Source organism: Leeuwenhoekiella polynyae (genome assembly GCF_004104075.1).
GTDB classification, from domain to species: domain Bacteria; phylum Bacteroidota; class Bacteroidia; order Flavobacteriales; family Flavobacteriaceae; genus Leeuwenhoekiella; species Leeuwenhoekiella polynyae.
Window position 1 is genome coordinate 173014 of sequence record NZ_QOVK01000002.1, and the last position, 230686, is coordinate 403699.

Consider the following 230686-nt stretch of genomic DNA (forward strand, 5'->3'; position numbering starts at 1 on the left):
ACCGGGTCTGAAAAGAAACTCCGGCCTTGGGTTTCCGCAGCTCACACGTGCGCATTTCAGTAAAATAGATGAGCTAACTCATCGGGCAGGGTTTGAGATGCTTAAAAAATGGATCTCCTGAGGCACATCTTCAAAATCTTCATGCTCCACGAGGTCCTTGAGACCGACCAGAGTTTTAGATGCGACTTCAATCCCCTATGCTGCTTTTTTAAGGGGTTCGGGTACTACGAATACCCGGGTGTTCAATTCTTGGTGAAAGTTTCGTAGCGCTGTAGCAAACATGGTAACATCAGTTAGACAGGTGAGTACATAAGGAGGCAGATGTATGTTCAAAACACAGGATATATAGGGATTATCGAAACGGTTTAAATACCGGAAATTAGGGACAATTCAAGTGCAGTTTAAGCAAACCACAAGATCACGGGCTTGAAGTAGTAATACATCTTAATAGGTGGAATACCATCGCCAGATTTTACTTCTTGTATTAATGAATGAGCTACCAGGCATACACTGACAGCGCTGCTGCGTTCCTTTTCCTGTTGCAGAAAATCATCGTACTCTAGAATCTCCATAGTTTCGGTTTTAGCACTACTTGACCGAAACTAACTAATTTTCAAAACACTACACAGTGCCTACCTTACATCACAATAAAATAATCCTTCATACTATACTTTTTATCCCTCATTATATACTCTGAGTCAAAAAATCCCTTAGACCTTACTTTAAATCCCTTATACCTAACTTATTATTAAGGCTTTTTTATAATTTTAATTCATATAAAAATATTCATCATGCGTCAGTATTATAAAAACGCGTATGCCGAATATCGGATTGAAGCAGGAATCCTGTTTTTATACTACACCACACGCTGCCTCTCCCTACACATAGCAACAAAGGTTGTACAAGATCGTCTGCGATTTCAGATTGATACACCGTATCCGATATACTGCGACGTTAGAGAAATCATAGATTCTACCAAAGAAGCAAGAGACTACTTGCTACAGGAGGGTTCAGTATTAACTCGTGCAATAGCGTTTCGCATCGACAAAGGGCTTACTGAGGGGATGTTAAAATTCTATTTACTACATCGGGAACCACATATCGCTAGCCGGTACTTCTATGAGAAAGACCCGGCGATAGCGTTCCTTAAAAAATACCGGGAACCAAAACAATAACTAACGATCTAAATAACATGAACTATGGTTAATATTGATGCACAAGCCGAAGAAATCAAAAACATGATTCTCAGGATGGGAGCAGGTAATTTCAGCTACCGCATTCCCCGAACCGCAGATAATACAGAGACAGAAACTATTATTGCCTTACTCAATATGCTGGCGCAGGAGTTTGAGGTTGCTTACAATCCTCTTTTTGGTATTCCTCCGACTACTATGATAACACGGATACAACAATATATATTTATTCTCGATCGCCAATACGACATTTTACAAACCACCTTTAATGTAGATACAGACAGCCCTCTGGAAAAGCAAAACTTTTTAAACATCCTCACTCCTACTTCTCAGGAAGAATTTAAAACGCTAGTGAAGACCCTTAAAAAAAAGGATAAAACGCTCAATACGCAATTAGAGGTATTAACCGGTAGAAAATTAGTGCTGCCACTAAATTGTAGTGTTGTTCAACTAGAAGATTCTGACCCTGCTTCAAAGCTTTTGGTCATGTTAAGCCATATTCAAACCTTAAATCCTTTACTACTCGGTAAACCACCGGTTAAGCGAGAGTATCCGATGCTAAAATTAAAGGTCATAAAAAGTTCTCAGGATATCAAAAAGTTTCGGGAAATAGAGGTTTATATCAGAAAGCATATTAACAAGCCACTCGTTTCCTTAAAAGATATCGCGTCAGCGTTCAACATGAATGAGTTTAAGCTTAAAAAGGGATTTAAAGAATTATATCAGACCAGTGTATTTAAATACCACATGCAATCCCGCTTAACCCACGCCCTCCAACTTATTATCAGCACCACAGATCGACTTTCGGCTATAGCCCAGAAAACCGGTTTTAAGAATTATGTTCATTTTGCTCAGTCCTTTAAAAAAGAATTCGGCGTACCCCCAAGCCAACATCGCAAGCAAAAATAATCCCTTAGACTGTAGTTTTAATCCCTTAGACTTTAATAAGATAGGCGAACTTTATGCTATAAAGTTTTTACCATGGCTACAGCAAGATCTACAAAGCAAATTATAAACCAGGGAGTAATAAGCCTCTTAATTTTACTGTGGGTCTATGCCGCCACGGCTAAACTGCTGGAGTTTGACCAGTTTAAAGTACAGCTAAGTCAGGTAAGCTTTCTAAAACCGATTGCCGGGTTACTGGTCTATATCATCCCACTTGTAGAATACAGTCTTGCGGGCCTGTTGCTGGTATCCAAGACTCGTAGTACGGGATTATTGGGTTCTGCAATACTGATGAGCGTATTTACGGTGTATATAGCCGGGATGATCAGCTTGAGCCCGGAACTGCCATGTTCGTGTGGGGGAATCATCAACGACCTCACCTGGCAGCAACACCTGCTGTTCAATATAGGCTTTACTGCTTTGGCTATCACAGGTGTTTACGGTTACAGTGCCACCAATACACCCAACAACAATAGTAATAGCAATAAGAATATTTAATCATGCGCGTGATGATAAGGGGAAGCCGAAAACCTTCGAATTCGAGTAGGCATAATCTTTTAATACTTTTTATACTTTTTATTATGAAAAAGTCTAAAATAATGATCCCGGTGATGACACTGGGGCTGGCAGTAGGTCTGGCTTTTGCCAATACGACAACCCAGTCAAATGGATGGATTAACCTTAACGGTATTCCAACGCAACTGGATACGGATCCTTGTGAGGGTTTAAATAGAGAGTGTAGTGTGATTTATCAAGATGATCCTCAAGGACGAATTTTTGAGGTCTATACAGATATGTCATTAACTACCCGTAAGGCAAGTGGTGTTGATACACCCTATGTGATTCCGGGTACTCCTTAATCCAATTGGATTAAACCCGGTAAAATACCTCCCCATAGCCGCTTCTATGGGGAGGTTATTTTAATTACTAATGTCGCCTCCCTTCCCCATAAAAATATACTGATGCTCAGGGACCAGTTTTTCTTGTATCAAAGCCTGAATATCCCGAGGACTTATCCCTTCTAAATAAGCTTTAACCGTTTCTACATTAGGAAGTTGCAAATCCCATTTATAATAGCGATATCCTTTATCTAAAATTGATTTACCCGTTATACCCATTTTATAAAATCTACTTTTAATCGCATCTAATTCTTTGACAGATATAGGATGTTCTTTAAACCGGGACACCAACTCCTGCATGTCTTTGATCAGGTAATTTTCCATCCCGGCAACGGTAGGTAACATAATTGCGAAGTTTCCGCGCTGGAGATCAAGGTCGGTATAAGCTACGGCTTGAATAAGATACAAGCCTCTTTTTTTAACATGACGCAGTTCCCACAATCGGGTATTAATTACATCCCGCATCAGTTGTAAGTTTAGCTGTGCTTTCCAGTCATCCCGGACTATAGGATAGGTATACTGTATTTTAAGGTTCAAATCGGAAGGCAGTATTCCAGGAATCGTATATACCTTTTCTAAAAGCCCTATAGGTAACGTATTCACCTTCTTTTCTTCACGTTTTACCTGATTTTCAGATACTGGTAAATTTCCCAAATAGATTTCCAAAAGGGGTAGAACTTCCGCTTCCTTAAAATCCCCACTCAATAAAAACAAAAACTCTTGAGGATGTTGAAATAAGCTTTGATAAATGTGTTTCAATTCGCTCATAGTAGATTGCTGTACCGCCTCATAACGTGCTAAAGCCGTCAATCCTGCGTTTGGCCCTTCCAGCTCCTTTTTACTAAGCACCTGCAGATCATTTTCTTCCCTGCCGTAAGGTGGCCTTTTATAAAATAAGTACTCGTCCTCCTGCCAATAGGTAAAGGCTTCGGGATCTTCCCGGGGTGCAGACAAAAACAAATGAGCCAGTTGTAACAAAGCTTCGAGACGTTGGGGCGGGGCTTGCAATTTTATACCAGATTCTCCTTGGTTTACATATAAAGCTCTTCCGTAAATCATTCCCAAATCGGTAAGCATTTGTTGCAATTCAAAATGGGTATATGCACCCGCCCCCGAGATATGTACCCACTCGGGTACAAGCTGGGCTTTTATAAAGTCCTCTTTATTCAGGTTACTTGCACCTACATTGCGAAAGCCGTGTAACTTTAATGGAGCACCCTCCTGTGGGTAAAGTACAACCCGCGTTCCATTAGCCAATTGCAGCACACTTCCTCCTAAAGCATCACTACCCAAATCTTTAGAATCTTTTTGAGTTAACTGGGCGATCAGGGAATCAGCTATCAGCTTAGTTTCACGCACCTCGTCCACTTGCTTACTATCTCTTTCATACTCCTGTAGCCAGCTGCGAAACTGGGTCTCGCTTAAGTTTAGTACAGACGCACCTTTGGGAGCCATAATCCCAATATCCTGAGGTCCGGCTTTTAGAAAGTCATTTAACGCTGTATTTACTTGAGCAGGTGTAAGTTCGGTTAACCAGTGCTTCTTTAAGGCAAACTGATCAAATTCTAATGATTCTTCTGCCAGCATCTGTTGATCATAAGTAGATAATACTGATCTCAGAGCATTCGTATCCCTTCGATCAATAGCCCTTAATTCTCTTTGACGGTATTTCTGATAAGCAGCCTCATCAACCCCCTGTTTTTTAAGTTGATTAAGGGCCGCTATTACTTGCTTTACAGCTTCCTGTTCCTTCCCGGTAAATACCGTAAAGTTCAGTCTCAGGGCTGGCAAACGCATTTCTTTATCAATTCCGAGCTTATAATGCAGCCTATAAGTCGTAGGAATTTGACGAAGGTAATCTCCAATAAGCGCATACAACATTTCATACATCCATTTGTGCTGTAAAGCTCTAGGTTCCGCTTTTGGAGGGATTTGGTTTCGCCAGTTTAAATCGATTTTTGTTTCGGAGAGCTCCAGTTCATCGGTTTCAAGCTGTTCCAATTGTATAAATTGGTTCGGACTTTTTAAATACGCTATTTGTGGATATACCAGTTTTTTGGCTGGGGTTGCCTTTAACTTCCCGAAATAGGCTTCAATATCCTGCTCTGCCTGATCCAGGTCGGTAATAGGCCCCACCATCATCAGGGTAGCCCGCTTCGGGTGATACCAGTCTTTATAAAATGAAGATACTTCATTCCAGGTAAATCCTTTAACGTGCTCATAATAGTATTCCGGTCTTACAGGTGGAGCATAAACTTTCGCAAGGTTCCAGAACAGGCGCTCTTCATCGTATCCTAGCGGACCATTTCTATGTATATACTCCTGATAAAAACTGCCGTGTTCCGCTACTAGGTTTTCTGGAGTCGGTTTTAAACTTCCCCCAATTATTCGGCTTAGCAAATCCAACTCTGCAGTATAGATTTCAGAACCTATTGTATCGAAAAGGAAAAGGTAGCAGGTATGTCTGGCATGAGTATGTCCCTGCCAGGGATATTTTCCGCTATGAACGGCATCTAGCAAAGCTCCGCCTGCGGCTGTAGCTTCATCCAAAAAAATTGCAAAGGGCAAATGCTCCATAAAATGCGAAATATCGGTTTGCCCTTCGACTTCCAACTCATGCCCCGTATTCACATATAAATTCATAGATACGTTTTGTCCCTCCCAGGCTGTTTTGGAATGTATGATATACCGCATGCCGTTATCCAAAGTGCCCCTACGAACACCGGTTTCTATAGTATCTGCTTGGGTTTGACCATACGTAAATGGACTGCACATCAAGAAACAAATACATATCAGGCTAAAGAAATTCAATAATTTTAAACGTTTAATATCCTGCATTTTGAGTGAGATTAGGGTTCTTTAATAATTCGGCTTCGGGGATGGGGTACCGCAATTCGGTTTCAGAGACTCCTTCCAGTACCTCCAAAGCCTTTCCGGTACGCTTTAAATCGAGCCAGCGATGCCCCCATTCGCTAAAAAGTTCGTAATAGCGCTGCTGCATCACTTCGTCTAACAGCTGTACCTGAGTAATTGCCTGGGTATAAATCAGCGCGTCCAAACCCGCACGCTCCCGTATGGTATTGAGATCATTCACTGCCAGCTCGAGTTTCCCCTGCCAGGTACGGGCCTCTGCCCGTATGAGGTACTGCTCGGCCAGGCGCATCAGCATGGAATATTCACTTAAATCCCCACCACTAGCATCATAGCGTATCTTGTATTTATAGGGATGGTAATAGGTTTCAGCAGTACTGCTAAAGCTGCCTATCCAATCCTCCCGTCGCAGATCCCTTGCTCCCCAGTCCTGCATAAAGGTTTCATTCAGACTGACGGGGCTCCCGGTTGGGGTGATGCGGATCAGCAGATTGCCATCGCGGGTATGCGTAAAGGTGCCTCCCCAGCCCTCCGGTGATACCTGCCACAGGGCCTCGGGGCTGTTGGCTAAAAACACAGTATTTAAATCATCAGACAATTCATAAAGTTCAGTAGCAGCCAGGACTTCACTGCTATAGGTTTCGGCTTGCTCCCAGTCCTCCAGATACAGATGCACCCGTGCCAGCAAACCCAAAGCCGTATAGCGATTCGCCCGGGTACGTTCGTTATCAGGATAGCCGGTATCCAATAGTTCAGCTGCCCGGTTTAAATCTTCCAAAATCAAATCGTAGACCTCAGTCTGCAGACTTCGGGCTTTTAAGGCATTGACGGTATAATCCGTTTGGGTAACCAAGGGCACATCCCCGTATAAATTGGTCAGGTGGAAATACGCAAACGCCCGTATAAATCGGGATTCGCCTTCCAAAGCATCACGGGTTTCCGGACTTAAACTGCTGTTATCAGCAACCCCTTCCAGAATCGCATTACACATATAGATGGTGTTGTAAGCGCCGGACCATAGGGCCAGATTCAGACTGTTTGTAGCTTCCAGTTGATGCGCTGCAAAGGCTTCCATCTCAGGTACCGCATTGGTTACCGTATAGGTCTCAGCAGAGAGCGTGCCCAGAAAACTGACACTCTGGTTACCCCCTGCTGCAAAAGCTGTGTTAAACAATTGGATATAGACTCCGTCCATAGCTTCACGGGCGGTGGCATCATCGCTAAACACCGTCTCACTGTTGATACGGTCATTGGGTACTTCAACCTCCACAAAAGGCTCACAGGCGCATGTCAAGAAGAGCACCGCTATGCATAACAGGTGTAGATAGTTATCTATAGAATGTTTCATATCGTTAAAAATTAAGTTTAAGCCCGGCAGTAAGCATACGTAAAGCGGGTAAGGTGGTTCCGGGGTACTGGGGGTCTAAGCCGCGGTAAGCGGTCAGGGTTAACAGGTTTTGCCCCTGTAGAAATAAGATGCACGAGTGTATCCCCAGGGATTCAGTAGGGAGCTCATAACTAAGCCCCAGGGTACGCAGTCGTAAAAAAGAAGTGTCTGTATACAGTTTATCACTGGTCTGATATCTAAAGTTTGCCAACAGGGTACTTACTCCTACCGAGGCTTTTTGGATTTCTGCAATATCCCCAGGGTTTTGCCAACGCCGGTCGTAATCTTCCTGCAACATAGTCCCCATTCTGCCGGGTGCTAATGAAGGATAGTATTGCTGTCCGTCCTGTACAACGAATTCCCATAAAAAATCCAGGCTTACACGACCATAAGTAAACTGGTTCTGAAATCCACCAAAGAGGGTTCGGTTAAGATCTTTAACCACCACGCGGTCATCAAAGTTATACACCCCATCTTCATTGACATCCATAACCGTGTATAATCCCGTCTCCGGGTCTACCCCGGTATAGTCATACAGAAACTGAGTATTAAGGGACTCCCCTATTTTATACGTATTGGCATACGAACTTTCTTCTATTCCCGGAAAAGACACCAGTCGGTTTTGAGGGATACTCACATTGAGCGAAGCCTGCCAGCTAAAGCGCCCTGTATTAAAATGGGTGGAGGCTTCAAACTCCCAACCCGTGTTTTCTACCGTGGCATCCAGATTGGCCTGTACACTGGTAAAACCGGTGATCGCCGGTAGGTTATAGCCCACCAGTTGATTGGATGAGCGGTTGCGGTACCAGCTCGTATTCAGACGCAGCTTATCATTCCATAAGCCCAGTTCTAAGGCCAGTTCCAACTTGCGGTTGCGCTCCCACGAATAAATAGGATTGGTCAATTGTGTGGGGTACAAACCTCCTCCGCCGGGGGTGGCAGAGTAGGTATCCAGATAGCCGTAATCCCCGATCTGATCACTCCCGGCCGAACCATAACTCCCGCGTAATTTTGTAAAAGATAAAAAGGTCTTTAGACCTTGCATCCAGTTTTCTTCACTCAGGATCCACGCCCCGCCTACAGCCCCAAAACTGGCAAAACGCCGTGACGGACCAAACCGGCTACTTCCATCCCGTCTCCCGGTAAGATTGAGATAGTATTTACGGGCGTAATGGAGACCAATACGCCCAAAAGTCGCTGCATAAGCGTATTTCTGAGTCGTATTTTCTGTAACGCTTAGTTGCTCTGCTGCTGCAAGGTTACCCAATAACTGATCGTTTGGATAACCAGTCCCTATAATGTTAAGCGCCGTGTTTTGACGATGCTGAAAGGTACTCCCTGCCAAAGCATCCAAATTCAACTTTCCCCAGGTATTGCGGTAATTCAGTTGCGGCTCCACGATCCAGGATTGGCGACCCGCTGTTATGTGTAGCGAGCGCGTAAGAATATTACCCCAAAGTGCCGGATCATAAAAGCGGATGGGTTGCTCGGTGAGCTCTTCGCTGGTAAGCAGGGTATAGCCGGTATTCAGTCGAGCTTCCAATTCAGGGGTGATTGCATAGCTTAGACTCAGGTTACTGATGAGCTGCTGCACCCGGGCTTCACTCTCCCGGTATAAGGTTGCAAGTGGGTTACTCCAACTAGAATTTTCCCAGTTCAACTCTCCGTTATTGGTATACAATGCCGGGGCATTGGGTGCTAGCGATAAGGCGGTACTTACAAAGCTGCTCCCGTCAAATTGCCGGTTGCGGTCACTGCCAAAGGAAGTGCTCAATTGCAACTTAAAACGTTCGTCGATGCTGCGGTGATTGAGGCTCAAATTAGCGGTGAGTTTGGTATACTTAAAATCACCCGGAAAGACCGAAGTCTCGCGTTGATAACCTACGCCCAGGTTATAATAGGTACGCGCACTGCCCCCACTAACATCCAGATTGACCCCGGTGGTTGCTGCTGTGCCACCAAACAAAGTTTCCTGCCAGTCGGTATAGCGATCGGGGTCCCACAAAAGCAAATCAGGGGAATTCGTTTCTGTAGGGGTTGTACCGTCATTGGCAAAAGCTTCCTGCCGTAGGCGGATATAATCAGCTGTAGTAACCAAATCCAGTTTACGGGGTACCACACCGGCCCCGGTATAGACCTGCGCATTAATCCGGGTCTTCTGTTTTCCGCCTGTTCCTTTTTTGGTTGTGATCAGGATCACCCCATTAGCCCCTCGTGAACCGTATATCGCGGTAGCATCGGCATCTTTAAGCACCTCGATGCTTTCAATATTCGCAGGATTCAGGGTATTAAGCGGATCTATACCTGAGATAGTTGGGCTGGTTAGCCCGCTAAAACTGTTAAGCGGTGCACTGTCTATAGGCACTCCGTCAATTATGTATAAGGGTAGGTTACCGGAGTTGCCAAAACCGCTGCGCAGACTGTTTTGCCCGCGTATTTGAATCGCAGGTGCATTACCCGGTACGCCACTGCGTTGTACAATAGAAACCCCTGCCATCCGACCCTGTAAAGCCGCTAACGGATTGGTCACCGGCTGCCGCTCGATTTCCTCAGCAGTTACCCGGGCGATACTCCCGGTTTGCTCCCGGCGCGTGGTATTGTAATACCCCGCATTGATGGTCACTTCACCCAGATCGGTAATGTCCTGCTGTAAGGTGATACTAAAACTGGTTTGATTCCCCACCGGCAGCAAGATGGGCTTAAAACCGATATAGCTGATACGCAGGGTATCCTGAGGAGTAGCGTAAATCGAGAACTCTCCGTCCATATCGGTCTGGGTACCGGTATTGCTAATTATTAGGGAAATACTCACCCCGGGGATGGGGTGGTCATTCGTATCGGTAACCCTTCCGGTTATCTGATTTTGAAAGGGCGAGGCACTGGCCCACAGGGCACTCAGGCTCATTAAAAGGCATAAAAGCCCCGGCAACGCAGCCCCCGTAAGGCGCGTAGTCTTATTTTTCATATCTTCGTCGTGTATATTAAACAATAGTTTTTGTTTAAGCTCACGCCTTCCCGCAGACGCCAATCTCGAGGGAAGGTCTGGAGCTTAGACCACTAACAAAAAAGTCATTCAGCAATGGCTTGTCAGTCTGAGCTTGTCGAATGTCAGTCTGAGCCTGTCGAAGACCATCTGGTTATCAACTAGCTTAAACATCTATTAACCCTGCTTGACAGCTGAAATTCACTTTTTATCGCATCTCTTTTCTCTTTTTCACAGACCCTAAGGTCTGCAGCTCTTTTTTTAGGGCTAATTCAAACGTTTTATAATAATGTTCTAAAATTTGATGTTAAACATTCTTTTTCTTCAGTATAGCAATAAGTTCCCGTTAAAAATTTTCGAAGCCTTGGAGAAAATTTAGGGGACTTGTTGCGGTTTTGCCCCTTAGGGTAAAAATACCTAAGAAATGTGCTCAACCTTAATGATCCTAAGAATTCCAATTAGAATAGACACATTCAATCTGACCAAAACCAATAGGCGATACAGATTAAAAAGTGTCCTTTCTTTTGTTAAGCTTGTCCTGAGCGATAGTCGAAGGATTTCTTTGGACAATGCAAATCGACGATAGGAGATTCACGAGCTCCAAAACCAATAAGCGACTGCGAGCTAAAGAATAGTAAAGAAGACGCTATAGAACCTAAAATCATCATTAGAACAAACTAATTCTTTCGCTAGCTCAAGAAATTGAATATCACCATGTGTTAACTCATAGGCAAAATCACTTTAAAAAATTAAACACATCACCCCGTGCGGGATGGCGACCATTTTGGCCTAAACGATGTAGGGGAAAAAGGGTGCGAAGCTTTATTAAGTGAAGAAATCGTCTTTGAAAATGTAAGTTGAAGTTTACGAAAAGCCCGAGTACAAAAGGGGCGTGAACATTCAACTTATGCTATCGCGGCACTGGTATACCGTTGGAACAATAAGCGAATGTCACGCCCGCGGTCGTGAACATCCTAGCTTATCCTCTCGTTCCATAAAATTACCAGTTTTCGATAGCGAGATTCAAAGCGAACGCTTCTAATATGTTACTTAAAGAAGTTTCGCAAATATATAATTCTAAATCAAATATAGAATTTTTTATCGGTACTTCCAAGCGTACCGATAAATTACTTTAAATATGATTAATTGCAATAGTGGGAAAAGATCAAGAAGATATTATAAAAATTAAAACTGCAATCAGTTTACGAATACTTCTGAAAAAGAATAAAGATCTACCTATTTCAAAAAAAGAAAAATTAAGAAAAGACATTCCTAAAAGTTATGGAGATATTGCTGACAAGGCAGTTATAAGAAAAGCAACTGTAACTAAAACATTCAATATTGATGGTTCTTCATTTTCTACAACCTTATTTAAAATAATTTTTGCCTTAGGTTATACTCTTATTGATTTTGCTAGAGTTTATGAATCAATTACTGAGAAGGATATAATTGAATTTCTCGCTAAAAAGGATGATTAGTCCATTAACCTAGAGTACCTATTAAGTTTATCAACAGTAACAAAGCTAGTCTTACCCACTATTTTATTCTTGGCCACATTGTATTCAATTTCAACAAAGAATAAGTATACGGCATAAAGTGGATAGCGCGTGTTTTCTTCAATTAGAGCATCTATAAATGTACCTTCACTAAAAACCACATCATACTGCTCGTGGTCTGATAAGATTTTAAAGTCATAAAGACTTAGCTTACTCATAAAAAGCAAATTACTGCTCTAAGAGTTGTTTAAGATGTTTCGGGCTGAGATATACCGAGTAGGCTTCTAACCTATTGTTTACATCTTATTGTGCTAAGCGTACCCAAACGGAGTCTGTTTCAGATAAGCCATATTCAAACTTGATCGTTCCTTTCGGGGTAGTGAAGGATACAGGTTGTGGAGATTCTTCTTGAAACCTCCCGCTAACTAAATTATAAATCTTTTCAGCAGTATTCCCCTTTTCTTCAAAAGAGAAGCTGGCATAGCCTTTTAATTCCGGTTCTAGTTGATTTAAATACGCTATAGTATACACATTACCTTCTTTAAAGGATTTGGCTAAAACCTGATCATTCTTGATGATTTTTGCAATACCTCTATTTTTTAAATCTGTTTTGGTCTGATTTGGCTAAATATGGTAGTAATACTTAATAAAATAAATAAACAGGAGATCGATAGTTCTTTAAGCATACTGCAATAATTAAGACACTAATATCCAGAAATTTAATAAGTTTTTAAATACTATTTTAAAATAAATTTAAAAATACCGCTATTCTATCATGGGTTTTGACTGGAGTGCTATACGCTATCAGTATAATGAGGTTACGCTTTATATATGTTTTTTAATCCTGATATAACGATACACCTTAAGATATTAATCTCGTACCGAGCTATCGGGATACTACAAGTAGAAAAGTTGTTTTTAACGCATGTTTCTGGGCATGCTTTTGACGACAGACAGACTTACCCAAAGGAATTTACTCCGGATTGCACGCTTAAAATTACGTAAAAAGGAGGAACATTCGGCAGTATCGGCAAAATCAGCACCGATATACCGAGCTGTTGGGTTTCAAGTCTTAAGCCCGCTTTCTTTGTGGCTTAATCAAAAACTTTTATACTATGGCTAAACAAGCTGGAATTATCAAGTTGGAGGGAACTATCGGAGATATTGCCTTTTACAAAAGTGGAGACGGGCATATAGCTCGTTTCAAAGGTGGGATCAATCGAAAGCGTATCGCTACCAATCCTGTGTTTAAGCGCACCCGGGGAAACGGCGCCGAATTCGGGCGTGCTGCAAAAGGGGGTAAACTGCTGCGCAACGCGATACAGGTCATGCTGCAGCAGGCTAAAGATCCTAAAGTCGTGAGCCGCTTGACCACCGTGTTGCTGGCGTTCATCAAAACCGATACGGTCTCGCCTCGCGGAAGTCAGAACCTGACCCTGGGAAACCTGGGCTTTCTCAACGGTTTTGATTTTAACGGCAACTCGCCGTTAAAAACCACCTTTCCCGTCCCCTTTGTAGGGAGTTACGACCGCGCTACGGGAAGTGTGGGACTCACATTAGAAGCTTTTAACCCGGAAGTACAGATCGCTGCGCCTGCAGGTGCCATACACTTTAAACTCAGTGCCGGGGTTAGTGAGCTGGACTTTGATCAGGAAACCTTGCTGTTCAAGTCTATCGATTCGGGTATTTTGCCTTACGACAATGCCCCGGTAGCGGCTATAGATCTCGACCTTGAAATTACCGCTAACAGTACGCTCGCTATGGTGCAGGTCTTGAGTATCGAATTTTTTCAGGAGGTAAACGGCACCATATATCCGCTGCAAAACGGCACCTATAATGCGATGACTGTGGTGCAAACCGATCAACCTGCTTAGTATGGAGTGGGTGCTGCAACGCAGTTATTTTAAAACCGGAACGCTTGAAGCTCTCTTTGTAAACGGGAAATTCAGGTGCTTTACCATCGAGCTGCCTTGGCGGGAGAACCGCAGGAATGTATCCTGCATCCCTGAAGGCCGGTATGAAATACAGCCGCGTATTTCTAACAAGTTTGGAAATCACCTCCTCCTGGTTGACGTACCACAACGCAGTTTGATCTTATTGCATCCTGCTAATAATGCCTTAGGAGAATTGCAGGGGTGTATTGCCCCGGTATCAGAGCTTAGTGGTATTGCACGCGGTTTACATTCACGCAGGGCTTTAGAACGATTACTGGTCATACACCGCGATGCGGTGGAACGCCAGGAGGCTGTATATTTAACTGTAACCTATAATGCACATGAATATCTTAGAACGTTATCAAAAACCCACCCCGCGGTTTTTCCGCATCCTGCGGGCGGTGGGGATTAGTCTGGCCAGCGGTGGTGGAGCGGTACTCGCTGCGCCCGTGGCGCTTCCTGCGGTACTGCTCAGTCTTGCCGGGTATGCGGTCGTCGCCGGCGGTGTCATTACTGCGGTGAGTCAGGCGGTGGTTGCCGATGCAGCTTCGGAAACGGAGCAGCAGAAAGCTGATGAACAGTAACTCGGCTTCTTTAAAACTGGGTACCCTTGGCGGAACGGTTGCCGCGGCCCTTCCCAGTCTGCAACGCGATACGCTGCTGGAAGCGATTATACTTGCGGGAGTCGGTGCCTGTGTAAGCTTTGTGATTTCTATGGTTTTAAAAGTTCTTTTTAAGTATTTACAAAAACGGTTTTTGAAACGAAGTGACCCTAATCAGGAATCGCATTAGTGTGATTTGTGGAGTGATTAAACCCTTCTTTCAGATTTAGGTCTGGAGGAAGGTTTTTTTATGATTGCAAAGTTCAAGGTTTGAAATTCAAGGTTTGGTTTCAGAGTCCGATAATCAGAAATCATTAGGCAATCCCGGTATACAGTTTTCAGAATGCTGAGTTGGATTTTTTATAAAGGAGTACTAAACTCATAATAGCGGTGGCTGAGTGAATTTTACAGAGCGAAGCGCAGTAAAATTGGTATCGAAGCCAAAGCTTTGCCGGTTCACGATTCCAGATTTTAAATGCAATGGTTACGGTGTCTAAGCCTCTCAACGGGTCCTGATTAGTGTTAAATTTTTTCGGTACTCCGAAAGGCATACCGAAAGATTGTGAATTATTCTTAGGAGGTTTGTAGTTCGATTACAGCTTGAACCGATTATGAAAACCCAACGCTTGTGTATTTTTCCTAAAGACGTGCAGTGCATCACCGGACGCAGTGAGCGGTATGGAAGAAAACTATTGGCGGATATTAAATGTTATTTAGGTAAACAACCGCATCAGTTTATAACAGTAGGTGAATTTGCTTCCTATTGCGGGTTGGATGTTGAAGAGCTTGCTGCGTATCTCGAAGAATAGCACATGGGCTTCCTTTAAACTTGAAAGTGGCAAGCTACATTAGGTATACAAGGCTGAAGTTGCTATATTCTTAGGATGTCACAGCATGCTATCGCAATTAAAAATGAATTCTATGTGTCTCGTTTTTACGGAACTATTCCCTGCTGTAGACACTTCTTAATAAGGGCAAGTATATAAGTAAATATTTAAGATAGATACCAAAAAAAAGGACACCTCTTAAAGGCATCCTTTGACCAATTATATTATAAAAGTTCAGCCTGTTAATTAAACCAGGTCTGACCCAAATTTCTTTTCAACTGCTGCTCGCATGAGTTTCACATCTTGTTCTTTAGCCTTCGGCATAATAACTAGTACCTCTTTACTATCCACCACGATATAATCCTGAAGCCCATCAACCACAACTACTTTTCCTTTTTCAGAACGAATAAGGTTACCCTTAGACTCACGGATTACAGTTTTAGCATTTACAACAACATTATTTTCTGAATCTTTCTCCAAGTTGTCATATAAAGCACCCCAGGCACCAAGATCACTCCAATCAAATGTTGCAGGAATAACACCTACGTTCCCACTTTTCTCTAAGATACCATAATCAATACTGATGTTTTCAGCCTGCTCATAATGCTCCTGAATAAAAGCCTCCTCTTTTTCAGTATTTAAGTCTTCATACCCTGAATTAAAAAGCGCATACATCTCCGGAAGATAGTTTTCAAACGCTCCTATAATCGCTTTTGCACTCCAGATAAAAATACCGGCATTCCATGAGTAATTTCCTGCTGCCAAAAATTGTTTTGCAGTCGCATAATCTGGTTTTTCTTTAAATGCTTTTACCTTCTTAATTGCAGAATCACCAGCAGCATACTGAATATACCCGTAACCCGTGTGTGGGAATGTGGGCTCAATACCTAACGTAACCAATAATTTTTCTTCAGAAATATCCGTTTCACAAGCCTTAAAAGCCTTTTCTAAATCCGTTAAAAATGCCGACTCATTTTCTATCCAATGATCACTTGGTGCTACGATCATTACCCCATCTGGATTCGCCTTATAAATCTTTAAAGCTGCTAATAAAATACAAGGCGCAGTATTTCGCATTGCAGGCTCTAAAACAATATTTTCATCTTTAACCTTTGGCAATTGTTCGTTTACTAAAGCTTTGTATCTCTCATTAGTCAGAACCAAAACATTATCTGCAGGAACCGTTTGAGATAAACGACCAAAGGTGCGTTCGATTAAAGTCTCTCCTGCCCCTAAAATATCATGAAATTGCTTGGGATAATTAGCTTTACTTAATGGCCAAAACCGGGAACCAACTCCCCCAGCCATAATAATTGCGTAGTAATTTTTGTTTAATATCATCTGGTGTGTTAATATGTATTACTTAAGTAATTCAACTTCAGCGTTAGGCTGAAATAAATAAATTTTGCCGGTAGCTGTCTCCTTACACTCATAACGCTTGATTCTTCGATTTCCTTTTTGAAAAATTTTACCATTGTAAATTTTAAAAAGACTACCAGTCGGAATTTCAAATATATAGCTTTTATCACTTGGTGGGTCAAAACCCTTAAGAGCTAACGATAATTTAGCATCAGTATCACTACTCGCTTTTGGATTTTTAAAGTGATTAGCAATTATTGGCAACAATTGCTTTGGAAAAATTTCAGGCCGTATAAAGGGAAGCATCAAGTTTTGAAAAGTATGCTTCCACTCTTTACCGTGTGGTTTAATCCTATTACCATACTTTTTAAAAGCTACAAGATGTGCTATCTCGTGTATTAGTGTAATTAAAAAGCGGTACGAATTGAGATTCGTATTAATCGTAATTTGATGTCCTCCGTCAGCTAACCTCCTGTAATCACCATGACGCGTAACCCGCTCATCAACAATTTTGAGATGCACTCCAAAACTTTTAATGAGTTCAAATACCGGGTCTACAGCATGCTCAGGTATGTATTTACCTAAAATATCCTTCATAGTTTAAGGTGTAGAAGCCGAAACCTGCAACACTTTACCATTGTAAAATTTATTCCCTGTTAATGCAAAATCAGCGATATAAGCAGCCATTCCTTCTGCTGAAAGAGGTGCTTTGTAACCCGGGAAAGCTTCTTCTAACATTTCAGTTTGTACAGCTCCCAGCGCTAATACATTAAAAGCAATCTGTTGCTCTTTATATTCTTCTGCAAGCAATTCACTTAACGTGATTACTGCTCCTTTGCTGGAGCTATAAGCAGCTAAACCTGAAAACTTCATACTTCCTTGAATCCCGCCCATACTACTCACTGTAACAACGTGCGCTCCAGCCTTCATAAAAGGCAAAACTGTCTGGGTTAAGGAAGCTACTCCAAAAACATTTACATCATAAACCGTTTGAAAGTCAGCTATTGAAAGATCGGAGAAAGGCTTATTTACCAAAGCTCCAGCGTTGTGGATTAAGATATCTACCTCACTCCAATTCTCTTCCACAAAAGCTTCAACCTTTTTAAGATCTGCTGAATGTGTGATATCAAATGAAAAACTTGAGATCAAATCTGAATTCAAAGCTTTTACAGCATCTTCTTTTCTAGAAAGAGCCAGCACCTGATGACCTTCTCGAACAAGCTGTTGTACAAGCTGCAAACCTATTCCTCTACTCGTACCCGTTACTATAATCTTTTTACTCATTCCAGATAATTTCGTGTGAGTTACTGTTTGCCATCCCTTCAACACCCGGTATCAACTGATTCACAACATTTGCAATATGTTCAAAATCCATTATTGACACCTCATCTCCTACCTGATGATAATGATCAAAGTTTGTAAAATCAAATGTAGAAACAGTTTGCGCCGGAATTTTAAATTCTTCATAAAATGCGTAATTATCGCTTCGCTTGAATAAGTTATACTGTTTAGCCTGAGGTAAAAAGCCCATTACTTTTGCTCCTGCATAAGCATTAAATTCCTGTGCCATATTACTATTCTCATAGCCGGTTAAATAAAACGTATAGTCCTTGTCGGTCATAGACACTCCAATCATCTCAATATTAAACATCACATAAGGATTTATATCAGTTGTTTTCAACCTTTCTGCTAAATGCGCCGAACCTAATAATCCCAACTCTTCAGCTGAAAACAATGCGAAAATTATACCTCGTTTATTTGTTTTCGCTTTCGCGAAATATTTAGCCAACTCAATAACCGCTGCAGTTCCTGAAGCGTTATCATTAGCTCCATTTGCAATCTTATCTCCGTTTACAGCTTCAGCTGTACCTATATGGTCATAATGAGCTCCAATAACTATAAACTCGTTCTTCAATTCAGAATCTGTCCCCGGAAGCATCGCTACTATATTATAACCATCAACTCCCTTAGCATTGAATTTATCTCTATAAGAAGTAAAGTAAGGTTGTACTCCTGCATCTTGAAATTGCTTTATAATATAAGTTGCTGCTTCGTCAATACCGATAGTTCCGGTTTTTCTGCCTTTTAAAGCATCTGACGCTAAAAATTCTACATGCTTTTTTACAGCCGAAGCACTTACTTCTTTCTTAAAAGAAACCGTAGATGGATTAGGAGCCACAGTAGTCGTTATTACTTCTGAAGCATCTTTTGAAACTTCATAACCCTGTGATGCGTCTGCTGCAGATTTAGAATCTACTTGACGAACATCTGACTGAGTTCCACAACCAACAAGTGCAAAACTCAATAAACCATAAATTATTTTTCTCATACGTTCAATATAAAAAAACCCATCATAATTTGACGGGTTTTTAAGTTATCTATTTAATAAATTGATTTTTAGGCCAACATCAAAACAGGATTTTCAATATATGTTTTTAGAGTCTGTAAAAACTGAGCTCCTGTAGCACCATCAATTGTACGGTGGTCACAAGCCATTGATAAAGTCATTGTATTGCCCACAACAATTTTACCGTCTTTTACAACAGGTTTTTCAATTATAGAACCTACAGACAAAATTGCAGAGTTAGGCTGATTGATAATTGAAGTAAAGTTAGTGATCCCAAACATCCCTAAGTTTGAAATGGTGAAAGTACTTCCTTGCATTTCTTCAGGCTTCAACTTCTTGTTACGTGCTTTACCAGCAAGTTCTTTTACCTCTGCATTGATTTGCTGTAATGATTTTTCATTTGCAAATTCAACAACAGGAACCACTAATCCGTCTGGCACTGCAACCGCAACACCTATATGCACATGCTTATTTAAACGCATCTTATCATCAAACCACTGCGAGTTTACTTGCGGATGCTGTTTTAAAGCGATAGAAACCGCTTTTAGAATCATATCATTATAAGAAACCTTTGTATCAGGCAACTGGTTAAACTGACCGCGGAATGCAATCATATTTTCCATGTCAAACTCAACATTCAAATAATAATGCGGCGCAGTGAATTTAGATTTACCTAAAGATTTTGCTATAGCCTTACGCATTTGAGAATTATTAATATCCTCATAGCTCTCTTCACCAGTTGCAACAAACTGTTGCACTCCTGCTCCTGAAGTTACCGGGGTATAATTCTCAATATCTTTGCGAACTACGCGGCCATTTTCTCCACTTCCAGGAACTTTTGCAAGGTCAATTCCTTTTTCTTCTGCTAATTTTTTAGCTAATGGCGATGCAAAAACACGACCATCACTAGAAGATGTATTTTTTGAAGCTGATTTATTTTCTTCCTTTTTAGGAGCTTCTTTCTTCGGCTTTTCTTTTTTGGCTTCTTGTTTCTTAGGAGCCTCCTTTTTCGGTGCTTCCTTCTTAGGAGCCTCTTTCTTAGCTCCACCAGATTTAAGACTGCTGATTACGCCAGAAACATCTGTACCTTCCTCACCGATTATTGCAAGTAAAGAATCAACTTTTGCAGTTTCTCCTTCCTGAATACCGATATGAAGCAGCGTACCATTATAGAAAGACTCAAACTCCATTGTAGCTTTGTCTGTCTCTATTTCTGCAAGAATATCTCCTTCCTCTACTTTATCCCCTTCTTTTTTCAACCAAGAAGCTACAGTCCCCTCTTCCATTGTGTCACTAAGGCGCGGCATTGTAACCACCTCAACACCATCTGGGATTTCTGAACCACCTGCATCTTCAGATGAATCTTTTTCAGAAGTTTCCTCTTCTTCTTCAGCAGCAGTTTCTTCAGTTTCCTCAGAACTATCTTCTTCCTCTTCTTCCTTTGAGTCAGAAGCAGCACTACTTCCATCTAATAAACCGGAAATATCTTCTCCTTCTTCTCCTATAATTGCAAGAAGCGCATCTACATTAGCAGTCTCACCTTCTTGAATTCCTATATGCAGTAAAGTACCTTCATAGAAAGACTCAAACTCCATTGTAGCTTTGTCAGTTTCTATTTCTGCAAGGATATCTCCTTCTTCTACTTTATCTCCTTCTTTCTTTAGCCAGGATGCAACGGTTCCTTCTTCCATTGTATCACTAAGGCGGGGCATTTTAATTACTTCTGCCATAATTTATTCTGGTTTATGTGCTAAAAATGGATAGTCTTCCTGCTCGTAAACTACGTCATACATAATTTCTTTATCAGGGAAATCACTCTCATCTGCAAATTTTTCGCACTCAGCAACTCGCTTTTTAACGCGCTTGTCTATTTCTTTTAATTCTTCTTCTGTAGCAAATTTCTTTTCTAACAAAATATCTTTAACCTGAGTAATCGGATCAATTTTCTGATATTCTGCTACTTCATCTTTGGTACGATACTTTTGAGCATCACTCATAGAATGACCTCTGTATCGGTATGTTTTTAACTCTAAAAATGTAGGACCATCTCCACGACGTGCGCGTGCAATTGCTTCATCAAAAGCTTCTGCAACTGCAACTGGGTTCATCGCATCTACAGGGCCACAAGGCATCTCATAACCTAAGCCTAACTTCCAAATATCTTCATGGTTAGCAGTACGTTTTACTGAAGTTCCCATCGCGTAACCGTTATTTTCTACACAAAAAACAACAGGAAGTTTCCAGTTCATCGCCATATTAAAAGTCTCGTGTAAAGAACCTTGACGCGCAGCACCATCACCAAAAAACGTTAAGGTAACTGCATCTCGCTTAAAGTATTTGTCACCAAAGGCTAAACCAGCACCTAGAGGAATCTGACCTCCTACGATACCGTGACCTCCGTAAAAACGGTGCTCTTTAGAAAAGATGTGCATAGAACCACCCAATCCCATAGAAGTACCGGTTTTTTTACCATAAAGCTCTGCCATTACGCGTTTAGGATCTTCTCCCATACCTATTGGCTGCACGTGATTACGGTAAGCGGTGATCATTTTATCCTTTGTAAGATCCATCGCGTGAAGGGCTCCTGCAAGAATAGCCTCTTGACCATTATACAAATGCAAAAATCCTCTTACTTTTTGCTGAATATAAACCTGTGCCAGTTTATCTTCAAACTTGCGCCAGAAGGACATTTCTTCATACCAGTTCAGGTATACCTCTTTTGTGATTTCTTTCATTTAAATTATAGATTTATCTATACACCAAGCCGTCTTTTTAGACGAAGAACAAAAATAGTATATTCAAGACGAAGCGTGAAAGTCTTTGCTAAAAAAATTGAGCTGTAGCAAGCAGCATTTTACAAACGCAAAAAATTGCTGATTAAATTCTAAAAAAAATGTTTTCTATAAATACTCGTGAGTAAATATAAAGGGAAGTAAGTTACGCAAGGAGTCACTTTTAAAAACCGCCCCACGCTCTCCCATAAAATAAATCACAATCGGTTGATCTTGTTTAACCTCATACTCTGCGATAGCCTGTCTGCAAGCCCCACAAGGCGGTATAGGAGTTAACGTTTCTTTATTTTGAGCTTTAGCCGAAATAGCCATCGTATTTATTTTTTGATCTGCATGATTTGCGCCGGCATAATAAATCGCGGTACGTTCTGCACAAAGACCGGATGGATAAGCTGCATTTTCTTGATTACTCCCTTTTACCACGATACCATTTTCAAGCTGAATTGCAGCACCTACGTGAAATTTTGAATACGGAGCATACGCTGCATCACGAGCCTCAAAAGCTGCACGCATCAAATCCTGAACATCCTTAGGCAACTCTTTTAGATCATCATAAGCCTCTAGCTCAGATTCAATTCTTATTTTTTTCATAGAGAATTAGTATTCTGTATACTCGTCACCAAAACTAAATGTGATCCCAAAACGCAGTGTATTCTCTAATGGGTTACGCACTTGTGTTGTAGAAAACAAATAGGAAACATCAATATCTATAGCCGTATATTTAAACCCTAAACCAAGGGTTGCGAACTTACGGGCACCCTTTAAATCACTCTCATTAAAATATCCTGCTCTAAAAGCAAACACATCATCATATTTATATTCTGCACCTAAAGACCAAGTTACCTCTTTTAGCTCTTCACCAAAACCGTTGGGTGCATCGCCAAAGGACTGAAACATCCCTTCAAAGAAACCAATGTTATTATATTCCTCACTATCAGAACCATCAATCACACCGTCTCCATTAAAATCTTGAGGTGATGGCACCAGTAATTTATTAAATTCAAGTCCCACAGCAACGACATTATAGGCATCTAAAATAAAATCGAAACCACCACCTATACGCAGATTGGTAGGAATAAAATTTTCTTGTCCGGCTTCGTCATATTTAATTTTCGGACCAATGTTTGAAATATTAAAACCTCCCCGCCAGCGACCATTAAAATCGTTATAAGTAATCTCTTCAGACTGATAATACCCTGCAATATCAACACCTACAGATCCTGCTGCACTTGCATCTTCATCATTAATCTGAAGTTTTAAATTACTGCGTAAATACCTTCCGGCAACTGCCATAGAAAAACGATCACTCAATTTTAATGCGTACGATAAATCAAGTGTGAATTCATTCGGACTTAAAATCAACGGGTTTTCTAATTCTGCTTGTGAAGGATTGCTGCTCTGTATAGATTCTATATCACCAAGACTGAAATAACGCAGACTTCCTCCAAAGGCGCTACGCTCATTAATACGATTATAATAGGTTACCTGACCTAAGAATATATCATCTACTATCTGACTTAAATATGGCGTGTAATTGAACCCTACTCCTTGCTGCTGCTCAATAAATGCATATTTAGCCGGATTCCACTGTTGAGAATACGCATCAGGACTAGTTGCTACCCCTTGATCGCCTAAACCCGCCGCACGTGCATCAGCCGCAATACTTAGAAAAGGAACACCTGTAGTTATAGGGCGACCTTCAACTTCCTGAGCTTGTAATTGCTGAAGAGAAATAAAACAAAATAAAAAGAGTAACGTTTTTTTCATTAAAGAAGCGTCTTTTGACAAATATAAATTAAAAGCCTACAGAATGACTAATTTCTCAAACTTTTCAACTTTCTTATTCGTTAACGTAGATTTCACGGTAATCTTATATACATAAACGCCTTTTCCTATTTTTTGACCAAAATCATCAAGACCATCCCAAGTGATCTCACGAGATAAAAAACCGGTAGTTGTAACCAACTGATTTATGGTCTTTACTACTTTACCTGTCACAGTAAAAATCTGAACTTGAACTTCTAATGGCTCGTAAGGACGGTTGTGATTGAACCAAAACTCGGTATAATTCACAAATGGATTGGGATAATTAAGCACGTGCTCCAATTTTAATTCTTCATCACCTGCGACTACAAATTGAAGATCTGCAGTAGAAGAATTATTATACGTATCCCAGGCAATTACAGTCACGGTGTGCAAACCGGGCTCCAGATCGCGCAACGTTCGTAAAGCCCTTCCCAAGTTAAAATTATCGACATCGCTCTCATAAAATTCATTGAGAATAATGGGGTTTTCTTCATCTCCATCTATAATCGCGATCAAGTCATGTCCTATTCCACCTGCTGTATTGATTCCGTTTTCATCTTCTAGTTTTATGAGAAGTGTAGGCGACGTATTGGTCACCCCTCCATTCACAAAATTCTCATCATTCATATACAAATTGATCAGCGGCCCTTCATTATCATCAGGCGCATTTTCATTCAAACCACCCACTATTACCTGCTCGTTAGCTCCCGCTTGATCCTCAACAACTCCTGTTCGTTTACTGTAAAAATTTACTCTACCGGTCCCCAACGGAATCGCAGCATCTTTCGGAACAACAAATTCAAAATCAAAAACACCATTTTTAACACTAGCCTTACCTCGATACAAGATTGCACCTAACGCTTTAAAGTTTAGAATTAACAAATTTCCGTTAGCATCTGTCGTACCATCATTACCCAGCGTTTGCCGCTCAATATATTTGTCATAGACCGTCGCAGAAAGTTCTCCGTTATAACCCGATATGCGCTGGCCATTTAGACCAACAACTTCACCACTCATTTTAATTCGGCTTAAAGCCTTTAATGTATCTACTTGTTGCGTTATAGGTATATCATTAATAGCTGTCAATCGGATATCGGGATCTGCAAACGCCAGCTTCATCGCAGGATCCCCTATAAAAAAGATAACCCGGCGATTATCATCGTTGATTTGATTTTTTGTTTCTCTGAGGTTTTCTGCGACACTTTTTATTTCATTTGTTCCGAAGGAAAAAAGATTGGATGCCAATTGCCTATTAAAATTCACTCCCAATCTCACCGAAATTTCACGTGTTGTCGCCACCAGACCAACTGCACCTCCGTTAGCATTCCATAACAATTCTTCTCCCGCAGCTGTACGGTTAGGATTATCAAAACGAGTAAACTCACAGGTAACCGTCACAATCACCGGCAGTTTGTCTTTATTATTTAGATTTCGGGCATTTTCACGTGTGAAAATAAATTCTGAAGCTAATGTGTTTTCGCCTCCGTGTCCCAAATAAGTCATCACCAGAGAGCCTGCTTCAAGCGCAGTTATGATCGCTTCATTAACTTCAGGGTACCGATCACCACCTGCAGAGGACTGTTGCTGATAACTGTCACTATGTATTTTCTTGACATTTATAAAGGGCTTCTCTTCCTGAATTTGATCCCCAAGCGCATCAATAGTAGATTCTAATTCTGTAAACTCCCATAGAAGATCTACGTCATCTGATACTAAAACAAAATCATTATGCCACCGACCCAGCGATGCCTGACTATCATAATTTATAATTTTTGAAATCACCTGATCAGCAAGTTGAGGCGTATCAGCAAGGATTCTACCCACTGCAACATCAAGGCGATCAGAACCTCCGCTACCAGCCGGACTGTTATTCTCTATAATTCCTTCTGCTGCATCTAAAGAACCAAAATAATCATCACTCATATACGATTGAGACTGCGAAAAACTATAATAAGTATTGAAGGTGGGCACAATATTATTGTTGCCAGCCACACGGTCTTTATAATCAAAAGAAGCATCTCCCAGCAGGCACAAATATTTCAGACGGTTTTCTGATGAAGATGCATTCTCATAAACATAGCGTACTAGATTTCGAATAGCACCAATATCTTGCTTACCAGAACTAAACTCATTGTAAATCTCGTTAAGCGTTACAACCCGAACCCGAAGTCCGCGATAGGTTCTGTTATGATCAGCCAAACGTTGTGCCTGAGATCGCAATGCAGCTGAAGTAACGATCAGATAATCTACATCTTGAAAGCTTCCGTTTTTCTGAAAAATGCTTCCTTTAATATTTTGATTTGCAACTAAAGCATTTCCATTTTCTCGCTTCGGAATATAAAAATCATTAGGATTTACAGCGACATACTTTCTTTCTGCTCCTAACTGTGCTTTGAATGAAAAATCTGCGGAGTTGTTTTCATTAGCCACCGAAGCAATAGCGCTTCTAGCTGTAACATCCCATACTTCTGAAAATTCTGCGGCATTTGAGAATTGATACACTCCTACCCCGGAAACTGTAGCAGCTTCTGCATTAGAGAAACCAAATTGACTACCATAACCCGAAAGCCTGCAGGTTGCTCCAAGTGCTATAAAATCTAAATATCCCACACTTGAAGGATTTCCATTATTATTATAATTGAGCGAGACCGTGAGCTGATCTCCAGAAGTAGTTACAGCAGGGCTGGACGCACTTCTATAGAAGCTGTCATAAGAAGCATCTCGTGCCAAAATCGATTCATCAATAGGCAAAAGACTCAGATTTGCTACAGACACACCATTCAACCGGACCGCAAAAGAAGTCTGCGATTCTGAAATAGCCGCTACATAAATACGCAATGAAACTGGCTCATCTGCAACACGGTTGGGAAATTCAAAAACAAATTCCTGTTCATTTTCAATATCAAAATGCTCACCAAACCAACGCCGTCCCAGATTGAGTAAATTCTCCCGATCGAACTCGTGAAATTGATAGGTATCATAAGTCGTGATAACCTGTGTAGCGGGAGCATCGGGTTGCTGCATATTCTGAACACGCAAACCAGCACCACCATCTGCCGTAATAAAATAATAAGACTTATCATCGTACGCGTTAACATGTGTCAAACTCTCTGCGTTAAATTGCAGTGTACCTTCACCATACAATAGTATGAAGTCTTCAGAATCAAAACTACCGTCTTCCCCACCTACTACTTTTATTGCATTTTCCTGGGGATCAAAAACGGTATTATCCCCATTTAATAGCGGTAACATTGCCCCACCATCACCATATATTTTTAAATTTTGTGGATTTATAGCATTGACCTCCATCCCAAGATCACGCAAAAAATCACGATCAATTTTAAAAACCCCAGTGGTATCCACATAAAATTTATAAAACCTTCCTGATTCAAAAATTGAATTTGAAAGCACTGGAGATTTCGATTGATTTATCCTAAAGGTTTGGGCTGTACTGTAAGAAATTGTAAATGAAGTGACACGTTTTACAACACCATCAGATTTTATAATTGGTGAAAAACTAAATTCAAAGAAACCCATTCCGCGGGCATTTGAGTTCCTGGTTTTCAGCTTGTGTGCTTCAGGTATTAATTCTGACTTCAGACTTAAAAGCGTTTGAGAATTTACACGCTCATAAACTATATCTTGCAGCCTCACGGAATTTAGATCTATAGCTCCTTCAGCCTTCCACCTATTTAAATATCGAATTCCGGTAACCGGGGAATAGCTAAAGTTTGCTTCTTCAAAACCGGGCACGAGTAAAGGCTGCTCAATGGTAGAAACATTCACGTTTTCACTCCAGCTCACCGCAAACTGTTTCTGTTGCGCCACAAGGAGAAACAAATTAAAGATTGAAAAAATAAAGACCAATAAATGTTTCATTCTGCAGAAAATCTCCTTTAATCAAGATTAGAAATTAAAACTAACATAAAGCTTTTAAATCAGACAGGTATACTAAAGCGAATTGAGTTTCGTTTAAAAACCGTGTAACCTCCTGAATCAACAGGATTAACAAGTTGCAAAAGTTATTATTTTGTTGCAAATTGGGCTCTTTATAGTATATTGCAGTCCCAAATCTTCTTAAGAATTTATACCTATGAACAGGAATCTAGTGTTTAAAACGCTTGCTTTCAGCCTCTCAACAATGCTATTGGTAAGCTGTGGTCGCAACGGCAAAGACTACAAGAACAGCTCTCGAGCTACAGGCTGGAGCATTAATGACAGAGATGGAGGTTTTCAGGCTAATACAGATTACAAAGAGCAAGAAGCAGCTCCCGGTCTAATATTTATTGAAGGTGGAACCTTTACAATGGGTCGCGTTCAGGATGATGTAATGCACGATTGGAACAATACACCTACCCAGCAACACGTGCAGTCTTTTTATATGGACGAGACAGAGGTTACAAACCTTATGTATTTAGAATACTTAGACTACCTCAAACGAGTATTCCCTCCCGAAGAAGCAAACTACAGAAACATATATTACGGTGCACTGCCAGACACATTAGTATGGAGAAACCGTCTAGGTTTTAACGAAACAATGACTGAAAATTACCTGCGTCATCCAGCTTATGCTCGTTACCCTGTGGTAGGAGTAAGTTGGATTCAGGCTGTAGAGTTTAGCACATGGAGAACAAACCGCTATAATGAATTTGTTCTTGAAGAAGAAGGTTACACTCAAAAAGGCGCAAAATACAATGTAGATGCTCAGTCTACTTTTGACACAGATACTTATTTACAGGCTCCCAGCCTTACTTATGGAGGTCAGGATGATGTCATACGCGGTGGTAGAGCCTCACAACAAAGAGAAAAAAATAACACCCCAAGACCTAATCCTAACAATCCAGGAGGAAATCCAGAAGCTAAAGACATCTATGTACAGATGAAAGACGGTATTATTTCTACTACAAAATACCGTCTACCTACCGAAGCAGAATGGGAATATGCTGCTTTAGGATTAGTAGGACTTAGAGAATACAACGTATATCGCGGAAGAAAAAAATATCCTTGGGATGGTGCTTACACCCGTTCTGGAAACAGAAAGACACGTGGTGATCAATTGGCAAACTTTAAGCAAGGTGATGGTGATTATGGCGGTATTGCCGGTTGGTCCGATGACAACGCAGACATTACTGCAGAGATCAAATCTTACGAGCCTAACGATTATGGTTTATACGATATGGCTGGTAACGTTTCAGAATGGGTTGCTGATGTATACAGACCGATTGTAGACGATGAGTTTAACGACTTCAACTACTACAGAGGTAACGTATATACTAAAAACGCAATTAATGAAGATGGTACTGTAAAAGTATTGACTACAGAAGATATTGTTTATGATACTTTAGAAAACGGAAAAATAGTTGCTCGCAATCTACCAGGTGAGATTTTACAAGTAGCGGTTGATGAGGAAGAAACCTATTTAAGAACACAATTCTCAGAAAGCGACAACCGTAACTTTAGAGATGGTGACAAGCAATCTTCCAGATATTATCAGAGCTTTTCAGATACTGACAATCCTAATGATCGTATGTATGATTCACCGATCAATAAAATCTCTGCCGGAGAAAACGGCTTAAACAAAGAATATGATAAGCAAAACGACCGCACAACACTTATAGACGACGAAGTGCGCGTATATAAAGGTGGTTCTTGGAGAGATCGCGAATATTGGTTAGATCCTGCACAGCGCAGATACTTACCTCAAACTATGGCTACTGACGATATTGGTTTTAGAAATGCCATGTCTCGCGTAGGTTCTAAATCTACAAAAAACAAAACTCCTCGCAACTAACGAGAATATTTTATAATATTGAAACGCCCTTAGCATTCAGCTTCGGGCGTTTTTTTATTCCTTGTAACTATGACTATTCAAGACCTACACGCACTGTTTTTAAAAAGCAAAGGGGTAACCACAGATACCCGCAAGATCGAGCCTAATGCTATTTTTTTCGCGTTAAAAGGAGATAATTTCAATGGCAATGAATATGCTTCAGAGGCCTTAAATCTTGGTGCTTCTTACGCTGTAGTTGATGAGGAAATCTATCAAACAGAAAAACGCATAATTCTGGTTGAAGATGTTTTAAAAGCACTTCAAAATCTCGCCTATACACATCGAAAATTTTTAGATATCCCAATAATCGCATTAACCGGTAGTAACGGAAAAACAACTACAAAAGAATTAATTAATGCTGTTTTATCTAAAAAATTTAAGACTGTCGCAACCCTAAGGAATCTCAATAACCATATTGGTGTTCCGCTTACCTTGCTAGCGATGAACTCAACAACAGAGCTTGGTATCGTAGAGATGGGCGCCAATCATATAGGCGAAATTGCCGAGTTAGCTGCAATTGCTGCACCAGATTTTGGCTACATCACAAACTTCGGTAAAGCCCATTTAGAAGGCTTCGGTAGTGTTGAAGGAGTGATCAAAGGAAAAAGCGAATTGTACAATTATTTAATAGACCACAAAGGTTCCTTGTTTCTAAACACAGACGACGCTATTCAGGAAAAAAAGATTGGCTCGACTCACACATTTACTTTTAGCGCTACAGCAGACGCCGATGTTAAGATAGAATATCAACGCGCTCAACCTTTCGCAAAAATTCGGTTTAACTATCAAGATGTAAAAAGTCAACTTATTGGTCAATACAACGCAGTAAACCTTGCCGCGGCAGCCACTATAGGTGTTTTTTTTAAAGTAGGTGATGATCAGATTATTGATGCTTTAGAAAGCTACATACCCTCTAACAACCGGTCGCAAATCATAAAAAAAAATCATCTAACAATTATTCTTGATGCCTACAATGCAAATCCAACAAGCATGGAAGCTGCAGTATTGAATTTTGCTAATCTTGAAGGCAAATATAAAATCGCCTTTCTGGGAGATATGTTTGAGCTTGGGCAAACTGCTGCAGTGGAGCATCAGAAAATTGCAGATTTAACAGCTGAGCTAGGACTGGAAAATATAGTGTTTCTGGGCGAAAACTTTAAAAATACTTCAACCCCTAACTACCAGTTTAAAAATCTTAAAACACTTCAGGAAAATGGTTTTCCTCAAAACATTAAGGAATCACTAATGCAAGAAGCAACTATCTTAATTAAAGGATCTAGAGGCATGCGTCTGGAAGGAATTTTAGACATGCTAACGGTATAAACTAGAAATGAGCCTATAAAGCCCCTAATTCTTTATAAGCCCATTTTAACAAAAATCTAAATTCTCACGAATTTACTAAAATCAAACCCTCACCCTTGACAATGAATTTCGATTTCAATTGCAATATAGAGCTGAAAGACAAGCTATGAAATACCCGATATCAGGTATATTTTAAAAAACCTTCAGATCAAGCTGTATAAACAAAAACCGCTTTTCGATTGAAAAGCGGTTTTGTGGGATATACTGGATTCGAACCAGTGACTTCCACGTTGTCGACGTGACACTCTGAACCAACTGAGTTAATATCCCTTAAAGCCCGCAAATCTAATCAAGTAATTGCATTGCTCCAAGATAATTGTCAATTCATATCATTTTATAATTCTTTAATTTTTTGGCAGATTTTTTTAAATTCAATAAAATTTGAATATTAAAATTCATTAAATCAAAATCTAAGCTACTAGGAAAAACTTATTTTTAAACAATTAACTAAACACACACTCATGAAAACCCCTCTTTTAAAAATTAGAAGTTTAAAATTTGTAGGTGCATTTATAGCTTCTGCTTTACTTTTTTCTTGTGGAGATCAAAAGAAAAAAGATTCCAAAACTACAGGAGAAGCTACTCAGGACACTATTAGTGAATCAGCTAGCTTTGGTGGACTTGCACTATACACCTTGCGCGATGCGATGGCTGAAGACGCTAAAGGCACATTAAAAACTGTAGCGACTGATGGTTACTTAAATATTGAAGCTGCAGGATATGACAATGGCCTTTTTTACAAGATGACTCCGGCTGATTTTAAATCCTTTGCTGAAGGGATTAATTTACACCCGGTAAGCACACATCAAGGTTCAGTTACACTAGAAAATGCTGATAAAATGATAGCTGATGTAAAAGCCGCAGGATTTGAATATTTTGTAATACCTGTTCCTCCTATGGGCATGTTCACGTTTAATGCTGAATCTATGACAATGGGTATGGACGGCACTCCTGAAAAACTGGCGGACATATTAAGTACTTTAGGTAAAAAATGTGATGAAGCCGGTTTAAAACTAGTTTATCATAATCATGATTTTGAGTTTAAAAAAGGAGAAGATGGAGTCCCTTTAATTGACTACTTATTAGAAAATACAGATCCAGAGCTTGTAAACTTTCAGATGGATTTATACTGGGTAACTAAAGCTGGTGCAGATCCAGTTGCTTATTTTGAAAAGTACCCGGGAAGATTTAAGCTCTGGCATGTAAAAGATATGGATAACGAAGGACGGTTTGCTCCTGTAGGACAAGGCTCCATTGATTTTGCTCGAATACTTGCAGAAAAAGAAAAGTCTGGAATGCAATACTATTTCGTAGAGCAAGATCAAACCTTTAATCACACTCCATTAGAAGCTATTAAAATAAGTCACAAAGGTTTAGAGGAACTAGGCTTTAATTAATCTGCATTTTTGAACTTTAAAAGGGGCTTTTTTCTAGTTAGAAGAAAGCCCCTTTTTATTAATATTCAAGTATTAACTATAAAAAATAAACTAAGAAAAGATGCTCCTGTTACACTAGCGTTAAGAATAAACAAAAATTCACGCTAAATCATTTTTTTTAGTTGCTGCTGAACGAATTAAAAGCAAATACAATCACGCCCTCTGCACCTAAGCAGCCAAACCTTAGCCTTCTACCATATGACATTGAGGAGTTTTAAAAACTAAATCCTCGTAGACAAAAAACGCTGATTGCAGAAGTAAAGCAAAGAAGGAAGTAGGGTGTTAGCAAATCACTCAAAGAAAGGTATTGATTTTTGGACCTATATCATTTTAAGGAAAACAAAACCTAAAAATTGCGAGATATAGATAAAGCGTTTGGTGAAAAAACTTTCTATTCAGTTCACCTTAACCAGAACACACTCAAAATTACAAATCAATTGCTGTAATTATTTACCCCCGCTTTCAACCAACTTAAATACGATTCCATATCAGGATCATAAGCAGTGGGCTGATTTAGGTTTTTGCCTTCATTATCGACCAGCACATAAAACGGCTGAGCATTCGCTTTATAATGTTTGATCTGAAAATCACTCCACTTATTGCCTATCGTCTTAATTTTCTTTCCTGTAGTTCCTGAAACATATTGCTCCGCTTCAGGAAGCTCTTTTTTATCATCAACATAAAGCGAAATCAGTACCAGATCATCCCGCAGCACTTGCTGAACCTGAGGTTCTGGCCATACCCGCTCTTCCATCTTGCGGCAGTTTACACAGGCATATCCTGTAAAATCGAGCATCACCGGCTTGTTTACCTTTTTAGCATAGGCCATCCCAGCTTCATAATCTTTAAACGTAATAAGATCTAAAGGCCCCAATTCTGCATGATCAGGAAGCTCTATAGAAGTGCCTGCAACCCCTTTGCTATTCCCTACACCATAAGGAGACTCGCTATACTGCGTGGGTGGTGGGAAACCACTGATCCATTGCAGGGGCGCTCCCCAAAGACCCGGAATCATATACACCACAAAAGCCAAAACAAAAAGCCCCAAACCCAGCCTGCCTACCGAGATGTGCGGTAAAGGACTATCGTGCGGTAGCGTAATTTTACCAAATAAATACAACACCAAACCTCCAAAAATGGCAATCCAAACCGCTAAAAAGGTCTCCCGTTCTAACAAATGCAACTGAAGAACCAAATCGGAATTGCTTAAAAATTTAAAGGCCAAAGCAAGCTCTAAAAATCCTAAAACTACTTTAACCGTATTGAGCCAACCTCCAGATTTGGGCAACGAGTTTAACCAACCGGGAAAAGCGGCAAACAAGGCAAACGGCAAGGCAATTGCAGATGAGAAACCCAGCATCCCAACTATAGGTGCAATCCCTCCTTTTGAAGCCGCCTCAACCAATAAGGTTCCTACAATGGGGCCGGTACAGGAAAAGGAGACGATGGCTAGTGCCAATGCCATAAAAAAGATCCCTACCAGACCACCGCGATCTGCCTGTGAATCTATTTTGGTTGCCCAGGAACTGGGAAGCATAATTTCAAAAGCTCCCAAAAACGAAAAAGCAAAAACAAGAAGTAATCCAAAAAAGATCAAATTGAACCAAACATTGGTCGATAATGCATTGAGCGCATCTGCACCAAAAATACCGACCACAACAGATCCTAAAACCACATAGATCACAATAATAAACAACCCGTAGAGCAAGGTATTTTTAATACCGCTGGCGCGGGTTTTACTTTGTTTGGTAAAAAAACTCACCGTCATAGGTATCATCGGGAACACACAAGGTGTCAACAACGCAGCAAAACCTCCTAAGAAACTTAGGATAAAAATAGACACCAGATTACGAGAATCTGCAGCTTCTGCTTCCTGTTCTGCAACGCCATCTTTAGTTTTCGTAAGAATTGTATTAGGGTTTTCAACTGCCTGATCTCCTTTTTCTTTTAAAGCTACTGTATCAGTATCACGCTGTTCAGTTGGTTCATTTACTGCCACATCATCTTGCTCTTGAGCATCAACAATTTCAGCTTTGGTAGGTTCCTCCTTGAGAGCGTCCTCATTTTTAGAAGCGGTCTGCAGTTTACCTTCTGCTTCGGGAGTTTTTTGCACGGGTTTTACGTCTACCTTTTTAACGGATGCCGCTGCCGCTTCTAGTTTAAAAACAACCTCTTTTACGGTGGGAGGCAAACAACTTTCATCATTACACACCATAAACTCTATAGAGGCCATAATTGTAAAAGCGTCAGCTGTTTTGCGTTCTATAACCTGTTTGAATTCGGCAGAATCTGAGAAATAGGTAATGCGCATCTCAAAGATAGGATCATTTACCGTATGGCCTTTTGGTTCAGAAACAGATCCGTTGAGTTCATAAGAGTCACTAGGAGTGAATTCAAAATGAGTAGGAACAGGACCGCCTTCTGGTACGTTTTGAGAATATAAATGCCAGCCAGGTTCTATGCTTGCATTAATACGTAAAGCATAATGGGTGTCGTCTATTTTTTGAACAGCGGGGTTGAAAGAAACCGGATCGTAGATTTGACCCTGTGCAAGAGAAACAATTAAAAAAAAGATACCCGTGATAAATAGTCTCATCGATAACATAGTTTTTTGAGTAAACTACTTCGGGGCAAGTCCACGAAGCATTAAATGGAACAATTCATTTTTAGAACAAGACAAGTCTCGAAGCATTTAAATCTCGATTATCGAGTACAATGGATTCCTATAGTTTAGACGTAAACTATAACTAAAAACCCTATAAATTTTCCGCTTTTATTTTCAATTACTTATTACAATCCCTGTATATATCACAAATCCACTGCGTAATATCTTCTAAAACTTCCGGCGCAAAAACCTCATCAACCGTACTTATTTCCTGAGAAGTGCAGGTAGTGCAATGTTGATACATATGGTTCAGTCCCGGATAAATATGGGTAGTCACCACAGGAGCATTAATCAGATTTTCTTTGAAGGAAGCTACATTCTCAGAAGCCGGAACAAAAATATCAGCATCTCCATTTAGGATAAGAACTGGAACCTCTATTTTGGGCAAATAGTCTTTCGGGTCATACTGGATCATTTCTTTATAGGCTTTGGTTTTTGCGCTGTTAAAAAAGCGGTAAATCAAGGTCTGGTCTCTACCGTCGGTCAATTGCAACGCGTTAAGGCTTGTCGTACTTTTATCTTGTATCCAGTTTTTTACCTGGCTTTCCAATTCCGTTTTAAGGCTGTCAGGTTCCTGATTATCATGGACGGTTTTAAACAACTCGCGGTATAGATCCATTTGCAGGTTGACCAAACTGTCGGGCATTTTAGAAGCTTTTAAAATAGCTGTGTTTTGTAAATCCAGGATTTTTAGCCCTGAAACCCCTACGCCCGAAAGGCTTACCATAAACCGTACATCCTTATTTTGTGAAGTGAGCCGGGAAGCCACTACTCCACCTTCGCTATGACCAATTAATCCTATAAACCGGCTATCAATATCCTCACGGGATTTTAAATAGTCGAGTGCTTCACGTGCATCAGCTGTAAAATCACTAATTCCGGCAGTTTCAAAATTCCCGGTAGTGCTACCCGTTCCGCGGTCGTCCATTCGAAAGGAGGCGATTCCGTTACGGGCTAAAGCATCTGCCAAAACTGTAAAAAACTGGTGCCCACTGTAGGTATAATTGCGGTCTTGCCGGCCGGTACCATTAAGCAGTATCGCCAAAGGATAATGCTCCTTATCATTTGGTATTACCAAAGTCCCTCCATAGTCAATACCTGTTTTTTTTCCGCTAAATAGAAGTTCGGTGCTCGCATAAGGTAAGTCTCCCTTGGGATGTTGGGGATAGCTGTGCGGTTGCAACGCATTTACCCGATCAAATTGAATCGGGTATTTTCCTTCATAATTAGAAAATACGACCATAAACGTAGTGTCTAATTGAGAAGCAATCTTCAATTCTAAATTAAAGTCCTCATTTTTTAAGGTCAGACTATCACCAAAATAGTTTTGCTGAAGCGGAAGCCGGTTGTAATAATATTCCGGACTGCTTAAAAAGAATGAATCTTTAGCATTTTGATTTTGACTTTTCTCCAGGAGCAAACGTTTGGCGTGGTATTGACCCTGCCATAAACTTTGCCCCCAGGAAAGTCCGGTGCCTAAACTTAAAAGCACTAGTATAATGTGAATTCTCCTTAAAGTCATTAGGATTTAGATTCAGCCTTCAAATAATCAACCAGGGTTTTGATCTCATCTGCTAAGGCACTGGGACTACCTTCATATCCGGTAGAGCGCCACCTCAGATAACCATCCTGATCTATGATCATTTTCTGTGGAATTCCTGAAAACTGAAATGCTTTTGCATACTTTGTGTAAACCATTTCGGGCTTGCCGTTTTCCGGATTAACCGCATCGTATAGCACCTCAAAGGGATACTCTTTTTCCTCGATAAAAGAAACTGTTTTGGTCTTGTAATCCTTCACATATTCCTGCGTATCCAGAAAGTAAAACTTCACATTTGTATCATCAGCATAATGATCTACGGCCATTTTCATCCCCGGCATCGCCTTTTTGCAAGGCGCACACCAAGTTGCCCACATATCGATCACCACGATTTTGCCCAGCTGATCTTTGAGATTAACCATGCCTCCGTACGAACTTTCCAAAGAAAAATCTTCGATTGGCTTTTTGATCAATTGGGTCAATAGCGCCTCCTTCTCTTTCTGATTTTCGGCACCGGTTTTAAGACTGGCTACATACTCGTCAAAACCAGACACTTCTTTCCCTGATTTGAGATATTCCTCCTTTAAAACCTGGAGCATTTCGGGAGATGCATTGTTGTGTCTTAAACAACCTGCAATAAAGCTTACCGCTTCATCCATTTTGTTCTCACGTACCAGGAGCTGGGTGTATAGCGCATTGTATTCCGTATTCTCATACTTCAATAAGGCTGCTATTTTATCTAAATAATAGGCCTCACACTTATATTCTCTTTGCTGGTGTAAAATCTTTGCATAAGTGAGGTATTCTGAAGCTGCTGCTTTTAAAGCCATCGCTTTCCACTGGTTTGGAGAAAGTTTTCCACGATACGCTTTGGGAACTTCCTGTTCCCGACTTTCAATCTCCGGAAAGATACGTTCTGCAAATACCTGCAAGCTATCTGGCGACATGCTCTCATTGGTATAAGGGATACTCACTAAATGCCAGGCATAATCTACCAGATTCGTATATGATGCACTTTTTAAATTATCAAAGACAAAACTATAATCCTTATTTTCTACGATATAGGTGTAGGCTATACTGCGGTATAATTTATCGTAGTAAAGCTCTTCGGTTGTCGTATTAATATCCTCAAATTTTTCTTCCGGAAATTGCTTTAGAAAAACATTGTACGCCTTTACACGCTTGTCAAGATCCGCTTCGCGGAATAGTTTCTTGATTGCGCGATCCCTGGCAAGAACACCATCGGGGTATTTGGAAAGTAACGCGTTTTCTACAGAATCAACGTAAGTCTCATTTCGCGAGATTAATTCAAGACTGCGTTGCACATCATACTGTTGTTTTAAATCAAGCGCCGGAAGACTCAAAATATAGTTGAGTTCTTCTTTGATGCGTCCGGTTTGATCTTCGGCTTTGGTACGTTGCAGCAAACGCAAACCGGGATAAAAAATATGCGATCTGCTGGAAGGATTATCCCGTATCTCATTATTAAGCCACATTAAAGTGACAGGATCTTCAATAAAAGACAGGGAGTCTAATTGTTGCGGAAAATCTTCATTGATATTTGGATTACGCATAATTCCCCAGCCCGAATACGAACCGGGAGCATTATTGATCATCCAGGAATAGGTATTTGCACCACCGCGGTCAAATGTACCTTTTGCGTAGAACACGCAGTTTATAAGGGCAATACCCGGCTCTAATTTCAGTTGTCCCTGCCATTTATTATCGTTGGTTTGCTCAAGATTTAAGTCTTTAACATTCCATTGAAAATCTGCATAGGTATAAACAACAGCGGTAAGGCTATCGCGGTTTTTGAGAGGTGTTTGTGAAGCATCATAGCTTAATGTAACCAGATCTCCCCCTTTGGGAAATCTGGGTTCTACACTAAATACTTCCTCCTGATCTTGTCCCCAAAGGTTACCCGTAAAGGCAAGGCTAATTAAAAGGAGTGCAAAAACCGGTATTATTTTAAATACATTGAATAATCTCATAGTTCTAGCTTATGGGTTTTGTTCCAAGTTAGGTGCGTATTGAAATAAGCTGGAAGCAAAAGGAAACTGATAACGATCTCCACCGGGTTCAAGGGTGTATATCTCATCAACATAGCGATGCGTAATGGTTTTAGCAAAACGCGGATCTTTATTAAGTCGCTTAAGGTCAAACCAACGGAAACCACCCTTTGCCATTAACTCCTTACGTCGCTCTTCTAGTACTTTAACCAACGCTTCATCTGCATTTACTGCATTAAGTGGCACATAATCTTCAGCCTTAAATCTCGCTTGACGTAGCGTATTGATACTGGTCATAGCTGCGTCAGTATCGCCAGCACGGGCTTCTCCTTCTGCCTTAATGAGTAACAGTTCTGGTACGGTAGGTCCTGCATTACGGGTCTCTCCCGTAAGAAGTGCCACACAATAGGCCCTTCCGCCGCTAACCTGATCATAAGTCATTTCACTTATAGGCCGTGTATATAACTGATAGCGTAAATCTTCTTCCTCAAAGCTATTTAGCAATTCATCATTTAAAGTAAGTAAGGAAGGTGCATAAACATAGGAACTGACGCTCTTTTTAGATAAGATCAATTCGGGGTTTTCAATACGTCTTGGCCAGCCTGAATCCGGAGTATCTATATAGTCCTCCATATTTAGTAAGCTGCTTTGTAAACTCAAAGCACTTTCAGCCTCAGCCTGAGCTTCGGCATAAAGTCCCATATACAAATACGTACGGGCAAGTAACGCGTGTGCACTGGCTAATGATGGGAAACCTACCTCGATCCCGGTACGCTTAGCGGGAAGCCCACCAGCAATAGCTTGTTGTAGATCACTTACAATCTGATCGTAAACTTCTTTAACGCTGGCTCGGGTTATATTTTCGGTTACCGTAGGCTCTGTAAACATCGGAATTCCCAAATCTGTTTCGGAGGTTTCTGCGTCATAAGCTTTTCCAAAAATATTTACCAAATCCAGAAAGACATACGCTCTATGCACCAAAGCTTCAGCCTGTAGGGAGGCCTTTTCTGCTTCGGTTCCATTATTGCTGGTCAGTACTTCTGTAATCACTACATTGGCTGTATAAAGCCCTTCATACATTACGATAAGATCATTATCTGTATCACCTGTATAATAAATGGAATCGCCCCATTTATAGGTTTCTTTAAAAGGACGGTAAAAATCTGATGTCCCATAATTATTTTCAAAAAAGCTTGAATAGTTTTCTCTCATCCCGATATCATCAGAGGCTACATCTACCAAACTGTAAGAGGCATCAAAGATTGCAGTCTGATTTAAAAGATACCGGTAATTTTCGGTCTCCTCGGGATACAGGCGGCCTTCGGTTTTGATGTCTACATAATCATCGCAGCTTACAAAAGCCACACTTATTAAGAGAAACAGGATATATAAAGAATGTTTTTTCATAATCATCAAATTAAAAATTAAGGTTTACGCCTACTGAATACATCGCAGTGGGTGGTATACGTATAAGGTTACCACTGGTAAACGGCAAGAAATCCGGGTCTATATCATCGTCATTTGCTCTCCAGATTAAACCTAAATTACGAGCAGTAAGCGATAGAGAGGCATTACGTAAAAAGGTGTTAGCAACCAAGTCAGAGAAATCATAACTTAGCGAAATTTCACGCAGGCGTATATGGTCTCCATCTATAATTCTATCGCTGCTATACAGGTAACGGCTTAGACTAAATCCGCCAAGACCCTGTGCTCCGGGAACATTAGTATTCTCCTCATCACCAGGGGCTCTCCAGCGGTCTGCAATATCGCTGTTCAAATCGTATGCCTCAAAAGATCCGTATCGTGAGACATAATTACCAAAACTGGGTTTGAATAAAACATAGTCCAGTTTATAGGTAGCCAACGCATAAAGTGACAACTTCTTATAGGTGAATGTCGTGGCAAAACTTCCGTAATATTGGGGCGTTCTCGTGCCCATATACTGCATATCGTCAATTTCAGTTAAAGGGGTGAAGGCATCAACGATTTCTTCATTACGGTCATATACAATGGTAGAGCCATTCTCATCCAGACCTGCAGACCTAAAAGCAAAAATGCTGTTAAGTGGGTAGTTAACAATTGGTGGTGTACTTCCTGTACCATTAAGGAAGCTAGAATAATTTTCATAACGCGAATCTGTTACCTCATTTTTATTATACGATAAAACAAAGGTTGAATTGATGCTGAAATCAGGAGTTCTTAACCACTCGCCGTTTAGGTTAATATCTACCCCTTCTCCGCGTAAGGTTGCCGTGTTCCGGGTTAAGGTATTATTAGGTAATCCATAAAATTCAGAAACCGGAAAGTCCTGAATCAGGTCATCACTATTTTTAATATAATATTCAACGCTTCCGTTGAGTCTGTTGTCAAACAAACCAAAATCGAGACCAAAGTTGAGCACGCCTGTTTTTTCCCAACGTAAGGCAGGGTTCGCAGGTGCTGCAATAAACGCATAGGGTAGCCTTGATAAATTATAGTCTGTACCGGCAATAGAAATGTTTGTGAAAGGAAACGTGGTAAGGCTGATGTTTCCGTTAAAACCATAGGTAGCTCTAAAACTCAGGTTATTAATAGTCTCCACGTCTTTTAAGAATTCCTCACGGCTAATATTCCATTTTAAACCGGTAGACCATAAAGGCGTGCGTCTATAGCTTTTGTCTACTCCAAAATTGTTGTAATCATCTAAGCGTACACTCCCTGATACCACATATTTGGTATCAAAGGTATATGCAGCATTTGCATAATAGGATAAAAAGCGACGGCGTTGATTGGTCGCTGTTTGATTATAGCTAATGTTATTATTGAAGCCGTAAACACTGGTATACGTCGTAGATGGCAAATCTATAGCCCGCTGGGTACGCTCATTATAACCAAAAAGATCCCCGCCTGATACTTCAGTGCGTATTTGACGTAATTCTATACCTGCTATTGCATCTATCGCGTGCTTGCCAAAAGTCTTATTGTAATTAAGTTGGCCACGCATGGTTTGACTACCTTCAGTATAATCGTTTTTCTGATAGATTGCTCCCAGAGGAATACCTCGCGTTAGCTGCTGAGTAGTAGGATCAAGATAAGTAGCCATATTGATTCGGTCTCGGGTGTAATAGGTGTTTTCACCATAAATATTATCTTGCTTTGTATTGGAACGCTCAATAAAATAAGTCCCCATGGCTGATAAGCCATCAAAAAGAGGCAGGGTTACACTAATATTAGCAGAATAATTCTGCTCCTTGATGCCCTTATTAGAATTGGCTAATTCATCCAGGTAGTTATAGGTCCAGGGTAAATAACCCGCCTCCTCAAAATTTTGTATATCTGCACTGTAAAAAGCTCGGGAATAATCTACCGAATTTCCGGCTTCATCTACTATCTGATCATAAGGTAAAAACGTAGTTCTTGATGCTGATAATGGACTTACGCCTAAGCCATTTTGATTATAGTCAAAAAACGACCCCTTTAGACTGGTTGATACTTTAGCAAAATCGAATAACTCAAAATTCTGATTAGCCGTTAACGTAAGACGTTTACCGCCTACCCCTTTACTTTGCGTTTCTTCTTTAGCATAAGAAGCCGAAGTGAAATACGTATACTTCTCCTGTCCTCCGCTTATTGAAAGGTTATAATTCGTTGAAGAAGCAGCCTGAAGCAGGTTGTCTTCAATCTGACTGTAATTGTTACGCCCACGTAATACCGAGAGTTTATCTGCAAGCTCGGCATCGCTGAGTGTACCACGCTGGTTTTGTAGTAAAAGTTCAACTCCTGCACTTACCGGCACTGAACTGAATAAACTTCCTGCAGCCAGTGGATCAAAAATGATATTCTTGTCAACAAACTCCTGCTCAAGATCCAGCACCTGATCTGAATTCATCAAAGGCAGACTGGAGAGTGAAGGCTTACTGGAGAAGGTATAGTTTTGAGAAAAACTAATACGTGTAGCTCCCTCTTTACCCTTTTTAGTGTCAATTACAATTACCCCGTTAGCAGCCCGCGCACCATAAATAGAGGCCGAAGCCGCATCTTTTAAGAAGGTGATTTTTTCGATATCATTAGAATTCAGGTTTTTGATATCCAGTTCTGATGGAACCCCGTCAATAACTAAAAGTGGTTTATCATTGCCCTGATAGGTGGACTGCCCACGAATTCTATATTTGTAACTGGTATTTCCTTCCGTTTCACCTACAAGGTTGCTGTATACAAACGTATTATCAGACTCGAGAATGTCTATCTGTAAACCGGCAACTCTTCCCTCTAGTTGATGCATCACATTATTTACAGGAACTTTTTCTAATTCTTCAGCGTTAATTACTGAAAATGAACCTGTGGCGCGTTCTTTTTGAATATTCTGGTAACCGGTAGATAAAACCGTTACTTCGCTCAGACTGTTTACATCTTCCTGCAAGGTTATATTGATAGCGTTCTCATCACCTACACGTTTTTCCTCCTGTTTAAAACCCAGGAAATTGAACACTAAAGTATCACCTATTGCAGCCTGTATCCGGTATTTACCTGCGTCATCGGTAACTGTACCTCCGCGAGTACTTTTACGCCACACTGTTACTCCCATTAAAGGATACCCGTAAGGATCATTTACAATACCGTAAATCTCATTTTGTTCTAAAGAACCGTAATCTGTATTCGATTGTTGATCTGCTCCGGGTACGGGTTTAGCTTTTAGAATAATTTGTTTTTTCTTGATGATGTAATCCACCGGTAAATCAACGAAAAGCTGTTTGAGCACATCATCAATAGCTGCACTGGTTGTCTGTACAGACACTGTCCATTCATCCTGAAGCAAATCTTCACGATAAAAAAATTTGTAATCGCTCTGCTTTTTGATTTGATCAATCACCGTAGCGACGTTGACTCCTTCGAGATTGATACTTAATTTTTGGGCACTACCCTTAATTGCAAAAACCTGCAAGGCACAAAACAAGGTTAAAATGACCGAAGCCTTCATCTTTAAATGCTTTATTTTCATAATTTTGAAAACTGTTAATTGTTGTAGGAAATAATTAATTGTGAGTTAGAGAGGGTGTTGGCGCATCCTCTTTTTTTTGTGAGTTAGTTTTTTAATTCATAAGTACTTATTTAATGGTTATTATGTTGTTTTTGTAGGAATATTCAAAAAAGTCTATTGCTGTAAAAGCATCCAGCACATCGTTTACATTTTCAGTCTTGAGATCAAAATCCCCGTTAAAGCGGGTTGTTGCAAGCGAGGGATTGTTATTGATTATTTTCACACCATAACTGCGTTCTATTTTTTCCACAATGGTTTCAAAGGGTTCATCAATAAATAAAAGTCTATTTTCAATCCATGCGGTATTATTTGACACCAATACTTCAGTGACTTCAATCTGGTCTGCATTTGCCTTCCAGATACCTGCTTCACCCGGTACAAGTTTAGCCTCCTGATTACCTTGCACGAGTTTTACGGATCCTTCTGCCAGGGTTGTGGTGATCTCCTGGGCCCCGTCATAAGCGTTTACATTAAAACGGGTACCCAAAACTTCTACCTGCAATTCTTCAGCATTAACCCGGAAGGGATGCTGTGCGTCTTTAGCAACCTCAAAAAAGCCTTCTCCGGTGAGGTAAACTTCACGGGGTCCGGTTTCAGGGAAATTTGCAGGGAAACGCAGGGTACTTTCTGAATTGAGATAAACCCGACTACCATCTGCCAGCAAGAGGTTAAGGCGTTTTCCTCTGGGGACATTTAGCGTATTATAAGTAGTATCATGAGTGTTTGAAGCCGTAAAATCAAGTTCGCCCTGCTTTTGAACTCCCAGGGTATTACCCGATTCATCGGTTAGTGTAACTTGTAGACTTTCGTCGAGTGTGATGGTTTCTCCATTTTCGTAGGTAAAGGTAATTTTGCCCGGGTTGTAGACAGCTTCTTCCTGATTGGTAAAATAGAAATAACCCAAAGCCGTGGTAAAAATGCCCAAGACTAATATAGCCGCATATTTAAATAGTGTGGCTGGGATCATTCTTCGGGAAGAAGATTTTACAGGGCGAAGTAGTTTATCAAAATCTGGTGATCTTTCATCTTTACGGCTGTAGGCTGTTAACAAATAATCCTGCTCAACAGCATTTTTAAAATAATACGTATTTCGTTTGCTGCTTTTCACCCATTGCTCCAACAGCATTAACTCCTCATCACTAATGCAACGATTCTGGAATTTCTGTATTAAATCATCAATGTTTTCCATGGTTTTCAATCATAAATCACCCTAGTGACGAAAAAAAACCTAATATCCCTTAAAAAAAAGTTGATTTTTTTTTAACCTTTACTTCATAATGCATAATCCCTATGAATAACGAAGCATTAAACGATTTGCTTAAGAAAGGTGATGAGCATTCCTTTGCCCAAATTTTTGAGGCATTATACCAACCTCTGGTATCCTATTTAATGCAATATGTTGATAAAGCGGCAGACGCCGAAGACATTGCTCAAAATACCTTCATAAAACTCTGGGAGAAAAAAGATCGGTTGCATCTCAACACATCAGTTAAAAGTTACATTTATAGCGCTGCTTATAATCAGTTTATAGACAGCTATAGAAAACAAAAGAAGCAGCAAACCTATCTTGATCAGCTAAAAAATGAAACATTGGTGAACTTAATGGAAGACCCTGACGATCTTCTCGAGCGCAAGCTGCAACTCATAACAAAAGCTGTTGACTCGCTTCCTGAACGGTGTAGGATCATTTTTATTATGCATAAAAAACAAGGGTATTCACATAAGGAAATTTCTAAACAACTGGAAATCTCAACAAAAACCATAGAGGCTCAGTTGCGCATTGCCTATACCCGACTGCGGGAAGAACTTAAAAACAGACCGGATTTATATTTAACACTGATTTTCAGGAAAAATTGAGAACGCATTTACTAAGAGTGTCTTATCACCTATAAAAGAAAGAAAACCAAAACACCACATTTAAGTTCTCAATCAATCCAAATTCAGAGTTCTACTCAATTATAGCTTTTAATTCCTTCCTTCAACCAGTTTAGATACGACTCCGCATCAGGATCATAAGCTGTGGGATCGTTTAAATTCTCACCTTGATTATTGATCAATACATAATACGGCTGAGCATTGGCCTTATAATGTTTAATTTGAAAATCGCTCCACATATTCCCTATGGTCGTGATTTTCTTTCCGGTGGTTTCAGAAACATATTGCTCTGCTTCAGGAAGCTCTTTTTTATCGTCAACATAAAGTGATATCAACACCAGCTCATCCCGCAGCACTTGCTGAACCTGAGGTTCTGGCCATACCCGTTCTTCCATCTTGCGGCAGTTTACACAAGCATAACCTGTGAAATCGAGCATCACTGGCTTATTTACCTTTTTGGCATAGGCCATCCCGGCTTCATAATCTTTAAACGTAATCAGATCTAAAGGCCCCAATTCTGCTTGATCAGGAAGCTCTATAGAAGTGCCCGCAACCCCTTTGCTATTCCCTACACCGTAAGGAGACTCGCTATACTGCGTGGGTGGTGGGAAACCACTAATCCATTGCAGGGGCGCTCCCCACAGACCCGGAATCATATACACCACAAAGGCTAATACAAAAAGGCCCAAGCCGAGCCTTCCTACCGAGATATGCGGTAAAGGACTATCGTGCGGTAACGTAATCTTTCCGAAGAGATAAAACGCCAAAACTCCAAAAATGGCAATCCAGATCGCTAAGAATGTCTCGCGTTCTAATAGGTGTAATTGCAGCACCAAATCGGCATTGCTTAAAAATTTAAAGGCAAAGGCAAGCTCCAAAAAGCCTAAAACCACTTTGACCGTATTGAGCCAGCCACCAGACTTAGGTAACGAGTTTAACCAACCGGGAAAAGCGGCAAACAAGGCAAAGGGTAACGCAATCGCCAGCGAAAAGCCCAACATCCCCACAATTGGGGCTATCCCGCCCTTTGAAGCAGATTCTACCAGCAGAGTGCCCACAATGGGACCAGTGCACGAAAACGAAACAATGGCCAGAGCAAGCGCCATAAAAAAGATGCCGATAAGGCCACCGCGGTCTGCCTGTGAATCAATTTTGGTAGCCCACGAACTGGGAAGCACCAGTTCAAAAGCGCCCAGAAAGGAACAAGCAAAAAAGACTAACAGCGCAAAAAAGACCAAATTAAAGACCACATTAGTAGAGAGCGCATTGAGCGAATCGGCACCAAAGATCGCAGTCACCACAGAACCCAGCACCACATAAATCACGATGATAAAAAGTCCGTAGAGCAACGCATTTTTAATTCCGCTGGCACGGGTTTTACTCTGTTTTGTAAAAAAGCTTACCGTCATAGGTATCATCGGGAAGACGCAAGGCGTGAGCAAAGCTGCAAAACCACCTAAGAAACTTAAAAAGAAAATAGTGAGTAACCCGCGGGATTCTGAGGCTGAAGATTCAGCTTCAGGCGATATTGAATTCACCGCTGTAACAGAACCAGTGGAAGTTTCTGCAGTAGTCTTTTCGGTAAAATTGAAGGTTAATTCTTCTTCTTCAGGAGGTAAGCAGCGCGTATCATCGCAAACCATATACTCTACAAAAGCCTGAATGCGCTCCACTTCCTCAATAACTTCAATCTTTTGCTTAAAAATTGCACTGTTTTCGAAATACTTGATTTCCATTTCAAAAACGGGATCTTGTATCACCTTCCCTTCCTCCTCTTTCGTATTTCCTACAATCCTAAAGTCTCCGTTGCTGTCGTCATACATAAAGCTTGTAGCTACGGGTCCCCCATCTGGAACTTGCTGTGAGTATAAGTGCCAGCCTACATCAAGAGTCGCTTTGGATATGAGTAAATATTCGGTATCTGAAATCTTCTCTGTTTCGGTTGTCCATTTAATGGGATCTACAACCTGCGCTTCAATTTCAGACGAAAAAGAAAGTATAATTAATAGGAAAGGAAAAATAAACCTTACTGTATTATGCATGGTTTTAGTTTATGTTGAAAGTTAAATCTTTAGTGGTTGGAGGTAGGCAGCGACTGTCGTCACATACCATAAAGGTCACACTGCCTTTGATTTCAAAAGGTTTTGTATTGCGTAGCTTTATACGTTGCATAAATACTGCCCTATCTGCGAAATAGGTGATCTTCATTTCAAAAATAGGATCGTTAACCGTATGGCCTTTTTCTTCGGTTGTATTCCCTTTTTTTAAATAATTTGAGTTTCCTTCAAACGAAAAACTGGTTGCCACAGGTCCTCCTTCGGGTACAGTCTGGGAATACAGGTGCCAGCCTTTCTCAATTTTAGCGGTAGCAATTAAATCGTATTCTGAATCTGTTACTTTTTCAACCGAAGTTTCCCAGGTAACCGGTTCAAAAATTTGTGCCTGTACGTAACCGGTTATAACAAATAGCAACAAGAAGATTTTGGTTTTCATCGTATTATAGATTTATAATTAGTATTAAACATTAGGGCCACCCTGGAGCAGCCCTGATAAGTTGCTCTACCTTACTAAATGGCTAGTTCAAAAAACAGACTAAGTGCAATTTTGACTTTCATAGTTGTTCGCTTTGATTGCGTGAGCATTTTAACTGGGGATTGAGCTTCCCAAACATCCCCCTGTTATTTAGGTGTGCTTTTACTGTTGAGATTAACCGTAAACTTTTTAGTTGAGGGGAGCAAGCACATTTGGTTTGTACATGCCATAAACCTGATCGTTGCGTTTAAGCGCGTCTCTTTATCTGCATTTAATTTTACAACCTGGGCAAAAGTCACCCCTTTAGAATAGTAAGGAAGGGGCTTATTTCCCTTTTGCTCTTTACCTTTCTCTTCCAAGGCTCCTATTAACTCCAGATTGGGATTTTCTTCAAACGTGAAGTTTGTGGGCATTCCCATACCTCCTTTGGCTCCTTTTTGAGGATAAATGTGATAGGTTGCATCAATCTCAGCGGTAAAGAGAACCTTATAGGTTAATTCATCAATACGCTCACTGCTTACTTCCCACTTAACAGGATACTTACTCTGAGAAAAACCATTTATAGCCAAAACGTTAAGTAGGAATAAAAAAATAATCCGTTTCATATATGCTGTTTCAAAAATTTTTCCCTTATCCCTTACGGGGTATGCAAGAAAAAAATCGTGTTAATAACTGTTTGTAATTAGGGTTAAAAGCCTTTTCGGGCTATTTCAACCATTTGCGCAAGTTCTTCTGCTGCAGCCTCCATATCTCCTTCAAAACCTTCTAATTCAAAACGTATTATTCCTTCAGGATCAATGACAAATTTTGCAGGAATTCCGGTTACCTCAAATGCTGTTACCGCCGGGGGAAGTTGGGTTTCAGGATCTATGGCATCTATATACAAATCAAAATCATAGCCTCGTTTATCGAGAAATTTTTTAGAATGGGACAAAGGATCTTTAACATTCTCCCAGGTATCGATAAACAGGAATTCAACTTCCGGATCATTGGCATAACGGTTAGCGGCTAACTGCATTGCAGGGAATGAAGCCACGCAGGGACCGCACCAGGTTGCCCAAAAATCAAGAACTATCGTCTTACCTTTAAAATCTTCAAGAGTCACTTTTTTACCGTTAACATCGGTTACCGAGAAGGCCGGTGCCTGTTTACTGACGCTAAACGCTGTTACATTGGATCTGACCTTCTCGATAAACTTTTGGTTTAAGGAATCTATATAGGCTTCAACATCTTTATCAGGATATAATTTTGCATACCCCAATCTCACCTGATCCAAATATCTTTGCTCATTCTTACCCGCTTCAATCATTTCAGCCAGTACAGGAAGGCTTTTCTCGTAATTCCCTTTTAAACTTGCAGACAGATACGCATAGATTTCCACAAGTTCGCGGTTCTCACTAATATCCTCCAGATTTTCATAGGCTTCCTGAATGTATTTAAACGACTTTTGATCATACCCGGTTTTAAAAAGCAATTTGCCATACATCTTTAGGTACTCGTTATAAATAGCCTCGGCCTGATTACTCTTCTTTATCTGGGCCTTGAGCTTTTTAGCGTGATCCAGATTTTGCGTTGCCAGTTTTAAAGCCTTCTCCTGATCTATTGGAATAAACAATTCCAGATTAGAAATCAGTGCTCCTATCCTATATACAGGGTCTTCAATTGCATTGATGTAATCCATCATTTTTTGAGCATCGGGAACTTCGGCAAAGGTCATAGCGACCAGATTTTTTTCAAAATCAAGGTTTGCCTCGGGATATTCCTGCTGTATTTTGAAAAAATGCTCCTCGACTTCCTGCGCACTTTCAAGATTTCGGAAAGACATCATTCGTGCAAAACGCGCTTCCTGAGATTGCGGATACTTCTTATTTATCAGTTTGATGATTTGGTCACTTTTTTCATCATCAGTTCCATAAAACTGAAGCAGTTCAAACAATTGGATTGCACTACCGTTCTCCAGGATACTTTTGATCTTTTCCTCGCGTTTTTCTGCATGGGTCTCATTCTTTAAAAACGCAAGAATTGATTCCTGATCATCCTGAGCAAATGCACAGGCATTCATGCTGATTAAAAGGACCAGCAATATTCTTTTGAGTCGTATCATCTATTTATTAGATTTTCTAAAAGTTCACACCGGCCTTTTCCGATTGCTCTTCACAGCTATTTCGGCTAAAGGATGTTGCGAACACTAGTATTAATTAGAAGCGTGTTCCTTGATGATTTCGATCATGGCTTTTACTTTATAATATTCCCCATCCGTAGAGCCCGCGTAGGCTATATTATAAAAGCGAATAGTGCCTTGTGGATCAAATACAATTTTAGTAGGTGTCGCGACTACATTATAGGCTACGTTTTCTTCGTCATGGAGTACGTCAAGGTCAATACCTTTTTTACGTACAAAACTTTTCACATCTTCCTGAAGTTCAAAAAGATTGATGACATAAAGTTGAAAGGGTTCATCTTTATAATCTTCCACAACTTTTTCAAATGCGGTAAAGCAAGCCACACAAGGAGTACACATAGTCGTCCAGAAATCAATCAACAGGATTTCGCCTTTATGATCTGCCAGATTCACCGGATTCCCGTTCAAATCGGGTATTGAAATATCATAAACATTCTTATCAGCAGAAAAGATGGTTAATTGTTCACCAGAACCATTAGGTGCATTTATTTTGCCCTCGTAAGGAATTTTAACATCTGTGAGGTAGGTTTTTTTAATCTTATCATAATAGTGTTGATACGCCTCTTCCCTAAGCTCATTTAGCAAGTCTTCACAACCTACATCGGTACCTTTTAATTCTTTATAAACGTGAGCAAAGGTCTCTCTAAGCTTCGGTTTTGATTCTCCGGTTCTTACAGCCTTGACCAGCGTATCCATCGCTCTTTGAGTTTCCCCGGCTGCAGCTAATACAATTGCACAGCGATCGTAAAAGCTCGCTTTTGAATCCTTAAAATATTTAGAATCCCTAAACTCAGAAACGATTTCTGAGGACTTTTTTAAATTTTTCTTGGCCAGTGCAACATTACCCAGTTTAGCATTGGCCATTGCGTTAAGTTCCAGAAGCACCTGTAATCTTCCATCTGCAATCACGTCGATTTCATCACGACTCTCAATCTTATCAATAACTTCTTGAGATACCTCAGCAATAACCGGCATATTTTTATCTTCGTCTTCCAAATGCTCTAAGGCATAAACCAGGTTTATCAAAGCAATTGCAGAAAAATCAGGATTTGAACGGGTGTAAAATTTATACTTATCGGTATTGCCATGGTCCAGATTTGCTATGGCTAAAGCAGTCAGATACGTGTCGTAGTCAGCATCTGGATTTGCCTGTCGCATTTCTTCATAATACGCTTCCTGATCTTTAACATGTTCTAAGGCGTTAAATTCGGCATATGAATATTCTGGGTTCGTTTCGTTCTGCGCCAGTACACTACCGGATATGAAAAGACCTATTATTAAATTTTTCATAGTGTGCTTATTTAGTTTTTTTTGATATTAAATCATTCAGTTTATCGTGCAAGGCTTTGCCCCTAAGACCTCTTCCCACAATAAATCCCTCCGGATTTATAAGGAAATTATCGGGAATAGCTTCCACCCCGTAAGCTTTAGCCGCCTCATTATCGCTGCCTTTTAAATCGCTTATATGTTTCCAGGGTAGCTGATCTTCGTGTACGGCTTTAAGCCAGGCTTCCTTATCGGTATCTATAGAGACTGCGAGAATGTCAAAATTGCTATCCTCATAGTTTTGATAAGCAGCTAAAACATTAGGGTTTTCTGCTCTGCAGGGAGCACACCAACTTGCCCAAAAATCTAAAAGCACGTATTTACCCCTATAGGATTCAAGTGCAATGGGGTTGCCTTCAGGATCATTCATCGTAAAAACGGGTGCTTTCAGTTCTCCTGTCAGATAGGTTTTGGCTTTGTCCAAAGCAGGCTTCCACGCCAAAACCTTCGCAGAATTTTTCATCCGCTCACTTAGAGCATCATACATAGTAGCAACCAGATCGTATTGAATAGGACCCTGGGTAACAATATCCATCAAATCAATGCTTACATAACGGTCCGGGTACCGGTCTACAAATTCTCCAACCAGATTTTGAAAAGCTTCTAGGGTGACACCTCCTTTAGATTCTGCCAGTGATTTACTCATTTCCTCCCACTTTAGCCAGGCTTGCTGTTCTTCTCCTCCACCTTCATACGAAGCCATACCTTTTTCATTAAACGTAATGTTTAGGGTACCATCCAGATAAAACAAAGCTACGTTGGCCATACCGGCAAAATCATTATCTTCTCGTTCTTGTTCTTCTTTTTCAATCAGATTGAGTTCTGCAAGCTGGGGCCGGGCAATGTTTCCTTCAAAACTGAATTTACCATCCACCACTACTGTGGTATCTGCATCATAAGGCCCACCCTCTTCATCAGAGGGATAAGACATTATGGCCATTTCAAAATTTTTATCTGCTGGCACTTGTCCTGATATGGAATAATCCCATTTCTGAATATCCTTTTCCTTACAACTCGCTAACATGCTTAAAGCCAGAAGTATTGCAAAATATCTTTTCATAGTCATTGAATATATAATTAAGGATTCTCAGTTAAATTGGGGTTTTGCGATAAAACAAGATCCCCAAATCGCAGTACAAAGCGGTCAGGAGTCAACTCATAGGTTTCCAGTACTTCCCCTTCTTCATTATAAAGTTTGTGGGTATAGCTCACTAAATCACTATAATCGGGATCTACTGATAAGCGTCTCATATCAAACCATCTGTATCCCGTTAGCGCCAATTCGCGCATGCGTTCTTCAAAAATGAATGTTACGAGCTTATCCTTATCTGTGGCGATCGCTGAAGGGACCTCAGTATCTTCCACAGGCATCCTGTTTGCTCTAAAAATTTCTAATTTAGAAACCGAATCTTCTAAAAATCCTAATCGCGCGGTTGCTTCAATATTCAACAAATAGATATCCGGGAGGAAAATCCCAAATTCCTGGAAGAGTGGCCCCATCTTTCGCAACATACCTTTAGGATAAAAGGGTTCAAAACCAAAGAATTCTGCATCTGAGTAAAAGTTCAACCTTAAATCAGAAGGGTTGAAAAGGGCGGCTGTTTCTGGATTGATAACAAACTCATTTTGAACAAACGACCATGAATTTACAAAGCCCTTATCATAGAGCACTTCCTTATTCAAGTTTCTATTGACCGTAGCCGGACCAAAAAATGGACTGGCAGGTGTGAACACCCCGCCGTCAAGAAACTCCTCGTTATAATCATAAATCCCTAACTCAACCTGCGTATTAGCGGTATAATCTAATGCCAGATCTAAATGCACCAACGCCTCGTCAAACCGGTGTTGAAATATAAGTACTTTACCATATAAAGCTTCGGCCGTAGCCGCAGATACCCGATTTCTATCTTTTACAGTTCTGGGAAGAAAAGGAAGTGCCATTTCAATATCATCGATGATAAAATCATAGACTTCCTGTACTGTATTTCGGGTAAAGTCAGTAGAACTAATATCTGAATATTCAATAATGGGAAACCCCAAATCTGAAGAAGCAGTCGCTGCATCATAAGGCTTTCCATAATAATTGATGAGAATAAAATAACTTAATGCCCGGCCTACACGCGCTTCTGCTTCAAGTTGCGCTCTTAACTCATCGGTACCGTCAACGGTAGCGCCTACTTCATTAATAATTTTATTATACGAATATAATGAGGTCATTGAGGTTTGTAATTCCTGCGGTGTTTGATCTGAATTATATATTTCTGCCTCCCATTTGAAGAGTCTGCGTGCACGTAGCTCTATAGTTGAATAAAAAGGTTCTACGGCCGCAACTTCATCTCCCATTGGTACCGTTACATTTGAAGCTTCCCTTAATAAGGGGTCGTCAAGTAATAAATCATAATCATATACAGATTCTGCGATTAAGCTTCCTTTAGGAGTGACTTCGAGAAAATCGTCATCACAAGAAACCGTCAAAGAGCCAATTATTACAAAAGAGATTATTCCTGAATAAATAGTTTTAAAATTCATGAGTATATCTTATTAAAATCGATTAAAGAGAAAAGTGAAGACCAAGCGCAACGCTCCCTTGGTTGGTTCTTAGAGCCCGTACGCCACGACTTAAGGAGCTGAACTGAAACTCCGGATCAATATCATACTTGTTGGCAGTCCATAACAATACGTTTGAAACGGAAAACCTTAAAGTCAGGTCTTTGACATTAATCTTTTGAAGAAACTCCTTAGGAAGCCTATAGGATAAGGTGATGTCTCTGAGTTTTATGTAGGAAGCATCTAAGACATTTTGATTCCCTTTTATGTAATAGTCAATGTCTCTGGTATCTCCCGAAAGGGCTCCTGTAGGGTCGTAGTATGGAATATTGGTCACAAGCTCATCACCAGGTTCTTTCCATCTATTAGCAAAATCTGTAAAAGGTACACTCTCCAGCAATCCTGAGAAATTGGTAGTCACATCTCTGCGCATAACGTGGCCAAGGTTGTAGATTGCATTGATACTTAGGTTAAAGCCTTTATAGCTGAATGTATTTGATAGGCCTCCACTCCACACCGGTTGTGCAGTACCCATAAATAAAATGTCATCTGCGCTAGTGATGTTAGGTTCTTTGGTGATGGTACCATCCTGTAGTTGTACTAACGGATCTCCCTCAGCATCAAGCCCCTTATAGTCGTAGGCAAAAACCGCAAATGCAGGGAAACCTTTTAAATAAGCCAAATCTACCTTTTGATCGCCTGTAGTGACTTCTCCAGGTAACTCAAGAGCTGTAATTTTATTCTTATTATACGCCATCGTAAATAGCGTAGTCCAACTGAAGTTTTGGGTCTCTATATTCTTAGTATTCAGAGTAAGCTCAACCCCTTTATTTTCTAAAGAACCAAAATTTCCAATGGCCGAAGTAAAGCCTGAAAAAATATTGAGTGGCAACTGACCTAAAAGGTCGTCTGTCATCTTTCTATAGACATCTACAGAAGCATTAATACGATCGTAAATACCAAAATCAATTCCCAGGTTTAAAGTGCTAGTCCTTTCCCATGTTAATTTGGGATTACCGGGTGTACTAATGGTCAAGGGAATGCGATTACTTAATACCGTATATTCAGTCTGTGGCCTTAGGATATCATAAGTTGATGAGACTCCGGGGGTTGGCGCGTTTCCGGTAATACCATAGGTAGCTCTCAAATCCAGAAAATTTAGATTTTTAAAACCAGACAAAAAGTTTTCTCTACCAACAGCCCATTTGGTACCAACACTCCAACTGGGCTTATTTTGAGCAGACTTATCAAGACCAAATAAATTACTCTTATCCCGTCTCCAACTTCCATTAAAAGTATACTTTTTATCTAAAGTATATCCTGCATTAGTATAATAGGAAGTAAAACGGGTCAGGATTTCAGATTGAACAAAATAATCATCTGTCAACGTACTGATCGTTCCGAAATTAGGCATTACCGGATTCTCCAAACCTTCGTTTTCCAGAAATGCATAATCTATTGGTAGAGAAGTCTGTAACAAGGGATTATACCCTCTAACTACAGTGCTTGATGATTCGGTTAACTGTTCCTGCGCTTCTTGCCCTAATAGAATGCTAAGTTGATGTTTACCCTCGCTCCAACTGTTATCATAAGACAGCTGGTTACGTATGGTAAAATTTCTATTTGAGGTATGACCTTCTGTGTATCTTCCTCCTGTGTCTGGCAAAAAATACTGCGGTATATCATCTGGTGTGTCTGCAACTGTAAACTGCGCTAATTCACTCCGTACGATATAACTTTCAGGATTGATGTAATTGGTGCTTTTTCGCGCTCCCTGAATATAGCTATAGGTTCCTAAAAAATTTAAATTTTCAAAAATTCCTATATCCACCCCACCGATAAACCTTCCATTGAAAACATCAGAATTAAGATCTGCGTAATCCCGTTCATCCAGCGGATTATAATTGAGATTAACCTTTGATCTGGCTTCAAAATCTGCCCTTACATCATCTGTAAGCAAACCCATATAGGGTATTGAGATATGCTCCCCGTTTTCATTTTGAAATAATTGATAGGGAAAAAATCCATAATCGATATCCAGATTATTCTTGGTTAAAGCTTTAGATTTTATAAAATCGGTAATTAAAAAAGCACTAATTCGGTCATTAAACCTGTAGTCCTGTCTAATATTTAATTTAAACTGTTTATCTGAATCTCCCGGTCTGCTGTTTTTAGTATCTGTATAAGCCAATGAGGAATAGATAGAATGTTTTACGCCTCCTGCAGAAAGGGTTAAGGTATGGTTTGACTGTATGGCCTGCCTATACCAGATATCGCGTATTTGTCTCCTGTTGCTCAAACTGCTTAAACTATCTAAGCGGGCATTGGCCACCTCACTTGATATTTCGCCCATGTATTCTGCGTATAGTGTTCTTAAGTGCGGAGGGATGCCCGAACCTCCGAAGGTATATGCATTTAATTGTTCAAAGGGATAAGATACCGGATCAAAAACCTCTCTCGCCGCTTGAATAAAATCGGCACTATTCATATAAGGCTGATAATCTAATTCCGGGCGTCCCTGAATATTGGTGAAGGCGTCGTAATTGATCGTCAATTTTCTGTTATTACTAGCCTTTTTAGTAGTTACCACAATAACCCCATTTGCAGCTCTCGCTCCCCATATAGAAGCCGCAGTGGCATCTTTTAAAACCGTAATATCCTCTACGTCCTGCGGATTAATGAATGAAATATTATTGGTGGGGATACCGTCTACCACAAATAATGGGCTTCTATTTGTACCGGGGTTAAGGGCTGTATCACCGTCATAATCTGATGCAGAGACGTTATTTGCCCCAAATGTCCCTATGCTGGTTAGACCTCTTATAAGGTAAGGATTTGAAGCCGCACCGGGCGAATTATTTATAGTCAATCCTGCCACCAGACCATCTATTCGCTGTAGAATATTCATGGAATACGTTCTGTCTTTTGCGATACTCATATCCGGTTTTGAGAATGAACCTGCGCTGCGTTCCTTAGCTATTTTTTGATATCCTGTAGACACTACTTCGACTGCATCCAACTCTGTAACATCATTTTCTAGAACGACATCAACTATAAGCCTGTCCCCCACCAGTACCTCTTTATCTTTAAAACCAAGCGAATTGAATATCAAAACATTATTGGTAGATGTTATTGCGATCTTGTAGTACCCGTCAAAATCGGTCGCTACTCCTTTGGTAGTACCTTTTACTCGAATATAGACGTAAGGTATTGGAGTTCCACTAGCATCGGTAACCGTACCTGACACACTAATTTGATTTACCGATTTGCTTCTTTCAATAATTATGGTATCTCCCTCTGATAACACCACGTTGAATTGAGATTCAGGAATGCTCTGTGCTATGAGTTTATCTACTTTGATTAAACCTTTAAGCAGTTTTACTTTTGGTAAATCTGAAAATAATCCTTCCGGATACAGGAAATTATACTTGGTCTGTTCTGTAATCAACTGAAAGACCTCGTCAACTGTAATTTCACCCAATGATTCAACATTTACTTGAGCCTGAGCATAACTAATGTCTGTATTAAATCCTAAAGCCGTTGTAAAAAATAAAAGTAAGAATGCCCTCATGACCGTCAATAAGAATTGTTTTCTGACCCTGGAAACTAGTTCAGGGTTACAGACATTGAACAATTTAATTTTCATAAATTTGAAATGTATTGGTTAGTATTTGCTTTAACTGATCAAATTAGAAGGGACGAAGTTTGAACCTGCGAAAATTTGAACTTCGCTCCCTTTTTCTATTTATAAATTGATTGTTTTAATCAAAAATGAATTTGCTACCTTAAGCGTACCTGCTTCTCATTAATTTCATAGTTCTCTATTATACCAAAGTTTTTAATCCTATCAAGTATCTCGGTTATCTCCTGATCCTTCTGAATTCTACCTACAAATTTGACATCCTGCAGCTCACTTCGCTCAAAAACCACTTCCATATCGTACCATCTGCTAAGCACCCCCATGATTTGTTCAAGATTTTTTTGTCTGAAAATAAATTCACCAGTTACCCAACCTATTTCCTCCCGCAAATTCACTGAACGTATGGATAAAGCGTAGGTATTATCATTTAAAATTGCTTGCTGTTCCGGCTTAAGAATTTGCTGCTCTCGTGGTGTATTAATCTGAACCTTCCCTTCAACCAAAGTGGTAAAAACATTAGGTTCATCAGGGTAAGCTTTAACATTAAATTCTGTCCCCAGCACCTGTATCTCCTGCTCCTTATGAATAACCTTAAAATCTGCTCCCTGATGTTTGTTACTAGGCGAAACTTCAAAAAAGGCTTCTCCATAAAGCAGCTCTACCACACGACTCTGAGCCCTAGGAAAATGTACCGGATATTTCAGTTTAGAGTCGGAATTTAACCACACTTTGGTCCCATCAGCCAGCTTAACAAAGAACTGACCACCGCGGGGTACCGTTAAATAATTATAGGCAATTTCAGTTGTTACGGCTGTACCCTCACTATACTCAATCCCTTCATTACTGCGTACTGCATTTTGAGTATGTAATGCGTTGCCTTGCTGCAAGGCTATCTCCTCACCCGTTTCTAAAAGTAAAATAGCGTTATTTTTTACAGGCTCTATTTGATTATTAACAACTATGGGGGCGCTATTTTCAGCCTGCTCCTGATTGTTGTTTAGAAATACAGAAAGCGAAATAATTATTAAAACAGAGGCTGCTACTCCAGAAATGCGTGTCCATAATTTACGAACCTTCTTTTGTTGTTCCATTTTACGGATTTTGGACAAAAAGTCGCTCTTATGTTGCTCCGTATTAAAATCTTCCATAATATGATCTATAGCATAATCAATTTTAGCAAATGCTTTAAACTCGTTTGCATGAACAGGATTTTTAAGCCACCGGGACAACTCATCTAATTCTTGCTCTGAGGCTGTCTGGTTTAAATATTTTATAATAAGATTTCTTGCTTCGTACTTCATTAAGATTCTATTATATTACTCCTATTAAGATTGTCAAATCAAAAACCCCTAACGTATTACAGATTTTTTTTTAATTTTTGCATAATTAACAGAATATTCTCTGCAAAATGAAAGAAGAAGCTCAAATACTGTATAAAATTGAGGCGGTTTTGGTAACAGACCTACGCAAGGGCGAGGAATCTGCCTACGTTTATCTTATGGATAGTTACCACCATAAACTGTGTCTCTATGCCTATAGCTTTTGTAAGGATCGTAGTTTAGCGGCAGATATGGTACAGAACGTTCTGTTGCGTTTATGGAAAAAAAGGAGTTCCCTTAAAATCAATTCGAGTCTGCGCAGTTTTCTTTACCGCTCTGTTTATAATGAGTTTTTAGATCAATACAAACATCGAAAATTCATTCTAAACCTGGAAAAAGAATATATGACTGCTGTAAATACGCTCTTAGAAGAAGAAGAATCCAACCTGGACAGATTGATTCAGCAAGTGAAAAAGGAGATCGATAACTTACATCCAAGATGTAAAGAGATATTTTTATTGAGTAAATACGAAGGATTGACTAATTTGGAAATTGCTGATCACCTCAACCTTTCGGTTAAAACCGTTGAAAACCAAATGACTCGGGCTTATGCGCAACTACGGGATAAAGTAGGCGAAAAAATTCAAAGCATTCTCTTTTTGTTATTTGGAATACCCAAAATTCCTAAAATACCTCCAAAATACAGTTGATAAATTAGTCATACTTCTCAAAAGTTCATGAGCGTGATCTAAATGAAGAACTCCCTTTTAAAATACCTCCCCCTTCTTCAATTAGAATCAGATTAAATCATTATAGAAAAGAACCAAAATGGACAAGCACATAATGTGGGGACTGCAACCTGCAAATGCCACTTTGGGAGCGAAAGGGTTATTTCAGAAAAACAGTATGAAAAAAATAATTCCAGGTTTTCATATATAATTAGAAATAAAAGCCTAGTACTAGTAAATGAGTTCAGTGATAACAAAACATTTTATAATACCATACAGACAATCGCAAAATTAATACTATTCATTTTTAATTAAGTTGACACTGCTACATATATTTATTAACGACAAGTATTATTGTGTAATACTGATAAATATATTCCAATTGGTTATTATCAAAAGTTTAAAACACATAAAAAATTGATTAACAGGTGTTAAAAAATTAAATTTATCAAACTCCCTTAACCAAATTCCAAATTGTTTTATAAATACTTTATAATTTCTGTAAGTAGAATACCTATACGATTCACCTCACTTATTTCAGTTTAAATTATTAGATCTAAATCTTGATACATATTCGTATAAGTAAATCAATATTTCTTTTTAAATCATCGAGATGGTGCACCTGTTTCTTAATACCTATAACCGCAGATGAAATAATAACAGCAACATCCTTAGGTTCAATATTATCATTAAAGCTTTTAGACGGAAAGAGTTTTAGCACCTCCTCTAAATCAGATATAAACAACTCTGTGCTCTTTTGCATACATTTCTTGGTAAAACAAAATTGATTTTCATACAATTCTGCACTTTCAGGGGATTGATTTAACAAAGTGTACATATCTACCACCCAAATATTCAGCACCTCTCTAAGTTTTAAAAGAGGCTCTTTCACCTTAGCGTTTCTTTTCTTTACTTCCGCAGAAAGTTCTTTCGATAACTTAAGGATAAGGGCCTTAAAAATCTCTTCCTTTTTGGGATAAATAAGATATAGACCAGGTCTTGAAATGCCAACCGCTTCGGCAATATCATTCATAGTGGTTTTAGTGTAACCAAACTTTAAAAATATTTCTTTTGAGGCATTTAATATTCGCTCTTCTTTCTCGGTCATAAATCTTTTTTACAAATATACATTTTTTGTCAAAATATAATTATACCTTTGACAAATATTGTTAAATTGTAAAATAATGAATAAGACTTTATTAATTACAGGAACCAGTACTGGTATCGGGTATGCAATTGCAAAAGAATTTTCAGAAGCGAACTATCAAGTTATTGCTACAATCCGTAAAGCCGAGGACGCTGAAAGACTCAAACAGGAACTAAATGAAAATGTTTATCCTGTTATATGTGATGTAACGAATCCGGAACAGGTAAGTGATCTTGCGAGGTATGTAAAGGAGATTTCCCTGAATGGACTTCTTGATGGCTTAATAAATAATGCAGCGATTGAAAGTGTTTCACCTATCGAGTTTCAAGATCTAGAACATACACGAAATCTATTTGAGACCAATCTATTTGGTTTAATGAATGTCACTCAAACCCTTCTACCCCTACTCGGCACTAATCCAGAAACAAAAAAGCATATGGGCAGAATTATAAATGTTAGTTCAGTGGGTGGTGTATTGGCTCTTCCTTTTCTTTCCTCATATGCGGCAACTAAGCACGCATTAGAAGGATATTCACACAGCTTACGTCGAGAATTAAGTGTATTCGGCATTAAGGTAATTATTCTTGCTCCGGGTGCTATTGAAAGTAAAATCTGGGAAAAAGATGAGTTGGACAAAAAATCATTTAAAGCTAGTAGCTATGAGCAACCATTTGAAAACTTCAAACAAATGATGGTAAAAGCTGAAAAAGGTGCAGCCTCGTCAGCATCAATCGCCCGATTCACCCGTAAAATTTTTGAAACATCTTCTCCAAAAGTACGATATACTTTTACCCCAGGAAGATTCTTTAACTGGACTTTGCCTTCTATTCTTCCTCATAAGGGTATCGATTTTATATTTAATAAAATGATTGGCTTATCTCAAAAATAAGACACTAAGAATCATAAAAAATTGAATCTCCAGGTGAAAAGAAAACTAATAAAAAATTCGATGATAATATTCCTCACAATGGTGGTCGTGCTTCTCATATCCACATTCTTATATATGCAACAAGATATGTTTGGCAAAAAACCCACTGGATCTAGACTGGAGAAAATAAAACAATCGCCCAATTACCAGGATGGAAAGTTTCAAAATTTAAATCACACTCCAGTTTTGGCAGAGGGCCATAATTACTATGATGTGATATATGAAAACTATATTAAAAATAAACCAAATCATTATCCTAAAGAAAAAATACCTTCTATTAAAACAGATCTGTCAAATCTATCTATTGATGAAAATGTATTGGTTTGGTTTGGCCATTCCTCCTATTTTATTCAAATTAACCAAAAGAGAATTTTAGTCGACCCGGTTTTTAGTGGCAGCGCTTCCCCAATTCCAAACACCATAAAATCATTTGAGGGTACGGATATTTATTCTGCAAAAGATTTGCCTGAAATCGATTACTTGTTTATTTCCCACGATCATTATGATCATCTGGATCATAAAACTTTGGTGGCTTTAAAGGGTAAAATAAATAACGTTATTTGTGGCCTTGGAGTAGGTTCTCATTTTGAACATTGGGGATATGACCCAAAAAAAATAATTGAAAAAGACTGGTATCAAAAAATCGAATTAGATAAGGATTTTATAGTTTTTATAGAACCAGCGCGTCATTTTTCGGGTAGAGGGCTATCTAGAAACAACACACTATGGGCTTCATATGTTTTGCAAACATCCCTTTTTAAAATCTATCTAGGTGGTGATAGCGGATACGATACCCATTATAAAGAAATTGGAGAAAAACACGGTCCTTTAGACTTGGTAATATTGGACAACGGGCAATATGATAAGGCTTGGAGATATATCCATAATCTTCCCAAAGATGTATTAAAAGCGGCTGTAGATTTAAAAGCGAAACGGATATTTCCGGTACACTCTTCAAAATTTGCGCTTGCAGCACACCCTTGGAATGAACCCCTTTCAGAAATTACCGCATTAAATAAAGGGGGTAATATTCCATTGATAACTCCAAAAATCGGTGAACTGGTATATCTAGATATGAGTGATCAAAAATTTGAAAATTGGTGGGAAACTATAGAATGAATGCAATTAAAAAACAAAATCAAAACACTGAGATTAAAATGGAAATTTCAATTTTTAGAACTTCAGTAGTTACTGAGGCTAATATAAATAAGCTTAAAGCAATCCTTGACATTTTAGTTGGAGCTGGAAACTGGAATTTTGATTTAGAAGATGCAGATAACATATTGAGAGTGTATTACCCACCTTATCAAAACAACTTTTTAGCTAATGAAATAAAAAAATATGGCTTTTTATGTACTGAGTTATATTAGGTAAAAAAAAGATTTTTCTTCTATATCTTTTCCACATTGAACAGGAATATATTCATAATATATTCGGAATTCTTTAATAATATTTTTGATATGACCTGAAGTTGTGCAAACTCAGGAAGATGTAGTCGGCTCGTTACAAAACCAGAGTTTAGTGACAAATGAAATACAACATATACTTGATAAATGTAAGTTGGCTCTTGATGAAATCAACGAAAAAAAAACCTGATTGAGTTTTCAAATGTAGAAAAGGGCATTAAAATATCTCGAAAATATTTACAGCAAATTCAATTTTCCCAAAAAAAGTGTTTTTTGGGGACAAAATTAAGTTCACTATATTATTTATTGTAGTAACGTAAAATACTATTTACTTTTTTACCTATTTTTGTAAAATATACTTAACGTTATGTCTAGAAATAGTATTGTGTTATTACCTAAAAACAAGAAGCTTTTACAAGCATTGGGAGAAAATATCAAGTTGGCACGCTTACGCAGAAAACTAACAATGAATCAGGTTTCAGAGCGGGCAGGGATTTCCCGTCCTACACTTTCTTCCTTAGAGAAAGGAAACCCTGCGGTTTCTTTAGGTATTGTTTTACAAGTTTTATTAGTATTAGGTCTGGAGAAAGACATATTGCTTTTGGCCAAAGATGATACATTGGGTAGAAAAATACAGGATGCTGATCTAACCGTTAAGGAACGTGGTCCAAAAAATACCAAGAAATAATGACACAGGAACGAAAAGAAATATTGGTATATGCGCATTGGGATGGAATTGAAGCTCCATTCTTAATGGGGAGTTTATTTGCAACCCCCTCCAGAGGAAAAGAAATATTTTCTTTTGAATATGCTAAAGGATGGTTACAATCAGGGTATGCACAGATTATAGATCCAGATTTACAATTATTCGAAGGTGCCCAGTACCTCAATGATGAGAAATCCAATTTCGGTATTTTTTTAGATTCCTCACCTGATCGGTGGGGTCGAGTCCTAATGATGCGTAAAGAGGCTGCTAAAGCTAGGAAAGAAGCACGCCGGCCTAACACTTTAATGGAATCGGATTATCTACTCGGAGTTTATGATACTAACCGAATGGGAGGACTTCGTTTTAAAACAACACCAGATGGTGCATTTTTAGATGATGATGAAGCGATGGCCGCACCACCTTTCGCTGCACTTGGGGATCTTGAATTTGCTAGCTTACAACTAGAAAAAGAAGATGCCCCAGACAATCCGGAATATCTAAAATGGCTAAATATGCTAATGGCACCAGGGTCTTCTTTGGGAGGTGCAAGACCCAAGGCAAACATTCGGGATACTGAAGGAGGTTTGTGGATTGCTAAATTTCCAAGTCAAAATGATCACCAGGATATGGGCGCTTGGGAAATGCTTGCCTATCGACTTGCGATTCAATCCGGTATTGAAATGGCACCATCAAGGGTAGAAAAATTTTCGCACCATCAACATACATTTCTAACACAACGATTTGATCGTAACAACAATGGCACCCGAACGCACTTTGCTTCTGCAATGACCTTATTAGGATATAGTGATGGAACGGACTATCAAGATGGGGTTAGTTATTTGGAGCTTGTGGAATTTTTGATGCAGAATGGAACTGACGTTGATAACGATCTCAAAAAATTATGGAGGCGTATTGTTTTTAATATAGCCATATCAAATACCGACGATCATCTCCGGAATCACGGATTTCTGTTAACAAATTCAGGTTGGATACTTTCACCTGCCTATGATATCAACCCAACCCCGAACGGAGCAGGTTTAAAACTTAATATTTCAGAAAATGATAATGCTTTGGATTTAGACCTGGTACGGGAAGTCGCTCCTTATTTTCGGATAAAAGAAAAAGAAGCCAATGCTATTATTACTACAATTCAGCAGAATGTAGGTCAGTGGCAACAACTAGCGATGGATTTAGGTATTCCAAGAAATGAAATAGAATTAATGAAAAATGCGTTTAACTATTAAAATAATTCAGAAATACTATTACTTACAAAATAATAGCATTTGAAATCAAGAGAAATATCAAATTGAAAAGGCTATGATTCTGTACCTATTCTGTACCCATTACAAAAAGGAAAGGCTTCACATTTCTGTGAAGCCTTGTCATTGCTAGTAGCGGGAACTGGAACCGTATTAACTATAACCCCAAAATCGCTAAATTTTTAGTATTTGATAATCAGTGTTTTAAATTTTTATATACTTCCTTATCAGGCTGTATCTGGCCCAAATTTGACCCGGTTCAATACCCGTTAATCTCCTGTTTTTGCCCCAGCGGGGCAAATGAAAATGAGCGAGCGGCAGCGAGACCTTATTAAAGCTTTCCCCTACCGGGGGAATGCGTTTATACTAAAGGTTCTCGACATCCCTTTTTAACTCCCCGTCACCCCCTCGTTGAATAGTCAAAATTTAGTATCAAATATATTAAGGGGTCTGCTTTTTCTTTGTTAAAAAGTGTTAAAGCTTAAAGCTAAAAAATGCGATAATAAACCTCTATACGCGGTTAGCCCTTTAAATACAGGAGGTGCCGTCTCTTTATATATATACTACTTATTTACTTTACTTATTAAATTAAAAAGAAGGGAATAAAGTATATTTTTGTATTATTCAGTTTTAAATAATTAAATATCAATTAGTTACAATCTTACAAAATCATAAACCCGCTTTGTATTTTTTGTATTTTTCGTTTTTTTGTAAGATTTCTAATTATTTGAGAAAACCTGTACGGTCATATAAGAAAAGTAACAATGAATTCTCTATAAAAGTCTATCAATCACTTCTAGATGATTCATTATTGAGAGTTTTTTGATAGTCCCTAAGCCTGGGTAATGTTGTTCTCGATAGTACTCTTTGAATTGCTTCATAGCTATAGTATTTAGATTATATTGATTCTCCCATGCTATCAACTTCTCTAATGCTTCGCTATATTTACCTGCTACGTTAGTATTATCAGTATTTGAATCTGACACAAAGTGTTTGACCCGCACTTTTTCATTATATACATATGATATATGTATTGCTACTGCATAAGGTGAAAAACCTCCTTTCATATATTTATCTCCTATCGTAAGAAAATCCGAAAAGCCTTTTAGGTTTTCTTTCTCGAAATACAAATGCTCTTCAGAAAATTCACTTTCACCAACTTTCAAATATTCTGAATTTTTTATTTGTGAAATGAAGCTATCCTTTAAAGTCACAATAGAAGATTTATTAAAATTCAAAAAATATCTTTCTCTAATATTGTCGACATTAATTATGTGACTGATAATCTCAAAATTTGAATTTAGATATTCTAGTATACGGTCAATATTATCTTGACTTCTATTATGAATTAATGAAATTCTATTGGTACATTTTGATTTCAACAACAGCTCGACAATTGTTCTCAGTTGAGTCTTGTTATCAATTATAATTGCTATTTGATAGTTTTGATAATGACCGAGATATTTAGATATAAAATCTATTATTTCAGTGTAATTCCCAATCAGAGATCCCTCTCGTGGATTAATTATAAGATTGAAGTTAATTCCATTTTTAACAAGAATTGGAAGAGCATTCTTTAGCGATGGTGAAATCTTAACGAGTTCAAATATTGGTGAAATTTTTTCACTTTTATTTAAAACATTACCGCTAAGTTCTTTGACTGCTAGAATTTCAAATTGTTTTCCTCGTAAAAATGGATAGTACATATTTATTAAGTTTGGTTTAAGAATACTTGTAAATCATCATATTGCTTCTCTTCCAGATCCAAAGAATGGCAGAGATATTTCAACTCATAAGGTGTTGATTTAGATGTCAGCTTATTTGGACACCTTAACTTTCTCTTTTTCAACTCCTTAACAACTCTTCTTTGAAAATCTCGTACTGGTAGTTTTTTTAATAATTCTAAGCAGGATTGAAAAATTAATGTGTTAGGAACATCCGGAACATAACCGAATGTACTTTGTGTTATGCTTAAATACTCTTTTTTTCTAAGGGTTTTAAAAATTGTCTCGTGATCAAATTCTTCATAGTTAGGCTTAGCTTCAAGTACAGTTCTGAGTGTATTTCGTTCAGTCAATTCAATTAAACCCACTTTAGTCCCTCTATATTTATCAATCAATTCTGGCAAAAATTTGACATTTGTAACTATGTGAATTTTATCTGCAAACTTGGAATAGTCACTTAGCTGTTTGTCGAGTTTGTCCAAACTATCTAACTCTGTTTTAACCTCATAAACCTTTGCTTCTCCGTTTAACAAGACAAAATCTGCTATTGAAAAACCTATTTTAAACTCATCAAAGGCTGTAGATGTATTCGTGCTATACTTTCCTAACAAGATTTTATTTAATAAGGTATTTTTATAAAAGTATTCTGAGCGGTAATTCTTATAGAGAAACTTATAAAGAAAGTGCAAAACTTCTTCACGATTATAATGCCCTTCTTTAGATAGAAATTTTGAAACTCTATCATCCATAACATTATAATCATTATCAATTAAAATCTTTCTAAAGCTTGGAGCTGTAAATATTTGTGAAATACTTCTCAAACTTTCAGAATTATTTTCAAGTTGAATCATTGCAAGTAGTAAGGTTTTTCAAGATTTTTCATAGACAAAGATATGTCACTCAATACAAGTTTGAACTGGGGATCATTCTTTATTACTTTCCAACATTTGACTGATCATAATGATAAATCTCACAATATTCCATAGGCTTAAGGTGAAGAAACTAACATATCCAGAAAATAGTATGACTTTTGGTTTCAAAATCCAATCTTCGCAAATTACAATGTCCGAAGGGAATTTATCATTGTAAATGATTATAAAGAAAGATAGAAATATTAGAAGTAAGTTTTGTATTAATAGGGATTTACTAAACCTAATAAAGTCTTTATAAGACTCCTTCAACTTTTTAAACAAGTATATACTACCAACAAAGACCCCAAAAAAGATAGAGCATACATCTATTACTTTATCTATGAAAAGGCTTGTATCTTCATTATACGTTATATCAAATAAGTAAGATAAAGCAAAAGTTAGTATTAAAATTAGGCAGCGAATAAGAAACCCTCCTATCCTTTCGATGCTCCTATTTCTAATTGCTCGTTTATTATCGTCAGAAATCATATAAAATCTTTTAGAATCGGCTTCTCTTTGTTATATACTTCAATTATCTTCTTTCTTCTTTCTTTTTTCTGAACATTTTTGTTTAGGCGGGGCACATCTAACTTGAATTTAGATGAATAAACATCTCCTATTAAATCAATTGGTGTTATACTCCTTGATTCAGCTACTGTATACCCCTTTACCTCGACAATATCAACTTTATCTCTTATTTGACCATATTTTAGAATTGATCTTAAATTTTTGATCATTGACTCTACATGATCTTTGGTTAGACCTCCTGAGGTTTTTGGTTTTTTTACATCATAAAATATTTCGGCTGAATCGCTATTCAATGCTGATGCATTTTCAATATCTGATATAAATTCCGATTCTACTTTTTTATCTATAGATGATTCTAAATTCTTGATTTCAGCCAGCAATTTTTTAGGTTGGTGGATGCGTACTCTAAAACCTTTATAAATATCCATTTTAAGAGCTCTTTCATATTCATTCTTCCTAAATATGGTGTTGAACTTAAGATCAAATAGTGTAATTTCTTTAAGCATTTCTGACTTATTATAACACTCATAAATAAAATGCTTAAAACCGTCTAAATAGATTGTATCTCTGTTTACTTCGTAAAATAGCGCATTCATATCTTTTGAGTATAATAATACACTTCCAAATACAAGACTCTCCTCTGGAGCGACATCTAATGATGAGATTTCCTTAGTGTTTTTATTGATCTTTGCTGGTAAATCCTTATCAATCGAACTTGTCAAGAAACCAATTATAAAATTATCGTTGTTCTCAAGAATTGAAAAACTAATTGTCTTACCTTTAAAGTTTAACTCTTGATTATTAATCTCCTCATCAGTAATAATCTCCTCAAATGAAGGTTGATAATAAGAATTATCTTTATGATTTAAATAGACAGAAACAATATCTACTTTACAATTTTTATTTTTATTTTTCATTAATTTCTTGTTTTATAATTGCTAATTGAAGTTTACACTTTTAATTAATTCACTTACAACCCCTAAATATAAAACAATCCTAACCAACTGATTTACTGATTTCCGTAACCTAGAAAAAGAAATAAATATTATACGGTAGGTTTCTTTAAGACCCAGCCTTCAGCCGGGATCTCTATGCCCATCACATTGTCGTTAATTTCAATAATCCGCACAGCAAAACCCGTTCTTACCCGGCATAGGTAAAACCGTTCATTTTCATACTCTAAACATAGATCGCTGGGCCGTTGGGGCCGCGGCAGATTGTTTGAGTCGCAAAAATTTAATATTGTATTATGGTCTACGGCCGCAAAGATCTTGCGTACCGCTTTAAGATTGTAGTTTGAAAATATAATAGCCACAAATTAATAATCTTCCCAGCCTTCTTGCGGCGGTGTATAATCGGTAAGAATTAAAAAAGGCTCGGGGTCTTGATAGTCAAAATAACGGGCTAAGTAGTAGTTGCCCTTTTTATCTTTTAAGTAGCAAAGATCACCTATAGATTTAGGCGTTTCTACGTTGGCTTGATCACACGCATTAATTATCCCCAGCGGCGGCATAGATTTGATTAACTCGACAATGGCGTCAAAGTTTTCTCCCGGGCGATAATTTATGTGTGTGATAGTCATAACATCATTTGTCTTGTATCTCGCTTGAAATCTGTTCTAAACTCTCATCAATACTATTCAATTTTTTTAAAAGCTGATTGAAATTAGAATCATTAAATACTCCGTCGTAGTAACTAGATAATTGCATATCCTTTTTTATCACCAGTTCAAAAATTAACGCTGCTTCCTCAATACTCACTTTGTGATTATTTTGAATTTCAACTAGAGAATTATAAACTTCCTCTGCTTTCTCTTGAAAGGTTAAATCAAAATAGCTCTTATCTCTATTATTTCCTGCTTCAGTTATTGGCATAGTTTACTCTTTATTTGGTTGACGATCCTGTAAGGCTCTTATAGTCATTTGGTAGATCTCTTCACGCTCATTCGATTTTTTTAACTCACCTTCTAAAAATTCCAAACGAGCAAGTTTCTCTGCATATTCTGCTGGCTGTTCCTCTACTAAATCATTTAGCCTTAATTCATTTAAAATCTCTTCCCTAGGAATGTTTAACTCCTTCCAAAATAATAAACGAGTAAGCTTTACTAAAGTACCACGCGGCTTAGCAGTTTCATACTCTTGTGATTGATAGGCTGAGGGTGAAAGGCCTAAATATTCAGCCATTTGCTCTTGACTAAAATCTTTTTTCTTACGTAATTCTTTGAATTTCAAGTATATATAAATTTTAACACACTGAAACAGGTATAAACACATTGTTTCGATGTAATTATTTTATACTTTTACCCTGTAACAAACAAAAACACACTGTAACAAAGTAAAATAAAAGCTAAACTAGCTGTAACAATGCTAAAATATGATAAGTGCCAAAGAAAGTAAAGTATTACAGGAAATTTTAGGAAAACCTTATGCTCCAGCAGTTAACAGAATCCTGAAAGCCAATGGTATAAATCCTGAAAAAGAAAAACCATTCAGCAATCAAATGATAAATATGGTTTTACACGGTAAGCGTGAAAATATTGATATAGAACTGGCCTTATATGAACTAAGAGATCAGATAATTCAGAAAAATGCTGCTCTCCAAAAAGCCCGTGCCGCTTCCTCTCCTAGTAAATAAATACTCACCTATAAAATTTCAGATTATGAAACCCTTTGAAAAAAACATTAAGATCCTTACAGGCCCAGAAAACAGCAGTAAAACCTATGCCGCAAAAATTATGAAGCTTGCTTTTAAAAGACCTTTTTACCGCGTCGCAGATTCTGATTTTTTAAGAGAAACCTTTTTTTTAGACGGGTTAGAGGCTGATAACGATGTTATCATAGTTGATGATGTACAGATTAAAGACTTAGATCGTGTATTAGAGATTTTTACACAGCCTTATTTGCGTGTTAATAGCAAGTTTAGAAGACCTAATGTTTTAGAAACTCCTCGGGTTTTGATAACGCTTAATGATGCTTCAGAAGGCGATTTAAAAGTCTTAGCCGCTCCCTACATAGCCCGCCGTGTAGATCTTCTTAAGTGCTATTTCTCTGATAATGGTTTAGTAGAAGTTGAGAGAGTAGATATAGAAACTCCAGAGCTGATACAATAATCCTTCAAAATTCCAGATTATGACTATTACTTATACACCTCCGTTATTTAGTGTTGTTTGCATCACATTTACCGTGCTTGCAATTATAACCGCCGGCTACTTCGCTTTTGTTACCTGCCGCCGCTTACGCAACCGCTGGTTAAATGTTTACTGGTTATACCACACTACAAAAATAGATTGCTTCCACAATATTAGCCTTAACTGCAATATTGATGATTCTGATAAAAAGATGCTACGCGACAACTTTCGCCTTAAAATGCCTAGCCCCTACGTGCTTTTCACCCTTAAAAAGCCTTTTACCCTTAATGACTATTTTACGGCGAAAGAAGTAGCTTTTTTTACAGATCCTACTACAGATTGGGGCATCCCTAAAGACCGGTTTACGGTACACGGCTCTAGTAAATTTAATACGCCGGCGGCAGAACATCTAAGCCAGATCAATAAGCCGCTATCTTTTTTAGATCGCAAGCCTAAAGTCATTGTTGCTTCTAGTCATACCGTTAAATACCCGGCTTGCCACTCACCCATTAGTTTGCTGGTAGTATGAGGTCTCCCGCATTTTATACACGCCAGATTACAGTCGCAAAAAAGCAACTCAACAGCTTAGGAAACATTCAGTTGAGTATAAAACAGAGCAAAATATTAAGAGCGTATTACCGCGACCGTATTATACAAGCTACAGAAAACCGCAATGCGGCTCGTGCCGCTAACATTACCGTGATTGACCCCATATATTTATGAGCCAATATAAATTTGATAAATCTAAATTACTTGAAGCTACAAACGGTGGTTTAGACATCATCTTACATTTTTACCCGGAAGCTGACCGCAAGGGCGGTTATGGTAAATTCCCGCATTTTAAAACTAAAGATGCTACCGAAGATCACGCCAGCGCGATCATATTTGAGACCCGCGAGGGTTTATATATCATTAAGCATTTTGGTGGTGGTGATGATATGACCCCATTTGATCTCGTGATCAAAGAAACCGGTCTTGCTTTTTATGAAGCTTGCAAATGGATAGCAGATACTTTTAATATAGAAGGACTTGAAGGGAATTTTAGTGCGGCTGAAATTGAAATGAAACCGGCTACCAAAAACCAAAAGAACGGCGACTATTTCTTTAAATACAATCCCAAGCTTTCTGATTATGAGCTGGCCATTTTAGGACCAAAGGTGACCAATGCGATCGCTAATGATTTTAGGCTGAAGAGCTGCAAGTATTTTATACAGATAAAGCAATACCCGGCAGATCATAAAACCCGCGACGGCCAGCCAAGCAAGTATGCCGGTAAAAAAATGCAGATCATTACCCGCGCTAGTGAAACCTACCCTATTCTTGTTTTTGAGCAGGGCAAAAAAGGTGAAGAATGGCAAAAGATCTATCAGCCCCTTAATAAAGATAAAGGCTACCGTTTTCGCTATGCAGGTAACAAGCCAGATAATTTTCTATTTGGAAAAAGCAATATTGAATTTGATTATGAGCCGCTACCCGACTACATTAACGAGCATAATAAAGACGAGTACGACCCAGACAACGACCCGCGCGCTGATGTTATCATTATCGCCGGCGGTGACCGCGATGCTCTTAATGCGGCTTCATTAGGTTACCCCGTAGTTTGGAAAAACAGCGAGACCCAGCCGCTTAGTTGGGAGGATTATACTTTTTTACGCAACCGTTGCAAAAAGCTATGTTATGTAGGTGATCTGGATGCTACCGGAGTAAAGGAAACCGTTAAAATCGCGCTTCAATATATAGATCTTCACATAGTACACCTTCCGCAATGGCTTAAAAAGTTGAAGTACCGCGGTACCGCTCAAAAAGACCTTACAGACTATTGCAAAGCGGTCTATAAAGAAAGTCAACCAGAACTACTCAACACCCAATTTAAAAAGCTCATTAACGATGCGCTGCCCGCCCGTTTCTGGGATTCAAAATATACTGCAAAAGGAAGTTTTAAAGGCTATGACATCAACAATGAGGCGGTGTTACGATTTTTAAATTACAACGGCTTTTATCAATATAAAGACGAAAGCTTAAAAGATCCTTTCTACTTTGTACGCGTACAGGATAATATCATTTCTAAGATCTATCCTAAAGAAATTAAACAGTTTCCCGCTGAATTTATTAGACAACGTAAAAAGGGTGAAATCAGCCTCCTTAACTACGCACACAGATCTGCACAGTTAAAAGATACCAAGCTGGCTACTGATCTTGCGATTAGAGATTTTGACTTTAGCAACCACAACGGCCCGGAGCGGCAATGTTTTTTCTTTAAAAATCAATATTGGGAGGTAACCCCTAACGAAATCAAAACCCACAAATACGGTAGTGAAGATGTTTTTGTCTGGGAAAATCAAATCATTGACCGCGATATACATTTAGATACCGCGCCTATTTTCAAAATTTATAAAACCAGAAACTCGTGGGATATTAAGATACTTAAGACAGATAACCCCTTTTTTAATTACCTCATTAATACCGCCCGCGTGCATTGGCAGATTTGCGGTCATAAGCCGTTTGTAGAAAAAATAGGCAAGCTTGATAAAGATACTGATGATTATGATGCAAAAGTAGCCGCTATCTGGGCAGAGCGTGACGCATACCGTGAAGCAAACAAATACAACATTGCTGAAGAAGGTTTAACTGCAGATCAGATCGCAGAACAAAAACTGCATTTGGTTAACCGCATTTTTGCCTTTGGTTTTGCTATACACAATTACAAACAGGATAGTAAAGCGTGGTCTATTTATGCAATGGATGATCGCGTAAGTGATGTAAGCGACAGCAACGGCGGTACCGGTAAATCATTAACGTGGCACAAAGCGTTAGAACAGGTTTTTATAGAAAGCCCGTATTATAAATATATCAATGGTGGAGATCAAGAAGGCGCTAAAGAAAAGTTCTTATTTGACGGAGTTACTAAAGAAACTAAAGCAGTAATCTTTGACGATCTAGACAGTCATTTTCCATTTAGAAAACTCTACGCTCCTATTACTGGTGAGTTTCCGGTAAATGCAAAATTCACCAGTTCGGTAAGCATCAAATACAAAGACAGTCCGAAGCTTATTATCACATCAAACTTTGGCATTTATGGATTTAATGAGAGTACCACCCGCCGCCTACTCTATACCGTTTATAGTGATTATTACCACGTAGGCAACGAGGCTGATATGCTAGACGAATTTACGGTTAACAAAGATCTGGGTTTTGATCTATGGCGTGATTTTGACACCCAGCAATGGAACGGCTTTTTTGCCTTTTGTGCGCAAGCTTGCCAGTTTCAAATGAGCGTTCAGGAAAAGATTAACCCGCCTATGGGTAACGTTAAAAAGCGTAATGCTAAGGCTACCATTGGCGATGCCTTTAGCGATTGGGCAGACCTCTATTTTGAAGATCGCAAAAACATTCTGGTCGTTCGTGAACACGCCTATAAATCTGCACAAGCAAACGGAATTAAAGGCAGCAACCAGCGCTTTAAAAAACTGCTTGATGTGTGGTGTAGTATTCACAGTTACACCTTAAATCCAAAAGCCAGTTTGAACAATCAGGGCCATTGTAAACATCACGTACAAAGTGAAGGCAAAACGGTTTCCTGTTTATACGTGCAAACACCAGATAGCCCAACGGTACGGCTAGGTGCTGCCGCTCCTAAAGACCTAGATCCCGGCAACCGTTTACCAGACAATCAAGTTGATGATTTGGCAGACGATGATAAAGACGATGTACCCTTTTAAAATTTGAGATATGGAAAAAATTAAAGTCACAGAAGCCCGCGAATTATGCCAGTTAAACGGTATTGAGATCTACCCATTTCACATAGCCTATTCAACACGAATAGCGGTAAATATTAACGGTAAGGTACGGTTAGGTAAAGACTTGTATATATCTGAAACGGTGAGAGATCACAACGGCAAATGGATGATAGGCTATAAAGAAAAAATCAACAATATGTGGTTGTTCTACGCTGCAAAAATTAAAAAGAAATTGAAGGCTCATAATTTGGAGGTTGGTAATACCGGCGGTGCGGCTGCCGCTGGTTTACCTTTTTTCATCACACCTAAAGATGAATTTATAGCCTGTTTAATTCTGTTTGCTATAGTCGTGGGTTTAACCGCGCTTGTAACAGTTCTGGCGTTAGCATACGCCGCTTATAAAAAAAATAAAGACAACTAAATTATGGAAAAACTGAACTTAAATAATCTGTACACAGCCTTAGCGATAGTTATAGCCGCTCTATTAATTCTTGTCTTTTTATTGCGCTTGATAGCCTTATGGTATGTGAAAAAACACCGTCCCGCTTATTTAGATCTGGTGAGTGATAAGCGGCAAAATCCTGAAATAATTAAAGCCTTTAAAAAATCTGGTTTAAGAGAGTTTCATGTTAATACTAATGAGTTGGGTTTTGTCTCCAGCTGGGGCAAAAACAGAAAAGATGCGATTAGCAAAGTTATAGCCAAAGGTTTAACCATAAAAAATAGCAAAGATGCAAAATAATGATCCCTTACGCCCCGTACCACGAGAACTTACAAAAACAGTTCTTAACCGTATGTACAGCTACCTCAATCGCGAAACCGTACCGGTAGAAATCAATGCAATTGCTCAAAAGATGAGAGCCGGCAGCGCTACAGGTTTTAAACGCCGGTTCCGTACAGTACGATATGAAGAATTTTTAATACTCACGCAAGTACTAGAATGGCCGCGCGGTTATAGGAAGCCAGACAATTACAATGAATTAATAGAAGATCTAAAAGCCAAACTAAGCAAGCGCGGTATAAACCTTTTTTGATATGAAAACAGACCTTAAAAAATTGATTGAAAATGTAAACCGCGTTTTAGATCAAGCGGTAACAATTGAGCCGCAGGATATAGATGCAGAACTTAAATTTTTGCATACAGAACACCGCATAAAAATAGATGCTTCAGACGATGCCGGCGCAGATAAAACACTTTTTAGATATAACCAGCTCTTGCATCTTAAGGCATTTATTAAAGCAAGTAACGGCCTTAAAAACCACATAGCAAAAGCTAAAGAATTACAGGACTAGTGACAAATTGGGAGTATAAATATTACCTCCACCGCCGGCTTAAAAAAGCAGGTGTACGGGTTTGCTCTAAAAGCAAAGCAGTATTTATTCCGTGGTCTGGAGATCTTAATAATAAATATGCCGCTAAACTTAGAGATAAATACGGCTACTCTATTCAAACCGAAATAGTATGAAAAACCTATTTAAAATACTCGTTCTTTTTTGCTGCTTCACCGCCGCGGCTCAGCAGGGCGGCAATGTGCTGATGAGTACAGATGCAAAAATATTAGCCTTTGGCAGCAATAACCAGTACACCATTCACGGCCCTACTCCTAACCTTCTGGTTCTGGTAGAATATCAAGACAAACTATATCATAAGTGGCGCGGTTATGCCTTTGCCGGGTATGAGTGGGTAAACTTGCCGCAATGGTATCAAAGCTACTTTATGGGCTATGGCGCTAGTTTTAAAATGGCTCGCAAGATAGATCTAATACCCAGCCTAGAGGGTGGTTTTATTCTCCGTGAGCGTACCGGCCGCACCGCTGCTGGTAGCTGGTTTATAGGTGCAAACTTAGATCTAAGGTATTATTTAAACAGCAAGCTGGCCCTAAGCCTTCGCCCTAATTTAGAACTGGCTACAGATCTACCCGGCCGCAAATTTAGATACCAAGCAACTACAGGACTAGTGATTTTAAACCTTTGGAAATAGCAAACCGGTTAACGGCTCACCGGATTAAGAGCCGCTTAATACTTTTAATTATGTCAGACGGTAAACCACCCGTAAATGATGCTATAGACAGCGACAGCAACGGAACACAAAAAGCCAAAGATTACATTAAGAAAAATCACGGCGATGTAGAACCTAACAAAGTGCCTTCTAAAACTGGCGACGTTTGTTAATTAACCGCCCCGGTTAACGCTGGGCCTAATTTATAATATATAGTAAATGAAAACCGGCAAACCCGCACCGGATGTAAAGCGGGGTAATTAAATATCTAGTACAGTGGCAGATAAAACCTATAAATTTCAGATTGAAAAATCAATCTACAAAAAGAATTTTACAGCGCCTAGTTACCGTCAAGCCTTAATAGAGGCAAAAAAATGGCGTGACGAACTAAGACCCGGTCACGAATTAAAGCCGGTAAGTTAAGTAGTATCTTAAAAAAACCGCCTAATTTTACAGGCGGTTTTATATAACAAGTTATCAGCAATCTAAAAACCACACTTTAAGCATTTTAAAAAATAATTGTAAGTTTATGTCGCTAAAACATTTTAGGAGAAATCCTAATTTACATATTTATAGATAAGAAGCAGCCCAGTGGTGGCCGCATAGCGAAAGCTGTGTACCTATAAGGTATGGCAATCCATTCCTAGAATGTTTTAGCACACCTAATCGGGTTGCTTCGCTTACAATTTTTTGGATTATGCTAAATCAAAAAGTTATCAAAGTCAAGCCGCAGACGTTAACACCGGCACAAGTTGAGTTAATTAACTTCTGTAGTCACTTAGACGCTCCAGACATTAGAAAAAGTTTAAACGCTACACTAGATCTGGCATTATTTAATGACAGCGGCGATCTAACAACGCAAGACCGTGCCCATATTTATAGGGCCAGAGAGTTAAGCCGCAAGCTTAAAGCGTTGCAAAAAGAAGGTTCAAAACCTATTTTGCAAGTTAATTAAATCAAGCGCTCCCTACATAATTCATTAATTAAGCCCCTTAAATGGGGCTTTTTTTTATGTTTAACCAACTTTAACTGTGTAGTTTGGCGAAATTATTGCATTGTGTTGTGTACTATTGAACACAATTAAGTACGTTTGCGTCAATATGTAAGCATATGTTTACATACTGAGAGCGTTAAATAGCGTTAAATTGAGTAAAGTTTACGCAGATTTTACGACATTACTATATACCAATTTTCATATATAAATGTTCCTACAAATTAACATACCAGATTTAACAGCTCCTGTAATTAGGGGGCCGCGTTTGAATTTTGGTTCATTTCCATTTAAGGTTCAGTTATTAAAACCTTTCTACCGCTTTTTAGAGTTTTATTATAAAAGAAGCCTAGATAAATGGTTCAACCGTATAGATGGTATAATCTTATCCCTTGAAGGTAGTTTAGATCATATTAATGATTTAACTCCTGAACAAGCTAAAGAGACTTTATTAGGAACAAAAGATGTTATAGAAGACGTTATAAAGCTCGAAAACACAATGGCTTTGCGTTATTTATTTAAAAACTCTGCCGAAACAAAAATTAAATATAAATATTTATTAAAGCTTCTATATAAAATTGAGGCCCGTTGTCATCGCATAGTATACCGCAATGCTCCTGTTATTAAAACTGATAAAGACCTTATCGATGGTGTGCGAAATATGAACGCCCGATACTTAAACAATAATGCCATTTAATAGAGGTGACATTATAATGGTTTATTTTGATTTACCTTATTCTGTAGGTGAAACAAAAGAGCATCCTGCAATTATAATTTCTAATGAAGAAGTTTATAATCAGGATGAAATGTACATTGTTGTTATGATGACTTCTACTGGTAGAAAAGACTCGTTTTCCTTTGAAATCGAGGATGAAATGCTTTTAAAGAAAAATAACAAAGAAGCTAGTCAAGCAAGGTGTCATTTAGTGACTTACATTACAGAAAAACAAATAACGCCTAATAAGCGAGAAGTCAACACTCTAAAAGAACATATTGTAGATAAACTAGTCACCTACATTAGTGAAAATTCATTTTCTAAACTTGATTAAGATTTTTTTTATAAAATATCAAGCCCCAATTTTGGGGCTTTTTTTGTGGCCTAATGTCAGCTAAACGCCACTAAAATCCGCTAATTACCGCCCGCAACCGCCATACTCCCTTAATCAACACTTAACGTTAAGGCTTTCTTAAATACATTCTAATCTTTGTTACCAAGATCATTGAAATTTTTGATTTTTTAGTGAATGAGTACAGATGTAGATTTTTTAAGTGCAGGTCTTTACCGCCCGTTACAGAGCGGCAAACAATACGATAGGTATATAAAAGGCACTAACTGTAAAGTTACCACACTAGCAGCTGGCGACACGTTTACAACTGTGAAGCACATGCATAAGTGGGTAAACCAGCATAAAGATCAGACGGTAAATCTTGCGCCGCTCTTAAAGGGTAACAGCTTAGCAGACACGGCAAACAAGATTTACCGCTTCTTATACGATCACATACAGTATAGAGCTGACGGCGACATGCAAAACTTAAAATCCCCGGGATGTACTTGGGCCACCCGCAAGACGGGTGCAGACTGTAAGACTTTTAGCATTTTCGCCAGTTCTATACTTACTAATCTAGGCATACAGCATAGTATTAGACAAGTGAGCCAGCCGGGTTATTATCCAGATCAGTACACACACGTTTACGTTGTCATTCCAGAAAATCAAAAAATAAAAAAATTAGCCAATGAAAAAGTATTTGTCATAGACGGTACACGCCACCAAAACACAGAGGTTCAATTTATTAAGAAACACGATACGCTAATGTTACATCAAGGATTATCAGCCCCAGCAACCCACCGCCGCACCGCCGCTAAAAAGCGCGGTTATTCTCGCGGTTTAAATGGCGTTGCCGTTAGTACGCTTATGCGAGATCTAACAGATTTATTAAATGTGCTGATAATGGCCGGTGTGCCACAATCGCAAATGAAGCTCGTACAAGCAGAGGCGCTAAAGTATGTTAATGCCGGTGAAGATCCAAACTTTGCTATTAATCAAAGCAGCATAGTTGTAGGTTCTAAAGAAATACCGTTTTTCCCTTCTGGTTTAAAAAGACCGGGTTTAGGTTTTGATCCTGTTACTATTGGCATAATTAGTCAAGCTGCCGGTTCCAGTGGTGGTGCTGGTGACGGCGCGGGTCTAATGAGTGGTATTCTTGAAGGGCTTAATATAGCAGAAAATTTTAAGCTTGTTACTCAATATGGTTTGTCAAGTTGGGGCGCTTCATCTTCTCCAGAAAAAATAAAGGCAGAGTTTGCGCAATATACAGTACCTCACGTTAAAAAAATGCTTAATGAGTTTGCCAGTAATCCGGAGCAAGCCCTTACAAACACAAAGATTTATTTAGAGGTTGTACAAGATTTTAGAGCTTACTTAAGAGACAATCACAGTAAAGCAAAAAGTACAAGATTAGCAAATCAAGCGATGATTGATTTAGCTAAAGACCTGTACAACAAAGTTATTAACGAAACTATTCAAAAACTTAGAGGCGCTGGTATAATTGTTACTGAAGTACCTGCAACTATAACAGGATCTTTCACCTTTGCAGATTCTAACGAGCGTTACAAATCAGCATCAGAGTTAACAAGCTGGGCAAAGAAAAACAACTTCGCGACTTGGAAGGGTTATAAATTCACCGTGCCTCAATCACTAAAAGACCAGTTGAACCCTTCTAAAGATCTACCCGCCTCTAATGGTTCTGGCGATTATGGTGGTTCTAACGGAGGTAGCACAAACTACCCTACTACTACCGGCAATTATACACCGGGTACAAATACGGGATCTGTAGATCCTAATAAAACAGCGGGCGGTTTAAATATGGGTATGATCTTATTAGTTGCTGCCGGTGCCGGTCTTGCATACACGCAGCTTAATAAAAATAAAAGTGCATCCCCTTCAACAAGTAAAAAAGCAACCCCGTCAAAAACTAAGAAGTAATGTATTTAAACCGCGAAGCAGCATTTATACAAAGTGATTCTAACCCTAGTACTAGCGGTGAGTGGATTGGTGGTGGCGGCTCTGGTGGTTCTGTTAATACAGGTACTGTAAAACCTACAACAACACCTGTGACTACCGTAAACCCCGTACCTACTACGGTAAAACCAATAGACACTAAAACCCTTCAGGCAGACCGAGCGACTATAAAATACTCGATATTAGGTTTAATAGGTAAGTTACCAGGAATGAATAAAGGCCTATACATTAAGGCTTTATACGAAATAGGTTTACCTCATTTTTATGATTTTTCGCCCCAGTTTAATGTAGATGTTACCGCATATGTAGCAAAATTCTACATTCAAAAATTAAATGATTGGGTAGCCGGTAAATTGAGCCAGTTAAGCGCTCCTATGAATTTAGGTGAACTTAAGGCACAAGCGCACGTTGCAAGCGTTAATAAAATTATTGTAGAGCTGCATATTGCGCGCCAATATTACTGTTTTATGGCTGGCCGTACCATAGGGTTAGAGCAGGCTAAATATCAAGGTAAAAAAGCAATTGTTACAACGTATGCAAATTGGTTGGCTACAGGTCTTTCGAACGCGGTTAAAACCGCGGGCGGCTCAATTGAATTAAAGCCTACACAAGTTACAGCGAGCAATACCACGCAAGGCATTGAAGTGTATAACTGGCAAAATCAAACCAGTATTGCAAAATTTCAAGCCTTTGCCGTAAATGTTGCTACAGCTCAAAAGCCTTATGAGGTTAATGTAGGCCCAGTTAAAGAGCTTCCTCCTGTAATTGTAACAACGACAGAGTTTACAAAAGGCGAAGGTAAGCCACAGCCTACTTATACAAATACAGGATCTAGCAACGGCGGTTCTGGTTCTGGGGCGGGATCTAATTCAAATAGCGGTTCTGGTTCAAATAATCAAGTTCCTGACGGCTCGCAAAGTCTTGTAAATAATCTTACAGACGATGTTAAAGATATCGCAGACGGCAAAAAACCTAATCGCTGGTGGTGGTGGTTAATCGGTGCGGCAGTAGGTGGTTATATACTTAACAGTAATAGCACAACCGTTACAACCGGCGAAACCAAACCGAAGCCAAAAAAGAAGGATGAAAAAAAGCCTTCAGATCAATAAGCATTTAATTTTTAAACCTAAATAAATTCAAATGAAAACAAGAAAGTTGAACAAAAAAACCGGTGTTGAGAGCCTCGTAATTGTAGGGTCTTTAATGGTTGGTTTTATGGCTTCCGGCGCGATAGATGCAGCCGTGCCTACAGACAAGCGAACAATTGCGCGCGTTGGCACAGCCGGCGCGGGTGCGGCAGGGGCAGCGCTCCTACCTTCAACAGACACTACCACTACAGCACTTAAGATGCTTAGTGCCGGTGCAGCTGCAAGGGCTAGTTATATGCTAGTAACTGACGAGCTGAAAAATCAAGTAACCGTTAAGGCAGATGCTACTACGCTAGATAAGGCGATGTATGGCGCTATTGGTCTTGCGTGTCCTTGTGACGGTAGCAGAGATTTTGCATTAAACGCTCCGCTAGATTACCCAGAACTTAACGTGCAAACTCTTGACACAACATGGAGTGATGCAGAGCAAAATTATCAAGTTGATAAAGGCGGTTTTGCCGCATAACAAAAACAGGCGGTAGCCTTTAATCAAAACCTTTAAAAGAAAATACAAAAATGAAAAATTTACAATTATTTGATATCGCAGTAGCCTTCTTAATGATGTTAGGCGGTAGTGACAAGCTTAGTGCAGATCTTAACGCTAAAGTTAAAAACCAAAATGTAACCGTTGACCCTTCTACGCATTTTGTGCGTAAGGATATTACGGGAGCTTCAAGCATCTATGATTTTATAGACGAGCAGACAGACAAAATAGACGGTGTTAGTTCTATTAAGTCTACCAGCTTGCCTAAAAATCAAGCCTTTATCTTTCACGGTGTAGCCGTAGGTTATGCTGAAGGTACAACAGCTTCAGGTGCAGCCGGTCAAACTTATGCCGCAGATCTACCGGCAGCGGTTAGAAATGCTAACATTCTTATTCGTCAAAACGGCCGTGAAGTACTTAATGAGCCAATTGCAAACTTTCAAAAAGGTGAAGCAACGACAAGACCTTCAGACTATTATTTTGAGCTACCAAGCTTGCGTTATCTGAAAGATGATGAAGCTATTGAAATCAAAATAGTATTCCCTAAAGGTGTAGCATTGCCAGCGCCGGGAGCGGATAACTCTAACTATATGGAGGTTCGCCTATTAGGTCAAAAGACTGTAGCAAAAATCTAAATTAATAATCTGGTTAATAAATAAAACGCCTTGCTTTCACTAGGAAGGCAAGGCGTTTTTTCTATTCCATAAATCACAATAAAATGAATAAACCAGAAATTAAAACCATACGTGTAGTACTGGCCGCTGGAGAAACCAGCGCAGACGGTTCTATTAGTATCAATGAAGGTGAGCAAATTTTTGCAGCTGCAACCGCAAGCGGAAGCCACACAAAGCTTGTGCGCTTAGGTCTTGATGTTAACGGTTCTGAAATACACGCGCCGTTGTCTTTACCCTTTTGGGATGGCCAGCTAGGTACGTTTCAACAACGTGGGAGACTTTTAAATTATAACGGTGGCTCTACCGTAGATGTGAAAATACGCACCTCTAGCGCTCCGGCGGCAGCAATGGAGATCGAGGTAGCTTTTGAGATCTGGAAGGCTCCAGTAATGCAACAAGGCCCTAACGGCACTTTAATACCCGGTGTATCATGTTAACGGTAATCGGTAGTAAAATCGTAAAGCAAAATGAAAAGGTTGAAATGAACAACTGGATTGATGCACGGTTTGAAAACCGTAGCACAAAACCCGTTTTTATTTTCAATCGCTTGTATGAGCCAAAAGAAATATTCTTTGCTGGTGTATCACATCACGAAGTAAGTGGTTCGGTAGAGATTGAATTTGATTCTGCCGAAACTCAAAAATTAGTGCTGGTAACATACGGCGCAAAAAAGGACTGTAATTAAAATGAAGAATCTAAACGAACTTATTAAGTGGATAGAAGCGGCAGACAACCGCTACTTTGATGTGGGTGACTATGGCGAGAATGAAGAATTTGTAAAATCAATTTCCAAAAATAAAGCTATTCAAGAGGCTGGATCTGTAAGTAATTATTTTGCAAACCTAGCTAAGTCTGGTCATTCTCATATATGGGTTAAATGGGTGACAAAAACCGCCTCCGGTTGGAATAATCGAAAAGGCCCTTTATTCGCAAAAATTGGTTCAAAATCAAATAACAATACCCCTATGGAAAACGGCAGCCCAGTAACACCGCAAAACAGTCCTAACGGCGCTACGCCACAGGCTGCCTCTTTTCCGGGCTTAGGAATCCCCGGCTTAGGGTTTAGCGATGTAATGAACTTAAGTTCAGAGGCGCGAATAGGCCAGATGTATAAGGCGCAGCTAGATCAATTACAATTGAAGTATGATGCTTTATTAGATAAGTACGAAGATCTAAAAGAGGATAAAAAAGACGAGGCCGCAGCACAAGCCAGACAAGAGCAGCTAATTACTTTAGCTAACACTTTTGGCCCAGCTCTAATGAAGTTTATGCCTGGTGCGAATGCAGCCCAGCCGCTTAATGCTCCAGCTGAAAACTATAGTCAAACCAAAACAGCGCTTTTAGGGTACTTAAAAAACCCGGTTGTAAATGACGATTTATGTCAAGTAGTTTATGCCGTAGCAACAACTATAAACGCTGGTAATCAAGAATTTTTAAACCAATTAACCGAATTAATCAACAAACACAATGGCTAAAACAGTCACCGTAAAGGCCTCTAATCCTATAAGTGAAGATCAGAGAGCAAAAAAGCTTCAGTATTTACAAGATAATTTAACTGATGAAGAACTAGACAAATTGCACCAGCTGGCCGAAAAACCAAAAGCGCGTAAAGCTCTAGTAACAAAATTCAATCTCATAAAAAACTTTTTATAATGGCAAAAGCAGCCGCAAAAAAATCTAAAGTAGAAGAAACCGCCACACGTGCGGTTACAGTTGTTAAAAGTAATCCTAACACGCTTTTAATTGTTTTAGCGGTTGCAGCTGGTGGGTATGTGCTGTATAAAGTAAATCAAGGCGTAAATACTGTAGGTGATGCTTTTACTAATTCTTCTGGAGGTTCTACATTAAAAGAAGATCTAAAATTACCCCCTAGTTCGTTATCAGTTTTACAAGCTCAATTAAAAGCAAATAAACTATATGATGCCTTTCAAGCTAATAGCTGGGGTTTACCCGGAACAGATACTGAAGCAGTTTATAATGAATTACGAGGATTGTCTCATAATGATTATGTGAAAGTATTTGAAGCCTTTGGCAAAAAAAGCTATAACCCTATAACTGGAGAAGGATCTATAGGATTTTCAAAATTAGATCTAACAGAGTGGTTAACCGCAGAATTGAGTAACAGCGAGTTTGCAAAGTTGCGCCAAATTTTGCCTAACGTATTTTAAGATGCAAAAACGTATAAAAATAATAGACAGTTTTGGTGATCCCCTACCGTGGGCAAATATTGTAACAGCGCAAGGTAAAGGCACTATTTCAGACGATGAAGGTTTTGCAACCGTAGAAGCTTCAACCGGCAACCAGCAAATAACTATTTCGTTTATAGGTTTTCAAACCCGCACCATGACGTTCAACAATTTACCTGATCGGGTAATATTAGAACCAGACGTAAACCAGTTAGATCCTGTTGTAATTACTGCACCTAAGAAAAAAGAAAAAACAGACTGGGCCACTTATGCCAGTATAGGTATAGGGGTTATAAGCATCCTGATAGCCTTAAGCGGAAATGACGAACCGCAAGAAGTAATACCGGTCAAACCAAAAAACAACGCACGTAAAGTAACACTATAACTATGGCAAGCCCCTTAGATCCAGAATACAAAGCAATACGCAATAAAATTGATTATTACGGCAAAAAATATGGCGTTGATCCTAAAATTGGGTATTGGCAATTATGGCAGGAAAGCCGTTTTAAGCAATACGCTAAAAGTCCGGTAGGTGCTGCCGGTATAGCTCAATTTATGCCAGCAACCGCAAAAGAGTGGAATGTAGATGTAAACGATATCGATAGCAGTATAGACGGCTGGGCGCGTTATATGGCGTGGATATTAAAAAGATCTTATGTAGGCGGTAAATATGATCTGGCATTAGCCGCTTATAACGCCGGGGTAGGTAATGTACAAAAGTATGGTGCTGTACCTCCATTTGAAGAAACGCAAAATTACGTCAAAACAATTTTAAAAAACCGAGGCAGCCTTGTAGGGTTGAGTGTAGGCACTTTTGTTGCGCTGGGCTTTGCCGCTTATTTTCTAACCAAAGCTTTTAAAACTTTTTAATATGCCGGGGCCAAATAACAGACCAATAGCAGGAAATTCTACTACCGTGGTAAATGAAACCACGATACAAAACATTTTAAATCAAGAGATTTTTAATAATACCGGTTACACCTCAATAACTGATATCATACAAAACCTAGAAGCAAACGGCGGTGAAATTATAGAGCTGGGCGATATTGGTTTTACAGAAGATACAACCGTTTATGATTTTATTAATGCTTCTGGTGATACGTGGCAGTTAGAAGAAAATACCATGTATTTTTTCACCGCGCAAAGTGGTGACTATTCGCATTTATATTATTGGCAGGGTGACACGCCATTAACCATTGGTGCGGGTGGTACTCCGGTAACAGTAGATGATTTTGAAATATTATTAATTTCTGATAATTCAAAACCAGAAATACCAGATAACAGCCTCCCAAAAGGTTTAGCCGGGCAGGCGTATTACATTAAACAAGGCAATGAAGTAGAGCCAGATTATACGCTAAAGCGTGGAATCGTAACAGAAACCGAAGCAGAATTTACAGAAGCGACTACACAAGAAATTAGTTTAGCTGAAGTATTTAACCAATGGCAATTTTTTAGCCACTCCGGTAGCAAAAACGCTGCCCTTGCTTCTCCCCCTAATTATCCCGGTTTAGATCCTGGTGGTTTTGGTGGTACTCCATTAACACAAGATATTATAGATCAAAAAAAAGCTTGGGGTTATGATCCTGTTAATGATCGTATCTTTTTAACCCAAAATTTTGGGGTGTATAGTGGTTTTGTTTCTCCTAAATCATATACCAATTATATACTTGAAGCTTCCCTAAGTAGCACAAGTTCAGACGATGATTATTTGGGCTTGGTTATGGCTTTTCAAAAAGATCCTGTAACCGGGTATGAATATACAATCAGCGTTATACGTGTTTTGAATGAGTTGAGCGGGCAGGGAAATATAACTTACGCGTTATATTATAACTTTTTCCAGAACGGAAACCAAAGCCAGACACACGGTTTAAGCCAGCAAATATCAATAATTGATGGTACAGATTTAGCGCCAATTATAGAAGGTCAAGGCAATGGCTGGGTAGGTAATCATTGCAAACTAAGAGTTGAGCGCGTTGGTGATGTGTTTAGCGTAAAGACTTCTCAATTTGGCTCGTATGATCTTGATGATGCAACGCTACTCACCATTGACTTAAATGATACTCCAGAGCTGGAGCGTTTTAAAACCGGCGGTCAAGTTGGTTTTTCGGCGTTGTCACAAGCAAACGCGTTTTTTAGCGATGTGTACTTCACCGGCTTTAATGAGTACATTTTAGATCTAAGAAATGGGTATGATGCTCCGCGTATTTTTAGTTTTGATTTTGAAAATAACCTGTGGGCTGAAGATCCAAATTTAACCTACAATGATATTTGGGGCATTAATCGGTTTGTTGATGATTATTTGTTTGGCAGAGTTTACTACTTGGGAGCAGATAAGCCAATCAAACTGCCGGGTGGTTCTGGTGCTGTGGTTGCTGGCCCTTCAGAAATTATAGAGGTAAGAAGTAAAGATCAAATCATTAATCAAGATTTAGACGAAACGAAAGTTTACAGATTAATGAAATCAATCGAGATCAATGGTACAACAGAACGCATACGTATTGACAATTTAAAAAAGTTGGCCGGTCTAGGTCACAACGATACAACGATAAGCGTTACCGGCAACAATGGTATTGGCTTTGTTTCTTCCGGTAATGGTAGAAATATAGATCTTGAAAATTTACAGATAGCAGCTACGGGAACCGGAGCAAAAGCATTTGATGTTACAGACGTTGACGGCACACACGAAATGCGCTTGCTTTCTGTAAACTTTAGCGGTTGTAAAAGTTTAGGAGATCTAAGAGGCTACCGCCAATATTACTGGAATGATATAGGTTTATATGGTTGTCAAGACGGCGCTACGTTTCACGGCACTTCAAACGGAGCTTACATCAACGGATTAAACTTATTTAGCTTTGCGGCTACTGGTACGCTATTTAAAGAAGGCGATAATTTAGAATTTACAAACAGATTTTTTTCAGCCCTAAATCTTGATGTGCCTACAGGGGCAAAACTCTTAGACTTTGCGCCAGATGTATTTCAAGGCAATGAATTAATGCAATTTAATGGGTGTATAGCTAAAGTAAACGGTGTTTTAGATCCAGAAAATAGCAAAACTCTTGTGCCAAATATTTCAGCTAATGATACCGTTTCTAAATGGACAGGTAATACCGGTTTACATAATTCCAGCATCGAGCGATTTATAGAAGATACAGGAGTTGCCGGGAACTTTGAAATTAGCTGGTTGGTTGACACCTACTATTTAGAAATGACCGCAGATACCACATTTACAGAACGCGATCTTCCTGCGCCCGGTAAAAACACTAAAGAAATTCTTATTTACTTGACTGGTGATTTTGCGCCTACGTTTCCAGCAGGTTGGACTGTAAATCAAGTTGGAACGTATAAAGGTGCAGATGTTAATGAGATCAGGATTAAAAATATTAAAACTGGTATCTATTTTACTCAAATATCGAATAGTTTAAGTATTTATCCAGCTCCATTTATAGAGTCTATAGAACCTTCAGGAGTTACCCCTAATACTACGCAGGATTTTATAGTAAAGGGTTCTTTTTTTACGCCTGAAGGTTTTGGAGGTATAGTAGGTCAGACTAGGACATCTTCCAATTTTAAAAATCAAGGAGAATATAGATTTACAGCAGATATAGGTGCTAATGAGGGAGATTTTGACCTATTTATGAATAATGGTACAGAAACTAAAAAAATAAATGCTGTCTCAGTTGTTTTAGGTGATGTTTTCCAACCTTTAGATGTTACAGATTGGACTGTTTTGACAGGTGATTTTGAATTTGCACAAGGTAAAGCCTCGGTGGTAGATCAACTTAATGTATACAAAGAAGCAAATTGGAACCAAGTTATTGATTTCACTAAAAATTTTAGAATTGATTTAGCTTTTACCGATTCCGATAATCCACACTCTTTAGGTCAAAAAGATTATATATATATGGTTAGGACTTCAGACGATGTTAGGCAGTTTGGTTTTGAAATGGATTATAACAGTGGCTATGGTTTGCTTAGGCACACACCTAACAATAGCGCAATAACGACGGGAATTAGTGATTTTCGAAGTTATTGGCTTAATGACGGTACGAGAAGATATATTTTGCGCATAGAGTGGATAGATGATATTATGACCGTTAAGAAAGTAAGAGAAAACGGAACACAAGACGGCCCTACGGGAACAATAACGCCACCTTATGGCTTCGACGAAAATATGTATATACAGGTAAGCTTGAAATACGGAGCAGCACTTTTAAAATATGTAGAATTTACAAACTAACCCTATGAAACCCCTTCACCCCATAACAATAACGGCTATAGTTATCACGCTTGCGGCAATTGTCGCTTTTATTGTCATAGGCGCAAGCGTGATGCGTAGCCAAAAGAAAAACGCCAATTACAAACGTGGCAAAACGGTCAAAGAATTTCAATTCTTTTTTGCGGCGGTGGGTATGGTAATATTCACATTTTTGATTCACAATTACGATATCATCTACCAGCACGATTATAAAATAGCTTTTACGGTTCTGGCAATAACGGCTATACGCACAGCGTGGCGCTATTATAAAGATATGCCGGTATTTAAAGCTAAAATAATTAGCTATCAAGAGGTTAATACAATAGCAGATGATTTGCTACAAAACCCCAACTTAAGCGAAGCAACTAAAAATGAAATTAAAGAACGTGTAAAAGAATTACAATAATGACAGGTACAGAAATAGCGGCCATTGCAACAGGTATAGGCGCGATTGTAGCCGCTTTGGGTGTTCCTAAAATAGCTGAAGCAATAGGCAAATATAGAGCCTCACGCGATGCCAAAATAGTAGAGTTAAGCAAAAAACTTGTTGAAACTCAACAGAAGCTAAACGAGTTAGAGATTAAGCTTAGTTTGATCCTTCCCATTATCGCAAAAAAAAATGCTTCAGATCCAGACATCATGCACTTATTAAGTTCTGTTATAGACGTAAGCGATATAAACACAACCCCAGCACCTAACAACGGCAGAAAATGAAAATAATAGTAACCAGATACAACAGCGACACAGACCACACAAACGGCGCGTTACTCATTAACGGCCGGTTTGCTTGTTATACATTAGAGGATCAATACCGCGCTAAAAAAGTGCATAGCGAAACCCGCATACCAGACGGGATCTACAAAATAGGTTTGCGTACCGTGGGCGGTTTTCATAGCCGTTATTTATCGCAATACGGCCCAGAATTTCACAAGGGTATGCTCCAGATCTTAAACGTTCCGGGGTTTGAGTACATTCTTATTCACGCCGGAAATACTGATAAAGATACTGCCGGTTGTTTGCTGGTAGGTATGACCAATGAAGCGGGAGCCAATTATATAGGCAAAAGCCGTGAAGCTTATAAATTAATTTACCCGCAGATCCTTAAAGCATTGCAAGCTGGTGAAGTGGTAGAGATTGAATTTTTAACCGTTGATAAATTCGAGCAATGAGAATTAACTTAACCAAAATTATAGTTTATGCCTTGCTGGCCTCCTTTGTGATTGCCAGCGCTGCAATGTTTGTAGGCTGTTCTACTAAGAAAAAAGCTACAGAGCGCTATGCTAAAAGCGAAAAAAGCGTAATTGATACCAGCTTTAAGCAGGAAACCCAAACGGCGATAAAAAAGGATTGCACGGCTATTTATGGGCGTAAGCTTCAGCAAACAAAAAAAGCGGCCAATGTAACGGTAAATCTTGTAGATCCTGACAAGCCCGGCAGCGCAACTAAAACCGAAAATCAAGACGGCTCAACCACGTGGGAGCTTCAAAATGCTTCAATATCTGAAAGCTCCAGCGATACCGAAAAAAACGAAATTACTAACGACAGCATACACAAGAGCGTTACAGATAATTCTACAGATTTAAACGAAGGCCAGACAAACCTAAAAACTGAAAACGAAGCCAGCGGCCGCAATAGCAATAGTGATGCTTCGCGTTTTCCTACCGGCGGCGTTGTGGTTCTGGTTATTCTGACACTAATATTTTTCATTTATAAATACTTCAAAAAATAAAACCATGGCAAAAAAGCAAAAAGACAATGCAGGATTAAAAACTTTAGGAATTTTCGCCGGGGCGGGTGTACTGGCCTATTTCGGGCATAAATATTTAAGTGTGCCTAAAGTGGTTGTAAAATCAATAGACAAAGCAGATCAAGAGGCCAGTATACAGTTTGGTAAGGAATTGCACAATGTAGATATTTCTGCACCTTCTACTATTGCCGGTGATGCTGGTTTTGAATTACGGGTTATACCTGAAGGCAATAAATTACGCCTTGATGTTTACCGTAATGACAAAATTAAAAAGCATCAAGAGCAACTAATAGCCTAATACTTACGATATGATTAAATATTTGCTAATAGGCGGCGCAGCTCTTGGAGGTCTGGCCCTTCTGACAAAAGATAAAGTTACCGGTATTGCTGCCGTGGCAAAGCAGCTGCAAGTAAAGGTGACAAAGCTTAAAAACATTAAACTAAACGGCTTAGATTCGCTTAGTTTGTTTGTTGATTTACAGGTTTTCAATCCTACCCAGCAAGATCTTACGATTAGCACCGGTAAAATTCTTAACCTTCAGAAAATACGCTTTTTTGACCGTGCTGGTAAGTTTCTCGGTGAGAGTTACCCGCAGATCCCCGGTATTGAGATCCCGGCGCAAAACGGCATCAACGTAAGTAACATTCCTGTTATGATTAATATGCAGAATGCCGGCGCGCTTATTAACGCAGCCGCAGATGCTTTATTAAATCAAAGCCAACTTAAGTACGAACTAACCTTTGAAGGACTAGGCCAGACCTTCACCATAAACGCGTAAACAATGAATGTAGTTAAAGAAATAAACGGACTTAACGGCTCGCAAGTGAGCCGCGCAGATCTTCACAAAATATATGTAAATGCTAAAAAACAGGATCAACCGGCACTAGCCCAGCGTATAGAAAAAATTCTAAACGCTTATGATGATCCCTATTTTGATATAAACATAGGCGCTCCGGTTATTGAAGAAATACCTAACTACATAACAGACAATTTACCGTTTGAAGAAAACCCAGACGAAGATTATACCGGCCTAAATAAAGCGGTTTCTCCAGATGAAATTTACCAGTACATCACAGATCTGGTGATTAATACAATTAAAGAAGTGGGCCATTTGCCGTGGCAACGTGAGTGGGAAAAGACGAGTTTATTTAATGGTTGGCAAGCTATCAATTATGACAGTAAAAAAGGGTATAGAGGCATCAATTTTGTGTTGACAAATTTTGAGGTTAAAATAACAGCTGAAGGCCCGGCATTATTTCCTAGAGATTTATCAAACCCTTATTTTCTAACGTTTAACCAGATTGAAAAACACGGCGGTAAACTTAAAAAGGGTAGTAAAGGCGTTCGAGTAGTTTATTTTACTAAGCTTTATTCTCATACAGAAAAAGACCCCAATACAGGAGATATAATTCTTGAATTTGGCACTTATAATCAAAAGAAATTTATTGCATGGCTTAAGAAAAACCGCAGTAAAATTCGCAGCATAACAAATGATAAAGAATTTGATAAACTGGCAAACAGTTACATTCCTATCCTGAAGTATTACAATGTTTTTGCTGGCGCAGATGTAGAAGGTATAGAGTGGGGAGATTTGCCAAAAAATGAAAATGTAGACAAGCCAGAACGTGAGCGTATAGAAATTGCTGAAGCAATTGTAAAAGCGATGCCTAAGCCTCCCAAATTTATTTTTGGCGGGGATCAACCGGCTTACTCTCCCGGTTCAGATCATATACGTATGACACCTATTGAAGCATTTAAAAGTGAACAATCCTACTATTCTACTTTGTTTCATGAAATGATACACAGTACTGGCCATAGATCCCGTTTAGATCGCTTTAATATATTTGACGGTAAAAAAGAATATGCCTTTGAAGAATTAATAGCAGAATTAGGCGCGGTTTTCTTGTGTGCAGAAAGTGGCATTTTGTTTGAAACTTTACAAAATTCAGCTAAATATTTACGCGGTTGGAACAGTCGCCTGGTTAAAAGTTTAGAAGAAGATAACCGCTTCTTTTTTAGAGCTGCCTCAAAGTCGCAAGCCGGTAGCGATTATATTTTAGATAGAGATAAAGACGGGCAACCGGCTTATTTAAAAGGTTTAGTTATAGAGCCGGTGAAAGCTCCAGAGAAAACTAAAACCAAGAAAAAACCTAAACCGAAGCCAAAACCTCAAAAGGAAAGCAAACCGGTAAAACAATTAAACACCCGCAACCCGCTGGTTGTAGAATATGAGAAGCAAAACCCAAAGGTTGTAAATCGCGTTATATATTCTTCACTTACTGAAGCAGAAAAATTAAAATACGTGCAAAATCGTATTAAACCAGACCCAGAACCAGCACCAGATCCTAAACCAAAAAAGAAACCGGCTAAAAAATCTAAAGCTGAAGAACAGAACGAAAAAGCAAAACCCGGTGAACAGTTGGCGCTATTAGGTGAGAAATTAGAAGCGAAAAAAACAACCGGTTTGCCCGGCGGTTTTGTAATTGCTAGTGAAGGGCCGGCAAAAAAGATAGATACCTTTAGGCTTCCGGGTGAAATAGGTAAACTTTTAGGAGATCTGCAAGCTTACCAGCTGGCTATTTTATTAACTGGAGATCCTCACGCGGGTAAAACTGAATTTGTTACGCAATTAACAGATGCTTTTTTAGATTATGGCTTTAAAGGGGCTTATTTAGATCTGGAGCAGGGCGGCCTAGTGAGTAAAGACACTCAAAATGCTTTTAACCGCAACATTAAGGCTAGTAATCAATCAAAACTAGCGGTTACTGGTGAAGCTCCGCAGGGTATTGATACGGTACACGCAATAGCAGATAAATTTAATTTTGTTGTAATAGATAGTTTTCAAGAGTTAAACGCGCCTATTAATGGCTTTAATGATTTACGCAAGCAGCATCCTAACACCATTTTTATAGTGATTTTTCAGCAAAATGGTAAAGGTGGTACGCGCGGCGGCATTAAGGGTGACTATGATGCTCCTGTGCGTTTAAAAGTGTATCGAGTTGATGAAACTTTTGTAAACAACTATGCGCAGGTAGAGAAAAACCGCGGTAACAAAATAGGTTTGCAATACAATGTGTCACAAAAGAAAGTTATAAGTGACGAAACCCCGGAGCCAGAAGTAGAGGCAGAAAAAACACCGGTGCAATCACCGGCAGTTGAAGGGGATCTAATTATATACGAGTGAAAATTTTGGTTGGTTAGTTGGTTGAAAGGCCCGCGCGTAATGTGCGGGCTTTTCTTTTATCTTTTGCTAAAAATATTAGATAAATCCTTGTTTGAATAAAGCATAAGTTCATTAAAATGATTGTTGAAATACATATCTACTATGTTCTTCTCAACCAATTCTTCAAAGGTTAAATTGCATAGACCCTTCTCCGAATTATTTATTATCGTAATCTGAATACCTTGTAAAAATAAATTGCAATTTGCTGATAAGCATTCTTTAATGAGTTTTTTAAAATCTTCGTGGGTTATAACTTTATTGGAGTGGAAATCATCTAATCTTTTAGTAATACCAGAAATTAGATCTTCATTTCTCATGAAAATATTGATTTTATTTGTAAAATTATTCTACCGTAAAATTATTAAATTTACGCCCTTTTAGTTCAGCACACGAAAGGCAATGAGACTTAAAGTTTACATTGTGGTTCTGGGTTAAATATTGCATAATTACGTCCAAATGATAAATAGCTTTTTTAAAGTGTTTATCATAAGTGATGCAGGCTTTTTGAATATCTGTAACATCTTCTTTTTTAAAATTCTCATTCAGAAGATAGCGAGACCTTCTAGATAGTTGCATAAGCTTGATATAAGACTTGTATGTTTCTTCATCTAACTTAGCTACCGAAAGCTGCCTAAATGGATTTATTACCTGTTCTACTTGATTGTGAGAAAGATAATTTTTATTTGCCTTAGCGGCAATATGAGCATTTATAAGATGTAATGCAGAATAAAAGCAGACTGTAACTTGCCAATCCCAATGATCTCTTGAATTTTTATTAGTTGATTCTAAAAAGTCTAGATTATTACTTGCTTGTGTAATGTGTTCTGAAAATGATCCCAAAGTTGAAAATTAAGCTATTTCTATACTTCGGTAATGCTCTGGAATTTGCAATCCATCAACGTCTTCGACAATGGTAGACGAAACGTGAAAACCATAATCAGAAAAATGGGCGTTTATCTTAGCCTCAGCTAAAATCAAAGCATCTTCCATTATTTCGTCATCTTCCGTAATTTCTGCCCAGACTAGAATTTTTGAGTTAGACAATTCTAAAGCCAATTTTTTTGGTTTACTCTTAGCTTTGATAATATCAGATATATAGGCATCAACCATATTTCTAATAAAGTATGTAGAGCTTCCGTTCCTTGCATAATTATGCATAAAATCGTGATCTCCACTAATCATTGCAGTATAGACCTCTTTTTTTTCTTCCTGCAAAATTTCATGTTCCAAAAGCGTCTGATCAAAACGTAAATTAGCAACTAGGGCATCAAACCAAGTTTCGATGTTGCTTTGTAGATTTTTATTTAAATTATCTGCAACCATAAAGTATGAAGTGATGTTTAAAAAGTTGTCATTAAGACAATTTAAAGACGAATATACACTAAATCACCTATTATAAGTGTAAAATATGTCTTAAAGTAAAGTTTATTAAATATTCGCATTAACACTTTTTAACACAAAAACCGACCAGATTAAGCGGTCTTACAGTGTCAAAAACAGTGTTTTTGTATTTTTAAGAGACTAAAAATACAAAACGATTAATTTTTGTATTTTTTTGTATCATAGTGTTGACGGGGTTTAACGTGAATTTTCAGTTTAAAAATACAGAAATACAAAAAATACACGTTTTTAGTTAGTTTCTATTTTTTTCTCTTTTTAAAATTCATTCTCAAGCTTAAAGAGTGTTTTATCTTTCTTATAATTTCGAGGCGTATAACTTTCGGTTATTTTTATATCATGGTGTCGAGCTTGATCTCTAATTTTTATAAGAGGTACATTCAAATAAAATAATTGTGTGATACCAGTGTCTTTTAAAGAGTAAAATTGGTACTCTTTCTTGAAGCCTATTTTTTTACGCAGGGCCGCCCAAGTATCACTAACTTTTTTAGGACTTAGCCCCTTGCCCCCGGGTTTAAAATTTTCGCTAAATAAAAAGTCTTGATTGGTAGCTCCTTTTAAATGATCTACGAGATAAGATATAAAGGCTTGGGGAATAGTGACGGTATCATTTTTTTTGTTTTTACTAACTTCAGAAGGCACTACTATCACACCCTCTAATAACTTAACGTCTCCTACGCGTAATTTTGTTAGTTCAGTTCGGCGTATCATACAGTAATAGACCATCAAACAGCATACAAGAAACCCAGTATTGTTGCGCTTAAGCTCTTTAATTATTTGTTTGCGAGTGTGAGGGTCTATGATTTCGCGTTTTTTCTTCTGGTTTACCATTTGCGGTATTCCGCTAATGCTATTCGTGACCAGATACTCACGCTCTACAAGCCAATTTGCAAACTGGCTACCAAATCTTAGATAATTATTTACGGTTCTGGGGGTTCTGCCTTTATCATAATAGATGTGATCCAAATACTTACGCATAAAAGCACGGTTAAAGCTGGCCGCAAACAAATTAGGTTCTCCTATGTGTTCAAGGTATTTAGATAATTGGGATAATTGAGAGCTGTAAGATCTTGCCGTATCTGGCCGCATCTGGCCGCGATCTACCATTGTGTTGCATTCCTTCTCGTAGCGGTTGATAGCTTCTTGAAGGCTTCTATATTCTTTATTTGCTGTATCGTCTGTAAAGGGAGACCAACCTTCAGCTAGTTTTTGGTTGATAGCCGCGCAGATCTTCTTTGCGTAACGCATACGCTCTTTTTTATTAGACATTGGCTTAACGCGGCGTCTAAATCTTTTCATGGTATTGCTTCCAGGTATGCGGCAGCGAAATACGATTCTCCAGTTGTTGTTTTTGAGTTCTTTGACTTCTGCCGGCTCGTAATCTAGGAATGCTATCCTATTTGAAATTTGAGCATTTTTTTTAGGTGTAGGCATTTTTTTTTAACCCTTAGCAAATCAAGCAATTTGCAGGTTAATAGTTATGGCCCAAATGTGGCCCGCCTTAGTTCAAACAAAACACCCTAATTAGCTGGCTTGCAGTTAATTAGGGTGTTTATAGTAGCGGGAACTGGACTCGAACCAGTGACCTTCGGGTTATGAGTTTTTAACCGTATAGGACCAATAAAACACAATTATACTGATATTCAATGTTTTAATTAAATTTTAATAGAACTTGTAGTCAAATAATATCAATTAAAAGCATTAAATGTTGTACCTATGTTGTACCTCTTTTTATTATCTTTATAATCTAAAGTTTTTATTATGGCAACAGTTAAGGCAGTACTCCGCAAAAAAAAGAATCCGGAAGGTCGTTATCCGATAGCTATCAGGATTACTAAAGACAGAAAAAGTTCTTATTTGGGAACCGGGCAACATATTGAAGAAAAGTACTGGGATGAGAAAAATAGATGTGTTAGAAAATCCCACCCCAATGCCAATATCATCAACAACTTTATACTTGCTAAAGTTGCTGAGGCAAATAAAAAAGTCTTAGAAGCCGAAAACAATGCGGACTATCAAACAGTCAAAGCGATAAAAAAAAATATAAGGCAAAATAAAAAAGTTGATTTTTTTGCAGTGGCAAATATGCATCTTGAAAATCTAAAGAACAGAGAAAAGCATCATCAGTACGATACTGAGCTTGGTCGCCTTAAAAAGTTCAAAGGTTTTCTTAAAAAAAATGAGTTATCTTTTAATGAGCTCAATGTCCCACTTCTCAAACGATTTGAGGCTTACTTACTTCACAATAAAAAACGCTCGCCGAGAACGGTAGTGAACTATCTGATTCTAATACGCACCATTTATAACCTTGCCATATCCGAATCATTAGTTGACCGGGGTAGATATCCTTTTGGAAAAGGGAAGGTTCAGATTAAAATTCCTGAATCACAAAAAATTGGACTGAATCGAAAGGAAATTCAAAAATTAGAGAATGCCACAGACTTAACTGAGGCTCAAAAGAAAGCAGTTCACGTCTGGCTCATTAGTTTTTATTTCGCTGGCATAAGGGTTGGTGATGTTTTAAAATTAAAATGGTCTGACTTCAATGATGGTAGATTAATGTACCGTATGAACAAAAACAGCAAACTGGTTACCCTTAAAACACCCGACAAGGCGAGTGCTATACTTGATAGATATCGAGAAAATTATAGTCTTGATAACGATTTAATTTTCCATTATCTTAAAGATACTGATTTAAATGATTCACAAAGGGTTTCTGTAAGAACACAAGGTATAACACGAAACCTAAATAGACACTTGAAAAAAATTGCTTACAAACTGGGTATAACAAAAAAAATGAGTATGCACATTGCAAGGCATAGTTTTGGCAATATCTCGGGCGATAAAATCCCCATTCAGATGCTTCAAAAACTATATCGACACTCCTCTGTTACTACCACCATAAACTATCAGGCCAACTTCATCCACAAAGATGCTGACGATGCGTTGGATAGCGTGATTAATTTTTGACGATTGTTTTTACTTACGGCAATGCATTGATAAAATATTGTGGCAGAACTAACTTGCCACTTGACAATATTTTAATAACCAGACACTTAGTCTATTTCAATAAATCGAGGTAACCGAATAGGTAACCTTTGCACCGATTTTATCCGTGAGAACAAAGATATATGAATATCTTAAACTAAAAAACAATAAAAAGATTCAAATTTTATTTGTTGTCTTTTTTTGTGTGCTAATCCTTTAGCATCTGAATACTTTCTGTATAATTATGAAAAAACTAAAAGCTTGGGCAAAAAAGTTAAAGCAACAATTGGTGCTACTGCATTTGGCCTATAAGTATAAAAGAACACCTTGGTATGCCAAGGCATTGATATTTAATCATTGCCTATGCCCTGAGCCCCATAGACCTTATTCCAGATTTTATCCCGATAATTGGCTATTTGGACGATCTAATTTTGTTGCCGATAGGCATTTATTTCGCTTTCAGGCTTATCCGTGATGATGTGAAAGCGGAGTGTTTGACAAGGGCAAAGGACTATAATTGGAACAAAAAGAACAATTGGGTAATCGGGGGCATAATCATTTTGATTTGGGCGTTTATCGGTTTTTGGATTTTTAAAAGCGTATCCCCAATCAAATAGTTCAGAATAAAAGCTAAATGTGTTAATTCCAATTTTCAAGAAACCATCATTACCGGAATATTGGAATGGCGCATCACCCGTTCTGCAACACTCCCCATCAAAAGATGTTTTAACCCTGTCCTTCCGTGAGTTCCCAGTACAAGTAGATCGGCCTTCCAGTTTTGTGCGGTTTTTAGGATATCCTCTTCCGGATTGCCCTCGGGCATAAATTTTAAAAGCTCATTCCCATTGTACATTTGGGCCAATTCATCCAAGGTTTGCTCGGCCTCTTTCTTTAATACGATCAAGGCCTGTTCGTGTGTGATCCCGGCATCTACATTGCCAAGTGCTTTCGATTTTTCGATTACAAAAAGCAATGCTGCTTTAGCCCCTAATTGATGAGCGAGTTCCAAGCCTTTTTTAGCGGCTTTCATTGAATACTCACTGCTATCCACGGCAATTAAAATTTTCTTGTACGCCATATCTATTTATTTTTGAATTAAAAAAGTTATTGTGGATGTTCCATTTTATTTTTGGTTTTGGGAACAAAAAACAACATAAACAGAAATACTAAGATACTCATTATTGCGGTAAGCAGAAAGGTGGCCGATGCCCCGTAAAATGTCCATAACAATCCTGCAAATGCACTTGCAACCATTAAAGCGATGCTTTGCAATGCAACAAAAAGCCCCATTGCCGTGCCCACTTCCTCATTCTTGACCAGGCCGGCCACCCACGCTTTTGAGATGCCCTCGGTGGCTGCCATATAAATTCCATAAATCCCGAAAAGAACATAAAAAAGGGTATTGTTTCCCGCTTCTGCCATTCCGAAGTAAATCCCCGAAAAAAGGATCAGTCCAAAAAGGAAAATCTTTTTTATACCGATACGGTCTGCCAATAAACCAAGCGGAAATGCGGCAAGGGCATAGACCAGGTTATAAAAGATATAGACCATAAGGACATTGTTTTCGCTTCCCGTGGCCTCGTTTACCTTGAGCAATAACAACATATCCGAACTATTGAAAAGGGAAAAAGTAATAAGCCCCACAATTAACCTTTTGTAGGTGGGGCTTGCAATTTTCCAATACTTAAAAAATGAAAAGAACCCTGGGGAACTTTTTTGCTTTTTTGTTGGCAATGGTTTCTCCTTTCTAAAATAGGTAATGCCTACCGAAATAATCCCCGGAACAAAAGCAATATAAAAAAGCCACCTAAGTTGGCCCGGATAAAAATATAAAAACAGTAGTGCGAGTGCAGGGCCGAATACCGCGCCCAAGGTGTCCCAGCCCCGATGAAAACTAAATACCTGCCCTTTGGTCTTTAATGTGGCCTCTCCCGAAAGCAGCGCGTCCCTTGGGGCGGTACGAAAACCTTTCCCGAGGCGGTCAATAGTCCTTGAAAAAAATATCCAGATCGGATAAACGAAAACGGCCATCATCGGTTTGGAGAGCGCGCTCAAAAAATAGCCCACCCGTACAAAGGGCATCCGTTTTCCTATCCTGTCGCTCCAGTTTCCAAAATAGCCTTTGCTAAGTCCTGCGGTCGCTTCGGCTAGTCCTTCCAGAACACCTATTAAAAATATGGAAAACCCAATATTTTGAAGATAAACGGGAATAATGGGATACAGCATTTCGCTTGCGATATCGGCAAACATACTTACCAGGGAAAGTATCCAGACCAGACGGGTTATATTTTTAAACATTTGAAAACTGTTTTTCTGCTTTACTCTTATAGAAAAAATACAATTTACTCATTAAATAGCCTAAACCTATTCCTACCAAAGCCGCTATTATTACATCACCCGGATAGTGGACACCATTATATATCCGACTGTAGGAAACCAATAATGCCCAAAAGCCCAATATCCATTTTAACCAATTGAATTTCTTTGGTAAAATGAAAAATAAAAATGCAGCAAGGGCAAAAGCATTGGCCGCGTGGGACGACACAAAACCATATTGGCCTCCCGGCCCGGCTTTGCTCAAATGTATCAATCCTTCCAATGCCGAATTATGAGATGGCCGCAAGCGTTTTACCGTATGCTTTATAAGGTGCGAGGCTATTTGATCTGCCAAAGTAATAAGAATCCCAATGGCAAGGAAAATCGGGATACTTCTTTTTTTGTAGTGCCAAATCAAAAGAGCTGCGATTGCAGTGTAAAAGGGTATCCAAAACAGTTTATCACTTGCCCAATACATAATCGGATCAAAAAAAGCATTGTGCTTTCCGTTAAGATAAAGGAAAAGCTTGGTGTCCAATGAATTTAAATTTTCTATCATATCTTAAAGGGGTTTGAAATCAGAGCTTAAAAGCAACTTTTTTTTATTAATGAGATTTTGCCTCATTTTATAACAAAGCAAAGCAGATGATACCCCAATAATAATTCCGCCCAATACATCACTCGGATAATGCAAACCTAAATGCAATCGGGAATAGCCTACCAATATTGCCCAGATAAATAAAATCAATTTTAAAAACCATTTTTTATATACATTAACCAGGGCAGCCACCATAGCAAATGTTAGCGTTGTATGACCAGAGGGAAATGAAGGGCTTAAACTTTCTTTGGTTTTTTCTAAATAATCATAGATAATGAATGGCCTTGTTCTGTTGAAGCCATACTTAAACAACGTAACAATAACGACTGCAACAAAAATTGAAATGATGACATACAGCATATTTTGGATTGTGATTATTTCCTTTTTTATCAATCCCTTTATTAATACAAAAACAGGAATACTAAAGACTATCGGGTACGCCAAATTTGTAATAATCCTAAAGGTTTCGTCCAAAGATTGATCCCTGTTAAGATAGATTACCTTAAGTGTGTTGATATCCAGGTTTGGAATAAAAAAGAAGGCAAGAATGGAAAGAAAAATGCCTATCCCAATGCTTATTTTTATGTTCTTTCTATTTAATGGGTTAATTGCCATAATTTTTCTTAGATCGTATATTGATAAAGCTTGACCTATTCAATTCTTTATTTTTTCAATTCAATTTCACTTTTTACCACTACGATTTTTGTTTCCTCAAGCAATAGCTTTTGATGTTGTAAAAATTCATTGATTTTTTCTTCTGTATCAGTGAGTTCTACCACGTGCGGATGCTTATAATGCCTTGTTTCACTAATTCCCCAGTGAATTTTTCCTTTTTCAAAATACCCTTTGCTCACGTTAAAATTCAACGCCTGATCTAAATCAAAAGCTTTGGCTTTTTTTATCAATTCTGAAGCAAAATCGCCGGCCTTCAATCTGTTCCAAAAAGAAAGGTTTTTTATTTTTTGACCGTATTCAAAGTAAATCCTGATGGTTATGTGGTTTTTCATTTATTATTGTTTTTATTTCGTCTATGTTTAATTTCAGCTAATTGAAGACCTTTTTCGCGGGTATAAACCGGATGCTTTGGGCTTCCTATAATTTGGGAGGAATAAACCCCGGAATGGCCGGAGAATAAATAAGCAGTACTACAAGCTAACGCTATAAAGACACCTGATTCTATTCCGAAAAGTTCTATTCCCATTACCGTACAGGCAATGGGCGTATTGGTTGCCCCGGCAAAAACGGCCACAAATCCCATACCCGCCAACAAACCCATTGGCAAAGGAATAAACCAAATCAAAACGTTGCCCAATGTAGCCCCGATATAGAACAAAGGGGTTACTTCACCTCCCTTAAAGCCTGCGCCAAGGGTAAACGAGGTGAACAAAACTTTTAATAAAAAATCATAAGAATTGAGATGAATATTAAAAGAATCGACAATAGTTGGAATGCCAAGCCCTATATATTTGGTGGTTCCCATAAAATAGATAGCGATTGCCAAAATAACCCCACCAATTACCGGTCGTAAAGGCGGATAATTGATGTATTTTTTAAACAAATCGCTCCAGAAATGGGTCGATTTGGAAAACAGCATCCCTACCAGGCCAAAAATAATCCCTGCCAATAATGCCCATAACAAATTTGCCGGGTTCATATTAGCTACTTCGGTTATATGATATTGGGTATGGGAAACGCCCCAAATCCTGCAAAAATAATCAGCAAAAACAGCCGCCATAAAACTTGGGATAATAGCATCCAATCTTATACGCCCCAATACCAAAACTTCAAGGGCAAAGATTCCCCCGGCCAAGGGTGTTCCAAACACCGAAGCAAAACCGGCACTTATCCCGGCAATCAACATAATTTTACGGTTTCGTCTTGAAAGTTTGAACAGCTTCGTAAACCTGTCGGCCACTGCGCCACCTACCTGAACTGCCGTCCCTTCACGACCAGCTGACCCCCCGAAGAAATGGGTGAGAACAGTTCCGAACAGCACTAAAGGTGCCATCCGGAAAGGAATGATCTTTTTTGGGGAGTGAAATTCCTCCAATAATAAATTATTGCCCTTAACGACACTATTTCCATATAGATGATAAGAAAGACCAATTATAAAACCACCTACGGGCAATAAGGCAATAATCCATAAATGGGATTCCCGCCAGGCAGTTGCCCATTCCAGGCTTAAAAGAAAAAACGCAGAAATACTTCCGGCAATGGCACCTATTAACAAGCAGATCAAGATCCACTTTAAAAGATATAGAAGGGAGGGTATTTGTTCTATTGAGGCTAAAGATTCTTTAATTTTTTTCAGATTCATACGGCCTAATTAATTATTTTTAAAGGCTTTTATCCCCGTAAACACAGCTTCTTTGCCCAATTCCTGTTCTATCCTGATGAGTTGATTGAACTTGGCAATGCGCTCGCCACGGCTACCGCTTCCCGTTTTTATTTTTCCGGCTGCCGTTGCCACGGCCAAATCTGCGATAAAAGTATCCTCGGTCTCCCCGCTTCGATGGGAAATGAAAAAACTGTATTTGTTCTTCTTTGCCAATGCTATTGTTTCCAAGGTTTCGGTAACTGTACCTATTTGGTTCAACTTGATGAGAATGGAATTACAGGCGTTTTTATCAATGGCTTCCTGTAAAAGTCTTTTGTTGGTACACAGCAGATCATCCCCGATCAATTCGATCTTGCTCCCCAGTTCATTTGTCAGGGTCTGCCATCCTTCCCAGTCGTTTTCCGCCATTCCATCTTCCAACGAAATAATGGGATATTGATCTACCCAGCTTTTCCAAAGATCAATGAGCTGGTTGCTTGAATATTTTTTTTGAGTGCTTTTAAATAAAACATAGTTCCCTTCCTGCCATAGTTCGCTCGCTGCGGGATCTAGGCAAATGGAAATATCGGTGCCCGGTTTATAGCCTGCTTTTTCAATAGCTTCAAGAATTACTTCAATCGCTTCTTCGTTTGATTTTAAATTAGGTGCAAACCCGCCTTCATCGCCAACCCCGGTAAAGTAATTTTTATTTTTCAGGATACTTTTCAAGGCGTGGAAAGTTTCTTCTCCCATTCGGATAGCTTCATAAAAAGCGGGGGCGTTATGGGGGGCAATCATAAATTCCTGAAAATCCACATTGTTATCGGCGTGAGCCCCGCCATTTATCACGTTCATACAGGGCACCGGCATTGTGAATTTTCCATCGGTATTCAAATAACGGTATAAAGGCTCTTTCGAAAATGCTGCTGCCGCTCTGGCAAATGCCATAGAAATGGGCAGTATGGCATTGGCGCCAAGATTTGATTTGTTGGAGGTGCCGTCCAGTTCCATTAGAAAATTGTCCAACTCCTGTTGGTTATCGAACACCTTATTGGAAAGGGCCGGTGCGATAATTTGGTTAATGTTGTTTACCGCCTTTAATACCCCTTTGCCATTGTATCGCGTTTTGCCCCCGTCCCGGAGTTCAACAGCTTCCTTTTCCCCAGTACTTGCAACGGAAGGGCAGATGGCACGGCCAAAAAATCCTTTTTCTAAAGTAATTTCTGCTTCCACAGTTGGATTTCCACGGGAGTCCAAAACTTCCCTTGCAATGAGTTTTTGAATTTTCATAATTTTAGTTTTTAAATTCTTGTTGATAATCGGTGATTGCTTGTTGAATAATTTCTTTCGCCATTGCCGCATTTTGAAATTCTTCCACCCGGACGGTTTTATTTTCCAGCTTTTTGTAATCCTCAAAAAAGTTTTTGAGCTCCAGGGCAAAGTGTTTGGGCAGTTCTGAAACATCGTTGATATGGTTTACGCTCATATCATTTTTCGCGACCGCGATTATTTTATCGTCGGCTTCGTCATTATCGATCATCCGCATTACCCCGATTACTTTGGCCTCCAAAATACAGAGCGGTTGCACATCGATTTGCGAAAGCACCAAAATATCAAGCGGGTCGTGGTCTTCCCCCAAAGTCTGGGGGATAAACCCATAATTTTCGGGATAGTTTACCGACGAAAACAGCACCCGGTCCAGGCGGAGCATCCCAGTTTCTTTATCCAGTTCATATTTAGCCTTACTCCCCTTGGGGATTTCAATAATTGCCTGAACCATTTCAGGTTGTCCGTTTCCGATGGGCACGTGGTGCCAAGGATTAAAGTTTTTCATATTCATATTTTTGTTAAAGTTATTCCCCCAAATACAGCTAATAAGCCAAGCGTGAAACTACTTATTGCGTAGATGGCAAAAGTGAGGTAGTTGGAATTCTGAAGTAAAATTGTGTTTTCTAAAGTAAAGGAGGAAAAAGTGGTGAAGCCCCCGCAAAAACCGGTGGCAAGGAAAAGGCGTACTTCCGGCGTGAGCCATTCAAAGCGTTGCCCAAGGCCAAATACCAGCCCGATCAACAGACAGCCCAAAATATTTGCGGCAAATGTTCCATAAGGAAACGCGGATGGGAAGTGTTTGGTCAGCCATATTGCAATGAGATACCTTGCAATACTGCCCAAAAAACCCCCTGCGCCCACCAATAAAAAAATCCTACCCATAATCGTTTTAGATTAAATTGAGCAGGAGTCATTAGCTTTTTGGGCGGTTTTGGCGAACTCCATCGCCTTTGTATGTTAAGTGTGCAAAATTAAGATTATTATTTACAAATCCCCTATTTTATTTCCAATTTCTGAAACGGATAAAATTAGTCCAGACCTGCTGATTGTTCAACAGTATTCCCGGCCAAAATGGATTTTTATTTTTTAAAAAATAAAATAGACTGCTGGGACTAAAGCCTTTCCAGACTATTTGATTACAGGTATCACTGTATCCTTTTGGACCTTATGTTGCCGGGAGGGAATGGCCTTGAGCTCCTTGAAGCCTTCAAGAGGGAAAATAAAAAGGATGGCGTCATCATTATTTCCGCCAAGGACAGGGTCGAAGACAAGATCAAAGGCCTACAGCTTGGGGCGGATGATTATCTGTCCAAACCTTTTCATCTTTCGGAACTTAATGCACGTATTTATTCGTTGATGCGCAGGAAAAATTTTGAGAATACAAATATTATTCAGTTCAATGAATTGCAGATAGACCTTATGGCCAAGTCGGTATCCGTTAATAAAAAACCCATAAAAATCACTAAAAAAGAATATCGCCTTTTGCTCTTCCTCATCGGCAATGAAAGCAGATTCATCTCAAAAGGGTCGATCGCCGAACATTTATCCGGGGATATGGCCGATATGCTGGACAACCACGATTTTGTCTACGCACACATCAATAATTTGAAAAAAAAGCTTTCCCGTGCCGGTTGTGAAGATTATATAAAAAGCATTTATGGAATGGGTTATAAATGGGGATTATGAAGAGGCTCGCCACCAAAAGTTTGATCTACTATTCGATAGGGCCGTTGCCCTGACCGAGATCGAAAATGCCTTTGTAAAGGCTGATCGCGCAACATTATCCCGCACCATTATGACTTTTGAAACGAGCGGAATCGTACATCAAATACACGATGGAACGAGAATACCAAAATATGCACTTTGTGAAGTAGGGTACAATTGTGAAATTGACCAAGATCTGCACATCCATTTTCATTGTACCCATTGTGATGAGACGGTTTGTTATGGACATTTTACGGGGCATCGCTTACCTTTCTGCTTACCGCAATAATGAGTATGTTAGTATTTCTCTTTATGCTGTTTTTTCGTTCCTAAACCTTCATTGAAAAGGCCTTAAAAAATATAAAATTTTTTCATTTTGTTTTTACCAGCTGGTATCTTTCCTTATAATATTTAATAATTGGCGGAAAAGGCCCCAAGGCGTGTTGAGAAGGTGGGAATGGATCTGTCCAGGGCCCGTAAGGAGTAGAAACTGGTTTTTGCTTTTTATCGGGATAGTCTGACTGGGTGTTTTCTTTTAGAGGTCGGCTAAAGCTATTGATGTAACCTGCCAAATTATAGGCCTCTAAATCGGTTAATTTTGGATGGTTCCAGGTAGCCTGTCCGAAAGGCATATTTCCTTTAATAAATTCTGCCGAAGTTATAACCCGGTGCATTCCGGCCCCGTTATTATAGCTGTCGGCCCCCCACAATGGTGGATATTGATAGCCTTTGGTGCTATCGGTCAGTTTTACCCCCTCTCCATTTTGCCCATGGCAGACCATGCATTCCTTTGCAAATAGCGATTTTCCCTCCGCCAGGTTTACGGCAGTATCCGGAAGGCTGATTTCTGCATATCCTTTATATTCCTTTTCTTTTTCCTTGGGCATATCTTTTCCTAACCATTCCATATAGGCTACTATAGCTTTCATAGCCCGGGAACCGGTTGGAAGTTTTTTACCATTCATACTACGTTCCATGCAGCCGTTTATCCTGTTTTCTATTGTACTCATTTTATTGGAACGACCGCTAAATTTCGGATATCTGTTAGTCACCCCAATCCAGGAAGCAGATCCTGCCTGTGTACCAGCCTTTAAATGGCAGTTCATACATGCCAGATTATTGCCGGCATACTTCATAGAAGTGTCTTTTGCCATGGGCCCCATATATTTTGGGGTTTCGGAGATAAGTTGATACCCGTATTTTACATTATTCGGCATATTCCCCGAACTGAATTCGGCCTCCACATCTTTAGGTTTCCAAACTGTGGCGATAGTTGGTTTTTGTGCAAACAACGAGGGATTCGAATTATAAAGGTAAGCGCCGGCAAATAATACAATTATTAATGCTGTACAGGTACCAAACAAATAGGTAATGGCTTTAACGACCGATTTTAAATCTTCCATAATTATTTCATGAGTGGTTTAATTCCCTCTTCCCGAATTAAATACCTGGAGATTATAAAATCCGGGATTGAGCTCGAATTATTGAGCTTGAGAGGCCAAAAGTGGGTATTCAGGAAAAATTGCTTCGTTTTTAGAACATTATTACATAGCCCTGCATTTGATAGGTAGGAATATCTATAAGCGCAGAAAGGGTGAAATCAGTATATTTATTTAATTCTGAATAAGGGTCTATATTGTGTTCGGCAGCTGCCTGCCCGCAAACTTCGATTTTTACCCCGTAATCAGTTAACTTTTTCATTAAATCGAGGTTGGGATTTTTCTTTTGGTACCTTTTCATATAGGCATCATCAGACATTACAATATCGGTATCGGGGCCGCTAATTACAGCAACTATTTTAACATTTTGTGAAGGCACCCCGGTTACTCCAAATAAATTTACCTGTCGCGCAATATGCCACAGACCGGCATTTACCCCTTCCTTTTCATTTTTTGAAGTTAAATGATAAAGGATTTTATACTCCTTATCTTTCTCGGGTTGAATTCCCGCATCTTTAAAGTATTTCACCTTTCCGTAACCGTCGATAACGGGAGTTTGCCATTCTTGTGCCGCAGCAAAATTTAAGGTTAGAATTGTAAGGAAAAAAACGAGCAATAAGTTTTTAATTTTCATATTATGCGTGGGTTATACTAATTAATTTAAAAGCCTTAATTTACAGAACTAAATCCGTATTTTTTATAAATCTGCACTGCTTCCTGCGAAGTTAAAAATTCCATAAATGCACTGGCCGCTTCCGGATGGGGAGCTGTTTTTAATTGACCCGCCATATATGTGGCTTCTACATTAATAGCATCTGGAATCGCAACCATATCTATTGGATGGTTGGTAAGTGAAGATTGATAATAGGCTTCACTATACCAAACCGGGCCGGCATCAGACTCCCCGTACATAATCCTTAAGGGAGTTTGGCGATGATGGATCGTGGTAAGATAAGTGGTATTTTTACTTAACTTCTCGTTCATTATATGGGTTTTAAGATCATTTCCGCCCGCATTTTCATAAGCTTTAATAATTCGGGTGGCGATACCTTCCCATTCTGGGTTGGGCATGCTTATTTTTACGTCGGCTCTACCCAGGTCGTATAAGCTTTTAATATTTTTAGGATTGTCTTTCGCAACCATAATGGCTAATTTATTTTTTGCGTAAGCCAGGGTTTTTATAAACCTGCCTTCTTTTTCCCCTTGTTCAATTTTTCCTTTTCCGGCGGTAACAATATCTGGTTTAAGGCTTATCCGCATATTCCCCAAAATAAGGTTTCCGCTTTCCAGTTGTTGCCCTTCTATTCCGGGAGGGATTGTTTCGGCAAATACCCGGCTGTATTTAGGATACTTTTTTCTGAAAGCTTCCAGAAGCTCCGGAACGGCCATATATTGATTACCCGCAAAGAAAACCACAAGATCGGGGTTATTTACATCGCCATGAAAATCTGGCGCATTATCGATCCCATATCCTGTAAATACAGTCCCTGCAAGCGGGGAAGTCTCCCAGGGGGCATCGTAACGATGTTCGTAATCTTTCGCGTTTTGTGCAAACACCGAATGTGCCAGCAAAAAAAGCAGTATCGTTGATAAATTTACACAGGTTTTCATGATATAAATAATTTAATGGATATATAGAATTGGTATTAAAATCGTTTAATGGATCCAGCCTTCAGATTTAAAAATTTCTTCCGCAGGTGGACTTTTTAGAAATTTTATAAACTCTTTAGCTTCAGCATCTGCTTTATTATTCGTTACCACGGTAAGATCTCTATAAATAGCCCTATCTGGTTCGATCTCTACTAAATCGGCCTGCTCTGGATGTGTGATTACCCAATAATTCCAAGTAATCCAGGCATCGGCATTTTCTTCTTTAAAAGCTTTAAACCCGGCACCGCTTCCCATAGCATAATTGATAATGTTTTTACGAAATTCCTTCAAATCTTCTAAATTCCCAGTTCGGCCCACGACATCTTCCCAGACCCCGGTTCCAGAAGTGTTATAAACTCCAGCCCCTTCTACCACCACAATCCGCATTCCTGGTTTTAAAAGATCCTTAATCCCTCTAATATGCTTAGGATTTCCCTTTTGAACTGCAATTGCCGCAGGACGGAGGTAAATGGGCTCCACATTTTCACTTTTAAACTCGGTATAGGTCTGTAAAAATGCCGTCATAGATTGTTCCGCAGTACCCCAAATAATGTCTGCATCAGCCTGAGCTTCGGCCGTCCATTTAGATTCGGGACCAAATTTAACCACAACTTTATTCCCGGTTTCCTTTTCAAAGACCTTAGCAGCTCGAATTATGGCCGTTTGTGGACCGCCGGCGCCGTAAATTCGAATTATTCCATCCTTGGGAGAATATTTTATTTTGGGTTGTAACAATTCACTTTTCGAAGAAGATTCCTCTTTTTTATTAACATCTTTCTTAACCGAAGTATTACAACTAAGGTTAAATAAGACCAATACTAATGCCCAGATCTTTACTGACATTTTTAGTTTTAAAAATTTCATAATTATTTTTGTGTTAAGGTTACGGAATCATTAATAAAAATGCTTGCCGTTTTAATTTATAGTATGCAATATCACCATTAAAGAGCCTATCGAAATAAAACCCCATATAATAACAGCTTGTAAAAGTGGTTTTAAACCTACAACTTTCAACGACTTAGCGGTAAGACTGGTACCAATTAGAAAAAGGGTTAGGGTTAAGGCCATCTTTGCGCCTTGCACTATATAACCTGAAACATGCTGAACCGCAGGCACATAGGTGTTTATAGCGATTGCCAATATAAACAACCCAATAAAATAGGGCACTTTTATCTTTTTGGTGCTTCCTTTAGAAAATACCGCAAAAAGCAAGGATACCGGTAAAATCCATAAAGCCCTTGCCAGTTTCACGGTAGTGGCAATTTGCAGGGCCTTTGGGCCATACACATCTGCAGCACCTACTACCGAACTTGTATCATGAATAGCAATAGCACACCAAATTCCAAACTGGTGTTGCGTAAGGTGCAGGTAATGCCCAATAGAAGGAAAGATAAACAGCGCGATAGAATTCAGTAAAAACACAATTCCCATAGATACAGAAATTTGCTTGGCATCGGCTTTTATTATAGGAGAAATGGCCGCGATGGCACTTCCCCCACAAATTGCCGTTCCAGACGAAATAAGTTTGGATATTTTTTTATCGATGCCGAACAACTTTCCTAAAAGTAAGCCCAAAGTTAACGTAAGGCTAATCGATGCGACCGTAAATAAAAAACCTTCCTTCCCGGCTTGTAGGGCGCTCGATACACTCATTCCAAAACCCAATCCCACTACAGCAACTTTCAATAACCAATTTACGGCTTTATGGCTCAGGCTGCTAAAGGGGTTTCCTATTAATTGAGCAACCACCAATCCTATCGCCAGGGCAATAGGTGGCGAAATGAGTGGAGTTAAGCATAGGGAAGCTATAAGAAGGAAAGCTATTTTTGAACCGGTAAAGTCTTTTCCAAAAAGACTGATTTTTTTAAAATTCATAGAGTTACATTTTAAGGCATAAAAACAATACATTAATGCTTAATCCGATGTAAATGTAGCCGGGATTTAGAGGGAACGCAAATGATAAAAAGTTATCTATTATAACTTAGTGTTATAATGGTGTTGCAGGAAATTTAGAAACAAGGTAGATAATGCCGACTGATGGCCTTGCTTAAAGATAAAATGAAAAGGCCGCTCTATCGAAAAATCCTGTATATCGATAATTCCCAGTTCTCCCGATTTTAGTTCTTTTAAAATGGTATTAACGCTCAAAAAAGCCATGCTATACTTATCGCTTAAATAAGTTTTAATGCTTTCGGAACTACCCAGGCGCATTTCGATAGTTAAATCTTGCAAGCTTACGCTTTGTTTTTGCAGTGCTTCCAGGATAATCTCCAAACTTCCGGATCCTTCTTCCCTTAACACTAAAGGCTTATCAACCAATTCTTTTACACTCATAGCAGGCGTGTTAAACAAGGAATGACCATTGGCCACTACCAATACAATTTCATCTTTTAAAAATGGATGATAGGCAATTTCCCGATTTTTGGAATAGCCTTCAATAAATCCCAATTCTACCGTGTCGGTCAAGATCGCCTTTTCCACATTTTCGGTATTGGCATTTAGTAAGGTTAAACTTACCTTGGGGAATTTTTTATGAAATTTAGCAAGAGCTTCCGGAAGCACATATTGCGCTACCGTAGTGCTGGCGGCTATTCTTAAAACACCTTCCGTTTGATCTATAAGCGCGTTCATGTCGAACTGCAGCGCCTTATATTGGCCAAAAATCGTTTTGGTGTGCTGCAAAAGGGTTATCCCAGCCGGAGTAAGGTTTATGCTGTTACCTTTTCGTTCAAATAAGCGTTGTTTAAAATGAAGTTCAATGTTTTTGATGTGTTTGGTAACCGCCGGCTGGGTAATATGAAGTTCTTCCGCAGCTTTCGAAAAGCTTAAACGGGTAGCTACCGAATAAAATACCTGAAGTTTGTAATCGAACATTATAAACAAAAGTAATATTTATTGCAGAAAAAGCATCTTCGCAATAATTATTTTTGAAATCTTAGAAAGAAATCCCATCGCCAATTTCATATAAAGTCAGAAATTGGATCCCTTCATCTTTAAAATAAGGGAGATAAGTATTATAGCGTTGCTTTAAAAAATAAGGTTTGGCAAATCCATCGTGGACCGGAAATATAATTTCGGGCTTCATTTTTAACGCAAAATGATAAACATCCAGTTCAGTTAAAAAAGGAGCCATCACGGGTAAAATCAAGCAATGGATACCTTTAAACCTAAGGAGCTTGTTGCTGAAGGAATCGCCGGGATTTAAAATTTTATCATTAATTAGGTAAGCGGTATTTTTAGGACATTTTTCAGATAATATTTCCTGATGGGGTGTAACTAAAGCATCCACTTTAAAGGAACCCAGGATTTTCTGTCCTTCTTCAAACAGATGAACTTTTAGACCTTGGGCGCTTAATGCCTCCGTCACTTCTGAATTCCCATAAATATCGGCTCCCGATAATTTGGAGATTAGGGTTAACGCATCAATATCTATATGATCGAGATGATCATGGGTTAAAATTATAAAATCTACATCTTTAAAGGTTTCAGGAGCTACCAGCTTGTCCTGAAAGGTGAACTTTCCCGGATCGAAAAGCAACTTTTTATCACCTTCAGAAATTAAAATGCAAGAATGTACATATTTTTGAATACGCATAATTTTAGGTTACGGTGTTATAAAATTAGAATCTTTTTTTTGTAACTAATCAGTTTGTACTTCTGTACCTAATTCTGCTATAAAAATAAGACTATTTAAGACATTTGCCCCACTTTTAATGGTTGTATCTATTACCGATCTTATTTTAGCAAAATTCTGTGCTGCTTGTTCTTTTTTGAACTGTCATGATATTTTTTGTTTGACCTTTACATTGCGTATGGCCCGCTCCGAGGCGTTATTATCTGGCGGCACGTTTTTGAAGTAGAGAAAGGTAAAGAGGCTATGCCTTTCTTTGCGCATTCTTTTGTAAAAAGTGTAAAGCTCTTTATGTTTTTTATCAGGAGGCCGTTCCAGTAAGTCAGGTGCTTTACAATGGAGGTTCTTTCAATTTGATGTTCCCGGTTTTGAAGGTCCAATTTGTTTTTAAGTTTTAGGAACCGTGCAAGAAGTTTTTTAAAATCTTTGCTCCATTTATTCTTAGGATACCGCTGGTTAAGGTAGTTCAGCGTACGGCTCAAATGCGCCAAACAGCTTTGATGGTTTTAGGAAGCGGTTTTAAGCTGTGCTTTCCATCCATCGTGTACCAAAGTGCTTTGGGGAAATCCCAAGAGGAATTCCCTGTCGATAGTTTGGCCCCCTCTGTTATCTGAATGAGCAATAAAAGTAAGTTTGGAGGTTTGCCAGGTCCAGAACCAATGCTTCTTGCCATTGACCTTGACCCCGGTCTCATCCGTGCCTACTTCCGGGCTTTGCTGCACCCGTTGTTTTATGATTTGGTACATCGGAGTGGTTTTTTGGGCAAACTTCCCGAGTAGATAATGGATGCCCCCTTCGCTAATATTGACTCCAAAAACATTGTTGAAAGTTACTTTCATCCTGGCAAAGGGCAAGTGTTGGCGAGCATGGAAATAAGCAATAAGTGCTTCGATATTTTCTCCATAACTTATAGGGGCATTCACGCGTTGTGGAAAGCCCGAAGTAGTTTGACATCCACAACCGCATATTTTGCTGAATGTCCGGTATTCTGTATAGACTGCTTTTATGGGTGGGAGATCTATTATTTGCCTGGAGTTTTCTTTGATAGGGGACCTATCCTGCAAGGATGCACCACAGACATTGCAATACTCCGGTTGTAACTCAATAACCACATCCGTAAAGCTTATCATTTCAAGGGCATTGCCCTGTCTCCCCTTTTGTCCACCCGGCTTTTTACCAGTAGGGACTCGCAAGCTTTGATTCTTTAGAGGTCGGTTCTCATCCTTAGAAGGTGGTATAGAACTGTTACGGCTGTTCTTGGTATATTCATATTTAGCCAGGCGATCCTTTAGAAAAGTATTCTCCTTTTCAAGGGATTCCACTTTTTTCTCCAATGCTTCAAGATGCCTTATAAGTGCTTCGATATTCACACCATGAAAGTACAAAAGCAAAAATATTGAACTAATATTCTTGCCGACTATGGCATGAAGCAAAAATTTTTCAAGGTCTTTTTGTCATGCCAAAAACAACTATATTAGATACTGATTAGTTACTCAAATTTTAATAAAAACATAAAAATTAATTCCTGCAAAGACACTAATAATATATAACAAACTATGACTAAAATTGATTGTATAAATAACAAAGTTTATCATGGCAATTTTTTAGGCTAGTAGCCACTCATTTAAATATAATGCTTCAAAAACTATATCGGCACTCTTATATTACTACCACCATAAACTATCAAGCTAACTTTATTCATAAAGATGCTGACGATGCATTGGATAGTGTAATTAATTTTTGATTTCCAGTAATGAATTTGGAGTGATAAAAAATATACTAAACCCTTAAACGTTCGTTGATGCTCTATTTTTGCATAATACTTTATATCATTTACGTTTACAGGCCGCCCATTGATTTCGCGATTGAACGATTGCACATAATCCTTCATCAGCTCACGGGTGTACTTTTTCAGATCATCGCTACTGTTCTGCAATCGGTTCAATTCGTATTTAGAAGGGCTGACGGTAATCGAATAGAATTTCGGTTCTTTCTTTTTCAGTTTGGCACCGTTTCCATCAATATCTTTTACCACTTCCTCGGCCGATATTTCATCGCCATATTGATTGAAAAAATGCTCCATATCCTCCTGCTCCAGACCTTGATTTTCCTTTTCCAGATAGCCCACAAAATCGACCGAACTTTGGGAGTAATTACCGCCAAGTTTTTGAGGTGTGATCGTAATATACATAGCTCAAAAATTTACAGTTCGTTCTTTTGATTTCGTTTTTCGCGGAAGCGTACTTCCTTCTTTTCTTCCACAAATTTCTTCTCTAAGATCAAGGGTTTCTTTTTGGGTTCTTCGGTCTGAAAAAGGGATTCGATCATCGCCACGGTGGGTTTCGTCTGGGTCTTTTCCATATCCCTCATTATGGCAATTACCGCATTGATCCGTTTCTTTAAATTGGCCTCGATCGTCCTTCCGGTCGGGCCCAGTTTTTCCCGTGGGGATATCTCGTTGTAGTGGAAAAAATCGAGCATCGTGGCCATTGCCTCGGTATGAGATTTGAAGTGTGCTTTTGAAAATTGCTGGAAACGTTTCGCCGTTTCCTTTTTGAACCTAATGCCGGTAAATGAGTCCATAATTCGCCGATTTGTCGCAAATCCTTCCCTAAAAATGGGCGCTTTCGGGGCATTTGTCGCAAATTGTAGAAATTCAAATAATCGATTGATTTTTAAGTGTTTTAAAATCAGATGATTAACAAGGAAAAGGAGTACTTAACATCGCATCGCGTGTTACCCTCTTGCTACTCCTTTTCGCCCCGAGTTCTCGGGGCAAAAATTTCGTACAATTCGGCTAAAAGCCAATTGCCAATTTCAGGGAAAAGATTTCCCGTTATGTAATTTTTCGATGGGCAGGGTTATCGGCGAAAGTCAAAAAATGGATTCCCCTGCGTAAAATTGAATGCTGAATTTCAGCGAAATAAAGATAAGGATTTTTATTGAACTGGATATGTTTTAGCAAAAAAAGACCTCTGAAAATTCAAAGGTCTTTCCGTTCCTATTTGGACAATTTCAGATATTAAACACATAGGTATAACTGTATAAATTCCTTCGTGCTTCTTCCTCGATCATTACCTCAAAATTGGTGCAATGCTTTTTTGAATACTTCCGAATATCATCGCCAAATTTTTGCTCGACGTCCTTTTTTGAACTTTCCAAAAGACGTTCTTGGGCATCCCCGTTCAGGTCTGAAAAATTTAGATAGATCATAATTTTTAGGTTTTGAAGGGGTTAGTATTCGCTCGGTAACATCAGTGTATTATTCACAAAAAACAACCGCAGTTCATCGAGCGGAAAATCAGTCGCCCGATACCCGTGTTTTTCCAAAATATTATCATTTCCATCCGTGTAGATTATCTCAGCTTCGTAGCCCGTAAAATCCTGTTTGTCCTCGGACAATCTCTTGAAGTCGATAGTAATAAATTCGCTTTGGTTCATCAGGCTTTTTGCGATTACGGAAGCGTCCGTAATGAGCCAAAAACATTCGGCAGCTTCCGCCAAATATTTCAGTCCGTTGGTGTATCGGGTTCTTAATAATGGGATTTGAAATATGGTTTCCGAACCGTGAAAATGTTGCAATCCCTCTTTGATTTCGTTAACTTGTGCTTTCATTGTGATTTCTATTTAAGGAGTTAATAATGAAAAAAGAGGGCGCAACTTTAGACGGAAACGCCCTCTTTAATTTTAGATTACTCGGCTGAATTATTGCCGTTTTTAGTTCCCAACAAAAGGATTTCGCCCGCTTCCACTTCGGTAACATATCTTTTTATACCGTCCTTGTCCTCGTAGCTTCGGGATTTCAGTTTTCCCGTTACCCCGATTTCTTTGCCCTTTCCGGCATATTTTTCGATAATTTCGGCAGTTTTGCCCCAGGCTACAATCGTGTGCCATTCCGTACTTTGGACTTTTTTGCCCTTGGCATCTTTGTAATACTCGTTTGTGGCGAGTGAAAAACGGGCTACCTTTTTACCGCTTTCAAGGTTCGTGATTTGTGGCTCTTGGCCAACATTTCCGATTAACTGTACGTGATTTTTTAAAGTACTCATAATAAAAGAATTAAAAATTAATTAAAATACTATCCGAACCATTCAGACAGTTTGCGTTTATATTTTTTGAAGTGATTTACTTATTATATCCAGAGCGTTTTCCTTTTTTTGTTTTTTTAGTCCCGCTTCCTTTTTGATGTTTTTGTAAGATTTCATACTATTCAGTTTAGATTTACTTCCCATAGAGTATCCTATGATAATTCCAAATTTCCCTTCATAATTTTTTTCTATAGTCCTCCTTTTTACCCACAAAGCCTTTTTGATCGACATACTTTTTATATCCAGAGCATTTTCCTTTTTTTGATTCTTTTGTGCCGTTGCGATATTTTGTGGTGGATTTGATTTCATCTTTTTTTGTTTTCGACTTACTTCCCATAGAGCCTTTACATTACCTTTTTTTGATGCAAATAATTTTACAATATCCAGACCTGCATAGGGCGTATAAAAAGCGAAGCGGCTTTATGCCGCCTGCAGGAATGGATGTTGTTATTTCGCTACCAAAAAAAGTTAATGTGCTATATGGACGGCCAGGAAGTCGAGTGCCTGAAGATGAAGAGAAGCTTCCTTCAACGCTACGGCACAAAATGCGTTATGAAGTAATTCTATGCAGAATTTGCAAAATAAGTTTCTAACCGCTAAAAATGTTCACTTGGATTGAACCTTTTTGCAGTGCAAATGAAAAATGAATGGAGCTGTGAATTAGGAGAAGTAGCCCATTGTATTCACATAAGGTGTCCCTCGCGCAATCACCGCAAATGCCCGGGCCACCAACTTATTTCTTATTATATTGATTGTACTCATTTTGCTCTTACCCATTTCAAGCCTCCTCTCATAGTACGCTTTCATCTCTGGACTTGACTTTATTGCAGCAATGGCACATTGGTGAAGCAGTGATTTACCTTCAAGGTTTGCCAAACGGCTAATCTTCGTCCTTCCTTTTATACTAGTCCCTGAGGTATGCGGAAAAGGTGCTATACCACAATAGGAAGCAAACTTCCTCCACGACCCGAATGATGTAAATCCAGCCGTATATACGATCAAGAAACGAGCAGTAACCCTGCCAATTCCTTTTATCCCAACCAATAGCTCCATCATTTCCTTTAACTCCTGATCGCTCTGTAATAGCTTGTCCATTTCACGTTCAAGGTCACTTATTCTCCAGCTCAAGAGGTTTATAATGTCCTCCTGTACCCAGAACAAAAGAGCATCCTCTTCTAAAACTTTTTTCTGCTCCTTAAGTGTCGCCATATGTCCCGCCCGTTGTCCAACCAATTTTCTTCGAAGGGACATTAACCGTTTCAACCTAACCAAGGTGGAGCCGGGTAATTTAACCAATACCCCCTCTTCCCGGGTTCGATAACCATACAAGGCTATGCGTTTGGCATCCGCCTTATCGTCCTTACCCCTAATGATCCCTAACGAGCGCTTGATCTCCAGACCAGATACTACTTTTAGCAAGTAATTCTCTCTGTCCAATGATTCTACGAGCCTATCCGAGTAGAGTCCTGTGTGCTCCAATATGAACAAGAGATTTTCCTTGTTCACCTTACTTTTGCTCAAAGACCACTTGATCATCTTGCCAATACCTTCTGGATCGTTTGCAAACCCCCTTTGAAGTCCACTTTTATGGATACAACAATCCAAAGTCAGTTTACTCACATCAATACCAATAACATCAATAATTTCCATATTTTTATATTGCATTTAATAGATTGCTTAAACTAAGACCTTTAATAGCAAAGGCTAAAATCCTATATGGTTCTGGCAATCTGGTTACAAAGGACGGGGACTAATACGCTATAGAGGCCGTGAACCTGGCCGTCGCAAAAGTTCACCCCGTCCTTTTTCTTTTATCATCCTAAATTTAATGACAAGGAATGATTAATTTCAATTTTAGAAAGGGTAGGTGCCAAAACTCTATATAGGTCGTTATCCTAGCCGTCGCCGAAGTTCACCTACCAAACTTGTATTTATTAACAAAATTGAAAGTTATGAGTCTCCCCCAGACCCCCTCTTTTCAACACAATCACCATTATAGATAAATACTATATGACAAATCTAAAGGCCCTCGCTGTTACCTTTTTTTGTTGCTGATACAGTTTCAAGATTTTGAAATGATAAGGACTTATAAAAAGTGAAGCGCAGCGTAACGGTTTATGCAGTCTGTTCAAGTTCAAAATGTTGGTATTTTGCTGGCAAAAAAAGGTTAGGGCAGCGAGGGTGCGGAAGTATTTCTAAAGACTTTGTGAAGTACAATAACATAGGAAGTGGCACCAAATGATTAAATGGAATTCCGATTTGGCGGACTCCGTTCACGATTTTGGATTGGGAATGAAGCGTTCCGCTCCAGCGCAGCGGATCGGGTTAGCGGAATGGAAAGTAGAAATTGGGGATGGTGTCCAAGACCTATTTAGAGAAGCTCTTTTCCCGCAATGTAGCTTTTCGCGAAATGCAGGGGAATGTGCTGAACGGGTTATGAAATTCGTATTCAATAAAAGGTTAATATTACTTTGGTGAGTAGTTATCTCATTCTACAAAAGGTTCTTTCTGATTTTCAGATTAAACATTACTTAATACTTGGTAGTAAAGGGGATGCTTTTCTCTGTAGTAAGCTAAATGACTCTCCGCACTTTCAATAGTGTAATTTTCACTACTCAATTGATAATGTTCTTCTGCTTCTTGCAATGAAATGTCGGATTTTACAGTTGTATTTTTCATAATGTTAAAATTTTTGGTTAAACAATATTTGAGCAGAAACCAAACGGAAGCTAAAATCTTGGCTCAAAAGGAAACGGAATAAATAAGCGAGGGAAGAAGAGATGGCTTTATGCCGTAGTCTTTTGATGAAAGTATTTTACGAGTTTACCTTGCGTGTATATTGTATGATAATTAACTTCCTTTTTTAAACGGACTTGATTCACGATTTTGGCAAGGGAATGTAGTGTTACTTTCCAGCATAGCGGAAGGGTTAACGGAATGGAAAGTCGAAATTGGGGATTGTGTCCAAGACCTGTCCAGAGAAGCTCTTTTCCCGGAATGTAGCTTTTCGCGAAATGCAGGGGACTGGGCTGAACGAATTATGAAAACTGTATATCCTTTTGAAGTAGAACGTCAAGCGGACTTAACTTGAAAGGTGTAGGTTGAAATGGAGTTTGACCACTTCCCGATTTTCTTGGGAATGAGTGGGCAAGTGGAAAGGAAATCGGAAGCTTTATAGTTGTGTCCAAGACTTGTTTTAATGAAGCGCTTTGCCTGAAATATAGCTTTTCGCGGAATGTAGGGGAATGGGCTGAATGGCCGTATTATTATCGATTCAATTCATCATCAATATTTAGGTTTCCATTTCCAATTACATTTAGGTGCAAACAATTCTGGACTGAAATAGATTTTGCTAATTAAATCAAGAAACTTATTACTTCTTAAAAGTCCACCGCAATGTTCTGGTTCTGTTGCGATAGTAAATCCTTTTAAACGTTCAAAAATCCAATGAATTAATGGATTGTCCTTATCTAACATTGTACGTATTTCTTGTTCCTGTAGATAGGTAAATTCAAAAGAACCATCACTTAAGCCATTCTTTATCGAAAAGAAGTCCAAGTCTATATCAAAAAATACAGATGTTTCTGATGAATTCAATAAATCATCCTGTAATGTGTCAAAAGTTTTGAATTTTTTGATAGTATGTTTGTTGCCGTACTTATCTATCAATTCTTCATCTTTCCAAGCATCTGGAAAGGAAGCTTGCCTGCAATGCACATAGATATCCCCAATCAAATTGAGATAGGCAGCACATAGAATATGACCGTCATTATTTCCAGCCAGTTTTGCCCAAGAGAATAAAGACACTTCTGCATCACTCGTTAAATCTAATTTATCTAACCATTCTTTTTCTGTTTCACAAGGGTAGCATAAATCCTGATGCCAGTCTAGCGAAACCAAACAAGGTGGATTAGCACTTTCATTCTTACGCATCCATTTGTTCCAATAGAAAAATGCGTATCGATGTTCTTGAAATACTGCAAGTTCTATTGCTTCAGTTTCATTTGTTGGATGCGATAATATTTGTCGTGAAACACCTGGTGGTTCTATGTGATATGGGTTTCTGAATTCAATCATTTTCAATGGTCTTGAAAGGAACAATATCGCTTAAATCATTTTTGATGCCTTGTTCACGTAGTGGCGAAGTGATATTCAACTGAACGACATCTCTATTTTGTCTCCAAATAATCTCTGCGATGAATGCAATTGTTAATTGTACAGATTCCGCTGGATTTTGATTTTCATTTGTGTTCCAGCGTTGTCTCAACTCACTATTCTCATCAAGATTCAAGTCGATTACAGAGGCATATACGTTTCTGTCTGGTATAATTGGTTCAAGACGCAGTTCTTTAATCTCATCAGCTTTGAGGTCTGGATGATTAATTCTCGGAAGGTCAGTCTTTGGCAGAACGAATAGTACATTTGAAAAAACTGGCGAAGTCAACCTAATCATATCCTCAAAGAAATCAGGTATTTCGACTAAACCATTGTCGAAAAAACCAAACCCTACAATTAGATGTTTCTCTTTATCGTACTTTAATCTTTTAAACGCATCTTCAAAGTTTTCTCTGTCTATTAAGTATCTACGTGTTCTCGCTCCGAGGAAAGAGTTTGGAATATATCGATTGATTTGGTCATAAATGATTTGTTGTGCAAATATCGAATCATAATTTAGATGTGGTATGTCTCCTTCTGTAAAACCTTCTTTTCGGAAAAGTATGGAACCTCCATTTAGACCGAATCGCATCACAGGTTCATCATTTGCAAAATCATCTTTATTTATTATGAGGCTGTACTGATTAAATGCATCATCTATCATCGTTGCACTGCTGGCCAAAAATTGACTGATTTTATTATCAGATAATGGTGCATTTGTTCTATTCTGTTGAATTTGCTCTTCAATTCTAATTCGTAATTCAGGCTCAAAACCTTCTATATCCTCCAAAATAGCATCTGACAAATTATAGCCCAGTAAATCCAATAAGTCTTTATTCTCTAATATTTTGTTTAAACAAAACTTGAAATAGTCCAAAGCATCTTTCCATTTAAGTAATTCAAGTACTTTATTTGGCAATCTTGGTTGTTCGGTAAATTGATGAAACGTATAATAGGGTTGCAAGAAAAATTGTCTTATAAAAAGCAAACATACATATTGACAAATCCAAAAGGTTATTTGTCGTGAGAGGCCTAAATTATCAATGTCTGGAAATGGGTATTTAAAATCTGTAGGCGTAACTCTGTTTACATACCCTTCTTTAAAATAGGCAAACCAGTAGAATATGTCATACATAGAGTTAGGCAATAGGTAATAATCTGGCGGCTGACTTTGTGTGAAATTTAGAATTCGTTTTAGTCCATTATTGTTTTGACGATACAATAACAAGCCACCCAATGCATAGTGAAACTCTAAAAATCTTATCTGTTCACTTTCTCTTATTTCAATTTCCTCCTTGTTCTCATAATCTCTAATATCGATGTTGTATTTGCCAGTTTTCCTCCCTAATTGAAATCTATAATATTGGTGTGCAGTGCTCCAATGCTCCTTTATAAACTTTGCATTGTCGGAAATCTGATAGATATTGCCCCACATACTATCATACGTTTTTTCTGATATTGGAATCTCCTGAAAATCCTGTCCCAACAACCACCAATTTGATACTGCGGGAGATGTCAATCTATCCAATTCAGAAACTTCTTTCCGAAGCAATTTTTTAATTAGCTTACGGGTTACATCATAAAAATAAAATGGATATTCTAAAGCTTCGCTTGAATTATGATTATGACGAATTTTAATAAACTCTTCAGTATAAAACTTACTCAATTCCTCTTGTAAATGGATATCCTCCTTTTCTACAGCGAAATAGGCTATCTCGTTAAGTGAATTGATAAGGTTTTCTTTATATCTACTTTCTTTTGAAATTGATTGATATTTCGCAATCAGATATTTCAATAGGCGAGCTGGTTTTCCGTTGTATAAAGCTATTTTGTCAAGCCAGATTATAAAGGATATTACAAGAAAAAAGGTAAGAGTTAATGTCAATAATTTTGCAGAATTTTGCATCCATATTGAGTTTTTCCAAAATAATGGTTCGGCACCTGCAATCAAAAAGGCAAATGATGCGATAGTGAAGAACAACAGCCATTCGAAAGTGGTAACTTTCCTGCTCCGAAATGGCAAAATGCGACCATATGCCCTTTGTGGAAATTCTTGTTCAAAAACTTCGGAAAGATAATTTGAGTCATACCTATTTCCAATATTCGATATTTTATCAATTATTATAGGATAAGCGATACCAATAATGGCAATATCAATCCCAATGCATATTTCTATTATATATTTTAGATTCATTTCTTCATATTTATAGTAATTCCACCGCCTTAAACCAATAATAAAAAATGCTTTTATCTGGCTGTCTTTTCAGTTTATTTAAAAATGCCCAATCTGCTTTTTCAATGTTAAGTTTACTTATGTCTTGTCCTTTGTAATATTCAATTTCTGTTATCTCATCTTGCAACAATATAGCATTCAAATAAGCTAACCTGGCCGAAGCTGCAAGGGCTTCCTCTATTCTGAAATTTCCCGTCATCAAAAACGCACTTCCAAAACTGCGTATGCCACGGTTTAATTCGTCAAACTTCTTTTTTGTTTCCTTGGTTGGGTTACGTTCCCTTTTGGCGATGATGGCACAGGTGTCTATGGCATCCCAAAGCACATCTGTTTCTTTGAGGTTTCTGCCGCTGAAATCTTTATCCGAACTGCGATATGATAGTTCCGCTTTCGCAAAAGCTGAAAAGCTTTTTTTAACCATTGCCATAGCCGTAATGTTTTCAAATAGCTTTCCTAAATCGAACAATTGCTTACAGATTTCCATTGCAAATAACTGGTCGCCCTTATAATATGGAATACCGATGGTCTCTGGCGCAAAAGCAGTAAGCTTGTCGCCACAGATGGAATTTACCGAAGGTGTGGTAATTGATATTATAGGCTCATTAACCGATAGCCAAGGAATTTCAATGGAAGATTCTATGAGCTCTGGATAATGTGGGCTGTCAAAAAGAATATCCAACAGAATGGTTACTGGAACGTTCGGGTTGTAATCTGAATCAAATTCAAAAGTATAATGTGCCTTTGGAACGCCTTCTTTATAACTTCGACGTTCATTCAAAGTGTGGCTTTTAAAATGTGAGTTGGCAACAACCGCATCAAGGATTTTTTCCAATGGGTCACGCTCTACACTCGAAATAATATCGATATCTATTGAAAACCGATTGCCTTCTTCAAGTAAAAGCACCAGTGAAGTGCCCCCTTTAAAGACAAAATCAAGTCCTTCTATTTTTAGATGTTCCAACAATGAAAATGCGTGAACCATTTTTTCCAAAATGGTCACATTAATGCCTTTATGTTCTTTTTTTGACCGAAAAATACCCAGCCACTCTTTTGTGAAGCTTTTGTTTTCAATCATTGATTATGTCCTCTAAAATATTCGGTATGTGGTTATTCATAAATTGCTTGATTTCCTGTTCTTTCTTTCGTCTTTTCGCATAGCTAAAGAGCTTTGTGAAATTAATACTGTATCGCTCAAGTATCTTTTCATAAATATTTATGAGTTCAGAGCCTTGGTAAAAATGGTACAGGTTTTCATCGGCAAACAAGTCCACCATTATTTTTTCAAGTGTGGCGACTGGAACTAAATTTTTTTTGTCTTTCAATTTACTTATCGGTGCTCTGGTGACGAGACGTTTTATGACCACGGGGACAGCACTCTCGGAAATGTAGAATTCAATTTCCTTGTCATCGGGATTCAAGAAAAAATCCATTTTCAACGAATCGTTGAGATAATAGTATAGTGATTCTGTAAATTCTTTTTCCACTTCTACTACAATCATTTGATTGGATACTTGATGCAGAGTAAATTCATTTAGCCATTGGTTTTCCCATATAGCATATTGGATTTCCTCAAACCGTTCATTGGTCTTACTTGCTATTTTTAGAACACTATCAGACAGTACTGGTCTATACTTGGGTTTATGGGATATAACATACAATCCATGACCAATAGTTTTGATGATGTCTTTTTTCTTCAGGTCGTAAATGCGCCAACTAAATGTACTTTCCTTCAAATCCGGTTCAAGGTCCAAATAAAACTGAAATAGCTGGTCCCTATCAAAGGAACTTTGCTCTTTAAACGCTTCTATAAGCTTGTTTTCTATAATTTTTGGCATAATACAATATCAAAACTTTGCCAAAAATACAAAAAAGTGGCGAATATTTGAAAACTAATTATCGCCACTATGTCAATAAAGTGGTAAATATTTGAAATGGTTATTTCTAATAGAAATTATTGGGATTTGCCAAAAGAACATCATATTGAAATGAAAAAAAATCCAGTTTAAGGTACTGGATGAACCTTTATTGATGTTATGCCATCGCATAAACTTCATCGAACAGTTTCTTGTCCAATCGTTCCTGTTGACCGAAACTTTTCTTTAAGACATTATGAAGTACTGAATTGAACGCATTGTAACCTAACCACAGATTTGGTTCTTCATTGAGCAACAAGGCTTCATAGTTCAAGATTTCTATGACCTCACGAGATTTTTTCGACGGGTCGCTGTTCTTGTCGCTACACTCGTATCGGAACAGTTTCGTTCTGTCAAGAATCGCCTTCACAAATTCCTGTGTATCGATGATTTTAAATTCTTTCATCTTGTCGAATTTCTTGGTAATGGTATAGAATTCATTGTCCAGAAATTTATCGAATAGATTGTTCAGCCTCGGCATAATCAAGTGCGTATTGTTCTTATTGTGCTTTATGGAAAACTCGATTTCAGCCTGTGACACGTGCAGACCATTTGAGCATACTTCTCTATAAAAACCGAAGTGTCCAGAGGTCTTTTCACTTCCGTCATACGAATTCTTGAACCGAAGCATCGGCAATATCAAGTCCTTATGGTTCTTGACTGTAAACTGGCTTTTGTCGTCGATAATAAAGTCAGTAATGAACGACCTATCATTTTTGTTGATGGTGCGTTTGTGGAAGTTCAGTTGTGCATCAGTCAGCATTTCTTCAGCTTTCTTGAAGAACAGTTGATTTGGAATGTGACCGTAGCTGTTCGATACGACGTTAACGATTTTGCCATTTGAGATAATGGCATTTTCAAGCCCTCTTCGGGATTCCATCTGTGTCAGACTTTTTAAGGATTTCATTTCTGATGACACGAAAATTTCATCCTGTTGCAAATTTTGTAAATACATAGCTTTTGAATTTAGATTAAACAATATTTGAGCAGTACCCAAACGGAAGCTAAAATCACAGCTCAAAAGGAAACGGAATAAATAAGCGTAGGATGTTGCGTTGGCTTTATGCCGTAGTCTTTTGATGGGTGTATTTTACGAGTTTACCTTTGCTCTGATATTGATTGATACCCCCTTCCTTATGAACCCATCTTTCAAAACATTATCATAAAAAAGAAAAAGGGGCCAGCACGAATGCCGACCCTTCTTCAAACAACAAAAGCTAATCGTTGAGTTCCTCAATTTGCTTTTCAAGAACTGTGATGCGCTCTTTCAAACGTGCTTCACGCTTGTCCCTCTTTTCGGTATATTCTTTTTCAATGTCGGCAATCTTGGATTTATAATATCCTTGCATTGCTTTGTAGAATGAAATGTTGGTCAGATTATTGACGTGATTGCTTTCGCTAAAATGCACTTGCTTTGTGAGCATATAGCGTATTAACTTGTGAAAGATTTCCTTTTTGAACTTCTTCTTGAAATTCTCAACCATTTCAACTTTTGTCATCTTTGAAGTTTCGCACAAGAACTTTGAGAAATACTTTTGCTGGCTCATATAGTCCACATTATTTTCAAAGAGCGATATCGAGAATGCGACCATTTCGTCTGTTGAAAGTGTCTTCTTCGTATCAATGTATTTTGTTTCTCGAATCATCTGGACAACTTCTTCAAACTGCTTGTTGTTCTCTATTTGCTTCTTGCGGATTTCCCTTTCGTTGATTTTAATGATTTGCTCTTCAGGCGTGCAGTCCGCCATTTTTCTATTCGCCAATGGTGCCGAGTATTCCATAGAATCGTTCTTAGATTTTTCGACAATCTTTACAAAGATTTCCTTGTGCTGGAATGAATCGGGATGGAATACGATGCCGTTTTTAAATCCATTTTCTTTTGCTGAATTGAATTTTTCCAATTCTTCTGTATAATTCTGTAACGCCTCGCTCAACTCTGCTTTGATTTCATCTTCGGAATAATCATAGTGTTGATATTCTTTCTGAATCGCCTCTAGGGTAGGTTCAATAGGATTTTCTATGATTTCAACATCGTCCAGTAGATAGACTTTCAATCCGTTCTTTTCCAATTGTGATATTATGAGCTGATTACTTTCGTCATCTGCCCAATATTGTCGTATTTCAGGGATTAAAAGGATATTCTCTTTCTTGGACTTTTCAATCAGGTTCAAGAACGATTTGCTTTTCTTCGTTTCAAAACAAGCTGCTTTCGTACAGACCATTTTACCATCGCCGAACAGATTGCCTTGATTGGCTGCATTGAACGGACATTCTACACAAGACCCAGCTTTCGAAACCAATTTTTTATCAGCTACATCAAAAGACGCTTTTTCCAAATCATAGGTCTGGTCTTTAATCATCCTGTTTATCTGATGTGCGTTAAAATCTTCGCCCATTGTTTCCAACATCATTTGTTGTTCTTCCGGTTCAAAGAGCGCTACACCGACACCCAATGATATGGTCATTTCGCCATTGCGTACAAATTGCTTGAAACCGTCAATCAATCCAGCTAATTTTAGACGCTGTCTGATGAAGTTATCTGTCCTACCCAATCGCTTTGCAATTTCGGTAGGCTCATATTTCTCACTTAGGTAAGCAATCGCCTCAGCTTCTTCGGTCGGTTCGACATCCTGTCTTTGCAGGTTTTCGATAATCTGAACTTCAAGCACATCATTGTTCTCATAAGCACTAACGATACAGGGCATCGTTTTCTTTCCTGCCAATTTACTGGCACGATATCGACGTTCGCCCATCACGATGATGAAATGGCCATTTTGTTGTCTTACCGTGATTGGCTGTAACACACCGTGCTTTTCGATACTCTCAGAAAGCTGCTTTAATGCATTCTCGTTAAAAGTCTTTCTTGGCTGTTCCGGGTCAGGCTTGATTTTGCCCAATTGTAAGTTCTGAATTTGAAGAATGGATGATTTCTTTCCGTTTACTTCTTTCTTGACAGTAGATTTCGCTCTACTGCGCTGCTTTGTGGTACTCGCTTTTGTTGTCATAATACTCAAATTTTTGATTAAACAATATTTGAGCAGAAACCAAACGGAAGATAAAATCTTGGCTCAAAAGGAAACGGAATAAATAAGCGTTGGAAAGAGCATTGGCTTTATGCCGTAGTCTTTTGATGGAAGTATTTTACGAGTTTAAATTGCGGTTATATTGTATGATAATAAACTCCCCCTTACGAAGTAATAAGGTTGCTATTTAGCAGAATTTATTATTTTACCAGAAAATTAATAGGGTTTAATAACAAATAGAAATATTTGACATCAATACAAATGTTGCCCTGAAATTAGCAAAATGTTGTACCTATGTTGTACCTGACATTTTTTTCGACATTTTTTTAAATGGAAAAAGCCGAAGATTTCTCTTCGGCTTTTGTACGGGCGGGGAGACTCGAACTCCCACACCTCGCGGCATCAGATCCTAAGTCTGACGTGTCTACCAATTCCACCACGCCCGCATTTTAATATTTTAACACTTTATATTTCGCTATGTCCTAAGTCTAGCGTGTCTACCAATTCCACCACGCCTGCATACTATTTTTAACGTACTTAGGACTCCCGTTAAAAACCAACACCCTTATCTCTAAAAATGCGAGTGCAAATATAAGAAAGATTTTGAATATGAAAATCTTTTTTGACAGAAATTTTAAGAGCTTCTTAAAATTTATTTCGCGTAAATGTTTTACCTCAGCATTACAGTTAATATTTCAAGCTTTATAGGCTGCTTTCAAAGTCATTTAGGTTCCAATCCGTATTTTTACGAGAATTAGAAATTGACTTTATGAAATCAGCCCTGTCTCACTTTTATCTTAAAAAAACTAATTCGGGGCGAATTACATCTGACATCTAAAAATCTATAAAAATAACCCAATGAAAGACATTAAAAAATATATAGACACCCATCAAAAACGCTTTTTAGACGAACTAATTGACCTTTTAAAAATTCCGTCTATAAGTGCAGACAAAGCCTATAAAGACGAAGTTTTCAACACTGCAGACGCCGTGGCAGAACGCCTTAAAGAAGCGGGTTGCGCGAAGGTAGAAATCTGCGAGACTCCCGGCTACCCAATTGTTTATGGCGAACTGCTAAAAGACAAAAACCTACCTACTATTTTAGTGTACGGGCATTACGATGTGCAACCGCCAGATCCAATGGATTTATGGGATAGCGCGCCTTTTGAACCGGTGATCAAAAAAACCGAATTACATCCGGAAGGTGCCATCTTCGCTCGCGGTGCTTGCGATGATAAAGGCCAAATGTACATGCACGTCAAAGCGCTGGAATATATGACTCAAAATGATGATTTGCCGTGCAACGTGAAGTTTATGATAGAGGGGGAGGAAGAAGTAGGTAGCGAAAATCTGGGCTGGTTTATTTCCCGCAATCAGGAAAAGCTGGCTAATGACGTGATCTTGATTTCAGACACCGGGATGATCGCAAAAGACGTACCCAGCATCACCACAGGCCTTCGCGGACTCAGCTACGTAGAGGTTGAAGTTACCGGACCCAACCGCGACCTTCACAGCGGACTTTACGGCGGTGCAGTAGCCAATCCGATTAATGTGTTAACCAAAATGATCGCTTCGCTTCACGATGAAAACAACCACATCACCATTCCCGGTTTTTACGACAAGGTTGAAGAGTTGAGTAAAGAAGAGCGCGCAAAAATGGCCGAAGCACCTTTTTCATTAGAAAACTATCAAAAGGCACTGGATATTGATGCTGTATATGGTGAAGCCGGTTATAGCACAAGCGAGCGCAACAGCATACGCCCTACTCTTGATGTCAATGGTATTTGGGGCGGCTACATAGGCGAAGGAGCAAAAACCGTGATCGCCAGCAAGGCCTATGCAAAAATAAGTATGCGGCTTGTACCCGATCAGGACTGGAAAGAGATCACCCAGCTCTTTAAAAAACATTTTGAGAGCATCGCTCCTAAAGGCGTTCGCGTAAAGGTTACCCCACATCACGGCGGCCAGGCCTATGTGACTCCTATTGACCACATCGGGTATAAGGCAGCGGAGAAAGCTTACGAAAAAACCTTTGGTAAAACCCCCATCCCACAGCGCAGTGGCGGCAGTATTCCTATTGTTGCTCTTTTCGAAAAAGAACTCAATAGCAAAACCATTTTGATGGGCTTTGGTTTAGATAGCGATGCGATTCACTCGCCCAATGAGCATTTTGGCGTCTGGAATTTTTTAAAAGGAATCGAAACCATTCCGCATTTTTATCACGAGTTTACAAAGATAAAAACTTCAGAAAATTAAGATATGATTTAGGGCGTGACCCCACTAAAAATCGGGGTCGGGCTTTTACGCTCTATATTTTTTTCGGCGTAAAAAACCTCTAAAAAGGATGCCGCTTCAATCCCTCACGCAGGGTTTCAGTGATTAGCAAACAGTCTCAGCTTACAGTATTTAAATTAAAAATTGGTAACTGAGTGAATTTCATCAAGCGAGAGCGCGGTGAAATTTGTATCGAAGTTAGTTTACGGTTTAAGAATAAAATTAACTCAGTAACTCAACAAAAAAACCGTAAAGCATCAAGCTTACGGTTTTTTTTATTTTGAATTTCAAACCTTGAACGTTAAATTCTAATCTGTGCATATTTCGCCTGAATAAACATAAAGACGGCGTATGCTACCAAACCAAGTGCAACAATTCCCATTACACTAGCTCCAAAATTATTTTGTAGAAATTCAAACGCAGCAACTTTCCCTCCGGTATCCCCTCCTTCACCTAAGGCAACTTTAAAGAATAAAAAGGCCACAATTCCTGAAACGATTCCACGGGCGGTAAATCCTATTTTACCGGCACGAATTAAGGTTTTTTGTTCCTTAGAGCTCAAATCACTTTCCTGAACATCTTCTCTAAATTTTCCGCTGTATGCTTTATACAATTGAAAAATTGCTTTCCCGGCAAGACATAAAGCCACAAAACCTACTAAGTAAGGCCCGTAGGGTTTTGACATCAGCGTAGAAACCATAGAATCGCTACCACCAGAAGCTGAACTATTACCCAATACCATCTTGGCTGCAGTGTAACCCAAAGCTCCGTAGAAGAAGCCACTTACAATATATCCTGCGCGTTTAAAAAATCCTTTAAGTTCACTCCAGGAATCTCCCGGCCCATTGATCGCTTCATAAAAACGATAGAATGTGTAGCCAAATAACCCAAGTGCAAGGACACCTAACAATACTTTTCCGTAAGATTGTTGTCCTAGAAATTGCAAAACATTGTCGCTTCCACTTTTTGAACCGCCCAGATTAAAGGCTGCCATCGCGGTTAGTAAACCTATAATTGCATACACTGCGCCCTTGGCAACCATCCCTGCCCGGGCGAATTTTTCTTTCTTATTGTTCATCTTTCATCATTTTGGTTAGTTGCTGACAATCTATAGATTACCTCGCTCCTGCTCTCCCAATCTGATGTTATTTTAAACCTAAGGTTATGCTAAAAAGAATTAAATCTTCTTCACGTAATCAGTCACCAAAACGATCTGCTGCCCATCAACTTTTCCTTCAATGTATTTTTCATTCTCATGATCTAGTGAGATACGGCGTACGGCAGTGCCTTGCTTAGCTACCATACTGCTCCCTTTTACCTTAAGATCTTTGATCAATACAACAGAATCTCCTGCTTCAAGCACAACTCCGTTACTATCGCGGTGAATAAGACCTTTTCCTGAAGATTCTTCAGTGATACCGGCTTTTGCCCACTCATGCACTTCTTCTTCCATATACATCATATCGAGCAAATCCTGAGGCCACCCTTCTGCTTTTAACTGATGCAACATGCGATAGGCCACCACTTGCACAGCAGGCACGGTACTCCACATACTATCATTTAAACAACGCCAATGATTTGGCTCTACTGTTTCCGGGTTTTCAAGTTGATTTTTGCAGATTCCAGATATAAAAATGTGATTATCAGCGGTATCCCCATCGGGCGAATTGGGAACGGCATATATATCCAAATCTTCAGTGCTTCCACTCAATTCACAAACATTGCCACTGCGGTCTCTTAAATCTTGTTCCAGACTCATGATTTCTTTATTCTTGGTTAAGGCGACAAAGTTAGGATTATTGTTAAAAGATGCGTTAGGTATCGCGGCTTTGTTCTGCTCTTTTTACGACAGGTTTCCAAGTGATTTTCCCGAGAAGAAAATTATATCGAGACACCTTAGGGAGAAAAAGAGACTGCCTAGATCATGTCTGCCCTTGCGTACTCGATTTTCAGTTATCAAAGACTGGGAATACTGGAACCAACAAAAATTTAAACTATTCTTCACTCTACACTTGTAGAATTAAAATTTATCTCTACATTTGTAGAGCAAATTCTAAAAACATAGAGCAATGAGCCTTTCTAATGCCGAAGAACAATTGATGCAAATCTTGTGGAAACAAGAAAAAGCCTTTATGAAAGACCTCATTGAAGCATATCCCGAACCACGACCTGCTACAACTACCGTCGCCACGTTGTTGAAACGTATGCAGGACAAGAATTTTGTAGACTATGTGCAATACGGACGTTCACGCGAGTATTTCCCGCTAGTTAGAAAAAAGGATTATTTCTCCAAGCAGGTCAACGGGATGATTAAAAATTTCTTTAACGACTCGGCTGCACAATTTGCTTCGTTTTTTACCAAAGAAACCGATTTGTCACCGCAGGAGCTTGAGGATCTAAAGAAGCTGATTGATGAACGCCTAAAATCTAAAAAGTGATGCTCGCCTACCTTATCAAATCTATCCTGTGCCTGCTGGTGCTCTGGGGCTTTTATAAAATCGCTTTAGAACAAACGGCCGCGCATAATTTTAAGCGGTTTTACCTGCTGGGGAGTATGATTCTTGCTTTGACTTTACCCTTGCTTACATTTAGCTATACGGTTGAAGTTGAACCCCAGCCTGTGGTTGCAGAAACGTATTTGGACCCGACTGCTTTGACGGAAGTTCCGGCAGCTACTCTTGTCGACGAACCTACAAACTGGCTGGCTATCAGTTTAGGAATCATTTACGCTGCAGGCGTTCTGCTTTTTGGATTTCGGTTTCTGCGGAATTTGATTCGGCTTCGGAAGAAAATAAATAGCAACGAGAAGGTGCAGGCAAAATCCCACATCAACGTGCTCCTGGCGGGAAAAGTGATTCCGCATTCGTTTCTTCGGTTTATATTTCTGCCAAAAAAAGAGTTCAAGAACAATACCATCGCTCCTGAAATTCTCGCACATGAACAGGCGCACGTCGCTCAAAAACACAGTTGGGATATCTTGGCAGTCGAATTTTTGCAAGCGGTCTTTTGGTTCAATCCGCTACTTGTTTTGTTGAAAAAAAGTATCACGCTCAATCACGAATTCCTGGCAGACCAGGCTGTGCTAAAAAATGAAAATTCTATAGAAAACTATACCAATCTTTTATTTAACTATTCGGGAGGTGCTCATCACACTGCGTTAAGTAGCCCGATCAATTATTCATTAACTAAAAAACGAATTCTTATGTTATCAAAAACCCGTTCGGTCAAAAAACTGGCCACCCGTCTCGCACTTTTTGTGCCCGTGCTCGCACTCTGTGTGTATTTCTTTAATCAGGAAATTGTAGCGAAGCCAGTCCTATCAAAAACAAATGAGCAAACTATTCAAGGACAATGGATTGATCAGGAAACAGAATTTGTAGAAATTCAGGTTTTCAAAAGAAATGATTCTTTGTTTGCTAGAGATTTTGAAAATGAATTTTGGCTTGAGAAATCATCAGATACTCAATATAATGTTCATTCTAAAAATTCAAAATTCAAAAAAACTACAACCCTTACAATCAATAAAGAAAAGGATATTCTACTATGGGGGAAATCTGCATTCATCCCTTATAGCAAAAGCCTTCGAGAACTTTTTGCTGGTGAGTGGAAAGCAGTGAATAACAACAAAGTATTCTCAATTAAATCTGCCTATGGAAATACAAGTTGGGTTATCAGGGACGAAAATGGAGCAAATAATTATTACCCAGTAATTACAGGTGATGGCTTTTATTTTACTTATGATGGCAAGGATACCTATTTCACCATTGAAAATGGGATAATGCAAAGTTCAACTGGAGATACATTTAAAAAAATATCAAATGATAAAATATTTCGGTCAACACCTCAACACGGCAATAAACAAATAATTTTTCAAAAAGAATTTAGTCGATATAGTGATGACTCAAAAACCAAAATTCTTAAGAAGAAATCACCCACTTCTCAACAACTAAATGATTGGAAAGACGCATCGCAATACGAAGTTTGGGTTGATGGTAAGCGATTTAAAAATTCAAAACTAGCCACAAAAACCCCATCAGACTTTAGCTATGTTATGGTTAGTAAACTGGAGAAAAATGCTAAAGACTATGGTAAATATTATCATCACGTTAGCTTAATGACTCCTACCTACTACAAGTCGCATAAAGAAATAGAACTACCTCCTGCGCTAAAAGAAATTCAGGAATATCTAACTTTAAAATTACGAGTTAAAGATGAATCTGTATGGGTAAATGGGAAGTCTACTTCAGTAGAGAATTTTGTAAAAACCATTAACGAGATCACTAAAGATTGGACAAAATCTGATATGATGAATTACTCTATCCAAGTACAAACCAAGAATGGAGTTGACAAAGTCATAAGTGCACTTTCAAAAGAATTCAAAAAGACCAATCTTTATAAAATCAATCCATCACGGGAATTGATTCCACCACCTCCACCACCGGCTCCTGCAGCGCCGGCAAGTCCAACAAATAGAGTTCCTCCACCACCGCCACCTGCTCCTGTTCAACCTGTAAATCCTGTGAGTGGAGTGCCTGCATCCGCAGCAGCAATGCCGCCGCCGCCAGCACCACCAGCATCACCTGAAGAAATGATTGTATTGGCTAAAAACAATATTTATTATAATGGGAATAAAGTAAGCGAATCAAAAGCCAAAACGTTATTTGATAATGCCGATCAATACGATATACTTTTTAAAAAAGAAAAAAGCTACAACCTGCTTTTAATAACAGACAAAGACTAAAATCTGTTCTTTCAGCCCAAAAATTTTAAGACAGAACTAATTTTAATTCCTCACAGATTTGATAATCTGTGAGGAATTTTTTCACGCACATACAACAAACCCCACAGGTTCAGCGTTCTAATTCTTATTAACAAGACGGGATTTATTCAGCAGGTTATTCTAAATTTATATACAACAGATACGCTCATCAAAAGCTTGTAAGAGCTTGCCGAAAAACCTGTGGTGAGCCTGTCGACCACTTGTGGTGAGCCTGTCGAACCATCAATCATCAAACTATGCTTAAAAAATTTTTTATTCTGTGCTCGGGTGCTGATCACGCCTTGTTAGAAACCTGTGCTCCCGGCGAGCAAAACAAATATGCCGGTATTGGCGCTACGGTGTTTTTTACCGCCCTGATGGCTTTTATTGCTTCGGGATATGCCTTGTACACGGTTTTTGATAACGTAGCCATCGCAGTGGGCTTTGGATTTTTGTGGGGTTTGCTCATCTTCAACCTGGATCGCTTTATTGTTTCGACCCTTAAAAAAAGGGATAACTTTTTAGATGAATTCTTACAGGCTGTACCGCGACTCATTCTGGCATTGATTATCGCAATTGTAATTTCAAAACCGCTGGAACTCAAAATCTTTGAGAAGGAAATTGATCGGGTACTTCTTGAACAAAAAAATGATTTGACACTGGCCAATCAAAACCAGATCGCAGATCAGTTTACACCTGCAGTTGCTACTTTAGATGCGGAAATTGATGGCTTAAAAAATGAAATTTCAACAAAGGAAGTTGAAGTCAATGCCCTTTACGACACCTACATAACCGAAGCGGAAGGAACTTCAGGAACCGGAAAATTAGGAAAAGGTCCGGTTTATGCCGAAAAAAGAGAAAAGCATGATGCAGCTTTAGCGGAACTGAATCAGTTAAAAACCACAAATGCTGAAAAAATAGCAGCGTTAGAAATTCAGAAAACCGAGTTAGCAACCGATTATGAAAACCGCGTTATAGAAACACAACCCATCATTGATAATTTTGACGGTTTAATGGCGCGTATTGAAGCTTTGGACGAATTACCATGGCTGCCTTCATTCTTTATTTTCCTACTGTTTTTAGCCATTGAAACGACTCCTATTTTTGCCAAACTGATTTCATGCCGCGGAGAATACGATCTTAAACTGGCTGATGCCGAAGGTGAACTTAAATCGTGGGCGACTCAAAAAGCCAATCAGCGTAAAAACTTGATTGATGCAGATAACATCATCAATGACAAGGTTTACGGCGACTTAACGCAGGAAGAAGAACTCTACAATTACAAAAAGAAAATGGCGCGCGAATTGATGCAAAAACAGCAAGATGCGTTTTATAAACGCCAGAGTAAATTGTTGTAACTTAAATATCCCTTCTCCCAAGGGAGAAGGGCCGGGGATGAGGGGCCACTAGAACTTTCGTTCAGGATTATAAACACTCAAATCAAGCGATGGTTTTTTGTCATCAATAATCTCAGAAACTAGCAATCCGGTTCCGGGGCCTAAACTCCAGCCCATCATGGCGTGGCCCGCTGCGATGGTTAGATTTTCCCATTTTGATGTTCTTCCAATATAAGGCAGACCATCAGGCGTTACCGGTCTTAAACCGCATTGAGCCTCTGCTTTTTCCTGCTCGGTAATTGAAACATTTTCAAAATACTTGGGCACTGCTTTAGCAATAGCTTCAACTCTCGCTTTATTGATATTATGATTGATCCCGGCGATTTCCATAGTACCGGCATATCTTGTAAAACCGTTCATAGGCGTCACGGCAACTTTAGCTTCGCATAAAATAGAAGGCAATGTGATTCCGGTTTCAGTTTCAGAATTGATGCGGTAGCCTTTTCCGGCTTGCATTAAAATATTTAGGTTCAGTTTCTTATTTAAAGATCCTGCCCAGGCTCCGGTTGCTAAAATAACCTCATCTGCTTTAACGGTCGTTCCGTAAGCAGTTTTTACAGCATTTATCTTTTTTCCGTTGAAATCAAAATCAACTACTTGCTCCTGTTTTAAGAAAGTTGCTCCTTTTTGTAATAAAAGTGTTTTAAGCTCTTCCATAAATTCTCCCGGAGTGGTATGCTGATCACACTCGTAGAAAGCTGCACCTTTTATATTTAGTTTAGCATCAGGCATTTTTTGCTGCACTTCTGCTGCAGAAAGCATATGCGCAGGCAAGCCTTCTTTAGTCGCCAATGCTAATACATGCCCTTCTTCTTCAAGCATATGCTCACTTTGACATAGCATCAGCAAACCTTTCTTTTCCAATTGAAAACTGAAATTTTCAGTGGCTTTGATATCAGAATATAAATCGCGGGAAAGCAAATTGATATCGCGAATTGCCGGAATGGCTTTAGCTACATTCTTGTCAGAACACGAATTATTAAACGCCATCGTCCATTTTAAAAAGTCAGCATTTATACGAGGCTTTATATACAACGGACTCTTACTGCTAAACATCCATTTTATACCTTGCTTCATCACTCCTGGTGCCGCAAGCGGAATAATATGGCTTGGGGTTAGATAACCGGCATTCACATATGATGCGCCGCTATCCATGCTTCCCTGATCAATTACGGTTACTTGATGACCTGCTTTTTGAAGATAATAGGCACTAGATAAACCTATGATCCCACCGCCAATAATTACGCAATTCTTTCCCATATTAGTAGATGTTGTAGTCCCAAAGAGACTTTTTATTGAGTAAGTTTTCTATAAAATAATTCCAGCGCTTTTTCTGAAAGTATGCATTATGCTTTCCGGTATACCCGTGACGTTGACTCGGTATGATGAGCATATCAAATTCTTTATCCGCTTTGATTAATGCTTCAGCGAATTTAAAAGTTGCCGAAGGATTCACATTATCATCAATACCGCCGTGAACCAATAGTAATTTTCCCTTTAGGTTAGGAGCCATTGTTATGTTAGAAACTTCTTCATAACGAGAATCTATTGGGTATCCCATATACATCTCAGGCCACCAAGCTTTTTCCATTCTAAAATCGTGATCCCCGCTGCTGGCAACAGCTACTTTATAAAAATCAGGAAATGCTAACACTGCATGACCGGCATCAAAACCACCTGCTGAATGCCCAAATATCCCAACATGCTCTGCATCTACCCAGTCATATTTTTCACCTAAAAATTCAATCGCATTCACGTGATCTCTCAAGTTATCGCCCATATTCATATAGGAAACATCCCTAAACGCTTTAGAGCGACCTGCCGTTCCTAAGCCGTCTACAGCAACAACTATAAAACCTAAATTCGCCATTGCCTGATTGCTAAATGCCTGACCAAACGAGCGCGGAAAACGCTGCGTATGCGGACCAGTATAGGTAGCATCAATCACAGGATAACTTTTAGATGCATCAAAATTTATGGGTTTCCAAAGTGCACCGTAGATAGGCGTTTTACCATCTTTACCAGTAAGTGTAAAAACCTCTGGAGCTTCCCAGCCTTCTGCCTCAACTGCTGCAAAATCAGCTTCGGTAAGAGTTTGAATTATTTTTCCGTTCTTTTTGCTTCTTAAAACGGTTTTTGAAGCTAGATCTACTGCAGAAATAACATCTACAAAATAATCCGAACCTTCTAAAAACTGAATATCGTGATTCGTATTTTCCGGTGTTAGTTCAGTGATTTTTCCATTCAAAGAAATACGATAAAGTTTCTGATGATAGGGGTTTGCATCAGCTTCTACTCCTGAAGCGGTATAATAAATCTCTTTTTTCTTTTCATCAATGTAAATGATGTCACTTACTACAAAATCACCATCAGTCAATGCTTTTAAAGCTCCGCTATCTTTGTTTAGCAAATACAATTGTTTCCAACCGCTACGCTCAGAAAGCACTACGAGATCCTGCCAACCTTCTATTTCACGATATTCAAAATTATCGATACTGGTTTTTACAGACTCTTCATACAACGTCTCAACACGTTCTGCGTCTAAATCAACAGTCTTTATATATTGGTCTTTATAGCCTCTGCTACGATAGGAAGTAATCATTTTATGAGGCTCTTGCTCAAGCCATCTTAGCCAAATCCCGTTAACGTGAATTTTTGTTGGCAAGTCAATATCCAACTGCTTTCTTGCAGGCACGTCAAAAAACACCGGCTTGTAGGTCACCATTGTAGTATCACCGGGCGACCCGCGATAATAACTGAGTAATTTGGGTTTATACAAACTGTCTATGCTGTAATCCAGCAAATACATTTTTTCGGCATTACGGGTATCTACGACCTGAGTAACCAAATATTTTGAGTCTGGTGACCATTGCACATTAAAATGTTTAGGACGCTCTGTACCTTCTCCTTCAATGATGTCAAACCAGCCAATACTACTTGCATAATCGTAACCCTTTTCTCCATCTGTGGTTAGTGAGAATTCAGTATCTGACTCTGTGCTTTTTATAAATAAGTTATGTTCTTTAACAAAGGCCACCCACTTTCCGTCAGGTGATTTTGATTCGTCTTGATTATCCCTTCCGCGTTTTCTTTCTTCCTTTTTATCAGCATCATCTAGAACTCCTGTTTTTGTATTCCAGATGTAGCTTTTATTATCAAACTCAAAACGGTACCCGTCTTTTCTCCTATTTATTTTAGAAATTGAAAGTTTATTAGCTTCCACTTGGTTCTCTACCTTTTCAGATAATGCTGCTGCAAGTTTTTCCTGATCAAACAGCGGTTTTACCCTTCCGCTTTTAGACGAAAGAGTTTTATAGGTTTTTTGATCTTTAGCGTAATCAACAAACCAAATCCCGGAATGATCTTCAAACTCATAAACATCGGTATCTAAATTAAACACCTTTTTGTTCATCAGGTTTCCGTAGGTATAATCTATGGCTACTTGATACTCTGCCATAGTCATTTGCTCCTGAGCAAAAACCACTAAACTGCAGCATAAGCTTGCCAGAAAAAAAACTGTTCTAGTATTTAAAACCTTCATACGCTATTTTTTATTATAAAACCTGAAACCCAAAGGCATAAGGATCGTCAGTATCTATGGTCAGGGTATTGTAGCCGTATATACGCGCCCAACCTTTAATACTGGGAACTACAGCTTCAAAATCACCTATTCTTGTTACTTCTTCTACACGCCCCGTAAACTTAGAGCCTATAAAACTTTCGTGAATAAAATCTGTGTGTGGTTGAATAATGCCTTTTGCATGTAATTGAGCAATACGCGCCGAAGTACCGGTACCACACGGAGAACGGTCTATCGCTTTATCGCCATAAAATACCGCATTACGCCCTGAAGAAGAAGGGTCAAGTGGATTGCCCGTCCACAACATATGACTCACATCGCGAATGGTATCATTCTCAGGATGCACAAAACAATCTTTATATTTCTCATTGATTTTCTCTCTGAGAATCTTACTCAAGCTAACAATTTTTGAAGCATTAAAATCGTGCACTCCGCTAAAGTTTTGCTGCGGATCTACGATGGCATAATAGTTACCACCATAAGAAACATCAAAATGAAGTTCGCCCAAATCATCACAGTCTATCATCAAATCACGTGCTGCGAGGTAACTTTTTACATTAATTAATTTTACCCAGTCTACTTTTTTACCGGTTTGCTGATATTCTATCTCAACGAGTCCTGCCGGTGCTTCCATTCTGATCTTACCGGGAGTTTTAGGGGTGATAAGGCCTTCTTCTATGGCAATGGTAATTGTCCCGATAGTGCCGTGGCCGCACATTGGCAGACAACCGCTGGTTTCTATAAATAAAATTGCAAAATCATTTTCCGGGTCGTGAGGTGGAAATAAAATACTCCCGCTCATCATATCGTGTCCCCGAGGTTCAAACATTAAACCCGTGCGAATCCAGTCATACTCTCTTAAAAAGTGTTGACGTTTCTCACTCATCGTTTTACCTTCTAAAGCAGGACCTCCGGCTTTTACCACACGCACAGGGTTTCCACAGGTGTGCGCATCTATACATTCAAAAGTGTGTACAGCCATTTTTTAATTCACGTATTGATTTGTTTATTTTTTAGTTTCGGCCTTAGCCATAGCTATATATTCATCTACGCGCTCTTCAAGAATAGGGAGGGTTACAGTTCCCTCTTCTAAAATCACGTTGTGAAATGCACGAATATCAAAATCTTCGCCCAATGCTTTTTTAGCACGCTCTCTGAGTTCGCGTATTTTTAATTCGCCTATTTTATAGCTTAATGCTTGTCCCGGCCAAGCGATATATCGGTCAGTTTCAGTATTCACTTCGTGAATAGAAAGTGCTGTATTTTCAGACATATAGTCTACAACTTCCTGTCTTGTCCATCCCATTGCGTGGATACCGGTATCAACCACAAGACGGCAGGCACGCCACATCTCATACGTCAACTGACCAAACTTTTCATAAGGTGTTCTGTAAATACCCATCTCATCAGCAAGGTATTCTGAGTACAAGCCCCAACCTTCACCATAAGCAGACAGGTATAAGTTTTTTCTAAACTGCTGAATATCAGCACTGATTTCCTGATTTAAAGCCCCCTGTAAGTGATGCCCCGGCACTGCTTCATGAGCCGTAAGAGAAGGTAATGTATAAAGAGGCCTGCTCTCTAGTTGATATGTGTTAACCAAATAATGCCCGGCCTGAGTACCGTTAATATTACTGCCCGAATACCGACCACCGGTATATTTAGGAGCAATCGCATCAGGTACTTTTACAACACCGTAAGGCTGTCTTGGTAATCTGGAGAAAAAAACAGGTAACTCATTGTCTATACGCTTTGCAATATCTCTGGCGTGCATCAGGAGCGCATCACCAGTTTTCACATAAAACTGATCATCTGTACGTAAAAACTTCAAGAAATCTGAAAAGCTTCCTTCAAAACCTACTTCCTCAATAATTTCTTGCATTTGAGACTTTATGCGAGCAACTTCGCTTAGTCCTAATTCATGAATGCTTTTTGCTGTATATTCTTTTGAAGTGGTATAATAATTAATTCGATTTTGATAGAAATCTGCTCCTCCCGGTTGTGCAGAAACGCCAATCGCATCACGGCTATTGGTCATATACTCAGTTTCAAAAAACGTCTTGATTTTTTGAAAGCTAGGAATCACACTATCTGTAACCACTTGCTTTGCAGCTTTTAATAAGGAATCTTTTCGCCCTTGCGGAATTGTTTCCGGTAGATCTAAAAAGGGTGAATAAAAATAACTGTCAGTAGGGTTATCAACGATATGCGTTTCATAAGTAGACTCATATCCGTTAAAAATAATACGAGGTTGAATGATACCCTGTTTGAAACCTTTACGCATCAATTCAAATTGACTTTCTGTAAAATACGGAATTGCCTTAAGCCTGTTTAAATATCCTACAGCCTGATCGTAACTACGAATAGGCCGAACCTCATAATTCAAATTGAGGTGAAAACCCTGATCTGCTTGAATGGGGTTGAGATACATTTTATACGTGTACTCATCAATCTGATCCTGTAAAATGAAACGTAGTAATTTAAACGAAATCGTCTCGCTCTTGTTCAATTCCTTCAAATCAATTTCTTCTAATTGATTCAAAAGACTTTTAGCAAATTGAGCGCGTTCTTTGGGCAATTCTTCATCGTATCTACCTAAAGGATAGTCTTGCCAGTCGTAATCTCGATGCTGTTGATATTCGCTAATTATACTGTCTAAAGAAACTGTTTGTTGAGCCTTTGCAGTTGTCATACTCAAAAGGGCTAAAAGAAGTAGTACACAGTGTTTCATAAGCTGAAAATTGTTTAATTATTATAACCGAATAGCAAGAATATATCCATCCCCCAAATCGTTGAGAGACGGAACATATATCAAAGCTTAAGCTTTGATATATGTTCCGTCTACTTTACGAAGAATTCCTAATGGATTACCATCTTTCAACGCATCTGGAAGCAATTCCTGAGGCCAGTCCTGATACGAAACCGGGCGTACCCAGCGGTAAATCGCATCATTACCTACAGATGTAAATTTAGCATCAGAAGTTGATGGGAATGGGCCACCGTGGTGCATAGCAGGACAAACCTCAACACCTGTTGGCACACCATTAAACAAAATTCTTCCCACTCGAGAGCGCAAGGCATCAATCACATCTTCATAAGCTGCAACTTCTGTAGTTTCTGCTATTAAAGAACCGGTTAATTGCCCTTCTAATTCATTTAAAACTTCTAGTAATTGCGCTTTAGAAGCACACTCTACTAGCATAGAAAACGGTCCAAAAACCTCTGTATGTAAGTTACCATCTACTAAAAAATCATCACCTGTTACTTTTACAAGAGCAGGTTTTCCGTCATTAGCTCCGTCAGCTTCTAAGGCTACTGCAAGCACTTCGGTTCCTTCAGCGTCTAGCATTTGCTGCTTTCCACTCTCGTATGCCGAATGAATATTAGGATGTAACATACAGTTTGAAGGCTGCTCTCCCAGATTTGCTGCAAGATGTTTCCCGAAGGTTTCTAATTCAGCACCGGCAATACCTAAAATTAACCCGGGATTGGTGCAAAATTGTCCGGCTCCCATATTGATGCTACCTGCATATTTCTGAGCCCAGGTTTCTCCATTCGCTTTTAAAGCTTCCGGAAGAACAACAACGGGATTAATACTTCCCATCTCAGCATAAACCGGAATAGGCTCTTCACGATTTGCTCCCAACTGAACTAATGCTTTACCGGCTTTTATACTTCCGGTGAAACCAACACCTTTAATAGCAGGATGCTTAACCAACTGCTCCCCTATTGAAATACCTTTACTGTTTAGGTTAGAAAAAACACCATCTGGCATTCCTGTTTTTTCTGCTGCTTTGATCACTGCAGAAGAAACCAACTCACCTGTTGCTGCGTGCATAGGGTGACTTTTTACAATCACCGGGCAACCTGCAGCTAATGCACTCGCCGTATCTCCTCCTGCTGTTGAAAATGCAAATGGGAAATTACTCGCTCCAAAAACCGCTACCGGTCCTGTAGCGATTTGCATTTTACGCAAGTCTGGCTTAGGTGCCGGAGTGCGCTCATGATTACCGTGATCTATCGTAGCATCTACCCAGTCACCCTGCTCTAGTAAAGAAGCAAAAGCATTTAACTGACCAATGGTTCTACCACGCTCACCCATTGCTCTACCTTCTGGCAGGCCAGATTCTGAAGTATAAGCATCAATTAGAGGCTGACCTAAAGCTTCTATTTCCTCTCCTATTGCTCTTAAAAAAGCAGCACGCTCTTTATCAGATTTCTGCTTGTATACAGCAAAAGCTTCAGTTGCTTTTTGTGCAGCAGCATCCACTTCAGCTTCTGTAGCCTCTGTAAATTGCCATTCATTCTCAGTATTTAATTTAGGGTTAATGGTTTTGTAAGTAACTTTCCCTTTAGAAGAACGTTCACTTCCTATATAATTCTTTCCTGTAATCATGTGTATCCATTTCTTTTGCTCACCAAAGTGAGATTTGTTTTCATCGGGTTTCTCCCGAAAATCAAAATTCAATATCAAAACCAGCTCCAGAACTAGTCTTGAGGTAGTTTACGCCAAAAGCACCACTAGTGCGGTGCTTTTGAAGCTATGATTTATATTTTGGTTTTCAATCTATTATAGACTGATTAAAAATGAGCCCTCAGCATAATTTTTAGCCTGAAAATTTCCAAACAGCAAACAGCTAAACTTAAAATCTAATATTAAACGAACCGCTTCAGGCTCAATTTCTCACCAATTATTCCATCTTTTAAACTTCCGCTTTAGCGAAAGTAAACTACCTCGGGGCAAGCCCACGAGGCATTCATTAGAAACAAATTTTCAATTTCGAGGCAAGCCTCGGGATATTAACCCCTTTGGCAACGCCAATAAATTAAGCCATTTGAGCATTGATTCCTTTATACTCAGGCAATGTAGGTCTGCTTGCTAAACCATCTTTTATGATTTGCAACACTTCTTCACGTCGCTCACCAGCTAATGGTAAACGCGGTGCACGCACGTGCTCAGAACCTATATTAGTATGAACTTCTGCAAGCTTTATGTTTTGTACCAGTTGCGCATCTATATCCAACTCTAAAAGTGGTAAGAACCAGCGGTAGATCTCTAATGCTTCAGCAATACGACCTGCTTTTTGCAACTCGTAAATTGCTACAGTCTCTGCAGGAAAAGCACAAACTAACCCAGCAACCCAACCGTCTGCGCCCATTAATAAGCTCTCTAAGGCAAGCGTATCTACACCAGTCATAATTTTTAAACGATCTCCAAAACGGTTTTTGATACGTGTTACATTAGAAATGTCACGAGTAGACTCTTTTACCGCCTGAATATTTGGCTCTTTAAGCAACTCTTCAAACATGTCTAAAGTCACTTCAATTTTATAGTCAACCGGGTTGTTATACACCATAATAGGTAAAGAAGTGCTTTGTGCAACTGCTTTAAAAAATGCTACAACTTCACGATCACTTGCTTTATAACGCATAGGAGGCAACATCATCAATCCTGCAGCACCATCTTCTTCAGCTTGTTTTGCTGCAGCGATAGCTCCTTTTGTAGTTTGCTCTGCAATGTTCATCATCACCGGTACAGAACCTGCAACAATCTCAACTGTTTTACGAGTTAATATCGTTTTTTCTTCATCCGTAAGCGTACTTGCTTCTCCTAACGTCCCCCCTAATACGATACCGTGAACGCCAGCATCAAGCTGTGCTTTTATGTTTACCTCAAACAGATCAAGGTCTAACTGATCATCTGCTGTGAATTTTGTTGTAACTGCCGGCATAACGCCTTCCCAATTGATTTGCATAGTTTCTTATCTTTTATTGATGCTACAAATGTAGTAGGGTTTAAAAGCTTTCTTTTTGTACCAGTTAGCTAAAAGTTTGCATATATTAGCATGATTAGAGAATTTTGAACCAAAAGAACGTCAAATTCTAACTATTGAAAGTTTTACCTTTTAAAATACCGAAGTCTGGCAACAACGCGCTCATCTTGCAAGAAGACCTGGAACCGCTGTTTTATGACAAGCTACACCAGCATCCTGAAATACAGGTAAGCTATATCTTAAACGGAACAGGAACACTACTGGTAGGTGATACGGTAAGTCGCTTTGGCCCTGGAGACTTATTGGTTTTTGGCGGAAATCTTCCGCATGTTTTTAGAAGTGATACCCAAGATGAAGGTTTTTCACATATGCTCACAATATTCTTTAATAGAGAAAGTTTTGGCTCCTCTTTTTTTGAAACTGAAGAATTAAAAGATTTTGAACTGTTCTTCAAGCAGGCAGCTTCAGGTTTTAGGATTCAGGACAAAAGCAAAAATTTAAAAAGAGAATTTATTACCCTGAAAAGCTTGCCGAACCTGGAACGCTTTATGAGTTTTATAAAACTGCTATATGCTGTTTATACTGCTCCTAAAGAATTACTCTCTAATTTCACCAAAAACACTAAATATACAGATACTGAAGGCCAGCGTATGAGTAATGTTTTTGATTATTGCCTGAGCAACTTTCAAGAACGCATAACACTAGATGAGATCGCCGAAGTTGCTGTGATGAGTCCTACTGCGTTTTGCCGCTTTTTTAAAGAGCGAACCAATAAAACCTTCTATCAATTTTTATTAGAGCTGCGCACTGAACATGCCTGCCAGTTACTACGCACTCCAGAAAACCAAGAGTCAATCGCAAGTATTGCGTTCTCGAGTGGTTTTAATTCGGTTTCTAATTTTAATCGATACTTTAAAAAACAAAAAGGCATGAGCCCAAGGGAATATATTACCGCAGAAACAGGCTAGTTTTTGTAACAATCCAGATAAATCTCCTACTTATATAAAAAACCAAAAACATGAATAAAACACAGATCCTTATAGCCGTTGGAAGTCTATTCATTTCGGCTAGCTTGATCAATTCATTTTACGTTCATTTAAATGATAGCATATCAGGTTTTTTGATGGGAACAGGCATAGGTCTGCTATTTATAAGTCTCGTTAAGATACGTAAAAGCAGCAAGGCTAAATCATAAAGTCTACATACTACTCAATGCTCCTCCATCAATAGGTATTTTAGTCTCGGTAATATATGCAGCTTGTTGTGAAGCTAAAACCATACAAGCTTTTTATTTTATTGACTAATAGCTGCAACGGTTTTTAATAAAAAAGGTCTTTTTTAAAAAGAAAGTTTTGAAAATCATAAAACCACTCCCAACCTTAAAAGAAATCCTGACGATAGGCATAATTAGCTTTTTATGTCAACAAGCAATTTCTCAGAAGGAAACTGAGACAAACGTTAAGAAATTTAAAAGTGCCTTTCAGCAGGATAAAGAATTTGAAGTCTATGAAAATATAGGCTTTTTTAAAACGTATAAAAATACACTCAGTTTTTACAATCAAAAAATGGGAATAAGTTTTACTGCAGGTCACGCAGTACAAGGGCTGGCATTATCATCAAAACTACCAGACATTCAACTAATGACTCAAGTTTTACTCACCTATGACGTACAATCAAACCTTCAAATTTATGCTTTAGGTAAATATGTTGATCGTCCTATTAACAACTCAGGGGAAAGTCAAACCTCTATGAACCCATTGTTTGAGCAAAGTGAATTAGGGATGGGAATTAAAGCTAACATCTACGATATAGAATTAGACATGGGGCCTAAATTGATTCTCGATACACAAAGTATAAACTCAAATAATTTCTTCAGGATAAACACCAAGATTTCTAAAAAATTCTAATCGATTTACAAACTACTCAAAGCTCCTCCATCAATAGGGATTTGAGTACCGTTAATATACCCGGCCAGTTCTGAAGCTAAAAATGCAACTAAATAACCGTACTCTGCAGGATCTCCAATACGTTTTACAGGAACCGTCGCTTCCAATCGTTTGAGCACTTCCTCTTCAGAAATATTTTGTTCTTTTGCTTTTTGAGCATTCAAGGCTTTTATACGTTCTGTATTAAAATATCCCGTAAGAATGCTGTTTACAGTTATTCCATCCTTACCGACTTCAGTAGCAAGACTTTTTGCCCAAGTTACCACAGCTGCTCTAATAGAATTAGATAAAACCAAATAAGACAGTGGTTCTTTTACCGTAACCGAAGCTACATTTATAATACGGCCCCACTTATTTTTTTGCATCGATTTTAGAGCTAATTCCGATGTAAGAGCTACAGTTTTAAACAATAAATCAAAAGCGTGCTGATAATCTACAACATCCTTATCGAGTGCTGTACCGGCTGCAGGGCCTTGCGTATTGTTCACTAAAATATCCACGGAATTGTTCTCAAAATACTCAGAAATCAAAACTTGGTAGGCTTCAAAATCAGTAAAGTCTACCTGAAGGATCTGATGCTGCTGACTTTCGTGAGTTGATAAAACAGACTTCACCACTTCTAACTTATCAAGAGAACGCGACATTAAAGTAACAGTAGCTCCGCTGGCTGCCAATTGTATAGCAATCGCTTTACCAATTCCTGAAGTACTCGCTCCTACCAATGCCTTTTTTCCACTTAGATTTATTCTCATTATCTACTTCTTTTAAAAAGGGGTCTCGACTGCGACTGACCTGACATTAGAATTTTTCTTAAATCTACTTATACTCTTCTCGTGTAGGACTGAACACATCTAGTAGTTTACACGGTGTAAGTGCTTTACCACTATGCGGTAGGTGGGGAGCAATCACTACAATATCGCCGGGATAGTATACTTTGGTTTTTCCATCTAAAGTGAACTCAAATTCACCTTCAATTACATGCATGATTTGCTCGTTCATATGGCTGTGCTCGGGCACTTCTGCTCCCTGCTCAACCTCCCAAAAGGCTAATGAAGTATTTTGAGTATGTACCAGTTTACCGTGATAACCCGGCATAATTTCTTGAGGTGTTATTTCTGAAAGTTTATACTGCATCTTATTATTTTATTGCTGTTATTATTTCTATTAGTTGCTTCGGTACAGATTGATTTTGTCATCACAGGCTCAATTCTTATTTCTTTGTTCTATTGTCTAACATCAAAACTCTAATTCCCCCAAACCCTGCTCCACAAACTACTTAAAACCTGCTTCATTGCTTCGGGATCACGTTCAGCTTCTATCATATTCAATTCGTCATATTGATTGGGAACAAGTTGATAACTAAAAACAAACTTTAAATTTTCTGCTTCTAAGTCATAAACACCAAAACGTAAATCGTTAAAAAACAAATCCTGATTACGCTCTTCAATCGCATACCAACCTTCGGCAATTTGAGCGAGACGCTTTACGGTTTCAGAATTTTTATAATTTCCTAAAGCCGCTTTGTTTTTTGCCACTCTTTTAAAAGAAATAGGTTTCGTATCAAAAAATGAATAATCACCCAGCAAGTACGCATCTCCTACATCTACATTGGCATACCATAAAATGGTATTGAAAGCTGCCGGGCGGGTGTCTATCGAGGCATATTCGATATGTTGAGCATCCAGAGCATCGGTAAATTTTTGATAACTGATGCCTTTTAAAATCAATGTCAGAATCATATATCCTGAACTTACAATTAAACCTAAGCGATTGTATTTTTTTCGCTTTGCGGAAGTTTTAGGCAAGCGCATGGCTAGAATCAAAAACACAAGAAAAGGCAGTGTATAGAGCGGATCTATCACAAATATATTTTGATAGGCCAACCGCAGGTCAAAAGGCCAAAAAAGCTGTGTTCCCCAAGTAGTATGCGCATCGAGTAGAGGATGTGTTATCAATCCCCAGAAGAAAAGCCAGGACCAGTCTTTCCAGGTTGCTGCTGCTCTTTTATGAATTTTAGAAACCAGCCAGCCCAGAAGCGGAGCCATCACAATGCTAAAAATTATAGAATGACTCAACCCACGATGAATTTCTATCGCCGTCAACGGATCTAAAAATTTGCCGACGATTGTATCCAAGTCTGGTATCGTACCAGCTATCGCTCCGTAAAACATAGCTTTATTGCCTACTCTCTTTCCTAAAACAGCTTCTCCTACTGCCGCCCCCAGAACGATTTGCGTTAGTGAATCCATCTAAGAATCAATAATATTCATCTTCCGCAACAGGAAAGACGCATTCATATTTTGACAGATTCCCTTTTTAAAAGTATAGTCAAAAAAGAGTTCGTCATCAATAATCTGCGCGTCAAAATAATAGTTTTTAACGTCATCCAGAACGTCTGCCGCTTCACAAAGACTCAAGTCGTGAGTAGCGATAATCCCGGTAGAATTTGACGCAACTAGCTTCTCTATAAATTTACGAGAACCAATTGCTTTATCGGTACTGTTAGTTCCTTTTAGGATTTCATCAAGAATTATAAAGTAGGTATCTGTTTTAATGGCATTAACAATAAACTGCAACCGTTTTAATTCTGAAAAGAAATAGGATTCATCATCGGTAAGCGAGTCGCTGGTACGCATACTCGTAATCAATTTTATAGGACTGTAAATCGCTTCTTTCGCACAAATAGGTAAACCGGCATTACTCATTACAATACTCAAGGAAACCGTACGTAAGAACGTACTTTTTCCGGCCATATTAGCTCCGGTAATGATAAAAAACTGCTCACTATCAATAGTAAAATCATTTGCGATCGCCTTTTTAGGATCGAGTAACGGGTGCGCGAGATCAATAGCTTTTAAAGTATGATTTCCGGATTTGATTGCTGCGAAAGAATAATCAGGATGATTGAATCTGAAATTACCCAAACTGTTTTGCGCATCAAAAAAGGCAATAACCTCAAACCAGTTTGCGACCTCATCAGCATGTGTAGCAATCCATTTTTCTATGCGGAAACATTGTCTCAAATCGGAAAGAAAAAACGCATTGATAAACACACCTACAAACATATTAGAGCGCTGGTCGAGAATTCCCAGCATTTTTGAAAACTGCTCAATAATTGCTGAAGCTTTTGCCTTTTGAGATTTAATTTTATCTTGTTCTCGCTTTAAATAAACCGAAGTGAATTCTTGCTCCTCCAACAACAACATCAGCCTATAATATTGCTCAAAAGTTGTTTGTGTTTTGCTGGATTTTGTCCAGAGATTTGTGATTTTTTTGACGTAAATACCTGAAACTCCCAACCCGATAAAAAACCACCAAATGATCAAATTGCTACTTATAATATCCAGATAAGCCAGAACAAAAACCGTCACAGAAGCCACCGAAAACGCATTGGGTAACCACTTCATTATTTTTGGGATAAAACTTTTATAACCGTTCAACCAATTTATGATTGAACTCGCGCTGTAATCTGCTTCTACCAGTGCTGCAGTAGCTCTAAATTGCTGACGCCAATCTGGCTGATCTGAAAGTTCTTTTGCAGCTTCTTGCTTTTCAGGGATTCCATCAATGCTGTTTGCGGTAAGTAAAGCTGCCAACTTTTGCTTCCCGCTCTCCAGTCCGGTTCTATTTAAATATTGAAAGAAAGAACCCCTTCCAAATAGATCAATATCCTGACTGTACTCATGCAACGGATTATTGAAGTTTTCGCCATCTGGCAAATTGTAATAATCCCGATTGAGCACTTTGATTTCGGTCTCATTAATCGAGATCATTTCTTGTATAAAATCTCGCTTATATTTTAAACGGGAATGTCTGGAAACCAAAGCCAGAAACAAAATGATTTCCACCACAATTACGGCGATAATTACACGCGTGTTTTCCCATAAAAAATAAATAGCCGCAACACCTATTAAAAAAACGGCAAGCCGAATCATGCTGCTTGAAAACAATAGCGTTTGGATTTTTTTTAGCTGCTCTTGATAGGTTGCTATTTTTGAGCTGTAATACTCTTTTGGATTCTGCATGCGTTTGATTGAAGAAATGATTTTTGTAAAGCTAGATATTCAGAATCAATCCAGACTTTTTAATTGTTCTTTTAGTTTTTTCGTAAGACTGTTTACGATCAAATCGTAGCTGTGATCAATAAATCCCTGCAGTTGATTAAACGAAATTTCACCGTTGAGCACAACAGTATTCCAGTGATGTTTATTCATATGCCAGCCAGGCAAAATACTTTCAGGATACTCGCCGCGCAATTCCTGAGCATATTTTGGATTGCATTTTAAATTGATACGCGGTTCTCCTTCCTCCCAGGATTTGAGTCCACTTAAAGCATACATCTTACCCATTACCTTAAAAACCAAGGTCTCATTATCAAATGGAAATTCTTCGGTTGTACCGGGTTTTCTCAAACAGTATTCTCTAAAGTTGTCGATGTTCATAGCGCTCTATTTAATTAGTGATTGTAAAAGAAGAGGCTTATTATGAATTTTTAAACGGATAATACATAATATAATCTTCCATCAAATAGCCGTTACCAATATCAAAATCTGCGGAATAGCTATTCTTAAAGCCGTAATATTCATAAAAAGACACAGCATTATTGCCCCGATTCACGTTAAGCATAACGCCGCCGTCTCCTGCCTTTTTTGCTTCCGCGAAAGCGAAATCCATTAAAAAACGCCCTGCTCCGGCTCCCTGAGTTTTGGGCAATACATAAATTTTATCAACCTTGGTAAGCGTTGCTTCGGCATTTAAACGCTCATCTGAATAATGCGGAATGATCGCTAAATACCCCACAGCGACTTCTGAATCATAAAGCAAATAAAATACGCTTCCGGTTCCTGTTTGTTTCTTTAATGAAGTAATGCTGTACATCATCTCCATCATATAGCTAATCTGGGCTTCAGAGAGAATATCTTTAAAGGTTGCTGGCCAGACCTCATCAACCAACTGTTTTAAGAGTGACCAATCTTCTTTCTGAACCTCTTTAATGCTAAACTGCTTTTGACTCATTCTTATCTTTTAATCGGGGTGCTTCAGCTGCTTTTTCTAATGCCTGGTAATCTAATTTCCAGCCAATCGTCTGCACTAAATTTTCCATAAGTGATACTGTACTTAATGCTTGCTTTGAAGCTTCATCATACAAACCACTTTGCGGCACTTTGTCTACAATGTGCTGCTTAGCCTCTCTGTTTATTTCGGTAAGATCTGTTGAAGTAAAGGGGTTTGCCCAACCCTCTTTTTTATCGTAATATTTAAAATCAGTTTCTATACTGAGTAATTCCGGCTGTGGAAAATCGGTTAAAATAATGATCCTATTCTTTACATCAGGGTGCATTTTAATCTTGGTAAGATCAAAACCTACATAAGCTTTAGCATCAATGAGCACCAATGCTTTCTTACTTCCTAAAAACAGATTGAGCCATTTATCTTTTACATTCTGATAATGGTAAATTTCAGAAAAATCTCCTTCTACTGTTATAAACTTACAAACGCTACGTATTTTTTCCATCAAAACAACAGACTGCTGCTGCGCATTTTGCTGGCGCTTGCTTTTATTAAACCTATTGAAAATAAAGTAAGCAACCACGCTACCTACTGCTAAACCTATGAATAGATATTCCATAAATCAAAGATAAGGTTAGTTGCCTATTTTCCCTAAATGCGTGTCTTTAAAACCAGTTTCATATTTCAACCCATATCCCAACAAACGATCAAACGCAGCGTGAGAAAAAATAATTAATCCCGTAACTTGAAATTCTATAAGACTAAACGCGGCACCTAATAGGTAGCAGAGTATTCCTAAGCTTTTTAAATGCAGAAAATTATAACACCAGGCACCTATTTTGGGGCCTGCCAAATATCCCAAAGCACTAATATCTGGAACTAAAAAAAAACCTATAAACCACCACCAGCTTAAATCTAGGGTACTAAAAAGATAAATTCCTAAGAGAAGCGAACCGAATTCTTCTAATTTGAGTAGTGTTTTCATTCTTAACTTTCTAAGGCATAAAGTACTGGCTTACTAGGGCTGGCATCATTTTCAAAAGAAGCGATTTGCAAATTCAGTAAATACGACCCATCTTTTACAGTGTGTGGTACAAAAATCATTTCGGTTATAGTGGCATCTAATCGCAATTTACCCTTGGTATCCCAAAAAGCATTATGACTGGCTAAAACACCGTCATCACTCTCACGATCTATGCTGGGGAGGTCTATAAGCAAATGTTTAATACCGCATTCGCGAAAAAATACAGCAACTTCTTCAAGTAAATACGGCCAGTTTGTGTGTGACCAATTTCTACTTTTTTTACTTGCTGTATTAGGGAGGGTACGTATTACTATGGCTTCAGGGCGTTTGGCTCCCAATGCTTTCTGCGCCTGCTTTTTAGTAAAGACTAAATCATCAGCATACGACTCTGGTACCAACGTGATCACTTCCGCAGAAAACATAAAGGTTTTGAGATGCTCATTGACACTATAAATTTTTTCGGTAATATGACCGGCGCATTCAGTATGTGTACCGTGAGCGTGGGGGTTAAACTGTACATTATTAAAATTTACCACAGAACCCTGTGCTACAGCTGCCACCCATTTACCTACTTTCACGGGTTCTATATTAGGCGCATCTAGATACCACGCCACAGGATTTTTAGCGCTGCTAACGATGGGAATACTTAGATCTAATGGTTTTGTAAAATCTACTGTATAGTCTTGAGAATTGATCGTGATTTTTGCTCGCATGCTTTGGTTCTGGCTGGTTATCTACTTTGATAAGTTAAGAAATTCACCAAAATGTTACAGTAGAAATGTCATGAAAGATTGATTAAAAACAAATCGCTTGCAAGGCCGTCGCTTAAAAACTTACCTTTTTGAGTGACCAAAATACGGTCTTGATCTACAAACAACAAATGCGCTTGAATATGTTTCTGAGCCTGTTGCAGCGCATATTCTTTATATTTTAAACCGAAAGACTCTTCGATCTTGATTAATGAAATTCCCCAGATCGTACGTAAACCCGTCATCACATATTCGTTGTATTTATCTGTCATCGAAAGTGTTTCACGCTCGATGGGTAGTTCTCCAGATTGTATCGCCTTAATATACTTAGGATTGTTATTGATGTTCCAACTGCGAGTAGCACCATCATAACTGTGCGCCGAAGGACCAATTCCTAAATAAGATTTCCCCGTCCAATAGGCTGTATTGTTTTGCGAATAATAACCCGGTTTACCAAAGTTTGAAAATTCATAATTCTCAAAACCGGCTTTTTGCATGCGCTCAATTAAAATCTCAAAATGACGTTGTGCCACTGCATCGTCAACAGGTTTTACCACACCCTTTTCTATAAATTTCTGTAAAGCGGTATTGGGCTCTACCGTCAAGGCGTAACTCGATATATGTGGAATCTCAAGTGCCAGTGCTTTATCTAAATTCTTCTGCCAGCGTGCATCACTCATATCGGGCATCCCGTAGATCAAATCAATAGAGATATTATCAAAATACTGTTTAGCCAACTCCAAACATTGCACTGCCTCAGTTGCATTGTGTGCTCGATTCATCAATTTTAAATCTTCTTCAAAAAAAGATTGCACACCTATACTCAATCTATTGGTTCGGGATGCTGCAAGCATTTTCAGTTTAGCTCCGGTAAGATCATCGGGGTTAGCTTCCAGCGTGATTTCAGGGTTAGCGCTGACTTCAAAATGAGCATCTATGGTCTTGAAGATTTGCGCTAATTCTTCAGCTTCTAATAAACTGGGAGTTCCTCCTCCAAAATAAATGGTTTGTAATGAACCGGGAATTTCATCTTTCCGCAGAATTAGTTCCTGACATAATGCATCAACCAATGTGCTCTTTTTCTTCAAAGATGTTGAAAAATGAAAGTCACAATAATGACAGGCCTGCTTGCAAAAAGGGATGTGAATGTAGAGTCCGAGCCCCCCAACCCCCGAAGGGGGAGTTTCCTCAAACCCTGAAAAAATGAATTTTTTCACTGCTTAGATGTTTTGTTCCCTCTTCGGGGGTTAGGGGGATTTATGCGTTTCTCATTCTGCTTTACAAAAGCATCCCAGCCGGTATAGCTTTTACCGGTTTCAATACGACCGGCGTTAAAATGATGACACACCGCAGCTGCAAGACCGTCTGTACTATCCAGATTTTTAGGAAGCGTTTTGAGACCGAGAAGGCTCTGTAGCATTTTTGCGACCTGTTCTTTACTGGCGTTTCCGTTACCGGTGATTGCCATTTTAATCTTTTTAGGAAGGTATTCTGTAACCGGAATTTGTCGTGATAAACCAGCAGCCATCGCCACACCCTGCGCCCTCCCTAACTTAAGCATAGATTGTACATTTTTACCAAAAAAAGGCGCTTCGAGTGCCATCTCATCGGGATGATAGGTATCTATAAGTTCTATAGTACGTTCAAAAATAAGTTTCAGTTTTACGTAAGGATCGCTGTATTTTTTAAGCAACAATTCATTCATCTGAATAAACTCCATCTTCTTGTTCACCACTTTAATGAGGCCAAAACCCATAATCGTGGTTCCCGGGTCGATCCCTAAAATGATTTTTTCTGATTTCAAGCGCTATTTTTTTTACATCTTTGAAGCTACCACAAAGCTAAACATAATAAGCGTGATCCTCCTCTCTGCCCTCTTAATACTCTACACCTTACTTATCGCGTTTCTGTGCTTTGGCTTTAAACGTTTGAAAACTGACAAACTTAAATCTGCCTTAACTCATCATACTTCATTTTCGATAATTATTCCGTTTAGAAACGAAGTTGAGAACCTCAACACGTTACTGGAATCACTTTCAAGCTTGAATTACCCAAAGTCACATTTTGAAATCATACTCATTGACGATGCTTCAACAGACGCTTCTGTGGCTTTTATCGAAGCGTTTCAACAGCAAACCAAAGTCTCAATTATAGTTATAGAAAACGAACGCTTTTCGGCCTCTCCCAAAAAAGATGCATTAACTAAAGGAATCAGCAGAGCACAATTTGAGTGGATAATCACAACAGATGCAGACTGTAAAGTGCCGGATTTGTGGTTACAGCATTTTGATCAAAAAATCAGAGCCGAGGATAGTAAATTTATCGCCGGCCCGGTTTCGTTTTTTGCATCTGCAGGATTCCTCAATAGATTTCAGCAACTTGACTTTTTAAGTTTACAGGGAGCCACAATAGGAAGTTTCGGACTCCAGCAAGCATTTATGTGTAATGGTGCTAATCTTGCTTTCTCTAAAACTGAATTTTTAAGATTGAATGGATACGCGCAAACGGATCATTTAGCTAGTGGTGATGATGTCTTTTTGATGCAAAAATTCATCAAAGAAATACCTGAAAAAATACACTATCTCAAAACGTCTGAAGCACTTGTACGAACTCAAACACAGCCTAACTGGAAAAGCCTGACAGAGCAACGCAAACGCTGGGCTGCAAAAGCATCTGTATATACAAGTTGGTTTGCAATACTTACCTCGTTATTGGTTTTACTAGGCAATGCTTCCCTATTTTTAGTTATTTTTTATCCCGAAATATGGCTGCTAGTACTACTGAAAATAGCTGGTGATTTTCTATTAATATGGCAAACTGCATCACTTTTTAATCAAAAAAAGGGTTTGATTTACTTTCCGCTTGTGGCTGTGATCTATCCTATTTTTACTGTATATATAGCGCTAGCAAGTCAGTTTGGTAAGTTTGAATGGAAAGGCAGAGTATTTAAAAAATAGCTAATCTACCTTAATAACTACTGGCATTTTAAACATTGTTTTTACAGGAATCCCACGTTTGTGTGCCGGGTAGATTTTTGGCAAAGAATCTAAACTATCTTTGAGCCAACCTTCTAACTGTGGTAATTGTTTAGCGATCGAGTCAGGGATTTCTGCTTGCTCGATCTTGAGGTCACCCAAGTCAGAAATACTCAGATACAACCAGATCGTGTCGTTCAATTCAGATTCTACAATAATCGTTTTTGTAGAAAGCTGGCGCTGAAAATTAAGTGCGAGTTCGGTTTTGAAGCATTCGTATATCGCATCTTGCCCCTTGATTGAGTCGCACGAAGCAAAAGAGGGATATTCTTCAACTTCATTCATATTGAGATTCTTGAGTTCTTCCTTTAGAAAAGTATCAGAAGACACTTTCTTAGTCTCAATATCTTTGCAACCGGTAACCCAAACGGCAAACGCCAAAAGAACTAGATTTCTTACCATAAAACAGCTACAAAGATGTGAAAACGTGCGGAATAAAACTAAACTATATCTTTAAAAGGAAGGGTTGCGTTTTCCGCCGCTGATTTTTCGCTTTTCAGAATTGCTCAAAAACGATATCCCACACTAAACTCTACGCCTTCTGCCTTAGCTCCGTGGGCTTTTACCGTTACCGAAGCAAAAATATCATCTGTAAAATAGCGCTTTAAACCCAGGCGATTGTATAGTCGGTTTTCAAATTCATATGGATAATATATATAATACCCTAAATGAGAAACAAAAGCAATCTTATTAAACCGCAACTCGTGACCTATAAAAAGCCCCACGCGTTTCCAGTCTTCATCTCCACTAACCCCTAACTCAGGAAAAGAAGCTGCCTGAAGCTTAATCAATTCTTTAAAGAAATAAGCAAAAAACACATCTGTACCGGCAACTAAAGTGCTCTTGTGGTTGATGCGCTTGTCTGCAAAAGCAGAAACTACAAAAAACGGAAACTGCCCCTGACCAACGATATCACTCTCATTAACACCTCCTCGCAGAACCAGATTATAGTGAATAGGCTCCGTGTATTTTGTGCGTTCTCCTTCCGGAATTAAATCTGGCATGTCTTTATAATCCAGATTGTAATTAGCTCCCACATTAAATGCAAACGTATTGGTACTGTTATTAGGAGCCCGAAGGTTTGCATTACTGTAATGGATGATCGTAAAACCGGCATTAAGACCAAAACCTTTATAAAGATTTTGCTTGTTGTATTGCAAAGCAATGTATGTAGAACTTAACAATTTTGTACCGTAAGCATTGTTCTGATAATTGGTTTCCGCATCATACGGACTACCAGCAACTGCAAAACCTTGCCCAATACGGAAGTAAGCATTTCGGTTTAAAAAGTAAAAATTAAAATGCCCGTAGAAACTTATATTTTCACCCAGATACTCGTTATGCAAATTTTGATAAGCCATCGAAAAACCCCAATCAGGATAATTATAACGTCGCTCCCACTCATTAAAACCATAAGTTTTGCGGTTGTAACTCAACAAGAATCCGGTAGGGTGGCCTGTTATTAAATGATTAATATCCGGGTTATGCTCAAGGATGCTTCCGTAGAAAAAAGAGGCATCTAAAGAAACTGGCTTTTTTTCTTCAGTAAAATCAGTTTCCTGAGCTGTAAGATTTAAAAAAGATAAAATTAGGAATACGGGTAAAAAGTGCTTCATAAGTCTTTTTATTCCTCAAAAATTAGACGACCGGTATAACGCTCCTCTACATCAACCACCGGAGGCCGATTTACTGCAATAACATCTCCGGTACCGGTAATTACACCCGTTAAACTCTGCTGTGGATTTATAATCATTTTGTTAGGAGCTCTGTGATATATATCAATATTTTGAACTACAAAATCCCTTCCTTCAAAGCGGGGATTCTCATTCTGAAAGCCAAGCTTCATATTTTCTGCTTCACCAGTCATATAAAAAACACTTTTACCATTGGCATCTATCCTGAGGTTTTCGGTATCAAGATCCAAATGAAATTCTCCTGTTTTTCTAAGAATGACATCTAGGTTAATTGAAGTATTACTCACTAAATACAGATCGGGAAAAACCAAAGTGCCATCACTGTAGATCTCGCGAGCAGAATTGTGACGAATCTCAGTAAGGTTAGGCACGGTAACAAAAACTTCAAAGTTGCCATATTCTCTCAAGAGGTTACAACGTGTATCATTACGAAGCACTAAAACCCCATCTTGAACTTCAATCAAGGCTTCTGAAAGCAAATTCTCACCAGTGCGCAATGTAGCCTTATATTCATCACCTTGCTTGATATAGACAATCACATCGGTCTCTGCACGAAGTTTAGTAAACTCTTCTAATTGATATTCTACCTCAACGGTATCACCAGAAGTTTGAAAACAGTCTGGTGCATTTTCTGAATTACATGAAATAAAGATGACAAAGAGTACTAAAACAAGGCTACGCATGAAAGCAATAATTTTTAGGCAAATTACGGCAAAAAGAAACAGAATGACCACTGTATATATGACTTGCTATTAATATTAAATGAAATTGAGCAGATAATTTTTAGGATACGTATTTTAAGTTAGAACTTTGTCATTTTTAAAATCAAGCTTTGACAAAAAAATTCTACCTAGTTCTTCTCTTCCTTTTTACGATTTTAAATCTGGGACAAGGCAGTTGGGGACTAACCGAAAGCAGCGAGGCACGCTATGCCGAAATAGGTCGCGAGATGGCCCTTAGTAATGATTTTATTCATCCTTCTTTGCTAGGTATTGGTCATTATCACAAACCACCTATCACCTATGCAATTACAGCTATTGGGTATAAGATTTTTGGTTTTAATGAGTTTGGCGCACGCTTTTTTATGAGTTTGGCTCTCATGCTGCAATTATTACTGATTTTTAAAATTGGCAAACTTTGGTTTAAAGATGAGAAGATCGCTATCGCTGCTGCACTCATCTACTTTTCATTCCCTATCGCACTAATCGCAGCACGAAATTTAACCACAGATGCTTATTTAGTAACCTTTATTATCTGGAGTATTTACTTGTGGCTTCAGGTTAAAATCAATAATAAAAAAGCATCCTTATACCTTTTCTATATAGCACTCGGACTAGGATTCCTTACTAAAGGTCCGGTTGCTTTTTTACCTACAGCACTATTCATTTTATGCTATAAAATTATTTATAGAGAAAAACCAAAATTGGGTATTCATAGCATTCTTGGCTTCATCTTGTTACTAGCTATTTCGGGATCTTGGTTCGCAGCGATCGTTGCTGAAAAACCAGCTTTGTGGGATTATTTTATTCAGGAACAAATTATAGCCCGTAGCGTACATGCAGAAACCTTTCACCGGGCAAAGCCATTTTGGTTTTATTTGGTTTTTGCCCCGCTACTTTGCTTACCGTGGTTTGTACCTATAATACTGAATTTAGTTAAGCAGAAAAATAGCATTTCTTTTGATCGCGGCACCAAAACTTGTGGATATGCAGCCCTAGCTATTTTAGTTGCTTTCTCACTTTTTTCATCAAAACTCATCCTCTATATTTTACCAGTATATCCGGTATTAGCACTATTTTTTGGCAGTGTATTTATCCAGTATTCTCAAACTTCAGAGAAGATTTATTTATATGCTTTTAAAGCTGGCTATGTCTTACTGTTACTTATAATCATTGCATTAATTGTGACCCCAATAGTCACTTTCAACATCTGGCTTGCCCTGGTCCTATTGATATCAGCGATAGGCATAGCTTATTATTTATTTTACAAATCTATTATAGAGTTTAGATGGAACATAATTTTGCTAAGTACACTGGCATATTGTTTTGTGATTATAATTCATTCATCTTTTAGTGCAGCAAATAGTTTTGCAATTAATTCGCCTAAACCTCAATATGAGTTTATAAAAGCAGAACGCGGTGATGCTGATTATAAAGTACTTATTTACGACAACCTACTATCATCTGCACCATTCTATCTCAACGAGCGCGTCATCACAATTTATGATACTAATTTTGAAGCGAAACGGGATACTCGTTTTGAGAATACAGATGCGTGGAAAAAAAGTTATTTACCACTTAATGAAGAAGGGCAAGCACAGCGTTTAAAAAGCCTGCTCCGTGATAAGAATAATATTTTGCTGATTAAGACAAAAAAGGTACTTCCAAAGGAGTTCACCCATTTACTAGAAGGCTTTAAATCAAAAGAATTTAAAAAATGGACTGTCTATTATTAAAGCCTAATACCTATACCAAACTCTACTGCTTCGGCTTTTGCCCCGTGAGATTTTAAGGTAATAGCACCGAAAATACTCTCTGAAAAATAACGTTTTAAACCACCTCTAAAATACACACGACCTTCAAAATCGTAGTCGTAATAAGCGTAATACCCAAATTGGGTTACGAAAGCATTTTTATTGAAGTGTAGCTCGTGCCCCACAAACACACCGGCCCGTTTCCAATCTTCATCTCCGGTAGTACCGTACTGATTGGCAAATGCAATAGATTCATATTCGATCTGATCTTTTAAAAACGGACTTAAAAATAAATCAGCTCCTACCTGCAAGCTGCTTTTATGTGAAATGCGCTTGTCTAAAAAAGAAGACACAACCAAAAAAGTTCGCTGTCCTAAACCTATGAAATCACTTTCATTAACTCCTGTTCTTAAAACGAGATTCCACTTGATAGGTTCTGTATATCGGCTTTTAACCTTTGGGATGTATTCGGGAAACTCCTCATCATCCAGTTGATAATTCAACCCTAAATTGAATGTAAATGAGTTTGTACTGGCATTGGGGGATCGCACATTTGCATTAGAATAATGCACTAGAGAAATCCCGGCCTGCAACCCTATTTTATCTATTATATTAGGCTGCTTATAGTTTACCATTATATAGGTAGAACTCAATAAGGTAGAACCATAAGCATTGTTCCTGAAGTTCTTATCCAGATCAAAAGGTTTTGTTGTAAATGCAACACCTTGAGCAATACGCACCATCAAATGTCTGTTGAGCGCATAAAAGTTAAAATGCCCATACAGCCCATAATTCTCACCTAAATTTGGGTTTTTCTGATCTTGAGCTACAAATGAAAATCCGTAATCCGGGTAATTATAGCGTGCTTCCCACTCATTAAAACCATAAGTCATTCGATTATAAGATAGAATCACTCCTGTAGGATGCCCAGTAATAAGATGGGAGATATCTTTATTATGCTCCAGAATACTTCCGTAGGTATAATTAACATCAAAACTATAAGGCTTAACCTCGGTCTCCTGACCATAAGCAAAACCTACAGCAAACAGGGCAATAAGAATTCTATACTTCATTCAAAATAGGGTATCCGGCAAATGTATCAAATATTATCAGTAATAGACTTGTTAAAAAAGCGCAGATGCTATTGCTTTTACATTATCGCTTTTGCCCATGGAATAATAATGCAATACCGGCACACCGCCTTCCATAAGTTCTTTAGATTGCTGAATTGCCCACTCTATACCTACCTGACGAACATCTGTATTACTTTTACACGACTCTACAGATTCTATCAACTCTTGCGGAAGATCTATCTTAAAAACCTGTGGTAACAATTGTAAGTGACGCTTAACAGCAATAGGCTTTATACCCGGAATAATAGGAATATCAATCCCTTCTGCACGGACTAAATCAACAAACTCAAAATATTTTTTATTGTCAAAAAACATTTGAGTTACAACATAGTCTGCACCAGCCTCAACTTTTTGAATCAAGCGTTTTAAGTCTGTTTTTAAAGAGGGAGCTTCTAAATGTTTTTCAGGATAGCCGGCAACACCTATACAAAAGTCTGAACAATCTGAGGTCTCTACCATACCATTCAGATAATGCCCTTTATTCATTTCGACTACTTGCTCTACAAGGCCTAAAGCGTATTCGTGACCTCCCGGAGTAGGCTTAAAATACTGCTCTTCTCGCATAGCATCACCTCTCAAAGCCATCAGATTATGAATACCCAAATAATGGCAGTCTACAAGCATATATTCGGTTTCTTCCTTAGTAAAACCACCACACAATACGTGAGGCACCGTATCTACATTATACTTATGCTTTATAGAAGCACAAATACCTATAGTACCCGGTCTCATCCGGGTTACTTTTTTATCTAACAACCCATCTTTTTCTATGTAAACAAATTCCTCTCGCGATGTAGTAACATCAATAAATGGAGGTTTAAATTCCATCAAAGGGTCAATATTGTTATACAACTCCTGAATACTTTTCCCTTTTCTAGGCGGAATCAGCTCAAAAGAAAATAAAGTCTTACCGCTTGCTTGTTTTATGTGATCTGTAATTTTCATAAGTAAGTTACCTGCTTAGCTAACTGCTCTTGCAGATTTTAATTTTTGGTTGTCTTAGTGGTTTACTTTTATTGGTCAGAAATATTAGGATTCAACCATTTTTCAGCCATGCGTACTTCTATTCCTTTACGATCTGCAAAATCGATCACCTGATCCATTTTGATTTTTCCGAGGCCGAAATAACGCGCATCAGGATTAGCAAAATAATACCCACTTACCGAAGCGGCCGGCCACATGGCTAAACTTTCGGTAAGCTCTACACCTATTTTTTCCTCAACGTCAAGTACATCCCAAATGGTTATTTTTTCTAAATGGTCTGGACACGCAGGATATCCCGGTGCAGGCCTTATTCCCTTATATTCTTCTTTGATCAATTCTAGGTTACTTAGCGATTCATCGTTTGCATAGCCCCAGTGTTCTTTTCTAACACGCTCGTGTAAATACTCAGCAAATGCTTCTGCAAAACGATCTGCGAGTGCTTTAACCATAATGCTGTTGTAATCGTCGTGATCTGCTTCATATTTTGCTGCTAACTCCTGCGTACCAAAACCTGCTGTCACACAGAAGCACCCCATATAATCTTGCTTCCCACTTTCTTTAGGAGCTATAAAATCTGCTAATGCAATATTGGGCTTTCCCGATGCTTTTTTGCTTTGTTGACGCAGCGTTCTAAAAATGAACTTTTCAGTTTTATTTTCTAAACCTGAAGTAATGATCTCGATGTCATCGTCGTTTACTGTATTGGCTTCAAAGAGTCCAAAAATCGCTTTTGCCGTTAATAATTTTTCATCTAAAATCTTTTTCAAAATCTCTTTAGCATCAGCAAATAACTCACGTGCTTGCTCGCCTACTACATCATCATCTAATATATCTGGATACTTACCGTGTAAATCCCAACTGCGGAAAAACGGTGACCAATCTATATAATCAACAAGTTTATTCAGATCAAACTCTTCAATAACCTGAACTCCTAATTCTTTAGGTTTAAACGCTTCAAATTTATTCCAATCTAATTTCCATTTATTCTCACGTGCTTGAGCCACGGTTAAGAAATCACGTTTCTTCCCTCGTGTTAAAAAGCGCTCTCTAAACAAAGCATAATCTTCTTTAATATCTGCTTTATATTTTAACCTTGAATCGGGATTGAGAAGATCTCCAACAACCGTTACCGCCCGGGATGCATCATTTACATGAACAACTGCTTCCGGATATTCCGGATCAATTTTCACTGCGGTATGTGCCTTACTAGTGGTTGCACCACCTATAAGCAATGGAACGGTGAAATCTTGACGTTTCATTTCTTTAGCCAGAAAAACCATCTCATCAAGAGAAGGGGTTATGAGTCCGCTAAGACCTATAATATCAACGTTGCGTTCTTTTGCAGTTGCAATAATTTTTTCCGGCGGAACCATAACTCCCATATCTATGATCTCATAGTTGTTACACGCCAAAACCACACTCACTATATTTTTACCAATATCGTGCACATCTCCTTTTACGGTAGCCATTAGGACAAGATTGGATTTTGCCTTTTCCGACGCCGGTGGTGGGTTTTTCAGTTTTTCTTCTTCTATATATGGCAATAAATAAGCAACTGCTTTTTTCATCACCCGTGCCGATTTTACAACCTGTGGAAGGAACATTTTTCCATCTCCAAAAAGGTCACCCACCACGTTCATCCCAGTCATTAGATGACCTTCAATCACGTGTAATGGCTTTTCTGAAGCTAATCTTGCCTCTTCTACATCTTCTAAAATATAAGCATCAATACCTTTAACTAAAGCTCGTGTAATTCTATCTTGTAAAGGTTCTTCTCGCCAAGACAGGTCAACCGTTCTTTCTTTTGCATTACCTTTTACACTTTCGGCAAAATCCAGTAATCGCTCTGTTGCATCATCGCGACGATCAAGAATAACGTCTTCTACGTGCTCTAATAAATCTTTAGGAATATCATCATAAACCTCAAGCATCGTTGGGTTAACAATACCAATATTCATCCCAGCTTTAATAGCGTGGTATAAAAATACGGAGTGCATCGCTTCGCGCACCACATTATTTCCCCGGAAGCTAAAAGAAACATTACTTACTCCGCCACTTACATGTGCGTAGGGTAAATTCTCTTTCACCCATTTTGTAGCTCTAATAAAATCTATAGCATTGAGACGATGCTCTTCCATACCGGTAGCAACCGGAAAAATATTCAAGTCAAAAATGATATCCTCCGGTGGGAATTTCACCTGATTTACGAGAATATCATAACTGCGTTTTGTAATCTCCAGACGACGCTCATAATTATCAGCCTGACCAACCTCATCAAATGCCATAACGATAACAGCAGCTCCGTATCGTTTTATCTTTTTAGCGTGGTCAATAAATTCGGCTTCGCCTTCTTTTAAACTAATGGAGTTCACCACACATTTACCCTGTACAACCTGCAAACCTGCCTCTATGATATCCCATTTAGAGCTGTCTATCATAATAGGTACTCTAGAAATATCTGGCTCTGCAGCAATGAGATTGAGAAAAGTAACCATCGCCTTTTTACCATCAATAAGACCATCGTCCATATTGATATCTATGATCTGGGCACCGCCCTCTACCTGATCCCGTGCAATGTCTAAGGCTTCATCAAATTTCTCTTCATTAATGAGTCTTAAAAATTTACGCGATCCAGCCACATTAGTACGTTCTCCTACGTTTACAAAATTGCTTTCTGGCGTAACTACTAACGGCTCTAAGCCACTCAATTTTAGCGGTCTTATTTTTTTTGCTTTAGCTATTGCTTCTACACTCATCGTTCTGATTTATATCGCTGTTTCAGCTTCATTAAGCTCAGGCAATGGCCTTGGTTCATAATCTTTCACTAATTCTGCAATGGCGTGGATGTGTTCTGGAGTTGTACCACAACAGCCACCAATGATGTTGATCAGCTTTTTATCTAAATAGATTTTTATCTGAGCTGCCATCTCTTCTGCAGTCTCATCATATTCACCAAATGCGTTAGGCAATCCTGCGTTAGGATAAGCCGATACTGCAAAGTTTGATCTACTGGAAACAACTTCTAAATAGGGAGTTAGTTGCTCTGCTCCCAAAGCACAATTAAAACCTACAGAAAGTAAAGGCATATGCCCCACAGAGATCAAAAATGCCTCAGCTGTCTGGCCAGATAAGGTTCTTCCTGAAGCATCAGTAATGGTACCGCTCACCATCACAGGGATGTCTATATTGCGTTCTTCTTTTAGTTCTTCAATAGCAAAAAGTGCTGCTTTTGCATTCAGTGTATCAAAAATAGTTTCCACTAAAAGCATATCTACACCACCATCAATTAAGGCTTCTGCTTGTCGCTTGTAAGCTGCTCGCAGCTCATCAAAAGAAACCGCTCTAAAACCAGGATCATTTACATCTGGAGACATACTGGCAGTTTTGTTAGTAGGCCCCATTGCGCCAGCTACAAAACGTGGCTTTTCGGGTTCTTTTTCTGTAAATTCTTGCGCTACCTTTTTTGCTATTTTAGCAGACTCATAATTAAGTTCGTAAACAAACTCCTCCATCCCATAATCTGCCATAGCGATTGTAGTCCCACTAAAAGTATTTGTCTCTACAATATCTGCTCCCGCAGCAAAATATTTAGCATGAACATCTGCAATAGCTTCAGGTTGCGTAATACTCAACATATCGTTATTACCCTGCACAGGACTTGACCAATTTTTAAAGCGCTCTCCTCTAAAATCTTCTTCTGTGAATTTATAGCGTTGCAACATTGTTCCCATTGCACCATCTAAAACAAGAATACGCTTTCTTAAAGCTTTATGTATTTTATTTTGACTCATAATCTTTATCTAAAAACAGCATTTTAACGCTTGCAAAACACGCTCATATCTCTGAGAATAGTGTGCAAAAATACGTTATTAAGAAGGCAAAAGAAAAGTCGCAAAGACTTGTTTTTATGTTATCTATCTCAAAATCGAGTAGAATGTAGCACCTTCTCCAAGAGGAGGGTTGCTAAGGCTTCAACGGGTCTAATCCCTCTGCCTTTCTTGATAACCACATTAAAGAATGAACTGAACTGCAAATATTGCAAAACCTTGTCTAAATATGAAACATTTATAGCACTAATATTCCAATTTTATCTCTTAAAGTAATAAGACATAGGACACTGTTTTACCGTTAAAAATACTTGTTTGAAATACCTAAAAATTTCAAACGAATACAGATACTTGATTTACAGTATTTTATATATATGAATTTAAAGTAATTTTAATTATTAATTTTATTATTTTAACAGTCCCAAACTTCTATATATGCAAAACTCTACTTTTAGTAACACTACCCGATTTCAAATTGTAAATTATAATGAAGCTTCCTCCGAAGTTCAGGAGATTTACGACGACACAAAACGTACTTTACAGATACCGTTTGTCCTAAATTGGTTTAAGTGCCAAGGATCTAACGCCACACTCTTAGGTGGTAACTGGGCAAAATTAAAATCAACGTTAATGATGGGAAGTATTCCTAACGTTTTAAAACAACTCATCATTTACAATGTTTCGAAAGAACGAGATTGTCAATATTGTGCACACGCTCACGGAATTTTCGCAGATAGCATGAGCGCTATGATTAATGATAACCCTAATTTTAAGGTTACCGAAAATCTGGAAAGCCCACTTATTCCTGAAAGTTTTAGAACTGCTATTAAAGTGGTATCAAAAGCCGCGCTACAACCAGATCAGATTACAGATGCTGATTTTGAAAAGCTTAAGGATGTAGGTTTTGACAATCTAGAAATTCAAGAACTTATGGCTCAAGCAGATCTGGTAAATATGCTCAATACACTGGCTGATGTTTCTGGTATAAGAATAGATAATGAGCTTCTGGAAGCTCACGCTTAATAGTTTTGTTCTTGAATTTAGCCGGAGCAAAATATCGTATTACTTATGAAGCATTTTCTAAGTTTTCAGGAAGTCTAGGGAAGGTAGATTCTATTGAAATGCTGGGTGAGATAACCAATAGACACCTCAAGTATCTCTTCAACTTCAGAGCATTTAGAATCTTATTACTCGACAAAGATTCTATTAGTGGGTATACTTTCTCTAAAGGAAAAATCTATGCACACAATAATTCTGAGAATATACTGGATTATGAAAAGGAGCTTTTAGAAAAGCATACGCCTTTTTCGGAACCCGTAAAGCCAGATTCGCTACCTGTATATTTGTCGGAGTTGGATCTGCAAAATGGCGTGCTTTGGGGGTGGTATATCTCATACCCTGATTATCGTATTTGTGTATCGCTACTTTCTGATGACAATGTAAAATTCAATCACACGGATTCAGACATCATGCATATGCTTGTAGACAGTATAACATCAAAGTATAGACAAATCTGTCTTAGTGAAGAACTCAAATGTAAAAATGAAACGCTTCAGGATGCTATTGCCCAGATAGAGTTGAAGAATAGAGAGATCGAAGCTATAAATAGTAACCAACAGGACGTCATTAATAATCGCACTGAAGAACTCCTTAATAAAAATAAAAAACTCTTAGATCTCTCTCGGCTTAACTCACATAATCTTAGAGAACCGCTTACTCGAATTTTAGGTTTAATTGAAGTTGCTGATCATCTTGATAGTAAGGAATTAAAAGAAACCATGCTACCCGAAATAAAAACCTCTGCTTTAGAGTTAGACACTATCTTTAAAAAAGTTGTGCAACAAAGTGAAGAAGAGGCAAAAATCACAATTAATCAAGACGGCGGTTATGAATAAGCCTCTAAAAGTAATGCTGGTAGATGACCAGAAAATGGCCAATTTTATCAATAAAAAACTGATTGAAGTTACAGATTTTGCGCACAACATTCTGGCCTACACACTTCCTGATGCAGCATTACTAGATATTGAGACCCAAAAGCCAGATCTAATATTTTTAGACCTGAATATGCCCATCATTGACGGGTGGAAGTTTCTAGATAATTTACAACAGAATAAAAATTTTACACAAGTTGTAATCGTAACCTCAAGTACCAGTTCTATTGACAAAGAAAAAGCTCAGAATTATACTCAGGTGGTAGATTTTTTAATCAAGCCATTAACCCGAAATACAATTCTGAGCTTAAAAAATAAGCTGACAGCAGGAAGCTAGTCTATAGCTTGTACTACTGCTTTCTCTGCTTCTTTACGCGATCCATCAAAGCCGTCAATACCACTTACAGTCGTATATTTCATAACATAACGTTTACCGGGATTGATGATTTTATAAGCTGATTGACACATCATTGTTGCTTCGTGAAAACCACAAAGTATCAATTTTAATTTTCCTGGGTATGTGTTAACATCACCTATAGCAAACACTCCAGGAATATTAGTCTGATAATCTAAAGCATTATCTACTTTAATCGCATTCTTTTCAATCTCAAGTCCCCAGTTTGAAATAGGACCTAATTTAGGTGAAAGACCAAATAATGGAATAAATGCATCCGCTTCAATAGAAAATTGTTCTTCATTTCTCTCAACAACCACTTCTTTAAGCTCTTCTACACCTCCAAGCCCCACAACTTCTGCTGGCGTCACCAAATTAATCTTACCTAGCATTTTCAATTCACGTACTTTTTCAACAGAATCTAAAGCACCTCTAAATTCATTTCTACGGTGGATAAGTGTTACTTCTTTTGCGATATCAGCTAGATAAATACTCCAGTCTAGGGCAGAATCCCCTCCACCGGCGATAACCACTTTCTTATCACGGTAAACTTCCGGATCTTTTATCATATAAGCCACACCCTTATCTTCAAACTCATGAATATTAGGGATTACAGGTTTACGAGGCTCAAAACTACCCAAACCACCGGCGATTGCTACTACCGGTGCGTGATGCTGTGTACCTTTATTAGTGGTCACAATAAAACTTCCATCTTCTTGCTTCTCAATAGTTTCAGCACGCTCCCCCAAGGTAAAACCAGGCTGAAATTGCTTTCCTTGTTCTAATAGATTATCTACTAACTCACCAGCGCCTACTTCAGGAAAACCGGGAATATCATAAATAGGTTTTTTTGGATAAATCTCAGCTAACTGTCCGCCCGGCTGAGCCAGAGCATCAATAATATGACATTTCAACTTTAACAATCCTGCTTCAAATACAGTAAATAATCCCGTAGGTCCTGCTCCAATAATGAGTATGTCTGTCTTTATCATCTTCTTTATGCTTTGAGCTGATTAAAGCTCATTTCTACTTTCATTTTAATTTTTGGAAATCAATCCTTTTGTAAACTCATTTAGCGTTTCAACTTTTTCTTCAAAATCACCTTTTATGGTTTTTCTATATTCGTTAAGGTTTTGTACCAGATCATCTATATTTTCAGGTATTACCTCTTCAAAAAATTGTCTTAAGCGTTTTGCTGTAGTAGGTGATTTTCCATTAGTCGAAATAGCAATCTTTACATTTCCTTTTGTAACAATTCCGCCCATATAAAAATCACAAAGTTCAGGAACATCAGCTATATTACAAAGTAAAAAACGCTTTCTGGCTGCTCGATAAACCCGCTTATTTACTGCCGCGCTATCTGTCGTAGCTATAACCACGTGACGCTTTTTAAGCATTTTACGCGTAAACCGTTTCTTAGTGATTTTCACATTAAACTTTTTAGCCAACTCTAATGTTTCCGGTCTAAAAAATGGCGCTACCATTTCCACAACAGCATCCGGACTGGACTTTGTCAAAAAAGTCAATTTTTCTAAAGCTACGTTACCGCCACCTACAATTAGAACTTGCAGGTTACGAACTTTTAAAAAAACCGGATAAAGTGTATTTGTTTCTGTAGACATTAATGTGCGTTTTGCGCTATTTCTGATTGCAAATTAAGCAATTGCTCGCGATGTCTCACAACTTCACCTATCACAATAATTGATGGGTTAGTAAGTTTTAACTCTTGAACGACATCTTCAATAGTGGATATTGTTCCAATACCAACGCGTTCTTCTGGTGTTGTTCCATTTTGGATAATCGCCACCGGAGTATCTTTTTTTCCGCTTTCGCGGAAGAGTTTTGCGATCTTTCCCAGCTTACTCATCCCCATCAGTATTACTACAGTAGCTGAAGATTTTGCTGCCAGCTTTACATCATTAGACAACTTATGCTCTTTTGTAGTACCGGTTATTACCCAGAAACTTTCAGAACTTCCACGTTTGGTTAATGGTATATTTTGATATGCAGGCACTGCAAGCGAAGAAGAAATCCCCGGAACTAAAGCAACTTCAAGTCCGGCTGCGGCAGCTACTTCCATTTCTTCTGCTCCACGTCCAAAAATAAATGGATCTCCGCCTTTTAAACGCACTACGTGCCCATGGCTTTTTGCTCGTGATAAGATCAAATCATTAATCTGTTCCTGCTGATAGGCATAGCACCCTTTACGCTTTCCTACAAAAATCAGTTCTGCTTCTTTTGCGTATGCTAACAGCTCTGGATTAACCAAAGCATCATACAACACGACATCTGCACTTTCTAAAGCACGAATACCTTTTAAGGTAAACAGTTCTACATCTCCCGGCCCTGCTCCTACTACTGTTAATTTTGGATTATTAATTGGCATGTGCTAGTTGATTTTTTCTGAATGCATCTACTCGATCAAAAAATGCGTTTGCATCTGCAAGATACGCTTCAGCAAATTCTTTAGTAGGCTCATTATTTTGAATCTGGTATACAAGATCTTCAAATGAAGTTTCAGCTTTTAGTGCATCATGCTCTCCAAAAGTATTATCAAATTCAGCAATGATATTTGCCTGAGTATTGGTTTTTACATTTTCTGAAAGTAATATCGCCTTAGCTCCATTTACTAAACCGGCATAAGTGTGATAAACACTATCTGCAAAACGGTTTGCTTCGAAAGCTTCAATTGCATTACCTAATTTATCTTTAGCTTCAAGTAATAAAGTCTGAACCAAATCAATTACAACACCAGCACATTCTCCTACCCCTACTTCTTGAATATACTTCTCGTCATTACCCCAGTCCACAAAATCAGATTCTACTAAATTATTTGTTTCTGAAAGTGGTTTTAGGAAATCGTAAAAATAACGCTGCCCCTTCTCATCATAATAACTCAAGAAATCAAGCTCTCCTGCATTCTCTTTAAAATCATCAAGAATTGCACGTAATGCCTGAGGTCCTCTTTTACTAGGTATTTTGATTACTTTATCTGCAAAACGGCCTTGACCGTCTCCTAAAACACCACCCCCTAAAAGAACCTGTAATGCCGGAGCAACCAATTTTTCTGGTGTACGCACAGACATTCCCTGAAAACCGATATGAGCCATATTATGCTGACCACACGCGTTCATACATCCACTGATTTTAATGGTAATCTCTTTATTATTGAGATATTCTGGGTATTCTGCAATTAGTACATCTTCTAATTTATCTGCGATACCGGTACTACTTGCAATCCCTAAGTTACAAGTGTCTGTACCGGGACACGCAGTAATATCTGTTGTTGTTTCATATCCCGGTCGGGCAAAACCTAGGTTGGCTAGTTGTGAAAAGAAAAATGGTAATGCCCCTTCCGGTATATGTCTTAATAATATATTTTGACGTAGGGTAAGTCTTAACTCATCCCCTCCATATTTTTTAATTAAACCTGCTAATGCACGTGCTTTCTCTGTAGAAAAATCACCCAGTCTTACTTTGATACCTATAGCGCACAGACCGTCTTGTTTTTGTTTAAAAATATTAGTCGCTTTCCACGCATCATATGCTTTCTGATCTTCAATAGCTACCTGCGGCGCTTCAGTAAGTGGTCGTGTTGGAGCTACATCAAAAGCTGCAGTATCAATCTCGTAGGTCTTGTAAGAAAGTGCTTTTTGCTCTTCAGCAACCAATTCCATAAAGCCGTCAACTCCAATATCTTTGATAAGGAACTTCATACGCGCTTTAAGTCTTCTAGAACGTTCTCCGTGACGATCAAAAACTCGCAATACCCCTTCTATAAGAGGAATCAATTGATTTACCGGCAAAAATTCGTGTAACGTATCGGCATGTCTTGGCTGAGAACCTAAACCACCACCAAGCATTACTTTAAAACCGCGTGCACCATCTTTAATTTTTGGGATAAAGCCCAAATCGTGAATAAAAGCTAAAGCCGAATCATCATCTGTTGCTGAGAAAGACATTTTAAACTTTCTACCCATTTCCTGACAGATTGGATTCCGTAGAAAAAACTGAAACGTCGCATGTGCGTATGGAGTAGCATCAAAAGCTTCTTCCGGATTAATACCCGAGTCTGGACTTGCAGTCACATTACGCACGGTATTTCCACAAGCTTCACGAAGTGTCACATCGCTTTTCTCAAGCTCTGCCCATAACTCAGGAGTACGATCAAGACTCACGTAGTGAATCTGAATATCCTGGCGCGTGGTAATATGCAATTTGCCTCTTGAATATTCATCGGAAACATCAGAGATACGCAATAACTGATCGCTGGTCACCTTACCATAAGGCAACTTGATGCGTATCATTTGCACCCCTTCCTGACGTTGTCCATAGACACCTCTTGCCAGACGAAGACTTCTAAAACGTTCCTCATCTATCTTCCCATCCTTAAAGAGTTTGATTTTTTTCTCAAGCTCTATAATGTCACGTTCTACAACCGGATTCTCTATTTCTGTTCTGAAGCTTTGCATAGCTTATTTCTTTTTTATTTTAATTTCATTTTAATCCTATAGAAATAATAGGATTTTAATAAAAGAATGAATTGAAATTTTCCAATTCATTCTTTATATAATTTTATCCGATAAAGCCTACTCCTGCAGTAGTATTACTTTGCGTATCTATTAATATGAAAGATCCCCCAGCTTTATTGTCAGTATAATTGTCATAGAAAAGGTTTTTACTCAACTTAAAGTTAACCTTGCCTATTTCGTTTAAAGTCAATTGTGTTGCGCTACTATCTTCACCTGAATAATCAGTAGAAATTACATTCTCAATACTGTCTATTTTTGCTAAAACTCTATTCGTATTGTGTTGAATTTCATATTTAGCTCCCGGTATCAAGGCTTTTCCATCCATCCAGCAAACAGAAGCTGTAAGTGTTTTAGCAGAATGTGGTACTTCGTCAGACTTGACCAAGATATCACCACGCGTTACATTGATATCATTTTCTAAAGTAATCGTCACTGAACTACCAGCAATCGCCTCATCGTATTGCTCATCAAAAAACTCTATAGACTTAATTTTAGAGGAAGTTAAAGAAGGAAGAACCGTAACAGCATCTCCAACTTTTAAGCTGTTTCCATAAATTTTACCTGCATATCCGCGGTAATCATGAAATTCATCTTTTTTAGGCCTGATAACTGTTTGCACAGGAAAACGTGCAGCCGTCAACTCCTCTTGTTCTGGCTTTAAAGCCTCAAGAAAATCTAGCACACTATCGCCCGTATACCAAGACATAGCGTCAGTCTTTTGAGCAACATTATCTCCTTTTAAGGCACTAATAGGAATAAACGTTACTTCCTGCTCTTCATAGCTACTTTGCGCATTTAGTTTCTCAAAATCAGCTTTAATATCTTCAAAAACCTGCTGATCATAATCAACCAGATCCATTTTATTTACCGCAACAATCACGTGTTTAACACGTAATAAATTATTGATAAAAAAATGACGATAGGTTTGTTCAATTACTCCTTTACGCGCATCAATTAATATAATTGATGCTTGCGCTTGTGAAGCGCCGGTTACCATATTTCGGGTATATTCTACATGTCCCGGAGTATCTGCTATTATATAACTCTTCTTCTTAGTCGAAAAATAAATATGCGCTACGTCTATGGTAATTCCTTGCTCACGTTCTGCAACAAGACCGTCTGTCGCTAAAGAAAAATCAAGATAATCGTATCCTTTTTTCTTACTATTACGCTCTATTGCCTCTAATTTATCGTCTGTGAGTGATTTTGTATCGTAAAGCAGTCTCCCTATCAAAGTACTTTTACCATCATCTACACTACCTGCTGTTGCTATCTTTAAAACTTCCACGTTGTTATTCGTATTGCTATTAATATTGTTTTCTGTTCACTTTGTAAGTGAATTCTAGAAGTACCCTTGTTGTTTACGCTTTTCCATTGCTGCCTCAGAACGCTTGTCGTCTATACGCGCCCCTCGCTCAGAAATGGTAGAAACTTTTATCTCTTTTACAATTTGCTCAATGGTATCTGCATCAGACTCAACTGCCGCTGTACACGTCATATCACCCACAGTTCTAAAACGCACAATACGCTCCAAAACTTCTTCATCTTCCTCACGATACACATATTTAGATGCACTCCAAATCAGGCCATCGCGCACAAATGTCTCTCGCTTATGCGAAAAATAAATCGAAGGAATTTCGATATGCTCCTGCTCTATATAACTCCACACATCCAATTCCGTCCAGTTAGAAATCGGGAATACACGCACATTCTGACCAATTTCAATCTTCCCATTCAAAAGATCGAATAATTCAGGGCGCTGGTTTTTTTCATCCCATTGACCGAAATCATCACGAACAGAAAAAATACGTTCTTTGGCTCGTGCCTTTTCCTCATCACGACGTGCACCGCCTATACACGCATCAAATTTAAATTCTTCAATAGCGTCTAAAAGCGTAGTAGTCTGAAGCATGTTTCGGCTAGAATATTTACCAGTCTCTTCAGTCACTTTTCCTTCATCAATTGCATCCTGCACATGACGCACGATTAAATTCAATCCTAATTCTTCTACCAATTTATCTCTAAATTCTATGGTTTCAGGAAAATTATGACCGGTATCTACATGCAATAACGGAAAGGGAATCTTACCCGGATAAAACGCTTTTTGCGCCAAACGCACCAACGTAATACTGTCTTTTCCTCCCGAAAAAAGCAATACGGGGTTTTCAAACTGAGCGACTACCTCTCTAAAAATGTAAATCGCCTCGCTCTCTAATGCATTTGTTTTTAAAATCTTGCTCATGCTCTAATCGTTTTAGGCGTGTAATCCACACTCCCGGTTCTCCAACACTTTAGTTGGATCAAAATATTTATGTTCGTTTGGCAACTTATTTTCAGCCAAATAGGCATCTAATCCTGCATCGCTCCAATAGTAAAACGGACTCACTTTTAAAACTCCGTCTGCTCCGAGACTCAAAATATCAAGGTTATCCCTATGTGCAGTCTGTCCCTTTCTAAGGTTTGTAAACCATAAATCTGGTTTATGATTTGCCATAGCCCGTTTAAATGGCTCTAGTTTCACCTGCTCGGTAAAGATTTTATGCCTGGAATCATCTATTTGTGGAATTCCCATAACAACATCACGATGCGCGGCAGTTTGTTGAGGCACGTATAAATCAACTTTTAAATCAAGAAGTTTGATCACCTCTTCTGCATGTCTATAGGTGTTAGGTGTATTATAACCGGTATCACACCAAACAACCGGAATATCACTTTTAGCTTGAGTCGCTGCAAATAAAATTGCTGCTTCATAAGGCCGAAAATTAGTAGTAACAATTGGGTTTTTAGCATTCTGTACTGCCCACTGTGCGATTTCAACCGGAGTCTTTGACTTTAGCTCTTTATTAATATCTATTAACTGTTCTGCTGAATACCCCATTATCTCCCCCATTTTATAGTATTCCAAATACGCTCGTGAAAAAAGTAAAGCACCATTTTGGTTACCAACTCTACAGCTCCTATTGAGAATGCCAAAGACAATGTACCTGTTATAAACCAAGAAATAAGTATAGTATCAATCGTACCAACAATTCTCCAACTAACAGACTTAACAACACTTCTTAAAGGCTTTTCTGTAGAAGCATCTTTTTTATAAGTCACTTTTTGGGACTTATCTGTTTGAGCTTCGTTATATACTTGATCTAAAATCATATCTGAAATACTGAATTCTATATTTTATTTAAATCCTATCGGAATAGTAGGATTATAAAGCAAAAGTATACCCCATAATCGTATTGACCAAATCTTTGTAGTAAAATTTTAAAACTTTTAGGTGATTTTCAGCATTTAAGCCAAATATTCTGAATTATTCGGCAATTAGGTCTGCCAACGTGTTTTTATTCAATACCGCAAGGTTGCTATCTCGTAATTGAACCATAAGACTATGCACTGAACACGCAGTCTCATCCGGGCAATCGTCACATTTTTCGTAGAAATTAAGACTTACACAAGGCACCATAGAAACAGGCCCTTCCAAAATACGCATGACCTCAACCATTTTGATATCTTCAGGCTGCCTGCGTAAGTAATACCCGCCTCCTTTGCCTTTTTTGCTTCCTAAAAAACCGGCTTTGCGCAGGGTAAGCATAATACTTTCCAGAAATTTTTGAGAGATATTTTCACTTTTGGCTATAGCTCCTATTTGCAAAGGATCTTCTCCTTTGTGCTTGGCTACGTAAGCCAAAGCTTTGAGACCGTATTTTGTTTTTTTAGATAACACGGTCTAAATGTATGCAAAAAGTTAGAATTCTACGCTTTTAGCGCCTGATCCAGATCTGCGATAATATCATCTGCATGCTCCAGACCTACAGAACAACGCACCAAACCATCTGTGATTCCTACTTCAAGACGATCTTCTTCAGCCAGTTTGCTGTGTGTCGTAGAGGCGGGATGCGTCACAATCGTACGCGTATCACCCAAATTTGCAGATAGCGAACACATTTTAATCGAATTCAGAAATTTACGTCCGGCATCTATTCCACCTTTCACTTCAAAAGCGACGATGTTGCCTCCGTGTTTCATTTGTTTTTTAGCCACTTCATACTGCGGATGTGATTTCAGGAATGGATATTTCACAAAATTCACGTTCTCATGACCCTCTAAAAACTCGGCTACCTTAAGCGCGTTTTCACAATGCCGGTCTGCGCGTACGTGCAGGGTTTCTAAACTTTTTGAAAGCACCCAGGCGTTAAATGGTGATAATGCCGGACCAGTATTTCGAGAAAACAGATAAATCTCGCGTATCAAGTCAGCTCGGCCTATACTCACACCCCCCAACACACGCCCCTGACCGTCAATCATCTTCGTAGCACTATGAATCACGATATCTGCACCAAACTTAATGGGCTGCTGTAAATAAGGCGTTGCAAAACAATTGTCCACTACAAAAATCAGCTTGTATTTTTTAGCCAGATTGCCCAAATATTCTAAATCTAAAACATCACAACCGGGATTGGTAGGAGATTCAACATAAAGAATTTTGGTTTCGGGCTTAATCAGGCTTTCTGCTTTATCGACCTCATCAACATTAAAATACGAAGTTTCAATATTCCATTTTGGGAGGAATTTGGTAAACAAGCTGTGTGTAGAACCAAAAACCGAACGCGCCGACACAATATGATCTCCGCTATCTAACAAGGCTGCAAAGGTTGAAAACACAGCTGCCATTCCGGTTGCAAAAGCATAACCGCTTTCGGCACCTTCCATTTTGCAAATCTTCTCAATAAACTCGCTGGTATTTGGATTGGTAAACCGGCTGTAAATATTGCGTTCTTTTTCTTCGGTAAACGAAGCCCGCATATCTTCGGCATCTTCAAAAACAAAACTCGAAGTCAAATACATAGGCACAGAGTGCTCTAGGAATTCACTTCGGTTTAATTGGGTGCGTATGGCTTCGGTTTCAAAATGTTTAGTCATTGTTATTTAGATGTTAGACGTTAGACGCTAGATTTGAGATGGATTATCTTGCTTCAAATTCATTGTCTAAAATCCTGTTTCGGTTTTCTTGTGGTATTTAAAAGGTTGAAGCGTTCAATTGTTTAATCGTGGAATCGTTAATCACCTCTTAGATTTTACATTTAACCCTTTCTTTTAATTCTTTTCTCTTTCTTCTCTATTCTTTTTTCATATCTCAAATCTGCTCGACTTCTTCTCCATTTAAAAACACTTTGTATGAAATGTCTACTCCGGCTTGCAAGGTGATGGAAACTGAACAGTATTTTTCAAAACTCAATTGTGCAGCACGCAATGCTTTTGCAGGAGGAATATCGCCTTCCAGATACACATGTACGCGCATCGCTTCAAAAGGTTTGGCACCGCCTACTTCTTTGCGGTCACCCTCAACTTCTACGTGATACGAATCAATTTCTAACTTTTGCTTTTTTAAAATCGAAATGATATCAATCGCGCTACAACCGCCAACTCCCATTAATAGTAATTCCATAGGGCTGCTGCCTTGAACCACATCGCCGGTTTTATTATCTATCATTACCGGTACTCCTGATGCTCCTTTGGCTTCAAAAAGGTAGTCCTTGTTTTTACGTTCGAGTGTTACTTTCATAATATTATTTTTAAATGCTTTTGGGATTCTTAAAGAATCCCAAAATTTATTTTTTTTTATAAAATAGTGACGTAATGTTCAACAGTGGGAAAAGGATCGTAATAGTGATGTAAAAGATTTTTCCACTCCAGATATTCTGGAGATTGTCTAAAACCAACTATATGACTTTCCAAGGTTTCCCAATTCACTAGCAACGCGTATTTATTAGGCTGTTCTAAACATTTGCTCAGGGTATGGTTAATATAACCTTCACTAGAACTGATATATTTTTCTGCTCTCTTAAAATCAGTTTCAAATTGCTTCTCTTGACCTGCAATAACATTTAAAATCGCCAATTCTTTAACCATACTAAACCCAATAATAATAATAATAATAATAATAATATCAATAACAATATTTACTAGTTATTCCGCTCTGCGAGTTTCAATATATCTCCAAAAACGCCCCGTGCAGTCACAGCTGCTCCTGCTCCGGCACCCTGAATCACTAAGGGATTCTCTCCGTAGGATTCGGTGTAAATTTCAAAAATACTATCGCTGCCTTTTACCTGACCCAATGCCGAACTTTTAGAAACGGTAACCAGTTTCACTTCTAAAGTCCCTCCATCTTCCTGAGATAAATCGCCGTAAAGGTCGCCAACATAACGCAGAACTTCATCTTCTTTTAAGGCTTTTTTACGCGCTTCAAAAACCGAATCGAGCTCTTTTAGTCTTCCTAAAAAGTCTGATGCGGCTCCTTCCCGTAAATTTTCAGGAATGAGGCTTTGGATCTGCACATCACTAAACTCTTTGTGTAAGTCGAGTTCGCGAGCCAAAATCAACAATTTACGTCCCACATCGTTTCCGCCCAAATCTTCCCGCGGATCAGGCTCGGTAAAACCTTTATCAATCGCATCCTGCAAAACTTTTGAAAAATCGCGATCTTCTACCGAAAAAGTATTGAACAAGTAACTCAACGAACCGCTAAAAACGCCTTTGATACGGGTGATATTATCGCCCGAAAGATGCAACAAACGTATGGTATCTATCAGCGGAAGTCCCGCACCCACGTTGGTTTCATACAGGTAACGCTTGTTGTTTTCATCTAAAACCCGACGCAATTTTTGATAAAAATCAAAACCTACCGTGTTGGCTATTTTATTAGAAGAAACCAGATCAAATCCGTTTTGCGCCAGTTCGATGTAATTCTCGATAAACGCAGCACTTGCCGTATTGTCAATCGCAATTAGATTTGCCAAATGATTAGCTTTCGCGAAAGCGATCACTTCTTTTACTCCGGCTTCTTTTGCCTGACTTTTAAAATCGGTTTTCCAGCTTTCTGAAACGCCGTTTTTATCAAACAAGACTTTTTTAGAATTTGCTACCGCGAAAATATTCAGCGCGATTCCTTTACGTTCCTGTATGGTTTCGGCAGATGCTACGATCTGATCGATCAACGTACCCCCCACCAATCCATGACCGAAAATGGCAATATTTATTTTTTTGGCAATACCAAAAATTTCCCCGTGCACCACATTAAGAGCCTTGGTCAGTTGCGGTTTGCGCACCACCACACTCACGTTTTTTCCGGTAACCGTATTGTTGAACAACAACGGAACAATCCCGTTCTTGATGAGTTCGCTATAGGGTTTATGAAAACTGCTCAGATCCTGACCTATTATCGAAATCACCGCAACCTCATCAATAATTTCGATGCGGTTAACATCCTGACTTTGGAAATCGGCTTCAAACTCAAACCGAAGGGCCGAAATAGCCTGTTGCGCCTGCTTGGCCTCGACAACCAAACCAATTCCCCGTTCAGAAGAACCCTGAGCAATAATGCTCACATTTACGCCGCTGTTTCCTAAAGCCCTAAAAATACGGGCATCCACCCCTACTTTTCCCAACAAACCGCGGCCTTCCAAATTGATCAACGCCATGTCGCTCAATACCGAAAGGGATTTGATGCCTTCCTGCTCGGTCTGTGCAGTGATCAGTGTTCCTGCATCATCAGCCTTAAACGTGTTAAGAATGCGTAGCGGAATATTCTTCTCAATCAACGGAATAATCGTCTTGGCGTGCAATACCGAAGTCCCAAAATTGGCCAGTTCGTTTGCCTCGCTATAGGTAAGACGTTCGATCTTTTGCGCATCGGGAACCAGGTCTGGATTCGCGGTGAAAATTCCGTCTACGTGCGTATAATTTTGCAATTCGCCGGCATCCAGATAATTGGCTAAAAGTGAAGCCGTGTAATTACTGCCATTACGCCCTAAAGTCGTGGTCTGGTTGTTATCATCACTCGCGATAAAACCGGTCACGATGTTTACCGTCTCCCCATTATACTTTGTAAAATGCTTAACTACCTGCTCTTTGGAAAGCTTGTCATTGGGTTGTGCGTTGCCAAAGGTTCCATTGGTTTTTATAAGCTTACGCGAATCTGTAAACTGGGCTTTCACGCCTTGCTTTTGCAACAGATGGGTTACGGTTTTTACCGAAATCAATTCGCCATAAGACAAGATTTCATCTTTTACTTTCTTGCTATAATCACCAAGTAAGGCAACCCCATCAAAAAGACGCTTGAGTTCTGTGAATTCTTCGGAAAGATCTACGTCAAAATCATTTTGCTGATACTTTTTAAACGCTTCAAACTGATGCTGAAACTCCCGCCCTGAAGCTGCAGCTTCCAGGATTGCTTCCAGCTCATCGGTCGCACCACCTCGTGCCGAAAGTACCACCGCGATGCGCTCGCCATTTTCGACTTTAGTCTTAATGATATTTAAGACGGTATCGAGTCCGTTTCCGTTTGCCAGTGATTTTCCGCCGAATTTTAAAATTTTTAGCTTTGCGGTATCGGCTCTAAAGACCGGATACAGCAATTGCTCCAACTGTTCAAATTCAATTAAAAAAGCATCGTGCCCGTGTACCGAATGGATTTCGCCATAGGTTACATTATTCTTAACCTGCGCCAGTTGCTTGTAAGTCTCCCGGTTTTCAACAGGCGTAAAAAACAAATCTGAATCTACGCCCACGATGTGAATATTGGCTTCAACCTGACTCAAAATTTCATTAAAACCTTCGCGACCACGGGTAACATCAATGGTTTTAAGCAATTGGTTCATCAATTTATAGGCTGAAACCTGAAAGCGATCTTTCAATTTATGGCCGTGATGATCTAACCAACTCTCAACGTTGAAAATATTGAGATCTTCATTAGTGCTTCGCTGAAATTTATTTTTAAACGATTCCGGCGTGCGGTAACACAACATCGCGTGCATACGCGCATCGTGAACCGGCTGTGAGGAATTTTTTAAAATCTGCTCCTGAATCTGGCAATTGGCGATGAGCCAATCTGTAGATTTCCAGTCAGACGCTACGGGGATTAAATGCTGGGTGATCGCAGGTTGCAGCGCGACCATTTCCCAGGCGATACCACCACCCAATGAACCGCCAATAATGGCAAAGAGCTCATTGATTTTAAGTTCCTTTAATCCTTCTAAAAAAGCCCGTGCGACATCCTGCGCGACAAATTCTTTATAGTTTTCAATCAAAAAGCCGTCATAGCCGTTACCCGGAATATTAAACGAAAGAATACTGTACTTGCGCGTATCGATGCATTTATCATCGCCTATGAGTTCATTCCACCAGCCATCGGGACCGCTTACGTGCGAATTTCCCGTAAGGGCGTGATTGACTAAAATCACTGGAGCCGTGCCGAGTGGCTGACCAAAAGTCTCATAACTGAGCAACAGGTCAAGCTGAAATCCTGATTGAGTCTTAAATCCGGGAAGGTTAAGTTTGTGTAACATTTTAGGGAATCTTTCTAAATTAGAAAAAGACTAAGAGGTTAGTGTCAGTCTGAACTTGTCGAAGAATTTTTAATTTATAAACTTCGACAGGCTCAGTTTGACAACTAGATTAACTTCAATCTTCAGTTATTTTAAGCAGTTTCGGTTTGTTTAATCTCCGCAAATGCTGCTTTTAAATCATTTTTTAAATCCTCAATATCCTCAAGACCAACTGAAAGACGAATCAAATCTTTAGTCACGCCGGTAGATTCCTGAGCATCATCAGGTAATTGCTGATGAGTCGTACTCGCAGGGTGGATAATCAAAGACTTGGTGTCGCCAATATTTGCCAAAAGCGAAAAGATTTCGGTTTTATCGGCTACGGTTTTTGCACTTTCAAAGCCACTTTTAAGACCAAAGGTCACAATACCGCTTTGTCCTTTTGGAAGGTATTTTTTAGCTAAATCATTATACTTACTGCTCGCAAGTCCGGGATAATTTACCCAGGTAACTTCGGGCTGTGCTTCCAGCCATTCCGCCAGAGCCAAAGCATTTTCGCTGTGCTGCTTGATACGAATAGATAAAGTCTCTAAGCCCTGAATGATCTGAAACGCGTTAAACGGACTCAATGCCGCACCGTGATCGCGCAATCCTTCAACCCGCACTTTAGCGATAAACGCTGCAGGCCCCAAAGCTTCGTGGTATACCAGACCATGATATCCGGCAGAAGGCTCGGTAAACTCCGGAAACTTTCCGCTAGACCAGTCAAAAGTACCAGCGTCAATGATTGCTCCTCCTAAAGAGGTTCCGTTACCGTTGATGTATTTGGTCAACGAATGAATTACAATATTAGCCCCGTGCGCAATGGGATTTAGCAAAGCCGGAGAAGCCACCGTATTATCAACGATTAATGGAATGCGGCTCTCTTTCGCGACTGCGGAAATAGCTTCCAAGTCCAAAACATCAAGCTTTGGATTACCCAAAGATTCTACAAAAACAGCGCGTGTATTTTCCTGAATGGCATCTTTAAAATTGGATACCTCATCCGGATTTACAAAAGTTGTAGTTATGCCAAATCGCGGAAGCGTTACGCTCAGCAAATTGTAAGTACCACCATACAAACTGCTGGAAGCCACAATATGATCGCCCTGCTTTAAAAGCGTAAGTAAAGCTGTATTAATTGCAGCCGTACCCGAAGCGGTAACCACCGCACCAATACCGCCTTCAATAGCTGCAAGGCGTTGCTCCAACACATCATTAGTCGGGTTATTTAAGCGCGTGTATATGTAACCCGGCTGTGAAAGGTTGAATAAACCTGCCGCATGGTCTGAATCGTTAAAAACGTAACTGGTGGTTTGATAAATAGGCACCGCACGGGTACCGCCATTTACTGTTGTGTCGTGACCCGCGTGTAACGCCTGAGTCGAAAATTTTTGTGCACTCATTTTTCTGTTTTTTTGAGTTAAAACTAAATTAAACCCAAAGTCTGCTGCCGGTAACCGGCATTCGTTACAAGAAAAATGTTATTAAGAATCATAAAGTCATTTAAGAAAAAAATGACTCGTTAGTTATCTATCATCAGCTAAGCTGTTGTAGAATGTAGCACCTTCATCCCGGGGGAAGGGTTGCTAAGGCTTCACAGGGTCTAATCCCTCCGCCTTTCTTGATAACATTTCAGTAAGTATGTGAACTTTGTGAGCACAAATATTGCAAAACGTTTTAGAACTATGCAAACAAAATCGGTTTATTTTTATCAAATCATAAAATATCATAAGATTTTAAATCCTGTTTTGTAATACCTTCTAAATTTATACATTTGCCAGCCTAAAGAGGAAAGATTTGACTGATTGCAACCTCTTATGCCGATTGATTTTGGCGTAAAAAATGCTAAAGGCAGTAACACACTACCATTTTCATTGTATTTGTCAAATCGTTCTTCGACGTTTAATCCCAGTTACGGGAATAAAAAAATGCTTAATGGCTTATTTATTTACCTCAGAAAGTGTGTCTGAAGGACACCCTGATAAAATCGCTGATCAAATCAGCGATACCTTACTTGATAATTTCCTAGCTTTTGACCCGGAGTCTAAAGTAGCTTGTGAAACCCTTGTTACTACCGGACAAGTTGTACTAGCCGGAGAAGTAAAAAGCGACACGTACATTGATGTTCAAAACATTGCGCGGGGTGTGATCAATGACATAGGCTATACCAAAGGGGCCTACCAATTTAGCGGTGACAGCTGCGGGGTAATCTCTTTGATTCATGAGCAATCGCAAGATATCAATCAGGGTGTGGATCGCGCTTCAAAAGAAGAGCAAGGTGCCGGTGATCAGGGAATGATGTTTGGCTATGCAACTAAAGAAACTGAAAATTATATGCCGCTTGCGCTAGACATTTCGCATCGCATTATGATCGAACTGGCTAAACTGCGTCGCGAAGAAAAAGATATTCCATATTTACGTCCAGATGCAAAAGCTCAGGTAACTATTGAATATTCTGATGATAACATTCCGCAGAAAATTGTAGCAATCGTAGTCTCTACTCAGCACGACGAATTTGATGAAGATGAAAAAATGCTGGCTAAAATCAAGAAAGATATTATTTCGATATTGATTCCGCGTGTAAAAGCGGGGTTAACAGATGATTTAGCCAAACTTTTTAACGACGATATTACCTATCATATCAACCCAACCGGAAAGTTTGTAATTGGCGGTCCTCACGGAGATGCAGGTCTTACCGGTCGCAAGATTATTGTAGACACGTATGGCGGTAAAGGTGCTCACGGTGGTGGTGCATTCTCAGGTAAAGACCCTAGTAAGGTAGACCGTTCTGCAGCCTATGCGGCACGTCATATTGCAAAGAATCTGGTTGCAGCCGGTGTGGCAGACGAAGTTTTGGTACAGGTATCCTATGCGATCGGTGTAGTAGAACCTACTTCCATTTTTGTTGATACGTACGGGACTAAAAAAGTAGACCTCAGCAACGGCGAGATCGCAACAAAAGTGCGTGAGCTTTTTGACATGCGCCCCGCAGCGATTGAAGAACGCTTAAAATTGCGCAACCCTATTTATAGAGAAACTGCAGCTTACGGTCATATGGGTAAAGATCCACAAGTGATCACTAAAGTTTTTGAAAGTCCGTATAGTGGTAAAATCACCAAGGAAGTTGAATTATTCACTTGGGAAAAACTAGATTATGTTGATAAAGTAAAAGAAACTTTTAACTTATAGTTATAAATATCATAAACGCTTTAGAATGCCACTCACTACGGGTGGCATTTTTTAATTTTACTTAATAATTAAGATTTAAATTTTCAGTAATGGCCCTTCTACTTATTCGAAACGATAAAAATTATCAAGCGTGGATTGACGCATTAAATGAGGCTGACCCGTCTATTGAGGTTTTGACTCCAGAAACCATAAAAGATCCTGCAAATGCTACGATGGCTATAACCTGGAAAGCGCCAAAAGGCAGTTATGCAAACTATAGTAACCTCAAAGTAATCGGCTCAATGGGCGCGGGTGTAGATCATCTTTTTGAAGATCCTTCTTTACCAAAAGATGTAATCTTAACCCGTGTTGTAGATAATAAGCTTGCCAGTGATATGCAAGAATTTGTTTCGGCTTTATGCTTAAACCACATTAGAAATCTAAAAACTTATACCAAATTACAAAAAGAAGGAATCTGGAAACCTACTGATTACAAACGCGGAAAAGATGTCACGGTAGGTATACTAGGTTTTGGAACACTCGGTCAGGCTGTAGGTAGAATGCTTAAAGATATTGGCTTTAAGGTTTTGGGTTGGTCACATTCTAAAAAGAAAGTTGAAGGAATAACAAGTTTTACACAAAACGAATTGGATGACTTTTTATCTAAAGCTGAAATTCTAGTTTGTCTACTTCCTCTTACTGAAGAAACTGAGGGGATTTTAAATTATAAATTATTCAAAAAACTCCCAAAGGGCTCCTATCTGATTAACGTTGCACGAGGCGGACATTTGGTTGATGATGATCTTATTGAAGCTTTAAATACAAACCAATTAAGCAGTGCTGCTCTAGATGTCTTTCATAAAGAACCTTTACCTGAAGACCACCCATTTTGGAATCGGGAAGATGTCATCATTACGCCACACATCGCGAGTATGAGTAATGCGAAATCAGTTTCTGCTCAAGTAGCAGAAAACTATCAGCGAATGGAAAATGGTGAAGAATTAAAAAATCAGGTTAAAGCGGATAGGGGTTATTAGATAAGTATCATTTTTAACTGCTTACCGTTAAAAACCCCTAATTTCTTTTAAAATTGGGTTAATTTTCTAAAAAACACTCGAGTGAACCGGTATCTTGTTTCTATAAAATTTAAAAATTATGGATCAAGCAAAGTATGATGAAATGGAAAAAATGCTTCATAAACTGGAAGATATTAAAAATAGCCAGGAAAGCATTCTTGATAAGATCAACCACGTAATTACAGACCTTTTTCAAAATCCTGATAAAGATTTAGAAAAAACAATGGAAGAAGCCCATCAAAAAGCTTCTGACAACGTTGATAAAATAGCGGAGGCTATTGAAAATTATGAGATGAAAATTAATAAGCTTGAACAAGCTTAATCACACCTCAGAAAATCCTTAAAACTAAAAAGCCCGAAGCATTGCTTCGGGCTTTTATATTATAGAAGAAATTTTACAAATTATATTTCACCGATAGCATCACGATGCGCGGCATCACAAAATACTCGGTTGTGGTGCTGAAGTTTTCATTAAAACTGTCGTTGTTGAGCGATTCTACATTGAGTAAATTGGTACCGTCCAGACGAAATTCCCACTTGCTCTCTGGTTTTTGATACCGCAAAGAGGCTTCAAAAAAGGCGTACTCGTTTTGCACGGTGTCGTCTTTATCATAATAATTGTAATAACTCCAGTCTGCGGTAAAAGTAAAGCCCTTTAAAAATCGCACATCTACGTTAGCAAAAGGACGATCTGTAAAGAACGTGCGGTCGCTGTTTCCGTTTTGATAATTATTGATGCTTCGGTTGTAACCTACTTCAAAGTTGGGAGCATTTTTAAAATTGGTCTCCACACTTCCCTGATAATTCTGCGTAAAATTCTGCGACAAAGCCGGCTGATTGTTTACAATATTATTGAGTTCGCTATATGAAACGTTTCCGCTTAAATTAGCCTTCCATTTTCTAAACGTTTTTTGAAAACGCCCGTTGGCACTCAACACCTCATCTACAAAGTTACTGTTGATGGGCGATGAAGCCTGATTGATGCTGTTAATAGCCGTCTGACTTTTTATCGCATCAACTCTTCGAGTATAACTCACGCCCCCGTTCAGGTTTGTGAAGTTGAACATATTAAAGTTGAAGTAATTGAGGCTGGCCGTATGAAAAATCGCGTTCTCAATATCCCGGTTACCACGAAACATCCGGTTGTAGTTATTGAAAACATAGCCTTCGGCGAAATTATTAACGTCTGTATAATCGGCTGTCATTTGATAATTGAGGCGTAAGCTTTCGCTTTGCTTAAACTGCGCAATAGCAAATAAATCCGGAAGCAATTTGTATTCATTACTGCTGGTTTTGGTTCCCAACTGCTCTGAAGAAACCGTGTAGTTGTGCAGCGTCACACCAGGGGTAAATGTAAAAATTCCGGTTTTAAACTTGTAGTGTGCGCCTAAAAACACATCACTAAATTTATACGTCACGTCATTATTCAGGCTGTCTCCTGCAAAGGTATTAACGGTTCCGTCTTCTAAAATCTGGAAAATTCCTGAATTGAAATCCTGCCTGCTCAGCGTCGTCCCCACCGTAAGATTGAGATTGCTCTTGTCGTTGATCACGTAGTAATAATCAATCTTGCTATCCAGCTTATTCGTTTTGATCAGCTTATCCTGATTGATGTCAAAACGCGTTTTGCTTTGAAGCGTATCTAGCGGAAGGATTTCTGTAAAAGGCTGCTGCCCCAGGATCGCATTGTAAAAGGGATCTTCATTTTGATACAAATGCTGTACAAACCCGGCAAAAATATTCTTGTCGTCAAGCGTATAATAGGCGTTTAAGTTTTGATTTAAACTAAAGGGTTCATTGTCTTTTTGCTCAGCTATCGGGTTTCTAATGATCGTATCATTTCGGGTAAAAACCGAAAGCGCATCCGTCATTTCAGATTGCTGCGATTTTTTGGCTAAAACATCATAGTCAATTTGCAGCTTGTCATTCGGTTTATAAATGCTGCTGAATTTTGCCATCGCCAGCTGATTGGCCTGATTGCTGTTTTCAGTATTTAACTCCGTTGCCTGAGTTGCGATATAGTTCCGAAGAGAACGCTGCATAAAATCGGTAGAATTATCGCTAAACAAAGTAAAACCACTCAAATCCCAGGCATCTGAAGCTTCATAGCTGAAGTTAGCCGCAGCAAAATTGGTGTTGATTTCCTGAGCACGGTTGTTTTGCGTAACCAAAAAGCCCAGACCGCTGTCTGAAATGTTGAACGAGGTTCCACCGCGCTGGTTAAAATTGCGGAAACCTCCGGTAAAGTTGAAATAATCTCTGAATGTAAACGGCACATCACCGGTATTGTTGGTGTTCCCAATTAGGTTGATGCTCCCCTTTGGGCTGTAATAAAACAGCTTGGCACTACCCAGATAGCGGGTTTCCCCTCCATCGCCAATACCGCCCTGTACTTCACCAAACCAAAAGTTCTTTTTGCCTTCCTTCAGCTTTAGATTGATCGCCACGTTATTTTGGTCATTACCCAGACCGCGCATCTGGTCAACCTCATTGTAATTTTTCAATACTTCGACCTTTTTCAAGGCATCTGCCGGAATATTTTTAACTGCCAGCTTCGAGCTGCCGTCAAAAAAATCTTTTCCTTCAATCATCACTTTAGAAACCGTTTGGCCTTCTACCTGAATCTGTCCGTCATCATCAACCGTTACCCCGGGAAGTTTTTTAAGCACGTCGCCCAGTTTTTGCTCGGTACCGTTGGTAAAACTATCGGTGTTGTAAACAATCGTATCGCCGCGGACAACCACGGGCATCTCATAAACAATTTCCACATCATCAAGCTGGTTTGCAGCCGGCATCAGTACAAAATCCAGACTAAGATCTTCGGCGTCTTTGGCTATGCTAATCTCTTTTGTAGTGGGTGCAAGCCCCAGAAAACTGGCAACCAATGAGTAGGATGCTCCTGAAGGTAGATTAAATTGATACCGCCCATCTGAATTGGAAATCGCATAGGATTCCATCTCGCCCGTATCTGCTCGTGTGGCAATGATGTTTGCCAACTCAAGCGGGGTGCCTATGCTGTCTTTTACCGTACCGCTTACGCGTACGCTTTGGGCTTTCGCCGTAAGGCTAAGCAACAGAAATAAAGTAAAAATATATTTCATAGATTTTGGTTGATCGTGAATGTTGTCTGGTATGAACTAGCCTCGCCCGCGACCGAAACCACCACGACCGCCGCCCATACGCTCGCTCATTTCTTTGGTTTTTTCGGCTACGATTTTCTCGTACTCCTCCCGGCTTACTTCATCTCCTTTTCCAGGCATTTCGATCTCGAGACCACTCTGCGGATTGATGACGATTTTGTTGCATAAAATCACCGTAGGACCGGCATTAACCTCCAGGATTAAACCGGGTAATCCCCAGTATTCATCGGGTCCCTGACTTACGGGAATTTGCGGAGTGTACCACGCAGTGATTACCATTTCCTTTGGTGCTTCTGTAGCCGTAGTATCTGCCTGTGCGTTACGGTTTCGACGTAAAGCCTCCCAGGGATTCTGCTCAGTTTTCCGAACAGCAGTAGCCTTAAAAGCCGCATACTGACCTATCATTTTGCTTTCTTTCTCGAGCTTCCAGTCCAGTTTAGCAAGTGTGTCTTTGACTAAAAAAGTCTTGCCCATCAACTCATTTTGGCGCGCGTAGACATCGTCTGCAATGTTTTTATAAATTCCACCTTGCGAAAAACCGCCGCCCATAAAGCGCATTCCGCCACCGGCACCGGGAGCTTCCAGTTTTTCTTCCTCCTCGTAAATAGATTCATCTTTACTGAAGGAAAGCGTAAACGTCTTCTCAAGTCGACTCTTCATACGCTCGGCGATTTGCTTTTTCATCTGCTCGCTCATCTCGCGACCGCCGAAATTGTTCATGTCAAATGAAGTTTTAGACTGATAGGTAGCGATGCCGCCATCAAATTTTTGAGCCTGGGCAGGTAAGGCAAGTAATACTGCAAAGACCAGGAGTATGCTGTAGATTTTCATAAGTCAAAAAGTTTATCGCACTTGGACTCATGATTTTCAATTAGGTTTAACGCCCTAACTCACTTAACCCCCAATTTTTATAGTAAAGGTTTTGCCGTCTTCGCGGTTGCTGCTGTTGCGCTCAATCCATTCTTTCATTTTCTCCTCCTGTATGGCTTTCATACTGGCCTCGTCAACAATTTTGCCGCCTTCAGGAGCGTGAATTTCTATTTTATCTTCTGGATTGAGTACGATCTGGCTGCATAAAATACTTTGGTCACCATCCTGCACTTCCAGAATAAGACCCGGCAGACCCCAGTTCATCGCCGGACCGTGACTTACAGGAATCTGCGGTGTGTACCAGGCCGTGATCGTTTTAGTAAATGTGGTGTCTTTGGTTTTCATAGAGTCTGACTCAAAGGTCTGGCTGGTTACATCTTCGGTTCGGGTAGCTTTAAAACAGGTATAGTCGCCAATAGATTTGGTTTCTTTTTCCAGTTGCCAATCGGATTTCTGAAGGCTGTCCTGAACCAAAAAGATTTTCCCAAGCACATCTTCCTGCCGCTCATAACGCTTTGCTGCTGTATTTTTATACAAAATTTCCCGGCTCTGACTGATTTTAATCTGAAAACCTCCGGAACTGGCCACATCAGGCCTGGCCAGCTTCTCATCTTCTTTATAGAGTGATTGATTGCGGTCAAAAGTAAGAGTATACGTTTTTTCAAATTGCTTTTTTAGCTGATCTGCGATTTGCTTTTGCATCGCATCGGTCATATTCTTACCCTCCATCTTGAGGTCGACCTGACGTCTGGACTTATAGGTGGCGACGCCCTGAAAATCCTGAGCCTGTAATGCTTCCGCAAAAGCGAGAAAGAAAATAAGAATGGATAGCATTTTAATGTTCATAACTGTTTGATTTTTGATTGATTCTGAAACAAAGATGATCAGGAAATCTTTTGAAAACAGTTAACCAACGTTAACGAGTGTTAACCGAAACCTACAAACAGCTTTTTTACAGCTACTTTTGAAGTATGCAAAACCGCAAGTATTCGTATCTCATTTATTTTATTGCCGCCGTTATGGCTGTCACGCTGGCTATACAGGGGTATTGGAACTATAAAAATTATCAGGCCGGCAAGCAGCAGCTTATCAATGAAGTACAGGTAAGTCTGGATAATGCAGTAAACACATATTATACTATTCTTGCTAAAAAGAATACGATAGGGATCAATTTTGAAAACGATTCTTCTGCGAACCCCCTCAAAAATCCAAAAATCGACAGCCTCATACGAAAAATTGATAAAAGCAGTAAAGGGTTTAAAGGTTTAGATTCGATAAAAAATGATCAAATCGAAAACATTACTATTCTGAGGGCATCTAAAAACGACACTTTTTTCCAAGGTAAAGAGACACAAAACACTATCCTAAACAAAAAATATCGAGACACCGTGCTACGATTTACAATTAATAAATCAAATCGCTCAAAGCCTACAAACGACACATTACTCCGGTGGAAAGCTTTTGCATCTCAAATTATTGTTTCGATCAAAGAAGATACCATTCAACCTAAAAAAATGGACAGTCTTATTGAGACAGAATTATCACGAAAACAGCTTAATATTGATTATGGTCTTTTATTCATTGCAAAAGACAGTACCGCTCAAAAAGTAAATTCTGAATTAATAAACACCTCAAATCTTAACACCTCTTCAAATTCAAAGCTTCTACCCGATGATAGTAGTCTACAAATCTATTTTGCCAATATTTCTTGGGTAATATTGAAGCGTAATCTGCTGGGTATTGTATTTTCTACCATTCTGGTAGCTTCGGTACTCGCCTGTCTTATCTTTTTACTCAATATCATCAACCGACAAAAACAACTTGCCGAAGTCAAAAACGACCTCATCAGCAACATCACACATGAGTTTAAAACGCCAATTACAACAATAAGTGTTGCGCTGGAAGGCATTAAAAATTTTAATACCGAAAACGACCCGGTTAAAACCAGCAAGTATGTAAACACCTCAACTAACCAGCTTGATAAGCTTACCATGATGGTTGAAAAGTTGCTGGAAACCGCTACGCTTGATGGTGATAAACTCGCTTTTAACAAAGAACCTGTTATTGTAAATAATCTGCTCAACAATCTGATTACGAAACATCAAACGCTGGCTCCCCAAAAGCAGTTTTCGTTTGAAGATTCGGGTAATGCTATTGAGGTTTTCGCAGATGCATTTCATCTTGAAAACGCTTTTAATAATTTGCTTGACAATGCTGTAAAATATGGTGGAGATAGTATCGTTGTAGGCTTATTAACTACTAAGAATACATGTCAAATTACAATTTCTGATTCAGGTAAAACGCTTACCAAAGCAGAAGCAAAACAAATTTTCGAGAAGTTTTACCGCGTTCCAAAAGGAAACACCCACGATGTAAAAGGTTTTGGGATCGGACTGTATTACACCAAAAAAATCATTGAAAAGCACGGCGGAAGCATCAGCGTTGCTGTTAATGAGCAAACCACTTTTAAAATTGAATTACCCTATGTCTGAAAAACTGAACATTCTACTTGCAGAAGATGAGGCCGCTTTAGGGCAAATCGTCAAAGAAAGTCTGGAAACCCGGGATTTTAAAGTTGATCTCGCTGAAGATGGAGATAAAGCCTTGAAGCTATTCCGAGAACATGAATACGAAGCTTTGGTTCTGGATGTAATGATGCCCAAAAAAGACGGCTTTACGTTAGCGAAGGAAATACGGCAAGAGGATGATACCATCCCCATCATTTTCTTAACGGCCAAATCGCAAATCCGCGATGTAGTCGAAGGCTTTAGCATAGGCGGTAACGACTACCTCAAAAAGCCCTTTAGTATGGAAGAGCTCATTGTACGCATTCACAATCTGGTGCAGCGCAAGAACTTTCAGAAAAACTCCGAACTCCTTACAATAGGCGGCTATCTGTTTAATTTTCCGAAACAGACCTTGCAGTATGAAGATGACGAACTCGTTCTGCTCACGCATCGCGAGGCGCATTTGCTTTTTCATCTGGTTAAAAACAAAAATCAGGTGCTTGACCGTAGCCTGATCCTCAACAAACTTTGGAATACAGACGACTTTTTTGCCGCCCGCAGTATGGATGTTTTTATCTCTAAACTGCGCAAAAAACTAGCTAAGGACGAAAGCATTCAAATCATTAATGTGCGTGGTTACGGGTATAAATTGACATTATAAATTCCAAAGGTTGATTTGGTTGTAGATTGAAAAAAATTGCGAACTTTTTGGCGTAATTTTCTCAATCTTTCCGTCACTCATACCCTCTTTTTGCTGCCCACAGCATGGATATTTTCATTTCTAAACTGCGTAAAAAACTGGCTAAAGACGAAAGCATTCAAATCATCAACGTACGCGGTTACGAATATAAATTGACATTCTAAATAAAGAATTAAACACTAGGTAAAGATTCAATTTCAAGATTATTTTTAGAGGACGCTGAGTGTCTTTTTCTTATTTTTCCGAAATGCGGCTGCTTCTCTTTTTTGTACTCTTGATTTCACCTTTGATTAATGCTCAGGACGTTTCAACCATTACCGTAAGCCCTATAGACACTATTGCAACTCTTAAAGCTGATCAATTTATTGGGGTTGATTCCTACGGAAATTTCTATTACTTAAAAAACCGCGCACTTTATAAAAAAAGCAAAGAAAAAACCATTCAGTTTAGCGATTTAAGATTGGGACAAATAAGTTCAGTAGATTTTTTAAATCCGTTACGTATCACGGTTTTTTATGCCGAAACCAATACCGCACTTATTCTTGATAATACCTTAAATGAAATTACCCGCATTAATTTTAATGAGTCAGAACCCTTTAGAAATGTAAGTCACGCGCGCACGGCAAGTGACCGCAGGCTCTGGATATTTAATACTGACCTACAGCGCTTGGAACTTTTTGATTATCAGAATAACACTGTAGACAGCAATTTTACACCTCAGCCTGATATCGCTCTTGCGATCGCAGGAGATTTTAATACGTGCTGGGTTTTAACCGAAGCCTATTTATACCATTACAATCAGTATGGGAGCTTGCTTAGCAAACAAGAAAATAAAGCTATTTCTGATATTTTTTTATTTGATGAAAAGTTATTCAGTATTCAGAACGACAAACTTTTTATAAAGCTTGATAAAAATCCTCAATGGGAATTGCTAAAAAACCTTCCACAAGACAGTAATCAGTTTTATTTGAAAGGAGGAAACCTGTATCTTTACCGTCCTGATTTAATCTCAATCTACAAACTAAACCTACCTAAATCATAACCTCATGCACGTAGCTATTGCAGGCAACATTGGCGCCGGAAAAACCACTCTCACGAAACTTCTTGCAAAGCATTACAACTGGCAACCGCAGTTTGAAGATGTGGTAGACAACCCGTATCTAGATGATTTTTATAATGAGATGGAGCGCTGGTCTTTTAATCTGCAGGTTTATTTCTTAAACAGTCGTTTTAGACAATTGCTCGAGATTCAGGAAAGCGGGAAAGACATCATTCAAGATCGTACGATTTATGAAGATGCCCATATTTTTGCGCCTAACCTGCATGCAATGGGTTTGCTCACTAACCGTGATTTTAACAATTACAGTTCGCTTTTTGAATTGATGGAAAGCGTTGTACAAGGCCCTGATTTGCTCATTTACTTACGCAGCAGTATTCCTAATCTTGTAGCCCAGATTCACAAACGCGGTAGAGAATATGAGAACTCGATTTCTATAGATTACCTAAGTAGATTGAATGAGCGCTACGAAGCCTGGATTCACGATTACAACAAAGGTAACTTACTAATCATTGATGTAGACAACATCAATTTTGTGGATAACCCAGAGGACTTGGGAGATATCATCAACAAGATCGATGCTGAGATAAACGGCTTATTTTAAAACCAGTATCTTATCTTTCAATAAATACGTCGGCGATACTTTTTATTTGTTGAGGCGAAAGACCTGTATATTCCTTTAGCTTTTCTGAAAAACCAGCCACTTCTTGTGCAGAGTAAGGACAACCTAAGTTATTTCCTTTTTTATCTAAGGAATTGGTGAGCAGCTCCCTATTTTTATCAAAAATCAACCAAAAAGGTATTCCTGAGCGGGCTCCTTCTTGTTGCTCCAGAAATTCAGCAGCTCCGGGATTTTCCAGATCTTTTTTATCTTTTGCTTCCATTACGGTAAGGTAGGTTACTACAAAAGTATCTTCAATAGATTCACTGATTTGAGGATCCTTCAGTTGTTTTTCCATTTTTTTACACCAACTGCACCAGGAGGCGTGAAAGATCACTAACACTTTTTTATCCTCAAGTTGTGCTTTAGAAAATGCCTCGTTCAGGACTTCTTCTGTTGATTTTTGAGCAATTGCTTGACTAGATACACTAACAAATAAGAAGCATGTTAGAATACAGATTTTTGACAAATGGAATTTCATAGAAAAAAATTATAGAGGTAAGTTATAAAAAAATAGGACATCCTGTTTTGAAAAAGATTTTGCTCAACTTCGCTAAGGCGGTGTTAAAGCAAGTTCCGTTCCTGCCAAACTTCTCTTAAACCTGAGGCTTCAGCCACGAAAACGTTTGCTACAGATAGTTCTTTCTGCTAATTTGGTTACTCAAATATTGTAGAATGAATTCCATGTTAAACGAAACCATAGATCTTTTAGCAGATTTAGAACCCGGGAAGCGGACGATGAGCGAACTGCCTCACGGTGGTTTTATGGTGCTTGAACACGATGTACCTGCATTACTTATTTACCGCAAAAAACCTAAAGATAAAGCTACCCTACGTCTCGCCAGAACAGGTGCTTCCTATCTTATAATTGGCGATTCTCATTTTGAATATTTCAGAGACTTTATCAAAAAACTTACTGCTAAAATGGCGGAGCGTTTTGGATCTTTTGTTATGGTTGAATTGTATCGCGGAGAACCAGAGAGCACCAGTTTTATAATTAAAGGACCGGCTAATAAACTTCCGGCTTCCTTGGAAACCCTTTCTGAAGAACTTTCTGCACTAGACAGCAGAAGGTATCAAGTAAAACTAGATGCTGAAATAAGCCATACAAAGAACCGTCAAAAATCATGTGATGAACCTTTAATTGACATTGATGATTTAAAAAGCGCTGGTGGAACGTTACTTGGTTTAGAACTTCCGCCGGTTTATTGTAACAGATCTGGCAAGGTTTATCCGCTTTATTTTAGAATGTTTAGAGACAAGTTTGCTAAAGCGATTCAGAAAACGATTTATGAATTCATTAGAGTGCAAACCACGTCAGACATTCACAGCTATCACACGCTGGGACGCAGACGCATTCATGACGAGGTCTTAAAAATAGACCGCCAGATCACTGAAATTCAATCACGCTATGAATTTTTATGGCTAGTTGCTCCTGTAAATATTCAGGCGCTACGTAAAAAGTTTTTTGACACCAATTTTGAAGAAATAGACTCGTATCATTATCGCTTGCTTCCGGTAGATCCTGATTTGCTCAAACGCGAATTGTATAATTTAAGAATTGATGAGATCGATGACCCTTCGCTTTCCTATTTATATAATGAAAAGCGCGAAGAATTAGACAAAGAGCTCACAATGCTTAAAGAGCGTGGCTCTAAAAATTTCTTCTACAGTAGTATTCGCTTATATCAAGGTGTTCCGCGAAATGTTTTAGCCGAAGCAAAGCTCATTCTGGAAACCATTTCTGAGAATCACGAGGAAACTTTAGAAAAAACAATTGATGCACATCAGTTTCAAAAAATGGCGCAAACTGAATTTGATTTCTTTAAAGAACAAGCACCGCATTATGAAGGTACGGTTCACATAAGAAATGATGTCAATATTATTATGGTTTCTAATGGTGAGTTGTATTTGCCTGAAGATTATAAAATGACAGTAAATGAAGCTCAGGCATTGATTCAGCATGAGATAGGCACACACGCACTAACTCATTTTAACGGCAGTCAACAGGCGTTGAGCCAGCTTTCTGCAGGCTTTGCAGATTATGATGCAACTCAAGAAGGTATTGCAGTTCTTTCTGAATATTTAGGAGGCGGACTTACAGGGAATCGACTTAGAATACTCGCCGGGCGTGTCGTTGCGGGAGAAGATCTAATGAATGGTGCCGACTTTAAATCGGTTTTTCATCATCTATATACCGATTATGGTTTCACAAAAGAACGTGCATTCAATATCACTTCCAGAATGTTTCAGGGAGGTGGTTTTTTAAAAGATATTATCTACCTAAAAGGTCTCGTAGAACTTCGGGATCACTTAGGCAAAGGCGGTGATCTACAACCGCTACTGGCAGGAAAATTTGCTTTAAAGCACGTGGACATTATTAATGATTTAACGCAACGTGAACTGCTCAATCCGCCAAAAATTATTCCTCGTTATTTTAAAAACGAAGATTTTTCAACCAAACTAAATGCCTTTAAAGAAGGCATCACACTATCTAAAATGATCTAAAAATGAAAATATGTTTTGTTATAAGTGATGTAGCGACCGAGCCGGTAGGCACATCTGTAGTTTTAATGCGAAAAGCCCATCAACGGGGTCACGATGTTTATGTAATGAATGTAGGCGGTTTTAATTTTTATCAGGGTGCTCCCATAAAACTTACATCTAAATTGATTCCAAAGGATTTAAAATATAAAACGTCACAAGAATTCTGGGAACAGGTTCAGGGTGATGAATTAGAATGGAAATTACAAGATTCGTCTAAAATTGATGTGGTTTTCTTAAGAAACAATCCTACCGAAGAAACCAGCTCAAGACACTGGGCAGAACACTCCGGGATTTCTTTTGGGCGTATGCTACAGGAACAAGGTGTACTTGTACTTAATGATGCTGATGCTATGTCTAATGCATTTATAGACAAACTTTACTTTGAAGAATTACCGTCTTCTATTAAACCTAAAAGTTTGATCACCCGTGATAAAAATGAACTTCTGAAATTCTGGAAAAAATGCGGTAAAAAGATTGTATTAAAACCTCTTGAAGGTTCTGGTGGACAAAACGTATACCTTATTGATGAAGAGAAGAAAAATTTCAACCAGATCATTACCAGCTTAACAGAATTGGGCTATGTAATTGCTCAAGAATTTCTACCAGAAGTTAGTAAAGGGGATGTGCGTATCATATTGGTGAACGGTCGTATTCTTGAAGAAAATGGAGACCTAGCAGTTATTCGCCGCGTAAATAGTGACAAGGCAGAGTTTAGAAGTAATCTTTCTTTGGGTGCAACTGCAAAACCGGCAAAGCTCACCAAAGCAATGGAACACATTGTTGAAGTGACTGCCCCAAAACTCATCAAAGACGGATTCTTCTTTGTAGGTCTTGATGTTGTTGACGACAAGCTTATTGAGATTAATGTATTGAGTCCGGGTGGCTTAGATTATTGCGAAGAGATAGGTTTACCAGAATTTACAGATCCTGTGATTGAAGCTATTGAGCGCAAAGTAGCCTACAAAAAGTATTATAACCATAGTTTTTCAAACAAAGAGTTGGCTTCTATGCATTAAAAAATCTAGTCATGAACACATCACAAACTACCTATAAAAGAGTGTTGGGTGAATACACCTCACACAAAACCGGCCCTTTACTATTTATAAGTGCCGGAATTCACGGAAATGAACCCAGCGGATTACAAGCTTTAGAAAAAGTACTTAATGTTCTATCTGAAAACAAACCTGAAATACGCGGTAGATTAATTGCCGTTTCAGGAAATCGGGAAGCATTAGAAAACAATGTACGGTATATAGATGAAGATCTTAACCGTACCTGGACGGAAGAAAACATCGCTAATAAAATCACAGATACGCACGAAAAAAAAGAGATGTTTTGCATCATTGAGGTACTTAAAAATTATCCCGAGTCTCAGTATGAGAAACGCTATTTTTTAGATTGCCATACAACCTCATCAGCCAGTAAACCTTATATTTCTGTGCAAGATGTAAACGACAACGATAACTGGGCACATCAATTTCCGCCATATATAATAAGAGGATTTTCTGACATTGTTTACGGTTGTATAGATCATTATCTAAGTCGCATTGGGGTCACTGGTTTTGTTTTTGAAGGCGGTCAGCACGAAAGTCCTGATGCTGTAAAACATCATGAAGGAATGATCTGGCTAGCTTTGGCTAAAGCCTGTAATCTAGATCTAAATGAACTCAAAACGTATCCTGAAGCCGCTGCTTATATGGAAGCAATGAAAGCAGATCAAAAAACTTTTGAGATAGAACACCGTCACGAAATTAAAAATGGTGATACGTTTAAAATGGAACCCGGTTATGAAAATTTTCAACCCATAAAAAAAGGAGAACAGCTAGCGATTCACAATGGTAAAAAAATAATTAGTACCTGGGATGCATATATTTTTATGCCGCTTTATCAAGCCCAAGGTAATGACGGTTTTTTTGTAGTTCAGGAAGTAGAATAAACTCTGATTACTGAATTAAACCCAATTCTCGAGCGTGATCTTCTGCCATCACGCTCTCTTTGACTAATAATGCAGGGGTGACTTCAAAACGTTCTAGTAAACCGCGTACGCGAAAAACTCGCTTTTCGTGATTTACGCTGCGTAAGTAAATAGCTTTTATTTGCTCAGGGAATTCCTCTGCAATTTCTATATAAATATCTGCGTCGTGCTCGCCGCTATCCCCTATTAAAACAAATTGCATCTCAGGATAAGTATTCAAGATATTACGTATTTCGTGCTGTTTATGTGGTTTTTCCGGTTTGGGAGTGCGATCAAAAGGCGTTCTAAAATCACGTAGTAATATCGCTCCTTTCGGAAAATTATTATTCTTGATAAATGCCTGCAGATAGTGGTATAAATTCCACGGACTGTTACTCACATAGAACATAGGATTTGAAGCCTCGCCAGACTTTCCTAAATGCAATTTATTATAAAAAGAGGCAGCTCCTTTAAATGGTGTTCTGTTTCCTACATCTGTAAAAAGTGTATTAAATATTACGCGCCATTTTAATAAAGAAGTAACCCCCGTTCTTAAAATGGTATCGTCTATATCACTGATTACACCATACTCTGCTTTTTTAGATGGAATAAGCATCTGCCCCGGAAAGCGATTATCGTTCTGAATCAGCCGTTTTTGATTCTCATCATCATAACCCAACTCCAATTGCAACCAGCCCTGCTCATTTGTTAACCCTCGTAAACCATCCACTGCCTGGTCTACTTTAAAATAGCCTTCGAGGTCGGTTTTGGTATAAAAAACACGATCATCCGGTAACCTTATTTTCAATTTTGCATGAGGCAATTCATCACTACGGAATTGTTTATAGGCATTTTTAAACGCATTAGCGACACCCGTTTTATCAAAATTAACTCCTTCATCCTCTAAAGCCCTTCCTATCAAATATAAATGACCATCAGTACCATACGTTTGATACCCATGTATTTGCAAGGGATCTTGAGGGTGCAATCGTAATTTTTGTAAAACATCTTTCAGCATATCTTTAAATTAGAAAATCCCGATTGAGAAACCGGGATTTTTATGGTAAAGTTGTCTTAAGAATTCGTTATTGTTTCTGATGGTTTTCTACTTCTTTTACTAATATTTTCCCGTCACTAGTACTTGATTTACCCTTATAAGCTTGTAGTTTTTCATCGATCTCAGCTTCAGTGCCTGTCACTCTTTTTTCAGTAATCTGAACCTTTCCATCTACAGTTTTTGTTTCCGTTATTAAAGCACTCATCAGCTCTCCAGATTCCTTTTTAATTTTTACCTCAACCTGCATCTCTTGAGAATTTACCGCCATTCCATCGGAATGATTACCCAAAATCGGAGCGATAACCAAACCAACCAAACAGGTAAGTTTTATCAAAATATTCATAGAAGGCCCAGACGTATCTTTAAAAGGATCGCCCACAGTGTCACCGGTTACTGCTGCTTTATGTGCATCGCTACCTTTATATTCCATTTTACCTTCAATCTCTACGCCGGCTTCAAAAGACTTTTTAGCATTATCCCATGCTCCTCCTGCATTATTTTGAAAAATCGCCCACATCACTCCTGACACACAAACTCCTGCCATATAACCTCCCAAAGGTTCAGCTCCAAAAATCAATCCCATAAGAACAGGTGTTATTATGGTGATCAATCCGGGAAGAATCATTTCGCGTAATGCAGCCTTTGTTGAAATTTCAACACATTTGCCATATTCCGGCTTTCCGGTTCCTTCTAAAATACCCGGAATCTCTCTAAACTGGCGGCGCACTTCTTGCACCATTTGCATCGCTGCCTTACCTACTGATTGCATTGCTAATGCCGAAAATATAACCGGGACCATCCCTCCTACAAAAAGCGCTGCAAGCACATCAGCTTTAAAAATATTAATCCCGTCAATACCTGTAAAGGTTACATAAGCTGCAAAAAGTGCCAGAGCTGTTAATGCTGCTGAAGCAATCGCAAAACCTTTACCAACGGCTGCAGTGGTATTCCCCACAGAATCCAGAATATCTGTACGCTCGCGTACGTGATCTTCAAGCTCGCTCATCTCTGCCACACCACCTGCGTTGTCTGCAATGGGACCAAAAGCATCTATGGCCAGCTGCATCGCCGTAGTTGCCATCATCGCTGAAGCTGCAAGAGCAACACCATAAAATCCTGCTAGTTCATACGAACCGTATATTGCCGCTGCAAATAGCAAAACAGAAAAAAACGTTGACTTCATACCCACAGCAAGACCAGCGATAATATTAGTAGCCGCGCCTGTTGAAGAATTCTTTACAATATCTAGAACAGGGCCTTTACCTAAACTTGTATAATGCGCTGTAACTACAGAAATTAATGCACCAACAGCAAGACCTATACATGCAGACCAAAACACATTCATTGAAGGAATATCTTTATAACCTTCCCCAAAAAACTTCATCGACATAACCTCTGGCAACATCCAGTCTATCAAGAAATAACTTGCGATTAAGGTAAGTATGATTGCAACCCAATTTCCCATATCTAGTGCACGTTGCACTTGAGTTTCTTTAGCCTCATTATTTTTAATACTTACTAAAAAGGTTCCTAAAATGGATGCTAAAATGCCTACACCCGCAATCACAATAGGAAGTAAGATGGGGCCCATATTATTGAAAACATCTGTAAACTGACCATCTTGAGACATATCTTGTATGAGGTAATTTCCCAAAACCATTGCCGCTAAAACCGTTGCTACATAACTACCAAAAAGGTCTGCACCCATCCCGGCAACATCCCCTACATTATCCCCTACATTATCTGCAATAGTTGCTGGGTTACGCGGATCATCTTCTGGTATCCCGGCTTCTACTTTACCTACAAGGTCAGCACCTACATCTGCGGCTTTGGTGTAAATACCTCCACCTACGCGAGCAAATAATGCGATAGATTCAGCTCCCAAAGAAAAACCAGCTAGTGTTTCTAAAACCACAGTCATCTCGTTATAAAAATCTCCGCCTTCCGTTAGAAAACTTCCCATCAAGAATAAAAAGATCAAACTCAATCCCAGAACAGCAAGACCGGCAACACCCAATCCCATCACTGTACCGCCACCAAAACTTACTTTTAAAGCTTGTGGTAAACTTGTTTTTGCAGCTTCAGCAGTGCGTGCATTTGCATCGGTAGCGATACGCATACCTATATTTCCTGCAAGCGCCGAGAAGAATGCACCAATTATAAAAGCGGGAACAATTAACCAACTTGTCGTAACTACAACGTTTGATGTAATAAATAAAAGAACAGATGCGATAATGACGAATATAAGTAAGAGCCTATATTCTGCAGCTAAAAAAGCTAAAGCTCCTTCTTTAATACTTTTAGAAATACTCTGCATTTTGTCGTTTCCTGGTGCTTGTTTTTTTACCCAAGCCATTTTGAAGAACATAAAAAGCAGGCCTAAAACAGCCAATGCAATTGGCACATAAATAATATTTGATTCCATAAAAAGAGAATTGGTTAAGTAATACTAATGTAGTAAAATTGAGGTTAATATCATTTCTCTCTCAAATTACAGAAAATAATTTACAAAAAAAGACCGCTAAACAGCGGTCTTTTTTTTGTATACAAGAATGTATTTGATACTTAATCGATACTTACTTCTTCTTTAGGCACATCGCTATTAGCATAACGGTCTATACATTGTTTGATGATTTCTTTTGCTTCATTTACATCACCAAAACCACCTACATCAACTTTTTTCTTTTCAAGATCTTTATAAACCTGAAAGAAATGTCCGATCTCTTTAATCAAATGCGGATTTAAATCGCTTAAATCTTCTAAACGGCTTGCATTAGGATCGCTTACCGGTACGCAAATAATTTTTTCATCAGGACCTTTTTCATCAGTCATATGAAAAACTCCAATAGGCTTAACTTCCATCACACAACCTGGAAAAGTAGGCTCTGTAACCAAAACTAAAACATCAAGAGGATCACCGTCTAATGCTAAAGTTTCTGGAATGAAACCATAGTCTGCTGGATACATCATTGAAGAGAAAATCATACGATCGTAACGTATTTTTTTCAACTTAAAATCATATTCATATTTATTACGGCTTCCTTTTGGTATTTCGATCAGAACATCAAAAGTTGAAATACTATCTGCTGTCATATTTATTTTGGCTTTAATTTTCTATTGTTTATTAACCTAAAATAGGGAGGCAAAAATAGTCTAAAAGTCAAGCTACTACAAGAAAAACCCTGAAAAGAAAACAACTCGCTTACGTTATAACGTTTTCGTTTATGAAATATAAAAACAATCAGAAATCTGACTATCACTTTTTTAGAATGAAAATTCTAAGGCTCCGGTTACACCAAATCTACGTGCATCTGGAGTATCTAAATAATTACCTCTAAAATTAAAGTCTATACGCAGCACTTTTAAAATATTACCTATACCTACACTATACTCATAATATGGTTTTTTATTGGGTGCGATATACTCAATATTTGTCGCATTTATAAGTTGGTTTTCATCTGAAATAGAACCCCAAGCTCCTCTAAAACCTATAATCTCACGCAGGTTTAATTTTTTCAAAAACGGAATACGACCGAAAATACGCCCCCCAAAATTATGCTCTAAATGTAGTGTCGCATAGGTATCTGTAATAAACTCATAATAGTTTAACTGGGGAAATGTACCGTAAATAGAAAACAGATTCTGATTACCCGGAACTACGCTCAACAGTCCTAAAGGCACTTCACCAAAAGTTTTACCGGCTTCTATAGTAGAACTGAAAGTCCCAAGACCTCCCATGCGCCAGGGTTGACGGTAAGACATTTGCAACTTTTCATAATCAAAATCACTATCTAAAAGTCCCTCTACTCCTTTTGTATAGCCAAAATATATCGTGGGAAACCACTCATTAGTTACTGTTCTTTCTACCCCATAACCTGAAGTACGTTTACCCGGCTCATAAATTGCACTCAATACAAATTCTGCCTGTTTAACTTCAGACTTAATTTCGCTTTGCGTAAAATCTGTATAGTAATCAAGATTGAAAGTAGGCGAAGCTGATTTAAGTGTACGGTATGACATATCAGATCGTACAACTAGGTTCTTTAAAAATTCTGCTTCAATAGCAAAATTGGCCAACTTAATACTGGTAAGCTGATCGTTATTGCCCACAGTCACTAATGATGATGAAGCCAGGTTACGCCCTAATACATCTGTAGATGTGGTCAGACTGGCCGCAATTTGTTCCACATCTTGGCGGTAGCCCCCAGATAAAATCAGTCGGGCTTTGTGATCTAGTAATGCTTTACCGGATAACCCGAATTTAAATTTCTTATCCTTAAAACCATATGCTCCAAAACCTTCTATACGCCAAGGATCATTTTGATCAAAATAGGTACGGGCACCTCCTCTAATGCGCAAACCTTCTACGTCATTAAAACCAAATGCAGAAAATACTGGACCTATATCTAGATTGGCATCGTCCCACTCATAATAACCACTCACTAAAACAGAACCTACATCGTAAAACCGCTGAAATTTCGGCACTTTTTTAAGCGAATCAAGCATTACATAAACGCCCTTTTCATCTTTACTCAAAGGCTCCAGACGCTTTTGCTCCCAGAATTCATCGGGCTTGGTGTACACATCTTCTTCATAACGCGTAACACGCTTATCATAAAAACTCTCCTTCATGGGTTTATCAAACTTGTAATCATCGTACAAGGTTGTGCGTTTTCCATAAACACCACGACTCCCTTCTTTTTTCCGCAACGCAAAATCTGAAAGAAAATAATCACGGGTAATCAAGAATAAAGAATCATTGAGCACATCAAATTCCTGCTCAATATAAATCTCCTTAACCCAGTTTATGTTAGCGCTTTTATTAACCTGAAGATTGATATCTTTAATGGCCCAAGTGGTATCATTTACCCAAAAATCTCCTTTAAAAGTCAACTCATTAGAGCGTCTGGGATAGTAAATAATATTATAACACCACTTATTTTCAATATATGCGCTGTCTGACAACACATAATTATAGGTATCAATCCCTGTCGTAGATAACGGACTCACAAAACTTTTATCAAAAAATTTCAGGTAATTATCATACACATTAAAGTCATTGTATAATTCCTGAATAAATGCAATTAAGGTTTGATTTGTACTGAAACCACTGTTGCGGTTTCCTTCTAACTCTTCTTTTTCCTTACCCAATATATTATCTCCAAAAACCTGACTGCTGCGTTCGTTAATAAAAATAGGCAAGTACGTTTTGCCTGTAATTCTAGAAGTATCCATCTGATCAAAGATGAATTCCATTTTATTAAAAATCTTACTATTTATTAAAGCACTGTCTATTGTATTCAAATCAAATTCAACCTTTTCATATTTATCATATTGATATTGATCAACCAGACTTAAACCGTTAGATCGTTTGTTTGCCCAAATTTTCCTCAAAATATCAATCGCCGGATTATTTTTTTTAGGTTGTTTACCGGTATAGATTACAACTTCATTCAAACTTTCGGTCTCTTCCTGTAATGTGATTTCAAGATTGTAGTTCACTTTCTGCGGAAGACTTACTTCTTTCGGCTGGAAGCCTACAAAAGTTACCTTAAGGCCATCATACGTATTATCTGACTGCAAATAAAACCTTCCGTCTTCATTTGTGATAGTACCTTCAGTAGAACCAGCAAAAACCACATTTGCAAAAGGTACCGGGTTACCGCTTTCATCAAACACAAGTCCACCTGCTTTAGTTTGAGCCAGAGTTAAAAGAGGTAGTAGGAGAAATAGAAAAGGTATAAAAAGTTGCTTCATATAAAATTTGAGCTGATGAATGTTTTGAACTCAGATTAATCTAAAATAGTATTGATATCTACGATTCTTTAATCTTCCAAGTTCTGTTTGTCGCAAAAAGAAACCTTTATTAACAAAAAAAGCTTCATTAACCATAGGCCAATGAAGCTTCAAAGATAGTAGTATCTAAATTATCTGTAAAGTACTTTTTTAACAGCTTTAACAACATCATTGCTATTCGGTATCCACTCTTTCAAAAGAACTGGTGAATATGGAGCTGGTGTGTCTGCTGTATTTATTTTTACGATAGGAGCATCTAAGTAGTCAAATGCTTTTTCCTGAACCTGATAGGTGATTTCAGTAGAAACGTTTCCAAAAGGCCAAGCTTCCTCTAAAATAATTAGACGGTTTGTTTTTTTAACCGATGCGATAACTGCATCAATATCAAGAGGTCTTACCGTACGTAAATCTATGATTTCGCAAGAGATACCTTCTTTCTCTAATTCGTCTGCAGCGGTATAAGCTTCCTTTATAATCTTACCAAAAGAAACAATAGTTACATCTGTACCTTCTCGCTTAATATCTGCAACTCCAATTGGAATCAGATACTCTCCTTCAGGCACCTCCCCCTTATCACCGTACATCTGCTCACTTTCCATAAAGATAACCGGATCATCATCTCGTATAGCAGATTTCAATAAACCTTTTGCATCAGCAGGATTAGATGGCACGATAACTTTAAGCCCCGGTGTATTTGCAAACCAGCTCTCAAAAGCCTGAGAGTGTGTTGCACCTAACTGACCAGCAGAAGCTGTAGGACCTCTAAAAACAATAGGACAGTTAAACTGACCACCAGACATCTGGCGTATTTTTGCTGCGTTATTTATAATTTGATCAATTCCCACAAGTGAAAAGTTGAATGTCATATATTCTACAATAGGGCGGTTACCATTCATTGCACTCCCAATAGCGATACCGGCAAACCCAAGTTCTGAGATTGGAGTGTCTATAACACGGTCTGCACCAAACTCATCTAACATACCTTTAGATGCTTTGTATGCACCGTTATATTCTGCTACCTCTTCACCCATAAGATAAATGGCCTCATCCCGGCGCATTTCTTCACTCATGGCCTCACAAACGGCTTCCCTAAATTGTATTGTTTTCATAAATAAAAATGGATGTAAGAATACTATTAATCAAAATCTATATTTTGTGAACTATGCCACATAATCTCTCAAAAAAAACTTAAAAATCAAGCTAATTATTTTTGATTTTTATATCCCGCATAGTCAGCAAAATCACCAATTTTGCAGGGACAGCAAAAATAGGAATTAAATCTTCCCAAAAGAATCGGTTTTAACTAAATTTTGTTATGCACGCATAGCAAATTTCCGATTTTAATGCTTATTTTCGTAACGAAAACGAAATAGTTACACGTAAAAATTTATATATGAAAATATTAGTGTGCATCAGTCACGTACCTGATACGACTTCAAAAATCAATTTTACAGACAACGACACCAAGTTTGATACTAACGGGGTTCAGTTTGTAATCAACCCTAACGACGAGTTTGGCCTTACCCGCGCAATGTGGTTTAAGGAGAAACAAGGCGCAACTGTAGACATTATTAATGTAGGCGGCCCTGAAACTGAACCTACCCTGCGCAAAGCCTTAGCAATAGGAGCAGATTCTGCAATACGAATCAACACCGAAGCTTTAGATGGATATCAAGTTGCTAAAGAGTTGAGCGCGGTTGCTAAAGAAGGAAATTACGATCTTATCATCGCCGGCCGTGAATCTATAGATTATAATGGAGGAATGGTACCGGGAATGCTAGCAAACCTGATTGGTGCTAGTTTTGTAAACACATGCATCAGCCTTGAAGTTGATGGTGAAACGGCAACTGCAATTCGGGAAATAGATGGCGGTAAAGAAACTGTAAGTGCAAAACTTCCATTAGTAATAGGTGGTCAAAAAGGCTTGGTTGAAGAAAGCGATTTGAGAATTCCTAATATGAGAGGCATCATGATGGCACGTAAAAAACCTCTAGAGGTAAAAGAACCACAAGGTGCAGAAATAGAAACTAAAGCTGTTTCTTTTGAAAAACCAGCACCTAAAGGTGAGGTAAAGTTAGTTTCACCAGACAACTTAGATGAGCTAATAAACTTATTGCATAACGAGGCTAAAGTTATCTAGCATGTATCATCTAATTTATTTATGAATCGTATTTCTGTTTAGGCAGAAAACAAAAAATATACAATATGTCAGTTTTAGTATTTACAGAATCAGAAGAAGGAAAATTTAAAAAAACGGCTTATGAAGTAGTAAGCTATGCCCGTGGCATTGCAGATATGATGAACACCACTGTTACTGCACTCACAATTAATGCAGACGAAACCACTTCACTGGGTGCTTACGGCGCAGACAAAGTTGTTCACATAAAAAATGACAAACTTGCTAAATTTACTGCAAATGCATATGCCAGCGCACTAACTCAAGCTGCTCAGAAAGAAGGATCAAAAGTAATTGTATTGAGCAGTAGTGCCAATGCAAAATATCTTGCTCCTATTTTAGCTGTTGATCTCAACGCAGGTTACGCATCTAATGTTGTTGCATTACCTGAAAGCGAATCTCCGTTTACTGTTAAGCGCACCGCGTTTACCAATAAAGCGTTCAATCACACCGAAATCAAAACCGATGTGAAAGTCATCGGACTTTCTAAAAATAGTTTCGGTCTTAAAGAAGTTCAGAAAGACGCTTCTGAAGAAAGTTTTGAACCAAGTCTTGACGATTCGCATTTCAATATTGAGGTACAGTCAGTAGATAAAGTAAAAGACAAGGTTACTATCGCAGATGCAGAAATAGTTGTTAGTGGTGGTCGCGGACTTAAAGGCCCTGAGAATTGGGGTATGATCGAAGAGATGGCAGATATTCTAGGCGCAGCGACAGCCTGCTCTAAACCAGTCTCTGACATGGGATGGAGACCACACAGCGAACACGTAGGACAAACTGGTAAGCCGGTCGCTTCTAACTTATATATCGCAATAGGTATTTCTGGAGCAATACAACACCTTGCAGGAATCAACGCTTCAAAAACAAAAGTTGTTATTAATACAGACCCGGAAGCTCCGTTTTTTAAAGCCGCAGATTACGGTATTGTAGGCGATGCTTTTGAGGTTGTACCTAAGTTAAATGAAAAATTAAAAGAGTTTAAAGCAAGTAACTCTTAATTTTAGTATTTTCAACCGTTCAAAGGGCTGTTTAAATTTGGATATTTGTCCTCTTTTAAACAGCCTTTTTATATTTTTGCAACTTATGAGTTTAGTGCGTTTGAATATCAAGGGAATATCGTACAGCCAGACACAGAATGGTGCATACGCTTTAATTCTAAGTGAAGTAGAAGGGGATCGTAAATTACCTATTGTTATAGGTGCTTTTGAAGCGCAATCTATTGCCATTGCTCTTGAGAAAGAAATAAAACCTCCTCGCCCGCTTACCCACGACCTTTTTAAGAATTTTGCAGACCGTTTTGACATTCTTATTAAACAGGTCATCATACATAAATTAGTAGATGGTGTGTTTTATAGCAGTATTATCTGTGAAAGAGATAATATTGAAGAAATTATAGATGCCAGAACCAGTGACGCTATATCACTAGCCTTACGATTTGATGCCCCTATATTTACATATAAGAACATTCTTGATAAAGCAGGGATTTACCTTAAAGGTTCTGAGCAAGATAAAATGAGTGAAGACGACGAGGAAGATGACATTCTTGTAGATCAACTTGTACTTGATGAGGAAGAACACAGTTCTGGGTCTACAGATTACAAAAAACTATCACTTAGCGAACTTAATTCTCTTTTAGAACAAGCTGTTGTTGCCGAAGATTATGAAGCTGCGGCAAAAATTCGTGACGAAATTTCTAAACGCAATTAATATAGATGCGAAAACTACTCCTTTTCCTACTCATTTCTTCAATCACCACAATTTCCTCATTTGCTCAAAACGTCCAGGAAATATTACCTATAAACGAAACAAAAAAACTCATACCTAACGCCGGTTTTTCTTTTGATAGTTTATGGAGAGGTGTTTTGGGAATGATTTGCTTGTTGCTTATCGCTTACCTATTTAGCAATAACAGAAAAGCAATAAACTGGAAAACAATAGGTGTTGGTCTTGGTGCTCAGTTATTGTTAGCCATTGGAGTATTAAAAGTTCCTTTTGTTCAAAAAGCTTTTGAGTTTGTAGGAAAAATATTTGTCAAGATTCTAGATTTTACTGCAGCTGGTAGTGAATTTCTTCTTGGCGGAATGATGGATACAGAAAGTTACGGCTTCATTTTTATTTTTCAAGTATTACCTACCATAATATTCTTCTCAGCTCTAACTTCAGTCTTATTCTATTTAGGCGTAGTTCAGATTGTTGTTAAAGGTATGGCTTGGGTACTCACAAAGCTACTAGGCATTTCTGGTGCAGAAAGTTTATCTGTAGCCGGTAATATCTTTTTAGGTCAAACCGAAGCTCCCTTAATGATCAAAGCTTATTTGGAGCGCATGACCCGTTCAGAGATCTTACTAGTTATGATTGGTGGGATGGCCACCGTAGCAGGTGGAGTGCTTGCTGCCTATATTGGTTTTTTAGGTGGTGACGATGCTACTTTAAGATTAGAATTCGCAAGACACTTACTTGCTGCTTCAGTAATGGCTGCTCCCGGTGCTATTGTGATTTCTAAACTACTATATCCTCAACAAGAAAAAATAGATCCTAGAGTTGAAGTTTCGGCAGATAAAATAGGCTCCAACATATTAGATGCTATAGCCACAGGTACGACCGAAGGTTTAAAGCTTGCTGCCAATGTTGGCGCAATGTTACTTGTTTTTGTTGCTTTTATAGCAATGATAAATTATGGCTTTAATAAAATAGGTGAAGTCACAATGCTTAATGATTTTCTTGCTGCTAATACGCCATACAGTAGTTTCTCTTTAGAATCTGTATTAGGATCCATTTTTGCTCCTTTGATGTGGCTTATAGGTGTCGCTTCTGAAGATGTGATGTTAATGGGGCAACTGCTAGGAATAAAACTAGCCGCAAGTGAATTTGTTGGATACATTCAACTCGCAGAATTAAAAAACCCGGTAAATACGCTGAGCTTTACTTATGAAAAATCGGTTATTATGGCTACTTATTTGCTTTGCGGTTTTGCAAATTTTGCTTCGATAGGGATACAAATAGGTGGTATTGGATCTTTAGCTCCAGGACAGCGAAAAACACTTTCAGAATTTGGTCTTAAAGCTGTTTTAGGAGGTACATTAGCGTCCTTATTCTCTGCAACTATAGCGGGTATGATTATAGGCTAACTCTTAATTAAAAGTTCTAGCCCATTCTTCAGCTGCCTTGTAATTTGTAAAATACGCGAAGGACCCCTTGAATAAGCTTTGTTCTTTTATAAGCTCTTCACGACGACTCACTCCTTCTTCAGATACTACAGCCAGGCCTCTCATTTTAGAAAGGTTTAAATCTTTCATCAAATCTGCATCAAAGCTTGTTTTGAGATTACGCTCTGATATTAGAACATATTTTTCTGCTCCATAAAACCCTTCTATATCCTTGAACATTTTTTTAGAATGTTCAATTTTAACCTCGTCAAGATCTTCATCAAATTTCATGTGAATGAAACCTTCGTAGTACTTAACTTCTCCAAAAGGGTAAGCGATAGTTTTTAAGACCATTTAACTAAATTAAGTTTTTTTTAAGAAAGCGAAAATAATCATTATTATTAGTTAATAAGTATCTCGTTAAAAATAAAATCACAATCAAATTAAAATAAGTAATTCCTTACTTTTGAATTCTATTCTTTAGAAGCCTATTATCATGAAGCAATATCACGACCTTGTAAAACATATTTTAGACGAAGGAACACAAAAAGGAGACCGTACAGGTACAGGAACATTAAGTGTATTTGGTTATCAAATGCGTTTTGATCTTAGTGAAGGTTTCCCAATGGTTACTACAAAGAAATTGCATTTAAAGTCTATCATATATGAGCTTTTATGGTTCTTAAAAGGTGATACAAATATTGATTACCTTAAAGAAAATGGTGTACGCATCTGGAATGAATGGGCTGATGAGAATGGCAATCTAGGGCCGGTTTACGGGCACCAATGGCGCAACTGGAATAGCGAGGAAATTGACCAAATCAAAGAGGTTGTTGAAACTTTAAAAAATAACCCGAACAGCAGAAGAATGCTTGTAAGCGCCTGGAATCCCAGCGTTATGCCAGACACTTCAAAATCTTTTGCAGATAATGTTGCAAACGGAAAAGCTGCACTGCCTCCTTGCCACGCTTTTTTTCAGTTTTATGTTGCCCCGGGAAATCCCGATGCAGAAGACAAAAGACCTAAGCTTTCTTGCCAGCTTTACCAGCGCAGTGCAGATGTCTTTCTAGGTGTGCCTTTCAATATAGCTTCATATGCATTATTCACAATGATGATGGCACAAGTATGCGACTATGCTCCGGGAGATTTTATACATACTTTTGGCGATGCGCATATTTACAACAATCATATAGAGCAATTAAATTTGCAATTGAGCCGAGAAATACGCACCTTACCGACAATCACGCTTAATCCTGAAGTAAAAGACATTTTCAGTTTTACGTTTGATGATTTTAAATTAGAAAATTACGATCCGCATCCTCATATTAAAGGTGCTGTCGCAGTTTAAACCCAAATCTTCAACATCATGAGGTCTATTATTTTTGTCACAGCTTTTCTTTTAGCTGGTATCACGTTTGCACAAGAAGGCATCACCGTATCTGGTAATGCAATTTCAATCAAAGAAATCCCTCCGGTTTGGCCGGGCTGTGAAGGTTCTCTTGCAGAAAAAAAAGCGTGTTTTAAAAAACAACTGGTACAACACGTTGTTTCTAACTTTAAATTCCCTGAAGGTTACAAAAGAGGTAGTGTTAAAGAAAAGGTGGTAGTTGATTTTGTAATCAACGAAAAAGGAAAGCCACAAATTCTTGGTATAAAAGGCGGCACTAAAATTCTTCAAGAAGAAGCAAAACGCAACATTTTAGCAATTCCTAAAATGACTCCTGGGCAAGCAGGCGGAAAACCAAGAGCGATAAAATACTCAATGCCATTCACCTTTTAACTAGGGCTTAACGTTATACGCAAAAGGCTCAAAGCATTAAATGTTTAACTTTGAGAATAACTCAAAGTTATATTTATTGCTATGATTGTTAGCACATCTGCTCTTTTAGACTTTTTATTACAAACCAGAACACAAACAGAAACGATCTGCAAACCCTTGCAGATAGAAGATTATGTGGTACAACCTATAGTTGACGTCTCTCCTCCAAAATGGCATTTAGGACATACGACTTGGTTTTTTGAGGACTTTATTCTCAAAAAGTATAAATCTGATTATAAAGAGTTTGATAAGCAATTTGCTTTTGTATTCAATAGTTATTACGAAAGTATGGGTGCTCGCGTGGTGCGTACAGATCGCGGTAATCTATCAAGACCTACTGTTGAAGAAGTTTATGCATATCGTAAATATGTGACTTCTGCTCTAGAAAACTTACTTCAGGAAAATGATATTTCAAAAGAACTTGAAGAACTTATAGAAATAGGGATACATCACGAAAAACAACACCAAGAGCTTTTACTTACTGATATCAAATATATTTTAGGAAACAATCCTCTCCAGCCGGTATATTCATCAAATTTTAATGAATATAAAACTATAAGTAAGGATGCGGAATGGCTCTCTATCAAGGAAGGGATTTATGAAATAGGTCATAATGACTCTGGCTTTTGTTATGACAATGAATTAGGAAGACACAAAATTTTTCTACAGGAATTCCAAATTTCAAGTGAACTTGTTACTAATGCAGAATACCTTCAATTTATTGAAGATGGCGGCTATGATCAGGTTTTGCTTTGGCATAGTGAAGGTTGGGATTGGGTAAAAAACAATACTATTTCTGCACCGCAATACTGGCAAAAACAAGATGGCAAGTGGTTTTGCTATCACCTCAATGGAGTTCAAAAACTCGATCTAGAAGCACCCGTAACACACATTTCATACTACGAAGCTTTTGCTTATGCGCAATGGAAAGGTCTAAGACTACCTACAGAATTTGAATGGGAAATCGCTCAGAGTAAATTTGATTGGGGGCAACGCTGGGAATGGACAGAAAGCGCCTACCTGCCCTATCCCAATTATACAAAAGCTCCTGGAGCACTTGGGGAGTACAACGGCAAATTTATGGTAAGTCAAAAAACACTTAGAGGTGGCTCTGTAGCTACTTCAGAAAATCACACAAGAGCAACTTATCGCAATTTTTTTCACCCTCAACTAAGATGGCAATTCACCGGTTTACGTCTGGCCAGGTAATTAGGTTTTATGAAAACAGAGCAGCAAACACAATTTAAAACAGCCTTTGAGCAAGAAGTTTACGAGGGCCTAACCGCTTTTCCTAAAAAGATTTCTTCAAAATGGTTCTATGATAAAAAGGGAGACAAATTATTTCAACAAATCATGGCACTCCCCGAATATTACCTTACAGGCTGTGAGTATGATATAATTGATACTCATAAAGAAGAAATTACAAATTTATTTCAGGAACGAGCAGGTTTCGATTTAGTAGAATTAGGTGCTGGTGACGGAAAAAAAACAAAAATTCTACTCGAAGAATTTGCTGCTAAAAAAATCAACTTCACATATAAGCCTATTGACATCAGCCAGAATATGCTTGATGAACTCAAAGATGCCATCAATCAAAAATGGCCTAAAATAAACATCAAACCTGAGCAGGGAACCTATTTTGAAGTCTTAAAAAACTTAGGGAATCGCGATACAAACCGTAAAATGGTGATTATGGTTCTAGGCTCTAACATAGGAAACCTCACGCATCCTCAGGCCGTAGATTTTTTAATCAATATCAGAAAGTCTATGCGAAATGGTGATCTTTTATTTATGGGGCTTGATCAAAAGAAAGACCCAGAATTAGTTTTGAGTGCTTATAATGACAGCCAGGGAATTACAGAAGCCTTTAATAAAAACTTACTGCATCGCATTAATGAAGAGTTAGAAAGCGATTTTAATACAGATAAATTTAAGCATTGGCCTGTCTATGACCCTGAAACAGGGACCGCAAAGAGTTTTTTAGTTAGCACACAAGATCAAAAAGTAACTATTAAAAAGCTAAATCTTGAAATCAACTTTACCGCTTGGGAAAGTATTCATACCGAAATTTCACAGAAATATGATGACGATATCGTTGAGTGGCTTGCAAATGAAGCCGGGCTTGAAACACTAACTCAATATAGTGACAACCGCAATCGCTTTACAGATTATGTTTTTAAAGTAAAATAAAAAAAGGCAAGTTTTAAACTTGCCTTTTTAATTATTATAGACTTAAAACACTATTTTCTGCGCCTGCAAACTCATTCCATTTAAAGCCATCAGCTTCTGGCTCGTTTACCCATTCCCCATCTACCGAATATTTAAATTCATACATAGAATCTACAGGTATATTCATAGCTCCCTTAAAAGAACCATTTTTTAGTTTTTTTAATTCTGCTTTTTCCCAGTCATTAAAATCTCCTGCAACAGCAATAGAATTAGCTTCAGTGTCTAGTACAGTAAATGTAACTTTACACTCTGGTTTTGATTTTAAAAATTGTTTAGTAATAGGCATAACAAATTCTTTTTAAGTTCTTTACAAATTTATAATTGTAAATTGACAATCCTCAAAAAATCAGGTTTTTAGGCTTATTTTTTTGAAAAAATCACGTTACAAAACTTTTCAAAATGAATACCGAAATACGAAAACGTTACCTAATTTTTATTATCTATTAATTTAACAGAGAGAATTACGCTTTTAATGCTAAATTAACTTCAAAAGCTTATCTAAATCGTCTTTTGTATTAAAATAATGGAAGCTTATCCGTATTCCATCTCCTCGTTGTGAACAGATTATATCGTTCTGTTTTAATTTTTCAAAAAGTTGCTGATCTCCTTTTATATTAAATATGGAAGAATGCTGTTTTCTATTTATAACAACGTCATCTAATAGATTGCGCTCAGCAAATGTATTCAGCGCTTTCTCTTTAAGAAGTTCGATCTGAGTCGTGATCGCGCTATATCCTATCTTATTTACAAGTTGTATCGCTGCTTGTAAGCTTCCTGAGTTTAACGTGTCTAAATGTCCCGGCTCAAATTTTCCTATCAAGGTATCACCTGCCTCTTTATACTTTCCTCGAATAGATGCAAAACCTACAGCTTTAGGCTTTAAGCGATCTTTAACCGCGTCTTTAAATAGAAAAAAACCATTACCATACCCTGCATTAAGCCATTTATAGGTACTTGCTCCTAAAACATCGATTCCGCTGTTTTCAAAATCAAACGGAGCAACGCCACAATATTGAGTTCCATCTGCGCAAATCAAAAGATCAGGGTATTCCGCTTTAAGCGACTTTAAAAATTCAAAATTTATTTGTACTCCGCTGATGTATTGCACAAGACTAATACACAAAACTTCTGGCTTTTCCCGTTCAACCGCCTTGAGAATATTGTCTTCAAGATTTACATCTATCTTCGCATAACTAATATCAAAGTCACGGGCTTCAACAGGCCAATTTATAGAAGGGTAATCTTCCTGAAGAAGCAACACCTTAGATTTAGCAGGCAAAGCTTCTAGAAATACATTAAAGCCGGTAGAAAAACTTGTGACAAGGGCAACATTCTGAGCTTTACACTTAAAAAAATTGCCGACTTCTTCTCGGACTTTTGTGGTAAATTTATCCTGATTGTCTTTCATCAGGCTTCCCATAACGAGATAATCTAAATCATGATTTTGTCTAAAATCCAATAAGGTTTCTGAAAGTAATCCCGTCCCAGCCGTATTGAGATGCGTATAGTTTGCCGTGACCGGAAATTCCTTTTTTAAGTTTTTCATAAGGTAGTAGCGTGATTAAAACTTGTAAATTTGATTCTCACACAATTTACTTTTTCTTATGTTCTCAAAAAAGCAAGAAACTACAAAAATAGATCGCGAGCAGCGAGAACTTATTGAGTATGCGCAATACCGGGTTAAGCAAAAAAAGAATCTTTTTAGACATTTTGTTGTGTTTCTTGCCGGGGCAGTTTTATTAATAATCCTGAATAAATTTTTAGACTTCGGTGCAGATTTTAGACCGGGTCAGGTTGATTGGTTTGTGTGGGCGATTCTAATTTGGTTTTTCTTATTCCTTATTCATTTTCTCAATGTCTTTTTATTAGGCAGTTTTATGAATAAAAAATGGGAACACGAGCAAGTAGACAAACTGGTTACCAAGCAAAAAGCAAAAATCGTAAAACTGCAAGAGCAGGTTGATAGAGAGCACCCGCTCCCAGAACAACAAAAGACATTTATTTCCAGACCTGATGAGCCTTTAAATTCTTAATCATGAAAATTATTTTAATAGCTGCTGCCGCAGAAAATAATGCGCTGGGTAAAGACAACGATCTGGTTTGGCATCTACCTGATGATTTTAAGCGTTTTAAAAAACTCACCTCGCATCACCCCATAATTATGGGACGTAAAACATTTGAGACTTTTCCTAAACCGCTTCCTAATCGGAAACATATTGTAATTACCCGTAAAACAAATTATGAGGCTCCAGATGAAATTGTTGTCGTAAACAGCCTTGAAGATGCCATTAATACCGTTAAAAAAGAAGATGAAACACTATTTATTATTGGTGGCGGAGAGATTTACAAACTTGCCCTAGATCAAGCTACACATATAGAGCTTACACGTGTTCATGAGACTTTTGAAGCAGATGCTTTTTTCCCTGAAATTGATGAGGATAAGTGGGAGTTAATCAATTCTGAAGAACATCAAAAAGATGAACGCCACGATTATGCATTTACTTATTTAACCTATGTTAAACGAGGCCTTTAAAACTCATTTATCTCAAATACTCAACACTCAGATTGAAGAAATCAGTCCGCTTTCTGGCGGAGATATTAATGATGTTTATAAGATTGAAACTCTTTCTCAGGATTTCGTTATTAAAGTAAATAACGCGGACAAATTCCCAAATATGTTTGAACTAGAAGCGCTAGGGCTCAAGCATATTGCAGATTCTAATAGTTTTTTAACTCCCAAGGTTCTTCAAACAGGAACCTATAAAGATCAAAGTTTTATACTGCTTGAATATCTAGAGTCTGGCACTAAAACTGTTAGCTTTTCAGAAAGTTTCGGGCATCAGTTAGCTGCAATGCATCAAAATACTGATGCATTTGGCTTTGAAAAAGACAACTATATTGGCAGCTTACCACAATACAATGCACGAGAAGAGAATGCCGTCGATTTTTATATCAATCAGCGCTTAGAACCTCAGTTTAAAATGGCTAATCAACGCGGCTATTTATTCTCAAACATTGAAGATTTCTACACAAAAATTTCAAAATTAATTCCAGATGAACCGGCAGCTTTAGTTCACGGCGACCTGTGGTCTGGTAATTTTATGGTAGGCAAAAACGGAGAGCCTATACTTATAGACCCTGCTACCTGCTACGCACCACGTGAGATGGATATCGCTTTGATGCATCTTTTTGGTGGGTTTGAGTCAGATATTTTCAACCATTATAATGATGTTTTCTCACTTCAAAGGGGATGGGAAGAGCGCATCCGGCTCTGGCAACTGTATTACATATTAGTTCACGTAAATCTTTTTGGTGGAAACTATTACGCTTCCGCGAAAGCGATACTGGCAGAATACCGCTGATTATTAACAGACTTTAATCCTTTCTGACTAAATTTTGGCGAAGTCTTGATAATTCAACGATTCGTTTCGGTTTAACTTTAAATAAAAAATAAAGCTATGAGTACCGAAAACCTTTTCAATACAGAAGCCCTTAAAAAATTAAAAGAGCTCGCCACTTCTATAGATTTTACAATGCTGGCTACAGATTTAAAACACTCTCCAATTGATGCCATCCCAATGTCAACAAAAAAAGTGGATGATGCCGGGAACATTTGGTTCTTAAGTGGTACAGATAGCGACCACAATGCAAATATTCAGAAAGATCCTGAAGCGCAATTATTCTATGCAAAACCATCTGATATGGAATTTTTGAGCGTTTATGGTTCTGTTAGTATCACAAAAGACAGAGCTATTCTTGAAGATCTATATGGCAAAAGCGATGATGCCTGGTTTGATGGCATAAACGACCCCAATCTTACCGCTATAAAATTTGTTCCTAAAACAGCTCAATATTGGGACTCCAAGTCTAATAAGTTTGTAAGCCTTTTAAAAATGGCATATTCATCAGTTACAGGAGATGAAACCGATCTTGGCGAAACCGGCTCATTAAAAGTATAAATAGACTAGTCAGAAAGATTATTTATCACTAACAATATCTGTATTAATCAAGACTAACATACGTTTCCGTTTAGAAGGATATCCCATAATACTATCTACTGAGCGCACGAAATGAATAGCTTTTGCCTGTTTAAGTATGCTGGCTTTAAACTCTTGAAGCACTTTAGTATCTAATACTTGACCATCTACGATGTAAATATACTGGTCAGAATTTTTTTGTTCTAAAAAATATTCAACCTGCATTTTAGACTCTTTTAGAGATGCTCTTTTGCTTTCATCAGACCATTGATATCTATGATCTTGCTTGAGAGGGATATTGCTTATTGCATCGTATTGCGCAAACATGCCAGTCACTGAAAAAGTACATACTAATAAAGCAACTATTTTAAAATATTGATTGTTGTTCATCATTAAGATCGTTTCCTATATCACTCAAAATTAGAAACTTTATAAGAATAAATACCCCTCGTGTATTTATAATTTCTAAATCCATTCGTGTATGTGTATTTTTGCAACACTATTTAGAAAAATTTAATTATGAAAGCATATATCTTCCCCGGACAGGGAGCACAATTTACCGGTATGGGTAAAGACGTTTACGAAGCATCAGAAACCGCTCGTAAATTATTTGAAAAAGCAAATGAAATCTTAGGCTTTGACATTACAAAAATTATGTTTGAAGGCACCGCCGAAGAACTTAAAGAAACTAAAGTTACTCAGCCTGCGATCTTTTTACACTCGGTTGCACTATTTAAAGCTTTAGGTGAAGAAGCTGTACCGCAAATGGTTGCTGGTCACTCTTTAGGTGAAATATCAGCGCTTGTTGCTAATGGTGTTTTAAGTTTTGAAGATGGTCTGAGACTGGTTTCTCAACGTGCTCAGGCTATGCAAAAATCTTGCGACTCAACTCCTTCTACCATGGCTGCTATCTTAGGGCTTGAAGACGAACTGGTTGAAGCTGTCTGCGCAGATGTTGATGGTGTAGTAGTAGCTGCAAATTACAACTGCCCGGGACAACTTATAATTTCTGGTGCTGTTGAAGCTGTTAACGAAGCTTGCGAAAGACTTAAAGAACGCGGAGCAAAACGTGCTCTTGTACTACCGGTAGGGGGTGCTTTTCACTCACCACTTATGGAGCCTGCTCGTGAAGAACTTGCAGCAGCTATAGAAAAAACGACATTTAGCGAACCTAAATGTCCTATTTATCAGAATGTAAGCACTACTGCAGTAACAGATCCTGCGGAAATTAAGAAGAACTTATTGTTTCAATTAACCGCCCCTGTAAAATGGACACAAAGCGTTCAAAATATGCTGGCAGACGGAGCTACTGAGTTTATTGAAGTAGGTCCGGGTAAAGTGTTACAAGGCTTAGTAAAAAAAGTTGACAGACAAGCACAAACAAGCAGTGCTGCTATTTAAAAAGTAAAGAATGCTCATAAAAAAGCCCCGAAGTTATTCGGGGCTTTTCTATTTTATCTCAAAAGAGAATATTACATGTCGTCGTTTCCTTCAACTTCGTCTTCTACTTCCTGAGCACCATCTTCGATAGCGTCACCAGTATCTTCAGCAGCTTTTTCTACAGCATCTCCTGCATCATCCATAGCATCACCCATATCATCAGCAGCGTTTTCCATAGCGTCTTCAGTTTTTTCTTCAGTAGTTTCGCGACAAGCAGAAACAGAAACCATTAATAATAGTGCAAATGCACTGAACATAAATTTTTTCATAATTGATGTAATTTTAATTAGCGTTAATCAGTGCCAAATGTATATAAATTAACATCGCTTATTCTTAAATTTTATTAAATTTTTCATCGATTTGCATTTTTGGTAAAAATACCGCAATCTTCACAACAATTTGATTAACAGAGACTAAACATTTTTTTAATTTTTCAATACAACTATTCTGAATCTAAAAACAAAAAGCATCTTAAAATTACTTTTAAAATGCTTTTTCATTCTTCAAATGGGATACTTATGCATCGTCATCCATCACATCATCATTCCCTTGAATTTCATCGTTTAGTTCATCTGCACCTCCTTGTATTGCATCACCTGCTTCTTCTGCTGCATTTTCAATATCTTCTCCCATAGCTTCAACTGCCTCCTCTGTTTTTTCTTGAGTGGTTTCTCTACATGAGTAAATAGATACCGTAAAAGCAATCATCAATACATTTAAAAAAATTCTTTTCATAATTTGGATTTTTTTGGTTAAGCAACTAAAAATAACCAATTCTTTTTAAAGTGGATTTTTTTCATTTAAATACTTCCAATACCGTTTGGGAACGTGGCGTAAATGCAATTTTTTATTGATCCTACTTTTAATGCCGGTACTTATAAAATAGTCTTGCCACATCTCATCATAATGCATTTCTTCATCGTGAAGTGCTTCTTTTAAGACAGTATCGTCAAAGTCGAGCTCAACAAACTGAACGGTATTTAGATCATAAAAAATACCATAACTGCGTGACTTGTCATAAATCACAAATTGCTGATCTGCATACCTGTTTTTAAAATGCTTTACTATAAGAGGAAGTATATTAAAATCAGGCTCTATAATCGCCGCATATATATCGTCTTTTGTTCGCTTAAACCGTACAAAGGCTTCCATTCTGTGTTTTTCACGACCAATTTGTTTAGTGATTTGAGCCAATTTCAAAACCGAAGGGTGCCCGTAATCTTTGTCACTTTTTGTTTTCAATACATATTGAATCGCATCTAGAATGTGCACTTCTTTATCAGGAAGTTCGCTTAGGAATGAGCGATAAACCGAAGTCCTAAACTGCTGAAAATCCTTCAATCCTTCCCAAACTCGCGAAGCTTTATTCTCATCTGTAAAAACCATAATCAATTCTGAGAAAAAGTCAGGTTCAAAAAAACGCTCTTCAATTATGTGTGCAGAAGATAAACGCTCTTCATAAACGGTAAAAATCGCAGTAAGCAATCCTTCAAAAGTGCCATCGTATTTAAGCTTTTGAGTTTTCATCAATTAAACAACCTTAACTGCTTGTTGTACATTTTCTGATATTTACTTTGAGAACTTTGTAAAATCATACTTTTCATATGAGCTGGCTCCAGATCTTTGCGCTCCCAGTCTTTAGAATCACAAACTATAAAATACTTAGCACGATTCATCGCAATACCAATAGCCTTTAGATTTTCCCAATTGAGTTTTCTATACTTTCTGGCATTTAAAATCTTATTAACAGAAAGCATTCCCAATCCCGGGATTCTAGCCAGCATTCGCTTGTCTGCTTTATTCACATCAACCGGAAACAAATGCATATTACGCAATGCCCAACTCAATTTAGGATCGATATCAACATCAAGATTGGGATGCTGATTATTCAAAAGCTCACGCACATCAAAACCATAAAAGCGCAACAGCCAGTCTGTCTGATAGAGTCTGTTCTCACGCAGCATAGGCACTTCGGTTCCTAATGCAGGTAAGCGTTCATCTTGCAAAACCGGTACGTAACCTGAGTAATACACCCGTTTCATCTTATAAGTGCTATAATAATGCACTGCTGAATACATAATATCTTTATCACTCTCTCCCGTAGCACCCACGATCATCTGAGTACTCTGGCCGGCGGGTGCATAGACCGGGGTATTTTTAATAAGCTTTTTATCTGCCTGATATTGTATGATTTCATTCTTAACCTTTTCCATTGGCTTAATAAAGTCTTTATGGTCTTTTTCAGGTGCAAGTAGTTTGAGACCAGAAACTGTGGGAATCTCAATATTAATTGAAAGTCGATCTGCATACAAACCGGCTTCTCGCATCAACTCATCACTACAACCGGGAATAGATTTTAAATGAATATACCCGTTAAAATTCTCTTCAAGCCGAAGCTTTTTAGCAACAGCTATTAATCGTTCCATCGTGTAATCTGGGCTTGAGAAAATGCCACTACTTAGAAATAAACCTTCAATATAATTACGACGATAAAAATTTATAGTGAGGTCTACTACCTCCTGGATCTTAAAACCCGCGCGCTTGATATCATTACTCTTTCGGCTAACACAATAGGCACAGTCAAAAATGCAATGATTGGTCAATAGAATTTTCAATAATGAGATACACCGCCCATCTTCTGTATAACTGTGGCAGATTCCTATACCCGAGCTATCGCCCAAACCCTTTGTCGTGTTCTTGCGGTTGCTTCCACTACTGGAACACGACACATCATACTTGGCTGCATCAGCAAGAATATTTAGTTTTTCTCTAATTCTCTCAAAATTCATAGCTTGGAATTTTTACGAATTTAAAGCATTTTTCCTTATTGAAGGATTTTTTCCTATATTTAAATCGGATTTATTCCAAATTAAAGTATATTTACCATATGGGAATCAATGATGTAACCGGCGATGTACGTCGTTTTAAGCAAATACGCGAGGAACAGAGTTTAACGCAAACTGAGTTTGCTCAAGCTTTGGGAATTAAAAATTCTACAGCAGATATTGAACGCGGAAGAACCAAACTTTCTGGTCAAGTGGTCACCGAACTCTTACGCCTGTATAATGTAAACCCGTTATGGCTTTTTGGTTACAGCAATCAGAAGTTATTACACGCCGGTAAGGGCGATGTAAGTCCAAAAGTGGTAACTGTTGATGTTGATGAGAATGAGAATCTGGTTATGGTTAATCAGAAAGCCGCTGCAGGATATCCACATAATGTACAAGATGTTGAATGGTATCAACAACTTCCTGCTTTTGATCTCCCATTACCACAATATCGTAACGCTACATACCGTGGTTTTCAAATAGAAGGAGATAGCATGCTACCTAATTTTATGCCCGAAGACTGGGTTTTAGGCAAAGCCATTTCAAATATGGACGAAGCCACAACAAACCGTGTTTATGTAGTTGTTATGCCAGATGCAGTTGTGATTAAAAAATTACAAAAACTACCAGATCCTTCTAAAGTTCTATTGATTTCTCTGAATCAAGAATATGTACCCTTTGAAGTTCAAGTAAGTGATATTCAAGAATTGTGGCAAGTGAATAGTAAACTTACTTTTCACTTAGATTCTCCATCAGAAAGTAATCTTTTACGTGAACTGCAACAAGGTATGGAAGAATTAAAAAATCAAATGCGCAATTTTAAATAAGTAGCATTATAAAGTTTATCTAAAATAAAAAACCACCTAAATGAGGTGGTTTTTGTTTTCTAAAAATACTTAGGCCTAGTGATCTACTTTGATCTTTGTATCGCCGTCTGCATCTTCTTTAATCTTGACTTCTTTATCGTCAGATTCCATTTTCATCTTGTAGTTGCCGTCATCGTCTGTTTTTGTTTCGATCTCAGCACCTTCTTCTTTCATCTCTTCTACTAGTTTTTCCTTCTCACTCTTCTCACGACAAGAAGTAACAGAAAGTGTAACCATTACTAGTAGACTCGCTAATATGCTTATCTTTTTCATAATTTCAATATTAATTATCATCTCCGATCTTTTCAATTTCCTGATCGATTTCTTTATTCACTTCGTTATCTACTTTTTTTGCTGTACGCTCTAGAACACCTTCGCGGTCATCTTCAACTTCAACTTCTTTTACAATTACTGTTTCCTTTTCTTCAGTTTCTCTACAAGAAAACGTGTTGAAAGCTAAAAGACTTAAAACAAAAATTCCAATTACTTTTTTCATAATTCCATAATTTGGTTGAAGGACAAATCTATACAGAATAATGATTGCTTTTATTTCTATTTTGGTAAATGATTGCTAAAAATTCTAAATAATGCGTTAAAAAGCAACTATTTACTACTCTTGAAATCGTCGGTTATTACCTTTAACCTAAAAACATGAGCTTTTATAAACTTTATGATTTTCTACGCGAGCTTCAGCAAAACAATTCTAAAGAATGGATGGACGAAAATCGAAACAGGTACTATGAGGTTAGAGATTTCTACATAGATTGGCTGAATAAAATGGACATAAAACTTGCTGAGATTGATCCTGATTATACTCATACACCAGGTAAAAAAGCCATAAATCGCATCAATAACAATCTACTTTATCACCCGAACAAGCCTATTTATAAAGATCATTTTGGTGCAGGTCTTGATCAAGAAGCTAAACAGGGAGACTTTTACATACATTTAGGCACTTCAGAAAGTTTTATTGCCGGAGGGTTTTACAAACCAAAATCTTCTTTACTTAAAAGTATTAGACAAGCTATTGATTATAACGGCGAAGAATTACTGGAGATTTTAAACAAACCCGGTTTTAAGAAGATGTTTGGCTGGCTGATAGATGATGGCGATAGTCTTAAAACTGCACCCAAAGGATTTTCTCAAGACCATAAATACATAGAATTATTGCGCAAGAAGAGTTTTGCTGTACAAACAGATCTTACTCAAAAGCTAGTTACTAGTGACGATTTTGAGAATCACGTACTCCAAATTTACAAAGAAATGCTACCTTTTAGAAACTACCTCAATCAGGCAGTAAGCGTTTGATTTTTTAAATAATTCATAATTGAGTGTGTTGCTCCGGTGTTTTGGGAAACAAACTGACCCGAAATTATACCTGTCTTTTGTCTAAAGTTTTTATCTGAAATCAATTTTTCTAAAACCGCTGAAGTTTCTTCGGGGGTCTTTACAGTAAATAATGCTGCTAACCTATTGAGTTGACCAGCCTCTGGGAATTTCTCTATATGCGTTCCGGTTAAAATAGGAAGCCCAAAGGTTGCCGGCTCTAATACATTATGCAACCCCGTATTACCAGCAGCACCGCCCACATATGCTAGGTCTGCATAAGCATAAATTTTAGTCAAAAAACCAATGGCATCAATGATTAAAACATCAGCTTTTTGTAGGTTTTTTGATTGCAATTCAGAATATAAGATCACATTCTTAGTCAGCCTACTGCGGAAATCTTCAATCTTTTCTGTGTTTATTTTATGTGGTGCAAGAACGATCTTAACATCTGCTTTACTATTGATAAAATCCAGTAAGTTTGCTTCATCTTCTGGCCATGTACTCCCACAAACTAACAACAGCTTGTCTTGTTTAAATTCAGCAATAAACTCTAAGGTATTATTATAATCAAGTTGTCTGCTCACACGGTCAAAACGTGTATCTCCGCTAACTTCTCCATTTGCAAACCCTAATTTTTTGAGATTTTTCAAAGAAGATTCATTTTGCAAAAAGAAGTAATTAAAAGCTTTTAAGGACTTCTTCATCCAACTTCCGTAGAACTTAAAAAAAGGTTGACTTTCTCTAAAAACTCCAGATATCAATATAGTGTGAATGTTATTGCGTTTTAATTTTTCTAAATAATTAGGCCAAAATTCATACTTCACAAAAAGCACTAATTCAGGACTTAAACAGTTTACAAAAGTATCTGCATTAGACTTGGTATCAAGCGGCAAATAGGTAACAATATCTGCTAATGGTGTGTCTTTTTTTATGGTATAGCCTGAAGGCGAAAAAAAAGTAAGTAGCATTTTATGCTTTGGGTATTCGACCCTTAGAGCTTCAAGAACGGGTACTGCTTGCTCGTATTCACCTA

Annotated in this window: 222 protein-coding genes, 2 tRNA genes, 4 pseudogenes and 3 riboswitches (2 of these 231 running past the window's edge); of the genes and pseudogenes, 93 read left to right on the forward strand and 135 right to left on the reverse strand. The window is 38.6% G+C overall.

All coding sequences use genetic code 11. The annotated features are described in order from the left end of the window. Positions 1-55, reverse strand: the start of a protein-coding gene (locus DSM02_RS03875; RefSeq protein WP_240673975.1) for an RteC domain-containing protein. Its footprint begins 548 nt before the window's first position; the window shows 55 of its 603 coding nt (coding positions 1-55); the start codon lies at positions 53-55; the stop codon falls past the left edge of the window. 346 nt (positions 56-401) lie between these two features. Next, on the reverse strand, positions 402-572 hold the full coding sequence (locus DSM02_RS20295) for a hypothetical protein (protein WP_164918227.1): 171 nt from the start codon (positions 570-572) through the stop codon (positions 402-404). A gap of 219 nt (positions 573-791) precedes the next feature. Between DSM02_RS20295 and DSM02_RS20870 the strand changes: the two genes are divergently transcribed. The 4 genes from DSM02_RS20870 to DSM02_RS03890 all read left to right on the forward strand — a co-directional run bounded on the left by DSM02_RS20870 (position 792) and on the right by DSM02_RS03890 (position 2998). Further along, on the forward strand, positions 792-1175 hold the full coding sequence (locus tag DSM02_RS20870) for a DUF7793 family protein (RefSeq protein ID WP_449405350.1): 384 nt from the start codon (positions 792-794) through the stop codon (positions 1173-1175). A gap of 24 nt (positions 1176-1199) precedes the next feature. Further along, positions 1200-2102 carry a helix-turn-helix domain-containing protein gene (locus DSM02_RS03880; protein ID WP_128764432.1) on the forward strand — a complete coding sequence of 301 codons (903 nt, stop codon included), beginning with the start codon at positions 1200-1202 and terminating at the stop codon, positions 2100-2102. 72 nt (positions 2103-2174) lie between these two features. Further along, on the forward strand, positions 2175-2636 hold the full coding sequence (locus tag DSM02_RS03885; RefSeq protein ID WP_128764433.1) for a MauE/DoxX family redox-associated membrane protein: 462 nt from the start codon (positions 2175-2177) through the stop codon (positions 2634-2636). Positions 2637-2719: 83 nt separating this feature from the next. Then, the gene (locus tag DSM02_RS03890; RefSeq protein ID WP_128764434.1) at positions 2720-2998 is read left to right on the forward strand and encodes a DUF6520 family protein; all 279 of its coding nucleotides are present in this window, start codon (positions 2720-2722) and stop codon (positions 2996-2998) included. 60 nt (positions 2999-3058) lie between these two features. Here the strand turns inward: DSM02_RS03890 and DSM02_RS03895 are convergent, their stop codons facing one another. Genes DSM02_RS03895 through DSM02_RS03905 form a run of 3 tightly spaced genes read right to left on the reverse strand, consistent with a single transcriptional unit; the run spans position 3059 to position 10260 of the window. Beyond that, positions 3059-5875 (reverse strand): M16 family metallopeptidase, encoded by a 2817-nt coding sequence (locus tag DSM02_RS03895; protein ID WP_128764435.1) that lies wholly within the window; start codon positions 5873-5875, stop codon positions 3059-3061. Beyond that, on the reverse strand, positions 5862-7256 hold the full coding sequence (locus tag DSM02_RS03900) for a RagB/SusD family nutrient uptake outer membrane protein (RefSeq protein WP_128764436.1): 1395 nt from the start codon (positions 7254-7256) through the stop codon (positions 5862-5864). Before DSM02_RS03900 ends, DSM02_RS03895 begins: the two co-directional genes overlap by 14 nt. A 4-nt stretch (positions 7257-7260) precedes the next feature. Further along, positions 7261-10260, reverse strand: coding sequence for a SusC/RagA family TonB-linked outer membrane protein (locus DSM02_RS03905; RefSeq protein WP_128764437.1), 3000 nt, complete (start codon positions 10258-10260; stop codon positions 7261-7263). A gap of 1172 nt (positions 10261-11432) precedes the next feature. Between DSM02_RS03905 and DSM02_RS03910 the strand changes: the two genes are divergently transcribed. After that, positions 11433-11756, forward strand: a complete 324-nt coding sequence (locus DSM02_RS03910; RefSeq protein WP_128764438.1) for a hypothetical protein — start codon at positions 11433-11435, stop codon at positions 11754-11756. Here DSM02_RS03910 and DSM02_RS03915 read toward each other — a convergent pair. Both DSM02_RS03915 and DSM02_RS03920 read right to left on the reverse strand, forming a co-directional pair. Continuing rightward, positions 11753-11992: a hypothetical protein gene (locus DSM02_RS03915; RefSeq protein ID WP_128764439.1), complete on the reverse strand. Its 240-nt coding sequence runs from the start codon at positions 11990-11992 to the stop codon at positions 11753-11755. The two genes, DSM02_RS03910 and DSM02_RS03915, sit on opposite strands and share 4 nt — an antisense overlap. Positions 11993-12077: 85 nt before the next feature. Further along, complete coding sequence (locus DSM02_RS03920; RefSeq protein ID WP_128764440.1) at positions 12078-12305, reverse strand: hypothetical protein; 228 nt, start codon at positions 12303-12305, stop codon at positions 12078-12080. A gap of 611 nt (positions 12306-12916) precedes the next feature. Here DSM02_RS03920 and DSM02_RS03925 point away from each other — a divergent pair. The 4 genes from DSM02_RS03925 (at position 12917) to DSM02_RS03945 (ending at position 15119) form a co-directional block, all read left to right on the forward strand. After that, positions 12917-13648 (forward strand): hypothetical protein, encoded by a 732-nt coding sequence (locus tag DSM02_RS03925; RefSeq protein ID WP_317128223.1) that lies wholly within the window; start codon positions 12917-12919, stop codon positions 13646-13648. Position 13649: 1 nt separating this feature from the next. Continuing rightward, positions 13650-14120 carry a DUF5675 family protein gene (locus DSM02_RS03930; protein ID WP_128764442.1) on the forward strand — a complete coding sequence of 157 codons (471 nt, stop codon included), beginning with the start codon at positions 13650-13652 and terminating at the stop codon, positions 14118-14120. 161 nt (positions 14121-14281) lie between these two features. Beyond that, positions 14282-14500: a hypothetical protein gene (locus DSM02_RS03940; RefSeq protein WP_128764444.1), complete on the forward strand. Its 219-nt coding sequence runs from the start codon at positions 14282-14284 to the stop codon at positions 14498-14500. Between the two features lie 421 nt (positions 14501-14921). Then, on the forward strand, positions 14922-15119 hold the full coding sequence (locus DSM02_RS03945; RefSeq protein WP_128764445.1) for a hypothetical protein: 198 nt from the start codon (positions 14922-14924) through the stop codon (positions 15117-15119). Between the two features lie 264 nt (positions 15120-15383). Here DSM02_RS03945 and DSM02_RS03950 read toward each other — a convergent pair whose 3' ends face one another. The 9 genes from DSM02_RS03950 to porU form a co-directional block, all read right to left on the reverse strand. After that, entirely contained in the window at positions 15384-16478 is a 1095-nt protein-coding gene (locus tag DSM02_RS03950; protein ID WP_240673976.1) for a mannose-1-phosphate guanylyltransferase, read from the reverse strand. A gap of 18 nt (positions 16479-16496) precedes the next feature. Beyond that, entirely contained in the window at positions 16497-17093 is a 597-nt protein-coding gene (locus DSM02_RS03955; protein WP_128764446.1) for a SprT-like domain-containing protein, read from the reverse strand. A gap of 3 nt (positions 17094-17096) precedes the next feature. Then, positions 17097-17780 (reverse strand): SDR family NAD(P)-dependent oxidoreductase, encoded by a 684-nt coding sequence (locus DSM02_RS03960; protein WP_128764447.1) that lies wholly within the window; start codon positions 17778-17780, stop codon positions 17097-17099. Continuing rightward, positions 17773-18825, reverse strand: coding sequence for a M28 family metallopeptidase (locus DSM02_RS03965; RefSeq protein ID WP_128764448.1), 1053 nt, complete (start codon positions 18823-18825; stop codon positions 17773-17775). Before DSM02_RS03965 ends, DSM02_RS03960 begins: the two co-directional genes overlap by 8 nt. A gap of 68 nt (positions 18826-18893) precedes the next feature. Further along, positions 18894-20573 (reverse strand): pyruvate dehydrogenase complex dihydrolipoamide acetyltransferase, encoded by a 1680-nt coding sequence (locus DSM02_RS03970; protein WP_128764449.1) that lies wholly within the window; start codon positions 20571-20573, stop codon positions 18894-18896. Positions 20574-20576: 3 nt separating this feature from the next. Continuing rightward, positions 20577-21578 carry a pyruvate dehydrogenase (acetyl-transferring) E1 component subunit alpha gene (gene pdhA, locus DSM02_RS03975; RefSeq protein WP_128764450.1) on the reverse strand — a complete coding sequence of 334 codons (1002 nt, stop codon included), beginning with the start codon at positions 21576-21578 and terminating at the stop codon, positions 20577-20579. A 165-nt stretch (positions 21579-21743) separates the two neighbouring features. Beyond that, a complete protein-coding gene (gene cdd / locus DSM02_RS03980; RefSeq protein WP_128764451.1) occupies positions 21744-22226 on the reverse strand; it encodes a cytidine deaminase in 483 nt (160 codons plus the stop codon). A 6-nt stretch (positions 22227-22232) separates the two neighbouring features. Further along, entirely contained in the window at positions 22233-23402 is a 1170-nt protein-coding gene (gene porV / locus DSM02_RS03985) for a type IX secretion system outer membrane channel protein PorV (protein ID WP_128764452.1), read from the reverse strand. Positions 23403-23438: 36 nt separating this feature from the next. Then, on the reverse strand, positions 23439-27320 hold the full coding sequence (gene porU / locus DSM02_RS03990) for a type IX secretion system sortase PorU (protein ID WP_128764453.1): 3882 nt from the start codon (positions 27318-27320) through the stop codon (positions 23439-23441). 214 nt (positions 27321-27534) lie between these two features. Here porU and gldJ point away from each other — a divergent pair, with 214 nt between their 5' ends. Next, on the forward strand, positions 27535-29232 hold the full coding sequence (gldJ, locus tag DSM02_RS03995) for a gliding motility lipoprotein GldJ (protein ID WP_128764454.1): 1698 nt from the start codon (positions 27535-27537) through the stop codon (positions 29230-29232). Positions 29233-29301: 69 nt separating this feature from the next. Beyond that, positions 29302-30594 carry a UDP-N-acetylmuramoyl-tripeptide--D-alanyl-D-alanine ligase gene (locus DSM02_RS04000; protein WP_128764455.1) on the forward strand — a complete coding sequence of 431 codons (1293 nt, stop codon included), beginning with the start codon at positions 29302-29304 and terminating at the stop codon, positions 30592-30594. A gap of 234 nt (positions 30595-30828) precedes the next feature. Here the strand turns inward: DSM02_RS04000 and DSM02_RS04005 are convergent. Next, positions 30829-30903, reverse strand: a tRNA-Val gene (locus tag DSM02_RS04005). Positions 30904-31094: 191 nt separating this feature from the next. Between DSM02_RS04005 and DSM02_RS04010 the strand changes: the two genes are divergently transcribed. Next, the gene (locus tag DSM02_RS04010) at positions 31095-32030 is read left to right on the forward strand and encodes a sugar phosphate isomerase/epimerase family protein (RefSeq protein ID WP_128764456.1); all 936 of its coding nucleotides are present in this window, start codon (positions 31095-31097) and stop codon (positions 32028-32030) included. A gap of 472 nt (positions 32031-32502) precedes the next feature. On the opposite strand, the gene DSM02_RS04015 is transcribed toward DSM02_RS04010, so the two are convergent. The 6 genes from DSM02_RS04015 to DSM02_RS04040 all read right to left on the reverse strand — a co-directional run bounded on the left by DSM02_RS04015 (position 32503) and on the right by DSM02_RS04040 (position 44489). Then, positions 32503-34665 carry a protein-disulfide reductase DsbD family protein gene (locus tag DSM02_RS04015; RefSeq protein ID WP_128764457.1) on the reverse strand — a complete coding sequence of 721 codons (2163 nt, stop codon included), beginning with the start codon at positions 34663-34665 and terminating at the stop codon, positions 32503-32505. Positions 34666-34852: 187 nt separating this feature from the next. After that, a complete protein-coding gene (locus DSM02_RS04020; RefSeq protein ID WP_128764458.1) occupies positions 34853-36256 on the reverse strand; it encodes an alpha/beta hydrolase family protein in 1404 nt (467 codons plus the stop codon). Then, positions 36256-38265 carry a TlpA family protein disulfide reductase gene (locus DSM02_RS04025; RefSeq protein ID WP_128764459.1) on the reverse strand — a complete coding sequence of 670 codons (2010 nt, stop codon included), beginning with the start codon at positions 38263-38265 and terminating at the stop codon, positions 36256-36258. Before DSM02_RS04025 ends, DSM02_RS04020 begins: the two co-directional genes overlap by 1 nt. Positions 38266-38274: 9 nt before the next feature. Beyond that, a complete protein-coding gene (locus DSM02_RS04030) occupies positions 38275-39690 on the reverse strand; it encodes a RagB/SusD family nutrient uptake outer membrane protein (RefSeq protein WP_240673977.1) in 1416 nt (471 codons plus the stop codon). Between the two features lie 10 nt (positions 39691-39700). Further along, positions 39701-43261, reverse strand: coding sequence for a SusC/RagA family TonB-linked outer membrane protein (locus tag DSM02_RS04035; protein ID WP_240673978.1), 3561 nt, complete (start codon positions 43259-43261; stop codon positions 39701-39703). Positions 43262-43367: 106 nt separating this feature from the next. Beyond that, the gene (locus tag DSM02_RS04040) at positions 43368-44489 is read right to left on the reverse strand and encodes a FecR family protein (RefSeq protein WP_128764461.1); all 1122 of its coding nucleotides are present in this window, start codon (positions 44487-44489) and stop codon (positions 43368-43370) included. Between the two features lie 101 nt (positions 44490-44590). Here DSM02_RS04040 and DSM02_RS04045 point away from each other — a divergent pair, with 101 nt between their 5' ends. Beyond that, the gene (locus DSM02_RS04045; RefSeq protein ID WP_128764462.1) at positions 44591-45157 is read left to right on the forward strand and encodes an RNA polymerase sigma factor; all 567 of its coding nucleotides are present in this window, start codon (positions 44591-44593) and stop codon (positions 45155-45157) included. A 95-nt stretch (positions 45158-45252) separates the two neighbouring features. On the opposite strand, the gene DSM02_RS04050 is transcribed toward DSM02_RS04045, so the two are convergent. From DSM02_RS04050 to DSM02_RS04090, 9 genes are all read right to left on the reverse strand, one after another. After that, positions 45253-47217, reverse strand: coding sequence for a protein-disulfide reductase DsbD family protein (locus tag DSM02_RS04050; protein ID WP_128764463.1), 1965 nt, complete (start codon positions 47215-47217; stop codon positions 45253-45255). 4 nt (positions 47218-47221) lie between these two features. Beyond that, positions 47222-47668: a protein-disulfide reductase DsbD domain-containing protein gene (locus DSM02_RS04055; RefSeq protein ID WP_128764464.1), complete on the reverse strand. Its 447-nt coding sequence runs from the start codon at positions 47666-47668 to the stop codon at positions 47222-47224. A gap of 185 nt (positions 47669-47853) precedes the next feature. Continuing rightward, entirely contained in the window at positions 47854-48312 is a 459-nt protein-coding gene (locus tag DSM02_RS04060) for a hypothetical protein (protein WP_128764465.1), read from the reverse strand. Positions 48313-48395: 83 nt separating this feature from the next. Further along, positions 48396-49811 (reverse strand): TlpA family protein disulfide reductase, encoded by a 1416-nt coding sequence (locus tag DSM02_RS04065; protein WP_128764466.1) that lies wholly within the window; start codon positions 49809-49811, stop codon positions 48396-48398. Between the two features lie 90 nt (positions 49812-49901). Next, positions 49902-51179: a TlpA family protein disulfide reductase gene (locus DSM02_RS04070; RefSeq protein ID WP_128764467.1), complete on the reverse strand. Its 1278-nt coding sequence runs from the start codon at positions 51177-51179 to the stop codon at positions 49902-49904. 7 nt (positions 51180-51186) lie between these two features. Continuing rightward, complete coding sequence (locus DSM02_RS04075) at positions 51187-52275, reverse strand: TlpA disulfide reductase family protein (RefSeq protein ID WP_164918228.1); 1089 nt, start codon at positions 52273-52275, stop codon at positions 51187-51189. Between the two features lie 17 nt (positions 52276-52292). Further along, positions 52293-53744, reverse strand: coding sequence for a RagB/SusD family nutrient uptake outer membrane protein (locus DSM02_RS04080; RefSeq protein WP_128764469.1), 1452 nt, complete (start codon positions 53742-53744; stop codon positions 52293-52295). Between the two features lie 22 nt (positions 53745-53766). Then, positions 53767-57333, reverse strand: coding sequence for a SusC/RagA family TonB-linked outer membrane protein (locus DSM02_RS04085; protein ID WP_164918229.1), 3567 nt, complete (start codon positions 57331-57333; stop codon positions 53767-53769). A gap of 209 nt (positions 57334-57542) precedes the next feature. Then, a complete protein-coding gene (locus tag DSM02_RS04090) occupies positions 57543-58703 on the reverse strand; it encodes a FecR family protein (protein WP_128764471.1) in 1161 nt (386 codons plus the stop codon). Between the two features lie 107 nt (positions 58704-58810). On the opposite strand from DSM02_RS04090, the gene DSM02_RS04095 reads away from it, so the two are divergent. After that, on the forward strand, positions 58811-59431 hold the full coding sequence (locus tag DSM02_RS04095) for an RNA polymerase sigma factor (RefSeq protein WP_128764472.1): 621 nt from the start codon (positions 58811-58813) through the stop codon (positions 59429-59431). 574 nt (positions 59432-60005) lie between these two features. Here DSM02_RS04095 and DSM02_RS04100 read toward each other — a convergent pair. Further along, a complete protein-coding gene (locus DSM02_RS04100) occupies positions 60006-60557 on the reverse strand; it encodes a TetR/AcrR family transcriptional regulator (RefSeq protein WP_128764473.1) in 552 nt (183 codons plus the stop codon). Positions 60558-60633: 76 nt separating this feature from the next. On the opposite strand from DSM02_RS04100, the gene DSM02_RS04105 reads away from it, so the two are divergent. The 5 genes from DSM02_RS04105 to DSM02_RS04125 all read left to right on the forward strand — a co-directional run bounded on the left by DSM02_RS04105 (position 60634) and on the right by DSM02_RS04125 (position 64880). Beyond that, on the forward strand, positions 60634-61485 hold the full coding sequence (locus tag DSM02_RS04105; protein WP_128764474.1) for an SDR family oxidoreductase: 852 nt from the start codon (positions 60634-60636) through the stop codon (positions 61483-61485). Positions 61486-61599: 114 nt separating this feature from the next. After that, positions 61600-62643, forward strand: a complete 1044-nt coding sequence (locus DSM02_RS04110) for an MBL fold metallo-hydrolase (RefSeq protein WP_240673979.1) — start codon at positions 61600-61602, stop codon at positions 62641-62643. Then, positions 62640-62894 (forward strand): hypothetical protein, encoded by a 255-nt coding sequence (locus tag DSM02_RS04115; RefSeq protein ID WP_128764476.1) that lies wholly within the window; start codon positions 62640-62642, stop codon positions 62892-62894. Before DSM02_RS04110 ends, DSM02_RS04115 begins: the two co-directional genes overlap by 4 nt. Positions 62895-63297: 403 nt before the next feature. After that, entirely contained in the window at positions 63298-63618 is a 321-nt protein-coding gene (locus DSM02_RS04120) for a helix-turn-helix domain-containing protein (protein ID WP_128764477.1), read from the forward strand. Beyond that, the gene (locus DSM02_RS04125; protein WP_128764478.1) at positions 63618-64880 is read left to right on the forward strand and encodes a type II toxin-antitoxin system HipA family toxin; all 1263 of its coding nucleotides are present in this window, start codon (positions 63618-63620) and stop codon (positions 64878-64880) included. The genes DSM02_RS04120 and DSM02_RS04125 overlap by 1 nt, the downstream gene beginning before the upstream one ends. Before the next feature lie 788 nt (positions 64881-65668). On the opposite strand, the gene DSM02_RS04130 is transcribed toward DSM02_RS04125, so the two are convergent. From DSM02_RS04130 to DSM02_RS04155, 6 genes are all read right to left on the reverse strand, one after another. Beyond that, a complete protein-coding gene (locus DSM02_RS04130) occupies positions 65669-66601 on the reverse strand; it encodes a sce7725 family protein (protein ID WP_128764479.1) in 933 nt (310 codons plus the stop codon). A 5-nt stretch (positions 66602-66606) separates the two neighbouring features. Then, positions 66607-67470, reverse strand: coding sequence for a sce7726 family protein (locus DSM02_RS04135; protein ID WP_128764480.1), 864 nt, complete (start codon positions 67468-67470; stop codon positions 66607-66609). Between the two features lie 545 nt (positions 67471-68015). Beyond that, entirely contained in the window at positions 68016-68975 is a 960-nt protein-coding gene (locus DSM02_RS04140) for a hypothetical protein (RefSeq protein WP_128764481.1), read from the reverse strand. Between the two features lie 401 nt (positions 68976-69376). Continuing rightward, entirely contained in the window at positions 69377-69640 is a 264-nt protein-coding gene (locus DSM02_RS04145) for a hypothetical protein (protein WP_128764482.1), read from the reverse strand. Between the two features lie 4 nt (positions 69641-69644). Further along, complete coding sequence (locus tag DSM02_RS04150; RefSeq protein WP_128764483.1) at positions 69645-69932, reverse strand: hypothetical protein; 288 nt, start codon at positions 69930-69932, stop codon at positions 69645-69647. A gap of 3 nt (positions 69933-69935) precedes the next feature. Then, on the reverse strand, positions 69936-70289 hold the full coding sequence (locus tag DSM02_RS04155) for a helix-turn-helix domain-containing protein (protein WP_164918230.1): 354 nt from the start codon (positions 70287-70289) through the stop codon (positions 69936-69938). 142 nt (positions 70290-70431) lie between these two features. Here DSM02_RS04155 and DSM02_RS04160 point away from each other — a divergent pair, with 142 nt between their 5' ends. From DSM02_RS04160 to DSM02_RS04315, 34 genes are all read left to right on the forward strand, one after another. Next, complete coding sequence (locus DSM02_RS04160) at positions 70432-70692, forward strand: hypothetical protein (protein WP_128764485.1); 261 nt, start codon at positions 70432-70434, stop codon at positions 70690-70692. 25 nt (positions 70693-70717) lie between these two features. After that, positions 70718-71167, forward strand: coding sequence for a hypothetical protein (locus DSM02_RS04165; protein WP_128764486.1), 450 nt, complete (start codon positions 70718-70720; stop codon positions 71165-71167). Between the two features lie 19 nt (positions 71168-71186). Continuing rightward, positions 71187-71714, forward strand: a complete 528-nt coding sequence (locus tag DSM02_RS04170; RefSeq protein WP_128764487.1) for a hypothetical protein — start codon at positions 71187-71189, stop codon at positions 71712-71714. Further along, positions 71711-71908: a hypothetical protein gene (locus DSM02_RS04175; RefSeq protein ID WP_128764488.1), complete on the forward strand. Its 198-nt coding sequence runs from the start codon at positions 71711-71713 to the stop codon at positions 71906-71908. Before DSM02_RS04170 ends, DSM02_RS04175 begins: the two co-directional genes overlap by 4 nt. Next, positions 71905-74904 (forward strand): hypothetical protein, encoded by a 3000-nt coding sequence (locus DSM02_RS04180; RefSeq protein ID WP_128764489.1) that lies wholly within the window; start codon positions 71905-71907, stop codon positions 74902-74904. The genes DSM02_RS04175 and DSM02_RS04180 overlap by 4 nt, the downstream gene beginning before the upstream one ends. Before the next feature lie 10 nt (positions 74905-74914). Further along, the gene (locus tag DSM02_RS04185) at positions 74915-75343 is read left to right on the forward strand and encodes a hypothetical protein (RefSeq protein ID WP_128764490.1); all 429 of its coding nucleotides are present in this window, start codon (positions 74915-74917) and stop codon (positions 75341-75343) included. A gap of 3 nt (positions 75344-75346) precedes the next feature. After that, the gene (locus tag DSM02_RS04190) at positions 75347-75664 is read left to right on the forward strand and encodes a hypothetical protein (protein WP_128764491.1); all 318 of its coding nucleotides are present in this window, start codon (positions 75347-75349) and stop codon (positions 75662-75664) included. After that, complete coding sequence (locus tag DSM02_RS04195) at positions 75654-75956, forward strand: hypothetical protein (RefSeq protein WP_128764492.1); 303 nt, start codon at positions 75654-75656, stop codon at positions 75954-75956. Before DSM02_RS04190 ends, DSM02_RS04195 begins: the two co-directional genes overlap by 11 nt. Before the next feature lies 1 nt (position 75957). After that, the gene (locus DSM02_RS04200) at positions 75958-76215 is read left to right on the forward strand and encodes a hypothetical protein (protein ID WP_128764493.1); all 258 of its coding nucleotides are present in this window, start codon (positions 75958-75960) and stop codon (positions 76213-76215) included. Between the two features lie 169 nt (positions 76216-76384). Then, complete coding sequence (locus DSM02_RS04205) at positions 76385-76903, forward strand: hypothetical protein (RefSeq protein WP_128764494.1); 519 nt, start codon at positions 76385-76387, stop codon at positions 76901-76903. A 50-nt stretch (positions 76904-76953) separates the two neighbouring features. After that, positions 76954-77094 (forward strand): hypothetical protein, encoded by a 141-nt coding sequence (locus tag DSM02_RS20300; protein WP_164918231.1) that lies wholly within the window; start codon positions 76954-76956, stop codon positions 77092-77094. A gap of 103 nt (positions 77095-77197) precedes the next feature. Continuing rightward, positions 77198-77344, forward strand: coding sequence for a hypothetical protein (locus DSM02_RS20305; protein WP_164918232.1), 147 nt, complete (start codon positions 77198-77200; stop codon positions 77342-77344). 274 nt (positions 77345-77618) lie between these two features. Next, positions 77619-77876, forward strand: coding sequence for a hypothetical protein (locus DSM02_RS04210; protein ID WP_128764495.1), 258 nt, complete (start codon positions 77619-77621; stop codon positions 77874-77876). Between the two features lie 247 nt (positions 77877-78123). Next, positions 78124-78609, forward strand: coding sequence for a hypothetical protein (locus DSM02_RS04215; protein ID WP_128764496.1), 486 nt, complete (start codon positions 78124-78126; stop codon positions 78607-78609). Next, positions 78599-78961, forward strand: coding sequence for a type II toxin-antitoxin system PemK/MazF family toxin (locus tag DSM02_RS04220; RefSeq protein WP_128764497.1), 363 nt, complete (start codon positions 78599-78601; stop codon positions 78959-78961). The genes DSM02_RS04215 and DSM02_RS04220 overlap by 11 nt, the downstream gene beginning before the upstream one ends. 195 nt (positions 78962-79156) lie before the next feature. Next, entirely contained in the window at positions 79157-80896 is a 1740-nt protein-coding gene (locus tag DSM02_RS04225) for a hypothetical protein (RefSeq protein WP_128764498.1), read from the forward strand. Beyond that, positions 80896-82041 carry a hypothetical protein gene (locus tag DSM02_RS04230; RefSeq protein ID WP_128764499.1) on the forward strand — a complete coding sequence of 382 codons (1146 nt, stop codon included), beginning with the start codon at positions 80896-80898 and terminating at the stop codon, positions 82039-82041. Before DSM02_RS04225 ends, DSM02_RS04230 begins: the two co-directional genes overlap by 1 nt. 31 nt (positions 82042-82072) lie before the next feature. Then, positions 82073-82546: a hypothetical protein gene (locus DSM02_RS04235; protein ID WP_128764500.1), complete on the forward strand. Its 474-nt coding sequence runs from the start codon at positions 82073-82075 to the stop codon at positions 82544-82546. Between the two features lie 50 nt (positions 82547-82596). Next, positions 82597-83199: a hypothetical protein gene (locus DSM02_RS04240; protein ID WP_128764501.1), complete on the forward strand. Its 603-nt coding sequence runs from the start codon at positions 82597-82599 to the stop codon at positions 83197-83199. A gap of 83 nt (positions 83200-83282) precedes the next feature. Continuing rightward, positions 83283-83675 carry a hypothetical protein gene (locus tag DSM02_RS04245; protein ID WP_128764502.1) on the forward strand — a complete coding sequence of 131 codons (393 nt, stop codon included), beginning with the start codon at positions 83283-83285 and terminating at the stop codon, positions 83673-83675. Beyond that, positions 83669-83923, forward strand: coding sequence for a hypothetical protein (locus DSM02_RS04250; protein WP_164918233.1), 255 nt, complete (start codon positions 83669-83671; stop codon positions 83921-83923). The genes DSM02_RS04245 and DSM02_RS04250 overlap by 7 nt, the downstream gene beginning before the upstream one ends. A gap of 1 nt (position 83924) precedes the next feature. Next, positions 83925-84713 (forward strand): hypothetical protein, encoded by a 789-nt coding sequence (locus DSM02_RS04255; protein ID WP_128764504.1) that lies wholly within the window; start codon positions 83925-83927, stop codon positions 84711-84713. Beyond that, positions 84706-84891, forward strand: coding sequence for a hypothetical protein (locus tag DSM02_RS04260; protein WP_128764505.1), 186 nt, complete (start codon positions 84706-84708; stop codon positions 84889-84891). The genes DSM02_RS04255 and DSM02_RS04260 overlap by 8 nt, the downstream gene beginning before the upstream one ends. Then, entirely contained in the window at positions 84891-85406 is a 516-nt protein-coding gene (locus DSM02_RS04265) for a hypothetical protein (protein ID WP_128764506.1), read from the forward strand. Before DSM02_RS04260 ends, DSM02_RS04265 begins: the two co-directional genes overlap by 1 nt. Before the next feature lies 1 nt (position 85407). Next, positions 85408-85809: a carboxypeptidase-like regulatory domain-containing protein gene (locus DSM02_RS04270; protein WP_128764507.1), complete on the forward strand. Its 402-nt coding sequence runs from the start codon at positions 85408-85410 to the stop codon at positions 85807-85809. Between the two features lie 2 nt (positions 85810-85811). Beyond that, a complete protein-coding gene (locus tag DSM02_RS04275; RefSeq protein WP_128764508.1) occupies positions 85812-86294 on the forward strand; it encodes a lytic transglycosylase domain-containing protein in 483 nt (160 codons plus the stop codon). Between the two features lies 1 nt (position 86295). Then, positions 86296-89661, forward strand: a complete 3366-nt coding sequence (locus DSM02_RS04280; protein WP_128764509.1) for a hypothetical protein — start codon at positions 86296-86298, stop codon at positions 89659-89661. A gap of 4 nt (positions 89662-89665) precedes the next feature. Continuing rightward, the gene (locus DSM02_RS04285) at positions 89666-90085 is read left to right on the forward strand and encodes a hypothetical protein (RefSeq protein ID WP_128764510.1); all 420 of its coding nucleotides are present in this window, start codon (positions 89666-89668) and stop codon (positions 90083-90085) included. Further along, a complete protein-coding gene (locus DSM02_RS04290; protein WP_128764511.1) occupies positions 90085-90393 on the forward strand; it encodes a hypothetical protein in 309 nt (102 codons plus the stop codon). Before DSM02_RS04285 ends, DSM02_RS04290 begins: the two co-directional genes overlap by 1 nt. Continuing rightward, entirely contained in the window at positions 90390-90848 is a 459-nt protein-coding gene (locus tag DSM02_RS04295) for a DUF5675 family protein (protein WP_128764512.1), read from the forward strand. The genes DSM02_RS04290 and DSM02_RS04295 overlap by 4 nt, the downstream gene beginning before the upstream one ends. Next, on the forward strand, positions 90845-91408 hold the full coding sequence (locus DSM02_RS04300) for a hypothetical protein (RefSeq protein ID WP_128764513.1): 564 nt from the start codon (positions 90845-90847) through the stop codon (positions 91406-91408). The genes DSM02_RS04295 and DSM02_RS04300 overlap by 4 nt, the downstream gene beginning before the upstream one ends. 4 nt (positions 91409-91412) lie before the next feature. After that, a complete protein-coding gene (locus tag DSM02_RS04305; RefSeq protein WP_128764514.1) occupies positions 91413-91724 on the forward strand; it encodes a hypothetical protein in 312 nt (103 codons plus the stop codon). 10 nt (positions 91725-91734) lie between these two features. Continuing rightward, entirely contained in the window at positions 91735-92205 is a 471-nt protein-coding gene (locus tag DSM02_RS04310; RefSeq protein WP_128764515.1) for a hypothetical protein, read from the forward strand. Positions 92206-92208: 3 nt separating this feature from the next. Next, on the forward strand, positions 92209-94611 hold the full coding sequence (locus DSM02_RS04315) for a zincin-like metallopeptidase domain-containing protein (protein WP_128764516.1): 2403 nt from the start codon (positions 92209-92211) through the stop codon (positions 94609-94611). A 56-nt stretch (positions 94612-94667) separates the two neighbouring features. On the opposite strand, the gene DSM02_RS04320 is transcribed toward DSM02_RS04315, so the two are convergent. The 4 genes from DSM02_RS04320 to DSM02_RS04335 form a co-directional block, all read right to left on the reverse strand. Further along, a complete protein-coding gene (locus tag DSM02_RS04320) occupies positions 94668-94967 on the reverse strand; it encodes a hypothetical protein (RefSeq protein ID WP_128764517.1) in 300 nt (99 codons plus the stop codon). A gap of 25 nt (positions 94968-94992) precedes the next feature. Continuing rightward, entirely contained in the window at positions 94993-95490 is a 498-nt protein-coding gene (locus tag DSM02_RS04325) for a hypothetical protein (RefSeq protein WP_128764518.1), read from the reverse strand. Between the two features lie 9 nt (positions 95491-95499). After that, on the reverse strand, positions 95500-95973 hold the full coding sequence (locus DSM02_RS04330) for a hypothetical protein (protein WP_128764519.1): 474 nt from the start codon (positions 95971-95973) through the stop codon (positions 95500-95502). 333 nt (positions 95974-96306) lie between these two features. Beyond that, complete coding sequence (locus DSM02_RS04335) at positions 96307-97482, reverse strand: tyrosine-type recombinase/integrase (RefSeq protein WP_128764520.1); 1176 nt, start codon at positions 97480-97482, stop codon at positions 96307-96309. A 327-nt stretch (positions 97483-97809) separates the two neighbouring features. Here DSM02_RS04335 and DSM02_RS04340 point away from each other — a divergent pair, with 327 nt between their 5' ends. Continuing rightward, entirely contained in the window at positions 97810-99018 is a 1209-nt protein-coding gene (locus DSM02_RS04340) for a site-specific integrase (RefSeq protein ID WP_073100024.1), read from the forward strand. Between the two features lie 404 nt (positions 99019-99422). Beyond that, positions 99423-99653, forward strand: coding sequence for a YkvA family protein (locus tag DSM02_RS04345; protein ID WP_231929544.1), 231 nt, complete (start codon positions 99423-99425; stop codon positions 99651-99653). 35 nt (positions 99654-99688) lie between these two features. Here DSM02_RS04345 and DSM02_RS04350 read toward each other — a convergent pair whose 3' ends face one another. Genes DSM02_RS04350 through crcB form a run of 9 tightly spaced genes read right to left on the reverse strand, consistent with a single transcriptional unit; the run spans position 99689 to position 106478 of the window. Continuing rightward, the gene (locus DSM02_RS04350; protein ID WP_073100023.1) at positions 99689-100114 is read right to left on the reverse strand and encodes a universal stress protein; all 426 of its coding nucleotides are present in this window, start codon (positions 100112-100114) and stop codon (positions 99689-99691) included. A gap of 26 nt (positions 100115-100140) precedes the next feature. After that, positions 100141-101334 carry an MFS transporter gene (locus tag DSM02_RS04355; RefSeq protein WP_073100022.1) on the reverse strand — a complete coding sequence of 398 codons (1194 nt, stop codon included), beginning with the start codon at positions 101332-101334 and terminating at the stop codon, positions 100141-100143. Then, a complete protein-coding gene (locus DSM02_RS04360) occupies positions 101327-101911 on the reverse strand; it encodes a phosphatase PAP2 family protein (RefSeq protein ID WP_073100021.1) in 585 nt (194 codons plus the stop codon). The genes DSM02_RS04355 and DSM02_RS04360 overlap by 8 nt, the downstream gene beginning before the upstream one ends. A gap of 3 nt (positions 101912-101914) precedes the next feature. Then, the gene (locus tag DSM02_RS04365; protein ID WP_073100020.1) at positions 101915-102565 is read right to left on the reverse strand and encodes a phosphatase PAP2 family protein; all 651 of its coding nucleotides are present in this window, start codon (positions 102563-102565) and stop codon (positions 101915-101917) included. A gap of 47 nt (positions 102566-102612) precedes the next feature. Further along, positions 102613-102957: a DUF190 domain-containing protein gene (locus DSM02_RS04370; RefSeq protein WP_008612696.1), complete on the reverse strand. Its 345-nt coding sequence runs from the start codon at positions 102955-102957 to the stop codon at positions 102613-102615. Further along, positions 102954-104267, reverse strand: coding sequence for a voltage-gated chloride channel family protein (locus DSM02_RS04375; RefSeq protein WP_073100019.1), 1314 nt, complete (start codon positions 104265-104267; stop codon positions 102954-102956). The genes DSM02_RS04370 and DSM02_RS04375 overlap by 4 nt, the downstream gene beginning before the upstream one ends. Before the next feature lie 9 nt (positions 104268-104276). Next, positions 104277-105557 (reverse strand): phosphopyruvate hydratase, encoded by a 1281-nt coding sequence (eno, locus tag DSM02_RS04380; RefSeq protein ID WP_073100018.1) that lies wholly within the window; start codon positions 105555-105557, stop codon positions 104277-104279. 4 nt (positions 105558-105561) lie between these two features. Next, positions 105562-106101, reverse strand: a complete 540-nt coding sequence (locus tag DSM02_RS04385; protein WP_073100017.1) for an inorganic diphosphatase — start codon at positions 106099-106101, stop codon at positions 105562-105564. A gap of 2 nt (positions 106102-106103) precedes the next feature. Next, on the reverse strand, positions 106104-106478 hold the full coding sequence (gene crcB / locus DSM02_RS04390) for a fluoride efflux transporter CrcB (RefSeq protein ID WP_073100016.1): 375 nt from the start codon (positions 106476-106478) through the stop codon (positions 106104-106106). Between the two features lie 15 nt (positions 106479-106493). Continuing rightward, positions 106494-106554, reverse strand: a riboswitch (Fluoride riboswitch). Between the two features lie 191 nt (positions 106555-106745). Here crcB and DSM02_RS20765 point away from each other — a divergent pair. Together DSM02_RS20765 and DSM02_RS20540 are read left to right on the forward strand one after the other, a co-directional pair. Further along, positions 106746-107282 (forward strand): annotated as a pseudogene (locus DSM02_RS20765) (response regulator transcription factor); the annotation flags it as partial. A 40-nt stretch (positions 107283-107322) separates the two neighbouring features. Beyond that, positions 107323-107571 (forward strand): annotated as a pseudogene (locus DSM02_RS20540) (transcriptional repressor); the annotation flags it as partial. A 100-nt stretch (positions 107572-107671) separates the two neighbouring features. Here the strand turns inward: DSM02_RS20540 and DSM02_RS04405 are convergent. The 23 genes and pseudogenes from DSM02_RS04405 to DSM02_RS04515 all read right to left on the reverse strand — a co-directional run bounded on the left by DSM02_RS04405 (position 107672) and on the right by DSM02_RS04515 (position 129878). Next, a complete protein-coding gene (locus DSM02_RS04405) occupies positions 107672-108703 on the reverse strand; it encodes a c-type cytochrome (RefSeq protein ID WP_073100014.1) in 1032 nt (343 codons plus the stop codon). Positions 108704-108833: 130 nt separating this feature from the next. Beyond that, positions 108834-109373 (reverse strand): DsrE family protein, encoded by a 540-nt coding sequence (locus DSM02_RS04410; RefSeq protein ID WP_083557958.1) that lies wholly within the window; start codon positions 109371-109373, stop codon positions 108834-108836. Positions 109374-109408: 35 nt separating this feature from the next. After that, positions 109409-110350, reverse strand: a complete 942-nt coding sequence (locus DSM02_RS04415) for a molybdate ABC transporter substrate-binding protein (protein WP_073100013.1) — start codon at positions 110348-110350, stop codon at positions 109409-109411. A gap of 45 nt (positions 110351-110395) precedes the next feature. Further along, entirely contained in the window at positions 110396-111232 is an 837-nt protein-coding gene (locus tag DSM02_RS04420; RefSeq protein WP_073100012.1) for an extracellular solute-binding protein, read from the reverse strand. A 72-nt stretch (positions 111233-111304) separates the two neighbouring features. Beyond that, positions 111305-112264 carry a YeiH family protein gene (locus DSM02_RS04425; protein ID WP_073100011.1) on the reverse strand — a complete coding sequence of 320 codons (960 nt, stop codon included), beginning with the start codon at positions 112262-112264 and terminating at the stop codon, positions 111305-111307. Between the two features lie 99 nt (positions 112265-112363). After that, a complete protein-coding gene (locus tag DSM02_RS04430; protein ID WP_073100010.1) occupies positions 112364-113263 on the reverse strand; it encodes a LysR family transcriptional regulator in 900 nt (299 codons plus the stop codon). A 61-nt stretch (positions 113264-113324) separates the two neighbouring features. After that, entirely contained in the window at positions 113325-113984 is a 660-nt protein-coding gene (locus DSM02_RS04435) for an MBL fold metallo-hydrolase (protein ID WP_073100009.1), read from the reverse strand. 45 nt (positions 113985-114029) lie between these two features. Then, positions 114030-115333, reverse strand: a pseudogene (gene tnpC / locus DSM02_RS20545) (IS66 family transposase); the annotation flags it as partial. A 470-nt stretch (positions 115334-115803) separates the two neighbouring features. Next, a pseudogene (mobB, locus tag DSM02_RS04450) lies at positions 115804-116211 on the reverse strand (MobB family relaxase); the annotation flags it as partial. An 11-nt stretch (positions 116212-116222) separates the two neighbouring features. Continuing rightward, positions 116223-116603 carry a BfmA/BtgA family mobilization protein gene (locus tag DSM02_RS04455; protein ID WP_073100007.1) on the reverse strand — a complete coding sequence of 127 codons (381 nt, stop codon included), beginning with the start codon at positions 116601-116603 and terminating at the stop codon, positions 116223-116225. A 432-nt stretch (positions 116604-117035) separates the two neighbouring features. After that, entirely contained in the window at positions 117036-117233 is a 198-nt protein-coding gene (locus DSM02_RS04460; protein WP_073100629.1) for a hypothetical protein, read from the reverse strand. A 21-nt stretch (positions 117234-117254) separates the two neighbouring features. Beyond that, positions 117255-117635: a DUF6876 family protein gene (locus DSM02_RS04465; protein WP_128764521.1), complete on the reverse strand. Its 381-nt coding sequence runs from the start codon at positions 117633-117635 to the stop codon at positions 117255-117257. A gap of 77 nt (positions 117636-117712) precedes the next feature. Then, positions 117713-118069 (reverse strand): single-stranded DNA-binding protein, encoded by a 357-nt coding sequence (locus DSM02_RS04470; protein WP_128764522.1) that lies wholly within the window; start codon positions 118067-118069, stop codon positions 117713-117715. A 57-nt stretch (positions 118070-118126) separates the two neighbouring features. Then, positions 118127-118417 carry a hypothetical protein gene (locus DSM02_RS04475; RefSeq protein ID WP_128764523.1) on the reverse strand — a complete coding sequence of 97 codons (291 nt, stop codon included), beginning with the start codon at positions 118415-118417 and terminating at the stop codon, positions 118127-118129. 351 nt (positions 118418-118768) lie between these two features. Further along, positions 118769-119758, reverse strand: a complete 990-nt coding sequence (locus DSM02_RS04480; RefSeq protein ID WP_128764524.1) for an IS110 family RNA-guided transposase — start codon at positions 119756-119758, stop codon at positions 118769-118771. A gap of 870 nt (positions 119759-120628) precedes the next feature. After that, on the reverse strand, positions 120629-120787 hold the full coding sequence (locus DSM02_RS20310) for a hypothetical protein (protein ID WP_164076249.1): 159 nt from the start codon (positions 120785-120787) through the stop codon (positions 120629-120631). 606 nt (positions 120788-121393) lie between these two features. Then, on the reverse strand, positions 121394-122185 hold the full coding sequence (locus tag DSM02_RS04485) for a UPF0489 family protein (protein WP_034886778.1): 792 nt from the start codon (positions 122183-122185) through the stop codon (positions 121394-121396). Continuing rightward, complete coding sequence (locus DSM02_RS04490) at positions 122178-124457, reverse strand: hypothetical protein (RefSeq protein WP_128764525.1); 2280 nt, start codon at positions 124455-124457, stop codon at positions 122178-122180. The genes DSM02_RS04485 and DSM02_RS04490 overlap by 8 nt, the downstream gene beginning before the upstream one ends. Before the next feature lie 10 nt (positions 124458-124467). Further along, positions 124468-125571, reverse strand: a complete 1104-nt coding sequence (locus tag DSM02_RS04495) for a nucleotidyl transferase AbiEii/AbiGii toxin family protein (protein ID WP_034886773.1) — start codon at positions 125569-125571, stop codon at positions 124468-124470. Then, positions 125564-126331 (reverse strand): DUF6577 family protein, encoded by a 768-nt coding sequence (locus DSM02_RS04500; protein ID WP_128764526.1) that lies wholly within the window; start codon positions 126329-126331, stop codon positions 125564-125566. The genes DSM02_RS04495 and DSM02_RS04500 overlap by 8 nt, the downstream gene beginning before the upstream one ends. A gap of 196 nt (positions 126332-126527) precedes the next feature. Next, positions 126528-127364, reverse strand: coding sequence for a DUF932 domain-containing protein (locus tag DSM02_RS04505; RefSeq protein ID WP_031427439.1), 837 nt, complete (start codon positions 127362-127364; stop codon positions 126528-126530). Positions 127365-127626: 262 nt separating this feature from the next. After that, complete coding sequence (locus DSM02_RS04510) at positions 127627-129414, reverse strand: ParB/RepB/Spo0J family partition protein (RefSeq protein WP_128764527.1); 1788 nt, start codon at positions 129412-129414, stop codon at positions 127627-127629. A gap of 382 nt (positions 129415-129796) precedes the next feature. Next, positions 129797-129878, reverse strand: a tRNA-Leu gene (locus tag DSM02_RS04515). 412 nt (positions 129879-130290) lie between these two features. Between DSM02_RS04515 and DSM02_RS04520 the strand changes: the two genes are divergently transcribed. After that, positions 130291-131688: a dipeptidase gene (locus DSM02_RS04520; protein WP_128764528.1), complete on the forward strand. Its 1398-nt coding sequence runs from the start codon at positions 130291-130293 to the stop codon at positions 131686-131688. Between the two features lie 319 nt (positions 131689-132007). Here the strand turns inward: DSM02_RS04520 and DSM02_RS04525 are convergent, their stop codons facing one another. Both DSM02_RS04525 and DSM02_RS04530 read right to left on the reverse strand, forming a co-directional pair. Continuing rightward, positions 132008-132784: a DUF1206 domain-containing protein gene (locus DSM02_RS04525; RefSeq protein ID WP_128764529.1), complete on the reverse strand. Its 777-nt coding sequence runs from the start codon at positions 132782-132784 to the stop codon at positions 132008-132010. Positions 132785-132883: 99 nt separating this feature from the next. Then, complete coding sequence (locus tag DSM02_RS04530) at positions 132884-133465, reverse strand: PhnA domain-containing protein (protein WP_128764530.1); 582 nt, start codon at positions 133463-133465, stop codon at positions 132884-132886. A 310-nt stretch (positions 133466-133775) separates the two neighbouring features. On the opposite strand from DSM02_RS04530, the gene DSM02_RS04535 reads away from it, so the two are divergent. From DSM02_RS04535 to DSM02_RS04545, 3 genes are all read left to right on the forward strand, one after another. Next, positions 133776-134144 carry a BlaI/MecI/CopY family transcriptional regulator gene (locus tag DSM02_RS04535; RefSeq protein ID WP_128764531.1) on the forward strand — a complete coding sequence of 123 codons (369 nt, stop codon included), beginning with the start codon at positions 133776-133778 and terminating at the stop codon, positions 134142-134144. Next, a complete protein-coding gene (locus DSM02_RS04540) occupies positions 134144-136447 on the forward strand; it encodes a M56 family metallopeptidase (protein ID WP_128764532.1) in 2304 nt (767 codons plus the stop codon). The genes DSM02_RS04535 and DSM02_RS04540 overlap by 1 nt, the downstream gene beginning before the upstream one ends. 275 nt (positions 136448-136722) lie before the next feature. Next, complete coding sequence (locus tag DSM02_RS04545; protein WP_128764533.1) at positions 136723-137823, forward strand: DUF4407 domain-containing protein; 1101 nt, start codon at positions 136723-136725, stop codon at positions 137821-137823. A 48-nt stretch (positions 137824-137871) separates the two neighbouring features. Here the strand turns inward: DSM02_RS04545 and DSM02_RS04550 are convergent, their stop codons facing one another. From DSM02_RS04550 to DSM02_RS04575, 6 genes are all read right to left on the reverse strand, one after another. Then, the gene (locus DSM02_RS04550) at positions 137872-139122 is read right to left on the reverse strand and encodes an NAD(P)/FAD-dependent oxidoreductase (RefSeq protein WP_128764534.1); all 1251 of its coding nucleotides are present in this window, start codon (positions 139120-139122) and stop codon (positions 137872-137874) included. Position 139123: 1 nt separating this feature from the next. After that, positions 139124-141403 (reverse strand): S9 family peptidase, encoded by a 2280-nt coding sequence (locus tag DSM02_RS04555; protein WP_128764535.1) that lies wholly within the window; start codon positions 141401-141403, stop codon positions 139124-139126. 13 nt (positions 141404-141416) lie between these two features. Beyond that, positions 141417-142424, reverse strand: a complete 1008-nt coding sequence (locus DSM02_RS04560; RefSeq protein WP_128764536.1) for a 4-hydroxyproline epimerase — start codon at positions 142422-142424, stop codon at positions 141417-141419. Positions 142425-142448: 24 nt separating this feature from the next. Beyond that, entirely contained in the window at positions 142449-144173 is a 1725-nt protein-coding gene (locus tag DSM02_RS04565; protein ID WP_128764537.1) for a DUF885 domain-containing protein, read from the reverse strand. Positions 144174-144260: 87 nt separating this feature from the next. After that, positions 144261-145838 (reverse strand): aldehyde dehydrogenase (NADP(+)), encoded by a 1578-nt coding sequence (locus tag DSM02_RS04570; RefSeq protein ID WP_128764538.1) that lies wholly within the window; start codon positions 145836-145838, stop codon positions 144261-144263. Positions 145839-146268: 430 nt separating this feature from the next. Continuing rightward, positions 146269-147198 carry a dihydrodipicolinate synthase family protein gene (locus DSM02_RS04575; protein ID WP_128764539.1) on the reverse strand — a complete coding sequence of 310 codons (930 nt, stop codon included), beginning with the start codon at positions 147196-147198 and terminating at the stop codon, positions 146269-146271. 134 nt (positions 147199-147332) lie between these two features. Between DSM02_RS04575 and DSM02_RS04580 the strand changes: the two genes are divergently transcribed. Together DSM02_RS04580 and DSM02_RS04585 are read left to right on the forward strand one after the other, a co-directional pair. Then, a complete protein-coding gene (locus DSM02_RS04580) occupies positions 147333-148184 on the forward strand; it encodes an AraC family transcriptional regulator (protein ID WP_128764540.1) in 852 nt (283 codons plus the stop codon). Between the two features lie 384 nt (positions 148185-148568). Beyond that, the gene (locus DSM02_RS04585; protein WP_128764541.1) at positions 148569-149123 is read left to right on the forward strand and encodes a hypothetical protein; all 555 of its coding nucleotides are present in this window, start codon (positions 148569-148571) and stop codon (positions 149121-149123) included. A gap of 5 nt (positions 149124-149128) precedes the next feature. Here the strand turns inward: DSM02_RS04585 and DSM02_RS04590 are convergent, their stop codons facing one another. The 11 genes from DSM02_RS04590 to ruvC form a co-directional block, all read right to left on the reverse strand. Beyond that, positions 149129-149914 (reverse strand): SDR family oxidoreductase, encoded by a 786-nt coding sequence (locus tag DSM02_RS04590; protein ID WP_128764542.1) that lies wholly within the window; start codon positions 149912-149914, stop codon positions 149129-149131. 64 nt (positions 149915-149978) lie between these two features. Next, positions 149979-150296, reverse strand: coding sequence for a cupin domain-containing protein (locus DSM02_RS04595; protein ID WP_128764543.1), 318 nt, complete (start codon positions 150294-150296; stop codon positions 149979-149981). 110 nt (positions 150297-150406) lie between these two features. Continuing rightward, on the reverse strand, positions 150407-151411 hold the full coding sequence (locus DSM02_RS04600) for a metal-dependent hydrolase (RefSeq protein WP_128764544.1): 1005 nt from the start codon (positions 151409-151411) through the stop codon (positions 150407-150409). After that, a complete protein-coding gene (locus DSM02_RS04605; protein ID WP_128764545.1) occupies positions 151412-153187 on the reverse strand; it encodes a MutS-related protein in 1776 nt (591 codons plus the stop codon). Positions 153188-153232: 45 nt separating this feature from the next. Next, a complete protein-coding gene (locus tag DSM02_RS04610; RefSeq protein ID WP_128764546.1) occupies positions 153233-153604 on the reverse strand; it encodes an MmcQ/YjbR family DNA-binding protein in 372 nt (123 codons plus the stop codon). A gap of 40 nt (positions 153605-153644) precedes the next feature. After that, positions 153645-154178 carry a GNAT family N-acetyltransferase gene (locus DSM02_RS04615; RefSeq protein WP_128764547.1) on the reverse strand — a complete coding sequence of 178 codons (534 nt, stop codon included), beginning with the start codon at positions 154176-154178 and terminating at the stop codon, positions 153645-153647. Further along, positions 154159-154791 (reverse strand): DUF4230 domain-containing protein, encoded by a 633-nt coding sequence (locus DSM02_RS04620; RefSeq protein ID WP_128760043.1) that lies wholly within the window; start codon positions 154789-154791, stop codon positions 154159-154161. The genes DSM02_RS04615 and DSM02_RS04620 overlap by 20 nt, the downstream gene beginning before the upstream one ends. 15 nt (positions 154792-154806) lie before the next feature. Beyond that, positions 154807-155157: a DUF4260 domain-containing protein gene (locus tag DSM02_RS04625; RefSeq protein WP_128764548.1), complete on the reverse strand. Its 351-nt coding sequence runs from the start codon at positions 155155-155157 to the stop codon at positions 154807-154809. Positions 155158-155159: 2 nt separating this feature from the next. After that, positions 155160-155909: a cyclase family protein gene (locus tag DSM02_RS04630; protein ID WP_128764549.1), complete on the reverse strand. Its 750-nt coding sequence runs from the start codon at positions 155907-155909 to the stop codon at positions 155160-155162. Between the two features lie 68 nt (positions 155910-155977). Next, positions 155978-157150 carry a radical SAM family heme chaperone HemW gene (gene hemW / locus DSM02_RS04635; protein ID WP_128764638.1) on the reverse strand — a complete coding sequence of 391 codons (1173 nt, stop codon included), beginning with the start codon at positions 157148-157150 and terminating at the stop codon, positions 155978-155980. Between the two features lie 8 nt (positions 157151-157158). Then, entirely contained in the window at positions 157159-157749 is a 591-nt protein-coding gene (gene ruvC / locus DSM02_RS04640) for a crossover junction endodeoxyribonuclease RuvC (RefSeq protein ID WP_128764550.1), read from the reverse strand. 124 nt (positions 157750-157873) lie between these two features. Between ruvC and DSM02_RS04645 the strand changes: the two genes are divergently transcribed. Next, positions 157874-158902 (forward strand): glycosyltransferase family 2 protein, encoded by a 1029-nt coding sequence (locus tag DSM02_RS04645; RefSeq protein WP_164918234.1) that lies wholly within the window; start codon positions 157874-157876, stop codon positions 158900-158902. Here DSM02_RS04645 and DSM02_RS04650 read toward each other — a convergent pair whose 3' ends face one another. The 3 genes from DSM02_RS04650 to DSM02_RS04660 all read right to left on the reverse strand — a co-directional run bounded on the left by DSM02_RS04650 (position 158903) and on the right by DSM02_RS04660 (position 161357). After that, the gene (locus tag DSM02_RS04650; protein WP_128764552.1) at positions 158903-159382 is read right to left on the reverse strand and encodes a hypothetical protein; all 480 of its coding nucleotides are present in this window, start codon (positions 159380-159382) and stop codon (positions 158903-158905) included. It lies immediately after the preceding gene. A gap of 104 nt (positions 159383-159486) precedes the next feature. After that, the gene (locus DSM02_RS04655) at positions 159487-160596 is read right to left on the reverse strand and encodes an acyloxyacyl hydrolase (protein WP_128764553.1); all 1110 of its coding nucleotides are present in this window, start codon (positions 160594-160596) and stop codon (positions 159487-159489) included. Positions 160597-160604: 8 nt separating this feature from the next. Then, a complete protein-coding gene (locus DSM02_RS04660; RefSeq protein ID WP_128760035.1) occupies positions 160605-161357 on the reverse strand; it encodes a head GIN domain-containing protein in 753 nt (250 codons plus the stop codon). A gap of 149 nt (positions 161358-161506) precedes the next feature. On the opposite strand from DSM02_RS04660, the gene DSM02_RS04665 reads away from it, so the two are divergent. Then, complete coding sequence (locus DSM02_RS04665; RefSeq protein WP_128764554.1) at positions 161507-163129, forward strand: ArnT family glycosyltransferase; 1623 nt, start codon at positions 161507-161509, stop codon at positions 163127-163129. On the opposite strand, the gene DSM02_RS04670 is transcribed toward DSM02_RS04665, so the two are convergent. From DSM02_RS04670 to DSM02_RS04685, 4 genes are all read right to left on the reverse strand, one after another. Continuing rightward, entirely contained in the window at positions 163126-164220 is a 1095-nt protein-coding gene (locus tag DSM02_RS04670) for an acyloxyacyl hydrolase (RefSeq protein WP_128764555.1), read from the reverse strand. The two genes, DSM02_RS04665 and DSM02_RS04670, sit on opposite strands and share 4 nt — an antisense overlap. A gap of 51 nt (positions 164221-164271) precedes the next feature. After that, positions 164272-165225 (reverse strand): methylenetetrahydrofolate reductase [NAD(P)H], encoded by a 954-nt coding sequence (gene metF, locus DSM02_RS04675; RefSeq protein ID WP_128764556.1) that lies wholly within the window; start codon positions 165223-165225, stop codon positions 164272-164274. Between the two features lie 68 nt (positions 165226-165293). Further along, positions 165294-168020: a methionine synthase gene (gene metH / locus DSM02_RS04680; protein WP_128764557.1), complete on the reverse strand. Its 2727-nt coding sequence runs from the start codon at positions 168018-168020 to the stop codon at positions 165294-165296. 9 nt (positions 168021-168029) lie between these two features. Further along, positions 168030-169055, reverse strand: coding sequence for a homocysteine S-methyltransferase family protein (locus tag DSM02_RS04685; RefSeq protein WP_205875087.1), 1026 nt, complete (start codon positions 169053-169055; stop codon positions 168030-168032). Positions 169056-169171: 116 nt separating this feature from the next. Further along, positions 169172-169272, reverse strand: a riboswitch (SAM riboswitch). A 254-nt stretch (positions 169273-169526) separates the two neighbouring features. Here DSM02_RS04685 and DSM02_RS04690 point away from each other — a divergent pair. The 3 genes from DSM02_RS04690 to DSM02_RS04700 are packed head-to-tail and all read left to right on the forward strand — an operon-like array spanning position 169527 to position 171359. Beyond that, complete coding sequence (locus DSM02_RS04690; RefSeq protein WP_128760029.1) at positions 169527-170114, forward strand: carboxymuconolactone decarboxylase family protein; 588 nt, start codon at positions 169527-169529, stop codon at positions 170112-170114. An 11-nt stretch (positions 170115-170125) separates the two neighbouring features. Then, a complete protein-coding gene (locus DSM02_RS04695; protein WP_128764559.1) occupies positions 170126-170986 on the forward strand; it encodes a HAMP domain-containing histidine kinase in 861 nt (286 codons plus the stop codon). Next, positions 170979-171359: a response regulator gene (locus tag DSM02_RS04700; protein WP_128764560.1), complete on the forward strand. Its 381-nt coding sequence runs from the start codon at positions 170979-170981 to the stop codon at positions 171357-171359. The genes DSM02_RS04695 and DSM02_RS04700 overlap by 8 nt, the downstream gene beginning before the upstream one ends. Here DSM02_RS04700 and DSM02_RS04705 read toward each other — a convergent pair. The 14 genes from DSM02_RS04705 to DSM02_RS04770 all read right to left on the reverse strand — a co-directional run bounded on the left by DSM02_RS04705 (position 171356) and on the right by DSM02_RS04770 (position 186713). Beyond that, entirely contained in the window at positions 171356-172408 is a 1053-nt protein-coding gene (locus DSM02_RS04705; RefSeq protein WP_128760026.1) for an NAD(P)/FAD-dependent oxidoreductase, read from the reverse strand. The two genes, DSM02_RS04700 and DSM02_RS04705, sit on opposite strands and share 4 nt — an antisense overlap. 45 nt (positions 172409-172453) lie before the next feature. Next, positions 172454-173038: a precorrin-2 dehydrogenase/sirohydrochlorin ferrochelatase family protein gene (locus DSM02_RS04710; protein WP_128764561.1), complete on the reverse strand. Its 585-nt coding sequence runs from the start codon at positions 173036-173038 to the stop codon at positions 172454-172456. Next, on the reverse strand, positions 173038-173802 hold the full coding sequence (cobA, locus tag DSM02_RS04715) for a uroporphyrinogen-III C-methyltransferase (RefSeq protein ID WP_128764562.1): 765 nt from the start codon (positions 173800-173802) through the stop codon (positions 173038-173040). Before cobA ends, DSM02_RS04710 begins: the two co-directional genes overlap by 1 nt. Continuing rightward, complete coding sequence (locus tag DSM02_RS04720) at positions 173792-175888, reverse strand: nitrite/sulfite reductase (protein ID WP_128764563.1); 2097 nt, start codon at positions 175886-175888, stop codon at positions 173792-173794. The genes cobA and DSM02_RS04720 overlap by 11 nt, the downstream gene beginning before the upstream one ends. 103 nt (positions 175889-175991) lie before the next feature. Continuing rightward, positions 175992-177236, reverse strand: a complete 1245-nt coding sequence (locus DSM02_RS04725; protein WP_128764564.1) for a sulfate adenylyltransferase subunit 1 — start codon at positions 177234-177236, stop codon at positions 175992-175994. Between the two features lie 54 nt (positions 177237-177290). After that, positions 177291-178190: a sulfate adenylyltransferase subunit CysD gene (gene cysD / locus DSM02_RS04730; RefSeq protein ID WP_073100801.1), complete on the reverse strand. Its 900-nt coding sequence runs from the start codon at positions 178188-178190 to the stop codon at positions 177291-177293. Between the two features lie 12 nt (positions 178191-178202). Beyond that, a complete protein-coding gene (locus tag DSM02_RS04735) occupies positions 178203-178826 on the reverse strand; it encodes a phosphoadenosine phosphosulfate reductase domain-containing protein (protein ID WP_128764565.1) in 624 nt (207 codons plus the stop codon). Continuing rightward, entirely contained in the window at positions 178826-179098 is a 273-nt protein-coding gene (locus tag DSM02_RS04740) for a DUF2061 domain-containing protein (protein WP_128760019.1), read from the reverse strand. Before DSM02_RS04740 ends, DSM02_RS04735 begins: the two co-directional genes overlap by 1 nt. Positions 179099-179252: 154 nt before the next feature. Next, entirely contained in the window at positions 179253-179666 is a 414-nt protein-coding gene (locus DSM02_RS04745) for an RrF2 family transcriptional regulator (RefSeq protein WP_128764566.1), read from the reverse strand. Positions 179667-179695: 29 nt separating this feature from the next. Then, positions 179696-180862, reverse strand: coding sequence for a trans-sulfuration enzyme family protein (locus DSM02_RS04750; RefSeq protein ID WP_128764567.1), 1167 nt, complete (start codon positions 180860-180862; stop codon positions 179696-179698). 214 nt (positions 180863-181076) lie between these two features. Continuing rightward, entirely contained in the window at positions 181077-181505 is a 429-nt protein-coding gene (locus DSM02_RS04755; RefSeq protein WP_128764568.1) for an OsmC family protein, read from the reverse strand. A 56-nt stretch (positions 181506-181561) separates the two neighbouring features. Continuing rightward, a complete protein-coding gene (locus DSM02_RS04760) occupies positions 181562-181852 on the reverse strand; it encodes an antibiotic biosynthesis monooxygenase family protein (protein WP_128764569.1) in 291 nt (96 codons plus the stop codon). 53 nt (positions 181853-181905) lie between these two features. Beyond that, a complete protein-coding gene (gene thrA, locus DSM02_RS04765; RefSeq protein ID WP_128764570.1) occupies positions 181906-185289 on the reverse strand; it encodes a bifunctional aspartate kinase/homoserine dehydrogenase I in 3384 nt (1127 codons plus the stop codon). A 131-nt stretch (positions 185290-185420) separates the two neighbouring features. Further along, positions 185421-186713, reverse strand: coding sequence for an O-acetylhomoserine aminocarboxypropyltransferase/cysteine synthase family protein (locus DSM02_RS04770; protein WP_128764571.1), 1293 nt, complete (start codon positions 186711-186713; stop codon positions 185421-185423). Positions 186714-186833: 120 nt separating this feature from the next. Then, a riboswitch (SAM riboswitch) is annotated at positions 186834-186941 on the reverse strand. A gap of 304 nt (positions 186942-187245) precedes the next feature. Between DSM02_RS04770 and metK the strand changes: the two genes are divergently transcribed. From metK to DSM02_RS04785, 3 genes are all read left to right on the forward strand, one after another. Beyond that, complete coding sequence (metK, locus tag DSM02_RS04775; protein ID WP_128764572.1) at positions 187246-188499, forward strand: methionine adenosyltransferase; 1254 nt, start codon at positions 187246-187248, stop codon at positions 188497-188499. Between the two features lie 89 nt (positions 188500-188588). Beyond that, on the forward strand, positions 188589-189515 hold the full coding sequence (locus DSM02_RS04780) for a 2-hydroxyacid dehydrogenase (RefSeq protein ID WP_128764573.1): 927 nt from the start codon (positions 188589-188591) through the stop codon (positions 189513-189515). Positions 189516-189633: 118 nt separating this feature from the next. Then, on the forward strand, positions 189634-189876 hold the full coding sequence (locus DSM02_RS04785) for a hypothetical protein (protein WP_128764574.1): 243 nt from the start codon (positions 189634-189636) through the stop codon (positions 189874-189876). Between the two features lie 73 nt (positions 189877-189949). Here the strand turns inward: DSM02_RS04785 and DSM02_RS04790 are convergent, their stop codons facing one another. The 3 genes from DSM02_RS04790 to DSM02_RS04800 all read right to left on the reverse strand — a co-directional run bounded on the left by DSM02_RS04790 (position 189950) and on the right by DSM02_RS04800 (position 194410). Then, a complete protein-coding gene (locus DSM02_RS04790; RefSeq protein WP_128764575.1) occupies positions 189950-192655 on the reverse strand; it encodes a carboxypeptidase-like regulatory domain-containing protein in 2706 nt (901 codons plus the stop codon). Positions 192656-192691: 36 nt separating this feature from the next. Continuing rightward, positions 192692-193525 (reverse strand): GLPGLI family protein, encoded by an 834-nt coding sequence (locus DSM02_RS04795; RefSeq protein WP_128764576.1) that lies wholly within the window; start codon positions 193523-193525, stop codon positions 192692-192694. Positions 193526-193588: 63 nt separating this feature from the next. Beyond that, positions 193589-194410, reverse strand: coding sequence for a GLPGLI family protein (locus DSM02_RS04800; RefSeq protein ID WP_128764577.1), 822 nt, complete (start codon positions 194408-194410; stop codon positions 193589-193591). Positions 194411-194535: 125 nt separating this feature from the next. On the opposite strand from DSM02_RS04800, the gene DSM02_RS04805 reads away from it, so the two are divergent. The 4 genes from DSM02_RS04805 to DSM02_RS04825 all read left to right on the forward strand — a co-directional run bounded on the left by DSM02_RS04805 (position 194536) and on the right by DSM02_RS04825 (position 198432). After that, positions 194536-196056, forward strand: coding sequence for a sensor histidine kinase (locus DSM02_RS04805; protein ID WP_128764578.1), 1521 nt, complete (start codon positions 194536-194538; stop codon positions 196054-196056). Then, positions 196049-196732, forward strand: coding sequence for a response regulator transcription factor (locus DSM02_RS04810; protein ID WP_128764579.1), 684 nt, complete (start codon positions 196049-196051; stop codon positions 196730-196732). Before DSM02_RS04805 ends, DSM02_RS04810 begins: the two co-directional genes overlap by 8 nt. A gap of 286 nt (positions 196733-197018) precedes the next feature. After that, positions 197019-197813 (forward strand): hypothetical protein, encoded by a 795-nt coding sequence (locus tag DSM02_RS04820; protein WP_128764580.1) that lies wholly within the window; start codon positions 197019-197021, stop codon positions 197811-197813. A 4-nt stretch (positions 197814-197817) separates the two neighbouring features. Then, positions 197818-198432 carry a deoxynucleoside kinase gene (locus tag DSM02_RS04825; RefSeq protein ID WP_128760005.1) on the forward strand — a complete coding sequence of 205 codons (615 nt, stop codon included), beginning with the start codon at positions 197818-197820 and terminating at the stop codon, positions 198430-198432. Between the two features lie 10 nt (positions 198433-198442). Here DSM02_RS04825 and DSM02_RS04830 read toward each other — a convergent pair whose 3' ends face one another. Then, positions 198443-198970, reverse strand: a complete 528-nt coding sequence (locus tag DSM02_RS04830) for a thioredoxin family protein (RefSeq protein WP_128764581.1) — start codon at positions 198968-198970, stop codon at positions 198443-198445. A gap of 194 nt (positions 198971-199164) precedes the next feature. On the opposite strand from DSM02_RS04830, the gene DSM02_RS04835 reads away from it, so the two are divergent. Genes DSM02_RS04835 through DSM02_RS04845 form a run of 3 tightly spaced genes read left to right on the forward strand, consistent with a single transcriptional unit; the run spans position 199165 to position 202972 of the window. Then, positions 199165-200997 carry a flavohemoglobin expression-modulating QEGLA motif protein gene (locus tag DSM02_RS04835; protein ID WP_240673980.1) on the forward strand — a complete coding sequence of 611 codons (1833 nt, stop codon included), beginning with the start codon at positions 199165-199167 and terminating at the stop codon, positions 200995-200997. A 2-nt stretch (positions 200998-200999) separates the two neighbouring features. Next, the gene (locus DSM02_RS04840) at positions 201000-202052 is read left to right on the forward strand and encodes an ATP-grasp domain-containing protein (RefSeq protein WP_128764582.1); all 1053 of its coding nucleotides are present in this window, start codon (positions 201000-201002) and stop codon (positions 202050-202052) included. An 11-nt stretch (positions 202053-202063) separates the two neighbouring features. After that, positions 202064-202972, forward strand: a complete 909-nt coding sequence (locus tag DSM02_RS04845; protein WP_128764583.1) for a M14 family metallopeptidase — start codon at positions 202064-202066, stop codon at positions 202970-202972. Positions 202973-202979: 7 nt separating this feature from the next. Here the strand turns inward: DSM02_RS04845 and DSM02_RS04850 are convergent, their stop codons facing one another. The 5 genes from DSM02_RS04850 to DSM02_RS04870 form a co-directional block, all read right to left on the reverse strand. Then, positions 202980-204008 carry an App1 family protein gene (locus DSM02_RS04850; RefSeq protein ID WP_128764584.1) on the reverse strand — a complete coding sequence of 343 codons (1029 nt, stop codon included), beginning with the start codon at positions 204006-204008 and terminating at the stop codon, positions 202980-202982. 67 nt (positions 204009-204075) lie between these two features. Next, positions 204076-206472, reverse strand: coding sequence for a sodium-translocating pyrophosphatase (locus DSM02_RS04855; RefSeq protein WP_128764585.1), 2397 nt, complete (start codon positions 206470-206472; stop codon positions 204076-204078). Between the two features lie 140 nt (positions 206473-206612). Continuing rightward, positions 206613-207140, reverse strand: a complete 528-nt coding sequence (locus tag DSM02_RS04860; RefSeq protein ID WP_128764586.1) for an inorganic diphosphatase — start codon at positions 207138-207140, stop codon at positions 206613-206615. A gap of 171 nt (positions 207141-207311) precedes the next feature. Further along, positions 207312-209804 (reverse strand): DUF5686 and carboxypeptidase-like regulatory domain-containing protein, encoded by a 2493-nt coding sequence (locus DSM02_RS04865; protein ID WP_128764587.1) that lies wholly within the window; start codon positions 209802-209804, stop codon positions 207312-207314. Positions 209805-209974: 170 nt separating this feature from the next. Further along, positions 209975-210952, reverse strand: a complete 978-nt coding sequence (locus tag DSM02_RS04870; RefSeq protein WP_128759997.1) for a pyruvate dehydrogenase complex E1 component subunit beta — start codon at positions 210950-210952, stop codon at positions 209975-209977. Positions 210953-211236: 284 nt separating this feature from the next. Here DSM02_RS04870 and DSM02_RS04875 point away from each other — a divergent pair, with 284 nt between their 5' ends. From DSM02_RS04875 to DSM02_RS04890, 4 genes are all read left to right on the forward strand, one after another. Next, entirely contained in the window at positions 211237-211983 is a 747-nt protein-coding gene (locus DSM02_RS04875; RefSeq protein ID WP_128764588.1) for an electron transfer flavoprotein subunit beta/FixA family protein, read from the forward strand. Between the two features lie 65 nt (positions 211984-212048). After that, the gene (locus DSM02_RS04880) at positions 212049-213017 is read left to right on the forward strand and encodes an electron transfer flavoprotein subunit alpha/FixB family protein (RefSeq protein WP_128764589.1); all 969 of its coding nucleotides are present in this window, start codon (positions 212049-212051) and stop codon (positions 213015-213017) included. An 85-nt stretch (positions 213018-213102) separates the two neighbouring features. Further along, positions 213103-213726, forward strand: a complete 624-nt coding sequence (locus DSM02_RS04885; RefSeq protein ID WP_128764590.1) for a bifunctional nuclease family protein — start codon at positions 213103-213105, stop codon at positions 213724-213726. A 5-nt stretch (positions 213727-213731) separates the two neighbouring features. Beyond that, positions 213732-215147, forward strand: coding sequence for a NupC/NupG family nucleoside CNT transporter (locus DSM02_RS04890; RefSeq protein WP_128764591.1), 1416 nt, complete (start codon positions 213732-213734; stop codon positions 215145-215147). 3 nt (positions 215148-215150) lie between these two features. Here the strand turns inward: DSM02_RS04890 and DSM02_RS04895 are convergent, their stop codons facing one another. Further along, positions 215151-215519 carry a hypothetical protein gene (locus tag DSM02_RS04895; protein ID WP_128764592.1) on the reverse strand — a complete coding sequence of 123 codons (369 nt, stop codon included), beginning with the start codon at positions 215517-215519 and terminating at the stop codon, positions 215151-215153. A 142-nt stretch (positions 215520-215661) separates the two neighbouring features. Here DSM02_RS04895 and DSM02_RS04900 point away from each other — a divergent pair, with 142 nt between their 5' ends. The 4 genes from DSM02_RS04900 to egtD all read left to right on the forward strand — a co-directional run bounded on the left by DSM02_RS04900 (position 215662) and on the right by egtD (position 219174). Further along, positions 215662-216513: a thymidylate synthase gene (locus tag DSM02_RS04900; RefSeq protein WP_128764593.1), complete on the forward strand. Its 852-nt coding sequence runs from the start codon at positions 215662-215664 to the stop codon at positions 216511-216513. An 18-nt stretch (positions 216514-216531) separates the two neighbouring features. Further along, the gene (locus tag DSM02_RS04905; RefSeq protein WP_128764594.1) at positions 216532-216945 is read left to right on the forward strand and encodes an energy transducer TonB; all 414 of its coding nucleotides are present in this window, start codon (positions 216532-216534) and stop codon (positions 216943-216945) included. A gap of 84 nt (positions 216946-217029) precedes the next feature. Further along, positions 217030-218193, forward strand: coding sequence for an ergothioneine biosynthesis protein EgtB (gene egtB, locus DSM02_RS04910; protein WP_382403024.1), 1164 nt, complete (start codon positions 217030-217032; stop codon positions 218191-218193). Positions 218194-218202: 9 nt separating this feature from the next. After that, positions 218203-219174: an L-histidine N(alpha)-methyltransferase gene (gene egtD / locus DSM02_RS04915; protein ID WP_128764596.1), complete on the forward strand. Its 972-nt coding sequence runs from the start codon at positions 218203-218205 to the stop codon at positions 219172-219174. 34 nt (positions 219175-219208) lie between these two features. Here the strand turns inward: egtD and DSM02_RS04920 are convergent, their stop codons facing one another. Then, entirely contained in the window at positions 219209-219499 is a 291-nt protein-coding gene (locus tag DSM02_RS04920) for an isoamylase early set domain-containing protein (protein ID WP_128764597.1), read from the reverse strand. A gap of 189 nt (positions 219500-219688) precedes the next feature. Beyond that, positions 219689-220759 (reverse strand): aminotransferase class V-fold PLP-dependent enzyme, encoded by a 1071-nt coding sequence (locus DSM02_RS04925; protein WP_128764598.1) that lies wholly within the window; start codon positions 220757-220759, stop codon positions 219689-219691. A gap of 58 nt (positions 220760-220817) precedes the next feature. Between DSM02_RS04925 and DSM02_RS04930 the strand changes: the two genes are divergently transcribed. The 4 genes from DSM02_RS04930 (at position 220818) to DSM02_RS04945 (ending at position 223172) form a co-directional block, all read left to right on the forward strand. Further along, positions 220818-221246: a 2TM domain-containing protein gene (locus DSM02_RS04930; protein ID WP_128764599.1), complete on the forward strand. Its 429-nt coding sequence runs from the start codon at positions 220818-220820 to the stop codon at positions 221244-221246. Between the two features lie 2 nt (positions 221247-221248). After that, on the forward strand, positions 221249-221746 hold the full coding sequence (locus DSM02_RS04935) for a dihydrofolate reductase (RefSeq protein WP_128764600.1): 498 nt from the start codon (positions 221249-221251) through the stop codon (positions 221744-221746). Then, positions 221727-222575 (forward strand): fructosamine kinase family protein, encoded by an 849-nt coding sequence (locus tag DSM02_RS04940; protein ID WP_128764601.1) that lies wholly within the window; start codon positions 221727-221729, stop codon positions 222573-222575. Before DSM02_RS04935 ends, DSM02_RS04940 begins: the two co-directional genes overlap by 20 nt. A gap of 96 nt (positions 222576-222671) precedes the next feature. Then, entirely contained in the window at positions 222672-223172 is a 501-nt protein-coding gene (locus DSM02_RS04945; RefSeq protein ID WP_128764602.1) for a pyridoxamine 5'-phosphate oxidase family protein, read from the forward strand. A gap of 18 nt (positions 223173-223190) precedes the next feature. Here DSM02_RS04945 and DSM02_RS04950 read toward each other — a convergent pair whose 3' ends face one another. Next, the gene (locus DSM02_RS04950) at positions 223191-223583 is read right to left on the reverse strand and encodes a hypothetical protein (RefSeq protein ID WP_128764603.1); all 393 of its coding nucleotides are present in this window, start codon (positions 223581-223583) and stop codon (positions 223191-223193) included. A 126-nt stretch (positions 223584-223709) separates the two neighbouring features. Between DSM02_RS04950 and fabD the strand changes: the two genes are divergently transcribed. Further along, positions 223710-224591, forward strand: a complete 882-nt coding sequence (fabD, locus tag DSM02_RS04955) for an ACP S-malonyltransferase (protein ID WP_128764604.1) — start codon at positions 223710-223712, stop codon at positions 224589-224591. A gap of 71 nt (positions 224592-224662) precedes the next feature. On the opposite strand, the gene DSM02_RS04960 is transcribed toward fabD, so the two are convergent. The 4 genes from DSM02_RS04960 to DSM02_RS04975 form a co-directional block, all read right to left on the reverse strand. Next, positions 224663-224899, reverse strand: a complete 237-nt coding sequence (locus DSM02_RS04960) for a hypothetical protein (protein ID WP_128764605.1) — start codon at positions 224897-224899, stop codon at positions 224663-224665. Positions 224900-225146: 247 nt separating this feature from the next. Then, positions 225147-225365: a hypothetical protein gene (locus DSM02_RS04965; RefSeq protein WP_164918235.1), complete on the reverse strand. Its 219-nt coding sequence runs from the start codon at positions 225363-225365 to the stop codon at positions 225147-225149. A 45-nt stretch (positions 225366-225410) separates the two neighbouring features. Then, complete coding sequence (locus tag DSM02_RS04970) at positions 225411-226157, reverse strand: TIGR03915 family putative DNA repair protein (protein WP_128764607.1); 747 nt, start codon at positions 226155-226157, stop codon at positions 225411-225413. Then, the gene (locus DSM02_RS04975) at positions 226157-227419 is read right to left on the reverse strand and encodes a putative DNA modification/repair radical SAM protein (protein WP_128764608.1); all 1263 of its coding nucleotides are present in this window, start codon (positions 227417-227419) and stop codon (positions 226157-226159) included. The genes DSM02_RS04970 and DSM02_RS04975 overlap by 1 nt, the downstream gene beginning before the upstream one ends. A 98-nt stretch (positions 227420-227517) precedes the next feature. Here DSM02_RS04975 and DSM02_RS04980 point away from each other — a divergent pair, with 98 nt between their 5' ends. Next, on the forward strand, positions 227518-228285 hold the full coding sequence (locus DSM02_RS04980) for a LexA family transcriptional regulator (protein WP_128764609.1): 768 nt from the start codon (positions 227518-227520) through the stop codon (positions 228283-228285). Between the two features lie 75 nt (positions 228286-228360). Here the strand turns inward: DSM02_RS04980 and DSM02_RS04985 are convergent, their stop codons facing one another. Together DSM02_RS04985 and DSM02_RS04990 are read right to left on the reverse strand one after the other, a co-directional pair. Further along, positions 228361-228597, reverse strand: a complete 237-nt coding sequence (locus tag DSM02_RS04985; protein WP_128759974.1) for a hypothetical protein — start codon at positions 228595-228597, stop codon at positions 228361-228363. 10 nt (positions 228598-228607) lie between these two features. Next, positions 228608-228820, reverse strand: a complete 213-nt coding sequence (locus DSM02_RS04990; protein ID WP_128764610.1) for a hypothetical protein — start codon at positions 228818-228820, stop codon at positions 228608-228610. Positions 228821-228975: 155 nt separating this feature from the next. Between DSM02_RS04990 and DSM02_RS04995 the strand changes: the two genes are divergently transcribed. Next, positions 228976-229632: a DUF2461 domain-containing protein gene (locus DSM02_RS04995; protein WP_128764611.1), complete on the forward strand. Its 657-nt coding sequence runs from the start codon at positions 228976-228978 to the stop codon at positions 229630-229632. Here the strand turns inward: DSM02_RS04995 and DSM02_RS05000 are convergent. After that, positions 229614-230686 carry the 3' portion of a 3-deoxy-D-manno-octulosonic acid transferase gene (locus DSM02_RS05000; protein ID WP_164918236.1) on the reverse strand. It continues 172 nt past the right edge of the window, so only the last 1073 of its 1245 coding nucleotides appear in the window; the start codon falls outside the window, past its right edge; its stop codon occupies positions 229614-229616. The genes DSM02_RS04995 and DSM02_RS05000 overlap by 19 nt on opposite strands.

Coding starts and splice junctions, on each gene's coding strand:
- DSM02_RS04960 (WP_128764605.1), bottom strand. CDS start 224,899: ATGAAAAAATTTATGTTCAGTGCATTTGCACTATTATTAATGGTTTCT.
- DSM02_RS04945 (WP_128764602.1), top strand. CDS start 222,672: ATGAGTACCGAAAACCTTTTCAATACAGAAGCCCTTAAAAAATTAAAA.
- DSM02_RS04995 (WP_128764611.1), top strand. CDS start 228,976: ATGAGCTTTTATAAACTTTATGATTTTCTACGCGAGCTTCAGCAAAAC.
- DSM02_RS04625 (WP_128764548.1), bottom strand. CDS start 155,157: ATGAAAACACTACTCAAATTAGAAGAATTCGGTTCGCTTCTCTTAGGA.
- DSM02_RS04610 (WP_128764546.1), bottom strand. CDS start 153,604: ATGAACATCGACAACTTTAGAGAATACTGTTTGAGAAAACCCGGTACA.
- DSM02_RS04735 (WP_128764565.1), bottom strand. CDS start 178,826: ATGGGGTATTCAGCAGAACAGTTAATAGATATTAATAAAGAGCTAAAG.
- DSM02_RS04460 (WP_073100629.1), bottom strand. CDS start 117,233: ATGATCTATCTAAATTTTTCAGACCTGAACGGGGATGCCCAAGAACGT.
- DSM02_RS04485 (WP_034886778.1), bottom strand. CDS start 122,185: ATGATTGAATTCAGAAACCCATATCACATAGAACCACCAGGTGTTTCA.
- porU (WP_128764453.1), bottom strand. CDS start 27,320: ATGAAACATTTATTGGTCTTTATTTTTTCAATCTTTAATTTGTTTCTC.
- DSM02_RS04205 (WP_128764494.1), top strand. CDS start 76,385: ATGAAAAACCTATTTAAAATACTCGTTCTTTTTTGCTGCTTCACCGCC.
- DSM02_RS04785 (WP_128764574.1), top strand. CDS start 189,634: ATGGATCAAGCAAAGTATGATGAAATGGAAAAAATGCTTCATAAACTG.
- DSM02_RS04025 (WP_128764459.1), bottom strand. CDS start 38,265: ATGAGATTATTCAATGTATTTAAAATAATACCGGTTTTTGCACTCCTT.
- DSM02_RS04210 (WP_128764495.1), top strand. CDS start 77,619: ATGCTAAATCAAAAAGTTATCAAAGTCAAGCCGCAGACGTTAACACCG.
- DSM02_RS04385 (WP_073100017.1), bottom strand. CDS start 106,101: ATGAAAAACTTTAATCCTTGGCACCACGTGCCCATCGGAAACGGACAA.
- DSM02_RS04200 (WP_128764493.1), top strand. CDS start 75,958: ATGAAAACAGACCTTAAAAAATTGATTGAAAATGTAAACCGCGTTTTA.
- DSM02_RS04070 (WP_128764467.1), bottom strand. CDS start 51,179: ATGAAAAATTTAATAATAGGTCTTTTCATATCCGGTAGTGTACTGGCG.
- DSM02_RS03950 (WP_240673976.1), bottom strand. CDS start 16,478: ATGATATTAAACAAAAATTACTACGCAATTATTATGGCTGGGGGAGTT.
- DSM02_RS04710 (WP_128764561.1), bottom strand. CDS start 173,038: ATGTCTACAGAAACAAATACACTTTATCCGGTTTTTTTAAAAGTTCGT.
- DSM02_RS04560 (WP_128764536.1), bottom strand. CDS start 142,424: ATGGCTGTACACACTTTTGAATGTATAGATGCGCACACCTGTGGAAAC.
- DSM02_RS04085 (WP_164918229.1), bottom strand. CDS start 57,333: ATGAGGGCATTCTTACTTTTATTTTTTACAACGGCTTTAGGATTTAAT.
- DSM02_RS04685 (WP_205875087.1), bottom strand. CDS start 169,055: ATGAGTCAAAATAAAATACATAAAGCTTTAAGAAAGCGTATTCTTGTT.
- DSM02_RS04080 (WP_128764469.1), bottom strand. CDS start 53,744: ATGAATTTTAAAACTATTTATTCAGGAATAATCTCTTTTGTAATAATT.
- DSM02_RS04770 (WP_128764571.1), bottom strand. CDS start 186,713: ATGAGTGCACAAAAATTTTCGACTCAGGCGTTACACGCGGGTCACGAC.
- DSM02_RS04315 (WP_128764516.1), top strand. CDS start 92,209: ATGAATGTAGTTAAAGAAATAAACGGACTTAACGGCTCGCAAGTGAGC.
- DSM02_RS03945 (WP_128764445.1), top strand. CDS start 14,922: ATGAAAACCCAACGCTTGTGTATTTTTCCTAAAGACGTGCAGTGCATC.
- DSM02_RS04165 (WP_128764486.1), top strand. CDS start 70,718: ATGAAACCCTTTGAAAAAAACATTAAGATCCTTACAGGCCCAGAAAAC.
- DSM02_RS04905 (WP_128764594.1), top strand. CDS start 216,532: ATGAGGTCTATTATTTTTGTCACAGCTTTTCTTTTAGCTGGTATCACG.
- DSM02_RS04350 (WP_073100023.1), bottom strand. CDS start 100,114: ATGGCGTACAAGAAAATTTTAATTGCCGTGGATAGCAGTGAGTATTCA.
- DSM02_RS04705 (WP_128760026.1), bottom strand. CDS start 172,408: ATGATAAAGACAGACATACTCATTATTGGAGCAGGACCTACGGGATTA.
- DSM02_RS04275 (WP_128764508.1), top strand. CDS start 85,812: ATGGCAAGCCCCTTAGATCCAGAATACAAAGCAATACGCAATAAAATT.
- DSM02_RS04475 (WP_128764523.1), bottom strand. CDS start 118,417: ATGAAATCAAATCCACCACAAAATATCGCAACGGCACAAAAGAATCAA.
- DSM02_RS04545 (WP_128764533.1), top strand. CDS start 136,723: ATGCTTAAAAAATTTTTTATTCTGTGCTCGGGTGCTGATCACGCCTTG.
- DSM02_RS04055 (WP_128764464.1), bottom strand. CDS start 47,668: ATGAAAACCAAAATCTTCTTGTTGCTATTTGTTATAACCGGTTACGTA.
- DSM02_RS04465 (WP_128764521.1), bottom strand. CDS start 117,635: ATGAAAGCACAAGTTAACGAAATCAAAGAGGGATTGCAACATTTTCAC.
- DSM02_RS04565 (WP_128764537.1), bottom strand. CDS start 144,173: ATGAAACACTGTGTACTACTTCTTTTAGCCCTTTTGAGTATGACAACT.
- DSM02_RS04190 (WP_128764491.1), top strand. CDS start 75,347: ATGGAAAAACTGAACTTAAATAATCTGTACACAGCCTTAGCGATAGTT.
- DSM02_RS04140 (WP_128764481.1), bottom strand. CDS start 68,975: ATGAAAAATAAAAATAAAAATTGTAAAGTAGATATTGTTTCTGTCTAT.
- DSM02_RS04720 (WP_128764563.1), bottom strand. CDS start 175,888: ATGCAAAGCTTCAGAACAGAAATAGAGAATCCGGTTGTAGAACGTGAC.
- DSM02_RS20870 (WP_449405350.1), top strand. CDS start 792: ATGCGTCAGTATTATAAAAACGCGTATGCCGAATATCGGATTGAAGCA.
- metH (WP_128764557.1), bottom strand. CDS start 168,020: ATGAGTGTAGAAGCAATAGCTAAAGCAAAAAAAATAAGACCGCTAAAA.
- DSM02_RS04950 (WP_128764603.1), bottom strand. CDS start 223,583: ATGATGAACAACAATCAATATTTTAAAATAGTTGCTTTATTAGTATGT.
- DSM02_RS04260 (WP_128764505.1), top strand. CDS start 84,706: ATGGCTAAAACAGTCACCGTAAAGGCCTCTAATCCTATAAGTGAAGAT.
- DSM02_RS04120 (WP_128764477.1), top strand. CDS start 63,298: ATGTCTAGAAATAGTATTGTGTTATTACCTAAAAACAAGAAGCTTTTA.
- DSM02_RS04570 (WP_128764538.1), bottom strand. CDS start 145,838: ATGATTACAGGAAAGAATTATATAGGAAGTGAACGTTCTTCTAAAGGG.
- DSM02_RS04535 (WP_128764531.1), top strand. CDS start 133,776: ATGAGCCTTTCTAATGCCGAAGAACAATTGATGCAAATCTTGTGGAAA.
- DSM02_RS04930 (WP_128764599.1), top strand. CDS start 220,818: ATGTTCTCAAAAAAGCAAGAAACTACAAAAATAGATCGCGAGCAGCGA.
- DSM02_RS04800 (WP_128764577.1), bottom strand. CDS start 194,410: ATGAACATTAAAATGCTATCCATTCTTATTTTCTTTCTCGCTTTTGCG.
- DSM02_RS04850 (WP_128764584.1), bottom strand. CDS start 204,008: ATGCTGAAAGATGTTTTACAAAAATTACGATTGCACCCTCAAGATCCC.
- DSM02_RS04020 (WP_128764458.1), bottom strand. CDS start 36,256: ATGACTTTAAGGAGAATTCACATTATACTAGTGCTTTTAAGTTTAGGC.
- DSM02_RS04975 (WP_128764608.1), bottom strand. CDS start 227,419: ATGAATTTTGAGAGAATTAGAGAAAAACTAAATATTCTTGCTGATGCA.
- DSM02_RS04900 (WP_128764593.1), top strand. CDS start 215,662: ATGAAGCAATATCACGACCTTGTAAAACATATTTTAGACGAAGGAACA.
- DSM02_RS04845 (WP_128764583.1), top strand. CDS start 202,064: ATGAACACATCACAAACTACCTATAAAAGAGTGTTGGGTGAATACACC.
- DSM02_RS04335 (WP_128764520.1), bottom strand. CDS start 97,482: ATGCCTACACCTAAAAAAAATGCTCAAATTTCAAATAGGATAGCATTC.
- DSM02_RS04370 (WP_008612696.1), bottom strand. CDS start 102,957: ATGAAAAACCACATAACCATCAGGATTTACTTTGAATACGGTCAAAAA.
- DSM02_RS04040 (WP_128764461.1), bottom strand. CDS start 44,489: ATGGAAAACATTGATGATTTAATACAGAAATTCCAGAATCGTTGCATT.
- DSM02_RS04690 (WP_128760029.1), top strand. CDS start 169,527: ATGCAAAACTCTACTTTTAGTAACACTACCCGATTTCAAATTGTAAAT.
- DSM02_RS04250 (WP_164918233.1), top strand. CDS start 83,669: ATGTTAACGGTAATCGGTAGTAAAATCGTAAAGCAAAATGAAAAGGTT.
- egtD (WP_128764596.1), top strand. CDS start 218,203: ATGAAAACAGAGCAGCAAACACAATTTAAAACAGCCTTTGAGCAAGAA.
- DSM02_RS04135 (WP_128764480.1), bottom strand. CDS start 67,470: ATGATTCAACTTGAAAATAATTCTGAAAGTTTGAGAAGTATTTCACAA.
- DSM02_RS04355 (WP_073100022.1), bottom strand. CDS start 101,334: ATGTTTAAAAATATAACCCGTCTGGTCTGGATACTTTCCCTGGTAAGT.
- DSM02_RS04540 (WP_128764532.1), top strand. CDS start 134,144: ATGCTCGCCTACCTTATCAAATCTATCCTGTGCCTGCTGGTGCTCTGG.
- DSM02_RS03965 (WP_128764448.1), bottom strand. CDS start 18,825: ATGAGAAAAATAATTTATGGTTTATTGAGTTTTGCACTTGTTGGTTGT.
- DSM02_RS04650 (WP_128764552.1), bottom strand. CDS start 159,382: ATGGTAAGAAATCTAGTTCTTTTGGCGTTTGCCGTTTGGGTTACCGGT.
- DSM02_RS04595 (WP_128764543.1), bottom strand. CDS start 150,296: ATGCAGTATAAACTTTCAGAAATAACACCTCAAGAAATTATGCCGGGT.
- DSM02_RS04820 (WP_128764580.1), top strand. CDS start 197,019: ATGCGGCTGCTTCTCTTTTTTGTACTCTTGATTTCACCTTTGATTAAT.
- DSM02_RS03890 (WP_128764434.1), top strand. CDS start 2,720: ATGAAAAAGTCTAAAATAATGATCCCGGTGATGACACTGGGGCTGGCA.
- DSM02_RS03970 (WP_128764449.1), bottom strand. CDS start 20,573: ATGGCAGAAGTAATTAAAATGCCCCGCCTTAGTGATACAATGGAAGAA.
- DSM02_RS04480 (WP_128764524.1), bottom strand. CDS start 119,758: ATGGAAATTATTGATGTTATTGGTATTGATGTGAGTAAACTGACTTTG.
- DSM02_RS04575 (WP_128764539.1), bottom strand. CDS start 147,198: ATGCAAATCAATTGGGAAGGCGTTATGCCGGCAGTTACAACAAAATTC.
- DSM02_RS04550 (WP_128764534.1), bottom strand. CDS start 139,122: ATGGGAAAGAATTGCGTAATTATTGGCGGTGGGATCATAGGTTTATCT.
- crcB (WP_073100016.1), bottom strand. CDS start 106,478: ATGGGTAGGATTTTTTTATTGGTGGGCGCAGGGGGTTTTTTGGGCAGT.
- DSM02_RS04330 (WP_128764519.1), bottom strand. CDS start 95,973: ATGGTTGCAGATAATTTAAATAAAAATCTACAAAGCAACATCGAAACT.
- DSM02_RS03905 (WP_128764437.1), bottom strand. CDS start 10,260: ATGAAAAATAAGACTACGCGCCTTACGGGGGCTGCGTTGCCGGGGCTT.
- DSM02_RS04555 (WP_128764535.1), bottom strand. CDS start 141,403: ATGAAGGTTTTAAATACTAGAACAGTTTTTTTTCTGGCAAGCTTATGC.
- DSM02_RS04050 (WP_128764463.1), bottom strand. CDS start 47,217: ATGCATAATACAGTAAGGTTTATTTTTCCTTTCCTATTAATTATACTT.
- metF (WP_128764556.1), bottom strand. CDS start 165,225: ATGAAAATTACAGATCACATAAAACAAGCAAGCGGTAAGACTTTATTT.
- DSM02_RS04280 (WP_128764509.1), top strand. CDS start 86,296: ATGCCGGGGCCAAATAACAGACCAATAGCAGGAAATTCTACTACCGTG.
- DSM02_RS04100 (WP_128764473.1), bottom strand. CDS start 60,557: ATGACCGAGAAAGAAGAGCGAATATTAAATGCCTCAAAAGAAATATTT.
- fabD (WP_128764604.1), top strand. CDS start 223,710: ATGAAAGCATATATCTTCCCCGGACAGGGAGCACAATTTACCGGTATG.
- DSM02_RS03930 (WP_128764442.1), top strand. CDS start 13,650: ATGGAGTGGGTGCTGCAACGCAGTTATTTTAAAACCGGAACGCTTGAA.
- cobA (WP_128764562.1), bottom strand. CDS start 173,802: ATGCCAATTAATAATCCAAAATTAACAGTAGTAGGAGCAGGGCCGGGA.
- DSM02_RS04420 (WP_073100012.1), bottom strand. CDS start 111,232: ATGTCAGTAAAGATCTGGGCATTAGTATTGGTCTTATTTAACCTTAGT.
- DSM02_RS04310 (WP_128764515.1), top strand. CDS start 91,735: ATGATTAAATATTTGCTAATAGGCGGCGCAGCTCTTGGAGGTCTGGCC.
- DSM02_RS03895 (WP_128764435.1), bottom strand. CDS start 5,875: ATGCAGGATATTAAACGTTTAAAATTATTGAATTTCTTTAGCCTGATA.
- DSM02_RS04285 (WP_128764510.1), top strand. CDS start 89,666: ATGAAACCCCTTCACCCCATAACAATAACGGCTATAGTTATCACGCTT.
- DSM02_RS04495 (WP_034886773.1), bottom strand. CDS start 125,571: ATGATTGAAAACAAAAGCTTCACAAAAGAGTGGCTGGGTATTTTTCGG.
- DSM02_RS04045 (WP_128764462.1), top strand. CDS start 44,591: ATGAATAACGAAGCATTAAACGATTTGCTTAAGAAAGGTGATGAGCAT.
- DSM02_RS04925 (WP_128764598.1), bottom strand. CDS start 220,759: ATGAAAAACTTAAAAAAGGAATTTCCGGTCACGGCAAACTATACGCAT.
- DSM02_RS04660 (WP_128760035.1), bottom strand. CDS start 161,357: ATGCGTAGCCTTGTTTTAGTACTCTTTGTCATCTTTATTTCATGTAAT.
- DSM02_RS04320 (WP_128764517.1), bottom strand. CDS start 94,967: ATGAGAAATGAAGATCTAATTTCTGGTATTACTAAAAGATTAGATGAT.
- DSM02_RS04700 (WP_128764560.1), top strand. CDS start 170,979: ATGAATAAGCCTCTAAAAGTAATGCTGGTAGATGACCAGAAAATGGCC.
- DSM02_RS04760 (WP_128764569.1), bottom strand. CDS start 181,852: ATGGTTAAAGAATTGGCGATTTTAAATGTTATTGCAGGTCAAGAGAAG.
- DSM02_RS04180 (WP_128764489.1), top strand. CDS start 71,905: ATGAGCCAATATAAATTTGATAAATCTAAATTACTTGAAGCTACAAAC.
- DSM02_RS04805 (WP_128764578.1), top strand. CDS start 194,536: ATGCAAAACCGCAAGTATTCGTATCTCATTTATTTTATTGCCGCCGTT.
- DSM02_RS04755 (WP_128764568.1), bottom strand. CDS start 181,505: ATGAAAGTAACACTCGAACGTAAAAACAAGGACTACCTTTTTGAAGCC.
- DSM02_RS04340 (WP_073100024.1), top strand. CDS start 97,810: ATGGCAACAGTTAAGGCAGTACTCCGCAAAAAAAAGAATCCGGAAGGT.
- DSM02_RS04010 (WP_128764456.1), top strand. CDS start 31,095: ATGAAAACCCCTCTTTTAAAAATTAGAAGTTTAAAATTTGTAGGTGCA.
- DSM02_RS04965 (WP_164918235.1), bottom strand. CDS start 225,365: ATGAAAAGAATTTTTTTAAATGTATTGATGATTGCTTTTACGGTATCT.
- DSM02_RS04230 (WP_128764499.1), top strand. CDS start 80,896: ATGTATTTAAACCGCGAAGCAGCATTTATACAAAGTGATTCTAACCCT.
- DSM02_RS04895 (WP_128764592.1), bottom strand. CDS start 215,519: ATGGTCTTAAAAACTATCGCTTACCCTTTTGGAGAAGTTAAGTACTAC.
- DSM02_RS04160 (WP_128764485.1), top strand. CDS start 70,432: ATGATAAGTGCCAAAGAAAGTAAAGTATTACAGGAAATTTTAGGAAAA.
- DSM02_RS04075 (WP_164918228.1), bottom strand. CDS start 52,275: ATGAAAAGATATTTTGCAATACTTCTGGCTTTAAGCATGTTAGCGAGT.
- DSM02_RS04825 (WP_128760005.1), top strand. CDS start 197,818: ATGCACGTAGCTATTGCAGGCAACATTGGCGCCGGAAAAACCACTCTC.
- DSM02_RS04490 (WP_128764525.1), bottom strand. CDS start 124,457: ATGAATCTAAAATATATAATAGAAATATGCATTGGGATTGATATTGCC.
- DSM02_RS04500 (WP_128764526.1), bottom strand. CDS start 126,331: ATGCCAAAAATTATAGAAAACAAGCTTATAGAAGCGTTTAAAGAGCAA.
- DSM02_RS04980 (WP_128764609.1), top strand. CDS start 227,518: ATGGGAATCAATGATGTAACCGGCGATGTACGTCGTTTTAAGCAAATA.
- DSM02_RS04835 (WP_240673980.1), top strand. CDS start 199,165: ATGAATTCCATGTTAAACGAAACCATAGATCTTTTAGCAGATTTAGAA.
- DSM02_RS04150 (WP_128764483.1), bottom strand. CDS start 69,932: ATGCCAATAACTGAAGCAGGAAATAATAGAGATAAGAGCTATTTTGAT.
- DSM02_RS04360 (WP_073100021.1), bottom strand. CDS start 101,911: ATGATAGAAAATTTAAATTCATTGGACACCAAGCTTTTCCTTTATCTT.
- DSM02_RS04015 (WP_128764457.1), bottom strand. CDS start 34,665: ATGAGACTATTTATCACGGGTATCTTTTTTTTAATTGTTTCTCTTGCA.
- DSM02_RS04265 (WP_128764506.1), top strand. CDS start 84,891: ATGGCAAAAGCAGCCGCAAAAAAATCTAAAGTAGAAGAAACCGCCACA.
- DSM02_RS03900 (WP_128764436.1), bottom strand. CDS start 7,256: ATGAAACATTCTATAGATAACTATCTACACCTGTTATGCATAGCGGTG.
- DSM02_RS04985 (WP_128759974.1), bottom strand. CDS start 228,597: ATGAAAAAGATAAGCATATTAGCGAGTCTACTAGTAATGGTTACACTT.
- DSM02_RS04115 (WP_128764476.1), top strand. CDS start 62,640: ATGAATGCAATTAAAAAACAAAATCAAAACACTGAGATTAAAATGGAA.
- DSM02_RS04940 (WP_128764601.1), top strand. CDS start 221,727: ATGTTAAACGAGGCCTTTAAAACTCATTTATCTCAAATACTCAACACT.
- DSM02_RS04405 (WP_073100014.1), bottom strand. CDS start 108,703: ATGGAAGATTTAAAATCGGTCGTTAAAGCCATTACCTATTTGTTTGGT.
- DSM02_RS04095 (WP_128764472.1), top strand. CDS start 58,811: ATGAAAGAAGAAGCTCAAATACTGTATAAAATTGAGGCGGTTTTGGTA.
- DSM02_RS04875 (WP_128764588.1), top strand. CDS start 211,237: ATGAAAATATTAGTGTGCATCAGTCACGTACCTGATACGACTTCAAAA.
- DSM02_RS04255 (WP_128764504.1), top strand. CDS start 83,925: ATGAAGAATCTAAACGAACTTATTAAGTGGATAGAAGCGGCAGACAAC.
- porV (WP_128764452.1), bottom strand. CDS start 23,402: ATGAAAAAAACGTTACTCTTTTTATTTTGTTTTATTTCTCTTCAGCAA.
- DSM02_RS04615 (WP_128764547.1), bottom strand. CDS start 154,178: ATGAGTCAAAAGCAGTTTAGCATTAAAGAGGTTCAGAAAGAAGATTGG.
- DSM02_RS04620 (WP_128760043.1), bottom strand. CDS start 154,791: ATGGAATATCTATTCATAGGTTTAGCAGTAGGTAGCGTGGTTGCTTAC.
- DSM02_RS04505 (WP_031427439.1), bottom strand. CDS start 127,364: ATGTATTTACAAAATTTGCAACAGGATGAAATTTTCGTGTCATCAGAA.
- DSM02_RS04860 (WP_128764586.1), bottom strand. CDS start 207,140: ATGACAGCAGATAGTATTTCAACTTTTGATGTTCTGATCGAAATACCA.
- DSM02_RS04970 (WP_128764607.1), bottom strand. CDS start 226,157: ATGAAAACTCAAAAGCTTAAATACGATGGCACTTTTGAAGGATTGCTT.
- DSM02_RS04990 (WP_128764610.1), bottom strand. CDS start 228,820: ATGAAAAAAGTAATTGGAATTTTTGTTTTAAGTCTTTTAGCTTTCAAC.
- DSM02_RS04840 (WP_128764582.1), top strand. CDS start 201,000: ATGAAAATATGTTTTGTTATAAGTGATGTAGCGACCGAGCCGGTAGGC.
- DSM02_RS03955 (WP_128764446.1), bottom strand. CDS start 17,093: ATGAAGGATATTTTAGGTAAATACATACCTGAGCATGCTGTAGACCCG.
- DSM02_RS04670 (WP_128764555.1), bottom strand. CDS start 164,220: ATGAAGTATAGAATTCTTATTGCCCTGTTTGCTGTAGGTTTTGCTTAT.
- DSM02_RS03915 (WP_128764439.1), bottom strand. CDS start 11,992: ATGAGTAAGCTAAGTCTTTATGACTTTAAAATCTTATCAGACCACGAG.
- DSM02_RS04220 (WP_128764497.1), top strand. CDS start 78,599: ATGCCATTTAATAGAGGTGACATTATAATGGTTTATTTTGATTTACCT.
- DSM02_RS04890 (WP_128764591.1), top strand. CDS start 213,732: ATGCGAAAACTACTCCTTTTCCTACTCATTTCTTCAATCACCACAATT.
- DSM02_RS04510 (WP_128764527.1), bottom strand. CDS start 129,414: ATGACAACAAAAGCGAGTACCACAAAGCAGCGCAGTAGAGCGAAATCT.
- pdhA (WP_128764450.1), bottom strand. CDS start 21,578: ATGAAAGAAATCACAAAAGAGGTATACCTGAACTGGTATGAAGAAATG.
- metK (WP_128764572.1), top strand. CDS start 187,246: ATGGCTTATTTATTTACCTCAGAAAGTGTGTCTGAAGGACACCCTGAT.
- DSM02_RS04215 (WP_128764496.1), top strand. CDS start 78,124: ATGTTCCTACAAATTAACATACCAGATTTAACAGCTCCTGTAATTAGG.
- DSM02_RS04520 (WP_128764528.1), top strand. CDS start 130,291: ATGAAAGACATTAAAAAATATATAGACACCCATCAAAAACGCTTTTTA.
- DSM02_RS04035 (WP_240673978.1), bottom strand. CDS start 43,261: ATGAAAATAAAGCATTTAAAGATGAAGGCTTCGGTCATTTTAACCTTG.
- DSM02_RS04920 (WP_128764597.1), bottom strand. CDS start 219,499: ATGCCTATTACTAAACAATTTTTAAAATCAAAACCAGAGTGTAAAGTT.
- DSM02_RS20310 (WP_164076249.1), bottom strand. CDS start 120,787: ATGAAAAATACAACTGTAAAATCCGACATTTCATTGCAAGAAGCAGAA.
- DSM02_RS04270 (WP_128764507.1), top strand. CDS start 85,408: ATGCAAAAACGTATAAAAATAATAGACAGTTTTGGTGATCCCCTACCG.
- DSM02_RS04110 (WP_240673979.1), top strand. CDS start 61,600: ATGCAACAAGATATGTTTGGCAAAAAACCCACTGGATCTAGACTGGAG.
- DSM02_RS03880 (WP_128764432.1), top strand. CDS start 1,200: ATGGTTAATATTGATGCACAAGCCGAAGAAATCAAAAACATGATTCTC.
- DSM02_RS04240 (WP_128764501.1), top strand. CDS start 82,597: ATGAAAAATTTACAATTATTTGATATCGCAGTAGCCTTCTTAATGATG.
- DSM02_RS04425 (WP_073100011.1), bottom strand. CDS start 112,264: ATGAATTTTAAAAAAATCAGTCTTTTTGGAAAAGACTTTACCGGTTCA.
- DSM02_RS04600 (WP_128764544.1), bottom strand. CDS start 151,411: ATGGATTCACTAACGCAAATCGTTCTGGGGGCGGCAGTAGGAGAAGCT.
- DSM02_RS04300 (WP_128764513.1), top strand. CDS start 90,845: ATGAGAATTAACTTAACCAAAATTATAGTTTATGCCTTGCTGGCCTCC.
- DSM02_RS04590 (WP_128764542.1), bottom strand. CDS start 149,914: ATGAGAATAAATCTAAGTGGAAAAAAGGCATTGGTAGGAGCGAGTACT.
- thrA (WP_128764570.1), bottom strand. CDS start 185,289: ATGTTACACAAACTTAACCTTCCCGGATTTAAGACTCAATCAGGATTT.
- DSM02_RS04235 (WP_128764500.1), top strand. CDS start 82,073: ATGAAAACAAGAAAGTTGAACAAAAAAACCGGTGTTGAGAGCCTCGTA.
- DSM02_RS04655 (WP_128764553.1), bottom strand. CDS start 160,596: ATGAAGCACTTTTTACCCGTATTCCTAATTTTATCTTTTTTAAATCTT.
- DSM02_RS04865 (WP_128764587.1), bottom strand. CDS start 209,804: ATGAAGCAACTTTTTATACCTTTTCTATTTCTCCTACTACCTCTTTTA.
- DSM02_RS04880 (WP_128764589.1), top strand. CDS start 212,049: ATGTCAGTTTTAGTATTTACAGAATCAGAAGAAGGAAAATTTAAAAAA.
- DSM02_RS20295 (WP_164918227.1), bottom strand. CDS start 572: ATGGAGATTCTAGAGTACGATGATTTTCTGCAACAGGAAAAGGAACGC.
- DSM02_RS04410 (WP_083557958.1), bottom strand. CDS start 109,373: ATGAAAATTAAAAACTTATTGCTCGTTTTTTTCCTTACAATTCTAACC.
- DSM02_RS04365 (WP_073100020.1), bottom strand. CDS start 102,565: ATGGCAATTAACCCATTAAATAGAAAGAACATAAAAATAAGCATTGGG.
- cdd (WP_128764451.1), bottom strand. CDS start 22,226: ATGAAAAAAATAAGAATTGAATCTGAGCTAGAGGCTTATGATGATCTA.
- DSM02_RS04000 (WP_128764455.1), top strand. CDS start 29,302: ATGACTATTCAAGACCTACACGCACTGTTTTTAAAAAGCAAAGGGGTA.
- DSM02_RS04125 (WP_128764478.1), top strand. CDS start 63,618: ATGACACAGGAACGAAAAGAAATATTGGTATATGCGCATTGGGATGGA.
- DSM02_RS04290 (WP_128764511.1), top strand. CDS start 90,085: ATGACAGGTACAGAAATAGCGGCCATTGCAACAGGTATAGGCGCGATT.
- DSM02_RS04105 (WP_128764474.1), top strand. CDS start 60,634: ATGAATAAGACTTTATTAATTACAGGAACCAGTACTGGTATCGGGTAT.
- DSM02_RS03885 (WP_128764433.1), top strand. CDS start 2,175: ATGGCTACAGCAAGATCTACAAAGCAAATTATAAACCAGGGAGTAATA.
- DSM02_RS04145 (WP_128764482.1), bottom strand. CDS start 69,640: ATGACTATCACACACATAAATTATCGCCCGGGAGAAAACTTTGACGCC.
- DSM02_RS04470 (WP_128764522.1), bottom strand. CDS start 118,069: ATGAGTACTTTAAAAAATCACGTACAGTTAATCGGAAATGTTGGCCAA.
- DSM02_RS04935 (WP_128764600.1), top strand. CDS start 221,249: ATGAAAATTATTTTAATAGCTGCTGCCGCAGAAAATAATGCGCTGGGT.
- DSM02_RS04060 (WP_128764465.1), bottom strand. CDS start 48,312: ATGAAACGGATTATTTTTTTATTCCTACTTAACGTTTTGGCTATAAAT.
- DSM02_RS04605 (WP_128764545.1), bottom strand. CDS start 153,187: ATGCAGAATCCAAAAGAGTATTACAGCTCAAAAATAGCAACCTATCAA.
- DSM02_RS04885 (WP_128764590.1), top strand. CDS start 213,103: ATGAGTTTAGTGCGTTTGAATATCAAGGGAATATCGTACAGCCAGACA.
- DSM02_RS04030 (WP_240673977.1), bottom strand. CDS start 39,690: ATGAAAAAACATTCTTTATATATCCTGTTTCTCTTAATAAGTGTGGCT.
- DSM02_RS04780 (WP_128764573.1), top strand. CDS start 188,589: ATGGCCCTTCTACTTATTCGAAACGATAAAAATTATCAAGCGTGGATT.
- DSM02_RS04750 (WP_128764567.1), bottom strand. CDS start 180,862: ATGACTAAACATTTTGAAACCGAAGCCATACGCACCCAATTAAACCGA.
- DSM02_RS04525 (WP_128764529.1), bottom strand. CDS start 132,784: ATGAACAATAAGAAAGAAAAATTCGCCCGGGCAGGGATGGTTGCCAAG.
- DSM02_RS04630 (WP_128764549.1), bottom strand. CDS start 155,909: ATGCGAGCAAAAATCACGATCAATTCTCAAGACTATACAGTAGATTTT.
- eno (WP_073100018.1), bottom strand. CDS start 105,557: ATGAAAATTCAAAAACTCATTGCAAGGGAAGTTTTGGACTCCCGTGGA.
- DSM02_RS04295 (WP_128764512.1), top strand. CDS start 90,390: ATGAAAATAATAGTAACCAGATACAACAGCGACACAGACCACACAAAC.
- DSM02_RS04795 (WP_128764576.1), bottom strand. CDS start 193,525: ATGAAAATCTACAGCATACTCCTGGTCTTTGCAGTATTACTTGCCTTA.
- DSM02_RS04830 (WP_128764581.1), bottom strand. CDS start 198,970: ATGAAATTCCATTTGTCAAAAATCTGTATTCTAACATGCTTCTTATTT.
- DSM02_RS04740 (WP_128760019.1), bottom strand. CDS start 179,098: ATGATTTTAGATCAAGTATATAACGAAGCTCAAACAGATAAGTCCCAA.
- DSM02_RS04185 (WP_128764490.1), top strand. CDS start 74,915: ATGGAAAAAATTAAAGTCACAGAAGCCCGCGAATTATGCCAGTTAAAC.
- DSM02_RS04225 (WP_128764498.1), top strand. CDS start 79,157: ATGAGTACAGATGTAGATTTTTTAAGTGCAGGTCTTTACCGCCCGTTA.
- DSM02_RS04065 (WP_128764466.1), bottom strand. CDS start 49,811: ATGATACGACTCAAAAGAATATTGCTGGTCCTTTTAATCAGCATGAAT.
- DSM02_RS04090 (WP_128764471.1), bottom strand. CDS start 58,703: ATGAAGTACGAAGCAAGAAATCTTATTATAAAATATTTAAACCAGACA.
- DSM02_RS04430 (WP_073100010.1), bottom strand. CDS start 113,263: ATGTTCGATTACAAACTTCAGGTATTTTATTCGGTAGCTACCCGTTTA.
- DSM02_RS04415 (WP_073100013.1), bottom strand. CDS start 110,350: ATGAAAACCTGTGTAAATTTATCAACGATACTGCTTTTTTTGCTGGCA.
- DSM02_RS04195 (WP_128764492.1), top strand. CDS start 75,654: ATGCAAAATAATGATCCCTTACGCCCCGTACCACGAGAACTTACAAAA.
- DSM02_RS20300 (WP_164918231.1), top strand. CDS start 76,954: ATGTCAGACGGTAAACCACCCGTAAATGATGCTATAGACAGCGACAGC.
- DSM02_RS03940 (WP_128764444.1), top strand. CDS start 14,282: ATGAACAGTAACTCGGCTTCTTTAAAACTGGGTACCCTTGGCGGAACG.
- DSM02_RS04375 (WP_073100019.1), bottom strand. CDS start 104,267: ATGAATCTGAAAAAAATTAAAGAATCTTTAGCCTCAATAGAACAAATA.
- DSM02_RS04855 (WP_128764585.1), bottom strand. CDS start 206,472: ATGGAATCAAATATTATTTATGTGCCAATTGCATTGGCTGTTTTAGGC.
- cysD (WP_073100801.1), bottom strand. CDS start 178,190: ATGAGCAAGATTTTAAAAACAAATGCATTAGAGAGCGAGGCGATTTAC.
- gldJ (WP_128764454.1), top strand. CDS start 27,535: ATGAACAGGAATCTAGTGTTTAAAACGCTTGCTTTCAGCCTCTCAACA.
- DSM02_RS04130 (WP_128764479.1), bottom strand. CDS start 66,601: ATGTACTATCCATTTTTACGAGGAAAACAATTTGAAATTCTAGCAGTC.
- DSM02_RS04790 (WP_128764575.1), bottom strand. CDS start 192,655: ATGAAATATATTTTTACTTTATTTCTGTTGCTTAGCCTTACGGCGAAA.
- DSM02_RS04305 (WP_128764514.1), top strand. CDS start 91,413: ATGGCAAAAAAGCAAAAAGACAATGCAGGATTAAAAACTTTAGGAATT.
- DSM02_RS04870 (WP_128759997.1), bottom strand. CDS start 210,952: ATGAAAACAATACAATTTAGGGAAGCCGTTTGTGAGGCCATGAGTGAA.
- DSM02_RS04245 (WP_128764502.1), top strand. CDS start 83,283: ATGAATAAACCAGAAATTAAAACCATACGTGTAGTACTGGCCGCTGGA.
- DSM02_RS04455 (WP_073100007.1), bottom strand. CDS start 116,603: ATGGACTCATTTACCGGCATTAGGTTCAAAAAGGAAACGGCGAAACGT.
- DSM02_RS04175 (WP_128764488.1), top strand. CDS start 71,711: ATGAGGTCTCCCGCATTTTATACACGCCAGATTACAGTCGCAAAAAAG.
- DSM02_RS04170 (WP_128764487.1), top strand. CDS start 71,187: ATGACTATTACTTATACACCTCCGTTATTTAGTGTTGTTTGCATCACA.
- DSM02_RS04435 (WP_073100009.1), bottom strand. CDS start 113,984: ATGCGTATTCAAAAATATGTACATTCTTGCATTTTAATTTCTGAAGGT.
- DSM02_RS04810 (WP_128764579.1), top strand. CDS start 196,049: ATGTCTGAAAAACTGAACATTCTACTTGCAGAAGATGAGGCCGCTTTA.
- DSM02_RS04530 (WP_128764530.1), bottom strand. CDS start 133,465: ATGAGTCTGGAACAAGATTTAAGAGACCGCAGTGGCAATGTTTGTGAA.
- DSM02_RS03960 (WP_128764447.1), bottom strand. CDS start 17,780: ATGAGTAAAAAGATTATAGTAACGGGTACGAGTAGAGGAATAGGTTTG.